The sequence below is a fragment of the Microbacterium oxydans genome, from assembly GCF_000956405.1.
Classification (GTDB): Bacteria; Actinomycetota; Actinomycetes; order Actinomycetales; family Microbacteriaceae; genus Microbacterium; species Microbacterium oxydans_C.
This window is the reverse complement of the sequence record NZ_JYIV01000027.1, coordinates 1-226,461: the sequence shown is the minus strand read 5'-3', so window position 1 is coordinate 226,461 and position 226,461 is coordinate 1. Positions and strand designations below refer to the sequence as shown.

The window sequence follows — 226,461 nt, the reverse complement described above, 5'->3', positions numbered from 1 at the left end:
CGTCGGGGAAACGCGCCACGAGCGTCTCCGTCACACGCATCCGCGCGCGGCCGTCGTCATCGAGTCCGACCTCGTATGCGGCGTCCCAGGAGCTGTAGGAGAAGTCATCGACATCGGTCGTGGTGGCACGGACAGGACCGGCCGCGACGTCAGCGGCCGGCTCGGCTGGCGTCGCGAACGCCGCGGCCGGGGTGAGGGTGCCCACCAGGGCGAGGGAGAGTGCAGCGAACGCGCGGAGGATCCGTGTGTGGGCCATTCTCCGAGGCTACCCAGCGTGCGCCCGATGGCGGCACGTCGCCTCGGTAAACTGGGAGGGACTTCCAAGGAGCCCCCCACATGACTGACGCGTCTCCCGCGCCCGAATCAGCATCGACCGACCCCTCTGCCGAGGAGGACGTCCACGAGCAGAAGGCCGTGCGTCTCGCCAAGCGCGAGCGTCTGATCGAGAAGCGGTCGAATGCCGGGGGAGGAGCGTTCCCCGTCGGTGTGCCCGTCACGCACACGATCCCTGCACTGCGTGCGGAGTACGGCGAGCTCGAGGCGGGCGCCGAGACCGGTGTCGTCGTCGGCGTCGCCGGTCGTGTGGTGTTCAGCCGCAACACCGGCAAGCTCTGCTTCGCCACTCTGCAGGCCGGTGACGGGTCGCGCATCCAGGCCATGATCTCCCTTGCGAACGTCGGCGAGGAGTCCCTCGCGGACTGGAAGGAGTACGTCGACCTGGGCGACCACGTCTTCGTGCACGGTGAAGTCATCTCGAGCCGCCGCGGCGAGCTGTCGATCATGGCCGACGACTGGACGATCGCTGCGAAGGCGATCCTCCCGCTGCCCAACGCGTACTCCGAGCTCAGCGAGGAGGGCCGCGTCCGCAGCCGCTACCTCGACCTGATCGTGCGCGAACAGGCCCGCAACACCGTGCGCGCTCGGGCCGCGGTCAATGCGAGCCTGCGTTCGACCTTCACGAGCCACGACTACCTCGAGGTGGAGACGCCCATGCTGCAGGTGCAGCACGGAGGCGCTTCTGCACGCCCGTTCATCACGCACTCGAACGCGTTCGACACCGAGCTGTATCTGCGCATCGCGCCGGAGCTGTACCTCAAGCGAGCGGTCGTCGGCGGCATCGAGCGCGTCTATGAGATCAACCGCAACTTCCGCAACGAAGGCGCCGACTCCACGCACAGCCCCGAGTTCGCGATGCTCGAGGCCTACCAGGCGTACGGCGACTACAACCAGATGGCCGCCCTCACACAGGAGCTCGTGCAGAACGCTGCGGTCGCGGTCGCCGGCTCCACCACGGTGACCTGGGCCGACGGCACGGAGTACGAGCTCGGCGGTGAGTGGGACCGCATCTCGATGTACGAGTCGCTGTCGGCCGCGTCGGGTCGCACGATCACTCCGCAGGATTCGGTCGAGGACCTCATCGCCTTCGCGGAGGCCAACGATGTCGACCTGCCGCCGCAGGCCACCCACGGCAAGCTCGTCGAGGAGCTGTGGGAGCACTTCGTGAAGGGCGACCTGGTCCGCCCCACGTTCGTGATGGACTTCCCTGTCGACACGTCGCCCCTCGTGCGTGAGCACCGCTCGATCGCGGGTGTCGTGGAGAAGTGGGACCTGTACATCCGCGGCTTCGAGCTGGCGACGGGATACTCCGAGCTCGTCGATCCCGTGATCCAGCGGGAGCGCTTCGTCGAGCAGGCCAAGCTCGCAGCACGCGGCGACGTCGAGGCCATGCCCGTCGACGAGGAGTTCCTTCGGGCTCTCGAACACGGCATGCCGCCGTCCGGCGGAATGGGCATGGGGATCGACCGACTGCTGATGGCCATCACGGGCCTGGGCATCCGGGAGACCATCCTCTTCCCGCTGGTGAAGTAGTCCACTCGGCGTTCATTCCATCGGGCCGCGTCGGAAGGCCCATTCAGGCAGCATCGCTGCGCCGATCATGGTCTCCATCAGTGCGGCGAGCGAGTAACGAGGGTCGATCTCGCGCACCATCTCGAGGTAGCGGCCCGCGTGACTGGCGCGACCCAGAGCCCAGGAGAGCCACGCCGCCACGGTGAGAGGCGCCGGTCGCGCGAGTCGAGGTGCACGGGCCGCCGCTTCGCGTGCCACCGTGAGCGCGCGCCGGAGGCGTTCGATGTCGGGGGTCGGCCCGCGCCCGAGGAACACCTCGCCGACGTCATCGGGAACCATGACTCCGGACTCGGCGAATGCGGTCTGGGCTTCGAGCGTGCGGATGCCTCTCGGGAGATCGGTCGCCCATTGCGCGATCGCGACATCGCGCAGCAGCGGCTTCTCCAGGCACCACAGCAGCGCGGCGGTCGCGAAGGGCGGAAGCTGTTCGGGTTCGGTCAGGACTGACTCGAGGAACGCCGGCACGTCGTCGAGCAAGAGGAGCGCGGCGATGGTCTGCGGACTCTCCTGCCCGTCCAACGGAGCCCGCCCACGTCGATCGAGGAGGGCGGCCAGGTCGCTGGATGCTCTCCCGACCCGCTCCTTCTCCGCCAGGTCGACGCGCGGAAGCTCCGTCCCGTCCTTCTGGTCTCCTGCCATCGGCGGCAGGTCGGACGGGAGGCGGATCTGCGCGAGCGGCCCGAGCTCAGGTTCTTCCTCGATGTAGCTGGACCAGCCAGAGGGCGTCACACACAGCGCGTCGACGACCCGCAGACCTGCATCCTCGGCGCAGCCCAGCACTTCGTCGATCACCACTGCGTGCGGGAGCACCAGGCCGTCACGCGTCGGGTGCGCTTGCTCATCGGTGTAGACGACGACGGCGACGGCGTCCGTTCCGGAGACCCGTGCCACGAGCCCGACCGCGGCATCGGCGTAGAGCTCGAGATCGGTTCTCTCGTCGGGCAGGTCCAGACGCATGGCGCCGTCGGTGCGTGAGCCGTGGAACGGCAGGAGCACCATGCTCCGACGGGGCGTGAAGCCTGCGAGGGAGGGGACGATGCCGAGGAAAGCAGCGGAATCGGTGGCACGGAGAACTGTGGTCATCCCGAGAGTGTGCGTGACAGCGCGGCCCCTCGGGGACGAAAAGCGGGCCTGTGGATGCAGACCCTGTGAGAGCCGAAGTGTGCACGAACAGTGGCTCGCGTACCATGGAGGGATGGACAACTTCTGGCTCGCTGCGGCATGGTCGCTTCTGCCGACCGTCGGCGTGAGCGTCGTGTTCTTCCTCGTGGTCCGGGGCATCCTGCGGTTCGACCGCACCGAGCGCAAGGTGCACGCACAGATCGAAGCCGAGGAACGCGCGGCACGGGGTCTCCCGCCGCGCGGCTGAGTCCCACCCATCGGCTACTGTGAAGCCAGCGCATCTGCTCAGATGCGCATGAGCTGTGACGGTCACTGCGGTGGCGAGGGGGCACGATGACTCCGGACACCTGGGGGTGGTGGATCGCCACCTTCCTTCTGGTGCTCGACATCACCATCCGTGTCACGGCGATCATCGTCATCCCCCGCAACCGTCGCCCCACCGCCGCGATGGCGTGGCTGCTGGCCGTCTTCTTCATCCCGTTCGTCGGCGTCTTCCTCTTCCTCATGATCGGCAACCCGCGCCTTCCGCGGGCGCGTCGACGCAAGCAGGATCAGATCAACGAGTACATCGCGGAGACCAGCGAGCACCTGCATTTCGGGACCCTGCGTCCTCACGCGCCCGCGTGGTTCGGCCCGATCGTGCAGATGAACCAGAAGCTCGGTGCCCTTCCGCTCTCCGGTGACAACGGCGCCCACCTCATCTCCGACTATCAGGAGTCGCTCGATGAGATGGCCGAGGCCATCCGCACGGCGCAGGAGTACGTGCACGTCGAGTTCTACATCCTGCAGTCGGACGATTCGACCGACAACTTCTTCCGTGCGCTCGAAGAGGTCTGCGCGCGAGGCGTCGAGGTCCGGGTGCTGCTCGATCACTGGGCGAACCGCGGAAAGCCCCGCTACAAGCAGACCATCGCACGGCTCAACGCGATGGGAGCGAACTGGCACCTGATGCTGCCGGTGCAACCACTCAAGGGCAAGATGCAGCGCCCCGATCTGCGCAACCACCGGAAGCTCCTCGTCGTCGACGGCAATGTCGCGTTCCTCGGTTCGCAGAACATCACCGACTCGACCTACAACCTGAAGAAGAACATCAAGCGAGGTCTGCACTGGGTCGACCTGATGGTCCGTCTCGACGGCCCAGTGGTGTTGAGCGTGAACGCGATCTTCGTCGCGGACTGGTACAGCGAGACCGATACGGTGCTCGAGGGCATCGACATCGCCCACGCGAACATCGGCTCCGGTGACCTCGACTGCCAGGTCGTGCCGTCCGGGCCCGGATTCGAAGTCGAGAACAACCTCCGTCTCTTCCTCGCTCTGCTCTACGCGGCGAAGAAGAAGATCATGATCGTCAGCCCCTACTTCGTGCCAGACGAGGCCCTGCTGCTCGCGGTCACGGCCGCCGTCGACCGCGGTGTGCACGTCGAGCTGTTCGTGTCGGAAGAGGGCGACCAGGCGATGGTCTACCACGCCCAGCGCAGCTACTACGAGGTCCTGCTCAAGGCGGGGGTCCGCATCTGGATGTACCGCAAGCCCTACATCCTGCACACCAAGACGCTGACGATCGACGACGAGGTCGCGGTGGTCGGATCGAGCAACATGGACATGCGTTCCTTCGGTCTGAACCTCGAGGTCTCGATGCTGGTGCGCGGCGAGGAATTCGTCGCCGAGATGCGAGAGGTCGAGGACAAGTACCGCTCCCTCAGCCGCGAGCTGACGCTGGAGGAATGGATGCAGCAGCCGCTGCGCTCGACGGTGCTCGACAACCTCGCCCGCCTCACCTCCGCGCTGCAGTAGCCGTCACGCGCTATCCGCCGGAAGTTCGCGAGGGCTACCCTGTGAGCATGACCTCCGTGCTTCGCCCCCTCGCCTCCGTCGTCGGTCTCGTCGCCGCGGCCCTCCTCGTCGCCGGCTGCACCACGGGCCCCGGTGCGGAGACGCCGACGAGCTCCCCTGCACCGAGCGCGGGTGGCGTCGACGACCGGAACGACATCGAGGCTGCGCTGCTCGACGACGGGCGCATGTTCGCCGTCGTCACGGTGGGCTCCTCGACGTGCGTGCCCCAGGTCGACGAGGTCAGCGCCGAGGGACAGACCGTCACGGTGACCCTCGTCGATCCGGAGGGGGAGTCGCCGAGGCCGTGCACGAAAGACCTCGCTCCGCGCGCCAGCATCGGCGCGCTCCCCGAGGGCATCGACCCCACCGCCGACATCACCCTCGAGGTCACCTACGGCGACGTCACCGACGAGGTCGACATCGACGGCGACCCTGCCGCGTCGGGGACACCAGGCACGCCGACCGAGTACCTGCCGTCGGCCGGGTGGTTCGGCGACGGTGGTCTGGTGCTGCTCACCTGGGGGTCGTCGTCCTGCCCGCCGGTGATCGAATCCCTCGAGGGCTCGGGGAACAGCGGCACGGCGACCTTCGAGACGGATGAGACCAAGGCCTGCACGATGGACATGGCTCCGCGGGCCACGCTGCTCTCCTTCGGGGACGACGCGGTCGACGACGACGCGCCGTTCACGTTGACCCTGGTCGGGGGAGGCCTCGAAGGCACGGTCGAGGTTCGCTGACCATAGGGGCCCGCGGGACCTCAGAGGATGTGCACGGGGTGGCCTGTCGGCAACGCCAGGAGAAGTGCCCCCGGGTCCGCCCAGCAGGTGATGCGCACGGCTTCGCCGAACTCGTCGCCGTCGAGCTCGATCGGGATCGGGTCGGGCGCGGCAGCCTCGGCCGCGGCACCGTGGAAGTAGTGGACGGAGGCGTTCTTCCCGCGCCGCTCCAGGACTCGGCGTCCCGCGCGGAAGCGTCGCAGCACCGAGTTGTCCCACCAGATCTTCCGCCAGACGGCGAACCAGCCGAGCATGCCGGTCGGCTGGATGACGGCCACGTCGAGGGCGGCATCGGTGATCGATGCGTCCGGGATCAGAGAGATCCCGGCGGGGAGCGTGCCGCAGTTCGCGAACAGCAGGCTGTAGGCGCGGTGGGTGTGCAGGCGTCCATCGTCGATCTGGTAGACCGCGCGGAACGGCTTCGCGCGGGGCAGCGAGCGGGCAGCGCCGTCGACGTACGCGATCCACCCCACGGATCTCTTCAGATCCGAGCGGGTGTTCGCGATCATGTCGGCGTCGAGCCCCATGCCGGCGAGCACGACGAAAGCGTGCTGCGCCTCCTCGCCGTCCTGCCGCGTCAGCCGCGCCCAGCCGACGTCGATCGGGTGCCGGAAGTCGCCGAGCGCCGCCTGGATCATCTCGGTCGGATCGCCCAGTGGGAGCCCGAGGTTGCGCGCGAGCAGATTGCCGGTGCCGCTGGGCAGGATCGCCAACGGCACCCCGCTGTTCGCGATCGCCTCCGACACGGCCCGCACCGTGCCGTCGCCTCCCGCCACCAGCACCACGTCCACCCCACGCTCCAGAGCCTGCGCCGTGGCGTGCTGGCCGGCGTCCTCGACTGTCGTCGGGTAGAAGGCGGGATGCTCCCACCCGGCCTCCCGAGAGAGATCGCGCACCAGGGCGCGGAGGTGCTTGCCATCGACCTTGATCGGGTTGTAGACGAGCGCCGCCTGTCGCCGGACGGGTGCGCTCGTGGTCATGGCGCTACTCTAAACCGCGATCCACTCGTGACGTCCCTCCGGCGCCTCCCGGGTGCGAGTGTGACATCCGGCGCGCCCGGGCGTTCACCGTAGACTTGGTGGATGATCGACCTCGCACTCCTCCGCGACAATCCGGAGATCGTCCGCCGCTCGCAGACCGCTCGTGGAAACGACCAGAGCACCGTCGACATCGCACTCGAGGCCGATCGATCGCGCAGGGCGGCGCTCTCCGCGTTCGAGGAGCTGCGGGCTGAGCAGAACGCCTTCGGGAAACTGGTCGCGAAGGCTCCGAAGGAGGAGAAGGCCGCGCTGGTCGCTCAGGCGAAGGACCTGGCCGAGCGCGTCAAGCAGGCCCAGCACGCCGCGAACGAAGCGGCTGAGGCAGCGGCCGCCGCGCTCGCGCGGATCGAGAACGTCGTCATCGACGGCGTGCCCGCGGGCGGTGAAGCCGACTTCGTCGAGCTGCGCCGTGTCGGCGAGGTGCCCGCCTTCGACTTCGAGCCGAAGGACCACCTCGAGCTCGGCGAGCTCCTCGGTGCGATCGACATGGAACGCGGTGCCAAGGTCTCCGGTGCCCGCTTCTACTTCCTGCGCGGGATCGGTGCGCGTCTCGAGATCGCGCTCATGAACCTCGCCCTCGACAAGGCGTTGCAGAACGGCTTCGTGCCGTTGATCACCCCGACGCTCGTGCGCCCCGAGATCATGCAGGGAACCGGATTCCTCGGCGAGCACGCCGACGAGGTCTACCACCTCGACAAGGACGACGACCTGTATCTCGTCGGCACCAGCGAGGTCGCGCTCGCCGGGTACCACAAGGACGAGATCGTCGACCTGGCCGACGGCGCCCTCCGGTACGCCGGGTGGTCGACCTGCTACCGCCGTGAAGCGGGCTCGCACGGCAAGGACACTCGCGGCATCATCCGCGTGCACCAGTTCAACAAGCTCGAGATGTTCGTCTACACGACGGCAGAGGACGCGGAGGCCGAGCACCTGCGCCTCGTCGCGCTGCAGGAGGAGATGCTGACGTCGCTGGGCCTCGCCTACCGCGTGATCGACGTGGCGGCGGGAGATCTCGGTTCGAGCGCCGCACGCAAGTACGACATCGAGGCCTGGGTGCCCACGCAGGACGCCTTCCGCGAGCTCACTTCCACCTCGAACTGCACGACGTTCCAGGCGCGTCGCCTCGATGTGCGGTACCGACCGGCGGTGGATGCGGCGGATGGTGCGGCACAGGGCACGGCGAAGACGCAGCACGTCGCCACGTTGAACGGCACGCTGGCCACGACGCGCTGGATCGTGGCGCTGCTCGAGACGCACCAGCAGGCAGACGGCTCCGTGCGCGTGCCCGAGGTGCTGCGCCCCTACCTCGGTGGCCTCGAAGTGATCGAGCCGCTCGGCGACGGGCGGGCTGCCCGATGACCGAGGCCTGGCTGGTCGGCCTCGACGTCGACGGGACCATCCTGCTGCAGGACGAGACGATGAGCCCCGGCGTCCCCGAAGCCATCGCCCGGGTGCGCGACGGTGGGCATATCGTCACGATCGCGACCGGACGCAGCTGGATGGCGACGCGGCCTTACGTCGAGGAACTCGGGCTGACCGCGGACTACGTGGTGTGCTCCAACGGGGCGGTGACGATGCGGCGCTCCGGTGACGACTGGGAGCGCTGGAACGTCGAGACGTTCGACCCCACGCCGGTTCTCGACCTGCTGCGTGAGCGACTGCCCGACGCCAGGTACATGGTGGAACTCGCTTCCGGGCAGCGGCTGTTCACGGAGCAGCTCGACGATTGGACGCTGGACGGCGGCCGACAGGTCGACTTCGATGAACTCGGCGCTCTGCCCGTCTCGCGCATCGTCGTCGTCTCTCCCGGTCACGACGAAGAGGACTTCCACCGTCTGGTGGCGGACGCCGGTCTGAACGAGGTGTCGTATGCCATCGGCTGGACGGCATGGCTGGACATCGCGCCGCAGGGCGTGGACAAGGGCACAGCGCTGGAGCAGGTGCGCACCGAGCTCGGGCTCGGCGAGGACCGCATCCTCGTCGCCGGAGACGGGCGCAACGACATCGGCATGTTCGGCTGGGCTCGTGCGCTCGGCGGTCGTGCCGTCGCGATGGGCCAGGCTCCCGACGTGGTCAAGGATGCGGCCGGCGAGGTCACCGCAGACGTCGCCGAAGGCGGGCTGGCGCGGGCGCTCGACACACTTCCAGCCCTCGCCCAGGTCAGCGCAGGAGAATAGTTCTCGGCTAGACTCACGCCTGGTCGGCAGAAGTGCCTGCCGGGAGGGTTGTCCGAGCGGCCGATGGAGCTGGTCTTGAAAACCAGTGGGCAGAGATGTCTCGTGGGTTCGAATCCCACACCCTCCGCATTGTGAGCACGGTGCCCCCGCACCGACGCTGAATCCGAAAGGTCCCGAGTGAGCCAGAACCCCCGACGCCGGCACACGATCGCGCGCCATGGTCAGCTGGGCACCCCCGGTACCGTCGGCCAGCTCCTGAAGTTCATCGCCATCGGCCTCGCCGTGGTGCTGGTGAGCGGCCTCGGTGTCGGCGCCTACGTCTTCTACGACCTCACGAGCACGGTCTCGGCGAACGCCGTCGAGATCGAGGGTCAGGATCCCATCCCGCCGGACATCGGCGAGTACAAGGGCGGCTTCAACATGGTGCTCACCGGGGTGGACACCTGCGAGGAGAAGTACAAGGACCTGTTCGGGGCGCGGTGCTCGGGGGCGGATGCCGAGGGCACCCTCAACGATGTGAACCTCCTGGTCCATGTCTCGCAGGAGCCGCGACGTATCACGGTCGTCAGCTTCCCCCGTGACCTGATGGTGCCGATCCCGTCCTGCACGGACAAGAACGGCAACGCGACGTCGGCCATGAGCAAGCAGCCGTTGAACACCGCGTACACGGACGGCGGGCTGAACTGCGTCGTGAAGACCATCTCCGAGCTCACCGATCAGGAGATCCAGTTCGCGGCCGGAGTCACGTTCGGCGGCGTGATCGAGATCACGAACGCCATCGGTGGTGTCGACGTCTGCCTCGCCAACCCGATCAAGGACCGCTACACCGGACTCGACATGGCCGCGGGCACGCACACGGTGGAGGGTCTGCAGGCGCTCCAGTTCCTGCGCACCCGCCACGGAGTCGGCGACGGCAGCGACCTCGGCCGTATCGGCAACCAGCAGCAGTACATGTCGAGCCTGGCGCGCAAGATGATCAGCGGCGAGGTGCTCGGCAACGTGCCGGTCATGCTCAAGCTCGCGAACACGGCCATCCAGAACCTCGAGCCGAGCGAGTCGCTCACGAATCCGATGACGCTCGTGCAGATCGCGCTCGCGGTCAAGTCGGTGCCGTTCGAGGACATCGTCTTCGTGCAGTACCCGAACGGCACCGATTCGGCGAACCCCAACAAGGTCGTCCCCAACTACACCGCAGCCGCTGCGCTCTGGGACGCGCTTGCCGAGAACGCGCAACTGCAGATCACACATGAGAACAACAAGAACGACGGCGTGATCGTGCAGGAGCCGACCGCACCCGTCGAGCAGCCGGCGACGGATCCCGCCGCCACGCCGGACCCCGCGGCGACCCCGGACAACGTCGTGGCGCTCCCCGACTCGATCAAGGGCAACTCCGCCGCTCAGCAGACCTGCTCCAACGGCAACGTCCGCTGAGCCCTCGCGAGAACGCAAACTGTTTGCGCGTTCTTGCAAGTACTTGCGTACACTGATCGCATGTCGAAGCGACTCGCCGAGGTAGCCCGCAAGGTCGGAGTGAGCGAGGCGACGGTCAGTCGCGTACTCAACGAGAAGCCGGGGGTCTCCGACGCCACACGGCAGGCGGTCCTCACCGCACTCGACGTGCTCGGTTACGAGCGGCCGACGAAGCTGCGGGGAGAACGCGCCCGCCTCGTGGGGCTCGTGCTGCCCGAGCTGCAGAATCCGATCTTCCCCGCGTTCGCCGAGATCGTCGGGGGAGCGCTCACTCAGAACGGCTACACGCCACTGCTCTGCACGCAGAACGCAGGAGGTGTCACGGAGTCCGACTACGTCGACCTGCTCCTCGCACAGCAGGTGTCCGGCGTCATCTTCCTCGGAGGGAACTACACGCAGGCGGATGCCGCGCATCAGCACTACGAGCGGTTGCGTCAGGTCAACCTCCCGACCGTGCTCGTCAACGCCCGCGTGCCGGAGCTGCCGTTCGCCACGGTGTCGACCGATGACGCCGCAGCCGCCGAGCAGGCGGTGCTGCACGTGCACCAGCTCGGGCACCGCAAGATCGGACTGCTCCTGGGGCCGGAAGACCACATACCCTCCCGTCGCAAGCTCGAGTCCGCGCGTCGACTGCTCGATTCGCTCGGTGCGCCGCTCTCGGACGAGCTCGTGGTGCGTGGCATGTACTCGCTCGAGTCGGGGCAGGCGGGGGCCGCGCGGCTGTTCGCCGCCGGCGCGACCGCCATCGTGTGCGCGAGTGACCCGATGGCTCTCGGGGCCGTGCGCGCGGCTCGGCGCGCCGGTCTGTCGGTGCCGGGAGACGTGAGCATCGTCGGGTTCGACGACTCCGCGCTGATGAGCTGCACCGAGCCGCCGTTGACGACGGTTCGGCAGCCGATCGAGTCGATGGGACGAGCCGTGATCGCTCTCCTGCTCGCTCAGATCGCCGGCACGGCCCAGCCCGGTGACGAGCTCCTGTTCGAGCCCGAGCTGGTCCTGCGCGCGTCGACGGGACCTCTGACTCTCTGAGCGAGCCGCCTGCGGTTCGTTCTTTCGGCGCGCTCGCAAGCCATCGCAAATTTGCGACATCTCGTTTACTTCTTGCGTTAAGCGGTTGAAAAAGCTACATTCGACTCATCGCCACCGACGACGAGGAGTTCCGTGGACACTGACGTTCTGCGCACAGCGGCCCCCGCCCGCGCCCTGGCCATGCCCGTCGACGCCGGCTGGTGGCGAACGGCCGTGATCTACCAGGTGTACGTACGCAGCTTCGCGGACGGCAATGGCGACGGCATCGGTGATCTCGCCGGCGTCCGCTCGAGGCTGCCGTACCTGAAGAGCCTCGGAGTGGACGCGCTCTGGTTCACCCCCTGGTACCAGAGCCCCCTCGCCGACGGCGGATACGACGTGCAGGACTACCGCCGCATCGATCCCCGTTTCGGTTCCCTCGAGGAAGCGGAGCAGCTGATCGCGGAAGCGCTCGCGCTGGGCATCCGCACGATCGTCGACATCGTCCCCAACCACATCTCGGATCAGCACGAGTGGTTCCAGCAGGCTCTGGCAGCGGGCCCCGGCAGCCCGGAGCGGGAACGGTTCTGGTTCCATCCGGGTCGCGGCGAACACGGCGACACCATTCCGACGAACTGGGTGTCGAGCTTTCAGGGGGAGACGTGGTCGCGCACGCAGAACCCCGACGGCACCGACGGCGAGTGGTACCTGCACCTCTTCACGCCTGAGCAGCCTGATCTGAACTGGAACCACCCAGATGTGCGTCGTGAACACGAAGCCGTGCTGCGGTTCTGGTTCGACCGTGGGGTCGCGGGTGTCCGGATCGACTCGGCTGCCCTTCCGGTCAAAGACCCCGCCCTCCCGGATCTCCCCGCAGGTTCGGCGCCCACCCTGGACCACCCGCACATCGACCGCGACGAGTTGCACGAGATCTATCGGGAGTGGCGCGCGGTGGCCGATGAGTACGACGGGGAACGGGTGCTCGTCGGCGAAGTGTGGCTCGACGACGCGGAGCGGTTCGCGCGCTATCTGCGGCCCGGGGAGATGCACACCGCCTTCAACTTCGGCTTCATGACACAGCCGTGGAACGCCCGTGCCATGCGCGACTCCATCACCCGCACGCTTGCGGAGCACGCGCCTGTGGGAGCCCCGGCGACGTGGGTCCTCTCGAACCACGACGTCACTCGTCCCGCCACGAGATACGGACAGGCGGATTCCTCGTTCGCGTTCGAGCGCAAGCGCTTCGGCACGGCGACCGACACGGCTCGCGGCGTTCGCCGAGCTCGTGCTGCCGCGCTGCTCGTCGCCGCGTTGCCTGGCAGCCTCTACATCTACCAGGGCGACGAACTCGGCCTGCCTGAGGTGGAGCTGCCGCTCGCGGCCATCGAGGACCCGATGCACTTCCGGTCCGGCGGGATCGACCCGGGGCGGGACGGCTGCCGTGTGCCGCTGCCCTGGACGGGCGCGACGAGCCCGTACGGCTTCGGCGGCACCCCTTGGCTCCCGCAGCCGGACGACTGGGCCGCGCTCACGGTCGACGCGCAGGAGGCGGACCCGGCTTCGACGCTGAACCTCTACCGTCAGGCCATCGCTCTGCGTCGCAGGATCGACGACTTCGCCGGCGATGACCTGGAGTGGCTCGAACTGGGTGCCGACGTCCTGGCATTCCGCCGCGGCGACGGCACACTCAGCGTCACCAACCTCGGCGCTGTGCCCGTGCCGCTGCCCGCGCATCACGAGGTCCTCCTCGCCAGCTCGCGCCTCGATGGCGTGCTGCCTCCCGACTCCACCGCCTGGCTCGCCCTGCGCGCCACCCCCGCGCGCTCGCAGTGAGCGCCGAGACGACCCTGCACCACCCGCTCAGCACCACATGGAAGGACAGACAATGAAGTCACCAACGAAGGCCATGGCCGCCGGCCTCGCCGTGCTCGCGACGGTCGGCGCCCTTGCCGGATGCACGTCCGCCGGCGACGGGGACAGCGCCGACGGACGACTCGAGCTGCGCGTCGCGACGTTCCCGCCCGGAGCGGACGCCGCCGCGTACGACGCGTTCGCCGCCCAGGAGAAGCAGTTCGAGAAAGAGCACCCGAACATCGACATCATCGGTGTCGAGTACGAGTGGGAGGGGCCGACCTTCGCCGTGCAGCTCGCCGGGGGCAGCCTGCCCGACGTCTTCACCGTGCCGTTCACCGACTCCAAGACGCTGCTCGAGAACGGTCAGCTCATGGACGTGACCGACGCGATCGAGAAGCTCGGGTACACGGACAAGTTCAACCCCATCATCCTCGACGGGGTCACCGGCGCCGACGGCAAGCTCTACGGCTTCCCGCGGCAGGCCTATGCGGCAGCACTGCACTACAACCGCGACCTGTTCGAGCAGGCGGGGCTCGACCCCGACAGCCCGCCGGAGACGTGGGATGAGATCCGCGCTGCCGCCAAGAAGATCACCGATGCCACCGGCAAGGCCGGCTACGCGCAGATGGCGATCAACAACACCGGAGGATGGCAGCTGACGTCGCAGACCGTGGCTCGTGGTGGTCGCACACAGACCGACAACGGCGACGGCACGGCCGAGTCGACCATCGACAACGATGCGACCAAGGCCTCCCTCCAGTTCCTGCACGACGTGAAGTGGGAGGACAACGCCTTCGGCTCGAAGGTCGACCTCGACTGGGGGACCATCAACCAGGAGTTCGCCGCGGGCAACATCGGCATGTACACCTCCGGCTCGGACATCTACACGGCCCTCGTCCGTGACTTCGGCATGGACTCGGACATCTACGGCATGACCGTCGTGCCGATGGAGGGCGACGACCCCGGCACGCTCGGCGGTGGTGACATCGCGGTGATCAGCCCCACGGTCGACGATGCGACCAAGGAAGCCGCAGTGACCTGGATCGACTGGTACTACATGCAGAAGCTCATGGACAAGGATGCCGCGGTGCTCGATGCGAAGACCCTGAACGAGTCGGGTCAGGCCGTCGGCACTCCGCTGCTGCCGGTGCTCAGCCGCGAGCTGTACGACGAGTCGCAGGAGTGGATCGCCGACTACATCAACGTGCCTGTCGAGCAGATGGCGCCCTTCAGCGACCGCATCTGGGATCAGACCCCCGTGGGGGAGCCGAAGGTCAAGACTCAGGAGGTCTACGCGCTTCTCGACACGGTCGTGCAGACCGTGCTGACCGACCGGAACGCCGACATCGACGCTCTCCTGGCTCAGGCGCAGAGCGATGCGCAGGCGAAGCTCGACGAGTAACGCTCCATGACGATGACGCTCCCCGAGCAGCGGGCGGCGGTGGAGGATTCTCCGCCGCCCGCTGTGCGCCGCTCCCGCCGCCGCTCACCCCTCACCTGGTTCCGCGGCGGCGGGCTCGCGAACCTCCTGTTCGTGCTCCCGATGCTGTTCGTGTTCGTGTTCTTCTCGTGGTCGCCCATCGTGCAGTCCGTGGCGATGAGTCTGCAGAAGACCAACCTGATCGTCTCCGAGTGGGTCGGCTTCGACAACTACCTCGCGGTGATCGGCGACCCGGAGCTCGGTCGCGCTGTGATCAACACGCTGTGGTTCGCCGTGCTCGCCCTGCTCTTCGGGTTCCCGCTGCCGCTGCTGATGGCGGTGCTGATGAGCGAGGTGCGCCGCGGCAAGGGCATCTACTCCGCGCTCGCCTACCTCCCGGTCGTCATCCCGCCGGTGGTGGCCGTGCTGCTGTGGAAGTTCTTCTACAGCGCCGACCCGTCGGGTGTGTTCAACACCGTGCTCGGGTTCGTCGGCATCCCTCCGCAGCCGTGGATCCAGGACGCCGTGCAGGCGATGCCCTCGCTCGTGCTCGAGGCCACCTGGGCAGGGGCCGGGGGATCGATCATCATCTACCTCGCCGCGCTGCTCGGCGTGCCCCCCGAGCTGTATGACGCTGCCGAGGTCGACGGTGCCGGCATCTGGAAGAAGGTCTGGCACGTCACGCTGCCGCAGCTGCGGGGCATCCTCTTCATCATGCTGATCCTGCAGGTGATCGCGACCGCGCAGGTCTTCCTCGAGCCGTTCCTGTTCACCGGCGGCGGGCCCGCGGGGGCGACCAAGACCGTGCTGCTGTACATCTACGACAAGGCCTTCCGGAACAGTCTGGGTGGCGACTATGGCGAGGCGACGGCCGTCTCGGTGCTGCTCGCAGTCGTCCTCGCTCTCCTCTCCTGGCTGTACTTCAAGCTGACCGACCGTTGGAGCACGACGTGAGCCTCACCACCCGCCTGTCGACGCGCGCTGCAGAGAAGGCCGCGGAGAAGGCCGCCGACAGTGCGGGTGATCGCACGGTCATCTCCGACTCCGAACGTCGGCGGCCCGGTATCCGCATCGGGATGTCGCTCACGCACGTGTTCCTCGCCGTCGGTCTGGTCGTCGCCGGACTCGGGCCCATCCTGTGGCTCGCGAAGTCCGCGATCACGCCGACGCAGGACACACTGCAGCAGCCGTTCGCACTGTGGCCGAACGGCATGGACTGGGAGAACCTCTCGACCGCGTGGAACGACATCCACATCGATCAGTACTTCTTCAACACGGTGATCATCGCGCTCGGCGCCTGGTTCGTGCAGCTGTTCATCGCGACGACAGCGGGCTACGCGCTCTCGGTGCTGCGTCCGGCCTACGCGCCGATCCTGAACGCACTGGTGCTGGCGACGCTGTTCATCCCCGGCATCGTGCTGCTGGTGCCGCTGTACCTGACGATCGTCCGTCCGCCGCTGCTCGGCGATGTGAGCCTGCTCAACAACTACCTCGCGGTGTGGCTGCCGATGGGCGCGAACGCGTTCAACATCCTGTTGGTGAAGCGGTTCTTCGACTCGCTGCCGCGTGAGGTGTTCGAGGCCGCGCGCACCGATGGCGCCGGACCTTTCCGGCTGTTCTGGTCGATCGTGCTCCCGATGTCCAAGCCGATCCTCGGCGTGGTCTCGGTCTTCGCGATCATCGCCGCGTGGAAGGACTACCTCTGGCCCATGCTGGTGCTGCCCGACCCCGCGGTGCAGCCGCTGTCGGTACGGCTTCCCGCCGTGCAGTCGCAGACCGAACTGGATGTGTTCCTGGCGGCGCTGGCGATCGCGACCCTCATCCCGATCGCGATGTTCCTGATCTTCCAGTCGGTGTTCCTGCGCTCGGCCGGTCTCGGCGGTGCCGTGAAGGGGTGAGACGCGTCGAGACCCACGTTCCCCGCCGAGACCCATCGCAGGTGACGCTTCCCGCGATGGGTCTCGGCGATGGCGGTGGGTCTCGACGGCTCAGGCGGGCGGCGTCGGGGTCGGGGGAAGCAGCGCGTCGATGAGGGCGCCCATGATGCCGGGCATGTCGACGGTCGGGTCGATCATCCACTGCAGCTGAAGGCCGTCGGAAGCCGCCTGGATCACGCGCGCGAGGGCCTCGGGATCCAGGGGGGATCGGCGGCCTTCGGCTTCGAAGCCCTCGGCGATCGACTCCCGCAGCCGCTCGCTCCGGTCCAGGAAGTACCGGTGGGCCGGATGCTCCGGATCGGCCGCATCCACCGAGAGGCGCGAGAACAGCGCGACGACGCCGGGGATCTCGGTGTTGTGGCGGATCACGTCGAGGAAGGCGGTGCGGGCGTCGTCGGCATCGAGCCCTGCCGGGTCGAGGCCGTCCTGCGCATCGCGGGTGCGGAGGATCTCGGTGAAGAGCTCCTCTTTGGAGCCGAAGTAGTGCAGGAGTGCGGCGGGCGTGACGCCCACAGCCTCGGCGATCTCCTTGAGCGAGGCGTTCTGATAGCCCTTGCGCCCGATCACATCGAGGGCGCTCTCGAGGATCTCGGCGCGTCGAGCGACGCCCTTTGCATACGAACCTCGCTGTGCCATGACTCGAGCCTAATCCTGAATGACGTTTGAAATCTAAAACTGAAAGGCATAAGGTTTTCGCAAGGACATCGGCGTCGCCCGCGAAAGGAACACAATGACCGAGAACTCGGCTTCCGACCTGACCCTCGAGGAGAAGGCTTCGCTCACCAGTGGTGCGGACTTCTGGACGACGAAGGCGATCGACCGCGTGGGCATCCCCTCGGTGATGATGACCGACGGGCCGCATGGACTGCGCAAGCAGTCGGGCAGCACCGATCACCTCGGGCTCGCGGCCAGCGTCCCCGCCACGTGCTTCCCGCCCGCCGTCGGCATCGGCTCATCGTGGGATCCGGACCTCATCGAGCGCGTGGGCGCCGCCATCGGCGTGGAAGCCGCGATCGAGGACGTCGCGGTCGTGCTCGGGCCCGGCATCAACATCAAGCGCTCACCCCTGTGCGGCCGCAACTTCGAGTACTTCTCGGAAGATCCGATCGTCTCGGGCGTGCTCGGAGCCGCCTCCGTCCGGGGCATCCAGTCGAAGGGCGTCGGCACTTCGCTCAAGCATTTCGCCGCGAACAATCAGGAGTTCGACCGTATGCGCGCGAGCTCGGACGTGGACCCGCGTCCGCTGCGGGAGATCTACCTGCGCGGATTCGAGCGCGTCGTGAAGGACGCCTCCCCCTGGACCGTCATGTGCTCCTACAACAAGCTCAACGGCGTCTGGACCTCCGAGGACCCCTGGCTGCTCACCAGCGTCCTCCGCGATGACTGGGGCTTCGACGGTCTCGTCGTCTCGGACTGGGGGGCCGTGAACGATCGTGTCACCGGCGTCGCCGCAGGACTCGACCTGGAGATGCCCTCCTCCGGTGGGAGGACGGATGCGCAGCTCGTCGCAGCCGTGCGGGCAGGTGAGCTCGCCGAGAGCGTGCTCGACACCGCAGCCGGTCGTGCGATCGACCTCGTGCGCAAGGCCGGTGAGCGTCCTGCCGTGTCCGGCCCGCTCGACGTCGACGCGCACCACGCGCTGGCCAGGGAGGCCGCCGGTCGGTCCATCGTGCTCCTGAAGAACGACGGTGCGCTGCTGCCGCTCGCCGACGATCAGAAGGTCGCCGTGATCGGTGCGTTCGCCACCGAGCCGCGCTTCCAGGGGGCGGGGTCTTCACTGATCAACCCCACGCGCGTCGACAAGGCCCTCGACGCACTGCGCGCCATCGGCGGCGAGCACATCACCCACGCTGCGGGCTTCGCGGTCGAAGGCGGCGCCGTCGCTGCGTCCGGACGCTCGGCGGAAGACCTCCGGGCAGAAGCCGTCGACATCGCGACGGCGGCCGACGTGGCCGTGCTCTTCCTCGGGCTCCCGGCTGCAGAGGAGTCGGAGGGCTTCGACCGCGACCACATCGATCTGCCCGCCGAGCAGCTCGCGGTGCTCGATGCCGTGCTCGAGGTGAACCCTCGTGTCGTGGTGGTGCTGTCGAACGGCGGCGTGGTCGCGCTGCCCTTCGCTGACCGTGTGCCCGTGATCGTCGAGAGCTGGCTGCTCGGCCAGGCGGGCGGCAGCGCTGTGGCTGACGTGCTCTACGGAGCGGTGAACCCGTCGGGCAAGCTCACCGAGACCGTGCCGGTGCGGCTCGAGGACAACCCCTCGTTCGGCAATTTCCCCGGCGAGTTCGGACATGTCCGCTACGGGGAGGGCCTGTTGGTGGGCTACCGCTGGTACGACGCGAAGGGTCTCGACGTGACCTTCCCCTTCGGCCACGGTCTCTCGTACACGACGTTCGACTACGCACCCGCGACGGCCGAGGTCGGGGAGGGCGGCGATGTCATGGTGCGCGTCGACGTGACGAACTCCGGCGACCGTGACGGCCGCGAAGTCGTGCAGGTGTACGTCGCACCGGTGACATCGATCGTGCAGCGCGCACCCCGTGAGCTCAAGGCCTTCTCCTCCGTCGCGCTCGCCGCAGGGGAGACCCGCACGGTCGAGCTGGTCGTGCGGCGCGAGGACCTCGCCTACTGGGATGTCCGCGTCGACCGCTGGGTGGTGGAGGGCGGCGAGTACACCGTCGACGTGGCCGCCTCCAGCCGTGACATCCGCTCCACCGCGGCCGTCGACATCGCCGGAGACGTGGTGCACCAGGAGCTGACCATGAACTCCTCCATCGGAGACCTGATGTCGCACCCGGTCGCCGGTCCGATCGTGCAGCAGGCTCTCGGTGGTCTTCTCGGCGGAGCCGGCGGCGATGCGGCAGGGGCGTCGATGATGCCGAACGACGAGGCGATGCAGAAGATGATGGCGTCGTTCCCGATCGGTCGCCTGGCCGGTTTCCCGGGCCTTCCCGTCGACTTCGAGCAGATCGAGCAGCTCATCGCCGCAGCGAACGCGGGGGGCTCACCCGCGCGCTGACCCCCCACCGCGTCACAGAACTTCGCTCCCGTCGCAGTTTCTGTCGCTCCCGCGGAGGGAGAACGACAGAAACTGCGACGGGAGCGGCGTCCGGTCAGGCGGTCACGGATGCAAGCGCACTGTTCGCGTGTGGCGTCCGTGGCCGAGGTCTTCGGCGGGCGCTCCTGGCAGATCGAGCTCCGCGGTCGCACCGACGGGAACCACGACGTCGACGTGCAGTCGGTCCTCGTCGATGCGCCAGGAGATCGAAGCCTCGCCGTAGGGGGTGTGCTGCGTCGCGGCGGCGTGCGCCAGTCCACCGCCAGGGCGCGGCGCGAAGCGGATGCGTCGGTAGCCCGGCTCCGCGGGGGCGATCCCCGCGACGCTCCGGTGCAGCCAGTCCGCGACAGCGCCCAGTGCGTAGTGGTTGAACGACGTCATGGTGCCGGGGTTCACCGTGCCGTCGGGGAGCATCGCATCCCAGCGCTCCCAGACCGTGGTCGCTCCCTGCACGACCTGATACAGCCACGACGGGCAGCCCTGCTCGAGCAGCAGGTCGTATGCGGTGTCCGCATGGCCGGTAATGGTCAGCGCGTCGCAGACCAGTGGGGTGCCCACGAATCCGGTCGCGATGCGGTTGCCCGCCTCTCGCACCAGCTCGGCGAGACGCGCCCCTGCCGCTGCGCGCTGCATGTCGTCGTCGAGCAACCCGAACACGATGGCGAGGGCGTAGGCGGTCTGAGCGTCCGAGGTCATCGTTCCGTCGGCTCGCACGTACGCCGTGCGGAAGGCGGCGGCGACCTCGGCGGCGAGAGTCGCATAGCGCGCAGCCTCTGCGGGGAGCCCGAGCACCCCGGCCATGTCCGCGACCGCCCTGGCCGATCGGGCGAAGTAGGCCGTGGCCACGAGGTACCGATCCGTGCGTCCAGCTCCGGGATCCTGCGGCGGGGCGGCGGGGTCGAGCCAGTCGCCGAGCTGGAACCCCTCATCCCACAGTCGGTCGGGTCCGGCCAGCGAGTCGATCTTGTCGACCCATCGTCGTGCGCTCTCGAACTGCGTCGCCAGCACGCCGGTGTCGCCGAAGCGCTCGTACAGGGTCCAGGGCAGCAGTGTGGCGACGTCGCCCCAGGCGGCACCTGCCCTGGCCGGGGACCAGACCTTGTGCGACGGGATCACCGGCACGAACCAGGGCACCGTGCCGTCGGGCAGCTGATCGGCCTCGACGTCGCGGAGCCATCCCGACAGCATCCCCGAGACGTCGAACAGCGTCGACGCGGTCGGACCGAACACCTGCACGTCGCCCGTCCAGCCCACGCGCTCGTCGCGCTGCGGGCAGTCCGTGGGGATGTCGACGAAGTTCCCCCGCATGCCCCACACCACGTTGCGGTGCAGCTGCTCGACCAGCGGATCGGAGCACGTGAACCACCCGGTGCGTTCAAGGTCGGTGTGCAGCACGCGGGCGATGAGTGCACCGAACGCCGCGTCCGCGTCGAGGTCGCCCGGCCAGCCGGAGACCTCGACGTAGCGGAAGCCGTGGAACGTGAAGCGAGGCTCCCATTCCTCACCGCCCTGGAGCCCGGCCAGCGTGTAGGCGTCGCTCGAACGGGCGCTGCGCAGCGGGCGGGTGTAGATCTCGCCCTCCTGCAGGACCTCTGCGGTGCGCAGCGTCACCGTGGTGCCGCGGGGACCCGCGACCCGGATGCGCACCCTGCCGACGAGGTTCTGCCCGAAGTCGAGGATGCGCGCGCCGCTGGGTGAGGTGAGCACGGCGATCGGGGCGACCTCCTCCGTCACCCGCACGGGCGGGCCGGTCGGGGCGACCAGGGTTCGCGGGTCGCGTTCGCGCACGGCGACAGGGAACCAGCCGGTGTCGTCGAACGGCGCGGTCGTCCACCCCATGTGCTCGTGCCGAGCGTCGTAGTCCTCGCCGTCGTAGATGCCGGAACGGATGATGGGGGAGAGCGCGGCCCTCCACGAGCCGTCGGTCGCGATCGTCTCCCGCCGTCCGTCGACATAGGTGAGCTCCAACTGGCCGAGGAACGACAGGTCGCTCCCGAACACGTTGCGGTAGCCCCCGCGCCAGCCCAGGCGACCGCGGTACCAGCCGTCGCCGAGCCAGGCGCCGAGCGCGTTCTCGCCCTCGACGAGCAGGGCGGTCACGTCGTAGGTGTAGTAGCGCAGGCGTTCGCGATAGACGGTCCAGCCGGGCGAGAGAGTGTCGGTGCCCACGCGGACGCCGTTGAGCTCGGCTTCGTACAGGCCGTGCGCGGTGGCGTAGAGCCGTGCGCTGGCGATCTCGCCCTCCACGCGGAAGCTCCGTCGCACCAGGGTGGCGCGGCGGGCATCGCTCTCCGGATCCTCATCGAGGTCGACTCCCACCGGCCGCGCCGACCAGTCGTCGGCCCGCAGGAGTCCCGCCTCGAGCCAGGTCTCCTGACTGTCGGCCGACCAGCTGCCGTCGACACCCCGCACCGCCACGCGCACGCCGACACGCTCACGCGACTCGAGGGCGTCGAAGGGCCAGGGCACCAGAACCTGTTCGTCGGACGTCACCTCGATCCGCTCCTCGACCCGGTCCTCGCTGCTGCCGCGCACCACCGTGACTGCATAGGACCGCTGTCGCCAGTCGTCGGGGGCGTCAGCGATGGTCCAGCTCAGGCGCGGGCTGCTCTCGCCGATGCCGAGCGGCTCCCTGTGGTGCTCGATGCGTGGCGCGGAGACCGTGGTCATATGCTTCTTCCTGCTCCTGCAGTTCGTCGGATGTCGATGCTCTGTCGAGGTTCACTCGGACGCCGCCGGGGTGCGCGTGGCGCTGGCGCCCCGCATGATCCGGGCGACGGCCGTGATGAGGAACAGCTGTCCTGTGATGCCCTCGGCGATCGCGACCGCCTGCCCACCGGTTCCGACCGGGACGATGTTGCCGTAGCCCGTCGTCGTGAGGGCCGTGAAGGAGAAGAACAGCTGGTTTCCCAGCGACTCCGCGGTCTTGTCGCCGAACAGCGGGGTCGGGGACAGCTGCGACATCAGGTTGTACACGAACGCGAAGAACATCCCGACGAGGATGTACGCGGTGACCGCGGCCAGGAGCGCTTCGAAGTCGAGCCCGCGACGGGTGACCTGGTGCGCGATGATGACCCACGGCGCCACGAGAAGGGCGAGCATCGAGGCGGCGGAGAGCGGGATGGCCAAGAGCGGGCCGTCGAGACCGAGTGCGCCGGCGATGACCGCGGCGAGACCGGCAGCGGAGAGCACCACCCACGAGACGCGCTGCGCCAGACGCGTCGCTCCGGTGACGTAGAAGACCACGGCGACGGTCGCCAGCATCGGCAGGAAGGCCCACGGGCTCGGGTCGGTGCTCGGTTGGGTCGCGCACAGCCCGTAGGAGACGACCAGGAGCACGAGCACCACTCCGTACCCGGCTGCGCGTCGGCTCCACAGGCCGCTGGACGGTGAGGAGTCGGTCCCGTGCTCGGTCAGCTTCTCGGTCATGGCGTCCCTCCGGATCAGCGGCTGGCGACGTCCGCGATCTGCGGTCAGTATCCCAGGCGGACGAAGACGAGGAGGGACGACCGGCCGGGCGCGGTTCGTGTCCGCTCCCCGGACCCGTTATGATGGCTAGGTGCATCCGCGCTTTCGGGTCGGATGCCTGGAGACGTCGCATAGTCCGGCCGAGTGCACCACCCTGCTAAGGTGGAGTCCCCTCACGGGGACCAGGGGTTCAAATCCCCTCGTCTCCGCAGAAGAACCCCCGCTCCGGCGGGGGTTTCTCGTTCCCGGCCCCTGCGTCCCCTTGTCGGGGCAGACTCGAATCATGCTTCGCGACATCACCACCATCGTCTTCGACGTGCTGGGTACCCTGGTCGACGAGCCCGGAGGGCTTCGGGCCGCCATCGAGGAGGCGGGCGGCTCTCCGCGAGATTCCGATGAACTCCTCGCCGTCTGGGAACGTCATGTCGACGGGGAGCAGCGCCGGATCGCACGGGGTGAGCGCGACTACGTCGACTCCGGGATCCTGGATCGCGAGGCGGCGACACGGGTGGCGCAAACCACGGGGATCACGGATCCCGCGGCCATCGATCGCCTCGCCACCGTGACGCAGCGTCTTCCCGCCTGGCCGGATTCGCGCGAGGGCGTCGAGCGTCTCGCCGCCCGCTTCCGTGTGCTCGGGCTGTCGAACGCGAACCCGGAGTCGCTGCACGCGCTCGAGAAGCACACCGGACTGCCGTGGCACGGAGCCCTCTCCGCGGACGCCGTCGAGGCCTACAAGCCCTCCCCACGGGTCTACCGGCTCGCGGTGGAGGAGGCGGGCGGCGACCCGACGCGCGTGCTCATGGTCGCCGCTCACGCCTGGGACCTCCGAGGCGCCGGAGCCGTGGGGATGAGGACCGCCTACGTGCCGCGTCCGGCGGGTGATCCGCCCGCGGACACCGACTCCTTCGACGGGCACTTCTCCAGCCTGGCCGAGCTGGCGGAGGAGTTGGGCTGAAGCGGCGGGATCGTCTCGTGTCTGTGTCCGACCCGACATTCGGCTCAGCCCTCGGGTAGCCTCGTGCGCATGTCTTCCGCCACGACGCAGACCCACAAACGCGAAGCCTTCGGTTCGCGCAACGTGTTCATCCTCTCGGCGATCGGCTCCGCGGTCGGTCTCGGGAACATCTGGCGGTTCCCCTACGTCGCCTACGAGGGCGGCGGCGGGGCGTTCCTCATCCCGTACCTGTGCGCGCTGCTGACCGCCGGCATCCCGCTGCTGTTCTTCGACTACGCGATCGGTCATCGCTACCGCGGATCAGCTCCTCTCGCCTTCCGTCGCCTGCACCGTGCGGCCGAGCCCCTCGGATGGTGGCAGGTACTCATCTGCGTCGTGATCGCCGTCTACTACGCCGTGATCATCGCGTGGGCGGCCATGTACACCTGGTTCTCGGCCCAGCTCACCTGGGGCGCGGGGAATGAGAACGACTTCTTCTTCGTCGACTTCCTGCGCTCGGCTGACGTGGCCGAGGTCGGCGTCTCGACCGACTTCGTCCCCCAGGTCGGCATCCCCCTCGTGGTCGTGTGGCTCATCGTCATCGTGATCATGGCGCTCGGCGTGAAGCGCGGCATCGGCAGGGCGAACATGATCCTGATGCCGTTGCTCACGGTCATGTTCGCGATCCTCGTGGTGCAGTCGCTGTTCCTCCCCGGTGCGATGGACGGCCTCAACGCGTTCTTCACCCCGAACTGGGAGGCGCTCGCCGACCCGGGGGTCTGGGCCTCCGCCTACGGGCACATCTTCTTCTCGCTGTCGGTCGCGTTCGGCATCATGGTGACCTATTCCTCGTATCTCAAGCGCAAGACCGACCTGACCGGTTCCGGTCTCGTCGTGGCCTTCGCGAACTCGGGCTTCGAGATCCTCGCCGGCATCGGTGTGTTCGCAGCCCTCGGCTTCATGGCGCAGGCACAGGGGACAGACGTGTCAGGGGTCGCCTCTTCCGGCATCGGGTTGGCGTTCATCGCGTTCCCGACGATCGTGTCGCAGGCGACGGGCGGATCGATCATCGGCGTCCTGTTCTTCGGGGCCCTGGTGTTCGCCGGCGTCACCTCGCTCATCTCGATCCTCGAGGTGATCGTCGCCGCGCTGCAGGACAAGCTGGGCTGGGCGCGTGTGCGCACGACCCTGACCGTGGCGATCCCGCTCGCGATCGTCTCGATGGCACTGTTCTCGACGACGACAGCACTATCGGTGCTCGATACCGTCGATGCCTTCGTCAACTCCTTCGGCATCATGGCTGTCGCCCTGGTGGCCGTGATCATCGTGGCCTGGTTGCTGCACAAGCTGCCGGTCCTGGTCGAGCACCTCAATCGGCGATCGAGCTTCCGGGTGGGTACCGTCTGGAAGCTGCTCGTCGGCGTGCTGGCACCCGTCGTGCTCGGGTACCTCTTCATCAGCGAGCTCATCGCGAAGACGTCCGAGCCGTACAGCGGCTACCCCGCCTGGTTCCTCGCCGTCTTCGGATGGGGCATGGTCATCGCCCTCGTGGTGCTGGCCCTGATCCTGTCGGCGCTGCCATGGAGCGGCCGTTCTCACGCGAAGGACGATCCTGAGTACGACGAGTTCCTCGTCGAAGAGGAGTACGAGCCGGATGCGGAGACGTCCGCGATCCCGGCGGTCGGCACCACGACGAAGGGAGCGAGCGCATGACTCCGGTCGCGATCGTCATGATGATCATCGCCATGGTCACGGTCTGGGGCGGTCTGGTCGCCGGCATCGTGAACCTCGCGCGGCATCCGGAGGAAGCGGAGACGGAGCCGGCGCCTCCCGTCGAGCTCTGATCGGGCGTCGGCGGAGAGCCGACCCGATCCGACCGGAGAAGTCGGGTCGGCGTATGCGGTGCGCGGCGACGATGGTGGGGAATGGAGGACCTCATGATCGGCACGCTGAACGCCCTGGTCGACCTCGTCGACACCCACGGTGTCGTGGGGGAGATCGACGTCGACACGTTCGCCCGTGAGCACGGCACGACGGAGTACCACCTGCGTCGGATGTTCTCGGCGCTGGCGGGGATGCCGCTCTCGGAGTACGTGCGTCGTCGCCGGATGACGCACGCGGGAGCGGCACTCGCGGCGGGCGCTCCGAGCCTGCTCGACGTGGCCGTGCGCCACGGGTACGGCTCGGTCGAGGCGTTCGCTCGCGCCTTCCGTGCGGTGCACGGCATCGGCCCGGCCGATGCGCGCCGTGACGGGGGTCCTCTTCGAACACAACCCACGCTCCGGTTCCGCCTGAGCGTCGAAGGGAGCATCCCCATGCACGTCACCATCAGCCACCGCCCCGCACTCGTGCTCGTCGGTCACGCCGTCGAGGTTCCGCTGATCCACGAAGGCGTCAATCCGCACATCCAGGCGCACATCGCGGCGATCCCACCCGAAGAGCATGCGCGTCTCAAGGGTCTCGGCGATGCAGAGCCGTCCGGGATCCTGGCCGTCACGGCAGATGTCGAACCCGATGCTCCGGAAGGCTCGCTGCTGACGTATCTGCACGGAGTCGCGGTGCAGAACAATGCATCGGCTCCGGACGACCTCGACGTGCTCCCGGTCGAAGAGGGCTCATGGGCGGTCTTCGCCGCCAGCGGCCCCTTCCCCGAGACGTTGCAGACGCTGTGGGCTGCCACGGCGACCGAGTGGTTCCCCTCGAACCCGTGGCGGCTGCGTCCCGGTCCGTCGATCGTGCGCTACCTCGAGTTCAGCGGCGACTCCGCGTCGTGCGAGCTCTGGCTTCCGGTCGAGCCGGCCTGAGGCCGAAGGGGTGGGTGCGCGTGCGTGCCCACCCCGTGTCCGTGGCCCGTGCGACACTGGGCGCACGATCCAGGGAGGCACGTGATGGCGGCGATCGATCTCAAGAAGACGCTCGACGCGTATCGGGCGAAGCGGGGCGAGTTCCGCGTGGTCGAGGTGCCGCCCCTGCAGTACCTCATGATCGACGGGGCAGGAGACCCGAACACCGCGCCGGCCTACCGGGATGCTGTGTCGGCGCTGTTCCCCCTGGCATACGCGCTGAAGTTCGCGAGCCGGAACGACCTCGGCATCGACGCCGTGGTCATGCCCCTCGAAGGGTTGTGGCATGCACCCGACATGGAGTCGTTCACCTCGCGCCGCGACAAGTCGGCCTGGTTGTGGACGATGATGATCATGGTCGGCGATCACGTCAACCCGGAGATGTTCGCGGCAGCCGTCGACTCCGTGTCGCAGAAGGCCGCGAAGAAGAAGGAGCCGCTCCCGGCGCTCGACTCCGTGCGGCTGCAGACCCTCGAGGAGGGCACCTGCGTGCAGACACTCCATATCGGACCGTTCGACGACGAAGGACGGGTGCTCGAAGAGCTGCATCACCACTTCATCCCCGACAACGGGCTGCAGATGCGGGGGCTCCATCACGAGATCTACCTGAGCGATCTGCGCCGCGCCGACCCGGCGAAGCTGCGCACGATCCTCCGGCAGCCGGTGGCACGCGCCTGAGTGATGGGCGGCGCGAAATCAAGCCCCTCGGTGGGAATCCGCACGACGGATACGCTGCAACGATGAGCACGGTCAAGCACGCGGCACGCGTGGCCAAGAGGTCGTCGACGTTCCGACGGATCGCCCGTGTCGGCTTCGTCGTGCTCGGCCTCATCCACGTCATCATCGGCTCGGTGGCGATCTCCATCGCGGCGGGTGCCTCCGGTGACGCCGACCAGGACGGAGCGATGGAGCAGATCCGTCAGAGCCCGATCGGTGGGCTGCTGCTCGTGCTCGTGGCCGCCGGGCTGATCGCGCTGGCCGTGTGGCAGATCGCGAGTGCCTTCCTCGCCGCCGACCCGGCCGAGACCAAGAAGTGGGGCCAGCGCGTCAAGCTCTTCGGCATCGCAGCCGCCTACCTCGTGGTCGGCGGCATGGCTCTGATCTACGCCGTGGGCGGCAAAGCCGATTCGGAGACGGCATCGAAGACACTCAGCGCTGTCCTGCTCTCGGCTCCGGGTGGCGTGGCCCTGCTGGTCGTCGTGGGGCTCTCGGTCGTCGGGGTGGGCGTCGGGTTCGTCGTCGGCGGCTTCACCCGCGGTTTCGAGAAGCTGCTCGACCTGCCGTCCGGAGTCGCCCGCGGGGGCATCGTGACGCTGGGAGTGATCGGCTACCTCGGCAAGGGCATCGCCGTGGCCGTGACCGGAGTGCTCTTTGTCGTCGCCGCCGTCACGCAGGACCCGGAGAAGGGGGCAGGGCTCGATGCCGCCCTGCACAGTCTGCTCGATCTGCCCCTGGGCGGGCTCGTCCTGGGAGCGGTCGGCGCGGGGTTCGCCGTCTACGGCGTCTTCTGCATCGCCAGGGCCCGCTTCGCCCGGATGTGATCCTGCGCGTTCAGGCGGTGGCCGGCTTCTCACTCCACACCAGCAGGAACGCGCCGAGAGCGATCATCAACCCGCCACCGGTCGCCCCCATCGCCTCGATGCGTCGGGGCGAGCGGCCGAACCAGTCGCGGGCGGCGCTCGCCAGGAGCACCCATACGGCGTCGCAGGTCACACCGATCACGACGACGATCACCCCGAGCAGGACCAGCTGTGCCGGCACCGATCCAGCCTGCAGATCGACGAATTGGGGGAGGATCGCGAGGAAGAACGCGATCGACTTCGGGTTCGTGACGCCGACGACGAAACCCTCCGTGAACAGTCGCCAGCCGGAGCGTCTGGCCTGCGTCGTGGCCATGGCCCTGGCCGCCTCTCTCCGGTGGCGGATGGCCTGGATGCCGAGGAAGATCAGATACCCGGCGCCCAGCACCTTGACGATCGTGAACAGCACGACCGACTGCGCGATCACGGTGCCGACGCCGAGAGCCACCGCGACGACGAGCACGATCGATCCGGCCGCCGTGCCGAGGACGCTGAGGAATCCCCCCATCCGGCCGAGCGCCATGGCTCGGCCGATCGTGAAGAGCACGGTCGGCCCGGGGATGACGACCATGATGAACGCCGCGACGATGAAGGCGAGCAGCGTGTCCTGGGCGATCATGGGATGAGCTTAGGGGTGCGGACACCGGGCGGTCGAGGTCCGTGACCGCCCGGCATCGCGCGAATCAGGGGACGGATCAGGCCGTGCCCCAGAAGCGATCCTCCGCATCCTGGTCCTCGCTCATCAGCCAGACCTCGACGATGCGGTCATCGGCGACGCGGAACACGTCGACACCGTGCTGATCGAGAACGTGCTGATCGAGAACGTGCTGATCGCCGTCGTCCCGCGCCTGGCGCTGTGCACGGAATCGCACGGTGGCGGATACCAGGGCGCCGCTCTCGGTCGCCAAGTCCGTCTCGAGGACGAATGTGCCTCCGCTCAGCTGCATGAATCGACCCAGGTGCGCGATGATCGCGTCGGGGCCGACGTGATCCCCTGACAGCTGGTTCGCTCCGGGCTGGTGCCAGACGGCGTCCGGATGGAAGGTCGCCGACAGCGCCTCCATGTCTCCGGCGGCCATGGCCGCACCGTACTGTCCTACGACGTCGATCGCCGACATGATGCTCCTTCTCGATGGGTCGGTACTGTGGAGCATCCAGCGTCTCGGCAGGGGCGCGGTTACTTCAACGTCACCGGGAGGGGCAGCGGATGTCGAACACGTGGACGGTGTTCTCGGCCAGTTGCCCGTCGCGCGCGTCACTCGCGCGCATCGCGAACAAATGGACCGCGATGATCGTCGTCCTCCTGTACGAACAGCCGCTGCGCTTCGGCGAGCTGCACACACGCATGGACGGCATCACGAAGAAGGTCCTCATCGACACACTCCGTGCGCTCGAGCGCGACGGGATGCTGGAGCGCGGCGTCGGAGACGACGGGCACTCCCGCTATCTGCTCACTTCGCTCGGGCGCACGCTGTATGCGCCGCTCCAGGCGCTGCAGGTCTGGGCGGAGTCCCATGTCGAGGACGTGCGCGAGGCGCAGGACCGCTACGACGCGGCCGCCGACGCGAAGACTCTCGATGGTCCCTGACCCTTCGCGCCCACCCCTGGTCCGCAGGTGGGAAAATGGAGGGATGAGCGCTTCTCCCGGTGTCGACGTGATCGCCCCCTTGAACGATGCCGAGGTGCGGCGCATCCGCGGGGACTTCCCGATCCTGGGGGCGCAGGTGCACGGGCGTCCGCTGGTGTACCTGGACTCCGGGGCGACGTCGCAGCGACCACTGGCTGTGCTCGACGCCGAGCGCGACTTCGCCACATCGATGAACTCGGCTGTGCATCGTGGTGCGCATACGCTCGCCGCCGAGGCGACCGAGTTGTTCGAGGACGCCCGTGCGGCCGTCGCGCGATTCGTGGGTGCCGACGATGACGAGATCGTCTGGACCTCCAACGCGACCGAGGCGATCAACCTCGTCGCCTACTCCCTCTCGAACGCGTCGCTCGGGCGCGGCGGTGCGGCGGCGGAGCGCCTGCGGCTGCGAGAGGGTGACGAGATCGTGACCACGGAGATGGAGCACCACGCGAACCTCATCCCCTGGCAGGAGCTCGCGGCGCGCACCGGCGCCACCCTGAAGGTGATCCCCCTCGACGACGACGGTGCCCTGCGGCTCGACATCGCCGCCGAGCTGATCACGGCACGAACCAAGCTCGTCGCCTTCACACACGTCTCGAACGTGCTGGGAGTCATCAACCCCGTGGAGCAGCTGGTCGCACTCGCCCGTGAGGTCGGCGCGCTGACGCTGCTCGACGCCTGCCAGTCGGCACCGCATCTGCCCCTCGACGTGCGCGCGCTCGATGTGGACTTCGCCGTGCTCTCCGGCCACAAGATGCTCGGACCGACGGGGATCGGCGCCCTCTACGGTCGCCGCGAGGTGCTGGCCGCGATGCCACCGTTCCTGACGGGCGGGTCGATGATCACGACGGTCACCACGACCGAAGCCGAGTACCTCGCGCCGCCGCAGCGCTTCGAGGCAGGCACTCAGCGGGTGTCGCAGGCGATCGCGCTCGCCGCGGCGGTCGGCTACCTGACCGAGGTCGGGATGCCGCGCATCGCCGCACACGAGGCGGCTTTCGGTCGGCGACTCGTCGACGGTCTGAGTGCGATCGACGGCGTGCGCGTGCTCGGCGCCGACATCGACCTGCCCCGGGTCGGACTGGCGAGCTTCGAAGTCGAGGGCATCCACTCCCACGACTTGGGGCAGTTCCTCGACGATCTCGGCATCGCGGTGCGTGTCGGGCACCACTGCGCACAGCCGCTGCACCGCCGGCTCGGTGTGACATCCTCCACCAGGGCGAGCACCTATCTGTACACGACCGACGCCGAGGTGGAGGCCGTGATCGAAGGCGTCGCCGGAGCCATCGACTTCTTCCGGAGGGGCGCATGAGCGACCTGCAGAACCTGTACCAGGAGCTGATCCTCGACCACTCGCGCACCCCGCACGGGTACGGGCTGCGGGAGGAGATCCCGGCGCAGTCGCACCAGCTGAACCCGACCTGCGGCGATGAGATCACCCTCCAGGTGCACCGCGGAGCCGACGGCAGCGTCGAGGCGATCGCCTGGGAGGGCCACGGGTGCGCGATCTCGCAGGCATCCGCCTCGCTGCTGGCAGAGCTCGCCGAGGGGCTCAGCGTCGAAGATCTCGAGGTGCGCATCGCCGCATTCCGTGAGGCGATGCGCTCCCGCGGCAAGATCGAACCCGACGAGGAGCTGCTCGGGGACGCCGCAGCGCTCGGTGGGGTGTCGAAGTACGTCGCACGCGTCAAATGCGCCATGCTCGCCTGGGTCGCAGCAGAGGACGCGCTCACCCGCAGCTGAATCGTCACCGGAAGACGCGACGGGAATAGCCCCGCGCTCCCGGCGTTGGTGCCGACATGACAACTCTCGGAATCATCGGTGCAGGACACATCGGCAGCCAGGTCGCACGCGTGGCGATCGCGAACGGGTACGACGTGGTGATCGCGAACTCACGAGGACCGGAGACGCTCGCCGACCTGGTCGCCGAGCTCGGCCCGAACGCTCGTGCCGCCACTGCGGAGGATGCCGCCGCTGCTGCGGATGTCGCGGTCGTCACGGTGCCGCTCCGCGCGATCGACGACCTGCCGGCCGAGCAGCTCGCCGGCAAGATCGTGCTCGACACGAACAACTACTACTTCGAGCGCGACGGGCACATCGAGGCACTCGACAAGGGGGAGACCACGACGTCTGAGCTGGTGCAGCGCGCACTCCCGAACTCCAAGATCGCGAAGGCCTTCAACCACATCTACGCCGCGGAGATCACCTCGGACGGCACTCCTGCCGGCACGCCGAACCGCCGGGCGCTGGCCACCGCCGGTGATGACGCCGAGGCTGTCGCATTCGTGACGCGTTTCTACGACGAAGCGGGCTTCGACACCGTCAACGTCGGTCCGCTCAGCGAGTCGTGGCGCGTCGAGCGCGACCGTCCGGCGTACGTCGTCCGGCAGAACGCGGAGGAGCTGACGGCGAACCTCGCACGCGCGAACCGTCTGCCCTGATCGGCGATGCGGGCGAGGGAAAGCGTCCTCTCGCCCGCGTGCCGGGAGCACACCGGTCGGAGCCTTGGGATACCAAAAGTTGAGGAACACCGCCGGGAATGCGAGAATGCCCAGATGGCGGGGGCTATAGCAGCAGGCGGAGAACTCGAGTCGGTGCGGGTCACACGCATCCTGCGCGATGACATCATCCTCGGCCGACGCAAGCCCGGTGCGCGACTCGTCGAGCGGGACATCGCGGCGGAGCTGAACGTGTCGCGCCTTCCGGTGCGCGAAGCCATCCGCACGCTCGTCGCGGAGGGGATCGTCGTCGCCCGTCCTCGCACCTGGGCGGTCGTGCGGGAGTTCACGCACCGTGACATCCAGGATTTCGCCGAGGTGCGCGAGGCCATCGAGACGCTGATCTTCGTGTTCGCCGCGGAGCGGCACGACGAGGCCGGGATCGCCCGCATCAGGGCCGCCTACGAGCGCGAGCTCGCCGCAGCCCGCGCGGAGGATTCCGAGGCTGCGCGGATCGCCGCAGCGGAGTTCCACGAGGTGGCCGTCGAACTCGCCGCGAACGAGATGCTCGGCGAGCTGATCGCCGTCTTCCTCACTCGTCTGCGATGGCTGTTCGGTCAGCACGACGACCTGCTCGCGATGGCGGACGAGCATCGCATCATCCTGGAGGCGATGACGGCTCGTGACACGGAAGCACTGCGTCGCATCGTGCCGGCGCACCTCGCCAGCGGCCAGTCCGCAGCGGAGCGACGTCTTGCGGAGAGCAGCGATCTGACGGTCTGAGCCTGACGATCCCGCCCTCTCACGTTCGGGGGCCTGCGGAGGGCCCTCCGGTTGTATATTGGGGCGATCGGAGTGGGTCCGGAACTGGTGCGCTGTCCTGGGGGCGAGATGCGGAGTCTGGCTGTCGCGATCGGATGCCTCTTGCTCGTCGGTGGGGTCACGCTCGTGGCTATCGCCGATCAGGAGCGTCTGGCGTCGATCGCCGCGGTCAAGGCGGAGGTCGTGCGGATCGAACGCGCGCTGGAATCGACGCGGGGCGAGAATCTCGACCTCGCCGAGCAGCTGACCGCGTTGCGCTCGCAGCTTGCGGAGCAGGACGCTCAGATCGCGGACACGACAGGTTTCCTGCCGTGATGCGACGCACCCTGGCCGTCACGCTCGCTGCCTCTGTCCTGCTCGTCGCGGGGATGATCGGCAGGTCAGAAGGCCTCGAGCAGGACAGGACGGCCGCGGTGACGCAGCTGGCCGCACTCACCGAGCAGTACCACGACGCCGGACAGCGCACCGACTACCTCGACGGCGCGGTCGGTCGTGCGGAGCAGGACACCGCCGAGCGCGCGGCCGTCCTTGCCCAGCGCCCCGCCTTCCTCGCGGAGGTGCAGGCGCTCGCCGTCGCCCTTCAGGGGGCCGAGGGGCGGGTCGACACCGCCGCGCACCGTGCTGCCGCACTCTCGGCACAGCAGACGGTCGCCGCCGAGAAGGAGAACCCCGACACGGTCGCTGCGGCCACGGCGACCGTGCACGCGCTCACCGAGAAGGTCGGCGCGGAGGTCGCCTCGTGGCAGGCGGCTCAGAGCTCGGGCCCGGGCGGACCCGCATGGTCGTCGAGCGGCCCTGACGGCTACGCCAGGGTGCGCGCGGCGCTCGACCTCGTCGGCGGCGGGGGTGTCGGACTCTACGAGTCGTCATCGTGTGCAGGTGGGAACGCCCCCGCCTGCGCGAACAGCAACGGGTACATCAAGTACCGCGCCGACATCGCGAACTGGGGTGCCGGCCGGCTGAACTGGGCGATGGCGCACGAGCTGGCGCACATCTATCAGTTCCGCGTGTGGGGCTCGCTCACGTCGTCCGGGGCCTACGGGTCGCTGTTCGGGAGCGACCCGGAGTTCCTCGCCAACTGCATGGCCGTTGTGCGGGGGTATCCCGGATCGGTCGGCTGCAACGGCGATCAGCAGGCCTGGGCATCGGGTATCTGGGTGGGCGTCGTCCGTTGAGGCCAGTGTGCTCTCTCCGGGGCGGGCCATCCGCCTCAGGAGATCGGCGTGGTGGTGTCGATCGCTTCGCGCAGCGGCCGACGCATCACGCGCCAGTACGACGAGGGCGCGACACGGGTGAGCACATCGATCAGGCGCGCCTCGCGCCCGACCATCGTGCGTGCTGCCCGCCGTTCGGTCGCGCGGATGATCCGTGCCGCCGCGTCCGCCGGCTCGGTGTGGTACATCGCCGCCTGGGCGGCAGCGGCGCGGGCGGCGACCTTCGGGTCGATCGCCGCGGCATAGCGGCCGTGCAGGATGATCCCGGTGCGTACCCCGGCCGGGTAGACGGCGCCGACGCTCACGGAGGTGCCGTCCAGCTCGTGCCGCAGCGCTTCCGAGAAGGCGCGTACGGCGAACTTGCTCACCGCGTAGGGGATCCGTCCGGCGGGGGCGGCGAGGGCGTAGACGCTCGCCAGGTGGGTGATGTGGGCGGCAGGGGCGGCGCGGAGCGCGGGGAGGAGCGCTTTGGTGACGGAGACGGTGCCCCAGAGGTTCACGTCGGTGAGCCAGCGCATCTCCTCCATCGTCAGCTGGTCGATGTCGCCGAGCATGGAGGAGCCGGCGCACGTGATCAGCGCGTTGATCCGCTGGTGCGTCTCGGTGATGTCCGAGACGGCCGCGAAGACGGCGTCGTCGTCGCGGAGGTCGACGACGTGCGTCGACACACGGGCGCCCCGAAGCTCTTCGGTGATCCTGTCGAGAGCCGCGGTGTCGTGATCGATGAGCGCGAGGGCCGTTCCACGGGCGGCGAGCTGGCGTGCGATCTCGGCGCCCATGCCGTTGGCGCCTCCGGTGATCACGGTGGTGCCCCGGGTGAGATCGAGGTGCTTCATGCGTCTCCTGCAGGACGTGATCGGGGTGCGGACCCGCGGATGTCGGACGTGTGCGGCATGCTGATTCCGACCATTCTGGCCGACACCGGGCTGCATCGATACCGGTACGCTCAAGGAGAGGAGGTACCGGTGGGACGGACAGCGGATGCCATCGCCGAAGGCGTCGCGATCGCGACTGCTGCTGCGCGCCTTGCCGTCAAGAACCACATCCTCATCGGCACCATCGCCGAAGACGGCGTCTTCGACATGGACAAGTACATCGACGATGCGCGTGAGGCACTCCGTGCCATGGCCGAGGAGTCGGAACAGGCCGCAGCCACTGTCACCGCCCTGCGCAAGCGGGCGAGGGGCCGGCACTCCGACCCGGTGGGAACGCACGACTACCGCGACCGCGATGTGCGCAACCTCCGCCGTCGGGCCAAGCAGTCCACCGGCGTCGCCGTGCGTCTGCGCGAGATCATGCAGGACAGGGAGCAGCTCGCCGCGATCGTGGAGGAGGCGAGGAGCGCGGCCTGGGCCGACGTGCGCCACAACCTCGACCGTCGACTGCGTGTCGAGGGCATGCGCCCCGACCAGGATCCCGACTACAACCGCATGCGCGAAGCCCGGATGCAGGCCCTTCGGCTCGTCGATCTGCAGGCGCTCTCGTCGGAGCAGAGAGCCAAGGCCAAGAGGCGGAAGAAGCAGCAGAAGGCCGCATCGGCCGACAGCTGAGGCCTCGTTTCGCTTTCGCGTCGCGACTGTTGTAGGCTGTTCTACGGCCCGCTGAGCGGGTCGGGCGCCCGTAGCTCAATGGATAGAGCATCTGACTACGGATCAGAAGGTTAGGGGTTCGAGTCCCTTCGGGCGCACACTGTGTTGAGACAGTGAGAAACGGCTTCCACTTCGGTGGAGGCCGTTTCTGCGTTTCCGGGAGCGAGCCGGCTCATCCCTACGGACGAGCCCCCGGGCCGTCAGGTGAGCAGGCTCGTGATCGCCGGGTCGCGGTCGGCCACCTCGGCGGCGGTCGCGACGATCACGTCGCGGATCGCGGCGACGGCGACGGCGGGCGTCACGTCCGCACGGTGGGCGAGGCTCACCGTGCGGGTCATCATGGGGTGCGTCAACCGGACGGACCGCAACGCGGGCCGATCGAGCAGCACCATCGCCGGAACGACGGCGACGCCGACACCGCGCTCGACGAAACGCAGCACCGCGTCCATCTCGGCGCCTTCGAGCACATGGGTGGGCCTGAGGCCCTCGGCGCGGAAGGCCGCATCGGTCGTGGCTCGAAGCTCGTAGGTTTCGTCGAGCGCGATCAGCGGGAGGGTCGCGAGGTGGAGAAGCGTCATCGATGCCGAGCTCGATACCGGCGGCTCGGTCGCGGCCGAGACGACGACGAGTTCCTCGGTGAGCAGCGGCATCCGCGTGAGGCTGAATCCGGAGGGTGGAGGGCCGTCGGATTCCGTGATGAGTGCGATGTCGACCGCGCCGACGGCGAGTTCCTCGACGAGGCGGCGGGAGCCGCTCTCCGTGAGATGCAGGTCGACGTCGGGGTGCGCGGTGTGGAAGGACCGGATCGCTTCTGCGACGAGGCTGATGCAGAGCGTGGGAGGGGCGCCGAGGCGCACACGTCCCCGTCGGAGTCCCGCCAGCTCGCCCATCTCGTCGCGGATGGCATCGGCCTCCGACAGCATGCGCTGTGCGCGGGGGAGCAGTGTCTCGCCGGCTGCCGTGAGCGCGATGTGGCCACGGGCGCGGTGGAACAGTTCGGCGCCGAGCTCGCGCTCGAGCGTCGAGATCTGCCGGCTCAATGACGGCTGTGCCAGGTGCAGGTGCTCGGAGGCGCGGGTGAAGTGTCCGAGACGCGCGACCTCGACGAACCCGCGGAGCTGCTCGAGGTTCATGTCCATAGCCTACCCGCATCGTTTCAAGTCGAACTATGCATTGGAGTTATTAGGATCGCCTAACTACCGTGGACCGCATGGCTACGCGCGAACGTCAGATATCCACCACCGTCCTCGTCATCGGCACCGGAGGGTCCGGCCTGCGGGCAGCGATCGAGATCGCCGAACACGGCGTCGACGTGCTCGCGGTGGGCAAACGACCGCGGCAGGATGCGCACACCTCACTCGCCGCCGGTGGCATCAACGCAGCTCTCGGCACCATGGACGCAGAGGACAGCTGGCAGCAGCACGCGGCAGACACCATCAAGGAGAGCTACCTCCTCGCGAATCCCCACACGGTCGAGATCGTCACCCAGGGCGCCGAGCGGGGCATCCGCGATCTCGAGCGCTGGGGCATGGACTTCGCCCGTGAAGACGACGGCCGCATCTCGCAGCGGTTCTTCGGTGCGCACACCTTCCGCCGCACGGCGTTCGCCGGCGACTACACGGGACTCGAGATCCAGCGCACCCTCGTGCGGAAGGCCGAGCAGCTCGACGTGCCGATCCTCGACCACGTCTACATCACCCGCCTCCTGGTGCGCGACAACGTGGTGTTCGGGGCCTACGGCTTCGACCAGGCCGACGGCACTCGCTACCTCATCCACGCGGATGCCGTGATCCTCGCCGCGGGCGGACACAACCGCATCTGGCGCCGCACCTCCTCCCGCCGAGACGAGAACACGGGCGACTCCTTCCGGCTGGCGGTGGACGCGGGAGCCCGTCTGCGCGACCCCGAGCTCGTGCAGTTCCACCCGTCCGGCATCATCGAGCCGGAGAGCGCTGCGGGCACCCTGATCTCCGAGGCGGCTCGCGGCGAGGGCGGCATCCTGCGCAACGCGCTCGGCGAGCGGTTCATGGCGAAGTACGACCCCGAGCGGATGGAGCTGTCGACGCGGGACCGCGTCGCGCTCGCGGCCTACACCGAGATCCAGGAAGGTCGCGGCACCGACAACGGCGGCGTCTGGCTCGACGTGTCGCACCTGCCGCGCGAGACCATCATGACCCGCCTGCCGCGCGTCTATCAGACGATGATGGAGCTGCAGATGCTCGACATCACCACCGACCCGATCGAGATCGCGCCTACCGCACACTATTCGATGGGCGGTGTGTGGGTGCGGCCGGAAGACCACCAGACCGACGTCGACGGCCTGTACGCGATCGGCGAGGCCTCGAGCGGACTGCACGGTGCCAACCGGCTCGGGGGCAACTCGCTCATCGAGCTGCTCGTCTACGGGCGCATCGTGGGGCAGGCCGCCATGGAGCATGCGGCCGGGCTGGATGCGCAGCGTCGGTCGGCGACGGCCGTCGCCGAGGCGCGTGCGGAGATCGACGACCTGCTCGCCGCGGAGGGACGTGAGAACGTCCGTGCCCTGCAGCGGGCGATCCGCAACCTGATGACCGAGTACGCGGGAGTCGTGCGCTCGGAGGAGGGGCTGCGCGCGGGGCTCGCCGACCTCGACATGATCGAGGGGCGCATGGAGGACATCGGGATCCACCCCGACATCGCGGGCTTCCAGGATCTCGCGCATGCCTTCGATCTCAAGGCGTCGGCGCTCGCCGCGCGCGCCACCCTCGAGGCGGCGCTGGAACGTCGGGAGACCCGCGGATGCCACAACCGCAGCGACTTCCCTGACACCGACCCGACGCTGCAGGTGAACCTGGTGTGGTCGCCGAAGGACGGTGTGACGCGCGAGGCGATCCCTGAGATCTCGCCCGAGATCGCTGAGCTCATGCGGGAGGTCGACACCGAGGGCAAGCTCGTCGAGTAGCCCCCCCGGCCTGAGTGCTCCCGTCGCACTTTCTGTCGCTCGATCGACGATTTAGCGACAGAAAGTGCGACGGGAGCGGCTCTACGCGGGTCGGGTGGAGGCGGGAGGTCAGTCGGACGGGGGCTCTTCCGTGTCGATCACGCCGATGCCGACCGCTTCGTGGTCGGGCTCGGGCTCCTCGCGCTTCGGAGCCTTGGGCTCTTCACCCGGGGCCTTCTCGGTGCTGGGCTCTTCGAGCTCCTCGGTGCTCGGCACCTCGCTCGGGTCCGCGTCCTCGGGCGATTCCGCCTCGGCGGGTGTCGTGACCTCGCCCTCGCTCGTGTCCGACGACGGCGTGGGCGTGGGGGTCTGCGATTCGGGGGAGGACTCGTCCGTGGTCTCCGGATCGGGAGTGGTGTCGGTCATGATGACCCCTTTCGACGATGTGGTCCGAACAGGATGGCTCCGCACGTGCAGAACGGGAAGGGGCTTGACGCGCTGATGAGTTAACCACGGTGAACCGAAGTGGCGAATCCGGCGTAGCCTGGAGGGGTGACAGCGTACGTCTCGGCCTTCGACCTCTTCTCCATCGGAGTGGGGCCATCGAGCTCCCATACGGTCGGACCGATGCGAGCGGCCCTGGACTTCGCTCGGCGACTCACGGCGACGGGCATTCTTCCGCAGGTCGCCAGGATCGGCAGCACCCTCTACGGATCGCTCGGGGCGACGGGCATCGGCCACGGCACTCCGGATGCGGTCGTCGCCGGCCTGCGCGGTCTCACGCCGGAGACCTGCGATCCGGCCGACGTGCGGTCCGCCTGGACCGATCTGCCCGCGCACGCCGTGATCCGTGTCGACGGCACCCACGACGTCCCGTTCGTGAAGGACGACATCGTGTTCGCGCCGCGCACCCGGCTCCCCGGACACCCGAATGCCATGACGATCACCGCCTGGGACGACTCAGGCGCGGTGGTCGCCGAGGAGACCTACTACTCGGTCGGAGGCGGCTTCATCCGACGCGACGGCGAGGAGGCGAAGCTCACGACCGCGGGATTCCCGTACTCCTACGCGGATGCCGCGTCGCTGCTGGCCCTCTGCGACGAGAACGGGCTGTCGATCGCCGAGGTCGCGCGCCTGAACGAGACGTCCTTGCGCTCGGAGGAAGAGGTCGCCGCCGGACTCGATGCGATCTGGGACGCGATGTCGGGCTGCGTCGATGCGGGCCTCCACGCCGACGGCACACTCCCCGGGATCCTGAAGGTCAAGCGGCGTGCCGGTGTGATCCGCGGTCAACTCGAAGAGGTGGAGGCCGACGGGCATCGCGAGCTCCCTGGCGAATGGCTCGGGGCCTTCGCACTCGCCGTGAACGAGGAGAACGCGGCGGGTGGTCGCGTGGTCACGGCTCCGACGAACGGGGCCGCAGGAATCCTTCCCGCCGTGGCGATGTACTGGTGGCGGTTCCTCGCCGATTCGGGACTCGGGGCGGGCAACGCGGTCACCCCCTACGGCGAACTGGTCGGCAGTGCCCTGCTCGGCTTCGAGTCGGACGTGCACGCCGTGAGCGACGGGAACGACCTCGACGACGAGCAGACCGCTGAGGCGAACCGTCGCCGCGGCATCCGGCGCTTCCTCCTGACGGCGACGGCACTCGGGTCGCTGTTCAAGGCCAACGCGTCGATCTCCGGAGCGGAGGGCGGATGCCAGGCCGAGGTCGGCAGCGCCTGCGCCATGGCCGCCGGTGGACTCACCGCAGTGATGGGCGGAACGAACCGGCAGATCGAGAACGCCGCCGAGATCGCGATGGAGCACCACCTCGGTCTCACGTGCGACCCGATCGGCGGGCTCGTGCAGATCCCGTGCATCGAGCGCAACGCGATCGCCGCCTCGACCGCCGTGACCGCTGCCCGACTCGCCCTTCGTGGCGACGGCAGCCACTACGTCTCGCTCGATGCGGTCGTCGAGACGATGCGCCAGACGGGGGCCGACATGTCCACCAAGTACAAGGAGACCAGCGAGGGCGGTCTCGCGGTCAACGTCATCGAGTGCTGAGGTTCCTGCTCGTCTCGCTGTCGGGGGATGCGGGTAGCCTCTCCGTGACGTCATGCGGGGAGGGATCACGATGGATGCGTTCTGGGAGCCGACCTCGCGACGACGACGGCAGCAGCCCGTCGTCGCCGTCCGTCCGAACGACGACGCGCCGACGCCGGGGGCAGCATGGCCGACGACCATCCCCGCCGTCGCCCAGGTGCTGCGTGAGGGGATCGACCTCGACCCCGGGGTGACCTTCCTCGTCGGGGAGAACGGCAGCGGCAAGTCCACCCTGGTCGAGGGCATCGGGATCGCGTACGGACTCTCGCCGGAGGGCGGCTCCCGGCAAGCTCGACACACGACCCGGGCGACCGAGTCACCGTTGTCGGAGTGGTTGCGGCTGCAGCGGGGAGTGGGCTCGAGTCGATGGGGCTTCTTCCTCCGTGCGGAGACGATGCACTCGTTCTACACGTACCTCGAGGAGAACCCGTCGACCAGCGCGCCCGATGTGCCGTTCCACGAGATGAGCCATGGCGAGTCCTTCCTCGCGCTGCTGGAGAGCCGCTTCGACGAGCCCGGCTTCTACTGCCTCGACGAGCCGGAAGCCGCGCTGTCCTTCAACTCCACCCTGGCCCTGATCGCCGTGCTCCGCCGCATCGCCGACGAGGGAGGGCAGGTGCTGTGTGCGACCCACTCTCCGGTGCTGGCCGCCCTGCCTGGCGCGAAGATCCTCGAGGTCGGAGAGTGGGGTGTGCGCCCGGCCGAGTGGGAAGACCTCGAGATCGTGAACCACTGGCGATCGTTCCTCGAACAGCCGACGCGCTACCTCCGCCATCTTCTCGACTGACCTGCACGCCGTGCTGTCGCTCCACGTCATAGGCTGACGGGCATGACCGAGCAGAAGCCCGTGCGGCGGCGAGGCCGCCCCCGCGGTGTCTCGGACTCGCGGGCGCGCATCATCGCCTCCGCCGTGGACGACTTCGGAGAGAAGGGCTACGACGGAGCGACGGTCCGCTCCATCGCCGCGAGAGCCGGGGTGGACTCCGCTCTCGTGCACCACTACTTCGGCACCAAGGCCGATCTGTTCGCCGAAGCCGTCGGCATCCCGCTGCGACCGGACATCGATGTGCCTGCGATCCTCACAGGGCCGCGTGACGAGGTCGGTGAACGCCTGATCCGGTACGTCCTGGAGGCGTTCGAACAGCCCGAGGTGCGCCGGCGCGGTGTCATGCTCCTGCGCACGGCGATCGGGAGTCGACTCACGACGCCACTGCTGGCCGGATTCCTCTCGCGCGAGCTGCTGTCCCGCATCTCGCGAAGCCTCGGCGTGGACGACGCCGACCTGCGGGCCTCGCTCGTCGCCTCGCAGATCGCCGGCATGCTGATCGCCCGCTACGTGTTGAAGCTCCCGGCCCTCGTCGCGGCTCCTGTGGATGATCTCGTCGCGCGGATCGGCCCTACGGTGCAGCGCTACCTCTTCGACTGAACTCCACTCGCTTCCTGCGCTCTGCAGAAGCCGTTGACGCCGTCGATCGGGAGGCGCATAATTCATCGCATGATGAATAAGGCGGCGGTCGAGATCACGCAGCTGCGCGTGCGACGCGGGGCCGTGCACGTGTTCGACGGCATCGATCTCGCCGTTCCGCGCGGCCAGATCACGGGCCTGCTGGGCCCCTCCGGGTGCGGCAAGACCACGCTCATGCGGTCGATCGTCGGTGTGCAGCGGATCACCTCCGGCGACGTCATCGTTCTGGGGAGCCGGGTGGTTCCCGCCAGCTGCGGCACCGTGTCGCGTACGGCACACAGGGCGCCTCGGTCTACGGCGATCTCAGCGTGCGGCAGAATCTCTCCTACTTCGCCTCGCTTCTGAAGGCGCCGAAGGGCGACGTCGACCGGGTCCTCCAGGAGGTGGGCCTCGGCGCGCAGGCGGCGCAGCTCGTCGATTCGCTGAGCGGCGGCCAGGCGACGCGGGTGTCGCTCGCGGTGGCGTTGATCGGCTCGCCGGAGCTCATCGTGCTGGACGAGCCGACCGTCGGGCTCGACCCCGTGCTGCGCGCGGAGCTCTGGACCCTTTTCCGCCGACTGGCCGACCGGGGCGTCACGCTCATCGTATCGAGCCATGTGATGGACGAGGCCGTGCGATGCGACCGACTGCTGCTGATGCGGGAGGGGCGCATCATCGCGGATACCACGCCGTCCGCACTGCTCGCCGACACCGACACGACCGACGCCGAAGCCGCGTTCCTGGCTCTGATCGAACGTGACAGGGCGGCTGGTGCCGGGAGCACCAGGCGCGCACGCCGAGAAGCGCAGGAACGACACGAGGAGGCAGAGGGATGAACGGCCGCAGACTGTTCGCGACCGCCGGCCGTGTGCTCGCGCAACTGCGACACGACCCGCGGTCCATCGCCCTGATGCTCATCGCCCCGAGCCTGCTCGTCGGTCTCTTCGCCTGGCTGTTCAGCGAGCAGGACGGTGTGTTCGACCAGTTCGGAGGTGCCATCCTGGCGCTGTTCCCGTTCATCGTGATGTTCCTCATCACGTCGATCACCACCCTGCGGGAGCGTCGTTCCGGCACGCTCGAACGGCTGATGACCACGCCGCTCGAGAAGGCCGACTTCATCCTCGGGTATGCGCTCGCGTTCGGGCTGATGGCGGTGCTGCAGGCGGTGATCACGGTCTCGTTCGCGGTCGGGGTGTGCGGGCTCGACGTCGACGGGCCGCTGTGGCAGCTGGGTCTCGTCGCGGTCGTCGATGCCCTGCTCGGCACGGCGCTGGGGCTGCTGGCGAGCGCGTTCGCCCAGACCGAGTTCCAGGCGGTGCAGTTCATGCCGTTGCTCGTGTTCCCGCAGATCATCCTCGGCGGTCTGTTCATGCCGCGCGATCAGATGCCCGATGTGCTGCATGCCATCTCCGACTGGCTGCCGCTCAGCTACGCGATCGACACCATCAACGCCGTTGCCGCGGGGGACGAGGGCGGGGACGTGTTCGGTCCGCTGCTCATCGTGGTGGCCTTCGCGGTCGGAGCACTGGCGCTCGCCGCCCTCACCTTGCGGCGGCGCACGCGCTGAGTGGCGATCCGGGAGCGTGCGTCAGCGAGCGGCGCGGTTCTTGGTGTGCTTGGTCGGCGCTGCGGCCCAGGGATCTTCCGGCCAGGGGTGCCGGGGATAGCGGCCGCGCATCTCGGCGCGCACCTGGGCGTAGGGACCCGACCAGAACGAGGCGAGGTCGTCTGTGACAGCGAGCGGCCGCCCCGCCGGAGACAGCAGGTGGAAGAGCACGGGGACGCGGCCGTCCACCAGGCAAGGAGTCTCCGCCCAGCCGAAGCACTCCTGCAGCTTGACCGCGACGACCGGGCGTGCGGTCGGATCCCCGTCGGGTTCCGGATACGCGATGCGCACGCGAGAGCCGCTGGGCACCTCGAGCCGTTCCGGGGCGAGCGTCTCCAGGTGCACGGCTTCGGGCCACGGCAGCAGACGGCGAAGGGCGGACGTGAGATCCAGCCGGCTGGCGGGGGTGCCGGACGCGAGGGCATCGAGCTCCGTCGCCAGCCACGTGTCGAGTGATTCGAGCAGGCCCGCGTCCGACACATCGGGCCAGGGGGCGCCGAGTTCCCTTCGCAGTAGCGCGAGCCGGCGGCGCAGGGCGTCCGCACCCTCGGACCAGGTGAACATGCCGAGTCCGTCGCGCCGGAGCGCCCGCTCCACGGCATCCCGGCCTTCCGACGCGGCCACGCGCACCGGCACCGAGGAGCGGACGATCGCCCCGATCCGGCGCTCACGGCGAGCCTGCACGCGACCTCCGACGAACTCGGCTTCGACGCGGTCGGTCATCAGATGGCCGGCCGCACGCTCCATCTGCCCTTCTGTCAGCACCGCCGCTGAGCGGATGACTGCGCCGGAACCTGCGGCTGCCCGCGACGAGGCCCGGGTGACGTCGGCCACGGCGAGCCACTCCGCGGCGGCGAGCGGACCGGTGACTCCGGCACGGGTGCCCGAGGCCAGCAGGAACGTCGCGCCCGTCCCCGTGCGCTCGACACGGTGGGCGACACGTTCGGGGAAGCCCAGCGCGATCACGAGACCCACACCGTCGAGACCCGAACGCGTGTCGGGCGCCGGGGTGACCATGCGCTCCAGTCGACGCGCGTCCTCGCGCCAGCGGTGGGCCTCCGGGGTACGGCCTCCGCGTAGTGCGACGAGTGCGTGGGCGACGTCGGCGTCCGGGAGGCGCTGGTCTCCGCTCAGAAGCGCGACCACCTCGGCGGCGAGTCGGCTGCCGACCACCGGGCTGCCGTCCCGCAGCGCCCTGGCCAGCCGTGGGTCGGTCGGAATGCGTGCCAGTGCCCGACCTTCTGCCGTGGCGCGACCGTCGTCGTCGATCGCTCCGAGACCGCGGAGCACGGCGACGGCATCGGCGAGGCTGTCGGCTCGCAGCGGTTCGATCATGCGCAGGCCGGCGCCGCCCGGGGTACCCCAGCACGCGAGCAGCAGGGTGGCGTCGGCGAGGTCGGCCGTGGCGATCTCCGGCGACGGACGAGCGGGAGCCGCGGCGTAGGTGCGCTCGTCGACGCAGCGGATCACAGTGCCGGGGCCCTGCCGGGTGGCACGTCCCGCGCGCTGCACGCAGGACGATCGGGAGGCAGCGGTGGTGACCAGACCCGTCATGCCACGAGCCGCGTCGCGCTGCGGCTGCCGCGACAGGCAGCTGTCCACGACCAGCCGAACGCCCGGCACCGTGAGAGAAGACTCGGCGAGGGAGGTGGTGACGATGATGCGGGGTCGTTCGTGGGGCGCACGACCGCGGATCACGTCGTCCTGCTCTGCCGGGGGGATCCGACCGTGCAACTCGCGCACGTCGAAGGCGTCGTTCAGGGAGCGGATGCGTCGAGCGATCTCCGACACCTCGCGGGCACCGGGGGCGAAGACCAGCACATCGGCGTCCGGGTCTTCGCGGATCAGCTCGGCGGCTGCGGATGCGGTGACGCTCGAGACGTGGTCGAGGAAGCCCCGGGTGACTCCCCGTTCGTCGAGGCGGGGCACGGGACTCGGCGCCCACCGCTCGGTGAGGGGGAAGGCCGCGACGTCATGGTCGACGATCGGGGCGGGGGAGTCCTCGGTGCCGATGACCGTGGCGATCCGGGCGGCGTCGAGGGTGGCCGACATCGCGACGACTGCCAGGTCATCCCGCAGTTCGCGCACCTCGGAGAGAAGACCGATGAGGAGGTCGGTCTCGATCGCGCGCTCGTGCACCTCGTCGATGATGACCGCGCCGACGCCGTCGAGTGCCGGGTCGTCGAGCATCCGTCGCAGCAGGACTCCGGCCGTGACGAACTCGACCCTCGTGTCGGGCCCGACGGTGCGCTCGCCGCGGACCGTGAATCCCACTCGCCCGCCGAGAGGCGAGCCGTCGAGCTGCGCGAGTCGGCGGGCGGCTGCGCGTGCGGCGACCCGGCGCGGTTGGGTGACGATCACGCGACCGGGGGTTCGAGCGGCGAGGAGCGGCGGCACGAGGGTGGTCTTGCCCGTGCCGGGCGGCGCGGTCACGACCACGGATCCGCTCGTGTCGAGGGCTGCGGAGAGTTCCTCGACGGCGGCGGCGAACGACAGGCCGGCGCCGATCCTGGCGATGTCGAAGGCGGCGCGCGTCATCCGTCCAGTCTGCCCGGTCGGACAAACAACGGATGCCGCGACCGAGATCGATCGCGGCATCCGCTGTCGTGTGCCGGCTAGTCCGCGGCGGGAGCGGGCGGGGCGGGCGGCGGCGGCGTGGTCGGCGTCGAGACGCGCGCAGCGGGTGCGGGTGCCGAGGCCTCTGCGACTCCTGCGCCGAAGCCGCGGCCCACGGCCTGACCCTGGATGATGCCGGCCAGGTCGAGTCCCGTGGCGGAGTGGACGCTGTCGAACACCGAGGCAAGTGCCTTGGCGTTGTCGGCGCCCACGACGTTGGAGGCGCCGTCCTCGCCGGAGCTGCCGATGATCGACACGTTGCCGATCGCCGCGTAGCCCTTCGAGAACTCGGCCATGATCGACGGCAGCACCTCGAGGACGCGCTGCGAGAGGAACGCGTCCTGGTTCGACGCGATGGCCTTGGCTTCCGCTTCCAGGGCGGCCGCACGGGCGTCACCCTCGGCACGGATCGCGTCGGCCTCGGCGCTGGCACGCAGACGACGAGCTTCTGCTTCGGCCTCAGCCTGGGCTCGGAGGGCATTCGCCTCACCGCTGGCCTTGGCGATCGCCGCCGCTGCTTCACCCTCGGCGCGGGCCTTGTCCGCTTGCGCCTGCTGTTCGGCGATGCGCGTGCGAGCCTCGGCCTGCTTGACCTGCTCGATCGCGGCGGCCTCAGCCGAGCGCTCACGTGTGTAGAGCTCGGCCTGGGCGCGGGTCTCCGCCTCGTATCGCTGGGCGTCGGCGACGCGCTTCACGTCGGCGTCGAGCTGCGCCTGCTTGTTCTCGGCCTGCTGCTGCAGCACCGCCTGCTCGGCCTGCGCGCGGGCGAGTGCCTCGGCCTGCTCGGCTTCGGCGCGTGCACGACCGATGCCGGAGTCGGCGTTGGCCGTGTTGGTGTCGAGCGCGGTCTGCTCGATCAGGTTGGCTTCCTGGTTGGCGATGTTCTTCTGATTGATCGCACGGTCGGCGTTGGTCTGCGAGATCTCTGCGGACTGACGCTTCGCCTGGATCTCAGGAGCACCGAGGGACTGGATGTAGCCGACCTTGTCGGTGATGCCCTTGATCTGGAACGAGTCGAGGATCAGACCCTGTTCGGCGAGCTCCTGTGAGACGTCGGCGGCGATCTGGTCGGAGAACTTCTTGCGCTCCCGCATCAGCTCGACGACTGACAGAGTGGCGACGATACCGCGGAGCGCGCCTTCGAGCTGCTCGGTGGTGAACTGCTCGATGGCCTTGTCCTGCGAGGCAAATCGCTCGGCGGCGCGACGCACCAGGATCGGGTCGGATCCGATCTTCACGATCGCGACACCGTCGACGTTCAGGGTCACGCTGTCGAGCGACTGCGCTTCGGCGTTCAGGGAGACCTGCCGTGAACGCAGTGAGATGATCTCGTGCCGCTGCGTGATCGGGTTCACGAGCGACTTGCCGTTCACGATCACGGTGACCGGCGACTCCGACATCTCGGATCTGCTCGAGCCGTCGGCCGAGAGCACGGCTGTCTGCACCTTCTGTTTGCGTCCCGAGATGACGAGCGCCTCATCGGCGCGTGCGACCTTGATCCAGCTGCGTGCGAACAGCAGCAGGACGAGCAGTAGGACGACGGCGACGACGACGGCGATGCCGACGATGACGAGGATGCCGACGATTCCGGCGATCTCCATGGATGACCTCCCTGGTTCCCCCCGAGGGGGCGGTCTCGGACGCGCCGTGATGCGCGCCTTCGCCCCCACCCTGCCAGAAAAGCGGACGGGCTCGCCTCGCCGGGCGTCATCTTCCGGCTCTCGGTGAGTACTCCTCGTCCAGCCGTGCTGTGGAGGAGAGTCGGACGTCAGCCCTTGCGGAGCTTCTCCGCGAGGTCCCGCAGGGCGCGGAGCTCGTCGTCGTCGAGGCGGGACATGCGCTCGGCGATCGAGCGTCCGTGCACCGTGGCGAGCGAGCGGAAGGCCCGCGCCCCCTCGTCCGTCGCGCGGATCAGTGCGCCGCGACCGTCGTCGGGGTCGGGGCACTTCGCCACGAGACCGCGCGCGACCATCCGGTCAACCAGTCGCGAGACGCTGGGCTGGCTGATGAGCATGTTCGCGGTGATGTCCCGCAGCCGCGCGGTCAGGTCGGGTGAGCGGGTGACGGTGAGCAGCACGTCGTACTCGGCCTGCGCGATATCGCTGTGCTCGAAGTCGCCCATCATCTCGGTGAACAGCTCGTGCTGCGCGCGGAACAGGCTCTCCCAGGCCTCCAGGGCGAGCTTGCGATCGGTCATCCTCACAGAATAGTGCGAACAGTAAAGGGCCGGTCGGAGAGGCTCCCGACCGGCCCTTGTCCCTTGCACCAAGAGTGTCCTGCAATCACATGCGGTGGATGCCACAGCAAACATTCACCGTGCGATCACTGTATAACGGCGAGGTAACGAATGCAACGTTTTGATCACGGAAACTCGCTCGCGATCTCTTCCACTGTCCGATCTCACGAAAAGTGTCGGAGTCTCACGAAGGCTGTCGGAGAGTCTCACGAAAGTGTCGGAGTCTCACTAGACGTGTCGGAAGAGCGGCGTGTCGACCAGCCTCGTTGGGTGCCGGACATAGTCTGCCCGTGAGCAGATCCCCAGTCGGGGCATCTTTGTCAGGGCTCAGGACATAGGCCAGTACCGCTCCCCAGGAGAGAGGCTGACTGCCGAATAGGAAGTATCCGTCGATGTCGATTGGATCCCTATGGACCTGACTCAGCAGTGGCCTGTTCCTCCCACCACTAAAGCCAACCGGACGCGAGCTCGCGTTGAGTACCGTCTCGATGGCGTGCAACTAGAGCTCGACGCCGTCGACTGCGACAGCGTGCCCTTCGAACGAGGCGATCCCGTTCGGAACTTTCCCAGTTGGCGGCTCAAGCGTCATTACGACGGCTACCACTGGATGGGTGCGCTTGGCGCGTCTGTCGGATTCGAGTCGCTGACGGAGCGGGGCTGCCTCATCGAATTGGACCGCACCCCGGGCGTGGTTGCGATCGCCAGCCAGCCCATGTGGATCCGATGGACCACACCCGACGGCCCGCGCGAGCACTGCCCGGACTACTTCGTGCGTCTGGACGACGGGCACGCCGTGCTGATGGACGTCAAGCCGGCGACTCAGATCAAGGACGACGTCAGAAGACAGTTCGACATGACAGCGGTGTTCGCCGCTGAGCGCGGCTGGCGGTATGTCGTCTATGACGCGGAATCGGTAGTCCGCGAGGCCAACCTCCGATTCCTGGGCCCGTTTCGAGACTGGGCGAGCAGCGAAGAACTGCCAATGCTCCCAGAAGATGGGCTGCCCCTGGCTGAGGTAGCTGCGCTGCTCGGCGTCGGATCCGAGGGCTTCGCACACTGCTACGCGCACCTCTGGTCAGGGGCGCTCGAGGCAGATCTCGATCAAGCCCTCAACATCAGAACGATCGTGTGGCAAAGGAGCGTGTAATGCGGGTTGTAGTTGGCGGGTCGCTCACGTGGCGTCAACGCAAGTTCTCGGTCTTGTTCATCGAGAAGGATTCGGCGATGCTCCGAGATGAGGACGGAAGTGAGGTCGAAGTCGCTCTCGACGAGCTTCGACATGATGCAACACCGGTGCCTAGCGACACTTCAGGTCTGCTGAACCTTCCTCTGCAGGTGCAGGACATCACGCCGGACATGGATGCGTGGCTGCAATCCTGCATACGTATCGAGGCGACCCGAGAAGAGATCGGGGTCGGGAAGGCTGTTGAAGCAGAGCGCGGGTGGCTGGAGGTGCGCCTAAGTAGAACTGTCTCCACGCGCGCCGTGGAGCGTCGGCTTAAAGCGTTCCGAGAGCAGGGGACGACCACTGCAGGCAAAGGCTCCCCACGCAAGAGCACATGGGATCCACGCCTCGTCGAGGCCATCAACCACGTACTCGGAGGAAAGAGCCGCGCCTCGACTGTGAGTCGAACTACAGCGATCGAACAAATCATGAGGCGCGTCGAACGTCTCCACGGCGATGCGGTGAAGCTGCCGAGCCGAGCGACGTTCTTCCGACTTCTCGAAGCAGACGAGCACGGGCAATTCACCTTCGGTTCGGCCAAGACTCGCGAGTCGCTTGCGCTTCAACCCGACGGCACATTCGGCACTCGCACCGCACTGCGTCCCGGCGAACTGGTCGAGATGGACTCCACGCGGATTGATGTCATGTTGCGGATCGATGACGAAACCGTCGGCCGGCCCGAACTGACGATTCTCCTTGACGTCGCAACGCGCTCGATTCTTGCCGCGATGCTCCGCCCCGAAGGGACGAAGAGCGTCGACCTGGTGGCTGTCCTTGCACGGGCCCTGGTGCCCTATGGCCGGCGTATGGAAGGGGTTCGCGAGACCCGACAGCTGATTTCGACGGCATGGGCTGACGATCAACTGATCGATCAGGAGCGATTTGAGCGATTGCGTATCGCGCAGCCGTATGTGTTTCCGGACACGATCACCACCGACCGCGGACGAAACTATTTGTCGCGGCATTTCCGCGCTGCGTGTGAAACCTTGAATATCTCGCTGATCACCTCGGCGCCGCACACACCAACGGACAAACCGCACGTAGAGCGAGCGCTCGGGGCAATCAACTCAATGCTGCTGCAGCATGTGAAGGGATATGTCGGCCGCAGCGTCGAACATCGCGGGCGCGACACAGACACGGAATCCGACGAACTACTGACGATCGCACAGGCCCAGGAGCTCCTAGAGGACTGGATCGCGGTCGAGTGGCAGAATCGTCCGCATGACGGACTGCGGGACCCGTTGCATCCGCGCATCAAGTTGTCGCCGAACGAGATGTGTCGCGCGTTCCGCGCTTACGTGCCCGAACTCCACGTACCGCTGACGCGAGACGACTACATCGCGCTGCTACCTGTGGACTACCGAGTTCTGAACCGCTACGGCGTGCGCATCGATAACCGCGTCTACAACTCCGAGCGGCTCAAAGGCCTGTGGAGGCGCAAGTCTCCTGACAAAGCGCGGAACGGCCGATGGCCGATCCGCGTAGACCCCTACAATCTGCACGTCGTCTGGCTCGAGCGGGACGGCGAGTTCATCCCTCTGAGATGGTCCAATCAGGTCCATGAACTCCCGATGCTGGGTGATGTCTGGCGGTACGCTCGCACGTCGCGCTCCGGTGGTGTCGCGGATCTCGATGCTGAACGTCGCGAGCTTGCGATGGCGATCAAGGCGTTCGCCGGTCAAGGGAATCCGGCCCCTCGAAGCAACGGTCAGAAGCGAAGCGGGCGAGAGCGCGCTCGATTGGCAGCGATCGCTGAAGATCCGATGAACTTCACCAGTGTGAAGGGCATCGAGGACGAGAAACGACCTGCTGACGATGACAATTCGTCCATCGAGACCACCTCTACTGAGGAATGGCCTAACACCGGTGGCTTCCCTCTCATCGGAGACAGGCTCGACGAGGTGCGGCGGAGGATCGACGAATGATCGAGATCGCGACCAAGGAAGGCTGGCGCGAGCACGTCGACACCGCGTATGAGCGCCCGGCGCCGGTCACATCCGAGGAGCTTCGGGCCATGAGCTTCGGGGACCGCGCGTTATACAACCAGGGACGAGCTCAATACTCGCAGGCAGGCGCCTTCGTGCGGACACCGCAGTTCGAAGCCTTCCAGCGAGCCGTGCGGGATCGCGTCATGCTCAACGCCTACCGACGAGTCGGGAAGCTAGGCCTGATCCTCTCGGGGGAGCCAGGCCAGGGCAAGACTACTTCGCTAGTCGAGATCGGTAGAGCACACGAACGCAGGCGGCGAGACACCGGCCACCCGGCTGCGGGGCCGGGCATGCTCCCAGTCGTGTATGTCGCGGTACCCGCCCAGTGCTCAGCCAAAGCTCTGATGCATGAGTTCGCCCGATTCCTTGGTCTCCCGGTTCTCAGCAGGATGACCTACGGGGACCTGCTGGAAGCGGTCTCGAACGCCCTGCGCAGATGCTCCACCGAACTTGTCTTGGTCGATGACGTGCATCACCTCGATCTGAAGTACCGGCAGAACGTCGAGGCATCAGACATGCTCAAGCAGCTTTCCGAGCGATGTGGAGGCACGTTCGTCTACGCCGGAATCGCAGTTGAGGGGACCGGACTTCTCGACGGCTCACGTGGTGGGCAGATCGGGAAGCGATTCGAAGTGCACGTGGCCTTACCATTTCCTTTGATCTCGACCGCGGAGAAGGCTCGCTGGGGTGATCTGCTTCTCGCCATGGAGAGCTCACTGTGTCTAGCAGAGCAACGGCCAGGATCGATTCTGTCCGCGGCGCCGACACTGCACGCGCTGACGGGCGGGGAGATCGGACTGCTCAAGGACCTCTTGCAGTTCGCTGCCCTGAGCGCGATGGACGACGGAACCGAGAAGCTCGATTCGGCCGCATTTGAACGCGATCTTGCCCGCCGTCAGACGGCCGCAACGCTCCACACAAGCAAGCCGCGACGATCGCGAACGCCTGTGAGTGCGGCATGACCTCGCGTCCCGGGCTTCCGACTTCCGTTCGCCTGTATCCGGGAGAAACGGCGGCGAGCTACTGGGCGCGGCTTTGCGCCGCAAATGCAATCGGCGAAAAGGACCTCTGGTTGGCGTTGCGACGCGAGGATCGAACCCTCCCAATTCGGGTGACACCGAGAAGCGCCCTCCGGAAGATCGAGGCGTTGGGTGGGCTTCCGGATGGTGCATTGCTCCGCGAAGCCGGCGGTCGCGCCTGTGGACATGGTGGCGCCACGCGTCAAGTCGAATGCCCGAGTTGTCGCATGATTCCGGCAGCTGTGGCTCTCTGCAGACGGTGCGCCCGAGGCGATCAGGTCACAGTCGCGCGTATGCACGGTCCGGTCTGCGTGCGACACCGGAGGTGGCACGGAAGCGGCCGAGATATTCCCCTGCCGGGGAGGCACAAGCACCTGCTCGCGCAACGCCTGCTGAATGGAACTCTCACTCTTCGAGGTGTGCCGTATCGGTCACCCGAAGTTGATGCGGCCGCGGAGTTGCTGCGACTGCGAAATCTCGAAGGTGGGTGCGCAGCTGAACTTCTGGATGACGAGATTCTTCAATTTCCGCGGCGAATCGCGCTCACTGCGCGGCTCACTGACGCTCGTCTCGCGAACGTTCTGATGTCGCAGGGTCTCGGTGGGTACGCACTGGCAATGCTGTTCGATCGCGTAGTCGCCGCGCACTCTCTAGGGCATCGCGCCGTGGACGGCATCTTCGACAGCCTGAGAATTCAGGGACGGGAACTCTGGATCGGCAGGTCCGCGGTCGCGACGCAAGGCGGCTGCGTGCTTACGCCCGCTGCCAGGCGCATGCTTCCGAGGGTCAAGGCGATCAGGGCGCATGTGCTGAACCATCGTGTGGAACTGAGGTCGAGGTAGGCATGCGAACTCTTCCCTGTCGTGTGATTCCGCTGCCCGGGGAGACGCCTGCCGGTTTCCTGGCTAGGTTGGCCGTCGCCAACTCGCTCGATCTCAGCGCGCTCACCCACTATTTGGAGCGGACGGTTGGTGCCAACAGGTCGAGCTCGACCAACGCTCGATTCACATCTGCGACTGAGGCAATCGGTGCGCTGCCTCCCGGGTACTTCGCCAAGGAGCGCGCACGCTTCCGTCTGTATCGGCGCTGCCACCACGTTCGGTGGATGCTTCGACGCTGCGCCACGTGCGAAGTTGTTGATCGCGCTCGCTCCGCGTGCTTGGTATGCAGCGACGGAAACCCGACTGAGGTGTTCAGTAGGGGAGGTGGGTTTTGCATTCGCCACCGTCGATGGCACTTCCTCGGTGAAGATGAACTCCTGTCCACCCCGTCGGCGTGCCATCGCGCCGAACAGTCGATTTCAGGAGTCCTTTGGAGACGTGGAGTGACGATGCACACGGGCGAATACGACCTTGCCCTGCGCTTGATCATCGACAGCTGGCAAGAGCGACCTGACGCGCGCTGGCTCCGAGCCTCGTGCTCGTATGCGCCGGCAGTTGACCTGCTCGTGACGCTAACGCACCCTGACGTCACGCTCAGCTTGTTTGCACTCGCCGAGAGCGACTCCCAGCAGGTCGAAGGGCTTATCGGGCTCGTCGTAGGCATTGGAGGTGGAAGCCGGACGGCGGAACTGGAATCGACCGCAGCCACGGTCGTAGCGGTTCACCGCGCCGCGATGTACACCGCGATCCGAATGCCGAAGTCGAGCGGGGCGACGGTATCGAAAACGCCATTTGAGAAGGGGGTCGCGGAAGCGTCCTACCGTGAGAAAGCGGTTCTCCTGCGCCACATCACGCGCTCCGGCAGAAGAGCGGACATCCTGGAGCGTTCTGTGCGTGCGGCACCTGCATCTCGGGTCGTATCCCGGCGCATCGTTCCCGGCTGGGCCGACGATGCACCGTGGGTCACGCAGGGGCCTGAACAGCGCTCAGCGACTTCGAAGATCGGGAGCGTTCCCCGGGACCAGATCGGTCAAGGTGATGCCGAGCACCTGGGTGAGAGCCAGGAGAGTTCGCAACGTCGGGTTAGCCGGGTGGCCGGGGCGTGATTCGCCCTTCTCGTACTTCTGATACGTGTACCGGGTCAGCCCGGCGCGGTAGGCCACGTCTTCCTGGCTCAGATTGGCTTTGTGGCGAGCAGTGCGAAGGGAAGTGGCGAAGCGCTGCGCGAACGCATCCCAATCTGCTTCCAAGTCGTCGTTCCGCTGGCGCACCTTCCAAGCGTCTAGATCCGGGCTCTCATGCTTGGCCTAATCGGTATGGCATAATTTGGGAGGCCATACGAAACAATCATCATCTTCGTCGGATTGCTCCGCTACTCCCTGCACGTGTGCTGCCCATCCCGGTGACTGGCGGTCGCGCCGCGGGATCGGCCCGTGCATGCGACCGCGAAATGTGATGGTGTGCGTCATGTGTGAGGCGTTCCCGATCTGGTGGCAGGACATCACGAGTCCGCCGCCTACAGAATGGGTGTACATGTTCGAAGAGTTCACCGGCGATGACACCGCGGAGGAATGGGCGCTGGCTGCCGCCATCTTCATCGCGCAGACTCGACGCCGCACGGGCCTCGGTCCGACGTTCGCCGAACTCTTCACCCACCTGCTGCCCGACACCGGTGGATTGCCGGGTCCTTTCCCAGAACTCGAGTTCATGGAGCGCCGACGGGCGGTCACGGGATTTCGAGGTCACGCCGCTATCGAGTGGCGTCGTCGAGGAATGATTAGCTTCGACAGGGCCGTGATGCGCAGTCTGCGCGTAGGGCGCGCGTTCCGTGAGCATTCTCGACGGCGGCAACAGTCCCGAGCGTCCCTAGTTGCCCGTAACGGTTCGAAGCATTCCACACTGGTCCTGCTTGCGGAACCGCTGGAGGTGGCTGACGAAACGAACGAAGGTACGTAGGCTCCCATCGAGCCGATGTACCCGTGAGCCACCACTAGCCCGTTCGAGTCGTCTAGAGCGGAGAACGTCGATCAGGAGGGGACGATATGACTGAGAACGCTCCGCCGGGGCTTCGGCGGATCATTGCTCGCATCGAACCTGGCTGGCCTGAGCTCATCGATGTGAGCTCCGGCTGGTACCCGCTTCTCGACCGGCTTGACAGAAAGCTCGCGGCGATCGCTCCGGGCTACGTCGTTCAGCAGATCAAATCAAAGTTTGGCTCTCTCAGCTTTTACGCTCGTGCATCCGACGACGTCTACGACTACAACGAAGTGTTCAGCGACGCCATCCTTGCTGCTGAGTGGGAGAGCACGAGGACCTGCGAAGAATGCGGGGCACCGGCGAGGACCTACACGATCCGAATGTGGGTGTGGGCACTCTGCGCGTCTCACGCTCGTGCCAAGGCCGGGGAAGCATCCGAATGAGGGCCGCCCTGCCTGGCGGACGTTCAGACTACGAGCTGCTCGTCTAGGAACTGATCAATTTGCCCAACATCGGCAAGGGTGAGGCCCACGAACTTGTCGGGGCGGACGACCAGCGATGGGACCTCCGTCATCGCGGTTAGCCGTTGCTCAGCGTCCTCGGGAGCTCGATCGTCTGCCCACACGACCGCATCTGGGCCCGTCTGCCGGATGTGCGAGATGAGGCTCATCGTCCGCCATCCACTCTTTGGCCAGTTTTGCCAGGGCACGTAAGGGCCATTGAGCTTGCCGCGTAACGGCTCGCGGATCAACCAGCCGACCTGATCGCGCGGCCAAGTCGTCAACCACGCGAACTGCACGTCGGCTCGCAGTGCGAGATCGTCAAGCGCGTCCACGAGGTCATCGTCGACCGTCATCCAGGAGCGCCAGCCTTGTGCGTTCTGGTGCAGCGTGCGCTCTTCCTCGCGGTGGATCCTGGAGATCGTGCCATCGACGTCGAGCACAAGCAGTGCGGAGCGCTGATGCGAGCGTCTATCCATGATCAGGCATCTCCCCGTAAGTGCTCGGGGGTTTGGACGTGCAGCCGCCTTGACGTGTCCGACGAAGGCTCCGAGATCGTCATAGCGCGAGCTTACGACCCCCTTGAGTTTGAGGTGGAAGTGGCTAAGCGTGAGTGGTCAGCGACGCCGGGTGCCGAGTGATGCGCCGGAGTGTCTCCTTCGGGTGGGAGAAGCCGCGTGCGTTGAGAGCCTCGTGCGCTTGGTCGGTGGGGTACATGCCGGATGTAGGGGTGGCTCGTCAATTTATGAAGTGCTCGAGCGTAGCTCGGCTGCCGAGGTACGTGCTGAAGATTGGACGGAACTCGGCTAGTTCGTGACGTACTGCAACCACGCGCGGTACTTTGAGCGTACAGCGATCCATCCCAGCGCTCTGGCACGAGCCACAGGTTGGACACGACGACGAGGCTTGCAAGGGGGCGGCGATGAGAACAGTCGATGATCAGATCCGTAGCGCCGATCGTGCCATCTGTGACAGCATCGCTGCGCTGAAAGGCGATCGTGCACTTATGTCGCTCGTGGTTTTGTCACACCTTCGAAATCTCGTAGAGGGAGCAGCGGTTCGCCTTCACACGGGCCGTGCTGATGCTGACTACGACTACGACGCGATTCAGGCGGCGCTGGTCGCCATCGGGTCAGCGCCGAAGCGCGTTCAGTTCCTGCACCGTTTCCACAAATTGCTACAGGAGAGCGTGTCGCACTACACGATGGATGGTGACACCTCCGAGCGGCTGATGCTCAAGTACTACGAGTACCTCATCAGGCTACGCCTGCTGCTGCGGGCAGCTTGCAAGATTGAGACGCTCAATAATCTGGAGGATTTTCCGGTCAACCTCGATCCTTCACTTCGCGAGTACCACCGCAAGATCGCCGCCCGGATCGATGCCGTCCGCGCCAATCCGACACCAGGAGGTGTTCGGAACCGGTACTACGTCCATCGAATCCGGCCGATCTTCACGAAGGGGCGGATTCTCTACGAGGTAGTCTTCCGCGCGACGACTGATCACTTGCAGAAGGTCGACCGAATCATTGCCTTCACGGACATCGAGATGACGGACAAGTACGCGGCGAACCTTACCGTGGTTTCCGAAGCCATCGACGTGCTCGGCCAGACGATGCCGATCACCATCATCACGGACTGGGAGGTCTCGATTCGTCCGTGCGAGTTCGACAACTTCGCTCGGTTGTTCGGAGTGGCGTCGAAGGTATCGTCAGGGTCCAGTGAGTACCGCGTGCTTATGAAGTATTTGACTCGAACGGAGACTGGACTCCTCGATGTCGTCGCGCTTCCTGACACTAGGTTTGCGGGGCTACGAGAGGATGCCACGCGGCGCGTCCAGAAGGCGGCGATCTTTCCCGTGCTTGAGAGGGCCCGCGATCTGATTTCCCGCCATCGCCCCGGGCACAACATGATCCGCTACCTCATGCTCAGGATGAATAACCTGATCCTCAAGCAGCAGTACAGCTCTCAAACCTCTAGCCTGCTTTCGAATCTCAACCTGGATCGCGGATGCAAGCCATTCGATTCAATGCCCTTCTGCACCTCGCCGAAAAAGCACAACGTCACGTTCTCCGACCTGGTCGAAAGTCTGGACACTCGTGACCGCGTCCACGAGCTGCTTGCTCGTCGTGTAAAGAACAACGTCGAGCAGCACGGCATGCTCTACACACCCGATGAGGAGCTTGAGCGCTTCGGCGACATTGACGCTTTGATCGCGACCTTCAACAGCAAGCTCTGGCACGGGCACCGCCCGGCGCGGGACCTCGTCCACGACAAGAAGCACGTCTTCGTCCAGGAGTACGAAGACGACTCGGTCGAGATCATCGAAGAACTTCAGGCCCACGCCAAATCTGGGATCGGCGGATATACCGAGGCGGTCGAGCGATGGCTTGAGGAGACGCCGACGGTGAACGTGGATGATCCGGTGAAAGAGGCAGCGCTCAAAGCACTGTTCGCGAGTTCCCAGGTCGCCTTGATCTACGGTGCAGCCGGCACGGGAAAGTCGACGATGATCGACCACATCGCTCACTTTTTCAACGACAAGAGGAAGTTGTTCCTGGCGCACACCAATCCGGCGAAGAACAACCTTGAGCGGCGCGTCAGTGCCCAGAACTCCACGTTTCGAACGATCGCGAGCCACCTCTGGAACGACACCGGCACCGAATTTGACGTGCTGTTCATTGACGAGTGCAGCATCGTCAGCAACGACGATCTCCTCCAGGTGCTACGGCGGACGTCGTTCGAACTACTTGTTCTTGTCGGGGACAGTTACCAGATCGAATCAATAAAATTCGGCAACTGGTTCACGTTGGCTCCGGCGTTCCTGCCGGACTCCTCGGTGTTCGAGCTCACCAGCCCCTACCGCACGAAGAGCGCCCAGCTACTGAAGTTCTGGGATGCCGTGCGCGGCATCGAGCCGAACATCGAAGAGTTGCTGGCTCACTACGGCTACTCAGCCGTGCTCGACGAGACCCTCTTCGCACCGCGCAATGACCAAGAGATCATCCTGTGCCTCAACTACGACGGCCTATACGGCATCAACAACATCAACCGGTTCCTCCAGAGCGGCAATCCTGGCGAAGCGACCGTTTGGGGCGTCTCAACGTACAAGATCGGCGACCCCGTCTTATTCGGGGACACCTCGCGATTCAGAGGAGTCATCTACAACAACCTCAAAGGAACGATTGTTGGAATCGAAACCTTCCCCGGTCAGATCCAGTTTGACATCGAGTTAGATCGGATACTCACGGCATTTGATGTCGCGCGAGTCTCCGGATTGCAGTGGCTCGGCGGCTCGACGGTCCGTTTCTCCGTTTCGGAGCAGGGGAGTACCGACGAGGAGGACGAGTCCAATAGCAAGACGGTTCCGTTCCAAGTCGCCTACGCGGTTTCCATCCACAAGGCGCAAGGTCTCGAGTACGATTCCGTGAAGGTTGTGATCACCGACGCCAACGAGGACCGCTTCTCACACAGCATCTTCTACACGGCGGTTACCCGAGCTCGAGAGCGCCTCACGATCTTTTGGACGCCAGAGACCCAACACGCTGTGTTGAGCCGGCTCGAACGACCGCACCAAGGACGGGACCTCGGTCTACTCCGTGGACGCCGCGGGCTCAAGTCGATTGGGTCGAAGAAGCGTCCCTAGTCTCCGGTCGGTGTCGCCACCGGCTGCTGAGCGGGGTCTGGTCAGGCCCAGCGGCAAGATCGGCACCACGACCCGCGTCGCCGAAGTGGGGAACAGTCCGAAATGGCCGACTTCATCTCCACTCGTCTCCGTGCATGTGTGCGGCGCGCGCGGCGGTTGGGGTTCGCGTGCAGTTTCGTGACGGTCAGTCGAGTTGGTCGGAGACGGGGCGGCGGCCGGCGCCGCGTTCGTAGATGACAGACACCCCGTGCGGGACGCGCCAGCTCTCGAGGGGGAGAGAGGCGATGAGGACTTCGAGGAGTGCGGCGGTGTGTGGGTCGTCGATCAGTTGCGCGGTCGAATTGTCGGTGACGGTGTCGTTGTGCACGAGGGTCACGCCGACCTCGCCGCTGCCGAACGGTGGTGCGTGGTAGAAGTTCAAAGCATCGAGGAGGGGTCTGAGGGCCACGACCGCGTCGCCGGGTTCTGGCAGCGACGAGATGTGGTCTTCGAGGACGGTGCCGAGGCAGTCGAAGGTCTCGGAGGTTCTCGACAAGATCGGTTCTGTGGCGTCCCGGAGCGCTGCCTGACTGATCCCTGCGTCGAGCTTGGTCATCGCGAGGAGGAACCGGGCGGTGTGACTTGCTCGTGGAGTCCCGGATAGGGCCTGGATGAGTGTGTTGCGAATGAGGCTTCGTGTGGTGGAATCGGCGCTGGCTGCTGCGGTGAGGCCGTCCGCGAACGCCTGCATGTTGCGTGGTGCCGGGCCGGTCAATGCTCGGAGGGCGACTTGGACGAGTCGGCGCAGCCATTTAGGTGTCTGGGTGGCGAGGCCATCGTCGAGGAGGGCAGCGGCGAGTTCGGGGCCGATCGGGCTCAACCAGCCGGGCCACGTCTCGCCGATGTCGACGTTCTCCACGATGTGGACGATCATTTCTCGTTGTTCGTCGGTGCCGTTGGAGAATACGTATCCGGCCATGAACACCCAGGTTGCGCGCCAGTGCGGGCTGGGGGCGAGGGCGATGAGCCGCGTGCGAAGGTTGGCGTCGTTGGTTTTCACGAGTGACCGAGCAGCCATGAGTTCTTGAAGGCTGCGGACTTCGAAGGCGAACCCGTCGTCTTCGGCGGGCACGAGGAGGACGAGCCGTTCGGTTGCGGCTTGCATGATCCGGTCCCCGATCTGGGTTCGGAGGCGGTCTGTGTCGTGTTCGAGTTCGGTGAGTCGGGCGTCGAGAAGCTCGCGCATCTGCCCGCGGGGCATCACCGATTTTTCGCCTCCGGAAGTTTCCGCCTTGATGTGGAGGACCCGGCCGACCGTTTCGTGCAGATAGATGATGGCGTGATTCTGTGACGCGAGGAGGGGTGCCAGGGTGGTGGGTTTTCCTGCTTCGCGCGTGTACATCGTGTCGAAGTACTGGGAGTAGAGCTGGTAGCGGTCCGAGGGCAGTGTTCCGACTCGCTCCAGGATGATCGTCATGATCAGTACCTGGAGCGGAGTCTTCATGAGGCGTTGCATCGTGCTCAGTGAGAACTGACGTTCCAGGGACGCGAGGAGTGGGTCTCGGCGGTCCGGATCGTCGGCGAGGCGCCGTTGAGTGACCATGCGCCCGTAGCGTTCTGCTGTTTCCCGATCGAGGGAGGTGAGGTTAAGTTGACGGAATCGTTCGGGCATGAATCGTTCCGCGTCGCTGGAGGGGCGGGTGGTGACGATGCAGAGGAGGTCGGCGTTGCTGTTCTCGAGGTCTTCCACAAAGTAGGTGATCGCGTCGAGCACTCGTGGGCGGACCTCGAGCGCGGTCACTTCATCGAGCCCGTCGAGGATGATGATCGACGGCCAGGAGGTGAGCCACCGTTTGAGGACGTTCGGTTTGATGTCGATGTCGGCCCGGCGCGAGATCGTGTCGGCGAGGAATCGGAGCAGCATGAGGTCGCCGCTCGGCCCGATGGCCGCAGCGAAATCCGTGAGCCTGATGAGCACGGGCCATCGCCGCCCGGTAGGACCATCCGTCCCGAGGCCGCGGAATGCTGCCTCGGTTGCTTCGCGGACGTGCCGAGCGGTGGGTGGCAGAGACTCTTCTGCCGCAAATTGTGAGCGAAATGCCTGCGTGACGAATTTCGTGATGGTGCTCTTGCCGCTTCCTGCTCGTCCGGTTATGACGACGTGGGGGCGCTCCACCCGATCGGCCATCATGGGTTTCAGCACAGCGCTTGACCGGGTGAAGATCTCGGAGAGGACCGTAGACTCCGTTGCGTCTTCGTCGGTAGTTTTCAGGTCGATGACGATCTGCTCGACGGACTCGCGGTCGCTGCCGCCAACTTCTTGAAAATGGACCCAGCGTTCGGCGGACAGCGCCGCTCCCGCGTGGGTGTGTAAGAAGGGATGCAGCTCGTCGGGCCTCAAGGTGTCGGAAATCTGAGTGAGGCGTTCGAGCAGGTCACCCACGGTGAGGAGAGCCCTGAACCCGTTGCGCACGGATCCGTGCGCGGTGAGAAGAGAGTTGACTTTGTCTCGGTGCCACACCCGGATCTGTCGAAGGCCGCGCTTTCGCAGGGTGACTCTCGGGTCGCCGGACGCGGGGTTGTCCAACCATTTGGCAAGGTGCGCGGTGAGGCGGTCGATGCCGGCGCCCGGCGCACTCGAGATGCGGGCGTTCGTGACGAAAAGGAGGTGGTCCGGGACTGAAGCCCGGGTGCTGGACATGTCCAGCCATTTCTCGAGTTCCGCGTCGATCTGCTTGAGAAGCCAAGAGAGGTTGTTAGCGGGATCGACGGAGTGATGCTCGCGCTGTTTCGCTTGGATCACCGTGTACCCATCCCACACGTTCGGATCGTCAGGCTCGGTGCCCCACCGAATGAGCCCACGGAAGGTGGCCTCGCGCCCCCCGTCCGGCCCCGCCCCGAAGGCTTCAAGCCCTGGACCGAACACCTCCTCACACACGGCGATCGTCATTTGTTCGAAAGCGCGCGGACTGAGTTCCTCGAGCGGGTAGTCCTGGGCCATGGGGGCTCCATTCGTGGTCTTTCGAGGCGAGACGATTCAATACGTGACAGATCCAGTCGGTCGCATCAATGTACCGAACAGGGCCACTGTTTCACGGCAGGGTGCTCGCCGAGGCTGCTCGAGCAGGAGCGTTGAAGATTGTGCGAAGCGCCCTCCCTTACGAGTGACCCGTGCCGGACATGTCCGGAGAAGCGCAGAGCGTCGGCCTCGGTAAGATCACGTGACCGCCAGGAGGCCACGTGATCTGTCTAGCCGCCCTCGCCTGCGTCGCGCCGGCCCCTAATCCTCTTGCCGACCTGGTGCAGGTGGGGATCCTGGTCGTCGCGGCTGTGGCACTCTTCTGGGCTGTCCGGGAGTGGGTATGGGGCGGCAGCATCCTGAAGGTGCAGCTCGAGCTCGGCCGAACCGATGGCCTCCGGATGGTGCGTGCCTCTCCGGCAGATATGGAGAACCCCGATGCCATCGACTGGCGGATGCCATACAGACTGGACGGTCCCGCACTCGATGTCGCTGTCATCACAGTGATCAACAAGGGCCGAACCCCGGTGACGGTACTCAGCCCGGCGCTGCTCTTCAGCTCGAAGGGTGCGGAGGACTTGCGAGTGTCGGGTCAGCTGGTAGGCGGCAGCTGGGGAGAGGACGAAAGCCGGATCCGGCTCGAGGTCCATGACTCCTGCGTCTTTACCCTGATGCTGCAGCCGATGGCCGTCATCGCGCGCAGCGACATGACCTTCCAGAAGCCTCAAGGAGCGGGGGGAAATATCTGGGCTCGCGCAGCCGTGACGTCGGGGAAAGGTGGCGTCAAACTATCGCCGAGCTCCGTCCGGTCGAGAGCGAAGTGGTACTCGCTGAACCGCCTGGATGCTCGATGGAAGGTGAGCACTCCGTTGCGCGGGAAACCCCTCACTCCCACCGAAGAGCTGATGGCGCAGTTCCTAGCCCCCGGCGGAGATGTCTACGATCAATCGGTGCTGCTCGGCAGCGTGCTCGGTGCCGCGGAAGCAGGAGAATCCGTGAACGAGCTCGCCGCGCGGGTCGAAGACCGATACGGGATCATGAATGCCGGCAAGATCGCGATGCGCGCGATGGTCCTCGCTGGGAAGCTCTAGGGGCTTCGCGGCCTTCGAGAGTGCAGGCTGACCGCTACGCCAATGGCTGCGCACGGGCACCTCGCCCCGGGCGCTTCTGATTGGGGAGGGTAGTGCGGGGTGCAGCTGTGTACGTGAGCGTGAGGATCTCGCCAGCTGCAGGGGTCTTCACGGCGAGTGGTCGATAGGTGCGTTCCCACTCGGCGGGCACCGCGAACTCCGCAGGCGGCTCCAGGTGAGACAGGCGCGTTTCGCGTCGATCGCCATCTGCAGCCCGCCACTATGGCGTAGTTGGTGAAGCCCGCGTGCAGGAAAGTTCTGGTGAGGATCGCGCCTGCCTTGCTGGCCGAGACGGAACTGATGGGCTGCCGGTGCTCTGTCCGTGCTCGGCGCGTCGACTGCGTTGTGCCGAACTCGTCGGTGCTACGGGAACGACTTTTCATCGATTCCGGTGAGATCCCACGGCGACGCGAGCACTGGCTCGGTTTCAGAGCGGACTAACCGTGTGGGGGCCCACGCTACAAGGTGCTCGCCTTGCGGCGGACTCATGATGTAGTCGCGCGGGTGCCCGGGGCTGTCGGTCGCCGTGGTGGGATGCACCTCGAGCTGCTGATGCCAGAGGTGCGTCGCGGGCGTTGGGATCTGTTGCCCGGCGAACGCGATCGATCCCTCCTTGATGGCGATGACCTGCGGTGGATTTCCCGATGGTGAGGTGACGGTCGCGCTCTTTAGGCGGGCATGGACGACTTTGCCTTCCCAGATCAGACGTGTCTGCCGCAGTCTGACGCGTTCCAGGTTAGTGAAGCGTCCGTTGCAGACTCCGATCTCATTTCCCGTGATCCTCTCGATCTCGATCACATCACTGAGCGCCTCCTCGATAACGCGCATCTGGAGTTCCTCTTCGGCGCTGAGGTCCTCCATCGAGATGGTGATGTTTCCGCCGGGGACGTCGAACACCGCGCGATCTGCTGAGTGCAGGCGCCGTGCGAGCTGTGTGGAGCGAAGCTTTTGCGCGTTTGTGAGTTCGAGGTACTTTTCCTCAGCGAGGGTGCATGCGACTGCCCGATCGTTCTCGAATGTGAACGCGAAGGTGAGGATGAGGCACCCATCGACGAAAATGTCCCATTCGACGCCGCCTTCTTCAGGGCGACGGTGCATGACTGCGGCTTCGAGGTTCGTATGCTCGTCGCCAGTCTGAAGGGTGAGGGACACCTGATTGGCGGGGTCCTGCAGGAACAGGTCAGAGACGGTGAAGCGCGACCATTCGGTCGGCAGGTCGCTGGCTTCCGCTAGATCAGGGACCGCGGTGCCGGTGTCGGCGTAAAACACGCGCACATCGATCGGTGACTCCGACTCGTGAACGCTTACCGCGGACGTCCATGCATCATCAGGCAACATGATCAGCGATCGTTCTTGCAGGTCGCGAACAAGGTCCAATGTGTCGAGTGTGAGCATTGCGATGCGCGAGAACACGCGAACCGCCGCGGTGTAGCGCTCCTTGAGATCATGCTCGAGCGCCGCCACCTTCGCTCCGCGGGGGTCCGCGTGGACGAGATCTGCGTAGAGCCAGCCTGCCGCAAGTTGCGTATCCGAGACGATGCTGGTCGGTGCATGATCGGGTCCGACCGCCTGAACGGTGTATCCCTGGACTTGTGTTCCCTGGATTTCCGTAGACCCCCAGGCTGCTCGTAGGGCCGTGATTCGCTGCCTATCGGAAGCTGATGCCGCCCCGGCAGTCAATGCGGTGATCGCGTCGAGGACCCGGTTGTAAAAGATCGGCTCCGACTCGACCGTGAGCGGGCGCAGGCGAGCGACGAGAGACTCGAAGGTCTCCTCATCGGGCAGGTCCTCTACGACGGTAAAGCGGCCCGCGAGATCGATGTTGCCGCGGATCATGGTGTTGGCGAACGCCTGGAGGCGGTCCCTCGACTGCGAGAGTGAGTGCGCGGCAACCCGTCGCGCACGCAGAACAAAGCGTTCCACGATCTTTGCGGGCTCGATCGTCGGTGCCACCTACTTCTGGCCGCGACGATCGTTCTGAGCCGCCATCAGTCCACACGCCTTGTGAATCCCGTGATCGGGTCGAACGGCCAATCGACGGCGAAGACGCGATTGAAGCTGATCACCATTGCCGATTCCGTTAGTTCATCCGAGGCTGCCATCAAGATGATCTCGCCAGGGCTCGGTTCGTGTGCGGAACGCGCGACCTTGATGGACCTCGCTACGTCGCCGAGCTCAGCCTTCTGGTCACGGGGCACGTCTCGGGCAACGAGGAGCTCAGCTCTCAACGCATCAGCGCGGGGCGTCCGCGGGATCGCGTGCAGCGCAACGCATCCGGCCAAATATGCAGTCTTGACCGCTGCGATGTGCGAACGGGTTGCGTCGACAATCTCGTAGCTCATCTCGAACTCCTGTTCTCCCAAGATCTGAGAGACCGCCGGGTCGTGTTTGCCGTGTTGGAAGAGAACAAACCCGCCGGATGCGTTCTCGCGTAGTAGGTACTCGCCAACGCTGCGGCGGCCGGGAACGGTCTTGCCCGAGAGTCGTACCTTCCCGATCGCGTTCTCATACCAATTGCGCAGGTGCGGCTCGTACTTGCTGCCGAACTCGTTGTTGCAATTTTCACAGGTCATCGTGATCACGCTCCCGCCAACTGAGTGGGGCGGCACATGCTCTCGGCTTCGCGGCTCCGGCGCGAAGCAGATCGGGCAAACACCAAAGTCGACAAAATCGAACGCGACAGGGAGCGCCTGAAAATTCCGCTCTGTTCCCAATGGCCGCGGCATACGCACCTCGAGCGTCGACCCATCCTCCAGACGAAGAACGGCCTGGCTGAGTTCAGGGATGCCGCGACCATTCGCACGCCCATTGACGCTTTCAATCACACCGCGTACACGAGGCTGGCCAGACGAATCGCTCACGGGTCAGACTGTACTCGTCGTCCTCGACGTTGCGGGAATGTCCGCTAGCTCTCTAAATCGAGGAAGTAGCGCGACTGCGTCGCCTCTATCGGTGAATTCGCTCAGGCTTCATGACGGATCGCGCTTGTGAGCCGGATGTAAATTCCGGGGCATGCAGAGTCGTTTCTCTCTGGGGTGAACGGAAAGAGTCGTAGCCTGCGCGGGACTTCGTCCCCAACGTTCCGGCCGAGCTACGCCCATTGGTTCGCCTTCGAAACGGGCCGTGTCGGTGTCCGCCGCTAGCATGCACTTGCGGCGGACTGTCGCCGTGGGCTGGGGGAAAGATGCATCGACGAGAGACAGAACCGTCAGAGGCGGGTCGTGACTTGCTTCTCAACCAGGTGAGAGAGCTATATGGGCGCATCGCGTACACGCAGAAGACCCATGAGAAGCAAGCTGACATCTGCGCGATGTCCTCGCGGAGGCAAAGAGTCTGGAAGTTCGTTCTCACGGCGGTCGGATCGGGGACGTTCCTAGCGTCACTCTTCGGGCTGCTGCTGGACCCGCAGTGGGCATCGCTAGCTACCTCCTTCATCGCCGTGCTAGTCACGGCGGCAAGCCTGGGTGACCGGACATTCCGATACGGCGAAGAGATGCAGCAGCACCGCGACACCGCGGCTTTGCTATGGAACTTGCGGGAGTCGTATCTGTCGCTGATTGTGGACCTGAAGTCCGAGTCTCTGCCGCTCGACCAGGCGCGGCAGAAACGAGACGAGCTGCAGAAGGCGGCTCAGGCCGTGCTGAAGGACGCCCCCCGAACGACACCGCAGGCGTATGCCATGGCTCAATCCGGCCTGAAGGACAAGGAAGATCTCACTCTCAGCACGCAGGAGATCGATTTGATGCTGCCGGAGGCGCTTCGAGAGGATTGGGAGCACTGATGTCGCAAACCGGTGACATCTTCGATGGTCTCCTCACCAATCTCAGGGTCAACACTGCTGAGAGCATCGCCGACCGGCGGGACGAAGTAACGAAAGCTCTGAACAGCGAGTTCCGCAGCTTGACCGGCTCCACGGCGAACAAGCTGATGGTCGGTTCCTACGGTCGTTGGACAGCGATCAAAGGTATATCGGACCTTGACCTCCTGTACATATTGCCGTCCAGTCTGCGCGCCTCATACGAGGAGGAAGGCGGGCCGCTCAAAGCGCTGCGGCGCGCCCGCGCTGCGATCCAGAAGCGGTATCCGACGACGACTGTCGGGGTCGACAGGTTGGTCGTCGTAGTGGAGTTCTCGAACTTCACTTTCGAGGTGCAGCCCGTGTTCGAAAACGAGGACGGGTCCTTCGACTACCCGGACACTTACAGCGACTCGTGGAAGATGACGAAGCCTCGCGATGAGATCTCCGCAATCAGCGAGGAAGACTCAGCTACTAGTGGCAATCTGCGACGCTTGTGCAAGCTCGCTCGAGCATGGCGCAACAAGCAAGGAGTCGTGATGGGCGGGCTGCTCGTAGACACCCTTGCGTACAATTTCCTAACGTCTACGACGGAACATCGCTCTGGCACGTCCGAATCCTACGGCGAGATGATGCGCGACTTCCTTCTGTACCTCGCGGACCAGGTGGACCACGATTTCTATCTGGCGCTTGGAAGCCGTCAGCGCGTTCGAGTCAAGAAGCGCTTCCAGAAGAAGGCTGCGTCCGGCGCTGAGCTTTGCACCGAGGCGGTCGACGCTGCTGGTCAGAAGAACGAGTACAAGAAGTGGAGAGCAGTATTCGGAAAGTCCGTCCCAGCAGTAGTGGCTGGAGGGGAGAATGCGCTTGCAGCCAGATCGTTCAACGACACGGAGGAGTTCATCGAGGACACCCATCCCGTGGACATCCGTTTTTCGGTCGAGATCAGCTGTACCGTGACCCAGGACGGATTCCGTCCTACCTCGCTGAACTCATTTCTCAACCTGTTCTCGCTACTGCCCGCAAAGAAACAACTTACGTTCGCGATCGACAACATCGACGTGCCGGGATCATATGAGGTGCGTTGGAAGGTACTGAACCGAGGAGCCGAAGCTGAGCGGCGGGATCACGTACGCGGTGAGATCATCCGTCCGACCCACGGCACCGAGCGCCGCGAAGTGACCTCCTTCCGAGGGAATCATTACGTGGAGTGCTACGTCATCCAGCGCAACGTCGTCGTGGCTCGCGGGCATATCGACATCCCGATCGCAGCAGAGTCTTCCTAGACCGCGCCCCTGGTGCAGTGGGTGCCCATGCCCGCGGCCCTGCGGCGATCCACCCTGCCACAGGTGACTGGCTCCAACGCCTCTCGAGCAAGTCAGCTTGGTCGATCATTGTCGTCGTCGGAATTTTGATAAGCGTCATGAGGCAAGTCGCTCCATGTGCCGGCTACAGCTGTCCCGGAAACTCGCGGGATCGCGATCCGATCTCACGACAACTCTCGTGAGATCGGACAAGTTGGCTGTCGTTTCTCACGAAACCTGTCACATTCTCACGAAAGTTGTCGCTGTTCTCATGAAAGGTGGCGGATTCTCACGAAACCTGTCGCGCAGGGATCGACGGCGAAGCCACCGTCCGCACCGAAATCGATCGTCTGCGGCCAGTGACTTGTGCACCCGTTGAACAAGGTCCAGAAACGTGCGCCGAAAGAGGGTTTCGGCGTATGAGGTGGACAAGCGTCGGGCTCTGGGCTTCGTTCCAGTCAGCTCAACGGTTGAGAAGCGTGGTCTGGATCTTTTCGGATACGGCCTGGCGCAGAGGGCGCACAGCTTCGGCGTCCCAGGACTCCGGGTTTGGGAACGACCACTCCAGCACTTCGCCGCGGGGGGTGGAAGGCAGGGTGAGCCCGGGTTTCATCAGCACCACGATGTCGGCAGTATCCAGGTCGTCGATGGTGACGGCGCGAGGTGCCCGGGCGGTGATGTCCATTCCGAGTTCTGCGACTGTGGTGGCCACGGCGGGGTTCACTTGGTCGGCAGGGGCGAGGCCTGCGGAGGTGGCGCGGAATCGGTCGCCGGCCAGGTGCTCTACGAGAGCTGCGCCGAGCTGTGAGCGGCCGGCGTTGTGCTGGCAGATGAATAGGACGGTGGGGGTGGTGTCGGTCACGGGTTTTCTTCCGGGTTGGGTTTCAGCTGGCGGCGAGACGCGGCGCGAGTTCCGCGATGCGGCGCTCCAGCTCGTCGTAAGTGGTGTCGAAGGCGTCATCGGTGCCGATCCGCACGGGGTCGGGGATCGACCAGTGCAGGTGCCCCGTGACGCCGATTTCTTCGTGAGCGTTATCGCACACCGTCACCACGAAATCCGAATCGGTCAGGACCGAAGTCAGGGCGCGCGGTGATTCCGTAGGCAGCGCGAGGGCGTGGCGCTCGGCTGTGGCAACCGCGCCCGGATCTATCCGCTCGGCCGGGTGCGTTCCTCCCGATGACGCCGGGATGCTGCTGCGGGTAGACCACAATGCCGCAGCGAGCTGCGACCGGGCGGAGTTCGCCGTACAGACGAACACGACGCGATCCGCGCGCTCCACTCGGCCGGGAGTGAGCCCGCGAAGCGCGGTTTCGGTCAGGTGAACATAGCTGCGCCGTTTGTCGGCCTCTGAGCGTGAACGTGAGACCATCCCCACGGACTCCAGCACATTCAGATGGTGTGTGACGAGGTTGGAGGGAAGACCCAACGCCACCCCGATTTCGGTGGGGGAGAGGTCGCCCAGCGTGAGACGGTCGACGATCCGCAGGCGAGATGGGTCACCCAGCGCGGCGTGCTTCGCCGCGCGCGCCTCCACCTGATCAGTTCGTTCAGTGTTCATTGTTTCAATCTTGACTGAACTACACCTCTCGGGTCAAGATAAGCCGACATGAACATTGCTACCCGCTCCCAGTCCGAGCCCGCGCGACCTCACCTGCTGCGCCGAGCTGCTGCCGAGTTCCTTGGAACTGGCCTGCTCGTCACGATCGTTGTGGGTTCCGGCATCGCGGCGCAGCGACTCTCGCCGGATGACGTCGGCCTCCAACTGTTGGAGAACAGCCTGACCACCGCGCTCGGTCTGACGGTCCTGATCCTCATGCTGGGCCCCGTGTCTGGCGCGCACTTCAACCCCGTGGTGTCGATCGCGGATTGGCTGCTCGGACGCCGCGCCCGGACGGGACTCCCGCTGCGCGACCTCGCCCCGTACGTGCTCGCACAAGTTCTCGGCGGTATCACCGGAACGTTCTTGGCGGGAGTGATGTTCGACGCCGCCCCCGCGCTCTCATCGAATGATCGCGCGACCGGTGGACACCTGGTCGGGGAAGTGGTCGCCACGGCGGGCCTAGTGCTGTTGATCTTCGCGCTCGCGCGCACGGGCAAGGGATCGACCACGGCGGCCGCGGTCGGCGCGTACATCGGCGCCGCGTACTGGTTCACAAGCTCTACGTCGTTCGCGAATCCCGCGGTGACGATCGCCCGCATGTTCACCGACACCTTTGCCGGCATTGCGCCCGCCTCTGTCGCGCCGTTCATCGCTGCACAGCTCGTCGGGGCTGCGATCGGCCTCGCTGTGCTGCTCGCCCTCTACCCGACCGCCTCCCGCACGGCCGGCGACGTCGTGGTCCCTCAGCAACTCGAAAACCAGCCCTGAAAGGCACCCTCATGCATCTTGTAGCGATCGGCGGAAGCGACGCTGGAATCTCCACCGCCCTCCGGGCCCGCGAACTCGACCCGTCCGTCGACGTCACCGTCGTGGTAGCCGATGCGTATCCGAACTTCTCGATCTGCGGCATCCCGTACTACTTCTCCCGCGAGGTGCAGCCCTGGCAGTCGCTCGCCCACCGCACCCACGCGGATCTCGAAGCCACCGGCATGAACCTCCGCCTGGACACCCTCGCCACGGGTATCGACGTCGACAGCCGACGACTCACGGTCCGCGACGCGCACGGCAGCGAATCGACCATCGCGTACGACGAACTCATGGTCGGCACCGGAGCATCCCCGTCAATCGCCGGCATCGCAGGCCTCGACCAGCTCGGCCCCGACGACGGCGTGCACCTGCTGCACTCGATGGGCGACACCTTCGCGCTCGAGAAGTACCTCGACGAACATCAGCCCGAGACGGCAATCATCGTCGGAGCTGGCTACGTCGGCCTCGAAATGGCCGAAGCGCTCACCGTGCGGGGCCTCCAGGTCACCCAGCTGCAGCGCGGCCCCGAAGTCCTCTCCACCCTCGATCCCGAACTCGGCTCCCTCGTCCACGACGAACTCACCCGACACGGCGTCGACGTCCTCACCGGCACGCGCGTCGAAGCCGTCGCCCGTGAAGCCGGACGGATCGCCGTCACCGGCACCCGTGACGGCGAAGCATTCTCCCGCAACGCTGACGTGGTCCTCGTCGTCGTCGGCGTGCGACCCAACACCAGCCTCCTCACCGCAGCCGGCGCAACCACGGGAGCGGGCGGCGCTGTCGTCGTCGACGAACAGATGCGCACCGGCCTGCCGAACGTGTGGGCGGCCGGCGACGGGGTGGTCACCCATCACCGCCTGCTCGGCGTCACATACCTTCCTCTCGGCACCACGGCGCATAAGCAAGGGCGCGTCGCAGGGGAGAACGCGATCGGCGGCGACACCCGATTTGCAGGGAGCCTCGGCACGCAGGTCGTGAAGGTCTTCGACGTCGTGGCCGCACGCACGGGGCTCCGCGACCACGAAGCCACAGCCGCCAGCTTCGCCCCGCACAGTCACACCGCGATCGCGGACGACCACAAACGGTACTACCCGGGCGCCACGCCCATCAGCATCCGCATCACCGGAGACACCAACGACGGCCGTCTGCTCGGCGCGCAGCTCGTCGGCACCCGCGGTGCCGAAATCTCCAAGCGCGTCGACACCTACGCCACGGCTCTGCACCACGGCATGACTGTCGCGGCGATGAGTGACCTCGACCTGTCGTACACGCCCCCGCTCGGCTCACCGTGGGACGCCGTGCAGGTCGCAACCCAGGCGTGGGAGCGGGAAACGCGCCGGTCGGCATCTGCGCTGCGACAGCCTGCTGCTTAGGATCGCTCTGACGTGGGGATACTCCGGGCCCACCAACGACGCTGGAAGCCTTACTCGAGTCCTCTTTCGACGATCGCGATTGGTCACCGATGGCTGTATAGTTCAGTACGTGCTGACTATTGCTTCCCGTATCGATGTAATGAACCGGCTTGGCCGGGCGATGGCCGATCCGACGCGCTCCCGGATCCTGATGACCCTGCTCCAGGGGCCCAGCTATCCGGCCGTCCTCTCGCGCGATCTGGTACTCACTCGTTCGAACGTGTCGAACCACCTGACGTGCCTGCGCGATTGCGGAATCGTCGTCGCGGAACCAGAAGGCCGCCAGACTCGCTATGAGATCGCCGATCCGCACCTCGCTGCTGCCCTCATTGCGCTGGTGGATGTGACGCTGGCTGTGGATGAGCACGCGCCGTGCGTGGACTCAGCGTGTACGGTGGCCGGTTGCTGTGCGACGGGGGTGGACGCGTGAGCGCGGCGTGTGGCTGCGAGCACGAGCCTGCCAGCGCGGTGGACGAGGAAATCGAAGAGGCCGAGCGCCCCTGGTGGAAAGACCGCGGAGTTCTGGTGCCGGTTTTCTCCGGGGTCGCGTTCCTGGCCGGCCTGATCTTGGAGTGGTCTGGCCAGGAGATCCCCGCGCTGGTGCTGTTCTGGGTCGGTCTGCTGCTGGGTGCCTCGACGTTTACGCCGGGAGCGGTTCGAAAGCTGTTCAAGGGCAAGCTGGGCATCGGTCTGCTGATGACGATCAGCGCCATCGGTGCAGTCATCCTCGGCTACGTGGAGGAGGCCGCAGCTCTCGCGTTCCTGTACTCGATCGCTGAGGCGCTCGAGGACAAGGCGATGGACCGTGCCCGCGGCGGCCTGCGCGCACTGCTCAAGCTCGTACCGGAAACAGCCACGATCCTGCAGGGCGACACTACTGTGCAGGTGCAGGCGAGAGAGCTGACGGTCGGCCAGGTCATGGTGGTCCGGCCGGGCGAGCGGATCGCGACCGATGGGGTCGTGCGTTCTGGTCGCTCGAGCCTGGATACCTCGGCGATCACCGGCGAATCGATCCCGGTAGAGGTGGAGCCCGGCGATGCGGTGTCGGCGGGTGCGATCAACAGTGCCGGTGCGCTGGAGGTCGAGACGACGGCTGCTGGCACCGACAACTCGCTCACTACGATCGTGGAGCTGGTAGAGAAAGCGCAGACAGAGAAGGGCGAGCGTGCTCGTCTCGCGGACAGGATCGCCCGCCCGCTGGTGCCCGGTGTTCTGATCCTCGCGGCGCTCGTCGCGATCATCGGGTCGCTGCTGGGCGATCCAGAGGTGTGGATCACCCGCGCGCTTGTCGTGCTGGTCGCGGCTTCTCCGTGTGCACTCGCAATCTCGGTGCCACTCACGGTCGTCGCCGCGATCGGCGCCGCAAGCAAGTTCGGCGTGATCATCAAGTCCGGTGCCGTCTTCGAGCGCTTCGGCACCGTCCGGCACGTTGCCCTCGACAAGACCGGCACCCTCACCCGCAACGAGCCCATCGTTACCGCTGTCCTCACCGCAGATGGCGTGTCGGAGGCTCAGGCGCTGGCGTGGGCGGCAGCGCTGGAGCAGCACAGCACGCATCCTCTCGCTGCCGCGATCACGGCGGCCGCTCCGGGTGTCACAGCCGCTGCGGACGTGACCGAGCGGGCTGGTCACGGCATTGACGGCACGGTCGACGACTCGAGAATCACTGTGGGAAGCCCCCGCTGGCTGGACGCCGGCGCGCTCGGGGATCGGGTCGCGGAGCTCGAAGAGCAGGGCATGACCGTCGTGATCGTGCATCGTGACGGGACGCCGGTCGCCGCGATCGGCGTCCGTGACGAGCTGCGCCCAGAAGTCCCCGAGGTGGTCCGAACGCTCACCGGCCAGGGCGTCGGCGTGACGATGCTCACCGGCGACAACGCCCGGACTGCCCGTGCGCTTGGTGCGCAGGCCGGGATCAGTGACGTGCGAGCCGAGTTGCGTCCGGAGGACAAGGCGACCGCGATCGCGGAGTTGTCGAAGGTAGGGCCGGTCGCGATGATCGGTGACGGAATCAATGATGCCCCGGCTCTCGCCGGCGCAGACATCGGCATCGCGATGGGCGCGACCGGCTCCGACGCAGCGATCGAATCCGCCGACGTCGCGTTCACCGGTCACGATCCGCGTCTGATCCCGCGCGCGTTTGACCACGCCCGACGGGGACGACGGATCATCAACCAGAACATCATCCTGTCGCTGCTGATCATCACCGCACTGCTCCCGCTCGCGCTCTTCGGTGTCCTCGGGCTCGCGGCGGTCGTCCTGGTCCACGAGGTCGCCGAGGTCATCGTTATTCTCAACGGCCTGCGCGCCGCCCGCACTCCGCGAGTGAAGAGCTGATGCTCGCGACCATCGGATCAGCGATCGGCCTGTTCGCTGCGACCAACATCGATGACATTGTCGTGCTCACCGTGCTGTTCCTCGCTTCCAGCCGAGGAAAGCCGCGACCGTGGCAGATCGTCGCAGGCCAGTACTTCGGGTTCATCACCCTCGTCGTGATCAGCGTGATCGCCGCGCTCGGCCTCACGATCGTCCCGGACGAGTGGGTGGGCTTCCTCGGGCTGATCCCGCTCGGCATCGGCATCTGGACGCTCGTACGTGGCTTGCGTCGAAACGGTGATGACGATGATGATGACGCCAAGATCACCGCGGTCGGGTTGTGGGGCGTCGCCGGGATCACGATCGCCAACGGGGCCGACAACATCTCCCTTTACACGCCGATCTTCCGCACCAGCGCGCCCGGCGACGTCGTCGTCATGATCGTCGTGTTCCTCATCCTCGTCGCCGTCTGGTGCGCTGCCGGACGGCTGATCGGCACCAACAAGGCCGTCACCGAGGGGCTGGAACGAGTCGAGCACTGGCTCGTACCGGCCGTATTCATCGGTCTCGGGCTGTTCATACTGATCGAATCCGGCGTCATCGTTCGCCTGATTGAGGTCCTCGGATGATGTCGTCCGAGGCCGAAGCTCGCCCGTCTATTGCGCGAAAAGTGCCGTCGGCGCCGCGCTGGCAACTCACGGTTGGAGCGCTCCTGATCGCCGTGTTCGTCGTCCTGATCGATCAGGGAACGAAAGTGTGGGCGGTAGCGACTCTCACGGAGCGCGAGCGCATCCCGCTGGCGGGCGACCTGCTGGGCCTGCAGCTTGCGTACAACCCTGGTGCCGCCTTCTCCTTCGGCGAAGACTTCACCTGGGTGTTCGCGCTGCTCGCTGTCGCCGCCACCGTTACAGCGATCGTGTTCGCGTTTCGAGTTCAACGCCTGGGATGGGCGATCATCATCGGCGCGCTCGGAGGAGCCGCAGCATCACACGCAGGCGACCGTCTCTTCCGAGATCCCGGGTTCGCCCGCGGACACGTCGTGGACTTCCTCGCCTACGGGAACTGGTTCATCGGAAATGTCGCGGACATTGTGATCTTCGCTGCTGCGATCGCCGGAGCGTTCCTTATGATCCGCGGCGGCGATGAGACCCAAGAATGAGACGTCTAGGGCAGCCGCTAATGCGCGGATGCGGTAGGAGGGCTGATTGCGGCGGCAGGACGCGAGAGGGTTCGAACACTCGAGGTCAACGGTTGGTCGCCTCGTCGAGTGCGTTAGTCAGGTCGCTGAGCTGAGTGAGTTCAAGCTTCTCGCCATCCAGGAAAAATGATGGCGTGCCGCTGACCCCAAGATACTGTCCATCGTTGAAGTCAGCTTCGACTCTCTCCCTAGTCGCCGGGGCGGCTACAGCCGCGTCATAGGCACCCAAATCCAACCCGAGGTCCTCCGCGAAGGTACGGAACAGGTCCGCTCGCGAGGTCTGCTGTTCGCCCCACTGAGTCTGCGTTTCGAACAGGCGCTGATACATCTCCTCGAACTTCCCCTGCTCGGACGCGGCTTCCGCAGCCAGGGCGGCGTTCATCGAATTGAAGTGTCCGGGGAGGGGGTAGTAGCGAACGACGTAGTTGATTCCACCCTCGTACTGTTCGCGGATCTGCTCGACGACCGGATAGAACGCACCGCACGCTTCGCACTCGAAGTCGAGGAACTCAACCAGCGTCGGAGCGTCTGGCCCGGCCGCGTCGAGCACATGCGAATCCGCACGGGTACCAGGCAGTGCACCTTCTGTGCGGGATTCCGGAGCTGCGGGGCGGGTCATCAGGACGACCACGAGCGCCATAATGGCGAGCACGGTGAGGGTGGAGCCGGTGACGAGGGCGACCTTGACGGGGGGTTTCAAGACGGATGCTCCAGATCGGTGGCGGGCGTCGCCAAGGTAGGGAGGTTTAGAAGAGGGCGAGTAGGGGCGTCTCGTTCATTGCATCGAGACGAAAGCAAAAGTCAGCACACGCTGACTGTACAGGGACTGCTGACTAACTCTCCTGGTGATCCGGTGGATGGTCGCGTCGCAGACGAAGCGCAACCCACCAGCCGCACCGGCGACAGATGAACACCCCGCGCTTCCCAAGGGCATGCAATTTCCTTCGGGGCAACGATCGCCCGCAACACGTACATGTCTCGTCTGACTCAGCGGCCACGAGTGATGATCGCCTCCCGGATCTGATCAACCGTCGGCGTACCTGCCACGCCCGCGGGTGTCGCGTAGACGCGACACGCTAAGGCGACGCTGTGATCCGCGCCGGGGAACAGATCCTTCCCGTTCAGTGTGATCGTGGGAGACCCGGCAAAGGGAACCGCAGCGGCATCCTCCTCCGTGCGGATGAGTCGATAGCGCAACGGCGTGGCCCCATGGCCTGTCTCCCGAAGCGCCTCGGCAACATTGTGGCCCGCGGCGATCCAGCTGGGACAGCCCGCGATATGCAATAACTCAATCTCCATGATCACAAGGATCCTCCCATCTGCTGCTGACCGCGCAGCATCGCCGGGGGCCTACGCTTCAATCTTTTGTAACGATCGGCTATGGCAAGGCAGCGGTCGTCGTCAACCAGGTGCGCGACCAGCCGAAAACGATCGTTTCCGGCGCGGGCATGACCGGAGGGCGCGGGTCCTGCCGTAAGCAGCAGCCGAAACTGGGTCTTCGGGTGGGTCCGGTCACTAGGGTGGTTCTCATGGCCAGTCTTGTGTACGGGGATGGCGTGGATCCGATTCATATTGAGGATCGAGCGCTCGCGCATCTGAAGATCGTTATTGCGACGAAGTTGCGTCGTAATGAGAGCTTCACGTTGTCGTGGAAGCATCCCGAGGGTGATCCGGGTGGGCGTTCGACGATCTGGATTCATCCGTCGATTCCGCTGCGGTTCACTTTCGATGAAGTTGAGCCGCCGCCGATCAGTCTCAGGTGGGTCGAGCAGCTCATGCACACCGCGAATTCGTCGGGCGGGATCACGCTCGTTGATGAAGTGTTGGATGCCCCTGAGATCGAAGCTGCTGCAGACTAGAGCAGATCCCAGCTTCCGGATAGGCCGAGTGTCAACACGGCTTGGTCGGAGTCCAGTGTCACGTGTTCTTCGGTAATGATCACATGACTGTGGGGCGTGACCAGGGAGCGGACGAGTCGATCTCCTGCGGCTTCGAAGCGCACCACTCTTCCCGTGCTAGCGGCCGCCGCTTCGAGATCGTCGCAGAGCTGTTCCGCGTCCTGCGTCGGGGAGAGGATGAAACTTGCCCCGTCGATGGTGACAAGCGTCTGAAGTGTGGTGCGCTCGCTCATCCGTTCAGGGTACGAGCCGTGCGTTTGGGGATCGAAGGGGCTTGCGCGCTGGGGTCAGGCTGGTGCACTATCCAGATCGCGTTCGAGGCGAGTGCCCTCGGCGGGTTCGGGGGTGAGGTAGAGCCCGGTGGGAGAGTTGGCGGCGAAGGCGAGGGCATCGACCCATGCCCGGTTGATTGCCGGTTGCCGGCCCCCGAAGTACTTGAATACCAGCGCACTTCCGGAGTGCACCCACACCGTTGTGCGGCCACCGCCCGTACCGGCATCGTCTTTCCATGTGAAGGCGAAGGGCTCACCACGGCGGAGCTTCGCCGAGATGACGAGCTGGAGGTGATTGAGTGCCCGATCTTCGATGTCGACCTTCAGCCCGCCTTCGTAGATGAACTTTCCCATGACGTGCACTCCTCGGCCGTATCGCCACGGACACCCATGCAAGCAGGCGAGACGAAGGGAATCGTCGTGTCGTGAATCTTCATTCTCTCACCGATCCTTGACGGCTAGTGTTCGCGTCCGACCAAGACGCTCACCGGCCGCGTTGGCGTGATTTGACTCTCCGGCGCCCTGGCCCCCGTTGTCTCCGCGGTGCGGGAGACCCGCACGCGAAATACTGAGACGCAAGCACCGAGTGCCGAGCACAGAAGTATCCGGTGCCCGCGGGAGCGTGGGCACCGGATACGAGGGAGCGAGATTTGTTAGTTGTCGGACAGTGCGTCCTTGACGTTCTCGCCAGCCTTCTTCGCGCTGGCCTTGGCCTGGTCGGCGTGGCCGTCTGCTGTGGTCGACTTGTCGTTGGTTGCTTTGCCGACAGATTCCTTGGCTTTGCCTTTCAGATCTTCGGCAGTGTTCTTGATGTCATCTCCGATACCCATCGGATTCTCCTTTCAGTGGGGCTGACGACGGGGAGTTGTCAGCGGTCGGTGTGGGTGTCGCCCTCGAGCTCGATCTCTTCCTTGCGGACCTCTGCGCTGACCTGCTCAGTGTCGGTCTTGGTTTCTGTGCCGATGCGGACACGCTCGACCGGCACCGTCTCCTTCTCGACCACGGGGCGCTCCTCCGTGAGGACGACCTCGTGCTCTTCCTCGCTGATGTCCGGACCATCCAGGGCGTCTTCGACGTTCGCCTCCGTGATGGGTTCACGCTCGAGACGAACCTCTTCGTGGCTGACGGGGACCGTGACGGTCTCCTGCTCGGTGACGACGTACTTGCGGAGGCGGGCTCGGCCGGTCTCGACGCGCTCCGTGCCGACGTGCAGCTGCTCCTCGGACCGAGTCATCGCGTCGTCGGTCGTCGGTCCGGAGGTGTCGTAGCCGTCGGTCGATGCCACATCCCGGTCCGCGGGTGCGTTGGCGACGGGAGCGGCGCCGGTTCCGTAGTAGGTGTACAGCTCGTCCTGTTCGTTGTCGGTGAGGTCGGTGCCAGCATCGATGCGAGGTGCGTCCTTGACGAAGTCTTTCGCGTACGGGACTCGGAGATCTCCGTCGACGGCGTCGGCCTGGTCGAGCGGGACGAACGATTCCGAGGTTCCGAACAAGCCCGTCGCTACGGTTGCCCAGTTCGGCCGACCGCTGGTGGGGTCGACATAGATCTGGCCGACCTTTCCGATCTTGTTGCCGTCAGTGTCCGTGACGGTGGCCCCGATGAGGCTGGCGATGTTCTGTTCGCTGATCATTGGTGTTGCCTTTCGTTCGGTCGTGCGGGTGGTGGGTGGTTGAGGAAGTCGGTGTGTCAGGGGCGACGACGGCAGGGGTTACCGGCCAAGTCCCACGCGGTCGACCCTGCGGTGGTACCGCATCCCCGCAAGGCCGCCGAGGACCGCGCCGATGAGGGCGACCACAGCGGCACCGAGGGCGGTGAGGATGCCGGTGAGAGTGGCTGTCTCGGGGGTGACGGGGATGCGCGGGAAGCTCTGCAGGTTGGCGAGGATGTCCCACTGGGAACCGGCTATCGCGGTGACGATGGCGAGGATGATCGCGATCACGATCGCCCACAGCCACACCGCGACACCCTGCTTGACTCCACTGAAGCGGGCCATCCGTCCGGCGACGTAGCCCCGGCGTAGTAGGCGATGAGCAGGACGAGTCCGATCGCGATGGCGCTAATGATGCCGGTCGCGCCGACGTTCTCTGTCGCGGCGTCGGCGGCCTCCTCTGGGGTGGTGCCGTTGCCGAGCCCGACAGCGGCCCCGATCGCGGCGACCAGGGCGGTCAGGAGCACGGTGGTGCCCATGGCGGTCAGCCATCCGAAGAACGCGGATCCGAATTTGAACCCGCCGAATTCTGCTTTCTCACGCTCGTGGACATCGGTGCGGAGAGTGTGATTCGCATCGACGGGGACGGCTGCGTGAGAGGAGTCCTTGTCGTAGACGGGTGCGCCGGGTTCCCGGGGCTCGTGGGAATCGTTGCTGTTCATACGGCGAAAGTAGGCGCTTTCGGAACGAGCGCAGGAGGTGGTTGCCTCCGGGGATCGAGGCGCGTACTGTATGCAGGCTTACTAAGTAAGCCTCTGTGTGCTCGGCCTGAATACACTGTAAGTCTGTTCGGAGCAAGGGTCCTGACCGAGGCGGGGGAGACGGTGTAGAACGGGTTCCACCGACTGTTCGGTCGGTCCGCGAGAGGAGCACTAATGTCGGACAACTATGAGACGGCCAGCCCGAGCGGCTCGGGCGTGAACGCCCCCGGTTCTTCGGGCAAGGTGGATGCTGTCAAGCAGGAAGCCACCGACCTGAAGGACACGGCGGCAACTCAGGCGAAGGACGTTCTTGGCACCGCCAAGGATGAGGCTGCGACCGTCGTGGGGGAGGCGAAGACGCAGGCGAAGGAGCTGTATGCGCAGACGCAGCGGGAGCTGTCGGAGCAGGCGAACACCCAGCAACAGCGTCTTGCCGGTGGTCTTCGCTCTGTCAGCGACGAGCTCGGCTCCATGGCCACTAACTCGGAAGGCAGTGGCGTCGCCAGCGATCTGGTCCAGCAGGTGTCGGGGCGTTTGTCTGCTGCCGCAACCTGGCTCGGCGACCGGGACCCTGGTTCTGTGCTCACGGAGGTCAAGCGCTACGCACGTCGCAAGCCCGGCACGTTCATCCTCGCCGCCGCGATCGGCGGCATCGTTGTGGGGCGCCTCACCCGCGCCCTCGCCGCGAATGCTTCCGACGATAAAGACGCCGCTCCCGTGCCGGCACCTCCGCAGGTGCACCCTGACCCGTCCGTGCCCGTCCCCGTGGTGAACGACACGGGCGCTGGCACGCCCGTGTACTCGCAGGCGGCCGCCAGCCGTCCGGACATTCTGGGGGAGGACGGCTATGACCGACCCGACACCGTCTGAAGTGAAAGCCGCATCGACCTCGATCGGAGACCTGCTCGGAGAAGTGTCCCGTGACATTTCGACGCTGATGCGCCAGGAGGTCGCCCTCGCCAAAGCAGAGTTGAAGGACTCGGCCACGAAGTCCGCGAAGGGTGCGGGCCTGATGGGTGCCGCCGGCTACGGCGCACTGATGGCGGTGTTCTTCCTGTCCGTCGCGCTGTGGTGGGCTCTGGGAACGCTGATGGGTGGCGGCTGGTCCGGCGTTGTCGTCGCGGTCCTGTGGGCAGTCATTGCCCTGATCCTGTTCCTGGTCGGGCGCAGCCAGATCAAGCAAGTGAAGGGCGTCCCGCAGACGGTGGACACCCTGAAAGAGATCCCCGAAACGCTGAAGAGAAATGAGGAGAACCGATGAGCGATTCACCCGACGAGATCCGCGCCGACATTGAGCGGACCCGCCAAGACCTCGGCATGGACGTGGACGCCCTGGCCGATAAGGTCTCCCCGTCGAAGATCGTGGACCGACAGGTCGACAAGGTTCGCGGTGCGTTCACGTCCGTCCGTGAGCGTGTGATGGGTGCAGCGGATGACGCCGGCTCGTCGCTGTCGGATGCGGGCTCTCACGCCGGAGATCTGAAAGACCGCGCGGTCGCCAAAGCAGAAGGGAACCCGCTGGCGGTCGGACTGATCGCGTTCGGTGCCGGCCTGCTCGCGGCGTCTCTGATCCCCGCGTCATCGAAGGAGAAAGACCTCGCTGCAACCGTCAAGGAGCAGGCGCAGCCGCTGGTTGACGAGGTCACCGATGCTGCGAAAGAAGTCGGCGATCATCTGAAGGAGCCTCTGCAGGCGTCGGTCGAATCCGTGAAGTCGTCGGCGCAGGACTCCGTCGCCACCGTTAAGGACGAAGTCCAGGGCGCGGCCAGCGACGTGAAAGACCAGGCTCAGCACGCTCGCGAGAACATCTCCGACAGCTGAACCCGCACGAATCGGGCGGGCCCGTCACACGACGGGCCCGCCCCGTCACGAAGGAACCTGCGATGACCAGCACAGCCCCCGCCACCCCGCGCAACGCCCCAGACCCCGAAGCATCAGGCAAGCCCGATTCCCCAGACGATCTGCACAAGAGGTCCTGGAAATACGTACTGCGGAAGACGATTCGCGAGTTTTCTTCGGACCAGTGCACCGACATCGCCGCCTCCCTGACGTATTACGCGGTGCTGTCGCTGTTCCCCGGCCTGATTGCAATCTTCTCGCTACTGGGTGTCGTCGGGCAGGGGAAAGCCGCCAGCGACGCGGTGCTGGGAATCATCGAGCAGGTCGCTCCCGGCGACACGGTCGACACGATCCGCGGACCGATCGAGCAGATCGCCGAGTCCCCGGGTGCCGGTTTCGCTCTCATCACCGGCATCCTGCTGGCGATCTGGTCTGCATCCGGGTACGTGGGAGCGTTCAGCCGTGCGATGAACCGGATCTACGAGATCGAGGAGGGGCGGCCGTTCTGGAAGCTGAAGCCCGTCCAGCTGCTGGTCACCGTCATCACGATCGTGCTGCTCGTCATCGCCGCGATCATTCTTGTCGTCTCCGGCTCGGTCACCAAGGCGATCGGCGACGCACTCGGCATCGGCGACGTGCCCCAGACGGTCTGGTCCATCGCCAAGTGGCCGTTGCTCATATTCATCGTGGTGTTGGTCGTCGCGATCCTCTACTACGCCACCCCGAACGCGAAGCAGCCGAAATTCCGGTGGATCAGCATGGGCGCCCTGCTAGCGATCATCGTGCTCGCACTCGCTACCGCAGCCTTCGGGTTCTACGTCGGAAACTTCTCGAACTACGACCGCACCTATGGATCCCTTGCGGGGATCATCATCTTCTTGCTCTGGCTGTGGATCGCGAACCTCGCGCTGCTGTTCGGCGCGGAGTTCGATGCTGAGCTCGAGCGAGGTCGCCAGCTGCAGGCGGGCATCGCCGCCGAGGAGGACATCCAGCTACCTCCGCGCGACACCCGCAAGAGCGACAAGGCCGCCGAGAAGGAGCGGCAGGACATCGAGAAGGGCCGAGAGATCCGACAGAATGCCGACCCCGACGACACAGCCAAGGACGCGACCACCCCCGGTCCTGCCAGAGAACACTGACGGACGGCCTCGCTCGGGGCGCTCACGCCGCAGCTACTGGGACAGCTCCCCGGCGAAACGGTCGAGGAGTACTTCCAGCGATACTTCGAATTCTTCGTCAGAATGGTCCTCGCTCAGAAGAGCCCGTAGCCGACGGACCTCCGGAGCGTCATCCAAGCCGATGCTCCCGTCACGCTCGGGTATATCCGCGTTTCCTTCGTCGAGCGGTTCTTCCACCGGGCCGGTCTCAGCTCCCCGAACCGCGGATTCCAGCAAGAGTTGACCGAGCAGGAAGCTGCTGAAGGACCGATACGCATCGACCGCTTGCGCGTCCGTAAACCCGTGCCCCAGCAGGGTGCTGAGGAACGTGTTCACGACCTCGACGCTGCGTAGCGGGGGTCGTAGCCAGGGCGCCGCGGGATGCCGGGTCGCCACTAACGGAAATGCCTGAGGATGATCGATCGCGATCTGACGTACCTTATGGGCGACATCCTGCAGGAAGCCCTGCCAGTGCTCCGCCAACTCGTCGTCCAGGTTCGATGTCAATTGTCCGAGGAGCAGAGCGATCACACCCTCGAGCAGATCCTCACGCCCGTGCACGTAGCGGTAAAGAGACATCGCTTCCACACCCAGTTCCTGAGCAAGGGAGCGCATAGAGAGGCCCTGTGCCCCGGCGCGATCGATCTGGCCTAGGGCGGTCTCGATGATGAGTTCGCGACTTAGGCGCCCGGCCGCTGACCCTCGGGGCTCCCGGCTAGATCCTCTCGACATGACGCGTCATCCCTCCCAACGGTCAGGAACGCACCGTCCCTGCGGGTGCAGATCGGACCGACCGATATATGCCACGGTAACCCTTGCTTCGCGGATCGAAGAGTGTTTGGCCGGACGCGAGAGCCTGCAGGTCAGTTTTCTCCGTTGGCGGCTTCGTCTTCTTCTGGGTTGAAGTGCGAAGGCGAGTCGGACAGGCCTGCGGCTACCCCGTCGGGGTTCGCGGGGATGGTGTTGTCCTCGCCCAGACCCCCGGGCTTGACCGTTCCCTCGGAATCGTTGGTCGGAACATCGGTATCGGAGTATTCACGGCTCGATGCATTGCTATCGTTCGTCATCGGCTTCTGCTTTCACTATGTTCTGTACTGCAAGAGAAGGCAAGAGTACCTCCTGTGACACGCTAGTTAGCACCCCACTGCCTATGGGACCCAGGTAACGGACAGGCGATGTTAGGAACTTCGCCACGCCTCAGCGTCAAGACGGTCTCACGACGCCGCGACTCAAGTCGGACACTAGCGGTCGACTGCTGCGCATGATCAGGTACCGGGACTAGGCCCGCGATGCTCCGGCCCGTCGGGATCATCGCCCGCCGAAAACGACCGTTCTCGGTGGGGATCGCAGATCCAATTCTCCAAGGGGGCCTGTGAAGCGATACCTAGTCGCGTAGGTCTGTGAGACGCTGGTTCTATCTTCATCGGTTACTGATCACCGCCTCGGTTTCGGGCGGGTCGATGGAGGGATGACTTGAGGAGCGTCCGGCATGGGCAAGTTCGTGTACGAGGGTTCGCAGAAGGTCGAGATCGAGGACCGGGCTCTGCTGCACTTGCAGCTCGTCATGACCGCGAAGCTGCGCCGAGGCGAGCCGTTCGTCTTTTCATGGAAGGACGACGCGAGCACCGGGGGCGGCCGAACCACAGTGTGGATCCATGGCGCGGCGTCGATGGTGTTCAAGTTCTATGGCGGCCGGACCCCGAACATCAACCGGTCCTGGGTCGACGCGCTGGCTTTCACCGCGAATTCCCCGTCGGGGTTGTACCTCACGCCGGAACCCGCCGAGAGATCGACGCTCGAGCGCGACCTCGCTAGCGCTGGCTGATTCAAAGCGCAATCCCCCCGCGCACGGCCCGAGCTGGTGCTTACCCTCAGAAGCATGAGGGAACGCGCGGAGGTTCAGACGGAGATCGTCATCGATGGCACGAGCCTGGTGCTCTCGCCCGCGCAGGACGTCGCCGCCCTTCGTGAGAGCATTCAGCGCGCAGTGGCCACGGCCGGAACGTTCGTTGACTTCACGACGGCCAGAGGCGGCTTAATACCGGACGCCCCGCGCCGGATCAACCCCTCTTCCGAAGACCCTGGAACCCGCTATTTTCGGCGTACCGGGGGTGACCCCAGCATCCTCGGGAACTACCGGTGGCCTTGCACGCACCCCAGCCCTCGCGGAGGTCGCCGGCCCCTTCTAAAGGGTTTGCGGATGAGGTCGGATCCCGCTCATGCGCCGGGCGTATGAGGGGGATCCGACATCTCGCTCCGCGGAAGCGGAGGGCACGCGCTGTCTGCTCCCGATATCCCCAGATCCCGGTTCACCGACTCCCCAGAAGGTAGTGCGAGAAAGCGCAACCCACCGTCGGGAGACGTCATTATCCTGTCAGATCCGTGCCGCCGGGGCACGCCCTTGGGGTGCAATTTACAACGATGGGCCCAACAAGCCGATGTGGACTTGTAGCTACCCCACTATAGACAAACGTCTAGGTGCGGGCGCGCTGCCGTTGGGATGCCGATGCGCAGCGAAGGCCGCCTGGGGGTGTTGCTCGCGAATCAGCAGTGGGACGCTAAGTGTCTCCACACCGCCACCAATCCGGTTGCGATCATGGGCACTGTCGCCCGGGGAGACAGAGCAAAGGCGCACTATGGGCACGTTCATCTGCGAGGGACACCAGAAAGCGGAGATTGAGGACCGCGCCCTCATCCACCTTCAGCTCGTCATCACCGCGAAACTCCGTCGAGGCGAACCCTTCCCCTTCACCTGGAAAGAGGACATGAGTATCGGTGGCGGCCGCACCACGGTGTGGCTACACGAGCACAGCTCGATCACGTTCAAGTACCACGGCAGCCGGCAGCCTCCTATCAACCGGACCTGGACCGACGCGCTCGCTTTCACCGCGAACGCACCCTCCGGTCTGTACCTGACACCCGAACCCCGCGAGGGGACCCACCTCGACCCCGGGACGAGCGCTCCCGCACTCGCCTGAGCCGGCGGGCAGGCTCGCGTTCGCGAACGGTAGACATCGCATGCACGATGCTCCACGAGAGTATGCCCCGTGAGGAGGTGAGGCGAAGGATCGTCAGGCCACGGGCTCCAGCAGAGAGGGGTCGGTCGAGTCGACTGTGCGGGAGTTGCTGACCTTCCGGTCGACGACGTGCTCACGAATGGTCGAGGCGACGTCTCCGGATGTGTGCTCGAGCATCGCCAACGTCTCAGCCTTGCGATCGCCGGTGAGCTTCTCCGGAGCGAGCCACGTATCCCACGTATCGGGCATAAGGAACGCGGGCATCCGGTCGTGCACCTCCCCGCTGGCATCCCGCGCCTCGCGGGTGATAACGACGAAGCACCGTGACTTCTCCCCGTTCGGCAGCCCCATCGACCAGGTGAGGCCTGCGGCCGAGAGAGGACCGTCGCCGTGGAGGAAGTGTGGGGTCTTCGGCGTCTTGTCGCCGGTCCACTCGAAATAGCCGCGCATCGGCACGATGCACCTAGCGGCAGAGAAGGCGGGCGCCCAGAATCCCTGCGCGAGCTTCACCGAACTAAGAGGACGCCTGCCGAAAACGATCGTTTCCGGCAGGGCCGGCCTCTTAGCGCTTAGTCGTGTGGAGTTGGGCGCTTTATGGCGTCGCTCTGTGATCTCTCGGTGGCGCACTCCCGGACCTACCGTCGCCTTGCATCCCATGCGTTTCGAGGCGCAGAGGTATCGAGACACCGAGTCGGACTAGGATGAGTCGGCCGCCTGCAGGCGGATCCCTCAGTGCTAAGACGCGGCGAGTAGCGCCGATATCCGGTAGGGAATGACCTCGCGCAGGAACAGACTCGTTGACGTGCGCACGATGCCGGGGCACAGACGAATCTCTTCACTCACCCGGTAGAGGTCGTCGGGGGTGCGGGCGACGACGCGCAACAGGAGGTCGTCGTCGCCGGCGGGCGCGAAGCACTCGAGCACCTCGGGGATGCGCTCGAGCGCTTCGATCGCGTCGTGGATGAGGTGCTGGTCGAGCTCGGCTCGCACCGACGCCGCGATGCCGCGGCCGAGAGCCTCGGGTCGAACACGGCTGCTGTTCGCCCGCATCAGGCCCGAGACCACGAGCTTGTCGAGGCGACTCTGCACGGTGGCCCGAGCGAGCCCGAGCCGTTGCGCGATGACCACGGTAGGTAGCCGAGGGTCGTCGTCCAGCTCGACGAGAATGCGCCGGTCGGTGGCATCCAGCTTGCTCAAATTGAACCCCCGGTCGCTCGAGTCTGATGACAGAATCATACAATTTGTTTAGTCTTGACACTGCACGTTGCCCCGATTGCGGAACATTGTTACCAATAGTTGTACACGAGGTGCGGCGGTCACGAGCCGCAGCACCTGAGGCGGATTCGGCGGCGCACCCTGTCGGCGGGTCTGAACGTCGCCGAACGGCGATCCTCGAACGTGGGTGAATCGAAGACGTGAGCGGATGCCCCGGCCGTGGGCAGGGGCATTCCCTCGTCATCGCCGCGTTGCTGTCCCGACGACCTCAATGCTTGCTACGGCCTGCCGCGCAGGCGGAACACGTCGAAGAGAACCTTGAGTGTGAGGAGTCCGGAGGCGACGACAAGCAGGTAGCCGAAGATCTGGTAAAGGGTGAGGCTCGGGGATACTTCGGGGCCGCCGTTGCTGATTAGCAGCATGGCGGCCATCACACCGAAGACGCCGGCGAGGAAGGTGACGGCGAGCAGGTTGACGAGGTCGCGAATGAGAGACCGGTCGCGATGGTCCGCGAGTAGTCGGACGTTCATGCTGAGGCGGCCCGAGGCGAGGGCACCGGAAATCCGGTCTGCACGCTCGGGAAGCCGTCTCAGGAGCGGCAGGATGCTGGCGAGCTCGTCCGTCGCCGTGGCGTAAAGCGCGGCTGGGCGAGTTGCTTCTGCGACGCGTCTCTCTGCGAAGTCGGCGGCTTCGGTGAGCATTTGAAAGCTCGGGCTGAGGTAGCGGAGGGTGCCCTCGAGAGTGGCGATCGCCCGAAACGCGGATGCGAGTCCTCCCGGTACGGCGATGCGATTGCTGGAGAGCAGTCGCACCATTTCAGTGAACACCGTCACGTCAATTGCGGAGCCCGGGCCCAGCTTGTTCGACATGAACGCACCGATCTCGCGGCGTAGTTGGAACTCGTCGATGTCGTCAGGAAGCTCGACGAATGCGAGCAGGGCGTCGGCGAAGTTGCGGGAGTCGCCGCGGTAGAACGCGAGCAACACGTTCCCGATCTGCTTCCGAAGTTCGGAGTCGAGCCTGCCGATGGACCCGAAGTCGAGGAGCACGAGCTCGCCGCCCGCTGCGAGCATGATGTTGCCGGGATGCAGGTCCGCGTGGAAGACACCGTCGTCGATGATCTGGATCAGTGTGGACCGGAAGAGCCGGCTGGCCTGGTCAGCGCGCTCCGCCTCCGGGCGGTTGGTCAGGGCGCTCGGGTCGCTGAGCGTGTGCCCTTCGACGAGAAACGGATCGGACGCACCCTCGATCCGGAGGACTTCACGGACGCTCAAGCCATCGCCGCCATCGAACGAATCACGCGTGGGAACTTCCGACTTCTTGAGCGGCTCTTCCCGCAGATCGCCCGGGTACTCAAGATCAACCAACTCGAAGCCATCACCGACGACGTCGTCGAAGCTGCCGCAAGCATCCTCGTCATCGGCGACTAACGCCACCAAGCGATCAAATTGCGCCGCCACCGAGCCCCAAACTTTACACTTAGTCGACTGCCGTAAACGTGCGCCGTAAAGGGGTTTCGGCGGTCGTTTTCGGCGCGTCAGAGCTGCTTCGATCATCCCTGTTGAGTGGCTGCTCGCTCTTGGCCTGAACCTGTGGCGTGCCGAAGCTGGACCGCGCCGACCAGCCCGAGCACGAGGAAAATGGCGGCGACGAGCATCGACCAGCGGGTGCCGTCGGCGAACCCGCTGGCAAGCGCGTCGACCGCGGCTGCGGTCTGGTCTCCGAGCGGCCCGGATGACCCGTCGGCACGCAATTGGGCGATGTTCGTGCCCGCAGATTGCCGGGTGGCGGCCGCGATAGTGTCGGCAGCTTCACCACTGATCCCGGCCCTTCTCAGAGCTTCGGGGAGTGTGAATGCGAGCGAGATGGACAGGGCCGCCCCGGCGAATGCAGTCCCCAGTGCGGATCCGATCTGCCGAACCGTGCTCTGCGTCGCCGATGCCTGTCCGGACACGCCGACCGGGACATCGCGGAGCACTGTGCCGGTGAGCTGTGCAGATGCAAGGCCTAGTCCTAGGCCGTAGACGACGAGAGGTATGGCGATGAGCCAGCCCGGCGTGGTGCCGGAGACAATGAGCACGAGCACAAGCACACCGACGACCTCGAGAACGAGCCCTATCAGCACGGTCCCGGGGGATCCGAAGCGAGCGGCGAGGTGGCGGGCTGAGGCTCCGGAGAGGAACGCGCCGACCGCCATCGCGGCGAGCACGAGACCGGCACCCATGACATCGAGTCCGAGCGCGTTGATCAGGTACAGGGGAAGGACGAAGATGATCGCGAACTCCCCGACCGCAACCATCGCGGCGGTCAGGTTGCCCCACGAAAAGGTGGGAAGCATGAACAGGTTCAGGTCGAGCAGTGCAGAGCGCTTCACCTTTTCGCGGTGCCGCTCCCAGATAACGAAGAGTGTGAGCGTGACGATGGCGATGGCGAAAGCAACTGGCACGGCGGATATCGCGGCATCTGCCGGCCATGTCCAGCCGAAGAGTTGCAGGGGCGCTGTCGGCGCCCACCAGCCGAGGTCTGGCCCCTCGATGACGGCGAACACGAGGGCGCCGAAGCCGATACCGGAGAGCACGGCGCCGTCGACGTCCGCGCCGGGACGGCCCGCCTCACCGCGTGTGTTCGGGATGGTGAGCACCCCTGCGATGAACACGAGCACGCCGATGGGGATGTTGACGAGGAAGATCCAATGCCAGGACGCCCATTGTGTGAGGGCGCCACCGGCGAGTGGGCCGACTGCTGCCGCTCCCGAGATCACTGCTCCCCATACGCCGAACGCGGCGGCGCGATACTTCCCGCGGAAGACAGCATTCACGGTGGACAGCGTCGACGGCATGATGAGTGCCGCCCCGATCGCCTGCACTGCGCGTGCACCGATGAGCACGCCGGCGGCATCCGACATCGCCGCAAGGATGCTGCCCGCGATGAACACGACTAGGCCGATGAGGAAAAGGAGCTTGCGCCCCCATCGATCGGCGAGCTTGCCCGTGGAGAGGAGGAGGGCCGCAAGCAGCACGGCGTACAGGCTGTTGACCCATTGGGCGTCGGTGAGATCGAGACCCAGATCACCGATGATCTCCGGTAGCGCTACGCCGACGATCGTGCCGTCGAGCACGATCAACCCGAGACCCACGGAGAGGACAGCCAGCGCGAGCCAGTCACGGCGGGTCGGTGCTGCTGTTGAGATGTCTGCAGACATTGTGCGTCCTTTCAACGTGATCGTGCGGGCCGGCGCCGCAGCACGTCGAAGAGTGCGCGGAGCGTGAGAACGCCGGCGACGACGAGGAAGAGGTATCCGAAGATTTGGAAGAGAGTAAGGGTTTCGGTCAGTTGGGGGCCGGTGTCGCTGGTGAGGAGCATCGCAGCCATGATTCCGAAGATGCCGGCGAGGAAGGTGACCACGGCAAGGCTGATGATCTCGCGCACAAATGACCTGTCCCGGGGGTCTGCGAACAGGCGCACGTTCATTCCGAACCGGCCATCCGCCAGATTGCCGGTGACACGATCGATCCGCTGAGGGAGACGTTTCACGATCGGCATTGCGGACAGCAGCTCGTCCGAGATGGTCTTCGTGAAAGAGGAGGGGCGGGTCGCCTCGGTCAGACGCTGGTGAGCATATTTGCTGGCTTCTGCAACGAAATCAAAGGTGGGCTCGAGGACCTGGAGGGATCCCTCCACGGTCGCGATCGTGCGAAACGGGACGGTCAACTCGGCGGGTACGGTGAGGCCGTAGTCCGCCAGGATGGACACGACCTGGGTGAACATGCTCGCGTCGAGTCTGGCGCCGGGGCCGAGACGTCGGGACATGAAGGCGGCGACTGCGCGGCGAAGCCCCGACTCATCTTGCACGTCGCTGAGGTCGACGAACATGAAGAGCGCCTCGGTGAAAGCGCTGGCATCCCGACGGGAGAATGCGAACAACAATTCTCCGAGGCGAGTTCGCGTTTCGGAGTCGATGCGGCCGATCGAGCCGAAGTCGAGCAGCACCAGCGTTCCGTCTGCGATGACGATATTGCCGGGATGCAGGTCCGAGTGGAAGACACCGGCCTCCATGATTTGCGCGAGCGTCGCTGCGAGCAGCCGTTGTGCGAGCAGATGACGTGTCGCATCGTCGACAGAGCTCAACGCCGTGGTGCTGCTGAGCGTCTGCCCGGTGATGTATTCCATGACGAGCACCTGGTCGCTGCTGAACTCGGCGATGAAGCGCGGGATTCGGACCCGTGCGTCTGCCGGTACCTGGCCCTGTGCTTCGGTCAGAGTGAGGATGTTGGTGGCTTCCTGCGTGTAGTCGAGTTCGTCTCGGAGGCTGGCGGTGAGGCTGTGTACGAGTTGTTCGACGCCCAACCTTGCCGCCCAGTCGGTGGAGCGGGCGAGTCTGCGGGCGAGACGTGCGGCGATATCCATGTCGCGCTCGATCAGCGGCACGATGCCCGGCCGGCGTACCTTCACGGCGACACGTTCGCCGGATTGCAGGACCGCGGCGTGCACCTGCCCGATCGACGCCGCGGCGAAGGGTTCGGTGTCGAACGCACTGAAGATCTCGCCTGGTGGCCGGCCGAGGGATCGCTCGAGCTCAGGACGGATCTCGTCCCAGGTTGCGGGCGGAACGTGTTGCTGGAGCGTGGTGAGGGCTTCGAGGAACTCTGCCGGGAGGACGTCGGGTCGGGTGGAGAGCAGTTGTCCGAGCTTCACGAACGCCCCGCCGGCTTCCTCGAGTGCTTGCTTCAGCGCATGGGCCTGCGCGTTTCGACGAGGGGCCTGCGCCGCGTTGCTGCCGGGGCCCAGCTTGATCGTGAACAGTCTGTGTCTTGCGGCGATGCGGAGCAGCTCGAGGTATCGGTTATTGCGGTCGAACGTCGCTCGGGTGAGACGCGCCCATTGGTCTGGTCTCGGCAGCGTTCCCTGTGGAATGAGGAGTTCCGAGACAACGAGCACGGTGACGGCGACCAGGATGATAATTCCGAAGAGGACCGGGATCATCGCTGGCGTGTAGTCGGCGGCACGCCAGATGAACTGTGATTCGAATCCGACGCCCGCGGCGAGCCCGAGAACGCCGGCGAGGATGATCCTGCCGGCGCTCATTCGCACTCCGAGCAGCCGTCGCGACAAGGCACCGAGTAGGAGCATCAGCACCACTGTGGCGGTGAGCATCAGCAGCACGTCGAAGACGATTACGGCGAGATTCACAACGACCTCCCAGGGTTATTGAAAGCTTTACACTTCCACGGTCTCCGTTGTTGCGGTGCGGTCCACGACGGCGCGGCGCAGAGCGATGAAGAATACGATCATCCCCGCGGTGAGGAGCATGTGACCGAGACCCGCGATACCGGCGATCATCTTGCTGGATTCTTGGCCAAGAACGGTGAGGCTACCGTGCCAGATGAGCATGCCGGAAGTGACGATCACTCCAGCGTTGTAGAGCCAGAAGAACCAGGCGAACAGCTTGGGGCTTCGAGAGATGGTGAAGACCTTTTCGATGACGAGAGCGATCAGCAGGACGATGAATCCCAAGGTAAGCAGATGGGTGTGGACGAGGCCGAGCTGGGTGAACTTCCCTTCGGGGAAGCCGTTGAGCTTGGTGAACTCCCGGTAGAACAGTCCGGATGCGACACCGACGATCATGTAGATGAACGCGGCGTTGAAGATCTTCTTCAAGGGTGTTTCCTTTCGAGGGTGAGGTTAGATGAGTCCGGTTTCCTGGGCGATGTGGATCGCGCGGGAGCGGCTATCGACGTTGAGTTTTGTGAAGATGTGCGCGATGTGGCTTTTCACGGTGGCTTCGGTGACGAAGAGGGCGCGGGCGATCTCTTTGTTCGCGGCACCTGTCGCGAGGAGGCGGAGGACTTCGATTTCCCGCTCGGTGAGCTTCGGGAGCGGGTTGCGCATCCCTTTGAGTACTCTGTTTGCGAGATCTGGCGCGAGGAACATGTCACCGCCCGCTGCCCGCAAGATGCCCTCGATGATCACGTCCGGTGCGACATCTTTGAGGAGGTATCCGGCGGCACCGGCTTCGATAGCGCCGAGGATCTCCGCATCCCGGTCGAAGGTGGTGAGGATCAGCACTGCGGGCGCGGGCTCGAGTGATCGAAGCGCCGCGGTCGTCTGGACGCCGTCGATCCCGGCCCCGAGACGGAGGTCGCAGAGAACCACATCGGGGTGCAGATGGGCGGCGAGAGCGAGGGCTTCTTCGCCCGTGGCTGCCTCGCCCACAACGTGCACGGAATCTGATTCCAGGACGGCACGCAATCCGCTGCGGACGACAGGATGGTCATCGACGAGCAAGACGGTGGTGGTCATGACTTCTCCTCTTCGCGCAGTTGAACGCGATCACGATGGACCGGGAGGCGGACCGAGATCGCGGTGCCTTCACCTGGTGTGCTCTCGATATCGAGGCCGCCGCCGAGCTCACGCAAGCGCGCTTGCATGAAGCGGAGGCCGTAGCTGGAAGAACCGCTCTCCGCGCTCTGCTCCCAGGAAGGAACATCGAATCCCTGGCCGTCGTCCCTGATGTCGAGTCGGACGCTACGGTCGGCGTCGATGAGACTCATCACGATGCGGGTGGCGTTCGCGTGAAGACGGACGTTCGCGAGCGCGGACTGGGCGCTGCGCAACAGCGCGACCTCGACCTCTGTGGGCAGCATGGGAACGGAGTCGTCCACATGCAGTTCAACCTGCAGCCCTGCCTCCTCGTGCGCGCGGTCGAGCATTCGTCGTAAAGCCGCCGCAAGCGCGTTTTCGTCCAACTCCGCGGGGGTGAGTGCGGCCACGATCCTGCGGACATCAGCGAGGCTGTCCCCTGCCAGTGTCTCCACCTGGGAGAGAACCCGCGCGGCGGCAGGGTCCTGACTGCGCCCGGCGCCGGCGTGGGCGAGAAGTCGGATCGAGGATAGCGCTTGTGCGATGGTGTCGTGGATATCACGGGAGATGCGGGTGCGCTCGGCGACCGCGCCGGATTGACGCTGGGCAAGGGCGAGCTCATCTTGAAGTTCCGCCATCTCCTCCTGCGCAAGCATCAGCGATGAAACCAGCCGTTCTCGTTCAGCCCCGTCTCGCAGAAGTTGAAGGTAGCCGCGGGAGATCCCGAACGCGAACACCCCTCCAATGAGCGGTCCGAACACGTTCGCGTAGCTGGTGGTGCCGTGATGCAGAATCGGCGCGACGACCACCACTGCGAGGACTAGCCCGGAGTATGCCAGGCCCCACGGCACGGGGAGCAGGTGTCCGGCGAGCAGCCAGAGCAGGAACGCGACCCAGACGAACTCCGGGGATACCGCGACAGCGGCGATCCAGATCACACCGAACCCGATCAGCCACCACACGACCACGCGACGGGACCGGGTGCGGGATGGGAGGATCGTGCCGGCGGTGTGCCAGGCGAGGATGGCGAGCCCGGAGATCACGGCTGCAGCGATGGGGGTACCGTCGCCGATCGCCCGAATTGCTCCTACGCTGGTCAAACCAGCGGCGATGACGTGCTGCCCGATCTCCATCGCCCGCATGGTGGGGCCGGCCGAAGCCGACCCCACAGGGTCAATGCGGGTCAACGGTGCGCTCACGAGACTCATGCGCCCATTCTCCTTGCCGCGCCTTGACTGTGCTGGGCCACCAGATGCGGTCGCCGACCAGTGCGAAGATTGCGGGAACGATCACGGTGCGTACGACCAGAGTGTCTACGATCACGCCCACGCCCACGATCAGCCCCAGCTGCCCCAGCGTGACCAGGGGGAGCACGCCGAGCGCGGCGAACACGGCAGCCAGCACGATGCCGGCGCTGGTGATCACGGCACCGGTGTGGGCAACGGCCTCGACCATCCCCGCGCGGGTTCCCCGGATTGCGGCCTCACTGCGGGCCCGGTGCACGAGAAAGATCGTGTAGTCGATGCCCAGCGCCACCAGGAAAAGGAACGCGAGCAGCGGAACCTGCAGGTCAAGGGCATGTTGATCAAAAAGCACTCGGCTCAGCCATGCACCGGCGCCGATCGCGGCGACCGCGCTGGCGAGGTTGACCAAAAGCAGCAGCACTGGCGCGATGATTGAGCGCAGCAGAACGAGCAGCACGACGAAGCTGACGGCGAGCACCAACGGCGCTATCAGCATCAGGTCTCTCTCGTTCCCGGCGCGTGCGTCCAGATCTGTTGCGACCGCTCCACCGACGAGGGCATCCGCGTTCGGCACCGCGTGCACGGCCTCGCGCAGCTCGGTGATCTGGTTCAGGCTCTGCTCGCTGCTTGGCGCATACTCGCTGGTCACCATGATCTTCGTCAGGGACTCGTCCTCGGTAGTTCCAACCGCGTGTACGCGCACGACGCCCTCGACATCGTCGACCGCGGCGACCACGGCATCCGATTCCGCGGTGTCGGCGACGATGAAGATCGGCTGCGCCTCCCCAGGCGGGAAGTGGTCTGAGAGGACCTCGAGACCGGCGGCAGATTCGGACTGCACCCGGAACTTCTCGATCTGATCGAGCCCGATCGACGTACCGAACAGGCCCGTAGCCATGATCGCCAGCAGCGCTACTCCACCGACAACACTCACGACCGGGCGGCGCACGACCCCGGAGGCCAGCCGCCGCCAAGTGCGTCCCTGCCGCGGCGCCTCGCCGGGGCGGGGGACGAACGGCCAGAACACCTTGCGCCCACACACCGCCAGCACCGGCGGCAGCAGGAACAGTACAGCGCCCAGAGCGATGAGAAGCCCTATGGCAGAAGAGATACCTAGTCCATTCGTGCCCGGGATCACAGCGAGCACCAGGGTCAGCAGAGCAAGCACCACGGTCACGTTCGAAGCGATGATCGCCGGCGCAGTCTTGCGCCACGCGGTGCTCAACGCCTGCCGGTGGTCCTCGGTAGCTTGCAGCTCCTCCCGGTAACGGGAGATCAGCAGCAACGCATAGTTGGTGCCCGCGCCGAACACCAACACGCTGATGATTCCCGCGTCAAACTGCAGATCCCATGCGGCGCCGGCCGCGGCAGTCATCCGCCCGGCAAGCCCGTCGGCCAGGGCGACCACGACCAGCGGAAGCAGCCACAGTACCGGAGACCGGTACGTGATGATCAGGAGGATCGCAACGATAAGGATCGTCACCAGCAGCAGCGTAAAGTCGGCGCCCTCGAACGACGACGCCACGTCCGCACCAAAAGCGGGGCCACCGGTCAGCTGCAAGGTGATGCCCTCGGGAGCCCCGTCGGCCAGCGCCGCGCGGATCTCCTTGATCACCTCCGCCGTGTCTGCGTTGGTGTCACCCACCTTGATCGGGGTGACGAGGACGGCCGCCTTCTTGTCCTCACTGAGCAGCGGACCGGTCGAGTCGGCGTCCGCATACTCGTCGAGAACCGGAAGCAGCCCCTCGAGATTCGTCACATCGGAGTCAGACAGCGTCGAGCCATCCTTCTGAGACGCCACAACGAGCACTGACTGACGGTCCGCGTTGGGGAACTTCGCCATCAGCTCGCTCGTCCGTGCGGACTCAGAATCCACGGGCGCCAGCGCGTTGCCGCCAGGGGCCTTCGCCGACCCGAAGGCGCCGAACAAGAGCACCATGAGAACAAGAACAAGCCCGAGAGAAAGCCATGCGCCGCGGCGCGAGGTCAACCTGTCGGAGAAGCGCGAACGCTGAACGGAATCTGCCATGACATCTACTCCACCAGCGCCCAAGATTCTGGTCATCGTGGAGAAGAGGGAAGAAAAAGTCACCCAAAAGGATGATGCGGGCGAGAGATACCGGTTCAGCCGCCAGCCCACCGAAAACGATCGATTTCGGTGGCCCGGTGGAAGTTGCCTGCCGCAAGTGTGTGAATCGCGGATTTAGGTGGCACGCCTTTTACGGTGATAGCTGTCGCGGGCGCTGTGCCGACCCGCGGCTCCCAAACGATCATTTTCGGCAGGGGGACAGGGTATGTCCTCGTTCGTTCCTAGCGTCGTCGTCGTGGCGTGGTCCATCTGAGCCAGCACGCGATGGAAGGAACTTTTTATGAGTGCAGAAGTACAGCCGTTTCGAATTGACATCCCCGAGAGCTCTGTCGAGGAGCTAAAACGCCGGTTGAGCGAGACCCGGTTTCCGCCGCCGCTGCCTGGTGATGACTGGTCGACAGGAGTGCCGGTCAGCTATCTGCGACGGTTGGTCGCGTACTGGGTTGACGAGTTCGATTGGGCGGAGCAGCAAGCGTCGCTGAACATGCTTCCGCAGTTCACGACTGTGATCGAGGGGCAGACGATCCACTTTGTCCACGTCCGATCGAAGGTTTCGGGCGCGCTGCCGCTGGTGCTCACTCACGGGTGGCCGGGGTCGTTCGTTGAGTTCGTGGACCTCATCGGCCCCCTCACTGATCCGGAAGCGCACGGAAGGGCGGCGGCGGATGCGTTCGATGTGGTCATTCCGTCGCTGCCGGGATTCGGATTTTCGAGCCCGGTGGTTGAGGGCGGTTGGGACGCGGCTCGAATCGGGCGGACGTGGGCAACACTGATGGAACGTCTCGGCTACGACCGATACGGGGTACAGGGTGGTGACATCGGTGCTGCCGTCTCTCCCGAGGTCGCGCGAGTGGCACCGTCTCATGTGGTCGGCGTCCACGTTAATGGTTCGATGGGAATGCCGTTGCAGGCTCCCAGCGAAGCAGATCTTGCGTCGTTCACTCCGTTGGAGCTTGACCGTCTGGGGCGGGTTCAGGCGTTCATGCAGGAGGAGTATGGCTACATCGCGATCCAGTCCACTCGACCTCAGACTCTCGCCGCGGGGCTCGTGGATTCTCCCGCTGGCCAGCTTGCGTGGATCATCGATAAGTTCCAGAAGTGGACCGTTCCGCACGAGGAGCTTCCCGAAACGATCATCTCCCTCGATCGAATCCTGACCGACGTGTCCCTGTACTGGTTTACCGAGACCGCGGGCACAGCTGCCTACATCGGTTACGCGCAGCACTCAGCGTGGGGAGCAGTCAAGGAGCCCTCCGGTGTTCCCACCGGGGTCATCATGTTCGCTCACGACGTCGGCATTCGCCGCTACGCCGAACGAGAGAACACCATCACTCGGTGGACTGATGTGACCGACCGTGGCGGGCACTTCGCCGCCCTCGAAGAACCGCAGCTCCTTATCGCAGACCTCACGGAGTTCTTCCGGCCTCTCCGCTGACCAAGGTGGGCCGGTCGTGCGATGGCCGGCCCACCCTGTTTAAGCTCGCTGGGCTGCGCGAGCAGCCTGCTGTGCTACGGCGCCGAACGCCGTCCGTAGCTCGTTGGGTTCCAGCACCTCGATGTCGGCTTGTAGGAGCAGGAGCCATCTGGCGATGGACTCGTAGCTCTCGGCTCCCGCGTGCACGATCGTGGTCCGAGTTGTCTCCTGTTCGATAGCTCCCCATGCCGGCGCAACCCAGCGCTGCACCGTATCCACTGTTGCGTGCACGCGGACGGTGGCGGTCACCTGCTGCCACCCCGCGCTGAGCTGCCGAGTCACCCATTCATCGACGCTCGGGCCGGGAAACGTATGCGATCGGATCGGCATCTGGCTGACGGCGACGTCGGAGATGCGATCGACACGGTACGTCCGCCAATCGTCGGTGTCGACGTCGAAGGCGACGAGGTACCACCGCCGCACTGTGTTGACCATCGCAAGGGGATCAACCCGTCGGTCCTTCGTCGCTCCGTTTCGCTGCGAGTGCTTGAACTCCACTCGACGGCCGAGCAGACATGCTCTTGCCAGCTCACCGAGAACCCCGATGTTGACGACCGGGGAGTCTATTGGTTCGAGACCGTCCACTGGCGCATCGATCGTGACTTTCGCTACCGCATCGATGACCCACCGCACTTGAGTGGGCAGTGATGCGAGGAGCTTGCCGAGAGAACTGGCGGTCAGGGTTGGATCAGAGCTTTCCTTCCACCTTCGAAGCGCGAGAGCACATGCCAGCGCCTCATCTGTGGAAAGAAAGATCGGCGGCAGGACCGCCCCAGGTTCGAGAGAGTATCCGCCGTCGACACCGAGACGTGTGTCAACGGGGTACCCCAGATCCCGGAGTCTTGCCACGTCGCGCCGGACGGTTCTGGTCGTCACGCCCAGGTCGGACGCTAGCTGGATGCTGCTTACGAACCCGTTCCTTTGAAGCATCCCTAGTAGCTCGAACGTCCTCGATGTCGTATCCCACATGAACCGATCATCCCCGGAATGAGGACACCAGCGGTCCGCCGCGAGCGATCCCCCCTTCGCAACGGAAGGAGGACAGACACTGTCCGGCTCAGTGCTTACCCTCAGATCTCACCCACACCACGTGACAAATGCAGGGAGCAAGCCCCGTGACTGAGCGAACGCTACGAGACAATGCCATCGCGAGATCCGAGCGATGAAAGGAAACCGAACCACTCTCCTGTTGTGCTGCCTGGCACAACTGATGGTCACGCTCGATAGCTCAATTCTCGCTGTGGCGCTTCCCGAACTGAAAACCGGGCTCGGGTTCTCTGCTGAGACGTTGCCTTGGGTCGTGAACGCCTTCGCCATTCCGATCGCAGGCCTTCTGCTGTTCTCAGGACGGCTATCCGATCGGTTCGGGTCGCGCAGAATCCTGGCCGTCGGAGTGGGGGTCTTCACTTTGACCAGCCTGGGAGCAGGGCTCGCTCCCACAGCCGACGCACTTATCGCCGGTCGGGTCGGGCAGGGGGTCGGTGCGGCGTTGATGACGACGGCATGCCTCGCACTCCTTTCGCAGACCTTTCCTCAGGGCCCAGCTCGCGCGCAAGCGTTCGGCTTATGGGGCGCGGCATCCGGCAGCGGTGGCGCTCTCGGAGTACTTGGCGGTGGAGTCATCGTCGAAACCCTAGGGTGGCGGTGGACTCTGCTGGTGAACGTCCCGATCGGGCTCGCACTTCTGGCGTTGCTCATCTTCGGTAACCGGACGCCGCACCCCACCGCACGGCCCCATCTCGACCTGGCCGGCAGCACCGCGTTCCTAGTAGCTACGGCATCACTTGTACTGGCAGTCATGTCGGTTTCGAACTCTTTCACCGCTGCCGGGTGGGCCTTCCTTGGACTGGTCAGTGTCGTCACATTCGTGCTCATCGAGAAGCGCGCGGCATCACCTCTGATCCCTTTTGTAGCGCTCGGTCGAACCGGCGCCTGGCGGCCCGCTACCGCGATGATGTTCATCGGCGGAGCCATGACAGCCACTTTTTACTTCATGACCCTCAACCTGCAGTTGTTCCACCTGCTCAGCCCCCTCGCCACCGGTCTCTCATTCCTTCCCCTATCACTCGGGGCTTTCCTCGCCGCAGCCACCAGTCACCGGCTCCAGCGGCGGCTCGGGACAGACAGAACGACCGCGCTCGGCGCGCTCATCATGACAACCGGTCTGGCCGCGATCTGGGCCTTCTCTGCTGCCCCCTTCCCCGCGGCCCTGATTGCGGCGAGCGGGATCTTCGGCATCGGCATGGGTATCGCACTGGCGTCAATCGCTGACGGCACGACTCACCTGCTCCCCGCAGCACTAGCCGGAGCTGCTTCCGGAGTGCTCACAACCGCGCAGCAGTTTGGAAACAGCTTCGGCCTCGCCATCGTCGCTGCCGCCGACGGGCAGATACCGACCAACCACTACGCCGGAGGGTTCGTATCCACGCTAATCCTCAGCGCTATCGCGCTCGCCCTCCTCGCAACGCACGCCTGGTCGACGCAGAAACTCAGACGTGAATCAGCGTGACGCCAGATCCCGTAAACGACCGTTCATGAGTCAGCCGACGCTCTACTGGCTCAGTTCGGCGAGTCGTGTCTCATGACTCGTGTCGACGATCTATGTAAAGCAGGCGGCGTTCGCGATACGCTGAGGCATGGCCACGATCGGTTACGCCCGTGTCTCGACCCGAGACCAGAATCCGGACGGCCAGACCGATGCGCTCGAAGCTGCGGGGTGCGACAAGATCTTCGTCGAACACGCATCTGGCACCCTGGCGAAGAGGCCGGCGCTGACGGATGCCCTCGGGTATCTGCGAGAGGGTGACTCGCTCGTGGTGACGAAGCTTGACCGGCTCGGCCGATCTGTGCGAAACCTCAAGCAAGTCGCGGATGAGCTGCAGCAGCGTGGGGTTGGGTTGAAAGCCCTGTCGCAGGGCATCGACACCACCACGCCTGGTGGCCGGTTGTTCTTCCATATGCTCGCTGCGATCGCGGAGTTCGAGCACGACCTCATCGTGGAGCGCACCCACGACGGCCTCGCGGCCGCCCGCGCTCGAGGACGGAAGGGTGGCCCGAAGTTCAAGATGACGCCGACGAAGATCCGGCAAGCCCGGGCGATGTATGACGAGGGCGGCCACACCGTGCAGGAGATCGCAGACACGTTCGGGGTGTCCCGGCCCACGATCTATCGGCACTTGGCCGAGCACGTCGAGCGGGCCTGACGAGGGATCATGGCGCACCTCAGCGACCGGCAAAAGGCCGAGCTTGTGCGCCAACACCAGGACGGTGTGCCGTGGACGCGTCTTGCGGAGCAATCCGGCGTTGCGGTGCGGACCTTGCAACGGTGGGCAGCTCGGATGGAGACGGGACGGCTCGCGAGAGCAACTCGCAGCGATAAGGGATCGACTCGCACTGCCGCCGAACTTGTCACCGCAATCGAGGCACTTGCTGTGCGCCGGCCCGCGCCTACGATCGCGTATATCCACCGTCGCATCGGTGACATCGCCCGGGACCGCGGATTGCCGACCCCGGGATACACCACGGTCCGCGAGATCGTGCACGCGCTCGACCCGGGCCTGACGGCCCTCGCGGACGGCGGGGACGCGGCGTACCGCGACAAGTTCGAGCTGGTCTACCGCCGCTCGACTTCCGCGCCGAATGAGCAGTGGCAGATGGACCACACACTGCTCGATGTGATGATCCTCAACGACCGGCAGCAACCCGTCCGACCCTGGCTCACGATCGTGCTCGACGACTACTCGCGAGCGATCGCCGGCTACGCGCTCGGCGTCTCAGCACCCACGGCCGAGCATTCCGCATTGGCGATCCATCAAGCGGTCGCTCGGAAACGAAACCCGAAGTGGGTGGTATCCGGGCTCCCGGACGTCCTCTACAGCGATCACGGGTCCGATTTCACCTCGACCAGGATCGAACACGTCTGCCTCGACCTACACGTGCGCCTGATTCACTCCCGGGTCGGCGTTCCGCAGGGGCGCGGCAAGATCGAACGGTTCTACCGCACCATCACGACCGAGCTGCTGCCGCACCTGCCCGGGTTCATCCCGCACGGCACCGGCGGGTCACCCGTCAGCGAACCCACGCTGACCTTGCATCAACTCGATGACGTGCTCGAGCGATTCATCGTCAACGAGTACAACGAACGACCACATTCAGCGACCGGCGCAGCCCCGCATAATCGCTGGGGCAGCGACAGCTTCATCCCTCGAATGCCCGCCCACCCGGAAGACATCGATTCGCTCCTGCTGACTGCCGCGGCAACGCGACGTGTGCAACGCGACGGCATCCGCTTCGCATCGACCCGATACATCTCACCTGTCCTCGCCGCATACGTCGGCGAAGACGTCACGGTGCGGTACGACCCCCGCGACCTGGGCGAAGTGCGAGTGTTCCACGACAACACGTTCTTGTGTCGCGCGATCGCGCCCGAACGCTCCTCCGAGACCGTGTCCTTCACCGACCTGCAGGCGGCGCGCAACACGCAACGCCGCGCCCTGAAACAGCAGCTCCGCGAGCTCACCACTCACGCTGGCTCACTACCTGAAGACACCCGCCACCGCCCCGAGATACCGCCGGTACCGGAGAGCGCACCCGATCGCGCAACGCCGCCCCCGGCCCGACACGGATTGAGGACCTATGCCAATGGCTGAGCCAGACGACGGCAAACCTCGCTCCGTGCTCTTCGAACCAGGCGACGACGGGCGCCGGTTCCTCAGCGGGTACTTCGACGAATTCAAGGAGGCAGCGCCACCGCACGCAGACACGCGGGCGGCGTTCGTGACCACGCGGGAGCATCGCCGGTTCCAGGAGTTCGCACACACCGTCCGCTCCCACCGTTACATCGGGCTTTGCTACGGGCCACCCGGGATCGGCAAGACGCTCTCTGCTCGCCACTACGCTGGCACCGACGAGTGGGAGCAGTGGCACCCGCTCTCGCGCAGCACCGGTGCCCTGCCGCCCGTGCCCGAAGCGGTTCAACGAAGCAGAACCGCGTTTTTCACCCCTACCGTCGCCGCGACCATCAAGCAGATCGATCAAGGCCTGCCCCGGGCCTGCCAGCACATCTCCTGGGCCATCGACTACGCTCAGCACGGCCACGTCGACCCCTACGTTCACGCCGAATCCCAGCACAGCGGGAACACCGAGCTGCTCATCATCGACGAAGCCGACCGGCTCAAGACTGCCGGCCTCGAACAAGTCCGCGACTTCTATGACCGCCACCGAATGGGCGTCATCCTCATCGGCATGCCCGGCATCGAGAAACGCCTCGCCCGCTACCCCCAGCTCTACAGCCGCATCGGCTTCGCCCACGAATACCGGCCCCTCCGCAGCGACGAACTCACGGCCGTCGTCGCGCAGCGCCTCCCGGACCCCGACCCTGACGACGCGGGGCTCGCGCACACGGCAGCTCTAGCCGCGATCGTCCGCGCGACCAACGGGAACTTTCGCCTCGCCGACCGGCTCGTCACCCAGGTGAATCGCATCCTTGACATCAACAAGCGCACCCACCTCACCCCGGAGGCCGTTGACGCCGCCCAGGGGGCTCTCCTCATCGGGCGCTAAGCGCAGCTGAGACCATGACGTCCGGGCCCTTACATAGACAGAGGCCACCCCGTCCGATTCGATTGGCTGAGTTCACGGAGTGGAAGACTGAGTGCAGCTCGGCATCGAGGGGAAGCCTCCTCGCAACCCACCACAAGAAAGAAGCGTGCATGATCTCGTTGTCCGCCGCCGTCGGCATCGCTCTCATCGAGCTCGGCCTCGCTCTCACCCCCGGGCCGAACATGATGTACCTGGTCTCTCGCAGCATCAGCCAGGGATGGCGTGCCGGAATGATGTCGCTGTCCGGCACGGCCGTTGGCTTCGTGGTGTACATGGTGATGGCCAACCTGGGATTGGCGGCAGTGTTCCTCGTCGTGCCGTGGCTGTTCATCGCACTGAAGGTCGCGGGGGCCGTCTACCTTCTCTGGCTCGCCTACAAGACACTTCGCCCGGGCGGGAAGTCGCTGTTCGAGACCAACGATCTTCCGCGTGACTCGTTCGGCAAGCTCTTCCGCATGGGCCTCCTGACGAACCTCCTCAATCCGAAGGTCGCGATCCTCTACCTGGCGCTCATCCCGCAGTTCATCGACCCCACCGCAGGCAGCATCGTGGCCCAAGGATTCCAGCTCGGCGCGATCCAGATCCTCGTCGGCGTTGCCGTGAACGGCGCGATCATCATCGCCGCCGGATCAGTCGCCACGTTTCTACAACGCAAGCCGGCCTGGATGCGGTGGCAGAAGTGGGTCACGGGCACACTCCTGGGCGCAATCGGCGTGAAGCTTGCGATTGATGCCCCGGCGCCCGCTGTGGCCCCATAGCGGCCGCCACTTCGCCTGTCGGATGGCGTCTAAGAGCGTCCAGTTCCTGCCGGAACATCCACGTTCGCGCTCTCATCCCGGGACATTTAGCACCGCGAAAAGAACGTCACCTACAACTGCTATCTACACCGATCGCACGACACGCCGATCGCGCACCCGCCGAAACCCCCTGCCGAAACCAGATGCGCCGAAACTGGCCGTTCGACGTTTTAGGCAGCGTGAGAGTGGAAGGTGATTTACGACATCTTTCGTGAGACAGCCGGCAGCCTCGACCGTGCATCACTCACCCGTCTTCCCGGGAATGTTCTGTCTCACCGACCGACAGCTTTCGTGAGATCGGACATCCACCCACGCGAAGTCAGCGCCGAGGGCCAATTCATCGCTCGTGCCGACAACGTCGAACGACCTCTTGCAGTATTGCTGTGAACCGGATCGACCGAATCGAGCAATACGGATGTGAGCCCCGACAACGAGGTGATTGAACGCTCGATCCTCGAGCCTGCTGTCTTCGAGACGCTGTACGCACGTGATGCGACCTCGGTGTACCGCTATGCAGCTCAGCGCTTGGGTGATCATGCGGCGGACGACGTGATGTCCGAGACGTTCCTCGTGGCGTTCGACCGACGCGCGGCGTATGACGTCACGGTGCAGAGTGCGCGACCATGGCTTCTCGGCATCGCGACCCGGCTCATTCGCAGACATGCCCGGGTCGAGGCCATCGCATGGAAGGGGATGTCCGCTGACCTCGCCGCTCAGGTCGCCCCCGATTTCATCGAGCAAGCAGGCGCCCGCATCGATGCGGAGCGACTCACTCGGCGGTTGAAGAAGGCTCTTCGACGTCTGCCTGTCGCAGACCGGGACACTCTGCTGCTTTACGCCTGGGGCGATCTCGACTATGCGTCGATCGCTCAGGCGATGCAGGTACCTGTCGGCACCGTGCGGTCACGACTCAACCGCGCGCGGCGGAAGCTTCGTCGCGCGGCTGCACGCACCTCGATCGAACAGGAGACGGATCATGGACGAGCTGACGCTTCTCCGCAGCACGCGTGACGATTCCCGTGTGCCGAGCCCCGAGGCGCTGACGAGAGGACGCGCCGCTCTCGCCGCACGTGTCGACGGGGAGGTGCCCGTAGCGCTCTTCGCGCAGCTGGGTGAGGACACGAGGTTCCGTCCCACGCCGGCGCGTCATCGACGCGCAGTCGTGTGGGCGGGGTTCTCCGCTCTCGGCGCAGCCAGCCTCGCTGTCGCGCTGGTGGCCACAAACGTCCTAGGCGTTGCCGATTGGAATGGCGGAGCCGATCCCGCTGCGGCGAGCGCGCTCCACACTGCAGCGCTCGCGACCATGGAGGTCAGCGACCCGGTCGTCGGGCCAGGGCAGTATCTGTTCGTTCGTACGGATGGCGCTTTCGCTGCCGTCGGAACTCTCGAAAAGGATGCTGCGAAGATCGAAGCCAACGACGGGAACATCCTGCCGGAAGACGCTGTCTCCACGATCGACGGCTATCACGACGAGCTTTACGTACCCGCTGATCGCGACGGCGACTGGGTATGGATCCAATGCGGACGATGGCCGTCGCAGACGTTCGGTCCCAGGTCGGAGGCTTTCGCCGGGGAACAGTCAGCGAACTTCTACGCGTACGACTCGAGCGTCATCCGACGATTCCCTGGCGGGATAGGTCCGAACGGGCGCAGCGTCGTCGGGTACAGCACGATGACGGGCATGAGCGCCGACTACGGCGCACTTCCTCGTGACCCGGCGCAGCTCCTGAGCAAGATCTACGAGTGGAACGGTCACTCCGGGCAGTCCCGCGACGGACAGGCACTGGAGTGGATCACATCCGCTCTCGAGCGGGGGACCGCGCCCGCCGAGTTCCGGTCGGCGCTGTACAAAGCGGCCGCGTTGATCCCCGGAGTGACGATCACGGACCAGCAAGCGACCTTGAACGGCACCACCGGTGTCGCGATCGGCCGGCTCGAACCGGCGAACAACGTCCAGTACGACATCATCATCGACCCGAAGACCGGGCAATACATCGGCGAACGCGAGGTCACACTCATCGCGTACGCCAGTTTCCCCGCGGGGACGACGACGAGCTGGACCGCCGTGACGACGTCGGTCGTCGACGCTGCGCCGACCGACGTCGCGACCTGCCGCGGATAGAGGCGCAACCGGAACGCCACCCCTAGGAGCGCGGGAGGGAGGCTTTCGGCGTCGTCGTCCAGGCGGATACCGAGCGCCGGCGAGTGAGGAATCGGAAGCTGACGTCCCAGATGTACTCGAGGGGTCCCTTACGGAACCGGCGGGACCAGAGGTTCGCGAAGAGGACGACGGCGCCGGCGATGCCGACGAACATCACGAGCGTGCCCACGAGCGGGTCGAGCGCCGACGACAGGGGCGAGTGACCGATCACCTGCTGTGCGACTCTGCCGAGGATGTTCTGCAGCACGTAGCAGCTCAACGCCATCCGTCCGACGAGGGAGAGCTGCCCACCGACGAAGCCGATGGGGCGTCGCTGATAGAAGTCCGCCATGAGGGCGAGGATGCCGAAGGCGACGAAGGGAGCGGAGAGGAACCTATCAAGGCCGATCTGATCCTGCGCGAGGAAGAAGGTGAGCTCCAACGGAAGGCCGATGCCGAGTCCGATGATCATGACCCACTTCCTCAGGCGCGCGCCTCGGGTCTCGAACAGCCCGTGGCGGTACAGCATCGCGCCCAGCGTGAAGAGGACGAGTCCGAGAGTCATGATCGATCCGGTGTCGGTGCCGATGGTGAGGTCGGAGAACACGGTGAGGGTGTTCGCCTGCACCGTTGCCCAGTAACCCGACTGCCCGCTCGAATCGCCTGCGTCGCCGGGGAACACGATCCCCGGGAGCATGAAGGTGCCATCGGCGGTGAACAGCGGCATGAGCATGAGGGTCACGTGCGCGGTCAGTGCGACACCGATGAAGATCCACTGGCGCTTCTCGGGCAGCAGCAGCACGAAGGCGACCACGAAGCCGAGGATCGCGTAGGCGCGGAGCACGTCGAACTGCACCACGAAGATGTAGTTCAGCATCCCGTCGAGGAACAGCAGCCCGGTGCGGATCAGATAGGTGCCGGGCCATCGGCTTCCCCGACGCAGGGCCGCCTGGCGTTGGATCTCGAGTCCGATCCCGAACATGATCGTCAGCAGGCCGAGGAATTTCCCGTTCGAGGCGGCCGACAGCAGGTCGTCCCACCAGATGTCGATGACCCGTTCGCCGAAGAACGCACGGAAGAGCCAGATGTTGCTCGCGAGAGTGCCGAGGATGGCCACTCCTCGGATGACGTCGAGCGAGGCGATGCGACGGGGGGAGGATGCGGTGTCGGGTGCCGCAGAGGGTGGAGCGAGATCGTTCATGTCTCCAGCCCACGGCAGAGGCGGTTGCGGGAGCGTATGCCGTTTCCGATACGGTCGCGATATCGCCCGAGAGCAGCGCGCGGTCAGCGGTTCCGGACCAGGCGCGGGATCACGGCGACCAGCGCGACCATGAGGATCAGCTCCACCATCGTCTGCGTCACGACGACGAGCGGGGTGATCGCGAAGGTGCTCGGCAGCGCCAGGGCGAGCGGCAGCACCACGAGCGAGTTGCGTGTGACGGCGCTGAACACCGCGGCACGCCGGCCCGCAACGTCGAGTCGTGCGACGCGCGCCGCCAAGGCTGCCAGCGGGCCGACGATCGCGGCGAACCCCAGGAAGAGGGGAACCGTCATGAGCACGCCTGCCCATGCGTCGCCGAGGTTCGCCACCTGCGAGGCGACGACGGTGAACAGGGTGAGCATCATGAGCGGCACCATTCCCCCTGCCGATCCCGCCTCGACGGCACGGGCGAATGCGTGTCTCCTCGCCGTCAGCTGCGTCAGCGCGGCCAGCCCGAGAGGCAGCACGATCAGGAGGAGGAACGCGTCGACGAAAGGGCGGGCATCGAACGAACGCAGAACGCCCGGCCCCATGATGAGGGAGACGTAGACGGGGAGCAGGGGGGTCTGCACCAGCATGAGCAGGGGAGTCGCCGCCAGCAGCCGGGCGCGGTCGCCACCGGCGAGGCCGGTGAACACGATCACGTAGTCCACGCAGGGAGTGAGCAGCACGAGCAGTACACCGAGGAGCACGGCTTCGTCGGCGGCGACGAACCTGCTCATGCCGAACACCACGAGCGGCACGACGGCGAAGTTCACGATCAGCAGCGTCACGAGGAAGCGCCAGTCGGTGAAGGCCCGCCCGACGCGTGAGAACGGCACGCTCAGGAACGTGGCGTAGAGCAGCAGCCCCAGGGCAGGGGTCATCGCAGACTCCCACCACGGAGCGCTCGCAGGTGCCCACAGGCCGATCGCGGCGCCGACGACGATGGACGTCAGGTACAACATCACCTGGTGTCGCTCGCCCCATGCTGTCAGCTCGCGCATCACCACCTCCAAGACCCTGTTTTCTCACGGCGATTACGCGGGATGCGATACATTGCAGTGTAGGTAGAACTTCAGGCTCTACTACATTTGCGTGCTCGAGTGGAGGACAAGGCAGTGGCACTCTCAGGCGGACCCCTTGAGCGCAGATCGATGAGCGACGAGGCCTACAACAGGCTGCAGGACGCGATCATCAGCGGCGAGCTTCGCCCGGGCGAGCGCCTGCGCGACTACGAGCTCGCCGAACGCCTCGGAACCTCGAAGACGCCGATCCGCCACGCGCTCGATCGACTGGCCGACCACGGCCTCGTGGAGATGCAGCGCAACCGTTACACCCGGGTCGCGCCGATCGATCTCGACCAGGTCCGCAACGCGGTGGACCTCTTCGGAGACATCTGGATCGGATCGGTGCGCCACGTGATGCCGCTCATCCAGGATGACGATCTCGCGTACCTCGCCGAACTCGCGGATGAGATGACCGCCGCGATCAAGGCGCGAGACGTCGCCGGCTTCGGCATCGCGCTGCGTGGCACGGCGACGGGCTTCGCGCGTATCGAGGGCAACGCGTCGCGGGCGGTCATCATCGAACGGCTCGGGCCGCAGATCCGCCGGTTCAGTCAGCACGCGAGAGACGCCTTCGACTGGGAGGTCGTCGGCGGATTCGTCGCGTCCTTGCGCAACGCCATCCTCGAGCGCGATGCCGTGGAGACCCGCGCCGTGCTCGTGACCTTCTTCGACGAGGTGCTCCCCGCGATCATCGATCGTGCGGAGAAGCAGGAGCTCACCCGCTCCGACATCCGGGACTAGCAGCTCCCGCGTCGCTCGCCGACGTTCCGTCCTCGCCCGTGGTTGGCCGTTCCCGGCAGATCCACAGGAAGCGCAAAGGGTGTTCTCCTACTCTGGAGGCACCCAAGGGGAGTACTCCGACACGGTGGGGTCGTCATTACGGATGCATGTCGCATCCCGGGCCACCGGTTCCATGTTCGATGGAATGGAGAAGACTTTGGCGGTACTGTCGTACCCCGAGTCTGGAGCCCGAATTTGGACGTCACCCCCCTGATCTGGATCATCACGATCGCCGTCACGATCGCGTTCTTCGTGTACGAGTTCTTCGCGCACGTGCGCACGCCGCACGAGCCGACCATCGGTGAATCCGCCCGCTGGTCGATCTTCTACATCAGCCTCGCGCTGCTGTTCGGCGTCGGCATCGGCGTCGTCTCCGGCTGGACATACGGCGGCGAGTACTTCGCCGGCTACCTCACGGAGAAGGCGCTGTCGATCGACAACCTCTTCGTCTTCCTCATCGTGATGACCGGCTTCGCCGTGCCGAAGAAGTATCAGCAGAAGGTGCTGATGATCGGCATCGTGATCGCGCTGATCCTTCGCGGCATCTTCATCGCGGTCGGCGCGACGCTCATCGAGAACTTCTCGTGGATCTTCTACCTGTTCGGTGCTCTGCTGCTCGTGCTGGCCTACCGTCAGGCCTTCAGCAACCATGAGAGCAACCCCGCCAACGGGCGGTTCATGACCTTCGTGCGCCGCCACCTGCCGGTCAGCGACGAGTACAACGGGGACAAGCTCACCGTCGTGAAGAACGGCAAGCGCTTCGTGACCCCGATGCTCCTCACGATCATCGCGATCGGGTTCATCGACCTGGTGTTCGCTGTCGACTCGATCCCCGCGATCTACGGCCTCACCGACCAGGCCTACATCGTCTTCACGGCGAACGCCTTCGCGCTCATGGGTCTGCGTCAGCTGTACTTCCTCATCGGCGGACTCCTCGAGCGGCTCGTCTACCTGGCTCAGGGCCTCGCCGTCATCCTCGCGTTCATCGGCGTCAAGCTGGTCCTGCACGCGCTGCACGTCAACGAGCTGCCGTTCGTCAACGGCGGTCAGGGCGTCGAATGGGCCCCCGAGATCCCGATCTGGTTCTCGCTGCTCTTCATCGGCGCGACGATCGCCGTGGCCACCGTGGCGAGTCTGATCAAGACCCGCCGCGCCCCGGCTTCCTCGGCCCACGCAGTCTCATCCACCGAATCCACCACCCCCAACAACACCACCGACAACAAGGAGCACTCTTGAGCGCGCAGCGCTGTTCTGACTCTTCGGACTCTGACAGTACGAGCGCCCGGTTCGTCCCGGGCGCTCACCCCACCACAGACGAGGCGGCCCGCTGATGGGCGACCTGCTCTGGAACATCGCCCTCGTCCTCGCGTTCGTGCTGATCGGCGGTGTCTTCGCTGCGACGGAGATGGCGCTGGTCACGCTGCGTGAGAGTCAGATCAACGCGATCGGCCAACGTGGTCGCCGCGGAGCGAAGGTCGCCGCCCTCGCTCGCAATCCCAACACCTTCCTGTCAGCCGTGCAGATCGGGGTGACCGTCGCGGGCTTCGCGTCGGCGGCATACGGTGCGACGTCGATCGCGCCATCCCTGGCGCCGGTCCTCGAGTCGTGGGGGCTGACGCCTGCCCTCTCGCTGACCATCGCGACACTCGTGCTCACCCTCGTGATCGCGTACCTGTCGCTCGTGCTCGGCGAGCTCGTGCCCAAGCGTCTCGCGATCCAGCGCAATTCGCAGTTCGCCTACGCGGTCGCCCCCGCCCTCAACGGGTTCGCGACGATCATGCGTCCGGTGATCTGGCTGCTCTCGGTCTCGACCAACGCCCTCGTCCGGTTGCTCGGCGGGGATCCGCACAAGACCAGCGACGAGATGACCGACGAGGAGGTGCGCGACATCGTGGCCAGTCACCAGGGGCTCCCGGATGACGAACGGCGCATCCTCGATGACGTGCTCTCGCTACGTGGCCGACAGGTCAGCGAGGTCATGCGTCCGCGGCCGGAGGTCGTCGCGCTCGACGAGGCTGCGAGCGTCGGAGAGGTGATCGCGCAGGTGCGCGAGCTGCCGTTCTCTCGCTACCCCGTGTCCGACACCTCGATCGACGACATCACCGGATTCGTGCACGTGCGCGACCTGTTCGACGCGGCAGCCGACGATTCGACCCGCCCGCTGAGCGCGCTCATGCGCGACATCCCGTACATCCCGTCGACCGCGGGCGTGCTGCCGACCTTGACCCGGATGCGGGCCGACGGGCATCACATCGCGGTGGTCGTCGACGAGTACGGCGGGACGGACGGTCTCGTCACGCTCGAAGACCTCGTGGAGGAGGTGGTCGGCGAGATCTTCGACGAGTACGACGCAGAGGTGTTCATCTCGGCGGACGACGGCATCGATGGACGACTCAACCTGCAGGACTTCGAAGAGGCGACGGGGTTGGCGATGCCGCGCGGATCGTCCGACACCATCGCCGGATTCGTGACCGAGCAGCTGGGACGCCTCGCCGTGGTCGGAGACACCGTGGAGGTGCCCGGTGCGACGATCCAGGTCGCCGAGCTGGACCGCCGCCGCATCGCGCGTGTGCGGGTCATGACAGACCCCGTCGCCGAGCCGGAGGTTTGATCCCGCGCTTGCGCCCTCAGGTGCGCGGCACCCCGGTGCCCAGGTCGCCGAGCCCTTCGGAGAGGACGTCGACCAGCAGGCGGGCGTAGCGCCCGTCGGGGTCGAGGTCGGGATCGAACACCGTGACGGAGGCCCCGACGGCGCGCGGCGCGAGCTCCCGCAGCAGGGCGATGAGCTCCGCCGCGCCGATCCCTCCCGGGTCGGGGCTGTCGACGGCGGGCATGACGGAGGGGTCGAGCACATCCACGTCGAGCTGCAGCCAGTAGGCGGGCCCTGCCACGGTGGCACACTCCGCGCCGACCCGCTGCGCTCCGAGGGCCAGGACCTCGGCGGCGGGTGCCACCCGCCCCAGGACGGCTCGCGCCTCCTCCTGCTGCTCGTCGTCGTCGCGGTGGCCGATGTGCGCCGTGCGGGCCGGACGGAAGTAGGGTCCATATCCGTCGATGTCGGCGATGGCCGGCCAGTGCAGTCCTACGGCCGCCGCGAGATCTTCACCGGCCACGCTCGCGCACTCGGGGTCGTTGCCGGGGTGTCGGAAGTCGGTATGGCCGTCGATGTGCACGAGTCCGATGCCGCCGCGATGAGCGGAGGCGATGCCTGCGCCCAGGAGGATCGAGCAGTCACCGCCCAGCACGAGCGGCGCCTCACCCCGGCCGAACGCCTCGCCGATACGGGCGGCGAGGCCTCGCGCATGCTCGATCATGGCGACCTCGTTCCGCACGTGCCCGGGGAGCCTTGTCGCGGCGTCGTCGACATACCTCCCGGGGAGGACGACACCGGAGTCCGTGGCGCCGAGCGTGGCGAATCGGCGGAACAGCCCGGCCTCGCGCAGTGCTTCCGGCGCCTTCGCCGCACCGGGGACCGCGCCGGGCTGCGGTGGACGGAGACCGAGGTTCGACGGTGCGGAGAGCAGCGTGATCATGGTTTCATCCTGTCTCGGGGTGCTGACACTCCGATGCCGTCACGTCGGGAAAGGCACCCCGGTGAGGCGCTCCGCCGCCGCCCACAGCGCTGCGCCCACGTCAGATGAGCGCACCTCGTCCGAAGCCGACACCCGCGCGGGGGCTCCGCGGAACTCGAGCAGACCGCCCGGCCCCCAGTAATCGCCGCTGACGACCTCGGTCGAGGTGGCCGCATGGACGATCGGCAGCGCCCCGCCGTCCTTGCCCTGCACCAGAAGCCTGGTCGGTGCTGCCAGGGCGCGGGCGATGCCGGACACCGACGCCAAGCCGGGGCGCGGAAGGGTGAGCGGGTCGACCGCATAGCCCGGGTGCGCGCAGACCGCCGAGCGGGATGAGTCGGCCCAGCGTCGCGCCAGCTCGAACGCAAAGGCCATCAGAGACGCCTTCGACCGCCCGTACTGCTGCAGTGAGGAACCGGTCCACGGGTCGTCGAGCGTCGCCGGGTCGAGGCGTGCGAAACGGTGGGCGATCGAGCCGACGGCGACCACGCGGGCTGCGGGGGCGAGCACTGACTCGAGTTGTGCGACCAGGGCGAAATGCCCGAGGAAGTTCGTGCCCACCATGAGGTCGTGGCCGTCGCTGGTGCGCGCTGCGCGATCTGCCGCCTTCACCCCGGCGTTGCAGATGATCGCATCGAGGCGTTCGTCGACTCGGGCGGCTGCCTCGGACACGCTGTCGAGCGATCCGAGGTCGAGCTCCAGCACACCCAGGTCGGCCTCCGGCACCCGGCCGCGGATCGCCGAGACCGCCGTGCTCGCGCGCTCGGGGGAGCGGCATCCGAGGACGACGCGTGCTCCCCGGGCGGCGAGCTGCTCCGCGCACCAGTAGCCGATACCCGCGTTCGCGCCCGTGACGAGAACGGTTCGACCGAGAAGATCTCGAGTCGGCGTCGGGGGAGCGGCATCCATCCCCTCAGCCTAGGTCTCGACCGGGTGGAAGGGGTCAGTCCGCCTCGTGGTGGTCATGCTCGTCGGCGTCGTCCTCGAGGAGCATCCCGACCGAGGTGGCGCAGGCATCGCCCTTCCACGCCTCGATGCCCTCGCGCACCGCGAAGGCGGCGATCACGAGGCCGGCCACCGCATCCGCCCACCACCAGCCGAGCAGCGAGTTTGCGACCAGCCCGACCAGCACCGCGGCGGAGAGGTACGTGCAGATGAGGGTCTGCTTCGAGTCGGCGACCGCCGTGGCCGAACCCAGCTCTCGTCCCGCCCGGCGTTCGGCGAAGGAGAGGAAGGGCATGACGGCGACGCTGATCGCGGTCAGGATGATGCCGATCGTGCTGTGCTCGGGCCGCTCGGCCGTGACCAGCGCGGTCACGGACGTCGCCGTCACATAGATCGCGAGGGCGAAGAAGGCGACCGCGATCACGCGCAGGGTCGGCTTCTCCCAGCGTTCCGGATCACGGCGGGTGAACTGCCAGGCGACCGCGGCGGCGGAGAGCACCTCGATCGTGGAATCCAGCCCGAAACCGATCAGAGCCGCGGAGGACGCGACCGACCCTGCGGCGATCGCGACGACGGCCTCGATCAGGTTGTAGCCGATCGTGATGCCGACGAGCAGGCGGATGCGGCGGTGCAGTGTCTCCCGACGTGAACCGGTCGCCGTGGTGCTCATCAGCAGGTGCAGCCTTCGCCGGAGCAGCAGTCGGGCTCGACGATGAGGGTGACCCGCATGAGCATGTCGAGTGCCGGTGCGAGGTGCCTGTCGGCAAGCCGGTAGCTGCTGCGGCGCCCGTCCTGCACGCTCTCGACCAGGCCGCAACCGCGGAGGCACGCGAGATGGTTCGACATCGTCTGGCGCGAGACCCCGAGTGCGTCGGCGAGATCGGCGGGGTAGTGCGGTGCCTCCCGCAGCGCGAGCAGCACCCCGGCCCGCGTGGGGTCGGAGAGGGCGTGCCCGAGGCGGGCGACGGCGGCCGTGTGCGTGAGCGAGGCCGTGTGGGTCGGGGCGGTGGTCACGACACCACGATACAGAAACAGCTGAATTCAAGAAAGTCTGAATTCAGCTGTTTCCGGAGGAGCGTGCGCTCATCGGATCGCGTACACCGCGCTCCCGACGATGACGGCGATGATCGTGGTCCATCCGATGATGGCGAGAGCCTGCCAGAACAGGATGCGTGCTCGACCGATCCCGGACGCCGCGAGCATCGTCGCGGTGAACTGCGTCGGCAGCAGGAGCGGCCCCAGCAGGCTGACCCCCGGCACGCCGTAGCGCTCGAACGCCCGCTGGAACTTCTCGCGACGAGCGGTGCCGCGACCGGCGCCCCCGGCGTCCGCAGCCTCGATCTCGGTCGTGCCCCCTCCGGCGAGTGCCGCGGTCTTGGCGCGAGAGCGGTTCACGACGGCCTGCCGGGCGCTCGAGCTCACCAGCACGACGACGAGCACGCAGAGGAAGTTCCCGACGATCGCGGCGATGGCGGCGATCACCGGGGAGATGCCGCCGATGATGCCGATGCTCACCGCCCCTTCGCCCTCGACGAAGGGGACCGCGCCGGCGAGCGCGACGATGAGGGGCTGCACGAGTTCGGGGACCTGCGCGACCAGGTTCTGGAAGGTCTCGATGAGGTTCATGGATGCTCCCGGTTGTCGGTGTGGACGGAGTCTCCGCCGCGATGACCCCAGTCCAGCCGAGAGCGTTCCGAACCGGCAGTGTCAGCCCGTCACCGACTGCCGGGTGGATCGCACGCGGCTGCCGTGACAACTGTCACGGCCCTATCGTGGGAGCGTGACCCGCGTACCCCCCGACACCGCCGCTGAGCCGACACCCGGATCGCGTCAGCTGGCGCGCGGCATCACGGCGACCTGGTGGTACACGGTGGCGGGCGTGCTGTTCATCGAGCTGATGCTCGTCGGGGCATGGACCGGCATCGCGGCGGCGGACGATCTGCGCGGCGAGGTCCTCCTCGTCGTCGGCCTCGGCGGACTGGGGTGGTGTGCCTCGACGCTGCTGCTGCTCGACGACTACCGTCGCCACGTCGACGTCGCACCGAGGGTGGCATGGGGTCGTCTGACCGTCCCCTTCCTCGTCGCGGTCGGCTACGGACTCACAGCAGGTCTGCTGGTGGGCAGCTGGCAGCTCGGCGCCATGCCGGTGATGCAGTTCTTCGTGCTGCTGAGCTGGCCGCGGGGCGTGCGCGTGCGCGTCGTCGGTGCGGCCACCCTCGTGCTGATCGCGCTGGGGCTGATCGACTCGACGACGACCAGTTTCGGGGTCGATCTGCCCTGGTGGCTGCCGGCCATCTACGGGGTGCTGCTCCCCGGGACGACCGTGAGCTCGCTGTGGTGGTGGGATGTGCTGGTCACCCTGGACCGCGCCCGCACCTCGGAGGCCAAGCTCGCGGCAACCCAGGAGCGCCTGCGCGTCGCCACGGACGTGCACGACCTGCAAGGTCACCACCTCCAGGTCATCGCACTCCAGCTGGAACTGGCCGAACGCCTGCTGCCGAGCGATCCCGAGGCGGGGATGGAGCAGCTCCGCGCCGCCCGCATCAGTGTGGACGAGGCGCGTCAGGGCACCAGGGACCTGGCGACGCGCTTCCGCTCGGTGCCGCTGGGCGACGAACTGGCCAATGCCAGAGATCTGCTCGCCGCGGCGGGCCTGGACGTGGATGCCGTCATCGATGCGGATGCCGATTCGGCGCCGGCGTCGGCTCTGGGCCCTGTGATCCGGGAGACGACGACGAACGTCCTGCGTCATGGTGGTGGAGGGCGTGTACGTCTCCTGCTGGTTCGCGCCGGCCACGTCTGGCGCTATGAGATCGCGAACGACCTGGTGCTGCACACCGGCTCCGAGCCTGAAGCGGTCGACCTCGACGGGTCGGGTCTCGAGGGTGTGCGGCGGCGGATCGAAGAGGCACAGGGGACGCTCGATGTGCGGCGAGGTCCTGACGAGTTCCTCGTGGTCGTGACGGTGCCGTCGGCGCCGGAGGAGGTCCGATGATCCGGGTGCTGCTGGCCGATGACGAGGGGATGATCCGTTCCGCGCTCGCCGCGCTGCTGCGGCTCGAACCCGACATCGAGGTCGTCGCCGAGTGCGCCGACGGGGAGCAGGCCGTGGCCGAGGCTATGCGGCTGCAGCCGGACGTCTGCCTGCTCGATCTGGAGATGCCTGCCCTCGACGGCGTGCAGGTGGCCGAGAAGCTGAACAGGGCGATCGCGACGCGCTGCGTGGTGGTGACCCGCCACGCACGCCCTGGAGTGCTGCGACGTGCCCTCGCCTCCGGCGTCTCCGGATTCCTCCCCAAATCGCGCGGCGCCGACGAGGTCGCCGCGGTGATCCGTCGCGTCGCCGCGGGTGCCCGCTACGTCGATCCGGAGATCGCGGCCGACGCCCTCAGCGACGAACGCTCACCGCTCACCGACCGCGAGCTCGATGTGCTGCGAGCGGGCCGGCGCGGGGAGACGACCGGGCAGATCGCGCGCGCTCTCTCCCTCGCGCCAGGCACCGTGCGCAACCACATCTCGGTGATCCTCGGGAAGCTCTCCGTCGGCACGCGGCAGCAGGCCGTGCTGATCGCCGAGGAGCGCGGCTGGATCTGAGGGCGGATATGCTGGCAGGCATGGGAACAATATGCGCAGCGCCCGTGATGGGGCGCACTCTCGTGTTCCGCGACCGCCGCGCCTGACGGCGCGCTCGCTCTCCGCACGCATCTGCGCGCCGTCCACCGAGATGTCATCGCACCTCGGGACGGGCAGTCCTCACTGACGCCTCTTCGCGTCGTCTCCCTCCTCCGAGGTGCTCCGATTCTTCCTCTGGAGCGCACTCATGCCTCGTTCAATCCATGGCGGCCGTCACGAACTCGGCCAGAACTTCCTCATCCACCGTCCGACCCTCACCCGCATCTCCGCCCTCGTCGGGCGCACCTCCGGCTCGATCCTCGAACTCGGCTGCGGCGACGGAGCACTGACCCGTGTGCTCGCGGATCTGGGCAGACCGCTCACCGCGATCGACGTCGACGAGCACCGCGTGCACCGACTGCGCACGGCGCTGCCCGGTGTGCGCGTCGAGATCGCCGACGCCACACGGCACCCGCTCGATGCGGACACCGTGGTCGGCAACATCCCCTTCCACGTGACGACGCCCATTCTGCGGCGACTGCTCGCGCGCGGCCGCTGGAGCGACGCGATGCTGCTCACGCAGTGGGAGGTGGCGCGCAAGCGAGCCGGCGTCGGGGGCGGCACCATGATGACGGCGCAGTCCGCGCCCTGGTTCGAGTTCTCCCTGGAAGGGCGGGTCCCTGCCAGAGGCTTCTCGCCGCAGCCGAGCGTCGACGGCGGCCTGCTCGCCATCACCCGTCGGGGGTCGCCCCTCGTCCCGGTATCGGATCGGCAGCGATACGAGACCTTCGTCCGCGCGATGTTCACGGGGCGCGGCGGGAGTCTCGCCGCGGTCGTGGCCGTCGCCGCACGCATCCCGATGGCCAGGGCACGACGCGTGGTGGCAGTGGCCGGCGCGGGGGACCGTCGCCTTCCCCGTGATCTGCGCCCGGAGCACTGGGCCGCGCTCTGGCGAGAGGTCTCGCGCGCGTGAGGTGCTCCTCAGCGGGCGAGCACCTCACGAAGACGTGCGGCGAACTCCGCCGGATGATCGACGAACCCGGTGTGGGCGCCGGGGAACCGGGTCGGTTCGATGCCGAGCCGTTCCCCCAGCGCGGTCGTCGTGCGATCGCACAACTGGCCGACCGACTGCTCGCCGATTCCGAGCACGAGGTCGCCCGCGCGTGCGCGCAGCGTCTCCAGGTCGGGCTCCCAGCGCACGGTCGCCGGCAGTTCGTGACGGAACCAGAACTGCTCGTCGTCGTGATGCTGCGGATCCACCTCACCGCCGAACCACTGGACGAGTGCCTCCTCCGGCATCGCGATGTTCGCCTGGGCGAAGAAGATTCTCCAGGCGCCAACGCGGTCGCCGGAGAGGGCCGCCGACCGGAGCTCGTCGGTGAGGCGGCGCTGGTCGACGCGGTCGGGAAGCAGCTCGAGGAGCGGGGGCTCGTGGGCGATGACGACGGATGCGAGCTCGCCGTGCGACTGGAGGAGCGCCAGGGCGGTCACGGCGCCGCCACTGGAGCCGAACACGGTCGCCGGTCCCTGATCGACCTGCTCGATGAGCGCCGCGAGATCGTCGGCTCGCTGCTCGGGGCTCGATCCCTGCGAGCGGTCGTGCAGAATGCTCCGCTTCGCGCCGCGCGGGTCGGTGGTGAGGACGGTGCGATCCGTGGCGAGCTCATCGGCGAAGGGGGCGAACGCGTCGGCATCCATGGGGGCGCCGATCAGGACGAGCAGCGGCCCCTGGCCGCGGAGTTCGTAGTGCAGGCGGACGTCGGCGAGATCCAGGACTGCCGTGCGGGTGCTCATGGGGTGCTCCTTGTCATCGCGATGGTCGTCGCGTGGGACGCGGCGATGGTCGCCATCCAGAGTCCCGCCCGAGAGAGCGCGACGCCATACCCCCTGCGGTGTTCCCGAGGATACGCGGGGTCGCGACCGGGGTACTCTCGACGCATGTCGGCCTTCGGAACGCTCGCGACTCCGGTCGGCGTCGTCGGAGTCGTCAGCGACGGAGCGGCGATCACCCGCGTGACATGGCGTTCGACCCCGCCCGAAGGAAGTACTCTCGTGCCGGATATCGGCGTCGATCCGCTGCTCGCCGAAGCCCTCTCGCAACTGCGCGCCTACTTCGACGGCACGCTGCAGCACTTCGACGTGCCGGTCGATCTCGGCGTGCAGACCGCGGCGACCAAGGCGGTGCTCGTCGCCCTGCACGAGACCGTCGCGCATGGAGAGACGATCACGTACGGGGGCTTGGCCTCGCGAAGCGGCACCGCGGTCCCCGCCAGGGGCATCGGATCGATCATGGGGGCCAACCCGGTGCCGTTGATCGTCCCGTGTCATCGAGTCGTCGCCGGCGATGGTATCGGTGGCTATTCGGGCGGCGACGTCGGACGCGGACTCGAGACTAAGCGCTGGCTGCTGGAGCACGAGGGGGCATTGCCCACCTCCCTGTTCTGAGCAGAGCCGTCGCCCTCGTCATGGCGTCCGCTCGACCGAGAACACCCTGCGAGAATGGAACCGCCGAGTCCCGAGCCGAGGAGCCAACGTGCAGTTCATCTCCACCCGCGGCGGCATGCAGCCGCAGCCGTTCAGCGAGACTCTTCTGGAGGGCCTCGCGCCCGACGGGGGACTCGCCGTTCCAGAGGCAATGCCGACGGTCGACGGCGAGACGCTCGAGCGCTGGCGCGCGCTGACCTATCCGCAGCTCGCCACAGAGGTGCTCGGCCTGTTCGCCACCGACATCCCCCGTGCGGATCTGGCGAAGATGACGGACGCGGCCTACGCCGACTTCCCCGACGATGTGGTGCCGCTGCGGGCGATCGGCGGCGATCTGACGCTGGTCGGTCTCTCCGAGGGCCCGACGCTCGCGTTCAAGGACATGGCCATGCAGTTCCTCGGCCAGGTGCTCGAATACACGCTGGAGCGCAAGGACGCCGTGCTCAACATCCTCGGCGCCACGTCGGGTGACACCGGATCGGCGGCCGAGCACGCCCTTCGCGGCAAGGAGCGCGTGGCCGTGTTCATGCTCTCGCCGCAGGGTCGGATGAGCGCATTCCAACGCGCACAGATGTTCTCGCTCGACGACGCGAACGTGCACAACATCGCGGTCGACGGTGTCTTCGACGACTGCCAGAACCTCGTGAAGAAGCTGGCCGGCGACCTCGAGTTCAAGCGTGCCCAGCACCTCGGCGCGGTGAACTCCATCAACCTGGCACGCATCACGGCGCAGACCGTCTACTACTTCTGGGCGTGGCTCCGCGCGACCGACGCGGGAGGATGGACCGAAGTGTCCTTCACCGTGCCCTCCGGAAACTTCGGCAACATCCTGTCGGGGTTCTTCGCGAAGCAGATGGGACTCCCCATCCGTCGTCTCGTGCTCGCCGCGAACGAGAACAACGTGCTCGATGAGTTCTTCCGCACCGGTGTGTATCGCCCCCGCAGTGCCGCTCAGACGCTCGCGACCTCCAGCCCCTCGATGGACATCTCGAAGGCCTCGAACCTGGAGCGCTTCATCTTCGAGCTCGTCGGACGCGACCCCGGCAGGGTCGTCGGAGCGTGGGACGACCTCGAGGCACAGGGGTATTTCGACTTCTCCGCCGACACCGAGCGCTTCGTCGAGGAGTTCGGGATCGTCAGCGGCACCTCGACCCACGCCGACCGCCTCGCCACGATCCGTTCGGTGTACGAGGAGACCGGTGAGGTCATCGATCCGCACACGGCCGACGGTGTCAAGGTCGCGCGGGAGCACGTCGAGTCCGGTGTGCCGATGCTCGTGCTGGAGACCGCCAAGCCCGAGAAGTTCGCGGAGACCATCCACGAGGCCATCGGCGTCGAGCTCGGCTACGCCCCCGAGCTGCAGGAGATGCTCGATGCGCCCCAGCATGTGACCGAGATGGCCGACGACGACCAGGCCCTCCGCGCCTTCATCGAGACCAACGCTCTGCACTGACCCCGCGACCTCGCGCTCCGAGGGCGTCGAGACCCACGCTTCGAACCGAGACCCACTCCTGCCGACGTCGGCGCGAGTGGGTCTCGTCGTGGAGGGTGGGTCTCGTCATCAGTGGGACCGGGGAGGGAGCGAGCACTCGCGGGTGTGCGACTTGCACATCCACGGGCGATTCTCGTGCAATATGCACATGTCGGGGGTGTGGGAAGCGTCGCTACTGTGGCGCACAACCCGTCCTCCTCCTCCCGAAGGAACCCTCATGGCACGCACGGCGCACGCAGACGACTTCGCGCTCTCCCGAGTGACTCCCGAGGCCCGCAGACCCTGGTTCGGAATCGCGGTGCAGCGATTCGGACAGGTCTCGGCTCTCTCGCAGTTCCTCCTCGGCGCGACCCTCGGTTACAGCATGACCTTCGGCGAGGCCGTCCTCGCCTTCCTCTTCGGCTCGCTCATCCTCGAGGTGATCATGTGCGTGGTCGGCTTCATCGGCCAGCGCGAAGGCCTGAACACCGCCCTCCTGGCACGCTGGACGGGCTTCGGCGAGATCGGCGCCTCGCTGGTCGGCCTCGCGATCGGCATCAGCCTGATCGGCTGGTTCGGCATCCAGTCCGCGATCTCGGCCCAGTCGCTCGACGCGCTCATGCCCGGTGCTCTGCCGGTCTGGGCATGGAGCCTCATCTTCGGCCTCGCCGTCACCGCGATCGTCGCCTTCGGGTTCGTCGGCATGCAGTGGCTCGCGAACATCACCGTGCCCCTGTTCCTGATCCTGGTCGGCTGGTCCGTCATCTCCGAGCTCACCCGCCACGACATCGGCGAGCTGCTCACCGGCCCCGCGCCCGGACCGACCATGAGCGTCTGGGCCGGCACCGGCATCGTGGCCGGCGGTCTCATCGTCGGCGCCATCATCACGGGCGACATGACCCGCTTCAACCGCTCCCGTGCCGACGTGATCAAGCAGACCGTGGTCGGCGTCTCCCTCGGCGAGTTCGTGATCGGCCTGGCCGGCGTGCTGCTGGCCCACGCGGCTGCGACCGGCGACATCGTCGCGATCGTCACCTCGTCCGTCGGGTTCGTCGGACTGTTCATCGTGCTCACCGGCACGCTGAAGATCAACGACTGGAACCTGTACTCCTCCACACTCGGCCTGGTGAACTTCATCTCCACCGCGTTCGGCAAGAACCTGCACCGCGTCACCACGACGATCGTGCTCGGCGTCGTGGGCTCGATCCTCGCCGCCGTCGGCATTCTCGGCCAGTTCACCGAGTTCCTGATCGTGCTGAGCGTCGCGTTCCCGCCGATCGCGGGCATCATGGTCGCCGAGTACTACGTGGTGCGCCGCTGGAGGCCCGACCTCGACGCCACCCGGGAGGCGGGCACCCTCCCTGCGACCGCTCCGCGCATCGTTCCCGCGACGATCATCGTGTGGCTGGTCTCCGCGCTCGTCGGCTACTTCGTCACGTGGGGCATCCCGTCGCTGCTCAGCCTCTTCCTCTCGATGGCGCTGTACATCGTGGCAGGCAAGCTGGGCTGGGTACGCGGGGTCGGAGTCGCGACCACGCGGCAGGCGGCTCCGATCGAAGAAGCAGCAGCGGCCTGAGCGGCCCCGGACAGACAACCCTCACCGAAAGCGAGAATCATGCACATCGGCATCGACGTCGGCGGCACCAACACCGATGCGGTCCTCATGGACGGCACCCGCACCCTGGCGGGGGTGAAGCACTCGACCACGCCCGATGTGACGAGCGGCATCATCCAGGCGATCGAGGACCTGCGGGCCGGACACGCCTTCGCGGGCGCGGACATCGACGCCGTGATGATCGGTACGACGCACTTCATCAACGCCCTGGTGCAGGCCAGCCGCCTCGCGCCTGTCGCCGCCCTGCGCCTCGGACTGCCCGCCACGCGGGCACTGCCACCACTGGTGGACTGGCCTGAGGTGCTGGTCGAGGCGACGCAGGCCCGCAGCTACCTCGCCCACGGTGGCTACGAGTTCGACGGCAGGCCGATCTCGCCGCTCGACCCCGAGGAGATCCGCGCCCACGCCGAAGACATGAAGGCGCACGGGATCCGGTCCGTCGCCATCTCCTCGGTGTTCAGCCCGGTCAACCACGATCTCGAAGTGCAGGCCGCGGAGATCGTCGCGTCGGTGCTGGGGGATGATGCAGCCATCTCGCTGTCGCACGAGATCGGACGCATCGGGCTGCTGGAGCGCGAGAACGCGACGATCATCAACGCCGCGCTGCGCGAGCTCGCCTCCGAGATCGTCGACGGGCTCACCTCCGCCGTGCGCGCCCAGGGCATCGAGGCGCCGATCTTCCTCAGCCAGAACGACGGTACGCTCATGGACGAGGAGTACGTGCGCCGCTACCCGGTCGCCACCTTCGCCTCCGGACCGACGAACTCGATGCGTGGAGCAGCAGCCACCAGCGGCCTCGACGACTGTGCCGTGATCGATGTCGGTGGCACGACCGCCGACATCGGGCTGCTGATCAACGGCTTCCCACGGGAGACGGCGAACGAGGTGAAGGTCGCGGGCATCCGCACCAACTTCCGGATGCCCGACGTGCTCTCTCTCGGCATCGGCGGTGGCAGCATCGTGGATGAGGAGACCGCGGAGGTCGGACCCGCATCGGTGGGGTACAAGCTGACCACCGAGGCGCTGGTCTTCGGCGGTTCCACACTCACCGCCACGGACATCGCGGTGGCGGCGGGTCGCGCCCAGGTGGGCGATGCGAGCAAGGTCGCCCACCTCGACCCGGCGTTCGTGCAGCGGGTGCTCGCCCGCATCGCCGAGCGCGTGTCGGAGGCGGTGGATCGCATGCGCACCTCGCCGGAGCCCATCGCTGTGGTGGCCGTCGGCGGCGGATCCATCCTGCTGCCCGACGAGCTTCCCCTGTTCGGCACCGTGCACCGCCCCGAGAACTATGCGGTCGCGAACGCCATCGGCGCCTCGATCGCGCAGGTCGGCGGCGAGATCGACAAGGTCTATGCGATCGAGCCCGGTCGTCGCGATGAGACGATCGCCGAGGTCCGCGCCGAAGCCGTCGACAAGGCCATCGCGGCGGGCGCGAGGCCCTCGACCGTGTCGGTCATCGACTTCGACGAGGTGCCGATCCCATACCTTCCCGGCAACGCGACGCGCATCCGCGTGAAGGCCGTCGGCGACCTCGACATGGGAGCGTGACATGAGCTGGACCATCACGTCCGCGCACATCGACGGACTCGCCCGCGGTGCTGCCGTCCTCGGCACGGGTGGGGGAGGAGACCCCTACATCGGAGCACTCCTCGCCCGCCAGGCCCTCGCTTCCGGCGATGTCACAGTCGTAGCGCTCGACGAGGTGCCGGACGACGCTCTCGTGCTCTTCGTCGCGATGATGGGCGCACCGACCGTCATGGTCGAGAAGCTGCCGAGCCTCGCCGAGGTCATCGAGCCGGTCAAGGCGCTCAGCATCCATCTCGGCCGTCCGATCACCCACATCGCGTGCGCCGAGGTCGGCGGGGTCAACTCGACCATCCCCATCGCGGCCGCCGCAGCGCTCGGTCTCCCGCTGGTGGACGCCGACGGCATGGGACGCGCTTTCCCTGAACTGCAGATGGTGCTCCCGACCCTCTACGGAGTGACCGCCTCCCCTCTCGCGTTCAGCGACGAGAAGGGCAACACCGGCGTGCTGCAGACGGTCGACAACTCCTGGACCGAGCGCATCGCCCGCGTGGCCTGCGTGGAGATGGGCTGCTCGGTCATGATCTCCGGGTTCTCGATGTCGGGCTCGGCCGCTCGCGAGTCGCTGGTGGCGGGCTCGCTCTCCCGCTGCATCGAGATCGGCGAGCGCATCACCGCGGCGCGCGACGAGAAGACCGACCCGGTCGAGGGGGTCGTCGATCTGCTCGGCGGGCGGGAGCTGTTCGACGGCAAGGTCGTCGACGTGCACCGGGCCACCACGACCGGCTTCGCCCGGGGGCGCGCGCGCATCGACGGGGACGGCGGGGCGACGCTGACCCTGCAGTTCCAGAACGAGCACCTGGTGGCCGAGGCCGACGGCGTCGTCCTCGCGACCACGCCCGACCTGATCATGGTGCTCGACGGCGAGTCCGGTGAGCCGATCACGACCGAGGCACTGCGCTACGGACAGCGGGTGCGAGTCATCGCCGCTCCCGCCGACGAGCGCTGGCACTCGGAAGCGGCGCTCGCGATGGTCGGTCCCGGGTACTTCGGGTACGACATGGCCGCGCACCGCTTCGATGGCAGCGTCTCCGTGGGAACCGTTGCGGCGGGAGCCACGGCATGAGCTGGCAGCTCACGGCGGCTGACCTGCCCGATCTCGCCCGGGGTGCGACGCTGCTCGGCACCGGCGGGGGAGGCGACCCCTACATCGGCAAGATGCTCGTCGAACGCGTTCTCGGCGAGGGAAGCATCACGATCCTCGACCCGGACGAGCTCCCCGACGACCTGTTCGTGATCCCGACCGCCCAGATGGGGGCGCCGACCGTGATGATCGAGAAGATCCCCGCGGGCACGGAGCCCACACTCGCCCTGCGCACGCTCGAAGAGCACCTGGGGCGGAAGGCCGATGCGACGATGCCGATCGAATGCGGAGGCATCAACTCCATGATCCCGCTCATCGTCGCCGCGGAGACCGGGCTGCCCGTGGTCGACGCCGACGGAATGGGGAGGGCCTTCCCCGAGCTGTCGATGGAGACCTTCGCCGTGTACGGCGTGCACGGATCGCCTCTCGCCCTCGCCGGCGAACGGGGCGAGAAGGTCGTGATCGACACGGGCGACGACGACCGGCAGATGGAGTGGCTCGCCCGCGGGATCACCATCCGTCTCGGCGGCGTCGGGCATATCGCCGAGTACGCGATGACCGGAGCCGACGTGCGGAGGACCGCCGTGCCGCGGACGATCTCGATGGCGCTCGCGCTCGGTCGCGCGATCCGCCTCGCCCGCGAGGAGCATCGCTCACCGTTCGAGGCGATCGCCGAGACGCTGTCGACCACCCTGTACCCGCACCTGCGTGAACTCTGCGTCGGCAAGGTCATCGACGTCGAACGCCGCACGACCGAGGGCTTCGCGAAGGGACGGGCCGTCATCGCACCGCTGGGCGCCGACGAGGGCGACACGTTCGAGATCTCCTTCCAGAACGAGAACCTCACCGCGCACCGCGGGGAGGTTCTCGTCGCGATCGTCCCCGACCTGATCTGCGTTGTCGATCACGAGACGGCGGAGCCGATCACGACGGAAGGGCTCCGCTACGGTCAGCGCGTCCGGGTGCTGGGCATCTCCACGCCGGAGATGATGCGCACGCCCGATGCGCTCGCCGCCTTCGGACCTTCGGCGTTCGGCCTCGCAGCGGAGTTCGTCCCGATTGAGGAGCTCGCCGCGGGTGAGGGCGTTTCTCCCTAGGCTGGAGCGCATGATGCTGCAGCGCGACGACGTCACCGCGCTCGCCCGCGGTTACGCGCTCCTCGGGGCCGGCGGCGGCGGCTCCACGACCATGCTCGAGCTGATGCTCGCCGGAGCCGAAGGCTGGCCGATCGAGGTCTCAGCCATCGGGGAGCTGGACCCTTCCACGCCGTGCCTGGGCGTCGCATTCGTCGGCTCCACGATGCTGCTCGGGGAGCGGCTCCCGGGGGCGAATCCGTTCGCCCGGCTGCTGGCTGCGGTCGAGCGCTGGATCGGGCATCCGGTACCCGCCGTCTGCTCCCTCGAGGGCGGTGGCATGAACGGTCTCGCTCCGCTGACGCTCGCGGGCTCACACGTGATCGTCGACGCGGATTGCACAGGTCGCGCGGTGCCAGGGCTCGACCAGATGTCGCTGTTCGTGGACCAGGTCCCCGGTCTCGTGTTCGCATGCGACACGGGAGCCGACGGCGTCGCACTCGTCGAGGCGCACCGCGCGATCGACGCCGAGCGGGTGGTGCGATCGGCGATCGTCCAGGCGGGCGGGGTCGGGTGTGCCGTGCTCGGCGGGTTCACGGTCGGCGATCTCACCGAGCACGCGATCGGTGGACATCTCGCCTACGCGCTCGACCTGGGGAGGGCCTACCTCGCAGCCTCGGCGGCACCCCTCCCTCTTCTCGCGGACGTCCTCGGGGCGGAACTGCTCGCGGAGGGCCGCATCATCTCGGTGTCGTCCTGGGCGCACGATCCGCACGTGAACGCGGTCGAGATCAGCGGTCTCACCGGCGCCGTCCATCGGGTGGTCAGCCGCTCGGAGACGCTCGCGGTGCTCACAGACGGGCGTCTCGTGGCGTCGGCGCCCGAGATCATCGTCGTCGTCGACGCGATATCACGCGAGATCCTCGAGGTGACCGAGCTCCGGCTCGCGCGCACGGTGGCGGTGCTCGCGATCCCGGCGCCTCCCTGGTGGAACGCCAAAGCGGACCGGCGCGCGAAGGTGCTGCCCTCGGCGTACGGCCTCGAGGGTCTGGACGCCGCGTGAACGAGAGACTGCAGCTGAGCGCGCTGCTCGCCCACTCCGAGAACGGCGCCCTCAGACGTGTCGCAGGACCCGAAGATGCACTGTGGGATGCCGTGGCGGTGGGGGCGAGTGAGGCGGAGCTGGTCGACGCCGGCACGGGCCGACTCGCGATCATCACGGCGGCAGCGCCGACATCGACCTGGCAGCAGGATGCACTGCTGCGCCGCCTGCGCGATCGCGGATACACGGGGCTCGCCCTCCCCGGAGCCGCCTCGTTCGATGCGGGCGCGTTCCGTCTCGCAGACCGCATCGGCCTGTGCCTGCTCGACGTCGAGCGACCGATCCAGCTCGCGAGGGCCTGCTGGATGCTGATCGAGGCGCGGGACGCGTTGACGCTCAGTCAGGTGCGCAAGGTCGCCCAGTCCTTCGAGTACGCGGCCGACGACCTTGCCGACCTGCTCGGCCACATCGCCGCGAACCTCGGCGTCGGAGCGGCACTGATCGACTCGTCCGGCGTGCTCCAGGAAGCGGGTGCTCATCTGGATGAGCGGCTTCATGCGGCGATCGGCTTCGACTCGTGGTTGGATCGCGCGACCGTAGGCGACAGCGCGGCCGCATCGGTGCGAGTGGACAGCCCCGGTCGCAGCGGTCTGCGGCTCGTGCTGTTCGGCCGGGGGCTCGGCGAGGCGCAGGTGCAGTCGCTGTCTGTCGCGGCCGAGGTCGCGATGCCCGCCGTCGCCGCACGCATCCTGATCGACGAAGTCGCGGCGGTGAACGACGTGGCGGTGTCGTCCGGACTGCTCCGGGACTTCGTCGACCTGCACGGTGCGGCGGACGCCGACGTCGAACGGCGGATGCTCGAGCGAGGATGGCGCACCAGCGGACACCACCTCGGCTTCCGGATGGTGGCACGGGGCCGGCTCGACTCCTTCTCGCTGCTGCGCACGGTCAGCGCCGGGCTCAGCGCCATCGACGGCGAGGCGCACGCGACGACGGCCGGTCGTGGTCTGAGCGGATGGCTGACCTTCGCCGAGTCGCCGGATCCGGACCAGGTGGAGCGGGCCGTCGCCGCTCTGCGGGAACTGCATCTCGGGGTGCTGCGCGATTTCGCCGTCGCCACCGGGGTCGGCTCGCTCCAGGGCGGTTCGGAAGGCCTCGCCACGACGCTCGACGAGGCGGGCGACGCGGCGCGCATCGCGGCATCGCGGTCAGCGACGGGATGGTTCGTAAGGGTGGACAGTCTCGGACTGGAGCAGCTGCTTCTCGCGTGGACCGGCAATGACACGTTCGTTCCCGCGGCGGAATCGCTGTTGGCCCCGCTGCGGGAGGGAGGAGGTGAGCTGCTCGTCACCCTCGCGGCCTACCTCGACCACGAATCGGGCATCGCCGCGACCGCGACTGCGCTGGGCCTGCACCGCAACACCGTGACGATGCGGATCAGACGCGTGCAGGAGCTTCTCGGGATCGATCTGACCGACCCGGAGGCGCGCCTCGCCCTGCACCTCGCATGTCGCGCGGTGCAGCCGCGTTGAACCGCGCAGTGTTCACTCCTCCGGGTCGCCGTGCAGCATCCACGGGATGCCGAACCGGTCCACGAGCATCCCGAACAGGCCACCCCACGGAGGCACGTCGAGCGGCATGGTGATCGTCGCCCCGTCCGAGAGCCTGTCCCACACGGCGCGGGTGGTCTCCTGCGAGTTGCCGCTCAGCGAGACCGAGAATCCCTGCGGCTTCTCGTAGGGCATGCCATCGGGGGTATCCGAGGCCATCAGCACCAGGCCGTCCGGGGTGTCCAGCTGCGCATGCATGATGAGGTCCCTCTGGCTCGGATCCTGCACCATGTCGGGGAACTCCCCGAACGTGTTCACCACGAGGTCGCCCCCGAGGACGCTCTGATAGAACTCCATCGCCGCGCGGGCTTCGGTGCGGAAGGACAGGTACGGGTTGAGAGCAGGCATGAGAACTCCAGAGAAGTGACACGGACGTCACGGCCGGCGCCGCTGAGGCTCAGTCTGCGCCGCGGTGGTCGCACCCGCAAGAGGTTCAGTCCGGGAGCGCTCTGACCGCGGCGGTGAGTACCTGCGGCACGGTCGGCACGCCGGTGGCGCGGAAGACCTCGACGCCCTGGGCGTCACGGATGATCACCGTCGGAGTGGCCTCGATGTCGAGATCCTCGGCGGTATCCGGGGCGAGTGCGACGTCGATCTCCGTGACGGTCGTGTCGGGAAGGAAGCGCGCCGCCTCGGCCAGCACGGTCCTGGTCCGTGCGCACGCGCCGCAGAACGACGACGACACCAGGGTCAGTTCCATCCGCACCTCCTCGGACGCGCTCGCGTCATCACCATGGATGCAACCTCCGCCCGGTTCGTCGTGTTCCCCGGCAGGTTCGCGGAACGCTACTGCGCGGCGAGCCACTCGGTGAAGCTCTGGTGCCCGAGCTCGGCGTCAGGGCCGGGGAGGGCATGGCCCGCCCTCATTCCCGCCATCTGCGGTCCCGGCACGTTCACGGCGGGCACCCATCCTCGATATCCGCGGCGTCGAGCGAACGCGCGGATCATGTCCGCCAACTGCTCTTCGCGAGGGCCGGCGAGGTCGCGCACCCGGCCCTGCGGTTCCGCCGCCGCGAGGGCTGCGAGGCGCGCAGCCACCTCGCGAGCCGCCACGGGCTGGGTGCGGGCGTTCGGGGCGAGGTGCAGCGGCCCGACCTTGGCCCGCTCGAAGATCTGCCCGGCGAACTCGTGGAACTGCGTCGCTCGCAGGATCGTCGACGGCACGCGGGAGGCCTCGACGATCTTCTCCTGGGCGACCTTGCCCGCGTAGTAGTCGTAGGGGATGCGGTCGATCCCGACGATCGACAGCAGCACGAGATGACCGACCCCCGCGTCGGCGGCCGCCGCGGACAGGTTTCCGGTCGCCGCAGTGAAGAACTCGATCGCCGTGCTCGCCTTGAGGGTCTCGACGCTCATGACATCGATCACCGCATCCGCACCGGCGAGCGCCTCGTCCACGCCCTGTCCTGTCACGAGGTCCACTCCTCGGGATCGGCTGAGGACGACGGCGTCGTGGCCGGCCGACTGCAGAGCCTCGACCGTGTGTCGACCGACGGTCCCGGTTCCTCCTGCGACGGCGATCCTCATGTGCGCTCTCCTTCGTCCGGGTCCATCCTCGTCCTTTTCGCCCCGGTGGACGGATCCGCCGCTCGGTACGATGACGACTGTGACCACATCGACCGTGCGCCCCGGCATCGCCGAGAGGCTTTCGCAGATGATCCGTATCCCGACGGTCTCGGCTGAACTCGATGAACGCGGCTCTGCCCCGTTCGAGGAGTTCGTCGCACTGATCGCCGAGCTCTACCCGCTGACGCACGAGACACTGAGTCTCGAACGGCACACCGAGTTCGGACTGCTGTTCCACTGGAAGGGGCGCAAGGACGGGAGCGCTGCGGTCGTCGAGGAACCCGTCGTACTGATGGCGCACTACGACGTCGTCCCCGTCGACGAGAGCGACGCCTGGACGCACCCGCCCTTCGCGGGTGTGATCGCCGACGGCTCCGTCTACGGTCGCGGTGCGCTCGACGACAAGGGTCCGCTGATCGTGATCCTCGAAGCGGTCGAGAATCTGCTCGCCGAGGGGTTCGTCCCCCCTCGCGACGTGTACCTCTCCTTCGGCGGCAACGAGGAGACCTATGGACGCGCCGCCGAGGAGATCGCGCGGGTCCTACGCGACCGCGGTGTCGTCCCCTGGCTCGTGGTCGACGAGGGCGGAGCAGTGGTCGATGCGCCCCTGCCCTTCGTGCCCGGGCGGGCGGGGATGATCGGTGTCGGAGAGAAGGGCGTGATGACGCTGCGACTCTCCGCAAGGGGCGATGGCGGCCATGCCTCAGCCCCGCCGACCATCACCGCGGTCAGGCGCATCGCCAGGGCCGTCGACCGACTCGGGCCGACGACCTTCCCCCCCCACGCCTCGAAGGCGATCCTCCGGATGCTGTCGCAGCTGGCCGCGCAGACGCCGGGCCCGGCTCGCCACCTGCTGCGGTTCCTCGGCTCCGCACCGCTGCTGACCGCGCAGGTCTTCGCCGCGCTGGGCGGTGAACCGGCAGCTCTCGTGCGCACGACCGTCGCGCCGACCATGCAGTCCGGCGGAACCGCGGCGAACGTGCTGCCGTCGCAGGCGTCGGCGACCGTCAACCTGCGCATCGCACTCGGGGAGACGACGCAGCAGACGGTGTTCCGGGTGCGTCGGCGCATCCGCGATCCGCTCGTCTCGGTCGAGGTCGTCGAGGCGAGCGAGCCGTCGCCGGAATCGCCGACCGAGAACGCTCAGTTCGCGCTGCTGGCCGACGCGCTCGAGGTCGCGTTCCCCGGCGTGCCCGCTGTGCCGTACGTGATGATGGCGGCCACCGACTCGCGACACTTCCATCGCTTCTCACCCGCCGTCTATCGCTTCGCGCCGCTGGACATGTCGAATGCGCAGCGCGCGTCGATCCATGGCGTCGACGAGAGCGTGGAGATCGCCGCGCTGGAACGGGGAGAGCGGTTCCACAGGGCGCTGCTCGAACGGCTAGGGTGATCTCACCCTCCCCTCGGAGCCTGCCGGGGGACCCGAAGCAGAAGCAGGAGACGCGATGACGCGCACCCGCACCCTGGGCACCCTCGCCGTCGTGGTCGGCTTCCTCGCCTTCGTGGAGTTCACGAGTGGCGTGCTGCGGGGGTACTACACCCCGATGCTCACGGACATCGCCCGCCATCTGGGCATCCATGACGCCGATGTGAACTGGCTCGAGGGCACGCAGCTGATGCTGTCGGCACTCGTGGTGCCGGCCTTCGCGAAGCTGGGCGACATAGTCGGGCACAAGCGCATGCTGCTGATCTCCACTGCGGTCACGGCGGCCGCGGCGCTGGTGCTGCCGTTCACGGATTCGTTCCCGGTGTTCCTCGCCGCGTGGGCGCTGATGGGCTTCTATGTCGTCTGGCTTCCGCTCGAGATCGCCCTGATCTGGTCGCGTTCGCGTCGCATGGAGGGGCGTTCCTCGATCACCGCGAAGGCTGCGGGGCTGCTCGTCGCCGCTCTCGAGGGCGGCGCGATCATCGGCGCCCTGGTCGGTGGTGCGCTCATCGACGTGCTGCCCCTCACCGTGGTGCTGCTGGTCCCGGCCGTGCTCATCGTGGTGTGCTTCTTCGTGATCCTCTTCGGCGTCAAGGAATCGCCCGAGCCCACGGGCGGTGTCTTCGACACGGTCGGCCTCGTGCTCATCTCCCTCGCCCTCGTCTGCTTCACCGGTGGTCTCAGCCTGCTCCGTCTGGAGGGCGGCCTGATCAACCCGTGGTCCTGGGCGGTGGTGATCCTCGGAGTGCTGCTCGTGGTGCCGTTCGTGCTCTGGGAGCTGCGCTGCGCAGACCCGCTGATCGATGTGCGCATGTTCCGCTCGCCGGCGCTCGGCCCGGTGTTCCTCACGGCCGGGCTCTTCGGCGTCAGCGTGCTCGGCGCACAGGCCCCGCTGTCGACGTTCGCGCGCACCGACCCGTCGGTGTACGGCTACGGTCTGGGCACGACCGGCTTCGCCACGTCGTTGATCATCGGCGTCTACCTCATCGCGATGATCACGGGAGCGCTCCTGTTCCCGACGGTCGCCCGTCACGCCACACCGCGGGTGACGCTCATGGGGGCGTCGATGCTGGTCGGCATCGGCTTCCTCCTCTTCCTGCCGTTCCACGACTCCTATGCGCAGGTCATCACGAACATGGTGGTCGTGGGGCTCGGGTCCGGGGCACTGGTCGCTGCGCTCCCTGCGGCGGCGGCCTCCGCGGCTCCGGCCACGCAGACCGGCGTCGCGACCGGCCTGACGAACTCGGTGAAGACCGTGGGCGGGGCGATCGCGTCGTGCGTCTTCGGCATCGCGCTCCTGCACGGCGTCGCGAGCACCGCCGGCGCCACGGACGCCACCGCCGGTTCGCTCGCCGGATACTTCACGGTGTGGATCGTCTGCGGTGTGACGGCGCTCGTCGCGGCCGTGATCCTCGTGTTCGTCCCGAAGACCGCATTCACCGATCGTGCGCCGGAAGTCGAGGTCGCGCCGGCGCTCTGAGCATCACGCCCGCAGCTGGAGCGCCTTCGCGATCTTCGGCCACGCGAGTGCGCCGAGCTTCGCGTCCGCGGAGGGGGAGCCTCCCCGTGCCATCGTCACTCCTGCGGTCACGACCGATTCGCCGGGAAGCAGCAGCCGGTGCCCCGCGCCCGGGTGAGTGATCGTCGTCGTCTCCAAGCCCTTCGCCGTGCGGCGCTCGGCGAGCTCGCGGGCGAATCGGGTGCTGGGCCAGACCCGGTCGTCGCCGCCGGCGATGAGCATGACGACGCCGTCGATGTCCTCCGACCGGATCGCGGCGGCTGCGGCGGCTGAAGCGTCGCGATCGACGCTCGACTCGTACAGGGCGCGATACTCGGGCGGGTCGGTCGACGACACCCACGACGGGGCGAACGGGACGAACGGCAGCGGAGCGCCCCGATGGGTCCAGTGCGACGACCAGGTCCCCTCGGAGTTGCCAGCCCAGACGACAGAGGACGGGGCGACGGCGACCGTCACATCGATCGGGTGCAGGGACGCGGTCACCAGCGCCGCCTCCGCTCCGAACGATGTCCCGACGATCGCCACGCGATCGGCGTCACGACGCAGCAGCTCCACCTCTTCGGCGAAGGTCTCGATCGGCACCTCGTGCGGGGCAGGGCGCTGGCCGACGCCGCCGAACCAGCGGATGGCCCTCACACGGGCGCCGTGCCGTGCCAGCATCTCCGCCCGCTCGGCCTCCATGCGCCCGCTGGATCCGGCGAGCAGTAGGACGGCCGTGCCGCACGGGTGTTCCGGGAAGGCATCGTGGTGGTCGGCCGGGTGCACCCCGATGCTGTGTCGAGGCGTCGTCGTCACTCGCGGTCGAGGCCGAACGTGCGTTTGACGAGCGCCTGCACGTCGCGGTCGAGACCGTCGATGCGGGTGTTCACGGAATCGAAGCGGGTGTTCACGGAATCGAAGCGGGTGTTCACGGAATCGAAGCGGGCATTCATCTCGGTGCGCAGCCCATCGATCTGGCCGTTCATCTCCGTACGCAGTCCACCGATCTCGCTGCGCAGGATCCGGACGAACAGCGTCGAGACAACCGTGAGCGTGCTGAACATCAGCACGGTGAACGACGCGATCATCGTCCAGATCTGCGCGTCGTTCATGACTCCCACTCCCTCATCGTCGCATCGATCCGGCAAGCCTGCCAGAGCACAGGAGTCGAAGATATCGGTTGCGCACGATCCGTGGATGACACGCTCTCCGACGCGTCGGTGCAGGAAGGACTGGGCGGGGGAACACCCCGCCCAGTCCTGGTCAATCGCCCTTCACGTTGACGATCTGCCGCAGCGTGTGCCGGATCGACACGAGGCTCGCGGCATCCGCCAACACCCGGTCGATCGGCTTATACGCCTGGGGGATCTCGTCGATGAACGCGTCGGTGTCACGGAACTCGATGCCGGCCATCGCCGCGCGCAGCTGCTCGTGGGTGAACGTCCGTCGCGCCGCAGACCGTGAGTACTCCCGGCCGGCACCGTGCGGCGAGGAGTTCAGCGACTGCGGGTCACCGAGCCCTTCCACCACGTACGAGGCGGTTCCCATCGATCCCGGGATCAGCCCTGGACGACCGGCGTCCGCCTGGATGGCGCCCTTCCGGGACACCCACACCTGCGTGCCGTAGTGCTTCTCCGACTCGGTGAAGTTGTGGTGGCAGTTGATGCGCTCCTGTTCCTCGACCGGAGTGCCGAGGAACTCCGACACCTGGCGGATGACCCGATCCATCATCTCCTCCCGGTTCAGCAGAGCGAAGTGCTGTGCCCACCGCAGTTCCCGGATGTATCGCGTGAACTCCGGTGTGCCTTCGACGAGATACGCCAGGTCGGGGTCGGGGAGCTCGATCCACCACTGCTTCGCCAGCCGCTGCGCGACACCGATGTGGTGGGTGGCGATCTTGTTGCCGACCCCTCGCGACCCGGAGTGCAGGAAGAGCCACACCCGGTCGAGCTCGTCCACCGACACCTCGATGAAGTGGTTCCCTGATCCCAACGTGCCCAGCTGCAGGCGCCAGTTCCCGGCGTACTGCGCGGGGTCGAATCCGTTCTTCTCTGCCAGCTGCTCGAGCTCGGTGATGCGCGGCTCAGCGGTCGCCACGACCTTGCGGTTGTACCGACCGGCCGACAGCGGGATGGCGCGTTCGATCTGCTCCCGGAGTGCGGCGAGTTCGCGACCGTCGAGGTCGGTCCTCGTGAACTGCGTGCGGACGGCGATCATGCCGCAGCCGATGTCGACGCCGACGGCCGCGGGGATGATCGCGCCGAGCGTCGGGATGACCGAGCCGACTGTCGCCCCCTTGCCGAGGTGCGCATCCGGCATCAGCGCCAGGTGCGGGTGGATGAACGGCATGCGGGCCGTGGTGTGCGCCTGAGCGAGTGTCTTCTCGTCGATTAGTGACGCCCACGACAGCAGCCGTGCGGAGAGCCTCTCCATGATTCCTTTCCTTGTGGTGGTGTTCAGCCACAGGTCAGGGGTGTCTCCTACGGAAAACGCCCCGGACCTGACGGTACGGGGCGTTGCGAGAGCGGATGCTGTCACACGGCGCGTGCCGGAGGGTACGACTCGAAGCGGTCATTGCGCTTGTGCTGAAGCTGCAAGACCGCTGCGATGGGGAGATTCCGCTGCGCGGTCATCCGTCGACTCCTCGGCTGGTGTGCTGCGCCGATCGGCACAGCTTTGCCACCCTAGGGCGCGACACGCCCGGGGGTCAAGCCGCCTCGCGAGGAGGGTTGTACATGAACTCGATCCGGATGCCGTCGGCGTCTTCGACGAAGGAGGCGAAGTAGCGCTCCGAATAGCGCGGATACTCCTTGGGGGCGCGCACGGCCGTCCAGCCGGCGTCCTCCGCGATCGCGTGCAGGCGTTCGACGTCTTCACGCGAGGGCACCGCGAACGCGATGTGCTGCCAGCCGACGCGGCCGTGGCGGTGCGGAGTGGCGTCGTCATCCCAGGTGTAGAGGATGATCTCGGTCTCGTCGCCGTTGTTCCACGAGATCGAGTGGTCGTTCGCCCCGCCGGTGACATATCCGAGGGCGGAGAGCACGGGATGGAACTGTGCCCTGCCGCGTTCGAGGTCGGTCACGGTGATGCCGAGGTGATCCAGAAGTGCCATGTGCCGAGTCTTCCAGCAACGGCCGACGTCGCACTAGTGCGGCGCGTGGTACTCCGCCTCGCCGCGCTTCCAGTACCCCTTCACGACGGCTTTCGCACTGTCGACGCCCCAGCGTTCGAGCAGTGCCCTGCCCGGCTTGACGATCGACTGCTCGGCGGCGATGAAGACGAACGGGTCGGAGCCGACCGCGTCGTCGGCCGTCAGCCCCTCGAGGAAGGCGATGAGGGCGGAGCCGGAGGGCTTCCCTTCCCGGTGCAGCCACTCGACCTCGACCGGGGCCTCGAGCTCGACCTCCCGGCCGGAGTCGACGGTCTCGATCACGATGCGTGCCGGGGTGTCCGCGGGGATCAGCGCGGCGAAACGACGGATGGCGGGGATGGCGGTCTCGTCGCCGACCAGCAGCCATGATCCGGGCTCGCCGACCAACACGGCCGACCCGCGGGGACCGCCGACGCCGATCGTGGAACCGAGCGGCGCAGTCGCCGCCCAAGGCGCTGCGACACCCTGATCGCCGTGCACGGCGAACTCGACGTCGAGCCAGTCATCGCCCCAGGCGAGCGGGGTGTACTCGCGGCTCGGCGAGGCGCGCAGCTCCTCGACGGAATTCGTCGGGCCGGCGGGGAAGAACAGGCGCATGTGGTCGTCGGAGCCGGGCGAGTCGAAGCCGACGAGATCCGAGCCGGTCAGTCGCACCCGCACGAAGTCCGGAGCCAGCCATTCGCGTGCGCTCATCGTGACATTCCGGAACCGCAGCTCGAGGCCGCGACGCTCGATGGAGAAGCCGGATTTCGTATCGCTCATAAAGTAAGGCTAACCTAAACGGGGCGGAGCGGGTGATCCCCGCCCGTCGCCCCGGCGCCCGTCGTGTGCGCACCGATCTCGCAGAACAGGAGTCTCTCCATGTCCGTGCCCAGAACCCTCACCGCCACGAGCGCCGCTCTCGTCGGCCTCCTCGCCCTCGCCGGGTGCACCTCCGGCGGCTCGGCCGGAGCGGAGAAGACCGAACCCGCAGCGGCCACCGTCACCATCGAGGACAACACGGGCACGAAGAAGATCCCCACGCCGCCCGCATCGGTCGTCGCCCTCGACAACCGCACCTTCCAGACGCTCTCCGACTGGGGCGTCGAGCTCTCCGCCGGGGCCGTGGCACTCATGCCGGAGACCGTGTCGTACGTGAAGGACGACGGGATCGTCGACATCGGCCTGCACAGCGAGCCGAACCTCGAAGCCGTCGTCGCGGTCGAGCCCGACCTCATCATCAGCGGTCAGCGGTTCACGCAGCACAACGCGGCGATCGCGGATCTCGTCCCCGATGCCACGATCGTCGACCTCGATCCTCGCGAGGGCGAGCCCTTCGACGAGGAGCTCAAGCGCCAGGTCACCGTGCTCGGCGAGATCTTCGGCAAGCAGGACGACGCCAAGAAGCTCGTGGATGACTTCGATGCCGCCGTCGAGCGCGCGAAGGCCGCATATGATGACGCCGACACGGTCATGGCCGTCAACACGTCGGGAGGCCAGATCGGCTACCTCGCGCCGACCGTCGGCCGATCGCTGGGACCGATCTACGACATCCTCGGACTGACCCCCGCTCTCGAGGTGGACGATGCGAGTGATGACCACCAGGGCGACGAGATCTCCGTCGAAGCCATCGCCTCCTCGAACCCGGACTGGATCCTCGTGCTCGACCGCGACGCCGTGTTCGCCGCTGAGACGCCCGACTACGTGCAGGCGGCCGAGATCCTCGAGAGCTCTGAAGCCCTCGCCTCGGTCACCGCCGTGAAGGAGAAGCAGATCGTCTACATGCCCACCGACACCTACCTGAACGAGGGCATCCAGACGTACACCACGTTCTTGAACGACCTCGCCGACGCCCTCGAGAAGAGCGCGAAGAACTGAGCTGACGCGGCGGCATCCGGGTGATCCGGATGCCGCCGCCGCACCACCATGGTCTCCACAGACATCGCTTCGCCGCCTCGCAACGCCGGGCGGCTCTTCGACGTGAAACTGCTCATCGGCGTGCTCGTCGTCGCTGCGCTGCTCGTCATCTCGCTCTTCACGGGTGTGTACGACATCGGCGGAGCGGACGACGGCGCGCAGATGTTCCAGATCACACGCGTCCCTCGCACGATCGCCCTCGTCCTCGCCGGTGCCTCGATGGCCATGGCTGGTCTCGTGATGCAGCTGCTCACCCAGAACCGGTTCGTCGAGCCGACGACGACGGGAACCACGGAGTGGGCCGGGCTCGGCCTCCTCGCCGTCATGATCCTCGTGCCGCAGCCCTCCCTGTCGCTCCGGATGGCCGGTGCGGTGCTGGCAGCCTTCGTCGGCACGATGGTGTTCTTCGCCTTCCTGCGGCGGGTGGCGCTCAAGTCATCCCTGATCGTCCCGATCGTCGGCATCATGCTCGGTGCGGTGGTGGGCGCTCTGTCGACCTACCTCGCTCTGGCCACGAACTCGCTGCAGATCATCGGCGTGTGGTTCGCCGGCAGCTTCACCTCCGTGATGCGCGGCCAGTACGAGATGCTCTGGATCGTGGCCCTCATCGGTGTGGTCGTCTTCATCGTCGCCGATCGCCTCACGATCGCGGGCCTCGGTGAGGAGATCGCGACCAACGTCGGGGTGAACTACAACCGCATCATCCTGCTCGGTACGGTGCTGATCGCGGTCACCACCGGCGTGGTCACCGTCGTCGTGGGCAACCTTCCCTTCCTCGGGCTGATCGTGCCGAACATCGTCTCGATGGTGCGCGGCGACGATCTGCGCAGCAACCTGCCCTGGGTGTGTCTGCTGGGGATCGCGATCGTCACGGTCTGCGACATCATCGGACGCACGATCATCATGCCCTTCGAGGTCCCGGTCTCGCTGATCCTCGGCGTCGTGGGCGCCGTGGTCTTCGTCCTTCTCCTGCTCAGGCAGCGGCGACGTGGCTAGCGGGGCCATGAGCGACGCGATGAGCGACGCGGCGAACGTCGGGGGGCTCCGCTCGGCTGGCTCGTTCACGACCCCGCGGGCGCGCCGTCGGTACTTCCTCGTTCTCGGGGTCCTCGTCGTCCTTGCCCTCGGTTCCGGTTTCGGTCTGCTCGCGTGGGCGAATCCGATGCCCGTCGGTTCCGCTGGCTTCTGGCGCATCGCCCAGCATCGGGCTACTGACGTCACCGTGATGGCACTGGTCGCGGTCGCCCAGGCCGTCGCGACGGTGAGCTTCCAGACCGTCACCAACAACCGCATCATCACGCCGTCGATCATGGGCTTCGAGTCGCTGTACCGGGTGGTGCAGACCTCCACCGTGTACCTGTTCGGTGTGGCGGGCATCGTGGCCATCCAGGGCGTCGGACAGTTCGCGATCCAGGTCGCGATCATGGTCGCACTCGCCGTCGCGCTCTACGGCTGGCTGCTCTCGGGGCGCTACGGCAATCTGCAGATCATGCTGCTGGTCGGCATCGTGATCGGAGGCGGTCTCGGCGCGATCGCCACCTTCATGCAGCGCCTGCTCACTCCCAGCGAGTTCGACGTGCTCGCCGCCCGACTCTTCGGCAACGTGTCCAACGCCGACCCCTCGTACCTGCCTTTGGCGATCCCGCTGGTGGTCGCGGCCTCGGCGCTGCTGTGGATGCGCTCGCGCCGGCTCAACCTGATGGCGCTGGGCCCGGATGCCGCGCGCTCACTCGGCGTCGATCATCGGCGTGAGCTGTTCATCGTGCTGTTCCTGGTCGCTGTGCTCATGGCGACCTCGACCGCGATGGTCGGGCCGATGACGTTCCTGGGCTTCCTGGTTGCGACGCTCGCGTACCAGTTCGCCGATACCCACGATCACCGGCTGATCTTCCCGGTCGCGGTGCTCACGGCCTTCACGATCCTGGCCGGGGCGTACTTCGTGATGAAGAACGTCTTCTACGCGCAGGGCATGGTGTCGATCCTGATCGAGCTCGTCGGCGGCACCGTGTTCCTCATCGTCATCCTCAGAAAGGGCAGGCTGTGATCGCACTCGACGGCGTCCGCCGTGACTACAGCAGCGAGGTCGCGATCGGCCCCGTCGACCTCGAGATCCCCGCCGGCGGCATCACCGCCCTCATCGGGCCGAACGGTGCAGGCAAGTCGACCCTGCTCACGATGATCGGGCGTCTGAGCGGGATGGACGCCGGAGCGATCGAGATCGCCGGACTCGATGTGGCCTCCACCAAGTCGAAGGATCTGGCGAAGGTCGTGTCGATCCTGCGCCAGGAGAACCACTTCGTCACGCGCCTCACCGTGCGTCAGCTGGTCGGCTTCGGGCGCTTCCCGCATTCGAAGGGACGGCTGAACCGTGCAGACGAGGAGATCATCAGTCAGGCGATCGACTTCCTCGACCTCGGTGCCCTGGAAGGCAGGTATCTCGACGAGCTCTCCGGAGGGCAGCGCCAGCGAGCCTACGTGGCGATGGTCCTCGCGCAGGACACCGAGTTCGTGCTGCTGGACGAGCCGCTCAACAACCTCGACATGCGGCATGCGGTGCAGATGATGAAGCACCTGCGGCGTGCGTCGGAGGAGCTCGGACGCACGATCGTCATCGTGCTGCACGACATCAACTTCGCGAGCCACTATGCCGACCACATCTGCGCCATGAAGGACGGAGCGGTCGTGGAGTTCGGAACGCCGGCCGCGATCATGACGGATGACGTGCTCACGAGGGTGTTCGACACTCCCGTTCGGGTCGTCGACGGTCCGTCGGGACCGCTTGCGGTCTATTACTGACCCGTCGCCCCGAGGATCAGAGCTCGATGCCGTGGTCCTCGTCGTTGACGCCCGCATTGTTGCCTCGGCGCGACTCGTAGCCGAGGAACCAGCCGAGCCACAGGATCGCCGCCAGCAGCACGCCGAGCCACACGTTCTGGAAGATCAACCCGATCACGATGCCGGCGATCAGCAGGCCGACGGTGACGAGGATGCGCAGCAGGGAACGGGACATGGCACCAGCATAGGTGGCGGCGTCAGCGGCGGCGATGGTCTTCCGGGGCGAGACGAGGTCCCCGCCGTGGTTCCTGCACCCCGCTGGCATGGATGAGGCGCACGACGCGTTGCCGTTGTCCGGACCAGGGTGAGAGGAGCTCGATCATCCCGTCGTCATCGGTGCGCGCGCCCGTGAGTGCGTAGCCGACCTGGTGGGCGAGGTGGTAGTCGCCGACGCTCACCGCATCGGGATCGCCGAGCGAGCGGATGCGGGTCTCTGCCGATGTCCACACGCCCACACCGGGAAGGCTCGTGAGCACGCGGTCGCGATCAGCTCCGGTGGACGCCGCGCGCACGGCGCGGGCGATGCGGTCTCCGCGCTCCGCCGCACGCACGATGGTGCGGGACTGCGGCGGTTCGACTCCGGCTCGATGCCAGGCCCAGGAGGGGATGCGGTACCACTGCTCGGGCGCGGGCGCGGCGAACATCGGGCGCGGTGTCGGTCCCGGCGCGCGGGTGCCGAAACGGCTGACCAGCCAGCGCCAGGCGCCGAACGCCTGCATGCCGGTCACCTTCTGCTCGATGATGGCGCACGCGAGCGCGTCGAACACCTCGTCGGTGCGCGTCAGTCGCAGTCCCGGATGCCGTCGCGCGGAATCGGCGATGAGAGGGTGATGCGACGCGTCGAAGTCCCCGACGTCGTCGTGAGCGCCGCACAGCGTCGGGACGAGGTCGAGGGCCTGGCCCGCCCCGGGACCCCACGCCGTTGCGCGCACTTCGCCGCCGCTCATGCGCAGCGCCAGGGTGGCAGGTCCGAGCGGAGTGCGCATCGCACGCCAGATGACCGCGCCGTCGATGACCATCGTCGGGTCGTTGCCGCCGCGTCGCAGCATGCCCACGGTACTGCGCAGATCGAGCTCATGCGGCGGGCGGTAGACGGTCTCCCGTGCGGTCTCCGAGCGAGCGGCTTCTGCCGCGGCTGGTTCCGCCGTCAGGGTCATGCGCCCACCCTACGCTCCGGTTCTGACACCGGAGTCCCCGATGCTCAGAAGCGGTCGGGGGAGGGTGTGCCGTGACCGTAACGGATGACGACGTCGGCGTGACGATCGAAGCGGTATCCGATGCCGCGCACGGTGCGGACGATATCCTCGTAGCGGCCGAGCTTCGCCCGGAGACGACGCACATGCACGTCGATCGTGCGCTCGCCGGGGGTCTCGTCGTCCTGTGCCTGCCAGAGCGCGGAGACCAGCTCGCTGCGCTCGATGGTGCGTCCCTCGCGCAGCACGAGGTACTGCAGCAGCTCGAACTCCTTGTAGGTGAAAGCAGCGGATTCGCCGTCGATGAGCACACGCTTGCGGGAGATGTCGACCGTGACGCCGCTCTCTTCCTCGGCGGTCTCTTCCTCGGCTGCTGCCTTGGTGCGCGCGATGGCGCCGGGCTCCTGCAGCGCGAGGCGCACGACGTCGAGGTCTCGCCCGCCCGAGCCATGAGGCGCGAGGGCGACGGTGGCGTGCGTCTCGGCGCCCGGCGCGAGCTCGGCCAGCGTGCGGCGGAGCGCGTCCACGAGAAGGGGGAGGCTGACGCCGGCTTCGGCTGCCTTGATCTCGTCCAAGCCGACGTAGAGGGCGAAGCCACGGGGCGAGCGCACGGCGGGGAGGTCGGCTCCGGCGGGGGCGAGCGGGGCGGCGGTCTCGGGCTGCGAGCGGACTGCGGCGGCGGGAGCGGTGGTGGCGGCGGGACGCTCGAGAAGTGCGGTGTTCGACATGATGATGAAGTCCTCAGGACGTGAGCCCGGATCGAGAGGGGCTCTGATGCGTTGCATGAATGACCGGCGGAGCCGGGAATCGAGCAGAGGGTGGATGCTCGGTGACACTGACCTCGCAGATCGCGAGGGATTCAGGTCAGGCGGGGTGGCTGTTCGTTCAGCGACACATTCGGCAACACATGCCAACGCGACCGGGCATCATCATCCCGGCAGTCCTGTTCGCCTCCTGGGCGGACAAAGGGCTTGCGTTGGTAGTCATGGGGGGATTATGTCCGATCGTGACGCCTCATGTCAAAACGCCCGGGCATCCCGTGCGGGCGTAACGTGGTTCCAATGACGACCTCGCACACTGTCGGCGGCTTCATCCTGACCGACGAGAAGGACGCCTCGCGTTACACGCTCATGCGCGACGGCAAGCTCGTGAGCGTGCTCGACTACCGGGACGACGGTCATACGATCGCCCTCACTCGAGCCTTCACCATCCCGACTTTCCGCGGGAACGGCTACGCGGGGAAGGTCGTCGAAGGCGCGGTGGCCGACATCGAGGAACGCGGTGACCGCAAGGTCGATGCCGTGTGCTGGTACGTCTCCGAGTGGTTCGCCGCGCACCCCGAGCGTGCCGGGTTGCTCCGCTCCCGCTGACTCTCCGGTCGTGTGACGAACTGTTACGCGCGCCCTTTGCGAGGATGAACACATGAAGCTCGCCGAAGCCCTCACCGCACGTGCCGACCTGCAGCGCCGCATCGAGCAGTTGCGGGCACGCATCGTCGCGAACGCCCGGTACCAGGAGGGGGAGGAGCCTGCGGAGGATGCGGCCGGCCTGATCGTCGAGACTGACGCCGCGCTGACGCAGCTTCGCGACCTCATCCGTCGCATCAACGCCACCAATGCGCGTCTCGATCTGGGCGCGGACGGCACCATGACGGATGCCCTCGCTGCCCGCGACGTGCTGCGTCTGCGGCATTCGGTGCTGACGGATGCCGCCGCCGCCGCCTCGGGCGCCAACGACCAGTTCCTCCGACAGATGAGATCGGAGCTTCGTCAGGTCTCCGCGCTTCCCGTCGCGCAGCTGCGTTCGCGCGCAGACGCCGTCGCACAGGAACTCCGCGAGCTCGACAACCGGATCCAGCAGGCGAACTGGTCGAACGACCTCGAGGAGGAGAGCGGAAGTCGGTAGTCACGACGGAGCGGGCACAACCCTCAGCCGGCGGGGCAAGCCGGCACCTGTCGGGCGGAGGGCAGCCCCGATCTCGCATCGCGCAGCCCCGCACGCCGCACAGGTGAAGGTGCACGCAGCATCTCGCATCACCGCGTGCCGATCGTCGCGACGAGGGTGGGTCAGGGGACCTTCCGCTTCCTCCTGCGTGCCGGGTGCGCGCCGGGGACGGCACGCCTCGGACGGAATGTCGGAGGGGGTTCGTACGGTGTGAGTATGCGGATCCTGCACACCTCGGACTGGCACATCGGCCGGACGTTCCATGGCAACTCGACCATGGACGCGCTCGGCGAGGTGCTCGGGGCGCTCACCGCGCAGGTTCGCGACAACGGGGTCGACGTCGTCATCGTCGCGGGAGACGTGTTCGATTCCGCCACTCCATCCGGTGCGGCCTACACGCTGCTCGGCGATGCGCTGGTCGCTCTGCACGAGAGGGGCGCCCGCGTCATCGTCACGAGCGGCAACCACGACTCCGCCGCGCGATTGGGTTTTCAAGCGCGCCTGCTCCGCGACGGCATTCATGTGCTGACCGACCCCCTCGCCGTGGGCGTGCCGGTGACTCTCGCCGACGAGTACGGACCGGTGCACTTCTACGGCATCCCCTACCTCGAGCCCGCCATCGTGCGTCAGCACTGGCCAGAGGGCGATGCCTCCGGACGTCAGTTGCGTACGCAGGCGCAGACCATGGCCCATGCGATGGACCTGGTCCGCGCCGGCATGGACCAGCATGGGGGCCGAGCCGTCGCGATCGCTCACTGCTTCGCTGCGGGTGTCGATGCCACCGCCGGGCTCGAGCGCGAGGTGCGACAGGGCGGTCTCGACGTCGTCCCGCTGAGTGTCTTCGACGGACCCGACTACGTGGCGCTCGGACACATCCACGGACGCCAGCAGCTCAGCGACCGGGTGCGCTACGCGGGCGCACCTCTCCACTACAGCTTCGGAGAGCAGCACAAGCCCCGCGGCTCCTGGCTCATCGACCTCGACGCCGACGGGCTCGCCGAGGTGGAGTGGTTGGAGTTGCCGGTGCCACGGCGTCTCGTCACCCTCACCGGCCCGCTCGACGAGATCCTGTCCGCCGAGTCGGTCTCGGCACATGCGGGGGACTGGGTCTGCGCCGTCTACACCGATGCGGTGCCGCAGCGCGAGCCCATGCGGCGCCTTCGCGAGAGCTATCCGCACTGCGCCATGGTGCAGCATCAGCCGGAGGGGAAGGCAGAGGTCGACGATCGCTCGTACGTGCAGCGGCTTCGTACCGCGGTCACCGACGCTGACCGAATCGATGCCTTCCTCGAGCACGTGCGAGCGGGGCACGGGCCGACCGAGGCCGAGAGCGAGCTGATCCGCGCGGTGCTCGATGAGCGCGTGCGTGCCGAGGCACTCGTCTAGATGCGTCTTCATCGTCTGGAGATCGAGGGCTTCGGTCCGTTCCGGTCGCGACAGACCGTGGACTTCGACGCGTTCGCCGACGACGGCATCTTCCTGATCGCCGGACGGACCGGAGCGGGGAAGTCGAGCATCCTCGACGCGGTCTGCTTCGGGCTGTATGGGGGAGTGCCGCGGTACGACGGCGGGGAGAAGCGCCTCCGGAGCGATCATTGCGAGCCTGACGATCCTTCGGAGGTGGTCGTCGAGTTCAGCACGCCCGCCGGCCGATTCCGCGTCACTCGGTCACCCGAGTATCTCCGCCCGGCCAAGCGCGGCGGAGGCATGACCAAGCAGGCGGCCGGCGTCTCCCTCGACGAGTGGACGGATGCCGGGTGGACCGGACGAGCCGCGCGGGCGGTCGACGTGGGCAACGAACTCGATGAGATCCTGCAGCTCAGCCGAGAGCAGTTCCTGCAGGTGATCCTGCTCGCACAGAACCGGTTCTCCGAGTTCCTGCTCGCGGGAAGCCGGGAGCGCCAGGCGCTGCTGCGGCGGCTGTTCGGCACCCAGAGATTCGAAGACGTTCAGGCGCGGTTCGACGACCGTCGTCGTGCGGCCGAACAGGCCCTCGGCAGTCGTCTCGCGGCCGTCGAGGCGCGCATCGACGAGGCCGAGAACCTCGTGGTCGCAAGCGGGCTGTCGGGAGACGGCGACGAGACCGCGGTGGAGACGTCGCAGGCACCCGCATCGGTCGACGAGCGCCTGGAGGCTCTCCGGCGGGCGAAAGCTCGCGCCGACTATCGCGCGGACCGTCGGGCCTCCGAGCGCGCCGACGCCGAGCTGCGGTCGACCGCGGCCGACACCGAGCTCGCCACCGCTCGGGAGGAGCGACGAGCGCAGCAGGAGCGCGACCGAGCGAGATCTGCGCTCGAACGCCTCGATGCCGAGTCGCCCTCGATCGAGCAGGCTCGTGCAGAACTCGCGGCTGCGCGCGCAGCCGAGTCTCTCCGTACGACGATCGCCGCCGCGACGCGGGCAGCTGCAGCGCTCGGAGTCGCTGTTCAGGACGAGCAGAACGCCCGCACGGTCGGGGAGACGATGGAGCTCCCGGTCGACGACGACCTCGACGCCTGGTCAGCGGAGCGCACCAGGGAGAGCGGTGCCTGGCAGCGGGCTCGGGAACTCGAGGAGAACGCTCCGAGCCTCGACGCCGAGGTGCGTGCAGCCGAGGAGGAGGTCGCGGCAGCGACCTCTCGCATCGAAACAGCCGACGGAAAGCGCGCCGCCCTTCCCGATGAGATCGCCACACTGAACGCGTCGCGCGACATCGCGCGCAGTCTGGCCGACCGGATCGACGACAGACGGGCTGCGCAAGAGAGCGCAGAAGCACGTCGCGTGGCGGCGCTGGAGGCGGAGCGGCTAGAGGCAGTGGAGCGCGCACTCGACCTCGAGCTCACACAGGCGACGACCCTGCACGAGGCTGCCCAGTCGAACCTGGCGGAGCTGCGTCGACGTCGCACGGACGGCATGGCGGGCGAGCTGGCATCGACCCTCCGGCACGGACAGGCCTGTCCGGTCTGCGGCTCGCTCGAGCATCCGATGCCGGCCACGCACGCCGACCCCGTCTCCCCGGAGGACATCGCGCTCGCGGAAGATGCTCGCGACGTCGCCGCGCAGCGCGAACGCGAGCTGTCATCCCGGTCCGCGGCACTGCGCGCCGAACTCGCCGGTCTCACCGCGCGCGCCGACGGTCGCGACGTCTCCCGTGCCGAGGCCGAGCATGCGGAGGCCACTGCGGCGCTCGCGAGCAGTCTTGCGGCCGTCGAGACTCTGGCTGCGCTCGACCTGCAGCTCGCCGAGCTCCTGACCCGGCTCGAGCATCTCGACGCCGAACGGGAAGACGACGCGAAAGTTCTGGCGGATGCGCGCGAACAGCATGCGCTCCTGCGTCAACGTCGCGTCGAGGCGCAGAACCTGATCACAGAGGCGCGAGGCGCGTTCCCCACGGTCGCCGAGCGGCTGGCGGACAACGAGGCCAAAGTCGCCGCCGCGCGTGCACTGAGCCAGGCGATCTCCGAGCGCGTGCGCAGGGCCGAGGCTCTCGTCGAGGCAGAGGCGCAGCGCGATGTCGGCCTCACTGACTCCGTCTTCGCGGACGAGACGGCTGCCGAAATGGCGTTGCGCCCGCTCAAGGTCCAGGAAGCCCTGGATGCGAGGATCACACAGCACTCGGTGCAGCGGGAGAAGGAGCGTGCCGTGCTGTTCGACCTCGAACTGCGCACGCTGCCCGAAGAGCCCATCGACCTGGCACCGGTGGAACGAGCATCGGCGGAAGCTCGCGGCGCGTGGACCGCGGCAGTCGGCGAGGCAGCCAGAGCCACTGGTACCGCAGAACGGCTCGGAGGGCTGATCGATTCGGCCGCGACCGAGCAGGCTCGGAGTGCCGACGAAGCCGCGGAGTTCGAGGTGCTGCAGAACCTCGCGGACACGATCGCGGGCAGGGGGGTCAACACCCACAAGATGACGCTGGAGACGTTCGTGCTCGCGGCAGAGCTCGAGGAGATCGTCGGGGCGGCCAACCGTCGACTGCATGAGATGTCGACGGGGCGATATCAGCTGCAGCACTCAGACGCGCTCGCGGCCCGGGGTGCGGCTTCCGGACTCGGCATCGTGGTCTTCGACGCGTTCACGGGTCAGACCCGCCCACCACAATCGCTGTCAGGGGGCGAGACCTTCCTCACGTCGCTGGCGCTGGCGCTGGGATTGGCCGAGGTCGTGACGGCACGCGCGGGCGGCATCCGCTTGGACACGCTCTTCATCGACGAGGGATTCGGCTCCCTCGACGGGGACACGCTCGACGTGGCCATGCGCACACTCGACGAGTTGCGGCAGGGCGGGAGGACCGTCGGGGTGATCAGCCACGTCGAGGCCATGCAGGAGCAGATCCCCGCTCAGCTGACGGTGCGCGCGCTGCCGAACGGGCCCAGCGTCATCGAAGCGCGCTGACGCGAGCCGCGGATGACCGGGCGCGCCGGGCTCAGACGCCGTACTCGCGGCGGATGACGTCACGCAGCTGCACACTGCAGCGGGCGACGGCCTCGCGCCAATCGGTCAATGCGCCGTCCTCCGCCTGGTCGGACACCGCCCGCAACACGCGGATCGGGATGCCGAACTGCCCGGCGACCCAGATGAAGGCGTAGGTCTCCATGTCGACAAGCGCAGCACCGAAGGGGCGGATCACGGCCGTGACCTCGGCGTCCTCGACGAAGTGGTCACCAGTCGCGATCAACACGCCGTCGCGTCCGGTGGAGACGCGCGCCGGGAGCGAGACGTGCTGCCCGCGAACGCCCTCGAGATCGGTGACGTCATGCTGGAAAGCGCTGCCGACCTCGTGGACGGTCGCCTCGAGACCCGGCTCGATGGCTCCGGCCGTTCCGACGACCACGATCTCGTCATAGACCTTGGCATCGAGCGCTCGGGTCAGGCCGTACGTGGCCGGCAGCTTTCCGGGACCGGTCACGAGACGGTCGAAGCCGTCGAGCTCCTCCGGGAATGCGGACAGTTCGGAATCGAGGGCAGCGACGAGGAGCTTCACCGGTCCATTCTGTCAGGCTTTCGCCGGCAGGCGCATGCGAACGCCGCGGCGTCACCCGGACGTAACACGCAGGGGCGATACTGGTCGAGGACAAGACGGAGGATCACATGTCGTTGCAGAAGCAGATCTCTGAAGACCTCGGCGTCCGGCCCGAGATCGACCCCGAAGCCGAGACCGACCGTCGAGTCGGTTTCCTCGCCGACTACCTGCGTTCCACGGGAGCGAAGGGGTTCGTGCTCGGCATCTCGGGAGGGCAGGACTCCACGTTGGCCGGCCGTCTCGCACAGCTCGCGGTGGAGCGTGTGCGCGCCGAGGGGGGCGAGGCGAAGTTCCTCGCCGTGCGCCTGCCCTATCGGGTGCAGCACGATGCAGAAGACGCGGAAGCTGCACTGGCGTTCATCGCACCAGACTCCTCCGTCGAGGTCAACATCCAGAACGGTGTCGACGGAGTGGAGGAAGACATCGAGTTCGCGGTCACGAGTGACATCAGCGACTTCAACCGAGGCAACATCAAGGCGCGCGTCCGCATGGTCACGCAGTACGCGCTCGCCGGTCACGACGGACTGCTGGTGATCGGCACGGATCACGCGGCGGAAGCGGTGACCGGCTTCTATACGAAGTTCGGTGACGGTGCCGCCGACATCCTGCCGCTGTCCGGGCTCAGCAAGCGGCAGGGACGCTCGCTGCTGCAGTTCCTCGACGCTCCGGACCGACTCGCCTTCAAGGTGCCGACCGCCGATCTGCTGGACGGCCAGCCGGGACGCGCTGACGAGGACGAGCTCGGCCTCACGTACGAGCAGATCGACGACTTCCTGGAAGGACGCGAGGTCGATCCGGACGTCGCCGGCCGCATCGAGGCCAGGTATCTCGCGACGCAGCACAAGCGGCACCTCCCGGTGACGCCCGACGACACCTGGTGGCGCTGAACCGCGTCGAGGAGCCACCCGCTTTCGCTCGTGTCGGATGCCGCGGATAGTGTCGAAGCATCCGACAGAACGGGAGCATCGTGCGGATCGACACTCAGGCGCAGCGCGTCATCTGGAGCGCGAGCGACCTCAAGGCCGCTGCCGAGTGCGAGTTCGCGTGGGGCCGGGCGATCGACGCGAAGCTGGGGCGCGTCCCCGCGGTGGAAGAGCCGGAGGATGCGACCCTGAAGCGCGCAGCCGAGCTCGGTGACGTGCACGAGCAGAACGTGCTCGACCGATACATCCACGACCTCGGTGACGCAAGGGTGCACCGCGTCGAGAAGGTCTCCTCGGTCGACGCGGAAGCACTCGCCGCGGCAGTCGACGAGACGGTGGCTGCGCTGCGTTCGGATGCGCTCGTCGTGTTCCAGGCGGCTTTCGCGACAGAGGAGTTCGTCGGATTCGCCGACTTTCTACGCAAGGACGACGACGGCCGCTGGCGTGTGCAGGACTCGAAGCTCGCCCGCAAGGCTCGTGTGACAGCTCTCATGCAGCTCGCGGCATATGTCGACCAGCTCGACCGCCTGGGAATCCCCCGTTCCGACGAGGTCGACCTCATCCTCGGCGACGGCACGCTCAGCACACACGCCGTCGACGATCTGCTTCCGCTGTTCCAGGTGCGACGGGCCCGACTGCGCGCCCTCATCGCCGATCGACGCATCGCCGACGGTGCTGCGGGCGCCCCTCTGGGCTGGGGCGACGACCGCGGTGACTTGCAGGTGGTGGCCTGCGGGCGCTGTGCGACCTGCGAGGAGCAGGTGCTCGCGCACCGGGACCTGCTGATGGTGGCGCGGATGCGTCCGGTGCAGCGAGCTCGGCTCAGGGCTGCCGGCATCGAGACGATCGACGCCCTCGCCGAAGCGATCGAGGCTCCGACGGGGATGAACGCCGACACATTCGAGATGCTCCGCGCCCAGGCGCGTCTTCAGCTGAGGGCGGACGCCGAAGGAGTGCCGACCTTCGACGTGCACTACGCGCAGGCGATCCATACCCTCCCGCTCCCGAGTCACGGCGACATCTTCTTCGACTTCGAGGGCGACCCGCTGTACACGGAGCCCGTTCCCGACGGCGAGGCGCACTGGGGGATCGACTACCTCTTCGGCTGGGTCGACAACACAGATCAGTACTCGGCACTGTGGGCGCACACGTTCGCCGACGAGAGGCGTGCGCTCGAGACGTTCCTCGACTTCGTGAGTGCCCGCAGGGCTGCGCACCCGGGAATGCACATCTACCACTACGCGCCGTATGAGACCTCGCATCTGGTGGCCATGGCCGCGCGACACGGGGTGCGCGAGGGCGAAGTCGATCGGCTGCTCCGCGAGGGGGTGTTCGTCGACCTCTACCCGCTCGTCCTGCGGACGGTCAGGGTGGGCTCCCGGTCGTACTCGATCAAGAAGCTCGAGCCGCTCTACATGGGTGACGACGTCCGCACGAGCGACGTGCAGAAGGGCGATGACTCGATCGTGCAGTATGTCGCGGCGCGTGAGCTGGCCGCGGCCGGACACCGCTCCGAGGCGGACGCGGTCTTCGCCGACCTCGCCGACTACAACCGCTATGACTGCGTCTCGACGCGGCGGCTGCGCAACTGGCTGATCGACATCGCCAGGGAGAAGGGCGTCACGCCCGCACCGCCCGACGATGCGGACGAGGTCATCTACGAGCCGTCTCCCCGGTCGGTCGCGCTGCTCGCCGATGCGGAGCGAGCGGTCGAGACCGGCGGTGACGGGCAGGTCCACCGCATCGCCGCCGCAGCGATCGACTACTTCCCGCGGGAGGCGAAGAGCTTCTGGGTGTCGCACTTCCAGCGGCTGCGTGAACCGGTCACCATGTGGGACGGCACGCGCGACGTGGTGAAGGTCGACCGGCCATCGTCGTCGGTGCGCCGGGAGTGGAGCATCGGCGAGGGGCGACGGGTGATGTCCCGCGATATCGAGATCCGCGGCGAGGTGTCACCCGGCACCACGCTCGGTCCCGGTGCGCAGCCGTTCGCGCTCTATGAGGTGCCGGCGCCGTTCGACACCGAGGTTCCCTCGCGCGCCGTCCACGTGCCGCACACGGTCACGGTCGCGGAGGTGCTCGATGACGGCTACCTCGTCACCGAAGCGGCTGTGCAGGGACAGACCTGGGATGAGCTGCCGCTCGCGCTCACTCCGGCAGCTCCGCCTCGGGTGGTGTCGCTGCAGGGCGCGATCGACGAGTGGGCCGACGCGGTGCACCTGGCCGCGCCGGGCTTCCCTCAGGACGCGGCGACCGACATCCTGCGCCGGCTCCCCCCTCGGACCGTCTCGGGGGGAGTGCTCCCAGATGCGGGCGACGACACGATCGATGCCATCGTGCGCGGAGTGCTCGACCTCGATCGCAGCTACCTCGCCGTGCAGGGCCCTCCAGGGACGGGCAAGACGTATACGGGGTCACGCGTGATCGCGCGCCTGGTCAACGAGCACGGCTTCAAGGTCGGTGTCGTGGCGCAGTCGCACGCCATCATCGAAACGCTTCTCGAGCGGATCGTCGCCGACGGCGTCTCGCCCGCCCAGGTTGCGAAGGCGCCGAAGGACCCCGACGCGGAGCCGCCGTACACCGTGATCCCGAAGAACGGCATGGCGTCGTTCCTCGCCGAGCATTCCGCCGAGGGCGCGGTCGTGGGCGGGACGGCCTGGGACTTCAGCAACACGCAGCGCGTGGGACGCGCGGGTCTCGACCTCCTCGTGATCGACGAGGCGGGACAGTTCTCGCTCGCCTCGACGATCGCGGTGGCGGCCGGGGCGAAGCGGTTGCTGCTCCTCGGCGACCCGCAGCAGCTCCCGCAGGTGAGCCAGGGCGCCCACCCCGAACCGGTGGACACGTCCGCTCTCGGCTGGGTGATGGACGGCGACCCGGTCGTGCGGCCCGAGTACGGCTACTTCCTCGCCCGGTCGTGGCGGATGCATCCGTTCGTGGCCGCTCCGGTGTCGAAGCTCGCCTACGCGGGACAGCTCGCCTCGGCACCCGGAACCGAACTCCGGTCGCTCGAGGGTGTCGACGCGGGTCTCCACGTCGTCCCGCTGCGCCACCGCGGAAACGCGACCCAATCGCCCGAGGAAGCGGCAGAGGTCGTCCGACTGGTCGCCGATCTGGTCGGCCGGGTCTTCACCGACAACGACCCCGAGGCGTCGACGCGTCCGCTCGCGCAGTCCGACATCATCGTGGTCACGCCCTACAACGCGCAGCGTCAGCTGGTGCTCGACGCGCTCACCGACGCCGGCTTCCCTGACGTCCCTGTCGGCACGGTCGACAACTTCCAGGGCAAGGAGGCAGTGGTCTCCATCACCTCGCTCGCGGCGTCGAGCGGTCGGGATGCGCCGCGCGGTCCGGAGTTCCTGCTGCTCCAGAACCGCCTCAACGTCGCGATCTCCCGAGCACAGGTCGTCGCCTACCTGATCCACTCGCCCGCGCTGCTCGACGACCTGCCGTATACGCCTGAGGGCGTCGCCAGGCTCAGCGCGTTCGCCCGGCTCGTCGGAGCGGCAGAGTGAGCGCCCACACCCCCGACCAGATCCTGCGCGCCGCGGCAGCGTGGGTGTGGTTTCCCCGCGACAGCGAGCACGAGCGCGAGCAGCTGCTCCTCGTGCGGGATCCGGCACGGTTCGGCGGGGGAGTGCGAGGTTCGCAGGTCGACTCCGCGCTGTCGGCCGCCGATGTGGTGGATGGCGCACTGGCACGGACCAGAGCATGGGGTGCCTCGCAGGTCACGTTCTGGACGAATCCCTCCGACCGGCCCGACCTCGAGGACGAGCTTCGGCGACGCGGGGCAGAGCACATCGACACGGTGGCGGTGTTCGCACGACCCGTCGACGAAGTGGAGGTCGAGGTACCGTCCGACGTGTCGACGGAGATCGTTCGCACCCTCGATCAGGTACGAGACCTCGACGGCGTCAATGTGCCCGTGTGGCACCAGCAGCCCCTCGATGAGGAGGGTCTCCGGGCCGAACTCGACGAGGTGTCTGCGGCGCTCGAGGCGCAGACCGGCGTCCGTGTGCTCGCGCGCATCGACGGACGCGCCGTCAGCACCGGAGGATGCACGATCGAAGACGGGTTCGTGCGGCTCTGGGGCGCATCCACACTGGAAAACCACCGCGGTCGCGGCGCCTACCGCGCAGTGCTGGCCGAGAGACTGCGGCAGGGGGCGGCATGGGGAGCGAAGACGGCCCTGGTGAAGGGACGCGTCTCGACGTCAGCGCCCATCCTCGCCCGCGCGGGCTTCACTCACCACGGAGACGAGCGCGTCTACCGCCTCACGCTCTGAGGCGAAAGACGCTCCGAAGAGATCGAACGGTGCCGCGGATCAGACGGTGCCGTAGAGCCGGTCGCCCGCGTCGCCGAGGCCGGGCACGATGTAGCCCTTCTCGTCGAGACGCTCGTCGAGGGCTCCGAGCACGAGCGTCACGTCGCGGTCGCCCGCCATCGCCTCGATCGCAGCGACGCCCTCCGGCGTACCGAGCAGGCAGATGGCCGTGACATCCTTGGCTCCGCGGTCGAACAGGAACTGGATCGCCGCAGCGAGCGAGCCGCCGGTCGCGAGCATGGGGTCGATCGCGAAGCACTGGCGGTCGCTCAGGTCGTCGGGCAGTCGCTCGGCGTAGGTCGTCGGCTCGAACGTCGTCTCATCGCGCACCATGCCGAGGAAACCGACCTCAGCGGTCGGCAGCAGCTTCACGAGACCTTCGAGCATGCCGAGGCCGGCACGCAGGATCGGCACCACGATCGGACGGGGCTCCGAGATCTTCACACCTGTCGTGGTGGTCACCGGAGTCGTGATCTCGATCGGGCTGACCTTCACGTTGCGGGTCGCCTCGTACGCGAGCAGCGTCACGAGTTCCTCCGTGAGCTGCCGGAACACCGGTGACGGCGTGCGCGCGTCGCGCAGCACCGAGAGCTTGTGAGTGATGAGAGGGTGGTCGGCCACGTGAACACGCATGAATACAGGGTAATGCGCTGCGCGGTCAGGCACGACATCGGGCCCCGGCAACGGCCTCCACGGCTGTCGTAGGCTCGACGCATGACCGCAGCCGACCGACCCGCGATGGCGCGTGCCCTCGAGCTCGCCGCCGAAGCGGCCACGGCATCCGAGATCCCTGTCGGTGCCGTGGTCCTCGATCCCGAAGGCCGGATCATCGCTGAGGGACGCAACACCCGCGAGGAGACCCACGACCCGACGGGGCACGCCGAGGTCGAGGCGCTCCGGCGCGCGGCAGCAGCGGTCGGGTCCTGGAATCTCGAAGGTCACACTCTCGTGGTCACCCTCGAACCGTGCATCATGTGCGCCGGTGCCGTCCTGCAGGCGCGCATCGGTCGAGTGGTGTTCGGCGCCTGGGACGACAAGGCCGGTGCTGCCGGCTCCATGTACGACGTGCTGCGTGATCGGCGATTGCCTTACCGTGCCGAGGTCATCGGCGGCGTCGAGACAGAGGCGGCGACCGCGCTGCTGAGATCGTTCTTCGAGCAGCGGCGCTGAACGCCGACGACGTTCAATTCGAAGACGTTCAGTCCGACGACTTCAGCACGAAGACGTCCGTGGAGGGCTCAGGGTCGATCGCCGGGCGGTACACGTCGGGCTCGATGTAGACGACTCGCGCCACCGGAACGGCGTCCCTGATCCGCGCCTCGATCGCGTTGATGTCGTCTGCGGCTTCCCGCAGCGGCTTGTCGGCGTTCAGGGCGATCTTCGCCGCCACCATCAGCTCGTCCGGACCGAGGTAGAGCGTCTTCATGTGGATGATCTTCTCGATCTCATCACCCGCGTTGATCGCGTCGACGATGCGGTCGTAGTCGGCCTGAGTGGCACCCTCGCCGACCAGGAGGCTCTTCGTCTCGACGCCCAGCACGATCGCGATCAGCACCAGCAGCACACCGATCATCACCGTGCCGAGTGCGTCGAACATCGGGTTTCCCGTGATGAGGGTGAGACCGACACCGAGCAGAGCGAAGGTGAGACCGGTCAGGGCACCCACGTCTTCCAGCAGCACGACAGGGAGCTCGGGTGCTTTGGAGCGGCGCACGAACGACACCCACGACTGCCCCTTCTCGCGCACGAGGTTGCTCTCGCGCACGGCGGTGCGCAGCGAGAACGACTCGAGTCCGATCGCGATGACGAGCACCACGAGCGGGAGCCACCACCACGTCTTGTCGAGCTCGTGCGGATTGGTGAGCTTCTCGACGCCCTCGTAGATCGCGAAGAGGCCACCGACCGAGAAGAGGATGATCGACACGACGAACGCATAGACATAGCGCTCGCGGCCGTAGCCGAACGGGTGTGCGCGGTCGGCCTCGCGCCGAGCCTTGCGTCCGCCCAGCATCAGGAGCAGCTGGTTGCCGGAGTCCGCGACGGAGTGGATGGCCTCGGCGAGCATCGAGGCGGAGCCGGAGAGTGCCCAGGCGATGAACTTCGCGAGGGCGATGCCCATGTTCGCCAGGAACGCCGCGACGATGGCCTTGTTGCCTCCGGATGCACTCATGGGACGAGTCTAGAACCGCCCGCCCGAGGATGTCGGAGTGCCCGCCGTAGGATGACCACATGGCTGACTCGCTTCCTTCGCTCGCTTTCCTCGGTGCCGGCTCGATGGGTGGTGCGATCCTCCGTGGAGTGGTCGCCTCGGGTGTCCGCGTCGATGGCGGGATCACCGCGACGAACCGCACGGCGGAGAAGGCAGAGGCGTTCGCCGACATCGACGGGGTCACCAGCATCGCGCTCGCCGATCGGCCGGAGGGCAACGTCGAGGCGGCTGCCGGTGCGCGGATCGTGCTCGTCGGCGTGAAGCCGGCGATGGTGCCGGACCTGCTCCGCGAGATCGCCTCGCACCTCGCCGCTGATGCGATCGTGGTGAGTGTCGCCGCCGGGGTCACTCTGCAGACCTTCGCCGATGTGCTGGGTTCGGAGGCGAAGGTGATCCGCTCGATGCCGAACACGCCGTCGACGGTGCGCAAGGGAGTGACGGGGCTCGCCGCCGGTGCCGCGGTTCCCGCCGAAGACGTCGCCCTCGTCCGTCGTCTGTTCGAGACCGTCGGCGCCGTCGTCGAGGTTCCGGAGTCTCAGATCGACGCGCTGTCCACGATCTCGGGCTCGGGCCCGGCGTACGTGTACCTGCTGATCGAGGAGCTCACCAAGGCTGCGGTCGGTATGGGCTTCACCGACGCGGATGCGCGTCTCATGGTCGAGCAGACCTTCATCGGGGCGACGGCCCTGCTCGACGCCTCCGGTGAGGCTCCTGCAGAACTGCGCCGTCGGGTCACGAGTCCGAAGGGTACGACGGAGCGGGCGGTCGCCGTGCTCCAGGAAGCACACCTCGATCGCACCTTCGCGGACGCCGCGGACGCTGCGCTCGCGCGTGCCAAGGAGCTCGCCGCCGGAGCCTGAGCCATGCGGCTGCGGATCGAGGGACCCATCTGGTACTGGCGCGGGCCCGCGCCTTTCCACTTCGTCACCGTGCCGCCTGCCGAGAGCGAGATGATCCACGAGATCGCCTCTGTCGTGACCTATGGCTGGGGCATGATCCCGGCCACGGTTTCCGTAGGCGCCACCACCGTCACCACGGCGCTGTGGCCGAAGGACGGCGGCTACATCGTGCCGATCAAGAAGACGCTGCAGGACAGCGAGGGCCTCGGGGCGGACGACGTGATCGAGGTCGTCCTCGACATCGACGCCTGACCCGTCTGGGTTACACGAGGATGCGGGCTCACACGAGGATGCGGGCTCACCCGAGGATGCGGGCTCACCCGCGAACGGCGCACACGTGAACTCAGGCGCACACGCGGAATCAGGCCGATTCGAGCACGTTCGGCCTGATTCCGAGTGATCGCCTGATCTCGCGGGTGGCTGCTCTCGCGGGTGGCTGCTGTCGCGGGCGCCTGATCTCGCGGGGACCCTTGCGCCCGGGGCCTGGGCGTCGCGTGGTGACTGCCCGCGCTCAGCTCTCGCTGGACACGTCGGCGAGCACCTCGGGCCAGCGGCGATCCAGGATCTTCCCGCCCAGCACGGTTCCTCCCCAGAGGGCCAGACCGCCGAACGCGATTCCGCACACGAGGCTGATCCAGCCGAGCGTGGGATTCCAGATCGCCGCGATGGCGAACCCGAACGCGGGTGCTCCGAGGACGAGCGTGATGGGTCCGATGATGATCATCGCGAGCAGTGATTGCACCCCGCCGGAGGATCCACGTCCGAAGGGATTGGCTTCCGGGGCGGGTGCACGCCCGGGAAGGAAGCTCCCCACCCAGGCTCCGGCTCCGGCAGCGATCGCCGTGAGGCCGAGTGACGCTCCGATGCTGCCGGGGAGCAGGTCGGGCCTCCCCGCGAGGAGGCAGGTCGCCACGCACAGCGCGACCGTCACCGGCACCGCGATCAGCCCGAAGCCGAGGAGACGCCCCGCGCGGTCGGCCGCCCCGGTGACGCCGGTGAGGATGTGCGCCGCGACGGCGTCGTTGTCGTAGGCGATCGACATCTGCACGATCGTCCCGGCGAGGAGGGCGTTGATGGCCGGGATCAACGTGATCGCGGGGGCGAAGCCGATGGACTCCTCCTGCAGGCCGTTCATGAGCGCGATGCCGATGAAGATCGCCGGCAACAGCAGCAGCATCACGATGTTGACGAGCTGCCGTGGGTCGCGGCGGTAGTAGTGCAGGGATCGTGCGGCGATCGCGCCCATCGGGTTCGCCGGCAGCAGTCGATCGAGCAGACCGCCGGAGCGGACCCGTCCACCGCCGCTGCTCTGGATGGGGGAGACGAGCCGGGCGGCGAGCAGCCGCTGAGACGCCCACCACAGGACCACGACTGTCGCGAGGGCGATCAGCAGGCGCAGCGTTGCGGTGAGCACGTCGCCCTGCGCTGCCGATGCCGACACCCCGAACACTGCGCCGACCGGCGTCCACGCGACGATGTCGGCCGCCGCAGCGAACGCACCCCCGACGTCCGTCACAGTGGTGAGCGCACCGATCCCGAGGTTGAGGATGAGGCCGGACGAGGCGGCGAGCAGCACCCCGAGGGTCAGCACCAGGTCGCGGGTGCTGCGTCGGGCCAGCCATCCGGCGAGCAGTCCGCTCACCACACGGGCACCGAGCACGCAGGTCACGACCGCCACGGGGATCATGATCACCGCGGAGAGCAGCGCGGGCAGGCTCACCGACCACCCGAGGAGCATCAGCAGCAGGGCGAGCGTGGTGCCGATGCCGCCGATGGTCGTGGCTCCTGCGACGACGAAGCCGGGCAGCAGTGTCGGCGCGGTCACCGGTAGCAGGGCGAAACGCTCGGGGGCGAGGGAGTCGTCGGCACTGACCAGGATGGATCCGATCCACCATCCGAGCACCAGCACGGAGCCGGTGAGCACGATGGCAGTGACGGCCCCCTCGGGCGCGGCCAGGCGCAGAGCGATGAGACCCGCCGCCAGTCCGGCGAGGAGCCCGAGGGCGATCATGCCGGTGATGATCAGGGTGACGATCATCCAGGGGTTCCGCGACAGCTGATGGCGCAGCTGCCGCCAGCGCAGACCTACGAGGAGCGCAACCATGCGAGCGTCTCCGTCCCGAGGTCGTGCGCCCCCACGAGCGTGAGGAACCGCTGTTGGAGCGAGAGGCCGGCGCGCACCTCGTCGAGCGGACCGTGCGCGAGCAGGCGTCCCTCGGCGACGATGGCCACCCGGTCGCACATCGACTCGACCAGCTCCATCACGTGGCTCGACAGCACGACGGTGCCGCCTCCGTCGACGAACGAGCGCAGGATCTGGCGGATCGTCTCGCCCGACACCGGATCGACCGCCTCCAGCGGCTCGTCGAGGATGAGCAGTCGGGGCGCGTGGATCAGTGCGCAGGCCAGACCGATCTTCTTGCGCATGCCGGCGGAGTAGTCCACCACGAGGGTGTCTCGCGCATCGGCGAGCCCCAGTGCCTCGAGCAGGTCGCCGGTCCGCGAGACGACGTCGGCCTCGGGCATGCCGCGCAGCAGTCCCGTGTATCTCAGCAGTTCCGCTCCGCTGAGGCGATCGAGCATGCGGATGCCGTCGGGGAGCACGCCCATGCGGGCTTTCGCCTCGGCGGGGTTCTGCCAGACGTCGGCGCCGAGCACCCAGGCGGTTCCCGCATCCGGGCGGAGAAGGCCGGTCGCCATCGCGAGTGTCGTGGTCTTGCCTGCGCCGTTCGGCCCGAGCAGCCCCAGCATGGATCCGGGCGGCACGTCGAGAGAGAGGCTGTCGACCGCTACCTTCTGCCCGAACTGCTTGCGAAGCCCACGAAGGGCGAGGACGGGCGGGGCCGCTGTGGGGTCGGTCATGGCCCCATCCCACCACGGCCGCCGGGCGTCGCGCATCCGCCGCGAGGGGGAGTCGCCCGGAAGGCGGGAGGGAGGCGTCAGCGGTCGAGGCCGGCGAACCGCTCGATGTCGCTGTTGGTGCCGGACACGATGATGAGGTCGTGGTTGGTGACGATCGTGTTGGCCTCGGCGTAGCGGAACGGCTTGCCCGGGCTCTTCACACCCACGACGGTCACCTTGTACTTGGAGCGCACGCCGGACTCGTTCAGGCCGACGCCGCGGATGAACTTCGGCGGGTACATCTTCGCCAGGACGAAGTCGTCGTCGAAGCGGATGAAGTCGAGCATCCGCCCGCTCACGAGGTGCGCGACGCGCTCGCCGGCCTCGCGTTCGGGGTAGATGACGTGGTTGGCGCCGACGCGCGCCAGGATCTTGCCGTGCGACTGCGAGACCGCTTTGGCCCAGATCTGCGGAACCTTGAGGTCGACGAGGTTCGCCGTGATGAGCACCGAAGCCTCGATCGAGGATCCGACGGCGACGACCGCGACCTGGAAGTCCTGCGCACCGATCTGGCGCAGGGCGTCGATGTTCTTCGCGTCGGCCTGGACGGTGTGCGTGACGCGGTCGGACCACTTCTGCACGAGCTCGAGGTTGTCGTCGATCGCGAGCACCTCGCGGTCGAGGCGGTCGAGCTCACCGGCGCAGGCGGCACCGAACCGGCCGAGGCCGATGACGAGGACGGGAGCGTCGCCCCGGAGGACTTCAACCAACGATCGGCCTTTCCACGGGCAGTGAGTAGTACTGCGTTCGCGACGTCGCGGCGACCGCCGCGGCGAGAGTCACTGTACCAACGCGGCCCATGAAGATCGTCGCGGCCATGACGTAGGAGGCGGAATCCGGGAGCTCCCCGGTGAGGCCCGTTGAAAGGCCGACGGTGCCGAACGCGGAGATCACGTCGAAGAGCACATGACTGATGTCGGCCTTGGTGATCTGTGCGATCACGATGGTCGACAGCGCGACGATCGTGGCTCCCCACGCGACGACGCTGAGGGCGACGCGCTGCACGTCGCTGGGGATGCGGCGGCCGAAGGCCTCGACGGACTGGCGTCCCTTCGCCTCGGACCAGACGGCGATGGCGAGGACGGCGAGGGTGGTCACCTTGATCCCGCCCGCGGTCGAGGCCGAGCCGCCGCCGACGAACATGAGCATGCTCGCCGCGAGCAGGGACGAGCCGTTCAGGTCGTCCATCTCGATCACGTTGAAGCCGCCGGAGCGTGTCATCGCCGAGAGGAAGAAGGCTTGGAACGTGGTGTCGGTGGCATCCATCGAGCCGAAGGTCTTCGGGTTGTTGAACTCGAGGATCACGAAGACGGCCGCACCCAGGATGAAGAGCAGGACGGTGGTGACGATGGTGAGCTTGGAGTGCAGGGACCAGCGCTTCACATGCCAGACGTGCTTGGCGAGGGTGTAGATGACCGGGAAGCCGATGCTGCCGAGGAAGACGCCGACCATGAGGAGCGAGAGCACCAGGTAGTCGTCGGCGAAGACCGCGACGCCACCGTCGTTCGGGGCGAATCCCGTGTTCGTGAACGCCATCGCCGCGAAGTAGGGTGCCTCCCAGAGCGCCGCGATCGGGTCGACCTTGGCCATCACGAGGGCGGGGTAGAGGAGGATCGCGAGCGAGGCCTCGATGATCAGCGCCGAGACGGCGACCGTGGTGAGCAGCTGGCCGACCTCGCCGAGTCGCACGGTCTGGCTCTCGTTGACCACGCCGCCGTGCGCGCGCATCGGGTTCGTGTCGCCTGCCGCCATCAGCTTGGCCCGCAGGCCGAGGCGCTTCGAGATCAGCATTCCCATGAGCGATGCGAGGGTCAGCACGCCCAGCGCGCCGATGTTCACGCCGAGGAAGATCAGCACATGTCCGAACGGCGACCAGTAGTTGGCCATGTCGACGGTGGCGAGTCCCGTCACGCAGATGGTGGAGACAGCGGTGAACAGTGCGTCGCTGAGGGGGGTGACCGTGCCGGTCGCCGAGGCGATGGGCAGTGAGAGCAACACGGTGAAGACGAGGATCAACAGCGCGAAGATCACGATCGCGAACCGCGACGGCGAGGAGGTGACGAGGTGCTTGACCCAGCCGGCCGCGCTCTTCAGGCTCTCGCGCGGGGACGACGCCGAAACGATGCCCGACATCGCTGCCCCCTTGTGTTGTCGCTCGCCCTGCCTCGGGCCGCGGCACGGCGCCTGTCGCCGAGCCTTCGTCATGGTACTCCGTGGCGGGGACGACTACCCTGAACTCATGACGGACATCTTCGACGTGATCGCAGACGGTACGAGGCGAGACATCCTCCAGCTCCTGCTGCGGCGCACGACCGAAGGAGAGGCCGGCACCAGCGTCAGCCAGATCGTCGCCGATCTGGGTATCAGCCAGCCCACCGTGTCGAAGCATCTCAAGGTGCTGCGCGACGCCGAACTCGTCACCGTGCGTGAAGACGGGCAGCGTCGCTTCTACAGCCTCGCGGTCGAGCCGCTCGAGGTCGTGGACGACTGGCTGGTCCCGTTCCTGGTGGATGCCTTCGGTGACGCTGCGCCCGACATCGCATACCCGGGTGCCGCGCTGCCCGACAGTGCTGCGCATGCGGCCGAGGTCGTCGGACGTGCGGCGGCCTCCGCGAAGCACGTCGTCGCGACTGCTCTCAAGCGCCTCGGCGCCTGACGGGTTCGAGCACTCTCCCGCAACGACTCTCCCCTGACGACACGGGGGGCTTGCCGTCAGGGGAGAGGTGCGGGTCCCCACACCCGGGGGGCGGACTCGGCGGTGCCGCACGAGACCTGTCATGACTCTGGCACCCGCGATTGAGCGAACCCCGGAGAATGCCTATGCGCCTGCTGAACTAATGCCTATGCGCCTGCTGAACTGTCGTCGTGAGATCGCTACGCCTCACTGATCACACGGGTCACAGAGGTTTACACGTGTCCCAGCCACCACATAGAGTGTGCACATCGAGAAAGGGGTACGTGGGATGCCCGAGGTTCCTGACGTCCGATTCCTCACGGTTGCTGAGGTCGCCGAGCTGATGCGCGTGTCCAAGATGACCGTGTACCGGCTGGTTCATGCTGGGGAGCTGCCCGCCGTCCGGTTCGGTCGCAGCTATCGCGTGCCCGAGTCTGCGGTGGCCGATGCGCTTCAGCGCCCTATCGCCGACGTCGGCTGACGTCGGCGGCTGTCCCGCGATCGGCCGCCTTCGGGTGTGAGACGCGTGTGACAGTCGACGCCTTCGGGTTTGCTAGACTGACCCGAGGCATTTTCCGTGCCCGTACCCGGGTGTCCGATTTCGGCGACACCCAGCCACTGACTTAGTGAGGTTTCCGTGGGTTCTGTCATCAAGAAGCGCCGCAAGCGCATGGCGAAGAAGAAGCACCGCAAGCTGCTTCGCAAGACTCGCCACCAGCGTCGCAACAAGAAGTAAGCGACCAGACACGAGCGCCTGTCTTCGGACGGGCGCTTTGTGTCTCCGGCCCCATCTCCGTCCTGCCGAGAGGTTGTCATGAAGTCGATCACCGTCACCGAGCTCGCCGAGCGCACCGGCACCCCGCTCATCGATGTGCGGGAGGTGGACGAGTTCGCCGCGGGTCACGTGCCCGGTGCCGTCAACATCCCGATGTCCGAGATCGGCAACCGTCTCGAAGAGCTGCCTGGTGAGGCGTTCGACGTCATCTGCCAGGCGGGCGGACGCTCTGCGCGCGTGGTCGAGGCGCTCGAGTCGCGCGGCTACGACGCGACGAACGTCGAGGGCGGCACCGGCGAGTGGATCGCCCAGGGGCGCGCGGTCGAGGTGCCTTCGGCGTGACCACGCTCACCCTGATCGGCAAGCCCGACTGCCACCTGTGCGACGTCGCCTCCGACGTCATCGATGCCGTGGTCGCCGAACTGCCCGACGCCGCAGCCGAGCAGATCGAGATCGTCGAGGCGTCGATCCAGGATGACCCCGCGCTCTACGAGCTGTGGTGGGAGAAGATCCCCGTGGTCCTGATCGACGGCGAGCTGCACGCCCACTGGCGCGTGGCGCCCGATCGGCTGCGTGAGGCGCTCGAGGCCTCCGTCCGCGACACCGCCGCCACCCGCATGAAGGAGTCCCTGTGACGATCCGCCACGTCGTGACCTGGAAGCTCGCCGCCGAAGACAAGGCCGAGCGGGCTGCGCAGGCCGTCGAGGTCGCACGCCGCCTCAACGCCCTCGACGGTGTGGTGCCGCAGCTCCTCTCGATCTCGGCCGGCGCGAACGTCGCCTACCCCGATGTGAACTGGGACGTGACGCTGGTCGCCGACTTCGCATCCGTCGACGCGATCGACGAGTACCAGGTGCACCCCGCGCACGAGGAGGTCGCCGCGTACATCCGGTCGGTGGTCGCCTCCCGCGTCGCGGTCGACTTCGAGGTCTGAGACCGCGTCGCGCGAGTCCTGGAACTCGATTTCGCGCGTGATCGGGGCGTACTCGCAACACAAACGTAATGTGCGTGGGCGCCGATGTCATTGGTCACGCGACGAGCCGCATGTTTAGATGAACTCCTACCCGTCAGCGGGCCTCCGTGCCCTCGACTCACAGGAGCCGACATGCCTCGTCGCAACCTCATCGCCGGTCTCGCCCTCGTGGCGACGGCCACCCTCGCGCTCGCCGGCTGCGCCACCGGATCGTCCGACGCGGGCAGCAGCGACGCTCCCGCCGCCGACGACAAGTACGGCCTCGTCGAGCCCGGGACGCTCACCGTGTGCTCCGACGTCCCCTACCCGCCGTTCGAGGTCGAGGACTCGTCCAGCGAGACCGGCTACTCGGGCTTCGACATCGATCTGCTCAGCGCGATCGCCGAGAAGATCGACCTGAAGCTCTCCGTGCAGGACGTGGGCTTCGATGCGCTGCAGTCCGGCACGACCCTCGCCGCCGGAACGTGTGACATCGGTGCGTCGGCGATGACGATCACCGACGAGCGCAAGGCCAACATCGACTTCTCCGACCCCTACGTCGACTCGTTGCAGTCGCTCCTGGTCCGCGCCGACTCCGGCATCACCTCGATCGACGACCTCGACGGCAAGAACGTCGGCGTGCAGCAGGGCACCACCGGAGAGACCTACGCGGGCGAGAACGCACCGGGCGCGCAGCTCGTGCAGTACCCCTCGGACGGTGAGCTGTGGCCGGCCATGCAGGCGGGGCAGATCGACGCGATCCTGCAGGACCAGCCCGTCAACTACGTTCACGAGCAGGACGACCCCGACTACAAGATCGTCGAGACGTACCCGACCGACGAGTCCTACGGCTTCGCCTTCGCCAAGGGTGAGAAGGACGAGCTGCGCGATGCGGTCAACAAGGCGCTCAAGGAGCTCCAGGACGACGGCGGATACCAGAAGATCTACGACAAGTACCTCGCGGCCAAGTGACCGGCGGGATCGGTAGAGCGGGAGGACCTCGACGATGGCGTTGAGGCGGACCACCAAGAGCAAGCTGTATCGCTACACGGTCTACGTGGTGCTGATCGCGATCGCCGTCTGGGCGATCGTGAGCACCGACTGGGCGAAGATCGGACCGCTGTTCTTCAATCCTGAAGTCGCGGCGAAGATGTTCCCCGGGATCATCACGACTGCGCTGGTCAACACGCTGTGGTTCACGGCCGTCGCCTTCACCGGCGGCCTGATCCTGGGCGTGGTGCTGGCACTCATGAAGCTGTCGACCATCGCGCCGTTCCGCTGGATCGCGACGGTGTGGATCGAGTTGTTCCGCGGCCTGCCCGCGATCCTCACGATCTTCGGCATCGCCTTCATCCTGCCGATCGCCCTGGGCGTGCCGGGGACGAAGCTCGGCGGGCCGGTCGTGCTCGGACTCATCGGCCTCGTGCTGGTCGCCTCGGCGTACATGGCCGAGACGATCCGTGCGGGTATCCAGGCCGTCCCGAAGGGACAGACCGAGGCGGCACGCTCGCTCGGCATGTCGCCCATGAAGACGACGTTCTGGATCGTCGTGCCGCAGGGGTTCCGGATCATCATCCCGCCCCTGACCAACGAGTTCGTCCTGCTGCTCAAGGACACGTCGCTGCTGTTCGTCGCGGGATCCTTCATCTGGTCGAAGGAGCTCACGACCTTCGCCCGCGATGCGAGCACGCAGAACGCGAACGGAACGCCGCTGATCATGGCGGCGATCCTGTACCTGATCGTGACGATCCCGCTCACGCGTTTCAGCGCGTGGCTGGAGCGACGGATGTCGAGGCAGCGATGATCACCGACCTGATTGATGTCCACGCCCCCGCGATCGACGTGCAGGGGCTCGTGAAGTCGTTCGGCGACAACGAGGTGCTCAAGGGCATCGACCTCACCGTCACCAAGGGAGAGGTCGTGTGTGTGATCGGACCTTCGGGGTCGGGGAAGTCGACGCTGCTGCGCTCGGTGAACCTGCTCGAGGAGCCGACCGGCGGCAAGGTGCTGATCGAGGGGATCGACATCACTGACCCCGACGTCGACATCGACCGCGTGCGCACCCGCATCGGCATGGTCTTCCAGAGCTTCAACCTCTTCCCTCACCTCGACGTGCTCGGCAACCTCACGATCGCCCAGCAGCGCGTGAAGAAGCGGTCGAAGAAGGAAGCCGAGTTGATCGCCCACGCCATGCTCGCCAGGGTCGGTCTCGCGGAGAAGGCCGACGCCTACCCCGGGCACCTCTCGGGAGGGCAGCAGCAGCGCGTGGCGATCGCCAGAGCGCTGTGCATGAACCCTGACATGATGCTGTTCGACGAGCCCACCTCGGCGCTCGACCCCGAACTGGTCGGCGAGGTGCTGCAGGTCATGCGCTCGCTGGCCGACGAGGGGATGACGATGCTCGTCGTCACGCACGAGATGGGCTTCGCGCGCGAAGTCGGATCCCGTCTCATCTTCATGGATGGTGGCTACATCGTCGAAGAGGGCGATCCGCGTGAGGTGCTCGGCAACCCGCAGCATCAGCGCACGAAGGATTTCCTCTCCCGCGTGCTCTGACACCGGATCCGGTTCGCCGAGACCCATCGCAATCGCCGAGACCCCTGTTGCAGACGTCTGCAACAGGGGGTCTCGACGTGAAACGTGGGTATCGGTGGGGTCAGGCTTCGACGACCTCGGCGTCCGAGGCATTGCGGCGGACGGAGTCGATGCCGTTCAGAGCCGCGGACTTCGACGAGTAGCCCTCGCTGGTGGCGATGACCTCGCCGTTGCCGGCCTTCAGGCGGAACCGGTACTCGCCGGACTTGTCGGTGTACAGCTCGAACTTGCCTGCCATGAGGCGTCCTTTCTCTCTCGGATGGAGGGAACCCCGCCCCTCGGCCCTCACGCTAGCGCCCGGGGTAGGTCAAGGGAAGAGCGACGAGTCAGCCGCGCGGATGCACGGCCACGGGCTCCGGAGCGATCGCGATGTGCACCCGGTCGCCGAAGGCCGGGTGGGTCCCTGGCGCGTGCTGCACCCGGACGAGCTCGCCCGACTCGGTGCGCACGAGCGTTCGACGCATGCTCCCCAGGAAGGTGCTCTCCTCGACCAGCGCCTCGGCCGCGGCGTCGGTCTCGGAGGCGAAGTAGACGTTCTCCGGGCGCAGATACACATCCACCGGACCGTCGGCGGGAGACTGCAGCGGAAGCCGCTGTCCCCAGACCATCACGTGATCGCCCTCGGCGACGCCCGACACGACGCTCGACAGACCCACGAACGCGGCCACTCCGGCCGTCGATGGCTTCGTGTACAGCTGCTCAGGAGAGCCGATCTGCTCGATGCGACCGGCGTTCATCACCGCGATCCGGTCCGAGACGGCCAGAGCCTCTTCCTGATCGTGCGTGACGAACACGGTCGTGATGCCGAGCCGCAGCTGGATGCGGCGGATCTCATCGCGCAGCTGCACGCGCACCTTCGCATCGAGTGCCGAGAGCGGTTCGTCGAGCAGCAGCACCTTCGGCTCGGTCACCAGCGCCCGTGCCAGTGCCACGCGCTGCTGCTGTCCACCGGAGAGCTGGTGCGGGAACCGATCGGCGAAGTCGGCGAGTCCGACCAGGGCGAGGGCGTCGACCGCGCGCCGTGAGGCCTCCGCCTTGCCGACGCCGCGTCGCCGCAGGCCGAACGCGGTGTTCTCGGCGACCCGCAGGTGCGGGAAGAGCGAGTACGACTGGAAGACCATCCCGATGTCGCGCTTGTTGGTCGGCACCCGCGACACGTCGCCGCCACCGAGGAGCACCGCGCCTTCGTCCGCCCCTTCGAGGCCTGCGAGCACACGGAGCAGTGTGGTCTTGCCGCACCCGGAAGGGCCGAGCAGTGAGACGAACTCGCCGGGGGCGATGTCGAGGTCGACCCCGTGCAGCACCCGGTTGCCCGCGTAGCTCTTGACGATGCCCTGCAGCTCGACGCGGGTGCCTTCGCCCGCCTGGGCGAGCAGCAGGTTGTCCTTGGTGCGCGGCAGCGCGTGGTCGACGGTCATGAGCGGGCCTTTCCGGTGCCGCGGGCGACGCGGCCGATGACGAGGAGCAGGAGGAAGACGAACACCAGCGCGAGCAGGGTGAAGATGGCAGGCGCATACGGGTCCTGTTTGTTGACGACGACCATCGCGGTCTGGAACACCTGGCGATTCAGGAGCGAGGCGATCGTGAACTCTCCGAGGACGACGGCGATGGAGATCAGCGATGCGGCGAGCAGGCCCTGACGCAGGTTCGGTGCGAGAACCTTGAGCACGACCGTCGGCCAGCTCGCCCCGAGTGACCGAGCGGCTTCCGAGAGAGTCCGGAGATCGGCCGCATCGATCGACGCCTGGATGGACCGGAATGCGAATGGCAGCACCGTGATCCCGTAGGCGAAGGCGAGAGTCCAGGTGCCGGTCCCGAAAGCGCGCCCGATCTGCAGATAGATCGGTGCGAGGCCGACCACGAGCACGATCGCCGGGATCGAGATGGGCAGCAGCACCGCGAACTCGAAGGCGGGCTTGAGCGTCGGGAAGCGCAGGTTCACCAGGATCATGGTCGGGGCGAGCAGCAGCAGCACGATGGCGACGGTGACCACGGCCAGGATCAGCGAGTTGCCGAGGCCCGTCCAGATCGGCTTGAGGGTGGCTGCGGCCGCCGGGTCGAACAACGCGACCCAGCGGGCGAAGGAGAGTCCGCCGGCGGGGTCACGCAGCGTGAAGAGGAACGTCGACACCAGCGGCACCGCGAAGAATGCGCCCACGAGGATGCCGATCACCCATCGGGTCGTCCGGGAGGGCCCGAGCCGGTTCACGACTGCCACCTCGCTGCACGTCGCTGCACGAGGGAGTACAGGGCCATCACGACTCCGACGATCACGATCATGCCGAGCGCGAGGGCACCGGCGAGGTTCTCCCGACCGAGCACCGTCTCGCTCGTGAGCGCCGTGCGGATCTGCAGCGGCACGATCTGGGCGCCCTGGCTGGCGAGAGCGGCGGCGGTGGCATACGACGAGAACGCGTTCGCGAACAGCAGCAGCAGGCTGGCGAGGAAAGAGGGGGCGAGCACGGGGATGCCGATACGCAGCCAGAAGCTCGTTCGGGTGCCGCCGAGGGTGAGGTTGGCCTCGGCCCACTGCGGCTTGAGGGCGGCGAGGGCCGGCATGAAGGTGATGACCATGAGGGGGATCTGGAAGTAGAAGTAGGGGAGGATCAGCCCGGGCAGCTCGTACAGCCAGGTGCCGTTCTCGAAGATGTTCACGCCGAAGGTGTCCTTCAAGAACACCGTGACGACGCCCTGGATGCCGATGGTCGCGATGAAGGCGAAGGCGAGCATGACGCCGCCGAACTGCGCGAGCACACCGGCGGCGGCGTCGACGGCCGATCGGGTCCGGCCTTCGGGGTCCATGCCGAGCAGCGCGTAGCAGACCAGCGCACCGACGAGTGCGCCGACCACCGCGGTGAGCAGGGAGAGGCCGGCCGAGTTGGCGAACGTGTTGAGCACGACGGGGTCGGCGAGCGCCGACATGTTCGCCCAGGTGAACGAGCCGTCCTTGGTGAAGAAGCCGGAGCCGATCGCCAGGATCGTCGGCACTGCGAGGAACAGCACGACGTAGGCGGCGAAGGGGACGAGACCCAGCCATGCGAAGGACGGAGCGGACCGCCGGGCCCTCGCGCGTGGCGAGGACCCGGCGGGCGTGGTGGGGACGGACGCCTCGGCATCCGTCCCCGTTGCGGTGAGGGTGGTCACTGGACCGCCGCGGCCCACTTCTCGCCGAGCAGGGTTCCGGCGTTCGTCGACTGCTTCTCGGTGGGGACCACGGTCTCCTCCGGAGCCTCGGGGAGCGCGGCGGCCAGGTCGGCGTCGATCGTGCCGGCGTCCGTCATCGCCTCCATGCGCACCGGACGGGCGCCGCCCTTCAGCCACAGGTTCTGCACCTCGTCGCTGTAGAGGAACTCCTGCCACAGGCGGGCAGCAGCCGGGTGCGGGGCGTCGGCGTTGATGGCCTGGTTGTAGTACCCGGCGTAACCGGTGCCGTCGAACACGACGACCTTCCAGTCCTTGTTGTCCGCCGTGTGCGAGGCGTTCAGGTAGTCCCAGTCGAAGACGACCGGGGTCTCGCCGCTCGCGATGGTCGCGGTGGTGACGTCGACCTTGAGCAGGTTTCCGGCCTTCTGCAGCTCGGAGAAGAAGTCGATGCCCGGCTGGAAGTCGTCCAGCGTGCCGTCGGACTGCACGGTCGCGAGACCGACGGCGGCGAATGCGGCCCCCGCCTGGGTCGGGTCGCCGTTGATCGCGACGGCACCCTTGTAGTCGGCGGAGAGCAGGTCGGAGAGCTCGGCGGGAGCGTCGAACTTCGACGAGTCGTAGCCGATCGACATGTACCCGCCGTAGTCGCCCACGAAGAGGCCGGTCGGCTCCTTCAGCTCGTCGGGGATGTCGTCCCACGTCTGCACCTTGTACGGCGCGAAGACATCGGTGTTCTGCAGGGCGACCGTGAGGCCGATGTCGAAGACGTCGGGCGCGGTGTCGAGACCCTCGTTCGTCTTTGCAGCCTGGATCTCCTCGGCGCTCGAGACGTCGGGAGACGCCTCGTTGATGGTGATCTCCGGATACTTCTCGGCGAAGAGGTCGAGGATCTCGCCGTAGTTCGCCCAATCGCGGGGGAGCGCGATGACGTTGAGCGATCCCTCTGCCTTGGCCGCGGCCTCGAGGTCGGCGAACGTGCCGAAGTCGGCGACCGAGGTCGCTGCGGACGCGTCCACGTCGGAGCTGCCGCCGCCGGAGGCGTCTGCTGCTCCGGAGCAGGCGGTGAGCGCGAGTGCGGCCGTGGTGGCCAGGGCGATGCCGGCGCCGATGCGCGCGCGGCGGGTGAAGCGAGCCATGAGTGTCCTCTCGGGTGTCCGGCGCTGTGAGCCGGTGTCGGGTTGCGAGAGGACACTATGAGGCGGAGGTTGCCGTCCGTCGCGGGTCAGGTGAACGGATGGTGGCGAGGTGGTGGCCGAACTGCGCCGCGGCCGTCAGTTCGGGGTGACGCTGTACTTGAAGCCGCGGTGCGAGCCGACGTAGCCGAGACGCTCGTAGAAGCGGTGGGCATCGACGCGGGCGGCGTCGGAGGTGAGCTGAACCATGCTCGCACCTACGGCGGGGGCGGCGACGTCTCCGACCCAGCGCATCACGGCGGAGCCGATGCCCGACGAGCGCAGACTGCTCTGCACGCGCACCGCCTCGACCAGCAACCGCCGCGCGCCGCGACGCGCCATGCCAGGGATCGAGGTGAGCTGCAGTGTGCCGACCACTGCGTCGTCGAGCTCGACCACGAGCAGGTCGTTCGACGGCTCGGCGAGGATCTCGCGGAGGCCGCGCTCATAGGCCGGGCGGTCCTCGTCGGATGCCACATCGCCCCGGGCTGCGCTGATCGGGTCGTCGGCGAGCAGGGCGATCACGGCATCCGTGTCGTCGACGCTCGCGCGGCGCAGGAGCGCGGTGCCGATGCGCGATTCGAAGGTGTGGGGCAGCGGGAGGGCGTCGAGCATGCCTCCAGTCTGTCAGCGCATGCGTCGAACCCGAGCGCGGATGCGAGGGCGACGCCGACTCTCTGGAATCATTGCGAGGTGGATATCGGCACTGTGCTCGGACTGGAGCAGCTCACGTGGGGGATGCTGCTGCTCGTGGTCATCGCCGCGTTCTGTGCCGGCTGGATCGATGCGGTCGTGGGCGGGGGAGGGCTGCTGCAGCTGCCGGCGCTGCTGCTGATCCCCGGCATCTCACCGGTGCAGGCTCTCGCGACGAACAAGCTCGCCTCGGTGTTCGGCACGGCCACCAGCAGCGTCACCTACTACCGACGAGCTAAACCGGACCTGCGCACCGCCTTGCCGATGGCGATCATCGCGTTGATCGGCTCCTTCGGAGGGGCGGCTGTCGCCACCGTGCTGCCCCCTGCCGCGTTCAAACCCATCATCGTGATCGCGCTGCTCGCGGTGGCTCTGTTCACCGCGTTCCGGCCGCAGATGGGCGCGGCGACTCAGCTGCGGTTCCATGGGCACAAGCACCACATCATGGCGGGCGCAGCGGGACTCGGCATCGGCTTCTACGACGGGATGATCGGCCCTGGCACCGGTACCTTCCTCGTGATCACACTCGTCGCGCTGCTCGGCTACGACTTCCTGCAGGCCAGTGCGAAGGCCAAGATCGTCAACCTCGCGACGAACGCGGGAGCGCTGCTCCTGTTCATCCCGCACGGCGCCGTGCTGTGGCTGCTCGGGGGCATCCTCGCGGTCGCGAACGTCGCCGGAAGCTACCTCGGATCACGCATGGCGATCTCGCGAGGGACCACGTTCATCCGCGTCGTGTTCCTCGTGGTCGTGGTGGCTCTGATCGGCAAGCTCGGCGTCGATGTGTGGAACGAGAACATCGTCCCGGCACTGGCTGTTCTGGCCTCCTGACAACGCGCCGGTTCAGGCAGAAACGCCGGATCAGGCAGGTTCTGCGAAGAACCGCCTGATCCGGCGTGAGTGCCTGATCCCGCGCGAGGCGGCTGGCGTCAGTCCTCGTCGTCCTCGGGCTCGTAGTCGACGCCGGCCTCGGCGCGCTGCGCATCGGTGATCGGTGCCGGAGCGGAGGTCAGCGGGTCGAAGCCGTTGCCCGACTTCGGGAACGCGATGACCTCGCGGATCGACTCGGTCTTGGTGAGGTGCTGGAGCACGCGGTCCATGCCGAGCGCGATCCCCCCGTGGGGCGGTGCGCCGAACTTGAACGCGTCGAGCAGGAAGCCGAACTGCTCGTCGGCCTGCTCGTCGCTGATGCCCATGACCTCGAAGACCCGCTTCTGGATGTCTTCACGGTGGATGCGGATGGATCCGCCGCCGAGCTCCGAGCCGTTGCACACGATGTCGTACGCGTAGGCGAGGGCCGACCCGGGGTCGGTGTCGAACGTGTCCTCGAACTCGGGCTTGGGGCCCGTGAACGCGTGGTGCACGGCCGTCCAGGCCCCAGCGCCGACTGCCACGTCACCGGAGGCCACCGCGTCGGCGGCTGGCTCGAACATGGGAGCGTCGACGACCCATGTGAAGGCGAACTCGTCGGGGTTCAGATAGCCCAGGCGGCGACCGATCTCGACGCGCGCTGCACCGAGCAGTGCACGGCTCTGCTTGGTCTCACCGGCGGCGAAGAACACGCAGTCGCCCGGCTCGGCGCCGACGAGCTCGGCGAGCCCGGCCTGCTCGGACTCGGAGAGGTTCTTGGCGGCGGGGCCACCCAGCGTGCCGTCCTCGTTGAACAGGACGTATGCCAGCCCACGGGCACCGCGCTGCTTGGCCCAGTCCTGCCACGCGTCGAGCTGCTTGCGCGGCTGGCTCGCACCGCCGGGCATGCGCACCGCGCCGACGTACTCGGCCTGGAAGACACGGAACGGGGTGTCCTTGAAGTAGTCGGTCGCCTCGACGAGCTCGAGACCGAAGCGGAGGTCGGGCTTGTCGGAGCCGTACTTGGCCATCGCCTCGGCATAGGTCATGCGCGGCAGCGGGGTCTGCACCTCGACGCCGATGGTCGCCCACATCGCCACGATGAGCGACTCCATGAGGGCGATCACGTCCTCCTGGTCGACGAAGCTCATCTCGATGTCGAGCTGCGTGAACTCCGGCTGACGGTCGGCGCGGAAGTCCTCATCGCGGTAGCAGCGCGCGATCTGGAAGTACTTCTCGACGCCGCCCACCATGAGCAGCTGCTTGAACAGCTGCGGGGACTGGGGCAGTGCGTACCAGCTGCCGGGGCTCAGGCGCGCGGGGACCAGGAAGTCACGGGCGCCCTCCGGCGTGGAGCGGGTGAGGGTCGGCGTCTCGACCTCGGTGAAGTCGTCGGCGTGCAGCACGTCGCGGATCGCCTTGTAGACGTTCGAGCGCAGACGCAGGGCGGCGGCCGGGGCCGGGCGGCGCAGGTCGAGGTAGCGGTACTTGAGGCGCGCCTCTTCGCCCACGGTCTCGGTGTCGGCAAGAGCCGTGGAGACCTGGAAGGGGAGCGGAGCGGACTCGTTCAGCACCTCGACGTCGGTCGCGATGAGCTCGACCTCGCCGGTGGGAAGGTTGGGATTCGCGTTGCCCTCGGGGCGCCGCGAGACCTCGCCGGTCACCTTCAGGACGAACTCGTTGCGCAGCGGGTGCGCGATCTCCTCGTCGCGGATGACGACCTGGGCGATGCCGGAGGCGTCCCGCAGATCGATGAAAGCGACTCCTCCGTGGTCACGACGGCGATCGACCCAACCCGAGAGGGTGACGGTCTGACCGATGTGCTCGGCTCGCAGAGAGCCTGCCGAGTGGGTGCGAAGCACGGAGTATTCCTTCTGATCTGGGAAATGGGGAACCCGCCCATTCTACGGGGGCGCTCAGCCCGTCATCGGCCCCGTCAGCGACGGCCGCGCCGGCATATCAGTAGGATCGCCACGACACAGCTCATACACAGAAAGAGTGCACCGTGGACAACAACGGCATCTCCGATCTCTATGCGTCGATCTTCTCGGGTACCACCGGATTGATCGCACTCGTCTTCTACATCCTCGTCGCGGTCGGACTGTGGAAGGTCTTCACCAAGGCCGGATACCCCGGAATCCTCGCCATCATCCCGCTCGTGAACCTCGTCTTCCTGGTGAAGATCGCCGGCCTCTCCGGCTGGTTCGCGCTGCTGTACCTCGTCCCGGTCGCCAACGTGATCCTGGCGATCATCGTCGCGTTCAAGCTCGGCGCGCGCTTCGGCAAGGGCGGGGTGTTCTCGTTCTTCCTGCTGTTCCTCTTCCCGTACATCGGGTACCTGATCCTCGGCTTCGGGGACTCGCGCTACAGCAAGGCGTGACATGGCGGCGTCCCGGCTGCACCTCGTGCGACACGGTGAGGTGCACAATCCGGCCCGCGTGCTCTACGGTCGTCTTCCCGACTACCACCTGAGCGACGCGGGCCGGGGGATGGCCGCAGCGGCCGCCGATCATGTGGCTGCGCTCGACCGTCCCGTCTCCGCTCTGTACGCGTCGCCTCTCGAACGCGCCCAGGAGTCGGCCGAGCCGTTCGCCGAGACGTTCGACCTCGCGCCGGAGATCGACATCCGGCTGATCGAGCCCACGAACGTGTTCGAGGGGACGCAGATGCGCCGTTCCCTGATGAACCCCCTGAACTGGTGGCATCTGCGTCAGCCCTCGGTTCCCAGCTGGGGGGAGCCCTACTCCTCCATCGCCGAGCGGATGCTCGGTGTCATGGACGAGGCGTGGGACGCGGCAACCGACGGCGACGTCGTGATGGTGTCGCACCAGGCGCCGATCTGGATCACCCACCTCCGTGTCGCGGGGCTTCCACTGCGGCACGACCCGCGCACCCGACGCTGCGCCCTGTCGAGCGTCACCTCGTTCGAGCGCGTCGGCGACGTGTGGCGCGAGGTGGCGTATGCCGAGCCCGCAGCGACCGGCGGTGCCGTCGACGTCGGCGCGGTCTGACCCTTCGAATCGCGCAAATGGTCCCGTTCCGGTGACGGATGGAACCATTCGCGCGATTCGAAACGGGTCAGTTCTCGGCGGCCAGGAGTGACTGGATGATGCCGACCGCGGCCAGCTGACCCGCGGCGGCTGCGAGCAGGACGGACGCCATCGGGCCGGGGAGGGTCGCGCGGTGGGCGAGGTCGCCCGCGGCGAACACCCCAGGGCGCGAGGTGCGTCCGAACTCGTCGATCTCGATGCACCCGGACTCGAGCATGTCCAGGCCGAGCTGCGCGGCGAACGGAGACCGCTGACGCATCGCACCCGCGGCGACGAAGACCCCCGCGACCACGCGCTCGTCGTCCGTGAGGATGCGTACCCCGTCGTCGACTCGCTCGACGGAGGCGATGGGGGTGCGACTCACCTGCGCGCCCTTCGCCTCGAGCGCACGGAGGTCGTCGTCCGCGAACTTCTCCCCGATCGGCACGACCGTGATGCTCGCGACGATCCTCCCCAGCAACCCGATGAGGTGCTCGGCGCGAGGGGCGGCGCCGATGATGGCTATGTCCTTCCCGGCGTGCTCGTGCCCATCGCAGAACGGGCAGCTGAAGGCGAGCGTGCCCCACAGGTCCTGCAGCCCGGGTGCGGTCGGGAGTTCATCCGCGACCCCGGTGGCCAGGATGACCCGCCGCCCCTCCACCTCCGAGCCGTCGACGAGTCCCACCACGAACGCGTCCTCGACACCAGTGACGCTCGTCGCCGCGGTCTCGCGGATCTCCACGTCGTCGTAGGCGGCGAGCTCTGTGCGGGCCGTCGCTCGGAACTCGGCAGGGGGAGTGCCGTCCGCGCCGACCATGTTGTGCATGTGCAGGACGGTGCCGTTGCGGTACTCGCCCGAATCCAGCAGCAGCGTGGAGCGGTGCATCCGTCCGAGGGTCAGAGCGGCCTGCAGTCCTGCCGGTCCTGCGCCGATAACGATGGCGTCGTACATGGTGGTCCTTCCTCTGGATGTTGCGTTCCTGGTCAGTCTGTGACTTCATGTCAACATGAAGTCAAGCGATGGGCACCCCTGGTCCGTGGGCGAGGTCGCCGCCCGCTTCGAGTTGCCGACGAACGTGCTGCGGCACTGGGAATCGGTGGGTCTGCTGCGGCCGCCGCGAGACGCTGCGGGGCGACGGCGCTATGGCGAGGACGAGGTCGTGCGCATCGCCGTGATCCAGCGCAGCAAGGCAGCGGGCATGACACTCGACCAGATCGCCGTGCTGCTCGATGACGGGAGTTTCGGGCGGCATCAGGTGCTGCAGCAACACCTGGACGACCTCGACAAGCGCATGGAGGAGATGCGTCTGTCGCGCGCGATGACCGAGCACGCGATGGGCTGTCGTGCGCACGACATCGCCACGTGTCCGCGCTTCCGGGCGGGCGTGGACGACGTTCTCGCCCGCTTCTGAGGCGCGTCGCGAGGGCCGTCGCTTCCACCTCGTGCATAGGATCCTCTGCGTAAACTCGGAGTCGTGCCAAGCGATTCGACGGTCCGTCAGATCCGCAGCGGCCGCTCCTCCCGCAGCCGGCGTTCGCGCCGTGCGGTCGGTGCAGCGCTCGTTGCGGTGCTCGCCATCGGTCTGAGCGCGTGCGCTCCCGATCCGGTCAGTGAATCCTTCCTGAACGGTGAGAACACCGGCTATGTCGCGGCCGACGGCGCGATCGTCGAGGTCCCCGTCGCCGAGCGCGGTGAGCCCGTGGCGTTCAGCGGCGTCACGGAGAAGGGCGAGAAGTTCGACAGCGCCGACATCGCCGGCAAGGTCGCGGTCGTCAACTTCTGGTACGCGGGGTGCGCGCCGTGCCGTCTCGAAGCGGCCGACCTGGAAGGGGTCTGGCAGGACTTCCGCGATCAGGACGTCGCGTTCATCGGCATCAACACCCGTGATCAGGCCGATACCGCCGTGGCCTTCGCGAACGAGTATGGCGTCACGTACCCGAGCCTGATCGACGTCGACACGGCCCAGGCGAAGCTCGCCTTCGCGAAGGAGACGCCCATCGCCGCGACGCCGACGACTCTCGTGATCGACAAGCAGGGCAGGGTCGCCGCGCGCATCATCGGGCCCATCGACGGCAAGTCGATCCTCTCCACGCTCGTCAAGGACGCGCTCGCGGAGGACTCGTGAGCGGCCAGGACTGCTCATGAGTCCCGAAGCGATCATCGGCTCCGGGGCCCTCTGGATCGCGATTCCGGTCGCGATGCTCGCGGGACTCGTCTCGTTCCTCTCCCCGTGCGTGCTCCCCCTCGTTCCCGGCTATCTCGGCTTCCTCGGCGGCGCCGTCGCGCCGCGGACGACCACCGCTGCTGCCGGTGCAGCAGGCGGGACGACGACACAGACCACCGAGACCGCGACGCGCGGGCGGCTCGTCGGGGGCGTGCTGCTGTTCATCCTCGGATTCAGTCTGGTGTTCGTCTCCATCACTGCTTTGGGCGGGGTGGCCAGCGTCTTCCTCCTGCAGTGGGGTGAGCTCATCACCCGAATCCTGGGCGTCGTCATTATCGCGATGGGGCTGGTCTTCCTCGGCCTGTTCGGTTTCGCGCAACGTGAGCTCCGCTTCCATGTAGATGCGAAAGCCGGCATCATCGGCGCTCCGATGCTGGGCATCGCGCTCGGCATCGGCTGGGCGCCTTGCTTGGGGCCCACGCTCACAGCGATCTTCGCGTTGTCGTTCAACGCCGGTGATCCCGTACGGGCGGGTTCCCTCGGGCTCGCCTACTCGCTCGGCCTCGGTATCCCGTTTCTGCTCGTCGCTCTCGGCTTCGGATGGGCGACGAAAGCTATCGGATTCCTGCGCCGGCATGTCCGCATCGTCAACGTCATCGGTGGGATCCTGCTCATCGCGCTCGGCGTCCTGATGGTGACGGGGCTCTGGACCGACATCATGTCGCGCCTGACGGCGGTGATGGGCAGTGTCATCCTCCCGCTCTGACGATCTGGAGGCGGGCGCGCTGCCCGATCCCCGTCCCGACAAGCCCGTCCGTTCCGAGAAGACTCCCCGCACTGAGAAGGCCATGACCAAGAACAAGGGTGCCGCGAAGAGCGACTCCAGCGATCCGCTCCGTCCGTCGGACCACGTCGACGGCGACGACTCGATCATTCAGCCGCGACTCGGATTCGTCGGCTGGCTGCGTTGGGGCTGGCGCCAGCTGACCTCGATGCGCACGGCGCTGATCCTGCTGCTCGTCCTGGCGATCGCAGCCATCCCCGGCTCGATCTTCCCGCAGCGGATGGCCGACCCGAACGGTGTGACGCAGTGGGAGCGTGACAACCCCGATCTGTTCCCGATCCTCGACGGGCTCAAGCTCTTCGACGTCTACCTCTCGCCGTGGTTCTCCGCGATCTACCTGCTCCTGTTCGCGTCGCTCGTCGGCTGCGTGATCCCGCGTATCAAGCACCACGCCAAGGCGCTGCGTGCCCGCCCGCCGCGCACCCCCGCCCGCCTGCAGCGCCTCGAGGACTACCGTGCCGTCACGCGCGATCCCGCTGCGGACTCCGGAACCAAGACGGGTGATGCGGAGACGGAAGCGGCCGCGTCCATCGACGTCGCGACCAAGCAGCTGAAGGCCCTCGGATACCGGGTGGAGCGCTACGACCGCGGACGCACCTTCTCGGTCTCCGCGGAGCGCGGCTACTGGCGCGAGACGGGCAACCTGCTCTTCCACCTCGCGCTCGTCGGCGTGCTGGTCACGGTCGGGATCGGCGGAGGGTTCTCCTACACCGGACAGCGCGTGCTGGTCGAGGGCGAGACCTTCGCCAACACGCTCCTCGACTACGACTCGATGAACCGCGGACGATTCGTGGGCGACGACGCATTCTCTCCGTACTCGATGCGCCTCGACTCGTTCGACGTGACCTATCAGCCGTTCGGTGAGCCGGGGTCCGGCCAGGCCGGCGACTTCTCGGCCAACGTCACCGTGCAGGAGCACGGCGAGGAGCGCACGGGCGCCGTCAAGGTCAACGAACCGCTCGCGGTCGCCGACGACGACGTGTTCCTGCTCGGCAACGGCTACGCGCCGACGGTGACCGTGCGCGATCCCGAGGGCAACGTCGTGTTCACCAACAGCACGCCGTTCCTCCCGCAGGACAACAACATGACGTCGCTCGGTGTGCTCAAGGTGCCGGACGGTCTGGCCGAGCAGGTCGGCCTGGTCGGGTTCTTCTATCCCACGACGGGTGTGCTGGAGAGCGGCGCGTTCTTCTCCGCGTACGGCGACCTCACGAACCCGACGCTCACGCTCGACGTGTACACGGGTGACCTGGGCATCAACGAGGGCGTGCCGCGCTCCGTCTACGTGCTCGACACCACGGGGATGACGAAGCTCACGGGACGCACCACCGACGTGAAGTCGATCGAGCTCGCCCCCGGACAGACCGCGCAGCTGCCGAACGGCCTGGGATCGGTGACCTTCGAGGACGAGTCACCGGCCGGCGCGACGGACGCCTCCCACTCGGTGAAGCGCTTCGCCTCGCTGCAGATCCACCGCGACGAGTCGGGCGTCTGGGTGCTCGGCTTCGCGCTGCTGGCCCTCGGCGGACTGATGATCGCCCTGTTCGTGCCGCGTCGACGCGTCTGGGTCAAGGCCACGGCACACGACGACGCGGTCGCCCTCGAATACGCCGCGCTCGCCCGTGGGGAGGACCCGACGCTCGCCGCAGCCGTGGACGACCTCGTCGCCGGCCACGCCCGACTGCTCGATGCAGCAGGGGGCACCACGGCGCGCCCCACGCCCACTGACACCGCCGACGAATCCGTTGAGCCGGAGGCCCCGGCGACCGACACCCCGAAAGTAGACTGACACCATGCTCGAGCTCAACGTGATCTCGCCGGTCATGCTCTGGACGGCGATCGCGATCTACGCGGCGGCCTTCGTGGCCTACGCCTTCGATCTCGCGCGCCGCTCGCAGGCGACGGCCGACGCGCACACCGTCCGCGAGTCGGTGCTGGTCGGAGCCGGCGGGGCCAGCCTCCCCGCGTCGTCGGGTGCGGCTGATGACTCTCCCGCACCCCAGCGCTACGTCATGGCCCGGATCGGCACCTCGCTGACGGTGCTCGGATTCGTCTTCCAACTGGCGGCGACCATCACCCGCGGCATCGAGGCAGGGCGAGTGCCGTGGGCGAACCTGTACGAGTTCGCGATGATGGGCACTCTGCTCATCATCGCGGTGTACCTCGTGGTGCTCACCCGCATCGACCTGCGCTTCCTCGGCACGTTCATCACGGGCCTCGTCGTCGTGCTGCTCGGCCTCGGAGCGACCAACTTCTACGTCGACGTCTCGCCGCTGATGGACCCGCTGAAGAGCGTCTGGCTCGTCATCCACGTATTCGTGGCCTCGCTCGCCACGGCGTTCTTCGCGCTCGCGTTCGCCCTCTCGGTGATCCAGCTCATGCAGTCGCGCCGTGAGCGTCTGATGGGAGAGGGGGCAGCCAAGACCGGTCCCGGCTTCCTCCGCACCTTCCCCAACGCGGTACGCCTGGAGAGTCTTGCGTACATGTTCACGATCATCGGGTTCATCCTCTGGACCTTCACGCTGATCGCGGGCTCCATCTGGGCGTACTACGCCTGGAGCCGCTTCTGGGGCTTCGACGTGAAGGAGACCTGGACGTTCGTGATCTGGGTCCTGTACGCCGGATACATCCACGCCAGGGCGACGCGCGGCTGGCGGGGGAACCCCTCGGCGTGGCTCGCGATCGTCGGGTTCTCGGCCGTGATCTTCAACTTCACGATCGTGAACGTCTTCTTCAAGGGCCTGCACGCCTACTCCGGCCTGAGCTGAGCCTGCCTCCCGGCCGCCAAAGCCAGGCTGCGAAGACCCGGCTGCGAAAACCCGGCTGCGAAAACAGAGACCTCCCGCATCAGCTCCGGCGCGTCCACACAGGACACGCCGGACAGGGTGCGGGAGGTCTCTGTTTCGGCTGGAGACGGGCGGAGCAGGGGGTGGGTCAGCCGCCCAGCGGCAGGACCTCGGCATGCTCGATGCCGTCCTCGTACCAGACCAGCTCGGCTTCGGTGATGGCCTCGGTGGGCGCCGGCTCGAGAGCACGCGACTCGGCCTGCGCGAAGCGTGACCAGACCTCCGGGTCGAGAGTCTTGCCGTAGAGCACCGAGAGGTGGAAGGTCCAGTCCTCCAGGGGCAGCTCGCCCAGGCGGCGGAAGTCCGTGGCGTCCAGCGCAGTGGTCAGGTGTGAGTACGCGGAGACGAGTGACGCGGTGCGGGCGAGGCGCACGATCAGGATCTGCCACGGTGGGGGGAACTCATCCACGGCATCGGCACTGACCTCGATCGGGGGTTGCCGTGCCGCCCAGACGCGGATCAACGCGGTGAGCTCTTCGCGCCGCTCGGGCTCGTGGAACCCGCGGAGCGTGACGTGCCCGGTGTGCGGGTGCCGGATCGCTGCGCCGAGGCGTGCGAGTGCCGTGTCCTGGATGTCCCGATAGGTCTCGGCGACCGCCGCGGTGGGCCGGAGCACGAGGTACTGCTGCCCTTCCAAGCTCGCGAGTTGCTCGGGGGTATCCATGAACGGTCGACGCATGGCAGGAGCCTAGGTGCCGGGCATTGCAAGTCAAAACGGAGACCGTCACACGTGCGGCTCGGCGTGTCACACGTCGACACGCCGAGCCGCGAGCGGATGGTCTCCGTTTCGGCAGGAGCCAGGAGCCAGGAGCCAGGAGGCAGGAGCCAGGAGCCAGGAGGCAGGAGCCAGGAGGCAGGAGCCAGGAGCCAGGAGGCAGGAGGCAGGAGACAGGAGCCAGGAGCAGGGGGTCAGGGGGTGGCGAGGACCGCCCTGGCGGAAGTGGTGCGTCGCAGCGTCACGGCGAGCGTGGTGGCCACGAGGGACAGCACGCCCCAGACGACCAGAGCGGCGACGGCCGAACCACTGGCCGTGATCAGGCCCGCGAAGGCCGGGGCCGTCGGAAGCGCCGCACCGATGCCGGCGAGCCAGTCCGGCACGGTCGAGATCAGGCCCGTCGCGACGGCGAGCACCCCCACCAGGGCCGAGATCCAGCGACCGACGCCGCCGAACACCGCGACGAGAGCCTGGTTGACGGCGGCGAACACCACTCCGGCGAGGACCGCCGTGCCCGCGAAAGCCCACCAGGTGCCCGCGTCGTAGCTCGCCACGATCTGCACGATCAACGACACGAGCAGGCCCTGACCGGCACCGATCAACGCCGCCGGAGCGAACGCGCGCAGCGTCAGAGCCGCCGAAGACCGTCGAGAGGTGAGCGTGCGAGCAGTGTGGGCGCGCATCACGACGAACGTCGCGAGTCCACCGAACCAGAGCACGACCGCGGCGAGCAGCGGGATCGCGGTGGGGCCGAAGATCGTGTCCACCGACGAGTTCGACGACACCGGGTCGGCGATCACCGAGGCGAGCGACTTCGACTCGGTGTCGCTGAACGAGGGCAGCGAGTCGGATGCCGTGCGCAGCCCACCTGCGAGGTCGCCCGTGCCTGTCGCCAGCGTGTCGAGCCCGGTCGTGAGCTCGGTCGCGCCGTCGGCCAGGGCGGTCGCGCCGCCGGAGAGCTGGGTCGCACCGGAGGCGAGGCTGCGGGCGCCGGTCGCGGATGCCCCGATGCCCTGGTCGGCGAGCTGGGTGAGGCCGCCGGCGAGCTGGGTTGCGCCCGCGCCGCCCTGAGACAGGCCGGCGACGGCGCCGTCGAGAACTCCGGGGATCGCGGCCACGCCGGGGGCGGCGCCGTTGAGATAGCCGGATGCCGTGCCGGCCGAGGCAGCGAGTCCCTGCGACGCGGCGAAGGCGTCGGCGACGCTCTTGCAGAATGCCGGCCCCGATACGGCAGGATCACAGGTCGCATCCAGCGCACCAAGCGTTCCCGCGAGTGCCTTCGACTGGTCGGCTGCGGTCTGCGCCGAAGCCGTCCCGGTCTGCACTGCTGTCATCGCGTTCTTCAAGCCGTCGACGTTCGCACCGAGCTTGGCAGCCCCGGCGGTCAGCCCGGACCCGATCTGTCCTGCACCCGCCGCAGCTTCGCGGGTCTTGCCCGCGATCGTGTCGAGCCCCGAGGCGAGCGAGGAGGCACCCGTGCCGAGCTCACCCGCGCCGGAGGCGAGTTTCGTCGCGCCGTCCGGGATCGCTGCGGCTCCGTTGGCGGCATCGCGTGCTCCGTTGGCGAGCTTCACGGCACCGTCTGCCGCCTCGCCGATCTGGTCGCCGATCGTGGTGAAGCCGACGAGGATGTTCTCGGTCGTCGCCTCGGACAGCGTCGTGCCCATGGTGGAGGCGGCGACGTTCGCGATCTGGCCCGTGATGAGGTCGTCGGCGACGAGTCCGTCCTTCGGTGTCGTCACTTCGATGGTGGCCTTCTCCGCCTTCCCTCCGCCCTCGGAGATCGCGGTCCCGGCCGACGTGGCTGCGGACGAGAAGTCCTCGGGGATCGTGATGACGGCCTGGTAGGAGCCGTCGGCGAGCCCGTCAGCGGCGTCGTCCTTGTTCGAGATCACCCACGTGAGGTTCGAATCGAGATCGTCCGATCCCTCGACGAGGCCCGAGGCGAGCTGACGGCCGAGCGGGGTCATCTGTCCGTCGATGGTCACGGGCTCATCGAGGTTGACGATCGCCGCGGTCATCGAGTCCAGCCGCTCGGTCGGGTTCTGCAGCGCTGCAACGAGGATGCCGCCGACCGCCGCCGGCAGCAGCAGCACGCCGAGGATGGTCAGCCACGTGATGGGCTTGCGGGAGCGCGCGCGCTCGATGGGGAGAGTCATGCGGTCACCTCGGTGGATTCTGCGGCGCTCCGTCGAGGGGCGCGCGTGTCGAGAGTCTGGGGGTCGGGCCATCCGGCCTCGGCGAGGGTGGCCCGCGCCGAACGGGCATCCGATGCCGTGGCGAAGACTGCGAGCGTGCGGGAGGCGGCGGCATCGCGCAGCATGGCCGTCGCCTGATCGCGCTGGCTCCCGTTCAGGCGGTCGATACCGTCGATCACGACGATCGGCGACTTTCCGCGCAGGGCTTCCGCGAGATCGTCGAGCGCGGCATCAGCATCGTCGACCAGTACGCAGCCGACGTGCGCGCGCACCCAGGCGGCGCGGCCGGGGAGGAGGTGCCCCGCAACGCGGAGCCTTCCGTCCGTGGGCATCAGGCGTCCGGCCACCGTGAGCGCCAGAGCTCGCCCGGCGCGGAGGTCGCCTCCGGTCGCGATGACGGCCCCGCCCTCGGGGATCCGCACGGACAGCCCCTGGACGACGGGTGCATCGGCGCTGATCTCGAGGTCGTCGGCGGCCACGATCGATCCGTCGCCCGGCCATGCGGCCAGATGGCGTTCACGCTCGACGGCCTCGCCCTCGACGTCGATGCGGGGGAGGATCTTCTCCAGCCAGCGCGGGAGCTCCCACGCACGTTCGCCGAGGATGGCCATGAGAGCGGGGATCAGCGTCATCCGCACCAGGAAGGCGTCGAACGCGATGCCGGCGGCGAGTCCCAGTGCGATCGGCTTGAGCGACGAGTCGCCCTCGGGCACGAAGGCCACGAACACCGCGAACATGATGAGTCCGGCCGCGGTGACGACCTTCGCCGAGCCGGTGAATCCGCTGCGCACGGCGCGGAGGGCGGCGGCCCTGCGGGTCGCGCGGTTCGGGCTCGTCGCATCCTTGTCGTGCACGAAGTCCTCGCGCATGCGGGAGACGAGGAACACCTGATAGTCCATGGCGAGGCCGAACAGCACGCCCATCAGGATGATCGGCATGAAGCTGATGATCGGTCCCACCTTGGCGACATGCAGGAGATCGGCGAACCAGCCCCATTCGAACACGGCGCCGACCACACCGAAAGCGGCGACGATCGACAGCAGGTAACCCGCGGCGGCGGTGATCGGCACCCACAGGGAGCGGAACACGATGGTCAGCAGGATCAGCGAGAGGCCGATCACGAAGATGCCGAAGGGCAGCAGTGCGTTGCCCAGCTGGTCGGAGATGTCGATGCCGACGGCCGTGAAGCCGGTGACCTTGAGGTCGATGCCGAACTCGTCGAGCCATTCATCGTGATGGCTGCGCAGCTCGCGTACGAGGTCGGCGGTCGCGGGGTCGTCGGGGGCGGTCTCCGGCACGATCTGCACGATCCCGGTGTCGGCTGTCTCGTTCGGGGTCGCCAGCGCGACCTCCTTCACGCCGGGGACCTTCGCCACCGCGTCGCCCAGATCCTCCATCAGCGTCAGCGGATCGGTGGAGGTGACGATCGTGCCGGTGAGGATCATCGGACCGTTGAAGCCGGGACCGAACTCCTCGCCGACGAGGTCATAGGTCTGCCGCGCCTCGTTGTCCTTGGGGAGCACCCCCGCGTTGGGGAGTGCGAGGTCGAGGCTCAGCGCGGGGACGGCGACGATCCCGAGTCCGAGCACCACGGCGATCGACACCAGCACCGGGTGCTTCATGACGCCGCCGACCCACCGGGCGCTGCCTCTCACCGGGACGGCCTTCGGCGACGGCGCGGCGTCGTCGGCCGTACCTCCGGCGCTCTTCTTCGTCTTCGACGCCCTGACCTTCTTCGGGCGCCCGACGACCCTGCCCTTCATGAAGCCGAGCAGAGCGGGCGTGAGGGTGACGGCGATCGCGACGGCGACGGCCACAGCGGCGGAGGCGGCGATACCCATGGTCGTCAGGAACGGGATGCCGGCGAAGCCCAGGCCGATCAGGGCGATGAGCACAGTGACACCGGCGAACACGACGGCGGATCCGGCCGTGCCGACAGCGCGGGACGCGGACTCCTCGGGGTCGACGCCGTCGCGTACCTGGTCCTGATGTCGCGCCATGATGAACAGCGCGTAGTCGATGCCGACCGCGAGTCCGAGCATGAGTGCGAGCAGCGGGGTGGTGGAGGAGACCGTGGCGAATGCCGTGGCGGTGAAGATGCCGGCCATCGAGATGCCGACGCCGAGGACCGCTGTGAGCAGGGGGAGTCCGGCCACGACGAACGAGCGGAACGTGACGATGAGCACCAGCAGGGCGATGAGCAGTCCCACTGCTTCGGTGAGAGTGACGCCAGGGATGGAGATCGCGAACAGGTCTCCGCCGAGCGAGGTCTGCGACCCAGCCGGGAGTTCGGCTCCCAGGTCGGCGACGACGGTGCGCAGTGCATCCTTCGTCTCCTCGGAGACGTCGGTCGACTCGCCGTCGAACTGCACTCGCACGATGGCGGCGGTGTCGTCGTCGTTGATCATGCCCTTGACCATCTCGTCATACGGCGAGGTGGCTGCCAGGACGCCGTCGAGGTCACCCAGCTCGTCGACCGCGCCCTCGATGTCCTTCTGGTACTCGGCATCCGTGATCTTGTCGCCGTCGGCTGCGACCACGATGAACTGCGCGTTGGTGCCGCTCACCTGCGGGAACGACCGTGTGAGCTGCTCGAGGCCCGCCTGCGACTCGGTGCCGGGGATGGAGAACGTGTTGTCCGTTCCCGCGCCCAGGACGAGTGCGCCGGCACCCGCGATGCCGAGCGCGAGCAGCCAGGACACGAGGACCCGCCACGGGTGCCGGAATGACCAGCGTCCGAGCGAGGACAGGAGAGTGGACACGTGTTCCTCCGAAGGGTGCGGGCTGGATACACAGGTGTATCCAATACATAGATGTATCGTAAGGTGACCCGCCCGGCCAAGTCTGTGTGCGGGGTGTGAATCATGCGAGAGTGAAGGGTCAGGAGGTTTCGATGTCGACACCCGCAACCCGCAGCCGCGAGAACACGCGCGCCCGCCTGCTGGAAGCTGCGGCGCAGGTCTTCGCCGAGGTCGGGCTCGATGGAGCGTCGGTCGAGGCGGTGTGCGAGCGCGCCGGATTCACACGCGGCGCGTTCTACTCGAACTTCGAGTCCAAGGACGAGCTGTTCCTCATGCTCGCCGCCAGTGTCTCGGAGGTGCGCGTGAACGCCGTGCGCACCCGCGTGGAGGAGCTGACAGCCGCCGGTGCCCTGGTGGAGGGCTGCGATCCGATCGAACTCGTGCAGCAGATCATGGAGCTCGGCGGAGACGACAGGCTCGGCGTCATGCTGCTCAGTGAGATCCGCATCCGCGCGTTGCGCGATGCCGCGTTCGGTGAGGCGTACCTCGCGCAGGAACGTGAGATGGTCGCGAGCATCGCTCAGATCGTCGATGACATCGTCGCGGCCGGTCTGCTGCGTCTGCGCCTGCCCGCAGCGGTCGCCGCTCGCATGCTCATGATCATCTGGGAGGGCATGACCGTGCGCGGAGCGATGGCCGGCCAGGACGACGCGCAGTTGCGTCACTCCGGTGGCGAAGAGCTCGGCCGACTGGTGCAGCTGCTCATCGAGCCGTAGCCAGGCGCAGCGCGGTGCGAGGCGTCAGCTCCTCGTGGAGAGTTCGCCGTAGCAACGGGCGAGCCGTGCGAGCCACCATTCGCGACGCTCGTCCGAGGCCGCGAGTCGAGTGAGTGCTGCCCTGTCAGGAGTCACACGGCCGACGGGGATCGATCCATCGGCCGGTCGCAGGTCGGCAACGTCGTCCAGGAACAGGGACGCCGTGCCGAGGCCGCAGTCGTAGTCGAGCGTCGGGAGTGCGGCGGCGAGGGCGGCTCCCTGGGACAGGCCGATGGCTGTGTCGAGGGCGCTCGAGACCACGACAGGAAGGCCGGCGGCGGCGACGATCTGCAGGGCATGGGTGATCCCGCCGAGAGGCTGTGCCTTGATCACGAGCAGGTCTGCGGCTCCGGCCCTGGCGACCGCGAGGGGGTCGGACGCCTTGCGGACGCTCTCGTCGGCGGCGACGGGGACGCCCATGTGCTTCACGCGCCTTCGAAGTTCCGCCAGCTCGGGAACCGTCGCGCACGGCTGCTCGACGTACTCGAGGTCGCATTCGCCGAGGGCATGGATCGCATGCTCGGCCTCATCGACGTTCCAGGCGCCGTTCGCATCGATGCGGATGCGACCCTCCGGGCCCATCACCTCCCGCACGGCGTGCACGCGCGCGATGTCGTCGGCGAGCGTCTGACCCGGCTCGGCGACCTTGACCTTGGCGGTGCGGCATCCGGTGAAGCGTGCCAGCAGCTCGGGCACCCGCGACGCCTCGATGGCAGGGACAGTGGCGTTCACCCGGATGCGCTCTCGCACGGGGGCGGGCTGCTCGCGCCAGGCGAAGTCGATCGCGGCAGCCAGCCAGGTCGCCGCCTCCGCGTCGTCATACTCGACGAACGGGGAGAACTCCGCCCAGCCCTCTGGCCCCTCGAAGAGCAGCGCCTCCCTGGTGTCGACGCCGCGGAAGCGGCTGTGCATCGGAAGGGAGACGACCCTGGCCGAGTCGAGCAGGTCTGCGAGAGGCGGGATCATCTGCCCATTCTGCTCCGAGTCGCCATGCGGGCACAGCGCGAGAAGGGGTGAGTCTCGTTTCGGTGTGCGCTTGACGATAGTGTGTGACGCACAGTAACGTGTCTGACATGAACGAGACCCTCGACATCCACCTGCAGGAACTGCGGCGCGGCACCGTCGTGCTCGCCTGCCTGCAGCTGCTGCGCTCGCCGGGGTACGGCTATGCGCTGCTGGAGATGCTCGAGCAGCGCGGTTTCGCCACCGACGCGAACACCCTGTACCCGCTGCTGCGTCGCCTGGAGAAGCAGGAGTACCTCACGAGCGAGTGGAACACCGACGAGGCACGGCCCCGCAAGTTCTACCGCACCTCGGAAGCCGGCGTCCGCCTCGCCGACGCCCTCACCGACGAATGGCGATCGCTCACGGTGGCGATCGCATCCCTCACCTCAGAGGAGAAGTGACATGACCACCACCACTCTCACCGAGCGCTATGTCAGCGCCACGATCCGCAGTCTCCGGCCGGAGGTGCAGGCGGACGTCCGCGCCGAGCTCGAAGCCTCGATCACCGACGCGGTCGAGGCGCGGGTCGAGCAGGGCGAAGCGCCGGAGGACGCGGAACGCGCGGTGCTCACCGAGCTCGGCGATCCCGGTGCTCTCGCGGCAGGTTACGCAGACCGCCCGCTCTACCTGATCGGCCCCCGCTACTACCTCACGTGGTGGCGTCTGCTGATCCTGCTGCTCAAGTTCGTCCCCGCGATCGTGTTCGCCGCCGTCGCGCTGGGCCTGACGATCTCCGGAGCCCCGATCGGGGAGATCATGTCCACGTCGCTCCTCGCGACCGGCGGCACGATCCTCCACCTGTGCTTCTGGACCACCCTGGTCTTCGTGATCCTGGAGCGAGCCGGTACCGACACCGGGGTGAGATGGGACGTCGATCAGCTTCCCGAACCGACCGACGGCGGTGCGGGCCGCAACGACCTGATCGCCTCGCTGGTGTTCCTCGGCATCTGCGTGGGAGCACTGTTCTGGGACCGCTTCCGTGGGTTCGTCCAGGCAGAGCGCGACGCGCTGCCGATCCTCAACCCGCAGCTGTGGCCGTGGGGGATCGGCGTGCTGTTCGCGGTCATCGCGGCGGAGGTCGTGTTCGCGGTCGTGCTCTACCGTCGGGGCCGATGGAGTACCGGTCTCGCCGTGGTGAACACGGTGCTGGCTCTGGCCTTCCTCGCCTGGGTCGTGACTCTGCTGTCGACCGATCAGCTCGTGAACCCCGACTTCCTCGCTCAGATCGCCGCCGCCGGGGGCGAGGGTTTCGCCGCTGGCCAGGCGGAGTCGGCCGACGAGGGCGGCGTGTTCCGCATCCTCGCGGTGCTGCTCGGGTTCGGCGTCGCGATCGGCGCCGGATGGGACATCGTCGACGGCTGGTTGAAGACCGCTCGCGCGAACAGGTGATCCGTTCCCGTCGCACTTCCTGTCGGTATGGTGCGTTCGAACCGACGGAAAGTGCGACGGGAGCAACAGGAATAGGGTGGATGGCGTGACCGATGCCTTCGTCTCCGACCTGTTCGACCCGGCCGAATGGGTGCTCGCGCCCGGCGCCGAGGACTACACCGACATCACCGCGCACGTCTCGAGGGACGGCGGAGTCGCGCGCATCGCCTTCAACCGGCCGGAGGTTCGCAACGCCTTCCGTCCGCACACGGTGGACGAGCTCTACCGTGCCCTCGACATCGCCCGGCAGGACGCGCGCATCGGTGCGGTGCTGCTCACGGGAAACGGACCGAGCCCGAAGGACGGCGGCTGGGCGTTCTGCTCCGGCGGGGACCAGCGCATCCGCGGTCGCGACGGGTACAAGTACTCCGACACGGAGACGGCGATCGTCGACGGGGCGAGTCGCGCGGCGGTCGGTCGACTCCACATCCTCGAGGTACAGCGGCTCATCCGCTTCATGCCCAAGGTCGTCATCGCGGTCGTGCCAGGGTGGGCGGCCGGCGGCGGACACTCCCTTCATGTGGTGTGCGACCTCACGATCGCCTCCGCGGAAGAGGCGCGTTTCAAGCAGACCGATGCCGACGTCGGCAGCTTCGACGCCGGATACGGGTCCGCGTACATGGCACGCCAGACCGGACAGAAGTTCGCCAGAGAGGTGTTCTTCCTGGCCGAGGAGTACTCCGCACAGCGTGCGTACGAGGCCGGTGCCGTCAACCGTGTGGTGCCGCACGCCGAGCTCGAGCGGGAGGCGCTGAAGATGGCGCGCACCGTGCTGACCAAGTCGCCGACCGCCATCCGGATGCTGAAGTTCGCCTTCAACGCGGTCGATGACGGTCTGGTCGGCCAGCAGGTCTTCGCCGGTGAGGCCACGCGCCTGGCCTATGGCACCGACGAGGCCGTCGAGGGACGCGACTCCTTCCTCGAGAAGCGCGACCCCGACTGGTCCTCCTTCCCCTGGCACTACTGATTCCACCGGTCCCACACAGTCGGAGACGCGCATGACCGCCCTGATCCCCACGGATGCCGAAGACCCGGTTCTGCTGCGGGAGGCCCTGCAGCGCGCACTCGACGGCGGCCCGGCTCTGGGGCTGGGGATGGTGGCCGAAGCTCCAGAGAACGTGGCGGACGGGCTCGCGGCGGTGATCGCGACGTCCGGATCGAGCGGCATCCCGAAACGAGTCGCCCTGAGCGGGGAGGCGCTGAGGGCGAGCGCTGAGGCGACGGCGGCACGGATCGGCAGCGGCCGATGGCTGCTCGCCCTGCCCGCCGGCTACGTCGCAGGGCTCCAGGTGCTCGTGCGCTCGATCCTCGCTGGTACGCAGCCCACACGGATCGAGGGTCGATTCTCGCCGCAGGCCTTCGCCGAGGCGACGTACGAGATGATGCGGCCGTCGTCGCGCGCGGGTCTGCCCGATCTGTACACCTCGCTCGTGCCCGCCCAGGTCGCGACGCTGCTCGACGCTGCGGACGAGACGCCGGTCCGCGCGGCCTTGACGGCGTATCGGGCAATCCTGGTGGGCGGCCAGTCGCTTCCGGAGCCGCTGCGCGAACGAGCAGCCGACCTCGGCGTGCACCTGGTGCGCACCTACGGGGCGACCGAGACCAGTGGGGGATGCGTCTACGACGGTGTGCCGCTCGACACGGTCGGCGTGCGCACGGTCGACGGAGAGCTGCGCATCGCAGGGCCCATGCTCGCCGAAGGGTACCTGGGCGATGCGGTGTTGACCTCGCGCACGTTCGTGCGCGATGAGCACGGCATCCGCTGGTACCGCACCGGCGACCTCGGCCTCGTCGAGGACGGCATCGTCCGCGTGCACGGTCGAGCCGACAACGTGATCGTCTCCGGTGGCATCAACATCTCCCTCGATCGCGTGGAGCGGGTCGTCCGCCGCATCCCGGGTCTCCACGAGGCCGTGGTGGTCGGGGTGGAGGATGAGCGGTGGGGCGAGGCATCCGTGATCGTGGCGGCGCGCGGGGAGGTGCTCCGGCGCAGCGAGTCCGAGCAGCTCGCACACGCGCGCGACGCGGTCGAGGAGGAGCTCGGCAAGCATGCCAGGCCCGCACGGTTGATCGTGGTCGACGAGATCGATGTGCTGTCCTCGGGCAAGCCCGACCGCGAGTCCCTCCGACGGATGGTCGCCGAGCTGCATTGAGGCGCGCCGCGACCAACCCCAGGGGCTCTGCCAGACTGACCCCATGGCCTCGTACACGCACGGACACCACGAATCCGTCCTCCGCTCGCACAACGTCCGCGACATCGGGAACTCCGCCGAGTACCTCCGCCCGCACCTCGAGGCCACGACCCGACTCCTCGACGTTGGCGCCGGTCCTGGGAGCATCACGGTCGACTTCGCCGGGACCGTGGCGCATGTGACCGCCACCGAGATCGACGAGAACGCCCTGTCGCTCTCGGAGCGCCTCGCCGCCGACCGCGGCCTCACGAACCTGTCCTTCTCGGTCGAAGACGTGCACGCGCTGAGTTTTCCCGACGATTCCTTCGACGTGGTGCACGCGCACCAGGTGCTCCAGCACGTCGGCGACCCCGTGCAGGCTCTGCGGGAGATGCGCCGCGTCACTGTTCCGGGCGGCGTCGTCGCCGCACGGGATGCCGACTACGCGGGCTTCATCTGGTTCCCCGTGCTGCCGGAGCTCGACCGGTGGCTCGCGCTGTATCGCGCCGCGGCCAGGGCCAACGGCGGAGAGCCGGACGCAGGGCGACGGCTGCTGGCCTGGGCGCGCGCTGCGGGCTTCACCGACATCTCGGCGACCGCGTCGACCTGGTGCTACGCGTCTCCTGACGAGCGCGCCTGGTGGGGTGGCATGTGGGCGGACCGCATCCTCGAATCCGCGCTCGCCCGGCAGCTCGTCGACAGCGACATGGCGACGCCGGCGGAGCTGCAGGAGATCAGCGACGCGTGGAAGCGCTGGGCAGATGACGGCGACGGCTGGTACCTCGTGCCGCACGGCGAGATCATCGCCCGCGCCTGACCCCGCACGGATACATCCCTCGACGGATGCCCGTGCGCAGACCCTCGCGTAGCGTGGGGGAGTGATCCGCCCGCTTTCCCGCACCGCGCTGATCCTCGACATCGTCGGGGCGGCGCTGCTCTTCCTCGTGCTCGCGCCGATGTCGCTGGTCTTCTACGGGCCGGTCACGGACAATCCGGCACTCGGCGGCGCGGCGATCGTGGTCCTGGTCTTCGCGAGCGTGCTGATGTGCGGCGCCGTCGCCATCGGAAGACTCGCGCCTGGATGGGCGCTCGCCGCCGCCTGGGCGGGAGCCGTGCTGCAGATGATCGCCGGATTCGGCCCGCTGCCGATCGACGTCGCGATCCTGCTGGTGCTGTATGCGACCTCCGCCTGGGGAACTCGTCGCGTGCTGTGGTGGGGCTTCGGCTCGGCGCTCTTCGGCGGTCTCGTGGCGGCCGTGTTCATGGTGATTGTCAACGGTGTGGCGTTCGGAACCGGCGACGGGTGGCAGAAGATCACGACAGGCACGCTGCTCCTCGTGCTCTCGGTCATGGCACTCGGCTTCGCCTGGGTGTGCGGACTGCTGTGGCGTGTGGTGCTGCGCGCGCGTCGCACGAGGTCGGCCCAGCTGCAGGCCGAGTCCCTCGCCGCCGAGGAGCAGGAGCGGGTGCGCATCGCGCGCGACATGCACGACGTGGTCGCGCACTCGCTGGCAGTGGTGATCGCGCAGGCGGACGGTGCCCGGTACGCGGCGGCGGTGAACCCCGACGTGGCGACGGAAGCCCTCGGGACCATCGCCCAGACCGCACGCGGGGCACTGAGCGACGTGCGGATGCTGCTCACGCAGTTGCGGCATCGACAGGGTGACGGTCCGCAGCCGACCCTCGCCGACCTCGAGACGCTGTTCGCGCAGGTGCGCCAGGCCGGGATCGAGCCACGCGTCACCGTCGATCCGATGCCGCCAGGGGAGCCGCCTGCCGCGATCCAGCTCGCCGTGTACCGTATCCTCCAGGAAGCGCTCACGAACGCGATCCGCCATGGCGACGGCGCGGTCGACGTGCACCTCGCCTGGCTTCCCGAACGGGTCGATGTGGATGTGCGGAACACGGTCGCGAGCGAAGCTACCGCTGTCCCGGGCGGACACGGCCTCATCGGCATGCGCGAGCGGGCACAGCTCGTCGGCGGTAGTCTGCAAGCCGAGCGCCGAGGGGCACAGTTCGTCGTCCACGCCACGCTCCCGATCGGAGTCTCCGAATGATCAGAGTCGTGCTCGTCGACGACCAGGCGCTGTTCCGTGCGGGGATACGGATGCTCATCGCGTCGCAGCCCGACCTCGAGGTGGTCGGTGAGGCGGGCAACGGCCAGGAGGCGATCGACGTCGTCCGCACGACCCGCCCCGACGTGGTGATGATGGACATCCGCATGCCCGTGATGGACGGACTGACGGCGACCGCAGAGATCCTGGCCCGCCCTGACGCCCCTCGCGTCGTCATGCTCACGACGTTCGACCTGGACGAGGCGGCGGCGAGGGCGATCCGGCAGGGGGCGAGCGGCTTCCTCCTCAAGGACGCCGACCCGGAGTTCCTGCTCGCGGCGATCCGCACGGTGCACTCGGGCTCGAGCGTGATCGCGGCGTCGGCGACGCGCGATCTCTTCGAGCACTTCGCCGAAGCCCCCAAGCCCGTGCCACCGCAGTACACCGATCTGACTGACCGCGAGAGGGAGATCTTCGCGCTCGCCGCCCGAGGGCTGTCGAACGCCGAGATCGCGAGCCGGGAGTACCTGAGCGAGGCGACCGTGAAGACGCACATCAGCAGGATCCTCAGCAAGCTGGCGCTGCGCGACCGGGTGCAGCTCGTGGTGTTCGCCTTCGAGCACGGCCTCGCCTGACGCACGCCCGCATGGGCGCGGATCATCCTTGCGATGTATGCCGATGAGCCCCGCGGGCGATGACCCGCCACGGGCGGCGGAAATAACGTCGGGGACATGGAGATCACGACCACCGACCTGGGGCTCGCCGCCCGCGTCCAGCACCTGAAGAAGACCTACGGCTCCGGCGAGGGCACCGTCCACGCACTGGATGACGTCAGCGTGGGCATCCGCCGCGGGCAGTTCACCGCCATCATGGGGCCGTCGGGTTCCGGCAAGTCGACGCTCATGCACATCATGGCGGGCCTCGACAGTCCGACCGAGGGACGCGCGTGGATCGGCGACACCGAGATCACGGGCCTGGGCGACATCGACCTCACCATCCTGCGGCGTCGCCGGGTCGGCTTCATCTTCCAGGCCTTCAACCTCGTGCCCACGCTCGACACTCTCGGCAACATCATGCTCCCGTTCGAGCTCGATGGTCGTCGTCCGAGTGCGATCGAGCGGGCACGCATCGACGGGCTCATCGAGACGCTCGGTCTGGGCTCGCGGCTCTCCCACCGACCGCACCAGCTGTCCGGCGGCCAGCAGCAGCGTGTCGCCATCGCCCGGGCCCTCGCCACCGCGCCCGATCTCGTGTTCGCCGACGAGCCCACCGGCAACCTCGACTCGAAGACCGGCCGTGAGGTGCTGCGCCTGCTCGCCACCGCGAGCCGCGAGCACGGGCAGTCGATCGCGATGGTCACGCACGACGCGATCGCCGCCAGCCACGCCGACCGCGTGCTCTACCTCGGCGACGGACGCATCGTCGCCGACCACCCCCGTCAGACCGCTGAGGAGATCTCGGCCTACATGCTCGCCGCGGAGGTGGCCGCATGAGCGCCGTCGCCACGGTCGTCCCCGAGACACGGGCGACCGGACCCCGACTCGCGTGGTTGCGCGACCGCGGGATGGGCGCCAGCATCCTGGTCGCGGCACTCTCCGCGGCATTCGGCGTGCTCCTCGTGGAGACCACCGCCTACATCGGCGCCGTGCTGCAGAACGATCCCTTCATCGGCGACAGCGGGACTCTGGCGTTCGTCGTCGCGCTGCTGTCCGTCCTGCTGACCGTCGTCGCGATGTACGTCGCGGCCATCGTCACCGCGAACACCTTCTCGACGATCATCGCCGGCCGTACGCGGCAGATCGCGCTCATGCGCCTGATCGGTGCGACCGCGCGCTCCCAGCGGGCCGAAGTCGGCAGGCAGGGTCTCGTCGTCGGCCTCCTCGGAGCCGCGATCGGTCTGCTGGTCGGGATCGGGTTCGCGGCCGTCGGAGTGCAGATCGGCGCACAGCTGATCACCAATGCTCCGTCCGACTTCTCCCTCGCTCAGCCCTTCGTGGCGCTTCCGGCGATCGGTGTGGCCCTGACGACGTGGGCGGCGGCGTGGGCCGGTTCCCGACGCGTGCTCGCGGTGACACCCCTGCAGTCACTCGGTGGCTCGGTCGAGCGCACCCTCGACGAGGTGTCCGGCAAGCCAGGGCGGCACATCGGCGCATGGGTACTGCTCATCGCCGGCGCGCTGCTTCTGGTCGGCGGGGTTCTGGTGGGGCTCATGACGCCGCTCGGGGTCGTGGTGGCATTCGTCGGCGGTGTGCTCTCGTTCACCGGTCTCGCGCTCGGATCCGTGCTGTTCATGCCGCCGGTGCTGCGTCTGGTCGGCCGGATGTTCGGGTCGAGCGCCACCGCTCGACTCGCCGCCGAGAACGCGCTGCGCTACCCCGAGCGTTCGTCGCGGATGGCGATCGGCGTGGTGATGGGTGTGACCCTGGTGACGATGTTCGCCGTGGCCTTGGAGTCGGCGAAGGCGTTGATGATGAGCCAGACGACGGGAGAGGTCCCTCCCGAGTTCTTCGCCCCGATGGACGCTTTCGCGGGAGTGATGATGGTGCTGGTGGCCGTCTCCGCGGTGATCGCCGCGGTCGGCCTCGTGAACCTGCTCACGATCGGCGTGGTGCAGCGACGCAGGGAGCTCGGACTGCTGCGCTCGATCGGCCTGTCCAACCGTCAGGTGCGACGGATGGTGCTGCTCGAAGCCACGCACATCACGGTCGCCGCGACTCTGACCGGCCTCGTGCTCGGCGTCGTGTACGGCTGGATTGCCGCGCAGTCGCTGCTCGGCTCCGTGCCGACGCTGCCCGACTTCACGCCGGCGGGCCTCGTGGCGCCCCAGGTCCCGTGGGTCCCCGTGCTGATCATCATCGCCGCCACGGCCGTCCTCACCCTGGTGGCGGCCGCGACACCGACGCGGTTGGCGACCAGGGTGGCTCCGGTCGAAGCTCTCGCGGCCGACTGACGGCTCTAGGCTGGGCGGATGCCCTCGCCGTTCGATCAGTCCACGTACCAGGTCCGCCTCGACTGGGGGACAGCCGGCCTCGCCCGTCTCGCCGATGCAGACATCGTGGTGGTCGTCGACGTGCTGAGGTTCTCCTCCACGGTCGTCGATGCGATCGCCTCCGGCACCGAGGTGGGCCTGGCCGAGGCGGAGGAGTGGTCACGCAACGGCGCCGCTGTCGCTGCCGCGGCCTCCACCGGATCGACGGTGTTCGTGGGCGGCATCCGCAACGCCGGGGCCGTCGCTCGGGCGGTGCAGACCGTCCAGGAGCGTCGGCGGGCACGCACCTCGGTCGCCGTCATCGCGGCCGGCGAACTCGATGAGAAGGGTGTGCTCCGGTTCGCCGTCGAAGACCAGCTCGGAGCGGGAGCGATCATCGCCGCCCTCTCGGCCCGGGGTATCGATCACACGGCTCCGGATGCCGCGGTCGCCTCCGAGGGGTTCCATGCGCTTCGAGGTGCCGTGCGGCACATGGTCGGCGCGAGCGGTTCCGGGCGCGAGCTCGCGGGCGGCGTCTCCGCGACAGCCCGCATCGAGGCCGCAGGCCTGGACCCGACGTCGGTGGCGGATGCGGCGGTGCTCGATGCGGTCGAAGCCGTGCCGGTGCTGCGCGATGGAGTGTTCACCCGCTTCGAGTGATGTCGCGTCCGCTCGGGGGGCTTTCTCCGGGCGGCCGGATATCCGACAGACGCCGCGGGGCGATCATCGGTGCGGGTGGGGGCACGTAGGGTCGTGTCATGAGGTACCTTCCCGCTGTCGTCGTCGACGTCGTGCTCGTGCTGGTCTTCGCGGCGATCGGCCGCGCCTCCCATGACGAGAACCCCGCCGGGTTCCTCCTCACGGCGTGGCCGTTCGTGATCGCCGTGCTGGCGGGGCATGCGCTCGCTGCATTGCTCCCTGGCCGGCCCCGCCGCCCGTGGTCGTTGCTGTGGGGCGCGGTGGTCTGGATCGTGACGGTCGTGGGCGGGATGCTCATCCGCGTGCTGAGCGGCGACACGGCAGAGGTGCCGTTCATCATCGTGGCGACGCTCGTGCTCGGGGCGTTCCTGGTCGGCTGGCGCGCGATCGCGGCGCTGGTGCGGCGTCGGCGCGGTTCGTCGCAGGGCGTGGAGGACTCCGGAGCGACCGAGGAATTCGGAGCGACCGACCATTCCACGCCGAACGACGCGGAGAACCTCGACGAGCCCCGCGGCTGATCCCCGGTCAGCGCGGCATCTGCGCGGCGAGGCGCACGTCGGTCGTGATCTCGCGACGGGTCCAGGCGAACAGGTGCCGGGAGTCGAAGGTGCGCGAGCAGCGCGCGCACGACGTGGGTCTGGTGGGGCGGCGGTGCCGATAGGTGACGTGGCCTGCGGGGCAGCTGCCCACCCAGGGCGCGAGCTCGACCGCTGTCTCGCCACGGTGCGTGGTGCCGCCGACGTAGCCGAGGTCTCGGGCGACGCGTTTCCAGGCGGGGCCATGCGCTGCCGCGTGGCCGGCGAGAGCATGTGCGACCTCGTGCAGCAGCACCTGATGGATGTCATCGTCGTCGAAGCGCGCAGCGAGGTAGCGCGACACGGTGATCCGCTTCTTCGTGTAGTCGCACTGACCGGCCCGACGCTTGGCGTTGTCGAAGCCGAACGACCAACTGTCGTCGAGATGCAGCATGATCAGTGCCTCGCCCCAGACGCGCACACGGTCAAGTTCCGCCATGCGATCAGGCTAAGCCATGCCGGCGACATCGCACCCGAACGGCGGCTCAGCTCGGGATGAGCTGCGACGGGCGTCGACGTTCCACTGCCTCGATCGCCAGGAGCGCGGTCTCGAGCTCGCTGTCTTCGGCGCCCGATTCGCGGCGCAGGAACAGCGACTGCTTGAAGCTCTCCCTGGCCGTCTCGTAGTCGCCGGCGTCGTAGGCGTTCTTGCCGTGGTGCTGATACGCGAAGGCCGCGATCGACAGCCAACGCTGCCCTTCGGCCTCGGCAGCGCAGGTCGCGAGCTCCTGTTCCGCCGCAGCGTGCGCACCGCGGTACTGCAGGATCGTCGCGTGCAGCACGCGGGCGCGCAGCACGTCCTTGCGGGTGCCGGCCATGCGTGCCTGACGCACCGTCTCATCCGCCAGCGCGAGCGCCTCGTCGAGGCGGTCGAGCACCTTCAGCAGCCACACCCGCTCCAGCAGAGCGGGCAGGCTGCGCTGCGAATCGATCTCCGCGAGACGTGTCTCGCACTCATCGAGATCGACCTTTTCGCGGAGGGTCTCCTGGTCGTATCCCCGGATGAAACTCATTGCTCTCCTTCCGCACCGTGCTCAACCAGTCTGCCTTCCGTCCGCGGGGTCCACCCCGCGGCGCGCCCTGGTCGCCGCATCCTGTCTTCGACACGCCGCGCTCGCGCGGGGTGGGTTCGACGCCGAGGCGTCCGTGAGCGTCGGAGACCGCCTCGTGAGTCAGCGCAGGAACAGCGAGGCGTCCGGGCGCGGTGAGGCGACGGCGTCGGCATCCGTCACGATCCGGGCCCCCTGGATGAAGGCGTCGACCTCGGCTCCCTGCGCGATCTTCGCGGGGTGGGGGCCTGCGGCCAGGATGCGCGGCAGCCATTCCGTCGGCAGGGGAGCGGCGGACGCCGCGATGACGAGGTTCCCGAAGCGTCGGCCCTTGAGCACCTGGGTGTCGGCGAGGATGCCGATCTCGGGGAGCACGTCCGCGATCGTCGCGGCCTGTCGGCGGGCGAAAGCGAGACCAGGGCCGTCGGCGACGTTGACGAGGAGCACTCCGCCCGGGGCCAACAGCTCTGCGAGCTCCCGGTAGAACTCGACGCTGGTGAGATGCGCGGGTGTCTGCGCTCCCGAGTAGACGTCGGAGACGACGAGGTCGCAGCTCGCCCGTAGTGCACTCGGCAGCTTGGCGACGCCTTCGCGGGCATCGCCGATCCTGATCCGGATCGGCGCACCCTTCGGCAGGGGGAGGTGTTCGCGCACCAGCTGCGCGAGCGGAGCCTCGAGCTCGATCACCTGCTGACGTGAGCCAGGACGCGTCGCGTCGATGTAGCGCGGGACGGTGAGTGCGCCGGCGCCGAGGTGCACGGCGGTCAGCGGGCCGGGGGAGAGCTGATCGATGACCGCCCCCATGCGGACGACGTATTCGAAGTGCAGGTGCGTCGGGTCGTCGAGGTCCACATGGGACTGGGGTGTGCCGTCGACGATCAGCTCGAAGCCGCTCGTGAACTCCGAGGGCACGATGCCGGCGATGCCCCCGTGGTCAAGCCGGACCTGAGGATGCTCGGTGTCTCGCGATCTGGTCCGACCCATGGAGACGAGCCTACGCGCTGAGGTGTGCGGCTCAGCGCTGCTTGCCGTTCGCGCACGTCTCCTGATCGACCGTCTGTCCGGAGATCGCCGAGTCGAGCGTCGCACGGGGAGACGGGGCATCCGTGGCAGGAGCATCCGTCGCCGGCGGATCCGTCACCGGAGCCTCGCCTTCTGCGCCCGGGGCCGGCTCGACGAGCTCCACTCCGCCGTTGTTGCTGACGTCGCCGGTGAGCTGCACGGGCTGGCCCGCTTTCAGCGCATCCCAGATGGTCGCGGCGGCCTGCTCGTTCGGGACCACGCGGTCGGAGTCGTCGGGGTCTGCGAAGACCGGGTACTGGAGGAACACGAACTCGGAGAACGGCACGTCCTTGATCGACAGAGCCAGCTGCGCGAGCCGGATGGGATTGCCCAGCTCATCGCTCGGGTCGATGTTGTCCACGATCGTGTCGGCGAGCCCGAGCACCTTGCCGGGGTCGGAGAGCACCTCATCGCTCATGATCTTCTTCACGAGGCGCGACATGTACTGCTGCTGGTTCGACACGCGCGCCATGTCGCTCTCGTCGCCGACACCGTGCCGGGTGCGGATGAACTGCAGGGCCTCATAGCCCGACACCGTGCGCAGGCCGGGCTCCCAGTCGATCGCGGTGTGCTCGTCTCGGATGCCGTCGCCGCCGATGCACACCTCCACGCCGCCGATCGCATCGGTGACCTCCATCACGCCATCGAAGTCGATCTTCGCCGCGAAGGGGATCTCGATCCCGGTGAGCTCGGTGATCGTCTTCGCGACGCACGACATCCCGGCGTTCTGATAGATCGAGTTGATCTGCGTCTTGCGGGTCTCCGAGGCGATCGACCCGTCTTCCCTGGTGCACTCGGGCGTCGGGATCATGAGGTCGCGGGGAAGCGACACGACCGTGACGTTGCGCGGCTCGGCCGAGACATGGACCAGCAGGTTCACGTCGTTGAGGATCCCGCCGTCGGTCTTCGAGCAGCGCTCGCCCAGCAGCCCCGTGGACACGGCACCGCACTCGTCGGTGCCGATGAGGAGCATGCTGAACTCGCCGGGGTAGGCGCTGATGGAGGGCGGCTCGACTTCGGGAGCATCCTCCAACGTGACGGCGCCTTCGTTGAAGCGGTTGAAGTAGTCGGCGACGACGAACGCGGCGACCGCGATGGCGGCGACGAGGACGACACCGACCGAGATCCCGGCGATCTTCAAGAACCCTCGAGCGGGCTTCTGGGCGGGAAGTGTCGCGTGGCGAGCGACCGTCGAGCGGTCGTTGTCAGGGGTGCGGCGAGCCATCCGGGGAGCCTATCGGGGGAACCTGATGTTACGGCCACATGACGATTCTGAGAGGAACTTGCAGGTAATTAGTTAGTCGTGGATACTTTTTCCTAACCCCCGGTGAGTACCCGATGCTTGCCAGGACTTTCAAAGAGGAGATCCCCGCAATGCATAAGCGCATTCTCTCGGCTGTGGCGCTCGGCGCCGTGGCCACGCTCGCCCTCGCCGGCTGCGCCGGCGGCAGCGACACCGGGTCCACCGACGGCAAGGGCCAGGAGCTCACCGTCTGGATCATGAAGGGCACCAACCCCGACGCCTCCGCCTTCTACGACAAGGTGTCCGACGCCTTCGAGAAGGAGACCGGCGCGACGGTCAAGATCGAGGAGATCCAGTGGGCCGACGCCCACGACCGCTTCGTGACCTCCATCGCCGGTGGCACGACCCCCGACGTCGCCGAGACCGGCACCACCTGGACTGCGGAGTTCGCCGACGCCGGCGCGCTCGAGCCGCTCGATGAGTACGTCGACGCCGAGAAGGGCCTCCGCGACGACCTCGTCGAGGGCCTCGAGGTGGCCGGCACCTACGACGGCGAGCTGTACGGCATGCCGTGGTACGCGGGCGTGCGCTCGCTGGTCTACCGCGCCGACGTGTTCGAGGAGCTCGGTCTCGAGGCTCCGAAGACGTGGGACGACATCGTCGCCGCGGGCGACGCCATCAAGGCGGCCAAGCCCGACATGCTCCCGTTCCCCGTCCCCGGTGACGCCGAGTTCCAGGTCTACCCCTGGGTCTGGGGCGCCGGCGGCGAGATCGCCACGAAGGACGGCAAGACCTGGACCAGCGAGCTGGACAGCAAGGAGTCGCAGGCCGGTATCGAGTTCTACACGGGCCTGGCCACCGAGCACGGCTTCTCCTCCGCAGGTGCCACCACCTGGAAGGAGACCGACCTCCGTGACGCGTTCACGCAGGGCAACGTCGCCATGATGCTCTCGGGCTCCTGGACGCCGAAGTCGCTCATCGAGGCGAACCCCGACCTCGAGGGCAAGATCGGCGCAGCCGTCATCCCCGGTGAGGACGGCGGCATCGCTCCGTCCGTGCTCGGCGGTTCGCACCTCTCCGTGTTCAACACGACCAAGAACGCCGACCTCGCGTGGGAGTTCGTCAAGCTCATGACCACCGGTGAGTTCGCCGAGCAGTGGTCGAACGAGACCGGGTACTTCCCGGGCGTGCAGTCCGCGATGGAAGAGGCGCTGGCCTCGACCGACCCGCTGGTCGCACCGTTCGCCGAGCAGATGGTCGACGGCGGCGCATCCGTCCCGGTCACCCCGAACTTCGGCGCCGTGCAGGCGAAGAAGACGACCAACTCCATGATCCAGGCCATCCTCAGCGGGCAGAAGGACGTCGCGACCGCGACGAAGGACGCCGCCGCCGAGATGACCGAACTCCTCAACCAGAAGTAAGGAAGCATTCCTTCCATGTCGATGGTGCAAGCGCCACTGCCGGCCACGGAAGCGGAGTCCCCCTCCGCTCCCGTGGCCGGCGGCCGGAAGCGACGCGGTCTCTCGGTCGTCGCGGCCCGCCCCTGGCTCCTTCTCGCGCCCGGGCTGGCCATCCTCGCGGTGCTCATGCTCTGGCCGCTCGTCCAGGTGTTCATCTACTCGCTGCAGGACTACGGTCTGCGTGAGATCAACACCGGGGAGAACAACTGGATCGGTCTCGACAACTACGTCGAGGCGCTCACCAACCCGACTCTCTGGACGGTGGTGCTGCCCAACACCGTCGGGTTCGCCGCCGTGGCCGTGTTCGTCACGGTCGCCGTCGGTACCCTCGTGGCGCTGCTGCTGGCGCGGCTGGGCACCACCTGGCGTGTCATCGTCTCCAGCTGCATCATGGTCGCGTGGGCGATGCCCGCCGTGACCGGCACGTACGTGTGGACCTTCATCTTCGATGCCGACCGCGGCATCTTCAACACCGTCCTTCGCGACCTCGGCCTGATGGACGATCCCGTCAACTGGTTCACGAACCAGTGGTCGTTCTACGCCATCGTGCTCCTCAACGTCGTACACCACGGCTTCCCGTTCGTCGCCATCACGGTGCTCGCGGGCCTGCTGGGCGTCTCGAAGGAGATGCTCGAAGCCGCAGCGCTCGACGGCGCTGGCGCCTGGCGACGTTTCTGGAAGATCATCTTCCCCACGCTCAAGCCCGTGTTCTCGGTCGTGATCATCCTCTCGACCATCTGGGACTTCAAGGTCTTCGCGCAGGTGTACCTGATGCCCGGCGGTGGCGGCGGCAACCGTCAGGTGCTCAACCTCGGCGTCTGGTCCTATGTCGAGTCCTTCGGTCAGAACCGCTACGGCTTCGGTGCCGCGCTCGCCGTGCTGCTCACGCTGGTGCTGATCGGCATCACGATCGTCTACATCCGCTCCCTCATGAAGGAGGACGAGCTGTGAACCCGCGTCCGAGGCTCCGCTCCCGCATCGGAATCGGGATCGCGGTCGCCGCCGTCCTGATCTTCACCCTCTTCCCCGTCTACTGGATGGTCTCCAGCGCCTTCGACGGCAAGGCCTCCAGCGGCGGGCAGTCGCTCCTCCCGCAGGAGTTCACGTGGGACAACTTCGCCTTCGTGCTCACGGACGGTGGATTCGGCACCTACCTGCGCAACTCGGCGATCGTGGCGCTCGTCACGGTCCTCGTGAGCGCTCTGGTGTGCCTGCTCGCCGCGGTCGCGGTGGCGCGCTTCAAGTTCAAGTTCCGCACCACGATCCTGATGATGATCCTGATCGTGCAGATGGTGCCGCTCGAGGCGCTCGTCATCCCGCTGTTCCTGCAGGTGAAGAGTCTGGGACTGCTCAACAGCATCCTCGGCCTCATGGTCGTCTACGTGGCGCTCTCGCTCGCTTTCGGCATCTGGATGCTGCGCGGCTTCGTCGCCGCCGTTCCCGTCGAGCTCGAAGAGGCCGCCTACATCGACGGTGCGAGCTGGTGGCGGATGTTCCGTTCCGTGCTGCTGCCGCTGGTCATGCCCGGCCTGGTCGCCACGAGCATCTTCAGCTTCATCACCGCGTGGAACGAGTTCATCTTCGCGATGACGATCCTCGGCGCCCAGACCGACCAGTACACGGTCTCGATCGGTCTGAAGTCGTTCTTCGGTCTGCACTCCAACGACTGGGGCAGCATCATGGCCGCGTCGACCATCATCACCGTCCCGGTCATGATCTTCTTCGTCCTGGTGCAGCGCAAGCTCGCCTCGGGCATGGTGGCTGGAGCGGTGAAGGGATGACCGACGAGCTCGAACGCCTCGCGAACGGGGTGCTGTGGCCGGGCTTCTTCGGCACCGAAGCACCCGCGTGGCTGCGCGACGAACTGCGTGACGGACTGGCCGGAGTCGTGTACTTCGGCCAGAACGTCGGAGAGGGCCTGCCCGCGCTGAGCGCTCAGATCCTCGACGCGAACCCGAACGCCCTGATCGGCATCGACGAGGAGGGTGGCAGCGTCACCCGGCTCGAGTCCGCCACGGGGTCGACGGTGCCGGGAGCGGCTCAGCTCGGATTGCTCGACGACCTCGTCGCGTCGGAGGAGACCGGCGCGGAACTGGCACGCCGTGTGCGCGCGGTCGGCGCCAACGTGGTGCTCGGTCCGGTCGCCGACGTGAACACCGACCCGCGCAACCCGGTCATCGGCGTTCGTGCCTTCGGGGACGATGAGGCGCTCGTGTCCCGACACGTGGTCGCGACGATCGACGGCATCCAGGACGGCGCGGTCGCGGCCTGCGTGAAGCACTTCCCCGGTCACGGCGACACCCACATGGACTCGCACCACTCGCTCCCCGAGATCACGCTCGACCTCGAGGAGTTCGAACGCGTGCACCTGGAGCCGTTCCGTGCGGCGATCGATGCGGGCGTCGATGCCGTCATGACCGCGCACATCGTGGTCCCGGCATGGGGCGAGCAGCCTGCCACCCTCAATCCGCGCGTGCTCGGCATGCTGCGCGACTGGGGCTACGACGGCGTCATCATCACCGATGCGCTCGACATGGCGGCCATCCGCGAGACGGTCGGACTCGGCGGGGGAGCAGCCCAGGCCCTCGCCGCCGGTGCCGACCTCCTGTGCATCGGAAACCCGACCAACCCCGGCGATGCCGCTCTGCCCGACCAGGACGAGCAGGACTTCCGTGCGGCGAGAGACGGGATCGTCGCCGCTCTCCGTGACGGCTCGCTCCCGCGTGCTCGCGTCGAGGAGGCAGCGGCCAGGGTCGCCGCGCTCGCGACCAAGCTCCGCGCCGCTGCAGTTGCCGCAGAAGAGGCGCACGAGTCGGCAGACGACTTCGATGCAGCCGGGATCCTGCGCCGTATGGTGACGATCTCCGGAGCAGCCCCCGAGGTGTCGACCGAGCTTGCCGTCATCGATGCGCGTCGCCGATCGACGCTCGCCGTCGACAGCGCGGGTTCGTATGTCGCGAATGCGCTCGCGGACGACGGCCTGCGCGTGCGTCTCGACGTGGCATCCGCGCCGCTGTCCGAGCAGGACAGGGTGCTCGACGAGGTCGCGAAGGCGGCGGAAGCGGCCTCTGCCACGACCGTGCTCCTGATCGATCGACCGGACACCGACGCCGCGCAGCGGGCCCTCGTCGAACGTGCTGCTCTGCGCGATCCGCGCGCGGTGGTCGTGAACGTCGGCCTGCCCACGGTGCTGCCGCTGCCCTTGCCGACCGTGGAGGTCGCCGCAGCCAGTAGGCTCGGTGCGCAGACGGCCCGTGATGCACTCCTCGGACGCTTCACGGCGCAGCAGAGGATGACCAGCGCCGGCTGAGACAGGACCCCTCCATGGACGATGACGTTCTCGCTCTGGTGCGGCGCTCCCTTCCCAAGGTGAGCGCCGCCGAGGCGCGCGTCGCGGAGAAGATCCTGGGCGACCCGACACTCGTCGTCGATCTGGCGATCAACGATCTCGCCCAGCTCTGCCAGACCTCGCTCTCGACGGTCGCCCGCTACGCCCAGTCGCTCGGATACAGCGGTTATCGCGAGCTCAGGGTCGCGGTCGCACGCGCGATCACCCTGGAGCAGGCGCAGCAGGCGCGGTTCGGGCTGGACACCACGGCGATCGACCCCGACGACGGTCCGACCGCGATCGCGGCCAAGCTCGCCGCGCAGGAGATCGACGCGATCGAGAAGACCGCGCTCGCCCTCGACGCGGCTGCGCTGGACCGGGTCGCCCGTGCGGTCGTCGATGCGCGGCACATCGACCTCTTCGGGCAGGCGGCATCGTCACTGACCGCGCAGGATCTGCAACTGAAACTGTCGCGCATCGGCTGCTCCGTTTCGCACTCCGCCGATCCGCACCTCGCGGTCACGACGGCTTCGCTGCGCAGTGCTGCCGACGTGGCGATCGCGTTCTCCCACGGAGGCGAGACCGCCGAGACCCTGCGTGCCCTGGAGGTCGCGCGCGATGCCGGTGCACTCTCCGTGGCCGTCACCAGCGCTCCGGACTCGCCGCTGGCACTGGCTGCCGATGTCGTGCTGCTCACGCACGCGCATGAATCCCCGTTCCGCATGGCGGCGATGTCGAGCCGCATCGCTCAACTCGCCCTCGTCGACGTGCTCTTCGTGAGAGTCGTGCAGCACCGCGGCGAGCCGGTCGCCGTCTCCCTGCAGCGGACCCACGACGCGGTCCCGGCCCGCCATCGCTCCTGAGGACTGAGCCCCGAAGACTGCGGCCCGAGCTCCGCCCTGGGAGACGGCTCAGTCGACGTGGTCGCGGGTGCTGACCAGGGCGCGGGTGGCGATGCGGTGTCCGCGCGCGAGGCTCCCCGTCAGCGACAGACCGGTGAGGATTCCGGCGAGGAAACCGGCCGCGAAGGCGTCGCCCGCTCCGATGGTCTCCACGACGGGCGCTTCCAGCGCTTCGCTCTCGGCGACGTCGTTGCCATCGAAAGCCACCGCTCCGCGTGCGTCGGTGACGAGCAGGTGGCGCGGCCCGGGGATCAGCGCCCGGATCTGCTTCGGGTCGCTGGTCCCGAACGCGACCTCCGCGTCGGGGCGGGTGCAGAACACCACATCGGCGCGGGACGCGAAGTCCGAGACGATCCTGCGGCCCTCTGCCTCGCGTCCGCGCCACAGCGCAGGTCGCCAGTTCAGGTCGAAGCTCAGCAGACGATCGGGGCGGCGCTCTGCGAACAGCGCTTCCTGGGCGGCGAGAGCCGAGTCCGACAGCGCGGGCGTGATCCCCGAGGTGTGCACGAGCGTCGCCTCTGTGAGGAGCGCGGATGCCCCCGGCGTCGTGAGGGTCTGCGGCGAGACGGCCGCGGCCGCCGAGCCCGCACGGTAGTAGTGCATCGTGCCGTCGACGGCTCCGTCCTCCCGCGCCGAGAGCTCCTTCACGTACAGGCCGGTCGGTGCATCGCTGTCGACTTCGACCGCAGAATCGTCGACTCTGTGGGCGCGCAGTTCAGCGGTGAGGAAGCGCCCGAACCCGTCATCGCCCACGCGGGAGACGACGGCCGTGCGAATTCCGGCCGATGCCAGGGCGATCGCGGTGTTCCACTCGGCTCCGGCGAGGGAGCGGTGGAAGGTCCGGCATTCCTCGAGCGGACCCGCGGTGGCGGCGACGAGGGCGACCATGCCCTCACCGAAGCAGACGGCGAGCGGGGTGGTGTCTGGCACGATCTGGACACTACCGGATCGATGCCGGTCGCGCCGATATCGGATTGCAACCTGGATGCGTTTGGTATCTGAGGATCCGCTGGGTACCGTCGAGTCATCACCGTCACCGAGGCGAAGAAGCCTCGGGACGCGCAAAGAAGCGCCCGACAGGGAAGGTCACACAATGCACCAATCAGTCAAGCGTCGGCGAGGACTCATCGCCGTAACCGGAGCCACGATCGCAGCGCTCGCCCTGGCCGGCTGCGTCGCCAGCGAGCGCGGCGACGGCGGGTCGGAGGGGTCGGGTGACGTCGACGGCACGTTCGTGTTCGCCGCATCCTCGGACCCGGCGAGCCTCGACCCCGCCTTCGCTCAGGACGGCGAGAGCTTCCGCGTCTCGCGTCAGATCTTCGAGGGACTCGTCGGCACCGAGCCCGGTACCGCCGACCCGGCACCGCTCCTCGCCGAGTCGTGGGAGTCGTCCGAGGACGGCATGTCGCACACCTTCGAGCTGAAGAAGGATGTCACGTTCCAGGACGGCACGCCCTTCAACGCCGAGGCCGTGTGCGTGAACTTCGACCGCTGGTTCAACTGGACCGGCCTCGCCGCGTCCGAGGCGTTCGGCTACTACTACAACAAGCTCTTCAAGGGGTACGCCTCCAACGCGGCCGACGCCGTCTACAAGTCCTGCACCCCCGACGGCGAGAACTCGGTCACGATCGAACTGAACAAGCCGTTCGCGGGCTTCGTCGCCTCGCTCTCGCTCCCGGCCTTCGCCATGCAGAGCCCTTCGGCGATGCAGGAGTTCGGAGCGGATGAGGTCAGCGGTTCCGCCGAGGCCCCGCAGCTCTCCGAGTACGCGATGGGACACCCCGTCGGCACCGGCCCCTACGCCTTCGACGAGTGGGCGCCCGGCGAGCAGGTCACGCTCAAGTCCTACGACGGGTACTGGGGCGAGAAGGGGCAGATCGACGAGATCATCTTCCGCACGATCGACGACCCGACCGCACGCCGCCAGGCGCTCGAATCCGGATCGATCGACGGCTACGACCTGGTCGGCCCCGCCGACACCAAGGCCCTCGAGGACGACGGCTTCACGATGGTGTCGCGCCCGCCGTTCACCATCCTGTACCTCGCTTTCAACCAGGCGGTGCCCGAGCTCCAGGACCCCAAGGTCCGCGAGGCGCTCTCATACGCGGTCGACAAGGACGCCCTGATCAGTCAGGTGCTGCCCGAGGGCACGCAGAAGGCCATCGAGTTCGTGCCCGAGGTCGTCAACGGCTACAACCCTGATGTCACGACCTACGACTACGACCCCGAGAAGGCGAAGTCGCTGCTTGCGGAGGCGGGCTACACCGAGGCGAACCCGCTGAAGCTCACGTTCAACTACCCGGTCAACGTGTCGCGTCCCTACATGCCGGACCCCGAGCAGATCTTCACGGTGCTGTCGTCGCAGCTGTCCGAGGTCGGCGTCGAGACCACCCCGGTCTCGGAGGAGTGGGTCGAGTACCTCGACCGCACGACCGGCACCTCGGACCACGGCATCCACCTGCTCGGCTGGACCGGTGACTACAACGACACCGACAACTTCGTCGGCGTCTTCTTCGGCCAGCAGAGCTCCGAGTGGGGCTTCGACAACCCCGAGCTGTTCCAGAAGCTGAACGAGGCGCGCGGCGTCTCGAACCTCGAGGACCAGACGGCGCTGTACGAGGAGATCAACGAGATGGTCGCCCAGTTCATCCCCGGCGTCCCGCTCGCGCACCCGGCGCCGACTCTGGCGTTCGACCCGCGCGTGAAGAGCTACCCCGCCAGCCCGGTGAACGACGAGGTCTTCACGGACATCGTCCTCACCAAGTAGGCCTGACCACTGGATAGGCCGTTCCCCGGTTCCACCGCTTCGGCGGGACCGGGGAGCGGCGTACCTTCTGATCGACGGAGATCTTCGTGCTGCGCACCATCGGCAGGCGACTGCTGTTCCTCATCCCCACCCTGTTCGGGCTCAGCATCCTGCTGTTCGCCTGGGTCAGGGCCCTTCCCGGCGGCCCCGCGGTCGCCCTGCTCGGCGAGAAGGCCACCCCCGAGGCCGTTGCCAGGGTCAACGAGCTCTACGGCTTCAACAAGCCGCTCATCGAGCAGTACTTCATCTGGATCGGGCGACTCCTGCAGGGAGACTTCGGGACGTCCATCCAGACCAACCGTCCGGTGACCGAGGAGTTCATGCGCCGCTTCCCCGCGACGCTCGAGCTCAGCGTGATGGCGCTCATCTTCGCGGTCGGCATCGGCATCCCGCTCGGATACTGGGCCGCTCGCCGTCACGGCAAGTTCACCGACCACGCGTCCGTCGTGCTGAGCCTGATCGGCATCACCATCCCGGTGTTCTTCCTCGCGTTCATCCTGAAGTACGTCTTCGCGGTGCAGCTGGGCTGGCTGCCGTCGGACGGACGTCAGAATCCACGAATAGACGCGACACATCCCACCGGTTTCTACGTGTGGGATGGCATCATCACCGGAGAGTTCGATGCCGCGTGGGATGCGATCCTGCACCTGATCCTCCCGGCGCTCGCGCTGGGCACGATCCCGCTCGCGATCATCGTCCGCATCACCAGGGCCAGCGTTCTGGAGGTGCAGAACGCGGACTACGTGCGCACCGGCCGTGCGAAGGGCGTCGGTGCGCCGACACTGCGCAACCGTTTCATCCTGCGCAATGCGATGCTCCCGGTGATCACCACGATCGGCCTGCAGACCGGGCTGCTGATATCCGGGGCGGTGCTCACCGAGACGGTGTTCGCCTTCCCCGGCATCGGCTCGTTCCTGGCGAGGGCGATCTTCACCAGGGACTTCCCCGTCCTCCAGGGATTCATCATCTTCATCGCGATCGCGTACGCGCTGATCAACCTGGCGGTCGATGTCTCCTACAGCTTCATCGACCCGAGAGTGAGGGTGCAGTGATGTCCCTCTTCATCGTCCGAAAGGAGGCGGTCGCATGACCATCGCCCTCCCGCCCGCACAGGGACCGTCCGCGGAGAGCGGCGGCAGCATCGACACCGTCGCCATCGCCCAGGCGGACCTGAAGAACGGCTCCGGCGGCTTCTGGCGGGACGTGTTCCGCAGGCTCCGCCGCAACCCGACGGCATGGATCGGGGCGGCCATCGTGGTGGCGTTCCTGCTCATCGCCGCTCTCGCACCGCTGATCGCTCCCTACCCCGAGACGGCGCTGCCCGGCGCGAAGTACATCACGCCGACCTACATCCCCGGTCCGGGGGAGCTGCCGCAGTTCCCGCTGGGCCTCGACCGCTTCGGCGGTGACGTGTTGTCCAAGCTCATCTGGGGTGCGCAGGCATCGCTCATGATCGGTGTCATTTCGACGGCGATGGGTCTGGTCGGCGGCATGATCCTCGGGCTGCTCGCCGGCACGTTCGGAGGGTGGGTGGACACGCTCATCATGCGCATCGTCGACATCATCCTCTCGGTGCCGAACCTGCTGCTGGCGGTCTCGATCGCCGCGATCCTCGGGCAGACTCCCTTCGCGATCATGATCGCGATCGGAGCGTCTCAGGTGCCGATCTTCGCCCGCCTGCTGCGCGCATCCATGCTCCAGCAGCGCTCCAGCGATTATGTCCTCTCGGCGCAGACGCTCGGGCTCGGCCGCGGCAAGATCACCATGTCGCACGTGCTGCCCAACGCCATCGGCCCCGTGATCGTGCAGGGCACCCTGACGCTCGCCACCGCGGTGATCGACGCGGCTGCGCTCTCGTTCCTCGGCCTCGGCGGAGGACGCCCGGAGACGGCGGAGTGGGGCCGTATGCTCACCTACGCGCAGTCCGAGCTGGCGATCGCCCCCTGGCTCGCATTCCTCCCCGGCATCTGCATCGCGGTGACGGCGCTCGGTTTCACCCTGTTGGGCGAGGCGTTGCGCGAGGCGATGGACCCACGGACGAGGGCGCGATGAGCGCGCGAGAAGACGGCGCGATGCGCGCTGCGAAGGAGAACCCGATGTCGACCGAACCGCTGCTGTCGGTGCAGGACCTCGCCGTGGACTTCGCCACCATGGACGGCGTCGTGCACGCCGTCGAGGGCGTCGACCTCGAGATCCGTCCCGGCGAGACCGTCGCGATCGTGGGGGAGTCCGGATCGGGCAAGTCCACCACCGCGATGGCCATCATCGGTCTGCTCGCGGGGGGAGGCCGGATCGCCGCCGGGAGCATCCGCCTCGACGGGAAGGAGATCTCCCGCGCGCCGGAGCACGAGATGCGCACGATCCGCGGTCGTGACATCGGACTCGTCCCGCAGGATCCGATGTCGAACCTGAACCCGGTCGCGAAGATCGGCACGCAGGTGGCGGAGACGCTGCTCGCGCACGGGCTCGCCACGCGGCAGAACGTGCAGGAGAAGGTGGTCGAGGCGTTGAGCGCCGCCGGTCTCCCCGATCCGAAGCGGCGCGCCAAGCAGTACCCGCACGAGTTCTCCGGTGGCATGCGCCAGCGAGCCCTGATCGCGATCGGACTGGCCTGCAAGCCGCGCCTGCTGATCGCCGACGAGCCCACGAGCGCCCTCGACGTCACGGTGCAGCAGACCATCCTCGACCAGATCGGGCAGATGACGCGCGAGCTGGGAACGGCCGTGCTGCTCATCACGCACGATCTGGGGCTCGCCGCCGAACGCGCCGAGCGGGTGATCGTGATGCACCGAGGCAAGGTCGTGGAGCAGGGCGACGCGCGGCAGATCCTGGAGGATCCGCAGCATCCGTACACGCAGTCGCTCGTGAAGGCTGCGCCTTCCGTCGCTGCCGCCCGCCTGCAGCCGGAGGCGTTCCGGGTGCAGGAGGGGACGGCCGCCGACGGCGCGGCGGTCGCCGAGCCGGCGCCGTCCGACAACATCGTGGAGATCGAGAACCTCACCAAGGTGTACCCGGTGCGGGGCCGCGGCGAGGACTTCGTCGCCGTCGACGACGTGTCGCTGGTGATACCGCGCGGGGAGACGGTCGCGATCGTGGGGGAGTCCGGTTCGGGCAAGACCACGACCGCGCGCATGCTGCTCAAGGTGATCGAGCCCACCAGCGGGCTGATCCGCTACGAGGGCAAGGACATCGCGTCGCTGAGCAAGGCGGAGACGAAGGACTTCCGCCAGCGGGTGCAGCCCATCTTCCAGGACCCGTACTCGAGCCTGAACCCCATGTTCACGATCGAGCGACTGATCGCCGAGCCCCTGGAGTTCTACAAGCGGGGGAGCGCAGCGGATCGCCGCAAGCGCGTGCGACAGCTGCTCGACGACGTGGCGCTGCCGCAGTCGATGCTGCGCCGCTACCCGTCCGAGCTCTCGGGAGGACAGCGGCAGCGCGTCGCGATCGCCCGTGCGCTCGCACTCTCGCCCGATCTGATCGTGTGCGACGAACCCGTGTCGGCGCTCGACGTGCTCGTGCAGGACCAGATCCTGAAGCTGCTCGGCGACCTGCAGAGCGAGTACGGCCTGAGCTACCTGTTCATCTCGCACGACCTCGCGGTGGTGCGACTCATCAGCGACTACGTGTGCGTCATGAAGGACGGACGGCTGGTGGAGGCCGCCACATCGGAGGAGATCTTCACGAATCCGCGCGACCCCTACACGAGGCGTCTGCTGGCGTCGATCCCCGGCAATGAGTTGAACATCGCCTCCTGAGGCCCCGTTCGCCGACACCCATCCCGCCCGCCGAGACCCATCGCCGCAGCCGCCTGCGCCGATGGGTCTCGGCGCGGAGGATGGGTCTCACCGAGGCGTACGGGGTGCCAATACCGCAGGTTCGAAGATTGGTCAAGGATTGCGCTTGCCATGTCGCAGAATCGTGCGTATAGTTGGTAGTTGCGCTCGCTTCTCCCTGCCCTCATATGGTGGTCGGCATCTGTTGAGTTCCCGGGCGCACACTCCACCTGACGACAAAGGAATCGAGAAGCCCTGCGGGGCTCACGGAGGTTATTCCCTTGGCTGCTGCTCGCAACGCATCCACATCCACCACCACCAAGAACGGACGCGGAGCTTCCCGTCTTTCGTTCGCCAAGATCTCCGACACGCTGACGGTCCCCGACCTTCTCGCCCTGCAGACCGAGTCCTTCGGTTGGCTGGTCGGCAACGACGCCTGGAAGGCGCGCGTGGCCGAGGCCAAGGCCGCCGGTCGCACCGACGTGAACGAGAACAGCGGTCTCGGCGAGATCTTCGAGGAGATCTCTCCGATCGAGGACCTCGGCGAGACAATGCAGCTGTCGTTCACGAACCCCTACCTCGAGCCGGAGAAGTACTCGATCGAGGAGTGCAAGGAGCGTGGCAAGACCTACGCCGCTCCGCTGTACGTCGAGGCCGAGTTCATGAACCACCTCACGGGTGAGATCAAGACCCAGACGGTCTTCATGGGCGACTTCCCGCTGCAGACCGACAAGGGCACGTTCATCATCAACGGCTCCGAGCGCGTCGTCGTCTCGCAGCTCGTGCGCTCGCCGGGTGTCTACTTCGACAAGACCCCCGACAAGACGAGTGACAAGGACATCGTCTCTGCGCGCGTCATCCCGAGCCGTGGTGCATGGCTCGAGTTCGAGATCGACAAGCGCGACCAGGTCGGCGTGCGCGTCGACCGCAAGCGCAAGCAGTCGGTCACGGTCTTCCTCAAGGCGCTGGGCATGACCAGCGAGGAGATCCTCGCCGAGTTCGCCGGCTACACCTCGATCGAGGAGACGCTCGCGAAGGACACGATCGTCACCAAGGAAGACGCGCTGCGTGACATCTACCGCAAGCTGCGTCCGGGCGAGCAGGTGGCCGCCGAGGCCGCGCGTGCGCTGCTCGACAACTTCTACTTCAACCCGAAGCGCTACGACCTCGCCAAGGTCGGTCGTTACAAGATCAACCACAAGCTGGGTCTCGACCAGCCCCTGACCTCCTCGGTGCTCACCGTCGAGGACATCGTGGCCACGATCAAGTACCTCGTGCGTCTGCACGCCGGCACCGAGGAGACCTTCGAGGGCATCCGCGGCGGCAAGAAGGCCGAGATCCGTCTCGCGACCGACGACATCGACAACTTCGGCAACCGTCGCATCCGCGCGGTCGGCGAGCTCATCCAGAACCAGGTCCGCACGGGTCTGTCCCGCATGGAGCGCGTCGTCCGCGAGCGCATGACCACGCAGGACATCGAGGCCATCACGCCGCAGACCCTGATCAACGTGCGCCCCGTCGTCGCCGCGATCAAGGAGTTCTTCGGAACCTCGCAGCTGTCGCAGTTCATGGACCAGAACAACCCGCTCGCGGGTCTGACGAACAAGCGTCGTCTCTCCGCGCTCGGCCCCGGTGGTCTCTCGCGTGACCGCGCCGGTGTCGAGGTCCGTGACGTCCACCCGTCGCACTACGGCCGCATGTGCCCGATCGAGACCCCTGAAGGCCCGAACATCGGTCTGATCGGTGCGCTCGCGACCTTCGCGCGCATCAACTCGTTCGGCTTCATCGAGACCCCGTACCGCAAGGTCGTCGACGGTGTCGTCACCGAGCAGATCGACTACCTGACGGCTTCCGAAGAGGTCGACTTCAACATCGCGCAGGCCAACGCCCCGCTCGATGCCAAGGGTCGCTTCGTCGAGAGCCACGTCCTGGCCCGCCCGAAGGGCGGCAGCGGCGAGGTCGACATGTTCCTCCCCGAGGACATCGGCTACATCGACGTCTCGCCGCGCCAGATGGTGTCGGTCGCGACCTCGCTCGTCCCGTTCCTCGAGCACGACGATGCACAGCGCGCCCTCATGGGTGCCAACATGCAGCGTCAGGCCGTGCCGCTGCTGCGCAGCGACTCGCCGCTCGTCGGAACCGGTATGGAGGGCTACACGGCCATCGACGCCGGTGACGTGATCACCGCCGAGAAGGCCGGTGTCGTCTCCGAGGTCTCCGCGGACCGCGTCGTCGTCATGCTCGACGAGGGGGGAACGCAGGAATACCACCTGCGCAAGTTCGACCGCTCGAACCAGGGCACCTCGTACAACCAGAAGGTCGTCGTCAACGCCGGTGAGCGCGTCGAGGTCGGAGAGGTCATCGCCGATGGCCCCGCCACCGAGAACGGTGAACTGGCCCTCGGGAAGAACCTCCTCGTCGCGTTCATGACGTGGGAGGGCTACAACTTCGAGGACGCGATCATCCTGAGCCAGGACCTGGTGAAGGACGACACCCTCTCCTCGATCCACATCGAGGAGTACGAGGTCGACGCCCGCGACACCAAGCTCGGCAAGGAGGAGATCACCCGTGACCTCCCCAACGTCAGCCCGGAGCTGCTGAAGGACCTCGACGAGCGCGGCATCATCCGCATCGGTGCCGAGGTCCGCCCCGGCGACATCCTCGTCGGCAAGGTCACGCCGAAGGGTGAGACCGAGCTGTCGGCCGAGGAGCGTCTGCTCCGCGCGATCTTCAACGAGAAGAGCCGCGAGGTCCGCGACACGTCTCTGAAGGTGCCTCACGGCGAGCAGGGCACGATCATCGCGGTCAAGGAGTTCAACGCCGAGGACGGCGACGACGAGCTCGGCTCTGGCGTCAACCGCCGCGTCGTGGTCTACATCGCCCAGAAGCGCAAGATCACCGAGGGTGACAAGCTCGCCGGCCGTCACGGCAACAAGGGTGTCATCGCGAAGATCCTCCCGATCGAGGACATGCCGTTCATGGCGGACGGCACGCCGGTCGACATCGTCCTGAACCCGCTCGGCATCCCGGGTCGAATGAACTTCGGCCAGGTCCTCGAGACCCACCTCGGGTGGATCGCGAAGCAGGGCTGGAAGGTCGAGGGCACCCCGGAGTGGGCGACGCGTCTGCCGGAGCAGGCCTTCGAGGCCGCGCCCGGCACCAAGGTCGCGACCCCGGTGTTCGACGGTGCGAGCGAGGAGGAGATCGCCGGTCTCCTCGACGCGACCATTCCGACCCGCGACGGTGTCCGTCTGATCGACTCCACCGGAAAGGCCCAGATGTTCGACGGCCGCTCCGGCGAGCCGTTCCCGGCTCCGATCTCGGTCGGCTACATGTACATCCTGAAGCTGCACCACCTGGTCGACGACAAGATCCACGCACGTTCCACGGGTCCCTACTCGATGATCACCCAGCAGCCGCTCGGTGGTAAGGCGCAGTTCGGTGGACAGCGCTTCGGTGAGATGGAGGTGTGGGCCCTCGAGGCCTACGGCGCCGCGTACGCGCTCCAGGAGCTCCTCACGATCAAGTCCGACGACATCCTCGGCCGCGTCAAGGTGTACGAGGCGATCGTCAAGGGCGAGAACATCCAGGAGCCCGGCATCCCCGAGTCCTTCAAGGTGCTCATGAAGGAGATGCAGTCGCTCTGCCTGAACGTCGAGGTGCTCTCGGCCGACGGCACGCTGGTCAACCTCCGCGACACCGACGATGAGGCGTTCCGCGCCGCAGAGGAACTCGGTATCAACATCTCCAGCCGCTTCGAGGCCGCCTCGATCGACGAGATCTAATCCTTCGGAGGGCCCGGGACCCACGTCTCGGGCCCACCGAAGCAGACTTCTCAAAAAGAATTTCCGACACAGGAGAACTAGTGCTCGAGTCCACAACTTTCGATGAGCTTCGCATCGGCCTGGCGACCGCAGACCACATCCGCGCGTGGTCCTACGGCGAGGTCAAGAAGCCCGAAACCATCAACTACCGCACCCTCAAGCCGGAGAAGGACGGTCTCTTCGGAGAGCAGATCTTCGGCCCGTCCCGCGACTGGGAGTGCGCCTGCGGCAAGTACAAGCGCGTCCGCTTCAAGGGCATCGTCTGCGAGCGCTGCGGAGTGGAGGTCACCAAGAGCTCCGTCCGTCGTGAGCGCATGGGTCACATCGAGCTCGCCGCTCCCGTCACCCACATCTGGTACTTCAAGGGCGTGCCCTCGCGCCTCGGCTACCTGCTCGACATGGCACCGAAGGACCTCGAGAAGGTCATCTACTTCGCCGCCTACATGGTCATCTCGGTCGACGAGGAAGCTCGTCACCGCGACCTGGGCACGCAGGAGAACAACATCCGTCTCGAGCTGAAGACGCTCGGCGACCGCCGCGACGCCAAGATCGCGGAGCGCCTGGCCAAGCTGGAGGAGGAGCTCGCTGCTCTCGAGGCAGAGGGTGCCAAGGCCGACGCCAAGAAGAAGGTCAAGGACGCCGCCGAGAAGGAGATGTCGCTCATCCGCAAGGGTGCCGACGAGGCGATCCTGAAGCTGGAGCGCGTGTGGGAGGACTTCCGCACGCTCGAGGTCGGCGCACTCCGTCCCGAGGACGACGTCTTCCACGAGCTGCAGGACCGTTTCGGTCAGTACTTCGAGGCGTACATGGGCGCCGAGTCGATCCAGCGTCGCCTCGCGGCGTTCGACCTCGAGGCCGAGGCGGAGAACCTGCGTCTGCAGATCTCCGAGGGCAAGGGCCAGCGCAAGATCCGTGCGATCAAGCGCCTGAAGGTCGTCAGCTCGTTCCTCGAGACCGGCATGAGCCCGGCATCGATGGTCCTGGACGTCGTCCCGGTCATCCCGCCGGAGCTGCGCCCGATGGTCCAGCTCGACGGTGGCCGCTTCGCGACCTCCGACCTGAACGACCTGTACCGCCGCGTGATCAACCGCAACAACCGTCTTCGTCGTCTGATCGACCTCGGTGCCCCCGAGATCATCGTCAACAACGAGAAGCGCATGCTGCAGGAGGCCGTCGACGCGCTGTTCGACAACGGTCGCCGTGGTCGCCCCGTCACCGGTACCGGCAACCGCGCCCTGAAGTCGCTCAGCGACATGCTGAAGGGTAAGCAGGGTCGTTTCCGTCAGAACCTGCTCGGAAAGCGTGTCGACTACTCCGGCCGTTCGGTCATCATCGTCGGCCCGCAGCTCAAGCTGCACCAGTGCGGTCTGCCCAAGCAGATGGCCCTGGAGCTCTTCAAGCCGTTCGTCATCAAGCGTCTGATCGACCTCGGTCACTCGCAGAACATCAAGGCCGCCAAGCGCGCCGTCGAGCGCACCCGTCCCGAGGTCTGGGACGTGCTCGAGGAGATCATCCGCGAGCGTCCCGTGCTGCTCAACCGTGCACCCACCCTGCACCGTCTGGGCATCCAGGCGTTCGAGCCCCAGCTCGTCGAGGGCAAGGCCATCCAGCTGCACCCGCTCGTCTGCGCGGCGTTCAACGCCGACTTCGACGGTGACCAGATGGCTGTCCACCTGCCCCTGTCGGTCGAGGCTCAGGCCGAGGCCCGCGTGCTGATGCTCGCGTCGAACAACATCCTGAAGCCGTCGGACGGTCGTCCGGTCACCCTGCCTTCGCAGGACATGATCATCGGTCTGCACCACCTGACCACGGTCAAGGAAGGTGCGACCGGCGAGGGCCGTGCATTCGGTTCGGTGGGCGAGGCGATCCTGGCCAAGGACGAGGGCTCCCTCGACCTGCAGGCGAAGATCCGCATCCGCATCCCGGGTCTGACGTTCCTCGAGGGCGAAGCTCCCGAGGGCTACGAGCGTCACGGTCTCGTCGACGCCTCGCTGGGTCAGGCGATCTTCAACGACACGCTGCCCAAGGGCTACCCGTTCGTCCGCGAGCAGGCTGACAAGAACAAGCTGTCGCAGATCGTCAACAAGCTGGCCGAGGAGTACCCCAAGGTCGAGACGGCTGCGTCGCTGGACCGCATCAAGGACGCCGGCTTCTACTGGGCGACGCGCTCCGGTGTGACCGTCGCCCTGAGCGACATCCTCACCCCGCCGAACAAGGCCGAGATCGTCGCCGGCTACGAGAAGCAGGCCGCGAAGGTCCAGTCGCAGTACGAGAAGGGTCTGACGACCGACTCCGAGCGTCGCCAGGAGCTCATCAAGATCTGGACCGAGGCAACCGACGAGGTCCAGGCCGCGATGAAGGCGAACTTCCCGGAGAACAACACCATCAACCGCATGGTGTCGTCGGGTGCTCGTGGTAACTGGCTGCAGATCCGGAACATCGCCGGTATGCGAGGCCTGGTGAACAACCCCAAGGGTGAGATCATCCCGCGTCCGATCATCTCCTCGTACCGCGAGGGTCTGTCGGTTGCGGAGTACTTCATCGCGACGCACGGTACCCGTAAGGGTCTCGCCGACACCGCTCTGCGTACCGCCGACTCGGGTTACCTGACCCGTCGTCTGGTGGACGTCTCGCAGGACGTCATCATCCGCGAAGAGGACTGCGGCACGTCGAAGGGCCTCGAGCTCCCGATCGCCGCTCCGAACTCGCAGGGTGAGCTCGTGCGCGACGCGAACGTCGAGAACTCGGTGTTCGCCCGCACGCTGGCCTCCGACGTCGTGAGCGAGTCGGGCGAGGTCCTCGCCTCCGCCGGTGACGACGTGGGTGACGTCCTGATCGACAAGCTGGTCGGACTCGGTGTCGAGAGCATCAAGGTGCGCTCGGTGCTGACCTGCGACTCCGCTGTCGGTGTCTGCGCGCAGTGCTACGGCCGTTCGCTCGCGACCGGCAAGACCGTCGACATCGGTGAGGCCGTCGGCATCATCGCAGCCCAGTCGATCGGTGAGCCCGGTACCCAGCTGACGATGCGTACCTTCCACACGGGTGGTTCGGCATCGGCGGACGACATCACGCAGGGTCTGCCGCGTGTGCAGGAGCTCTTCGAGGCGCGTACCCCCAAGGGCGCGTCGCCGATCGCCGAGGCCGATGGCCGCATCACGATCGACGAGACCGACAAGGGCAAGAAGGTCATCCTCACGCCCGACAGCGGTGACGAGCCCGTCATCTACCCGGTGCTGAAGCGTGCGACGCTTCTCGTCGAGGACGGCCAGCATGTCACGGTCGGTCAGCCGATCCTGGTGGGAACGCTCGACCCCAAGGAGATCATGCGCGTCATGGGCGCCCGCGAGGTGCAGAAGTACCTCGTCGGCGGTGTCCAGGGCGTGTACCGCTCGCAGGGTGTGCCGATCCACGACAAGCACATCGAGGTCATCGTCCGTCAGATGCTCCGCAAGGTCACCGTCGTCGATCACGCCGACACGACTCTGCTCCCGGGTGAGATGGTCGACCTCAAGCGCTACCAGTCGATCAACCGCGAGGCTGTGGCAGAGGGCAAGCGCCCCGCGTCGGGCCGTCCGGAGCTGATGGGTATCACGAAGGCGTCGCTCGCGACCGAGTCGTGGCTGTCGGCCGCCTCCTTCCAGGAGACGACCCGCGTGCTCACCGAGGCTGCGATGCAGGGCAAGCGCGACCCGCTGGTCGGTCTCAAGGAGAACGTCATCATCGGTAAGCTCATCCCCGCCGGAACCGGTCTCTCGAAGTACCGCGACGTCACGGTCGAGGCCACTGAGGAAGCCAAGAGCGAGCGCTACCCGAACCGGATCTTCGCATCCGACGGAGCGTACGCGGACGGCGACTTCGGCTACGTCGACTTCGACGCGTTCTCGACGGACGACATCACCCCCGGCACCTACAACTGATCGAGGCGAGAGCCGGCGAGCTTGCTCGTCCGGCCGAGCCGATTGAGGTTGTCGAGCGATGAAATCGCGACACAACTGATCGAGGCGAGAGCCGCAGCATCAGTGCTGAGTGACTGAGAAGGCCCCAGGGTTCGCCCTGGGGCCTTCTTCGTGCCCGGGCATCGGCGCCGTCCGTCGAGCGCACGCGAAGTCGCGCAGCACACGGAGACGAGCGTCGCCACCCATGCGCTCGTCGAGAGGTCGTGCAGTCGACGCAGGATCCGGTGCAGAGGGCGGCCGGGTCAGTGGAAGAGGTGCTCGACGATACTCGACGTGTAGCCGGCCGGAGCGAGGTTCGAGTACCGGGTGTCGATCAGCACGTCGTCGCGCCAGAACAGGGTGCGGCCGTCCGTCACCGGATACTGCTCGTTGGGCCAGGTCTTCTCGCAGCGAGTGCCGCCATCGGGCGTGAAGCAGGAGAACCCCTCATTGTTCGCGAGGGCATTGAGCATGTCGAGCGCCGGGCCGCGGTTCATCCGCGAGATCGTGGTCGTGAGCCTCGTGGTGTCTGCGCGCGGGTCGGCCCAGTTGCAGGTGAGCGTGCCATCCGCTCCCACACCAGAGGGTCCGAAGGCCGGGTCGTTGAGCGGAGTGTCTCCGAGCTCAGCGAGCACGGCCTCAGACAGGATCGCGCGGCAGTCGGTCGGCAGCGTGACGGGCGTGGCGG

At 67.1% G+C, this 226,461-nt stretch carries 220 protein-coding genes, 3 tRNA genes and 1 pseudogene (1 of these 224 only partly in view); 139 read left to right on the top strand and 85 right to left on the bottom strand.

The window, feature by feature from the left end:
* On the bottom strand, positions 1-256 hold the beginning of the coding sequence (locus RN51_RS11835) for a DUF2207 domain-containing protein (RefSeq protein ID WP_045264242.1). 1,622 nt of this gene lie to the left of the window's left edge; the window shows 256 of its 1,878 coding nt (coding positions 1-256); the start codon lies at positions 254-256; the stop codon falls past the left edge of the window.
* Positions 257-336: 80 nt separating this feature from the next.
* Here RN51_RS11835 and lysS point away from each other — a divergent pair, with 80 nt between their 5' ends.
* Complete coding sequence (lysS, locus tag RN51_RS11830; RefSeq protein WP_045264241.1) at positions 337-1,869, top strand: lysine--tRNA ligase; 1,533 nt, start codon at positions 337-339, stop codon at positions 1,867-1,869.
* A 12-nt stretch (positions 1,870-1,881) separates the two neighbouring features.
* Here lysS and RN51_RS11825 read toward each other — a convergent pair whose 3' ends face one another.
* A complete protein-coding gene (locus RN51_RS11825; RefSeq protein ID WP_045264240.1) occupies positions 1,882-2,991 on the bottom strand; it encodes a DUF4192 family protein in 1,110 nt (369 codons plus the stop codon).
* A gap of 112 nt (positions 2,992-3,103) precedes the next feature.
* On the opposite strand from RN51_RS11825, the gene RN51_RS18575 reads away from it, so the two are divergent.
* The 3 genes from RN51_RS18575 to RN51_RS11815 all read left to right on the top strand — a co-directional run bounded on the left by RN51_RS18575 (position 3,104) and on the right by RN51_RS11815 (position 5,600).
* Complete coding sequence (locus tag RN51_RS18575; protein ID WP_164734077.1) at positions 3,104-3,277, top strand: hypothetical protein; 174 nt, start codon at positions 3,104-3,106, stop codon at positions 3,275-3,277.
* Between the two features lie 86 nt (positions 3,278-3,363).
* The gene (gene cls / locus RN51_RS11820) at positions 3,364-4,824 is read left to right on the top strand and encodes a cardiolipin synthase (RefSeq protein WP_045264239.1); all 1,461 of its coding nucleotides are present in this window, start codon (positions 3,364-3,366) and stop codon (positions 4,822-4,824) included.
* Positions 4,825-4,871: 47 nt separating this feature from the next.
* Positions 4,872-5,600, top strand: coding sequence for a hypothetical protein (locus tag RN51_RS11815; protein WP_045264238.1), 729 nt, complete (start codon positions 4,872-4,874; stop codon positions 5,598-5,600).
* Positions 5,601-5,620: 20 nt separating this feature from the next.
* On the opposite strand, the gene RN51_RS11810 is transcribed toward RN51_RS11815, so the two are convergent.
* Positions 5,621-6,619 (bottom strand): diacylglycerol/lipid kinase family protein, encoded by a 999-nt coding sequence (locus RN51_RS11810; RefSeq protein ID WP_045264237.1) that lies wholly within the window; start codon positions 6,617-6,619, stop codon positions 5,621-5,623.
* A gap of 102 nt (positions 6,620-6,721) precedes the next feature.
* Here RN51_RS11810 and serS point away from each other — a divergent pair, with 102 nt between their 5' ends.
* From serS to RN51_RS11765, 9 genes are all read left to right on the top strand, one after another.
* Positions 6,722-8,038, top strand: a complete 1,317-nt coding sequence (gene serS / locus RN51_RS11805) for a serine--tRNA ligase (protein ID WP_045264236.1) — start codon at positions 6,722-6,724, stop codon at positions 8,036-8,038.
* Positions 8,035-8,856: an HAD family hydrolase gene (locus RN51_RS11800; protein WP_045264235.1), complete on the top strand. Its 822-nt coding sequence runs from the start codon at positions 8,035-8,037 to the stop codon at positions 8,854-8,856. Before serS ends, RN51_RS11800 begins: the two co-directional genes overlap by 4 nt.
* Positions 8,857-8,898: 42 nt before the next feature.
* Positions 8,899-8,983, top strand: a tRNA-Ser gene (locus RN51_RS11795).
* Positions 8,984-9,033: 50 nt separating this feature from the next.
* Positions 9,034-10,287, top strand: coding sequence for an LCP family protein (locus RN51_RS11790; protein WP_045264234.1), 1,254 nt, complete (start codon positions 9,034-9,036; stop codon positions 10,285-10,287).
* Positions 10,288-10,347: 60 nt separating this feature from the next.
* Positions 10,348-11,355 carry a LacI family DNA-binding transcriptional regulator gene (locus RN51_RS11785; protein ID WP_045264233.1) on the top strand — a complete coding sequence of 336 codons (1,008 nt, stop codon included), beginning with the start codon at positions 10,348-10,350 and terminating at the stop codon, positions 11,353-11,355.
* 180 nt (positions 11,356-11,535) lie between these two features.
* Positions 11,536-13,167 carry a glycoside hydrolase family 13 protein gene (locus tag RN51_RS11780; RefSeq protein WP_052674711.1) on the top strand — a complete coding sequence of 544 codons (1,632 nt, stop codon included), beginning with the start codon at positions 11,536-11,538 and terminating at the stop codon, positions 13,165-13,167.
* A gap of 52 nt (positions 13,168-13,219) precedes the next feature.
* The gene (locus tag RN51_RS11775; RefSeq protein ID WP_045264231.1) at positions 13,220-14,590 is read left to right on the top strand and encodes an ABC transporter substrate-binding protein; all 1,371 of its coding nucleotides are present in this window, start codon (positions 13,220-13,222) and stop codon (positions 14,588-14,590) included.
* Positions 14,591-14,596: 6 nt separating this feature from the next.
* On the top strand, positions 14,597-15,562 hold the full coding sequence (locus RN51_RS11770) for a carbohydrate ABC transporter permease (RefSeq protein WP_197073246.1): 966 nt from the start codon (positions 14,597-14,599) through the stop codon (positions 15,560-15,562).
* The gene (locus RN51_RS11765; protein WP_045264230.1) at positions 15,559-16,506 is read left to right on the top strand and encodes a carbohydrate ABC transporter permease; all 948 of its coding nucleotides are present in this window, start codon (positions 15,559-15,561) and stop codon (positions 16,504-16,506) included. The genes RN51_RS11770 and RN51_RS11765 overlap by 4 nt, the downstream gene beginning before the upstream one ends.
* Before the next feature lie 90 nt (positions 16,507-16,596).
* Here RN51_RS11765 and RN51_RS11760 read toward each other — a convergent pair whose 3' ends face one another.
* On the bottom strand, positions 16,597-17,181 hold the full coding sequence (locus RN51_RS11760) for a TetR/AcrR family transcriptional regulator (protein WP_045264229.1): 585 nt from the start codon (positions 17,179-17,181) through the stop codon (positions 16,597-16,599).
* Positions 17,182-17,275: 94 nt separating this feature from the next.
* Here RN51_RS11760 and RN51_RS11755 point away from each other — a divergent pair, with 94 nt between their 5' ends.
* A complete protein-coding gene (locus RN51_RS11755; protein WP_045264228.1) occupies positions 17,276-19,561 on the top strand; it encodes a glycoside hydrolase family 3 C-terminal domain-containing protein in 2,286 nt (761 codons plus the stop codon).
* Positions 19,562-19,663: 102 nt separating this feature from the next.
* Here RN51_RS11755 and RN51_RS11750 read toward each other — a convergent pair whose 3' ends face one another.
* Positions 19,664-22,270 carry a glycoside hydrolase family 78 protein gene (locus RN51_RS11750; protein WP_045264227.1) on the bottom strand — a complete coding sequence of 869 codons (2,607 nt, stop codon included), beginning with the start codon at positions 22,268-22,270 and terminating at the stop codon, positions 19,664-19,666.
* A gap of 51 nt (positions 22,271-22,321) precedes the next feature.
* Positions 22,322-23,029, bottom strand: a complete 708-nt coding sequence (locus RN51_RS11745) for a potassium channel family protein (RefSeq protein WP_045264226.1) — start codon at positions 23,027-23,029, stop codon at positions 22,322-22,324.
* Between the two features lie 159 nt (positions 23,030-23,188).
* On the opposite strand from RN51_RS11745, the gene RN51_RS11740 reads away from it, so the two are divergent.
* The 7 genes from RN51_RS11740 to RN51_RS11715 all read left to right on the top strand — a co-directional run bounded on the left by RN51_RS11740 (position 23,189) and on the right by RN51_RS11715 (position 28,389).
* Positions 23,189-23,277, top strand: a tRNA-Ser gene (locus tag RN51_RS11740).
* A 74-nt stretch (positions 23,278-23,351) separates the two neighbouring features.
* A complete protein-coding gene (locus RN51_RS11735; RefSeq protein ID WP_045264225.1) occupies positions 23,352-24,026 on the top strand; it encodes a haloacid dehalogenase type II in 675 nt (224 codons plus the stop codon).
* Between the two features lie 69 nt (positions 24,027-24,095).
* Positions 24,096-25,718 (top strand): sodium-dependent transporter, encoded by a 1,623-nt coding sequence (locus RN51_RS11730; protein ID WP_045264224.1) that lies wholly within the window; start codon positions 24,096-24,098, stop codon positions 25,716-25,718.
* Complete coding sequence (locus RN51_RS18260; RefSeq protein WP_082066570.1) at positions 25,715-25,849, top strand: methionine/alanine import family NSS transporter small subunit; 135 nt, start codon at positions 25,715-25,717, stop codon at positions 25,847-25,849. Before RN51_RS11730 ends, RN51_RS18260 begins: the two co-directional genes overlap by 4 nt.
* Positions 25,850-25,942: 93 nt before the next feature.
* Positions 25,943-26,809, top strand: coding sequence for an AraC family transcriptional regulator (locus tag RN51_RS11725; protein ID WP_045264364.1), 867 nt, complete (start codon positions 25,943-25,945; stop codon positions 26,807-26,809).
* Between the two features lie 84 nt (positions 26,810-26,893).
* A complete protein-coding gene (locus RN51_RS11720) occupies positions 26,894-27,526 on the top strand; it encodes a GyrI-like domain-containing protein (RefSeq protein ID WP_045264223.1) in 633 nt (210 codons plus the stop codon).
* A gap of 62 nt (positions 27,527-27,588) precedes the next feature.
* A complete protein-coding gene (locus RN51_RS11715) occupies positions 27,589-28,389 on the top strand; it encodes a DUF1206 domain-containing protein (RefSeq protein WP_045264222.1) in 801 nt (266 codons plus the stop codon).
* Between the two features lie 10 nt (positions 28,390-28,399).
* Here RN51_RS11715 and RN51_RS11710 read toward each other — a convergent pair whose 3' ends face one another.
* A complete protein-coding gene (locus RN51_RS11710; protein WP_045264221.1) occupies positions 28,400-29,047 on the bottom strand; it encodes a LysE family translocator in 648 nt (215 codons plus the stop codon).
* A gap of 76 nt (positions 29,048-29,123) precedes the next feature.
* A complete protein-coding gene (locus tag RN51_RS11705; RefSeq protein ID WP_045264220.1) occupies positions 29,124-29,546 on the bottom strand; it encodes a nuclear transport factor 2 family protein in 423 nt (140 codons plus the stop codon).
* An 89-nt stretch (positions 29,547-29,635) separates the two neighbouring features.
* On the opposite strand from RN51_RS11705, the gene RN51_RS11700 reads away from it, so the two are divergent.
* The 7 genes from RN51_RS11700 (at position 29,636) to RN51_RS11670 (ending at position 34,490) form a co-directional block, all read left to right on the top strand.
* The gene (locus RN51_RS11700; RefSeq protein WP_045264219.1) at positions 29,636-30,016 is read left to right on the top strand and encodes a winged helix-turn-helix transcriptional regulator; all 381 of its coding nucleotides are present in this window, start codon (positions 29,636-29,638) and stop codon (positions 30,014-30,016) included.
* Between the two features lie 43 nt (positions 30,017-30,059).
* On the top strand, positions 30,060-31,367 hold the full coding sequence (locus tag RN51_RS11695; RefSeq protein WP_045264218.1) for an aminotransferase class V-fold PLP-dependent enzyme: 1,308 nt from the start codon (positions 30,060-30,062) through the stop codon (positions 31,365-31,367).
* Positions 31,364-31,798 (top strand): Fe-S cluster assembly sulfur transfer protein SufU, encoded by a 435-nt coding sequence (gene sufU, locus RN51_RS11690; protein WP_045264217.1) that lies wholly within the window; start codon positions 31,364-31,366, stop codon positions 31,796-31,798. Before RN51_RS11695 ends, sufU begins: the two co-directional genes overlap by 4 nt.
* A 56-nt stretch (positions 31,799-31,854) precedes the next feature.
* The gene (locus tag RN51_RS11685; RefSeq protein ID WP_045264216.1) at positions 31,855-32,496 is read left to right on the top strand and encodes an NADPH-dependent F420 reductase; all 642 of its coding nucleotides are present in this window, start codon (positions 31,855-31,857) and stop codon (positions 32,494-32,496) included.
* Between the two features lie 114 nt (positions 32,497-32,610).
* Entirely contained in the window at positions 32,611-33,276 is a 666-nt protein-coding gene (locus RN51_RS11680; RefSeq protein ID WP_045264215.1) for a GntR family transcriptional regulator, read from the top strand.
* A gap of 108 nt (positions 33,277-33,384) precedes the next feature.
* Positions 33,385-33,630, top strand: a complete 246-nt coding sequence (locus RN51_RS11675; protein ID WP_045264214.1) for a hypothetical protein — start codon at positions 33,385-33,387, stop codon at positions 33,628-33,630.
* Entirely contained in the window at positions 33,630-34,490 is an 861-nt protein-coding gene (locus RN51_RS11670) for a hypothetical protein (RefSeq protein ID WP_045264213.1), read from the top strand. Before RN51_RS11675 ends, RN51_RS11670 begins: the two co-directional genes overlap by 1 nt.
* Before the next feature lie 35 nt (positions 34,491-34,525).
* Here RN51_RS11670 and RN51_RS11665 read toward each other — a convergent pair whose 3' ends face one another.
* Positions 34,526-35,365, bottom strand: a complete 840-nt coding sequence (locus RN51_RS11665; RefSeq protein ID WP_045264212.1) for an SDR family NAD(P)-dependent oxidoreductase — start codon at positions 35,363-35,365, stop codon at positions 34,526-34,528.
* A 129-nt stretch (positions 35,366-35,494) separates the two neighbouring features.
* On the opposite strand from RN51_RS11665, the gene RN51_RS11660 reads away from it, so the two are divergent.
* Both RN51_RS11660 and RN51_RS11655 read left to right on the top strand, forming a co-directional pair.
* Positions 35,495-36,079, top strand: a complete 585-nt coding sequence (locus RN51_RS11660) for a hypothetical protein (RefSeq protein ID WP_045264363.1) — start codon at positions 35,495-35,497, stop codon at positions 36,077-36,079.
* A gap of 64 nt (positions 36,080-36,143) precedes the next feature.
* A tRNA-Arg gene (locus tag RN51_RS11655) sits at positions 36,144-36,216 on the top strand.
* A 102-nt stretch (positions 36,217-36,318) separates the two neighbouring features.
* Here RN51_RS11655 and RN51_RS11650 read toward each other — a convergent pair.
* Positions 36,319-37,257 carry a LysR family transcriptional regulator gene (locus tag RN51_RS11650; protein WP_082066569.1) on the bottom strand — a complete coding sequence of 313 codons (939 nt, stop codon included), beginning with the start codon at positions 37,255-37,257 and terminating at the stop codon, positions 36,319-36,321.
* Positions 37,258-37,328: 71 nt separating this feature from the next.
* Here RN51_RS11650 and RN51_RS11645 point away from each other — a divergent pair, with 71 nt between their 5' ends.
* Positions 37,329-39,059, top strand: coding sequence for an L-aspartate oxidase (locus RN51_RS11645; RefSeq protein WP_045264211.1), 1,731 nt, complete (start codon positions 37,329-37,331; stop codon positions 39,057-39,059).
* A 108-nt stretch (positions 39,060-39,167) separates the two neighbouring features.
* On the opposite strand, the gene RN51_RS11640 is transcribed toward RN51_RS11645, so the two are convergent.
* Positions 39,168-39,464 (bottom strand): hypothetical protein, encoded by a 297-nt coding sequence (locus RN51_RS11640; RefSeq protein WP_045264210.1) that lies wholly within the window; start codon positions 39,462-39,464, stop codon positions 39,168-39,170.
* Positions 39,465-39,590: 126 nt separating this feature from the next.
* On the opposite strand from RN51_RS11640, the gene RN51_RS11635 reads away from it, so the two are divergent.
* From RN51_RS11635 to RN51_RS11615, 5 genes are all read left to right on the top strand, one after another.
* Positions 39,591-41,087 (top strand): L-serine ammonia-lyase, iron-sulfur-dependent, subunit alpha, encoded by a 1,497-nt coding sequence (locus RN51_RS11635; RefSeq protein WP_045264209.1) that lies wholly within the window; start codon positions 39,591-39,593, stop codon positions 41,085-41,087.
* Between the two features lie 70 nt (positions 41,088-41,157).
* A complete protein-coding gene (locus RN51_RS11630) occupies positions 41,158-41,913 on the top strand; it encodes an AAA family ATPase (RefSeq protein WP_045264208.1) in 756 nt (251 codons plus the stop codon).
* 42 nt (positions 41,914-41,955) lie between these two features.
* Positions 41,956-42,552 (top strand): TetR family transcriptional regulator, encoded by a 597-nt coding sequence (locus RN51_RS11625; protein WP_052674696.1) that lies wholly within the window; start codon positions 41,956-41,958, stop codon positions 42,550-42,552.
* A 194-nt stretch (positions 42,553-42,746) separates the two neighbouring features.
* Positions 42,747-43,406, top strand: coding sequence for an ABC transporter ATP-binding protein (locus tag RN51_RS11620; RefSeq protein ID WP_331454242.1), 660 nt, complete (start codon positions 42,747-42,749; stop codon positions 43,404-43,406).
* A complete protein-coding gene (locus RN51_RS11615) occupies positions 43,403-44,137 on the top strand; it encodes an ABC transporter permease (protein ID WP_045264207.1) in 735 nt (244 codons plus the stop codon). Before RN51_RS11620 ends, RN51_RS11615 begins: the two co-directional genes overlap by 4 nt.
* A 21-nt stretch (positions 44,138-44,158) precedes the next feature.
* Here the strand turns inward: RN51_RS11615 and hrpB are convergent, their stop codons facing one another.
* From hrpB to RN51_RS11600, 3 genes are all read right to left on the bottom strand, one after another.
* Entirely contained in the window at positions 44,159-46,714 is a 2,556-nt protein-coding gene (hrpB, locus tag RN51_RS11610; protein WP_045264206.1) for an ATP-dependent helicase HrpB, read from the bottom strand.
* Between the two features lie 77 nt (positions 46,715-46,791).
* A complete protein-coding gene (locus RN51_RS11605; RefSeq protein ID WP_045264205.1) occupies positions 46,792-48,393 on the bottom strand; it encodes an SPFH domain-containing protein in 1,602 nt (533 codons plus the stop codon).
* A 167-nt stretch (positions 48,394-48,560) separates the two neighbouring features.
* Positions 48,561-48,989, bottom strand: a complete 429-nt coding sequence (locus RN51_RS11600; protein ID WP_045264204.1) for a MarR family winged helix-turn-helix transcriptional regulator — start codon at positions 48,987-48,989, stop codon at positions 48,561-48,563.
* A 448-nt stretch (positions 48,990-49,437) separates the two neighbouring features.
* Between RN51_RS11600 and RN51_RS18030 the strand changes: the two genes are divergently transcribed.
* From RN51_RS18030 to RN51_RS18835, 5 genes are all read left to right on the top strand, one after another.
* Positions 49,438-50,175: a TnsA-like heteromeric transposase endonuclease subunit gene (locus RN51_RS18030; RefSeq protein WP_082066568.1), complete on the top strand. Its 738-nt coding sequence runs from the start codon at positions 49,438-49,440 to the stop codon at positions 50,173-50,175.
* Complete coding sequence (locus RN51_RS11590; RefSeq protein ID WP_082066567.1) at positions 50,175-52,178, top strand: Mu transposase C-terminal domain-containing protein; 2,004 nt, start codon at positions 50,175-50,177, stop codon at positions 52,176-52,178. Before RN51_RS18030 ends, RN51_RS11590 begins: the two co-directional genes overlap by 1 nt.
* Positions 52,175-53,203, top strand: a complete 1,029-nt coding sequence (locus RN51_RS11585; protein WP_045264203.1) for an ATP-binding protein — start codon at positions 52,175-52,177, stop codon at positions 53,201-53,203. The genes RN51_RS11590 and RN51_RS11585 overlap by 4 nt, the downstream gene beginning before the upstream one ends.
* A complete protein-coding gene (locus RN51_RS18875; RefSeq protein ID WP_153243565.1) occupies positions 53,200-54,102 on the top strand; it encodes a TniQ family protein in 903 nt (300 codons plus the stop codon). The genes RN51_RS11585 and RN51_RS18875 overlap by 4 nt, the downstream gene beginning before the upstream one ends.
* 482 nt (positions 54,103-54,584) lie before the next feature.
* The gene (locus tag RN51_RS18835; RefSeq protein ID WP_045264201.1) at positions 54,585-55,247 is read left to right on the top strand and encodes a hypothetical protein; all 663 of its coding nucleotides are present in this window, start codon (positions 54,585-54,587) and stop codon (positions 55,245-55,247) included.
* On the opposite strand, the gene RN51_RS18830 is transcribed toward RN51_RS18835, so the two are convergent.
* Positions 55,128-55,412 carry a helix-turn-helix domain-containing protein gene (locus RN51_RS18830; RefSeq protein WP_197073245.1) on the bottom strand — a complete coding sequence of 95 codons (285 nt, stop codon included), beginning with the start codon at positions 55,410-55,412 and terminating at the stop codon, positions 55,128-55,130. The genes RN51_RS18835 and RN51_RS18830 overlap by 120 nt on opposite strands.
* 262 nt (positions 55,413-55,674) lie before the next feature.
* Between RN51_RS18830 and RN51_RS11570 the strand changes: the two genes are divergently transcribed.
* Positions 55,675-56,097 carry a hypothetical protein gene (locus RN51_RS11570; RefSeq protein WP_156149170.1) on the top strand — a complete coding sequence of 141 codons (423 nt, stop codon included), beginning with the start codon at positions 55,675-55,677 and terminating at the stop codon, positions 56,095-56,097.
* An 86-nt stretch (positions 56,098-56,183) separates the two neighbouring features.
* Positions 56,184-56,561, top strand: coding sequence for a hypothetical protein (locus tag RN51_RS11565; RefSeq protein ID WP_045264199.1), 378 nt, complete (start codon positions 56,184-56,186; stop codon positions 56,559-56,561).
* Between the two features lie 23 nt (positions 56,562-56,584).
* Here the strand turns inward: RN51_RS11565 and RN51_RS11560 are convergent, their stop codons facing one another.
* The gene (locus tag RN51_RS11560) at positions 56,585-57,097 is read right to left on the bottom strand and encodes an HAD domain-containing protein (RefSeq protein ID WP_156149169.1); all 513 of its coding nucleotides are present in this window, start codon (positions 57,095-57,097) and stop codon (positions 56,585-56,587) included.
* 443 nt (positions 57,098-57,540) lie between these two features.
* On the opposite strand from RN51_RS11560, the gene RN51_RS11555 reads away from it, so the two are divergent.
* Positions 57,541-60,261 (top strand): ATP-dependent DNA helicase, encoded by a 2,721-nt coding sequence (locus RN51_RS11555; protein ID WP_045264197.1) that lies wholly within the window; start codon positions 57,541-57,543, stop codon positions 60,259-60,261.
* A 184-nt stretch (positions 60,262-60,445) separates the two neighbouring features.
* Here RN51_RS11555 and RN51_RS11550 read toward each other — a convergent pair whose 3' ends face one another.
* Complete coding sequence (locus RN51_RS11550) at positions 60,446-63,241, bottom strand: NACHT domain-containing protein (protein WP_045264196.1); 2,796 nt, start codon at positions 63,239-63,241, stop codon at positions 60,446-60,448.
* A gap of 239 nt (positions 63,242-63,480) precedes the next feature.
* On the opposite strand from RN51_RS11550, the gene RN51_RS11545 reads away from it, so the two are divergent.
* Entirely contained in the window at positions 63,481-64,350 is an 870-nt protein-coding gene (locus tag RN51_RS11545) for a hypothetical protein (RefSeq protein ID WP_153243567.1), read from the top strand.
* A gap of 402 nt (positions 64,351-64,752) precedes the next feature.
* On the opposite strand, the gene RN51_RS11540 is transcribed toward RN51_RS11545, so the two are convergent.
* Positions 64,753-66,342 (bottom strand): hypothetical protein, encoded by a 1,590-nt coding sequence (locus tag RN51_RS11540; RefSeq protein WP_045264194.1) that lies wholly within the window; start codon positions 66,340-66,342, stop codon positions 64,753-64,755.
* 35 nt (positions 66,343-66,377) lie between these two features.
* A complete protein-coding gene (locus RN51_RS11535; protein ID WP_156149168.1) occupies positions 66,378-67,250 on the bottom strand; it encodes an HNH endonuclease in 873 nt (290 codons plus the stop codon).
* A gap of 365 nt (positions 67,251-67,615) precedes the next feature.
* On the opposite strand from RN51_RS11535, the gene RN51_RS11530 reads away from it, so the two are divergent.
* Positions 67,616-68,170: an SLATT domain-containing protein gene (locus RN51_RS11530; RefSeq protein WP_197073244.1), complete on the top strand. Its 555-nt coding sequence runs from the start codon at positions 67,616-67,618 to the stop codon at positions 68,168-68,170.
* Positions 68,170-69,468, top strand: coding sequence for a nucleotide-binding domain-containing protein (locus RN51_RS11525; protein ID WP_045264191.1), 1,299 nt, complete (start codon positions 68,170-68,172; stop codon positions 69,466-69,468). The genes RN51_RS11530 and RN51_RS11525 overlap by 1 nt, the downstream gene beginning before the upstream one ends.
* Before the next feature lie 481 nt (positions 69,469-69,949).
* On the opposite strand, the gene RN51_RS11520 is transcribed toward RN51_RS11525, so the two are convergent.
* Complete coding sequence (locus RN51_RS11520) at positions 69,950-70,348, bottom strand: low molecular weight phosphatase family protein (RefSeq protein WP_045264190.1); 399 nt, start codon at positions 70,346-70,348, stop codon at positions 69,950-69,952.
* A gap of 22 nt (positions 70,349-70,370) precedes the next feature.
* Positions 70,371-71,045: a helix-turn-helix domain-containing protein gene (locus tag RN51_RS11515; protein WP_045264189.1), complete on the bottom strand. Its 675-nt coding sequence runs from the start codon at positions 71,043-71,045 to the stop codon at positions 70,371-70,373.
* Between the two features lie 48 nt (positions 71,046-71,093).
* Here RN51_RS11515 and RN51_RS11510 point away from each other — a divergent pair, with 48 nt between their 5' ends.
* From RN51_RS11510 to RN51_RS11485, 6 genes are all read left to right on the top strand, one after another.
* Complete coding sequence (locus tag RN51_RS11510) at positions 71,094-71,855, top strand: MIP/aquaporin family protein (protein ID WP_045264188.1); 762 nt, start codon at positions 71,094-71,096, stop codon at positions 71,853-71,855.
* Between the two features lie 11 nt (positions 71,856-71,866).
* The gene (locus tag RN51_RS11505) at positions 71,867-73,267 is read left to right on the top strand and encodes an FAD-dependent oxidoreductase (protein ID WP_045264187.1); all 1,401 of its coding nucleotides are present in this window, start codon (positions 71,867-71,869) and stop codon (positions 73,265-73,267) included.
* A 109-nt stretch (positions 73,268-73,376) separates the two neighbouring features.
* Complete coding sequence (gene cmtR / locus RN51_RS11500; RefSeq protein ID WP_045264358.1) at positions 73,377-73,736, top strand: Cd(II)/Pb(II)-sensing metalloregulatory transcriptional regulator CmtR; 360 nt, start codon at positions 73,377-73,379, stop codon at positions 73,734-73,736.
* Positions 73,733-75,643 (top strand): heavy metal translocating P-type ATPase, encoded by a 1,911-nt coding sequence (locus tag RN51_RS11495; protein ID WP_197073243.1) that lies wholly within the window; start codon positions 73,733-73,735, stop codon positions 75,641-75,643. Before cmtR ends, RN51_RS11495 begins: the two co-directional genes overlap by 4 nt.
* On the top strand, positions 75,643-76,251 hold the full coding sequence (locus RN51_RS11490) for a cadmium resistance transporter (RefSeq protein ID WP_045264185.1): 609 nt from the start codon (positions 75,643-75,645) through the stop codon (positions 76,249-76,251). Before RN51_RS11495 ends, RN51_RS11490 begins: the two co-directional genes overlap by 1 nt.
* Positions 76,248-76,781: a signal peptidase II gene (locus tag RN51_RS11485; protein ID WP_227991975.1), complete on the top strand. Its 534-nt coding sequence runs from the start codon at positions 76,248-76,250 to the stop codon at positions 76,779-76,781. Before RN51_RS11490 ends, RN51_RS11485 begins: the two co-directional genes overlap by 4 nt.
* An 85-nt stretch (positions 76,782-76,866) precedes the next feature.
* Here the strand turns inward: RN51_RS11485 and RN51_RS11480 are convergent, their stop codons facing one another.
* A complete protein-coding gene (locus RN51_RS11480; RefSeq protein WP_045264183.1) occupies positions 76,867-77,520 on the bottom strand; it encodes a DsbA family protein in 654 nt (217 codons plus the stop codon).
* A gap of 287 nt (positions 77,521-77,807) precedes the next feature.
* Positions 77,808-78,119: a hypothetical protein gene (locus RN51_RS11475; RefSeq protein WP_045264357.1), complete on the bottom strand. Its 312-nt coding sequence runs from the start codon at positions 78,117-78,119 to the stop codon at positions 77,808-77,810.
* Positions 78,120-78,349: 230 nt separating this feature from the next.
* Here RN51_RS11475 and RN51_RS11470 point away from each other — a divergent pair, with 230 nt between their 5' ends.
* Complete coding sequence (locus tag RN51_RS11470) at positions 78,350-78,679, top strand: hypothetical protein (RefSeq protein WP_045264356.1); 330 nt, start codon at positions 78,350-78,352, stop codon at positions 78,677-78,679.
* On the opposite strand, the gene RN51_RS11465 is transcribed toward RN51_RS11470, so the two are convergent.
* The 6 genes from RN51_RS11465 to RN51_RS11450 all read right to left on the bottom strand — a co-directional run bounded on the left by RN51_RS11465 (position 78,676) and on the right by RN51_RS11450 (position 81,360).
* Positions 78,676-78,951 carry a hypothetical protein gene (locus tag RN51_RS11465; RefSeq protein ID WP_045264182.1) on the bottom strand — a complete coding sequence of 92 codons (276 nt, stop codon included), beginning with the start codon at positions 78,949-78,951 and terminating at the stop codon, positions 78,676-78,678. The genes RN51_RS11470 and RN51_RS11465 overlap by 4 nt on opposite strands.
* Before the next feature lie 54 nt (positions 78,952-79,005).
* On the bottom strand, positions 79,006-79,344 hold the full coding sequence (locus tag RN51_RS11460; RefSeq protein ID WP_045264181.1) for a hypothetical protein: 339 nt from the start codon (positions 79,342-79,344) through the stop codon (positions 79,006-79,008).
* A gap of 299 nt (positions 79,345-79,643) precedes the next feature.
* Entirely contained in the window at positions 79,644-79,820 is a 177-nt protein-coding gene (locus RN51_RS18250; RefSeq protein WP_082066565.1) for a CsbD family protein, read from the bottom strand.
* A 38-nt stretch (positions 79,821-79,858) separates the two neighbouring features.
* The gene (locus tag RN51_RS11455; protein WP_045264180.1) at positions 79,859-80,620 is read right to left on the bottom strand and encodes a DUF2382 domain-containing protein; all 762 of its coding nucleotides are present in this window, start codon (positions 80,618-80,620) and stop codon (positions 79,859-79,861) included.
* A gap of 78 nt (positions 80,621-80,698) precedes the next feature.
* On the bottom strand, positions 80,699-80,947 hold the full coding sequence (locus RN51_RS18565; protein WP_197073242.1) for a hypothetical protein: 249 nt from the start codon (positions 80,945-80,947) through the stop codon (positions 80,699-80,701).
* Complete coding sequence (locus RN51_RS11450) at positions 80,926-81,360, bottom strand: hypothetical protein (RefSeq protein ID WP_197073241.1); 435 nt, start codon at positions 81,358-81,360, stop codon at positions 80,926-80,928. The genes RN51_RS18565 and RN51_RS11450 overlap by 22 nt, the downstream gene beginning before the upstream one ends.
* 213 nt (positions 81,361-81,573) lie before the next feature.
* On the opposite strand from RN51_RS11450, the gene RN51_RS11445 reads away from it, so the two are divergent.
* The 4 genes from RN51_RS11445 (at position 81,574) to RN51_RS11430 (ending at position 84,377) form a co-directional block, all read left to right on the top strand.
* Entirely contained in the window at positions 81,574-82,269 is a 696-nt protein-coding gene (locus RN51_RS11445) for a hypothetical protein (RefSeq protein ID WP_052674693.1), read from the top strand.
* Entirely contained in the window at positions 82,247-82,660 is a 414-nt protein-coding gene (locus RN51_RS11440; RefSeq protein WP_045264179.1) for a phage holin family protein, read from the top strand. Before RN51_RS11445 ends, RN51_RS11440 begins: the two co-directional genes overlap by 23 nt.
* On the top strand, positions 82,657-83,220 hold the full coding sequence (locus tag RN51_RS11435; RefSeq protein ID WP_045264178.1) for a DUF3618 domain-containing protein: 564 nt from the start codon (positions 82,657-82,659) through the stop codon (positions 83,218-83,220). The genes RN51_RS11440 and RN51_RS11435 overlap by 4 nt, the downstream gene beginning before the upstream one ends.
* Before the next feature lie 62 nt (positions 83,221-83,282).
* Positions 83,283-84,377, top strand: a complete 1,095-nt coding sequence (locus RN51_RS11430; RefSeq protein ID WP_045264177.1) for a YihY/virulence factor BrkB family protein — start codon at positions 83,283-83,285, stop codon at positions 84,375-84,377.
* Positions 84,378-84,410: 33 nt separating this feature from the next.
* On the opposite strand, the gene RN51_RS11425 is transcribed toward RN51_RS11430, so the two are convergent.
* Together RN51_RS11425 and RN51_RS11420 are read right to left on the bottom strand one after the other, a co-directional pair.
* On the bottom strand, positions 84,411-85,127 hold the full coding sequence (locus tag RN51_RS11425; protein WP_045264176.1) for a TetR/AcrR family transcriptional regulator C-terminal domain-containing protein: 717 nt from the start codon (positions 85,125-85,127) through the stop codon (positions 84,411-84,413).
* 131 nt (positions 85,128-85,258) lie between these two features.
* Positions 85,259-85,462 (bottom strand): hypothetical protein, encoded by a 204-nt coding sequence (locus RN51_RS11420; RefSeq protein ID WP_045264175.1) that lies wholly within the window; start codon positions 85,460-85,462, stop codon positions 85,259-85,261.
* A gap of 422 nt (positions 85,463-85,884) precedes the next feature.
* Here RN51_RS11420 and RN51_RS11415 point away from each other — a divergent pair, with 422 nt between their 5' ends.
* Together RN51_RS11415 and RN51_RS11410 are read left to right on the top strand one after the other, a co-directional pair.
* Positions 85,885-86,220 (top strand): hypothetical protein, encoded by a 336-nt coding sequence (locus RN51_RS11415; protein WP_045264174.1) that lies wholly within the window; start codon positions 85,885-85,887, stop codon positions 86,218-86,220.
* Positions 86,221-87,031: 811 nt separating this feature from the next.
* The gene (locus tag RN51_RS11410) at positions 87,032-87,373 is read left to right on the top strand and encodes a hypothetical protein (RefSeq protein WP_045264173.1); all 342 of its coding nucleotides are present in this window, start codon (positions 87,032-87,034) and stop codon (positions 87,371-87,373) included.
* A gap of 93 nt (positions 87,374-87,466) precedes the next feature.
* Here the strand turns inward: RN51_RS11410 and RN51_RS11405 are convergent, their stop codons facing one another.
* The 3 genes from RN51_RS11405 to RN51_RS18560 form a co-directional block, all read right to left on the bottom strand.
* Positions 87,467-88,069: an SOS response-associated peptidase gene (locus RN51_RS11405; protein WP_082066564.1), complete on the bottom strand. Its 603-nt coding sequence runs from the start codon at positions 88,067-88,069 to the stop codon at positions 87,467-87,469.
* 78 nt (positions 88,070-88,147) lie between these two features.
* Positions 88,148-88,609, bottom strand: a complete 462-nt coding sequence (locus tag RN51_RS11400) for an Lrp/AsnC family transcriptional regulator (protein ID WP_231579280.1) — start codon at positions 88,607-88,609, stop codon at positions 88,148-88,150.
* 296 nt (positions 88,610-88,905) lie between these two features.
* Positions 88,906-89,901: an AarF/UbiB family protein gene (locus RN51_RS18560; RefSeq protein ID WP_052674691.1), complete on the bottom strand. Its 996-nt coding sequence runs from the start codon at positions 89,899-89,901 to the stop codon at positions 88,906-88,908.
* Between RN51_RS18560 and RN51_RS18715 the strand changes: the two are divergent.
* A pseudogene (locus RN51_RS18715) lies at positions 89,854-90,057 on the top strand (ATP-binding protein); the annotation flags it as partial. The gene RN51_RS18560 and the pseudogene RN51_RS18715 overlap by 48 nt on opposite strands.
* Positions 90,058-90,179: 122 nt before the next feature.
* Here the strand turns inward: RN51_RS18715 and RN51_RS11385 are convergent.
* From RN51_RS11385 to RN51_RS11360, 6 genes are all read right to left on the bottom strand, one after another.
* Positions 90,180-91,829 (bottom strand): MFS transporter, encoded by a 1,650-nt coding sequence (locus RN51_RS11385; RefSeq protein ID WP_045264170.1) that lies wholly within the window; start codon positions 91,827-91,829, stop codon positions 90,180-90,182.
* Positions 91,830-91,840: 11 nt separating this feature from the next.
* On the bottom strand, positions 91,841-93,610 hold the full coding sequence (locus RN51_RS11380) for an ABC1 kinase family protein (protein ID WP_197073239.1): 1,770 nt from the start codon (positions 93,608-93,610) through the stop codon (positions 91,841-91,843).
* 234 nt (positions 93,611-93,844) lie between these two features.
* Positions 93,845-94,285, bottom strand: a complete 441-nt coding sequence (locus tag RN51_RS11375; protein ID WP_045264169.1) for a DUF2871 domain-containing protein — start codon at positions 94,283-94,285, stop codon at positions 93,845-93,847.
* A gap of 24 nt (positions 94,286-94,309) precedes the next feature.
* On the bottom strand, positions 94,310-94,927 hold the full coding sequence (locus tag RN51_RS11370) for a response regulator (protein WP_045264168.1): 618 nt from the start codon (positions 94,925-94,927) through the stop codon (positions 94,310-94,312).
* On the bottom strand, positions 94,924-96,195 hold the full coding sequence (locus tag RN51_RS11365) for a sensor histidine kinase (RefSeq protein ID WP_045264167.1): 1,272 nt from the start codon (positions 96,193-96,195) through the stop codon (positions 94,924-94,926). Before RN51_RS11365 ends, RN51_RS11370 begins: the two co-directional genes overlap by 4 nt.
* Positions 96,161-98,260, bottom strand: coding sequence for an MMPL family transporter (locus RN51_RS11360; protein ID WP_045264166.1), 2,100 nt, complete (start codon positions 98,258-98,260; stop codon positions 96,161-96,163). The genes RN51_RS11365 and RN51_RS11360 overlap by 35 nt, the downstream gene beginning before the upstream one ends.
* A gap of 340 nt (positions 98,261-98,600) precedes the next feature.
* On the opposite strand from RN51_RS11360, the gene RN51_RS11355 reads away from it, so the two are divergent.
* The gene (locus RN51_RS11355; RefSeq protein WP_045264165.1) at positions 98,601-99,755 is read left to right on the top strand and encodes an epoxide hydrolase family protein; all 1,155 of its coding nucleotides are present in this window, start codon (positions 98,601-98,603) and stop codon (positions 99,753-99,755) included.
* Between the two features lie 39 nt (positions 99,756-99,794).
* Here the strand turns inward: RN51_RS11355 and RN51_RS18245 are convergent, their stop codons facing one another.
* The gene (locus RN51_RS18245; RefSeq protein ID WP_045264164.1) at positions 99,795-100,763 is read right to left on the bottom strand and encodes a helix-turn-helix transcriptional regulator; all 969 of its coding nucleotides are present in this window, start codon (positions 100,761-100,763) and stop codon (positions 99,795-99,797) included.
* Positions 100,764-100,956: 193 nt separating this feature from the next.
* On the opposite strand from RN51_RS18245, the gene RN51_RS11345 reads away from it, so the two are divergent.
* From RN51_RS11345 to RN51_RS11315, 7 genes are all read left to right on the top strand, one after another.
* Entirely contained in the window at positions 100,957-102,303 is a 1,347-nt protein-coding gene (locus RN51_RS11345) for an MFS transporter (protein ID WP_082066561.1), read from the top strand.
* A gap of 127 nt (positions 102,304-102,430) precedes the next feature.
* On the top strand, positions 102,431-102,997 hold the full coding sequence (locus tag RN51_RS11340; RefSeq protein WP_045264163.1) for a recombinase family protein: 567 nt from the start codon (positions 102,431-102,433) through the stop codon (positions 102,995-102,997).
* A 9-nt stretch (positions 102,998-103,006) separates the two neighbouring features.
* A complete protein-coding gene (locus tag RN51_RS11335; protein WP_052674687.1) occupies positions 103,007-104,443 on the top strand; it encodes a Mu transposase C-terminal domain-containing protein in 1,437 nt (478 codons plus the stop codon).
* A 127-nt stretch (positions 104,444-104,570) separates the two neighbouring features.
* A complete protein-coding gene (locus RN51_RS11330; protein WP_045264349.1) occupies positions 104,571-105,356 on the top strand; it encodes an AAA family ATPase in 786 nt (261 codons plus the stop codon).
* Positions 105,357-105,505: 149 nt separating this feature from the next.
* Positions 105,506-106,153: a LysE family translocator gene (locus RN51_RS11325; protein WP_030537386.1), complete on the top strand. Its 648-nt coding sequence runs from the start codon at positions 105,506-105,508 to the stop codon at positions 106,151-106,153.
* A 456-nt stretch (positions 106,154-106,609) separates the two neighbouring features.
* The gene (locus RN51_RS11320) at positions 106,610-107,203 is read left to right on the top strand and encodes an RNA polymerase sigma factor (protein ID WP_045264162.1); all 594 of its coding nucleotides are present in this window, start codon (positions 106,610-106,612) and stop codon (positions 107,201-107,203) included.
* Positions 107,169-108,314 (top strand): CU044_5270 family protein, encoded by a 1,146-nt coding sequence (locus RN51_RS11315; RefSeq protein WP_045264161.1) that lies wholly within the window; start codon positions 107,169-107,171, stop codon positions 108,312-108,314. The genes RN51_RS11320 and RN51_RS11315 overlap by 35 nt, the downstream gene beginning before the upstream one ends.
* Before the next feature lie 22 nt (positions 108,315-108,336).
* Here the strand turns inward: RN51_RS11315 and RN51_RS11310 are convergent, their stop codons facing one another.
* Both RN51_RS11310 and RN51_RS11305 read right to left on the bottom strand, forming a co-directional pair.
* Positions 108,337-109,533: a DUF418 domain-containing protein gene (locus tag RN51_RS11310; protein ID WP_045264160.1), complete on the bottom strand. Its 1,197-nt coding sequence runs from the start codon at positions 109,531-109,533 to the stop codon at positions 108,337-108,339.
* A gap of 83 nt (positions 109,534-109,616) precedes the next feature.
* Positions 109,617-110,579 carry an arsenic resistance protein gene (locus RN51_RS11305; RefSeq protein ID WP_045264159.1) on the bottom strand — a complete coding sequence of 321 codons (963 nt, stop codon included), beginning with the start codon at positions 110,577-110,579 and terminating at the stop codon, positions 109,617-109,619.
* A 150-nt stretch (positions 110,580-110,729) separates the two neighbouring features.
* Here RN51_RS11305 and RN51_RS11300 point away from each other — a divergent pair, with 150 nt between their 5' ends.
* The 3 genes from RN51_RS11300 to RN51_RS11290 all read left to right on the top strand — a co-directional run bounded on the left by RN51_RS11300 (position 110,730) and on the right by RN51_RS11290 (position 114,033).
* Positions 110,730-111,383 carry a GntR family transcriptional regulator gene (locus tag RN51_RS11300; protein WP_045264158.1) on the top strand — a complete coding sequence of 218 codons (654 nt, stop codon included), beginning with the start codon at positions 110,730-110,732 and terminating at the stop codon, positions 111,381-111,383.
* A gap of 234 nt (positions 111,384-111,617) precedes the next feature.
* Entirely contained in the window at positions 111,618-112,658 is a 1,041-nt protein-coding gene (locus RN51_RS11295; protein ID WP_045264157.1) for a TerC family protein, read from the top strand.
* Positions 112,659-112,752: 94 nt separating this feature from the next.
* A complete protein-coding gene (locus RN51_RS11290) occupies positions 112,753-114,033 on the top strand; it encodes a hemolysin family protein (protein WP_045264156.1) in 1,281 nt (426 codons plus the stop codon).
* Positions 114,034-114,049: 16 nt separating this feature from the next.
* Here RN51_RS11290 and RN51_RS11285 read toward each other — a convergent pair whose 3' ends face one another.
* The 5 genes from RN51_RS11285 to RN51_RS11265 form a co-directional block, all read right to left on the bottom strand.
* Positions 114,050-114,955 (bottom strand): arginase family protein, encoded by a 906-nt coding sequence (locus RN51_RS11285; RefSeq protein ID WP_082066560.1) that lies wholly within the window; start codon positions 114,953-114,955, stop codon positions 114,050-114,052.
* Positions 114,956-114,994: 39 nt separating this feature from the next.
* Positions 114,995-115,903, bottom strand: coding sequence for an SDR family NAD(P)-dependent oxidoreductase (locus RN51_RS11280; protein WP_045264155.1), 909 nt, complete (start codon positions 115,901-115,903; stop codon positions 114,995-114,997).
* A 34-nt stretch (positions 115,904-115,937) separates the two neighbouring features.
* The gene (locus RN51_RS11275) at positions 115,938-116,609 is read right to left on the bottom strand and encodes a cation diffusion facilitator family transporter (protein ID WP_045264154.1); all 672 of its coding nucleotides are present in this window, start codon (positions 116,607-116,609) and stop codon (positions 115,938-115,940) included.
* Complete coding sequence (locus RN51_RS11270; RefSeq protein WP_045264153.1) at positions 116,609-116,953, bottom strand: ArsR/SmtB family transcription factor; 345 nt, start codon at positions 116,951-116,953, stop codon at positions 116,609-116,611. Before RN51_RS11270 ends, RN51_RS11275 begins: the two co-directional genes overlap by 1 nt.
* A gap of 69 nt (positions 116,954-117,022) precedes the next feature.
* On the bottom strand, positions 117,023-117,565 hold the full coding sequence (locus RN51_RS11265) for a hypothetical protein (protein WP_045264152.1): 543 nt from the start codon (positions 117,563-117,565) through the stop codon (positions 117,023-117,025).
* Between the two features lie 154 nt (positions 117,566-117,719).
* Here RN51_RS11265 and RN51_RS11260 point away from each other — a divergent pair, with 154 nt between their 5' ends.
* The 3 genes from RN51_RS11260 to RN51_RS11250 all read left to right on the top strand — a co-directional run bounded on the left by RN51_RS11260 (position 117,720) and on the right by RN51_RS11250 (position 120,524).
* Complete coding sequence (locus RN51_RS11260) at positions 117,720-118,934, top strand: sensor histidine kinase (protein WP_045264151.1); 1,215 nt, start codon at positions 117,720-117,722, stop codon at positions 118,932-118,934.
* Positions 118,931-119,533, top strand: a complete 603-nt coding sequence (locus RN51_RS11255; RefSeq protein WP_045264150.1) for a response regulator transcription factor — start codon at positions 118,931-118,933, stop codon at positions 119,531-119,533. Before RN51_RS11260 ends, RN51_RS11255 begins: the two co-directional genes overlap by 4 nt.
* Positions 119,534-119,759: 226 nt before the next feature.
* The gene (locus RN51_RS11250; protein ID WP_045264149.1) at positions 119,760-120,524 is read left to right on the top strand and encodes a ribosomal RNA small subunit methyltransferase A; all 765 of its coding nucleotides are present in this window, start codon (positions 119,760-119,762) and stop codon (positions 120,522-120,524) included.
* Between the two features lie 8 nt (positions 120,525-120,532).
* Here RN51_RS11250 and RN51_RS11245 read toward each other — a convergent pair whose 3' ends face one another.
* Positions 120,533-121,345, bottom strand: coding sequence for an alpha/beta fold hydrolase (locus RN51_RS11245; protein ID WP_045264148.1), 813 nt, complete (start codon positions 121,343-121,345; stop codon positions 120,533-120,535).
* Between the two features lie 144 nt (positions 121,346-121,489).
* Here RN51_RS11245 and RN51_RS11240 point away from each other — a divergent pair, with 144 nt between their 5' ends.
* The 8 genes from RN51_RS11240 to RN51_RS11205 all read left to right on the top strand — a co-directional run bounded on the left by RN51_RS11240 (position 121,490) and on the right by RN51_RS11205 (position 131,436).
* Positions 121,490-121,996, top strand: a complete 507-nt coding sequence (locus tag RN51_RS11240) for a methylated-DNA--[protein]-cysteine S-methyltransferase (RefSeq protein WP_045264147.1) — start codon at positions 121,490-121,492, stop codon at positions 121,994-121,996.
* Between the two features lie 88 nt (positions 121,997-122,084).
* Positions 122,085-123,488 carry a threonine synthase gene (gene thrC, locus RN51_RS11235; protein ID WP_045264146.1) on the top strand — a complete coding sequence of 468 codons (1,404 nt, stop codon included), beginning with the start codon at positions 122,085-122,087 and terminating at the stop codon, positions 123,486-123,488.
* A gap of 256 nt (positions 123,489-123,744) precedes the next feature.
* Positions 123,745-125,082 carry a purine-cytosine permease family protein gene (locus tag RN51_RS11230; protein WP_045264145.1) on the top strand — a complete coding sequence of 446 codons (1,338 nt, stop codon included), beginning with the start codon at positions 123,745-123,747 and terminating at the stop codon, positions 125,080-125,082.
* 39 nt (positions 125,083-125,121) lie between these two features.
* A complete protein-coding gene (locus RN51_RS11225; protein ID WP_045264144.1) occupies positions 125,122-126,669 on the top strand; it encodes a hydantoinase/oxoprolinase N-terminal domain-containing protein in 1,548 nt (515 codons plus the stop codon).
* Between the two features lies 1 nt (position 126,670).
* Positions 126,671-127,771, top strand: a complete 1,101-nt coding sequence (locus RN51_RS11220) for a DUF917 domain-containing protein (RefSeq protein WP_045264143.1) — start codon at positions 126,671-126,673, stop codon at positions 127,769-127,771.
* On the top strand, positions 127,768-128,886 hold the full coding sequence (locus tag RN51_RS11215) for a DUF917 domain-containing protein (RefSeq protein ID WP_045264142.1): 1,119 nt from the start codon (positions 127,768-127,770) through the stop codon (positions 128,884-128,886). Before RN51_RS11220 ends, RN51_RS11215 begins: the two co-directional genes overlap by 4 nt.
* Before the next feature lie 10 nt (positions 128,887-128,896).
* The gene (locus RN51_RS11210) at positions 128,897-129,925 is read left to right on the top strand and encodes a DUF917 family protein (protein ID WP_045264141.1); all 1,029 of its coding nucleotides are present in this window, start codon (positions 128,897-128,899) and stop codon (positions 129,923-129,925) included.
* Entirely contained in the window at positions 129,922-131,436 is a 1,515-nt protein-coding gene (locus tag RN51_RS11205) for a PucR family transcriptional regulator (RefSeq protein WP_045264140.1), read from the top strand. Before RN51_RS11210 ends, RN51_RS11205 begins: the two co-directional genes overlap by 4 nt.
* 12 nt (positions 131,437-131,448) lie before the next feature.
* Here the strand turns inward: RN51_RS11205 and RN51_RS11200 are convergent, their stop codons facing one another.
* From RN51_RS11200 to RN51_RS11190, 3 genes are all read right to left on the bottom strand, one after another.
* On the bottom strand, positions 131,449-131,862 hold the full coding sequence (locus RN51_RS11200; protein ID WP_045264139.1) for a VOC family protein: 414 nt from the start codon (positions 131,860-131,862) through the stop codon (positions 131,449-131,451).
* An 85-nt stretch (positions 131,863-131,947) separates the two neighbouring features.
* A complete protein-coding gene (locus RN51_RS11195) occupies positions 131,948-132,214 on the bottom strand; it encodes a thioredoxin family protein (protein WP_045264138.1) in 267 nt (88 codons plus the stop codon).
* Positions 132,215-132,300: 86 nt separating this feature from the next.
* Positions 132,301-133,041 carry an SDR family oxidoreductase gene (locus tag RN51_RS11190; RefSeq protein WP_045264137.1) on the bottom strand — a complete coding sequence of 247 codons (741 nt, stop codon included), beginning with the start codon at positions 133,039-133,041 and terminating at the stop codon, positions 132,301-132,303.
* Positions 133,042-133,111: 70 nt separating this feature from the next.
* Here RN51_RS11190 and RN51_RS11185 point away from each other — a divergent pair, with 70 nt between their 5' ends.
* Both RN51_RS11185 and RN51_RS11180 read left to right on the top strand, forming a co-directional pair.
* Positions 133,112-134,473: a M20/M25/M40 family metallo-hydrolase gene (locus RN51_RS11185; protein WP_045264136.1), complete on the top strand. Its 1,362-nt coding sequence runs from the start codon at positions 133,112-133,114 to the stop codon at positions 134,471-134,473.
* Between the two features lie 55 nt (positions 134,474-134,528).
* Positions 134,529-135,989, top strand: coding sequence for an MFS transporter (locus RN51_RS11180; protein WP_045264135.1), 1,461 nt, complete (start codon positions 134,529-134,531; stop codon positions 135,987-135,989).
* Between the two features lie 3 nt (positions 135,990-135,992).
* Here RN51_RS11180 and RN51_RS11175 read toward each other — a convergent pair whose 3' ends face one another.
* The 5 genes from RN51_RS11175 to RN51_RS11155 all read right to left on the bottom strand — a co-directional run bounded on the left by RN51_RS11175 (position 135,993) and on the right by RN51_RS11155 (position 139,920).
* Positions 135,993-136,823, bottom strand: coding sequence for an alpha/beta fold hydrolase (locus RN51_RS11175; protein WP_052674685.1), 831 nt, complete (start codon positions 136,821-136,823; stop codon positions 135,993-135,995).
* The gene (locus RN51_RS11170) at positions 136,820-137,119 is read right to left on the bottom strand and encodes a hypothetical protein (RefSeq protein ID WP_231579278.1); all 300 of its coding nucleotides are present in this window, start codon (positions 137,117-137,119) and stop codon (positions 136,820-136,822) included. The genes RN51_RS11175 and RN51_RS11170 overlap by 4 nt, the downstream gene beginning before the upstream one ends.
* Positions 137,120-137,270: 151 nt before the next feature.
* Entirely contained in the window at positions 137,271-138,440 is a 1,170-nt protein-coding gene (locus RN51_RS11165; protein WP_045264133.1) for an RtcB family protein, read from the bottom strand.
* 274 nt (positions 138,441-138,714) lie between these two features.
* A complete protein-coding gene (locus RN51_RS11160) occupies positions 138,715-139,119 on the bottom strand; it encodes a VOC family protein (protein WP_045264132.1) in 405 nt (134 codons plus the stop codon).
* Positions 139,120-139,152: 33 nt separating this feature from the next.
* Complete coding sequence (locus RN51_RS11155; RefSeq protein ID WP_045264131.1) at positions 139,153-139,920, bottom strand: siderophore-interacting protein; 768 nt, start codon at positions 139,918-139,920, stop codon at positions 139,153-139,155.
* Between the two features lie 99 nt (positions 139,921-140,019).
* On the opposite strand from RN51_RS11155, the gene RN51_RS11150 reads away from it, so the two are divergent.
* Genes RN51_RS11150 through RN51_RS11135 form a run of 4 tightly spaced genes read left to right on the top strand, consistent with a single transcriptional unit; the run spans position 140,020 to position 143,850 of the window.
* Positions 140,020-141,015: a siderophore ABC transporter substrate-binding protein gene (locus RN51_RS11150; protein WP_045264130.1), complete on the top strand. Its 996-nt coding sequence runs from the start codon at positions 140,020-140,022 to the stop codon at positions 141,013-141,015.
* A 48-nt stretch (positions 141,016-141,063) separates the two neighbouring features.
* Positions 141,064-142,050 carry an ABC transporter permease gene (locus RN51_RS11145; RefSeq protein ID WP_045264129.1) on the top strand — a complete coding sequence of 329 codons (987 nt, stop codon included), beginning with the start codon at positions 141,064-141,066 and terminating at the stop codon, positions 142,048-142,050.
* A 7-nt stretch (positions 142,051-142,057) separates the two neighbouring features.
* Positions 142,058-143,098: an iron chelate uptake ABC transporter family permease subunit gene (locus RN51_RS11140; protein WP_231579277.1), complete on the top strand. Its 1,041-nt coding sequence runs from the start codon at positions 142,058-142,060 to the stop codon at positions 143,096-143,098.
* Positions 143,095-143,850 (top strand): ABC transporter ATP-binding protein, encoded by a 756-nt coding sequence (locus tag RN51_RS11135; protein ID WP_045264127.1) that lies wholly within the window; start codon positions 143,095-143,097, stop codon positions 143,848-143,850. Before RN51_RS11140 ends, RN51_RS11135 begins: the two co-directional genes overlap by 4 nt.
* Before the next feature lie 16 nt (positions 143,851-143,866).
* Here the strand turns inward: RN51_RS11135 and RN51_RS11130 are convergent, their stop codons facing one another.
* Genes RN51_RS11130 through RN51_RS11120 form a run of 3 tightly spaced genes read right to left on the bottom strand, consistent with a single transcriptional unit; the run spans position 143,867 to position 145,810 of the window.
* Positions 143,867-144,064 (bottom strand): hypothetical protein, encoded by a 198-nt coding sequence (locus RN51_RS11130; RefSeq protein WP_045264126.1) that lies wholly within the window; start codon positions 144,062-144,064, stop codon positions 143,867-143,869.
* Between the two features lie 22 nt (positions 144,065-144,086).
* Complete coding sequence (locus RN51_RS11125; RefSeq protein WP_045264125.1) at positions 144,087-145,046, bottom strand: DNA-3-methyladenine glycosylase family protein; 960 nt, start codon at positions 145,044-145,046, stop codon at positions 144,087-144,089.
* Positions 145,047-145,090: 44 nt separating this feature from the next.
* Positions 145,091-145,810: a winged helix-turn-helix domain-containing protein gene (locus RN51_RS11120; protein WP_045264346.1), complete on the bottom strand. Its 720-nt coding sequence runs from the start codon at positions 145,808-145,810 to the stop codon at positions 145,091-145,093.
* A gap of 333 nt (positions 145,811-146,143) precedes the next feature.
* Between RN51_RS11120 and RN51_RS11115 the strand changes: the two genes are divergently transcribed.
* The 4 genes from RN51_RS11115 (at position 146,144) to RN51_RS11100 (ending at position 151,397) form a co-directional block, all read left to right on the top strand.
* A complete protein-coding gene (locus RN51_RS11115) occupies positions 146,144-146,452 on the top strand; it encodes a GNAT family N-acetyltransferase (RefSeq protein ID WP_045264124.1) in 309 nt (102 codons plus the stop codon).
* A 52-nt stretch (positions 146,453-146,504) separates the two neighbouring features.
* On the top strand, positions 146,505-146,987 hold the full coding sequence (locus tag RN51_RS11110; RefSeq protein ID WP_045264123.1) for a DIP1984 family protein: 483 nt from the start codon (positions 146,505-146,507) through the stop codon (positions 146,985-146,987).
* Positions 146,988-147,242: 255 nt separating this feature from the next.
* Positions 147,243-148,412, top strand: coding sequence for an exonuclease SbcCD subunit D (locus RN51_RS11105; RefSeq protein WP_045264122.1), 1,170 nt, complete (start codon positions 147,243-147,245; stop codon positions 148,410-148,412).
* Positions 148,413-151,397 carry an AAA family ATPase gene (locus tag RN51_RS11100; RefSeq protein ID WP_045264121.1) on the top strand — a complete coding sequence of 995 codons (2,985 nt, stop codon included), beginning with the start codon at positions 148,413-148,415 and terminating at the stop codon, positions 151,395-151,397.
* 31 nt (positions 151,398-151,428) lie between these two features.
* Here RN51_RS11100 and RN51_RS11095 read toward each other — a convergent pair whose 3' ends face one another.
* Complete coding sequence (locus RN51_RS11095; protein WP_045264120.1) at positions 151,429-151,986, bottom strand: nucleoside phosphorylase; 558 nt, start codon at positions 151,984-151,986, stop codon at positions 151,429-151,431.
* Positions 151,987-152,093: 107 nt separating this feature from the next.
* On the opposite strand from RN51_RS11095, the gene nadE reads away from it, so the two are divergent.
* The 3 genes from nadE (at position 152,094) to RN51_RS11080 (ending at position 157,233) form a co-directional block, all read left to right on the top strand.
* Complete coding sequence (gene nadE, locus RN51_RS11090; protein WP_045264119.1) at positions 152,094-152,912, top strand: ammonia-dependent NAD(+) synthetase; 819 nt, start codon at positions 152,094-152,096, stop codon at positions 152,910-152,912.
* 80 nt (positions 152,913-152,992) lie between these two features.
* The gene (locus RN51_RS11085) at positions 152,993-156,463 is read left to right on the top strand and encodes a TM0106 family RecB-like putative nuclease (RefSeq protein ID WP_045264118.1); all 3,471 of its coding nucleotides are present in this window, start codon (positions 152,993-152,995) and stop codon (positions 156,461-156,463) included.
* Positions 156,460-157,233, top strand: a complete 774-nt coding sequence (locus RN51_RS11080) for a hypothetical protein (RefSeq protein ID WP_045264117.1) — start codon at positions 156,460-156,462, stop codon at positions 157,231-157,233. Before RN51_RS11085 ends, RN51_RS11080 begins: the two co-directional genes overlap by 4 nt.
* A 39-nt stretch (positions 157,234-157,272) precedes the next feature.
* Here RN51_RS11080 and upp read toward each other — a convergent pair whose 3' ends face one another.
* The gene (gene upp, locus RN51_RS11075) at positions 157,273-157,905 is read right to left on the bottom strand and encodes a uracil phosphoribosyltransferase (protein ID WP_021198071.1); all 633 of its coding nucleotides are present in this window, start codon (positions 157,903-157,905) and stop codon (positions 157,273-157,275) included.
* 81 nt (positions 157,906-157,986) lie between these two features.
* Between upp and tadA the strand changes: the two genes are divergently transcribed.
* On the top strand, positions 157,987-158,442 hold the full coding sequence (tadA, locus tag RN51_RS11070) for a tRNA adenosine(34) deaminase TadA (protein ID WP_045264116.1): 456 nt from the start codon (positions 157,987-157,989) through the stop codon (positions 158,440-158,442).
* 28 nt (positions 158,443-158,470) lie between these two features.
* Here the strand turns inward: tadA and RN51_RS11065 are convergent, their stop codons facing one another.
* A complete protein-coding gene (locus RN51_RS11065) occupies positions 158,471-159,442 on the bottom strand; it encodes a cation diffusion facilitator family transporter (RefSeq protein WP_045264115.1) in 972 nt (323 codons plus the stop codon).
* A gap of 59 nt (positions 159,443-159,501) precedes the next feature.
* On the opposite strand from RN51_RS11065, the gene proC reads away from it, so the two are divergent.
* Both proC and RN51_RS11055 read left to right on the top strand, forming a co-directional pair.
* Entirely contained in the window at positions 159,502-160,341 is an 840-nt protein-coding gene (gene proC / locus RN51_RS11060) for a pyrroline-5-carboxylate reductase (protein WP_045264114.1), read from the top strand.
* Between the two features lie 3 nt (positions 160,342-160,344).
* A complete protein-coding gene (locus RN51_RS11055) occupies positions 160,345-160,632 on the top strand; it encodes a DUF1905 domain-containing protein (RefSeq protein WP_045264113.1) in 288 nt (95 codons plus the stop codon).
* Between the two features lie 259 nt (positions 160,633-160,891).
* Here the strand turns inward: RN51_RS11055 and RN51_RS11050 are convergent, their stop codons facing one another.
* The 4 genes from RN51_RS11050 to RN51_RS11035 form a co-directional block, all read right to left on the bottom strand.
* On the bottom strand, positions 160,892-162,484 hold the full coding sequence (locus RN51_RS11050; RefSeq protein ID WP_045264112.1) for a hypothetical protein: 1,593 nt from the start codon (positions 162,482-162,484) through the stop codon (positions 160,892-160,894).
* Positions 162,466-163,242: an ABC transporter ATP-binding protein gene (locus RN51_RS11045; RefSeq protein WP_045264111.1), complete on the bottom strand. Its 777-nt coding sequence runs from the start codon at positions 163,240-163,242 to the stop codon at positions 162,466-162,468. The genes RN51_RS11050 and RN51_RS11045 overlap by 19 nt, the downstream gene beginning before the upstream one ends.
* 77 nt (positions 163,243-163,319) lie before the next feature.
* Positions 163,320-163,991, bottom strand: a complete 672-nt coding sequence (locus RN51_RS11040; RefSeq protein WP_021198064.1) for a potassium channel family protein — start codon at positions 163,989-163,991, stop codon at positions 163,320-163,322.
* Entirely contained in the window at positions 163,984-165,414 is a 1,431-nt protein-coding gene (locus RN51_RS11035) for a TrkH family potassium uptake protein (RefSeq protein ID WP_045264110.1), read from the bottom strand. Before RN51_RS11035 ends, RN51_RS11040 begins: the two co-directional genes overlap by 8 nt.
* A 106-nt stretch (positions 165,415-165,520) precedes the next feature.
* Here RN51_RS11035 and RN51_RS11030 point away from each other — a divergent pair, with 106 nt between their 5' ends.
* The 9 genes from RN51_RS11030 (at position 165,521) to RN51_RS10995 (ending at position 170,238) form a co-directional block, all read left to right on the top strand.
* Positions 165,521-165,937, top strand: coding sequence for an ArsR/SmtB family transcription factor (locus tag RN51_RS11030; protein ID WP_045264345.1), 417 nt, complete (start codon positions 165,521-165,523; stop codon positions 165,935-165,937).
* Between the two features lie 307 nt (positions 165,938-166,244).
* Positions 166,245-166,436, top strand: a complete 192-nt coding sequence (locus RN51_RS11025; protein ID WP_017204627.1) for a helix-turn-helix domain-containing protein — start codon at positions 166,245-166,247, stop codon at positions 166,434-166,436.
* Between the two features lie 156 nt (positions 166,437-166,592).
* A complete protein-coding gene (locus tag RN51_RS18240) occupies positions 166,593-166,691 on the top strand; it encodes a 30S ribosomal protein bS22 (protein ID WP_003792170.1) in 99 nt (32 codons plus the stop codon).
* Positions 166,692-166,769: 78 nt separating this feature from the next.
* The gene (locus RN51_RS11020) at positions 166,770-167,072 is read left to right on the top strand and encodes a rhodanese-like domain-containing protein (RefSeq protein WP_045264109.1); all 303 of its coding nucleotides are present in this window, start codon (positions 166,770-166,772) and stop codon (positions 167,070-167,072) included.
* The gene (locus RN51_RS11015) at positions 167,069-167,365 is read left to right on the top strand and encodes a glutaredoxin family protein (RefSeq protein WP_045264108.1); all 297 of its coding nucleotides are present in this window, start codon (positions 167,069-167,071) and stop codon (positions 167,363-167,365) included. The genes RN51_RS11020 and RN51_RS11015 overlap by 4 nt, the downstream gene beginning before the upstream one ends.
* Positions 167,362-167,664, top strand: coding sequence for a Dabb family protein (locus RN51_RS11010; RefSeq protein WP_045264107.1), 303 nt, complete (start codon positions 167,362-167,364; stop codon positions 167,662-167,664). The genes RN51_RS11015 and RN51_RS11010 overlap by 4 nt, the downstream gene beginning before the upstream one ends.
* Before the next feature lie 171 nt (positions 167,665-167,835).
* A complete protein-coding gene (locus tag RN51_RS11005) occupies positions 167,836-168,654 on the top strand; it encodes a basic amino acid ABC transporter substrate-binding protein (RefSeq protein ID WP_045264106.1) in 819 nt (272 codons plus the stop codon).
* A gap of 34 nt (positions 168,655-168,688) precedes the next feature.
* Complete coding sequence (locus RN51_RS11000) at positions 168,689-169,486, top strand: amino acid ABC transporter permease (RefSeq protein ID WP_045264105.1); 798 nt, start codon at positions 168,689-168,691, stop codon at positions 169,484-169,486.
* Positions 169,483-170,238: an amino acid ABC transporter ATP-binding protein gene (locus RN51_RS10995; protein WP_045264104.1), complete on the top strand. Its 756-nt coding sequence runs from the start codon at positions 169,483-169,485 to the stop codon at positions 170,236-170,238. The genes RN51_RS11000 and RN51_RS10995 overlap by 4 nt, the downstream gene beginning before the upstream one ends.
* Before the next feature lie 100 nt (positions 170,239-170,338).
* On the opposite strand, the gene RN51_RS18235 is transcribed toward RN51_RS10995, so the two are convergent.
* The 6 genes from RN51_RS18235 to RN51_RS10970 form a co-directional block, all read right to left on the bottom strand.
* Entirely contained in the window at positions 170,339-170,515 is a 177-nt protein-coding gene (locus RN51_RS18235) for a YegP family protein (RefSeq protein WP_082066559.1), read from the bottom strand.
* An 88-nt stretch (positions 170,516-170,603) separates the two neighbouring features.
* The gene (locus RN51_RS10990; protein ID WP_045264103.1) at positions 170,604-171,695 is read right to left on the bottom strand and encodes an ABC transporter ATP-binding protein; all 1,092 of its coding nucleotides are present in this window, start codon (positions 171,693-171,695) and stop codon (positions 170,604-170,606) included.
* Entirely contained in the window at positions 171,692-172,486 is a 795-nt protein-coding gene (locus RN51_RS10985; protein WP_045264102.1) for an ABC transporter permease, read from the bottom strand. The genes RN51_RS10990 and RN51_RS10985 overlap by 4 nt, the downstream gene beginning before the upstream one ends.
* Complete coding sequence (locus RN51_RS10980) at positions 172,483-173,421, bottom strand: ABC transporter permease (protein ID WP_045264344.1); 939 nt, start codon at positions 173,419-173,421, stop codon at positions 172,483-172,485. Before RN51_RS10980 ends, RN51_RS10985 begins: the two co-directional genes overlap by 4 nt.
* On the bottom strand, positions 173,418-174,557 hold the full coding sequence (locus RN51_RS10975) for an ABC transporter substrate-binding protein (RefSeq protein ID WP_045264101.1): 1,140 nt from the start codon (positions 174,555-174,557) through the stop codon (positions 173,418-173,420). Before RN51_RS10975 ends, RN51_RS10980 begins: the two co-directional genes overlap by 4 nt.
* A gap of 135 nt (positions 174,558-174,692) precedes the next feature.
* Entirely contained in the window at positions 174,693-175,208 is a 516-nt protein-coding gene (locus tag RN51_RS10970) for a GNAT family N-acetyltransferase (RefSeq protein ID WP_045264100.1), read from the bottom strand.
* 123 nt (positions 175,209-175,331) lie between these two features.
* Here RN51_RS10970 and RN51_RS10965 point away from each other — a divergent pair, with 123 nt between their 5' ends.
* The gene (locus tag RN51_RS10965) at positions 175,332-176,117 is read left to right on the top strand and encodes a sulfite exporter TauE/SafE family protein (protein ID WP_045264343.1); all 786 of its coding nucleotides are present in this window, start codon (positions 175,332-175,334) and stop codon (positions 176,115-176,117) included.
* A 98-nt stretch (positions 176,118-176,215) separates the two neighbouring features.
* Here RN51_RS10965 and aspS read toward each other — a convergent pair whose 3' ends face one another.
* A complete protein-coding gene (gene aspS, locus RN51_RS10960) occupies positions 176,216-177,997 on the bottom strand; it encodes an aspartate--tRNA ligase (protein ID WP_045264099.1) in 1,782 nt (593 codons plus the stop codon).
* Between the two features lie 143 nt (positions 177,998-178,140).
* On the opposite strand from aspS, the gene RN51_RS10955 reads away from it, so the two are divergent.
* Positions 178,141-178,515, top strand: a complete 375-nt coding sequence (locus tag RN51_RS10955; RefSeq protein ID WP_045264098.1) for a DUF5684 domain-containing protein — start codon at positions 178,141-178,143, stop codon at positions 178,513-178,515.
* 1 nt (position 178,516) lies between these two features.
* A complete protein-coding gene (locus RN51_RS10950) occupies positions 178,517-179,146 on the top strand; it encodes a histidine phosphatase family protein (protein WP_045264097.1) in 630 nt (209 codons plus the stop codon).
* Between the two features lie 67 nt (positions 179,147-179,213).
* Here the strand turns inward: RN51_RS10950 and RN51_RS10945 are convergent, their stop codons facing one another.
* Complete coding sequence (locus RN51_RS10945; RefSeq protein WP_045264096.1) at positions 179,214-180,116, bottom strand: NAD(P)/FAD-dependent oxidoreductase; 903 nt, start codon at positions 180,114-180,116, stop codon at positions 179,214-179,216.
* A gap of 55 nt (positions 180,117-180,171) precedes the next feature.
* On the opposite strand from RN51_RS10945, the gene RN51_RS10940 reads away from it, so the two are divergent.
* The 5 genes from RN51_RS10940 (at position 180,172) to ccsB (ending at position 184,941) form a co-directional block, all read left to right on the top strand.
* A complete protein-coding gene (locus RN51_RS10940) occupies positions 180,172-180,576 on the top strand; it encodes a MerR family transcriptional regulator (RefSeq protein ID WP_045264095.1) in 405 nt (134 codons plus the stop codon).
* A 63-nt stretch (positions 180,577-180,639) separates the two neighbouring features.
* Complete coding sequence (locus RN51_RS10935) at positions 180,640-181,290, top strand: TlpA family protein disulfide reductase (RefSeq protein WP_082066557.1); 651 nt, start codon at positions 180,640-180,642, stop codon at positions 181,288-181,290.
* Positions 181,291-181,306: 16 nt separating this feature from the next.
* Positions 181,307-182,095 (top strand): cytochrome c biogenesis CcdA family protein, encoded by a 789-nt coding sequence (locus RN51_RS10930; protein WP_045264094.1) that lies wholly within the window; start codon positions 181,307-181,309, stop codon positions 182,093-182,095.
* Between the two features lie 82 nt (positions 182,096-182,177).
* Complete coding sequence (gene resB / locus RN51_RS10925; RefSeq protein ID WP_045264341.1) at positions 182,178-183,962, top strand: cytochrome c biogenesis protein ResB; 1,785 nt, start codon at positions 182,178-182,180, stop codon at positions 183,960-183,962.
* Between the two features lie 4 nt (positions 183,963-183,966).
* On the top strand, positions 183,967-184,941 hold the full coding sequence (gene ccsB, locus RN51_RS10920; RefSeq protein WP_045264093.1) for a c-type cytochrome biogenesis protein CcsB: 975 nt from the start codon (positions 183,967-183,969) through the stop codon (positions 184,939-184,941).
* A 166-nt stretch (positions 184,942-185,107) separates the two neighbouring features.
* Here ccsB and RN51_RS10915 read toward each other — a convergent pair whose 3' ends face one another.
* From RN51_RS10915 to RN51_RS10905, 3 genes are all read right to left on the bottom strand, one after another.
* Entirely contained in the window at positions 185,108-185,698 is a 591-nt protein-coding gene (locus RN51_RS10915) for a 2'-5' RNA ligase family protein (protein ID WP_231579276.1), read from the bottom strand.
* Between the two features lie 230 nt (positions 185,699-185,928).
* Positions 185,929-187,893: a YhgE/Pip family protein gene (locus tag RN51_RS10910; protein WP_045264091.1), complete on the bottom strand. Its 1,965-nt coding sequence runs from the start codon at positions 187,891-187,893 to the stop codon at positions 185,929-185,931.
* On the bottom strand, positions 187,890-190,694 hold the full coding sequence (locus RN51_RS10905) for an MMPL family transporter (RefSeq protein WP_045264090.1): 2,805 nt from the start codon (positions 190,692-190,694) through the stop codon (positions 187,890-187,892). Before RN51_RS10905 ends, RN51_RS10910 begins: the two co-directional genes overlap by 4 nt.
* Before the next feature lie 131 nt (positions 190,695-190,825).
* Here RN51_RS10905 and RN51_RS10900 point away from each other — a divergent pair, with 131 nt between their 5' ends.
* A complete protein-coding gene (locus RN51_RS10900; protein WP_045264089.1) occupies positions 190,826-191,449 on the top strand; it encodes a TetR/AcrR family transcriptional regulator in 624 nt (207 codons plus the stop codon).
* 24 nt (positions 191,450-191,473) lie between these two features.
* Here RN51_RS10900 and RN51_RS10895 read toward each other — a convergent pair whose 3' ends face one another.
* Positions 191,474-192,454 (bottom strand): o-succinylbenzoate synthase, encoded by a 981-nt coding sequence (locus RN51_RS10895; protein ID WP_045264088.1) that lies wholly within the window; start codon positions 192,452-192,454, stop codon positions 191,474-191,476.
* 107 nt (positions 192,455-192,561) lie between these two features.
* Here RN51_RS10895 and RN51_RS10890 point away from each other — a divergent pair, with 107 nt between their 5' ends.
* From RN51_RS10890 to RN51_RS10840, 11 genes are all read left to right on the top strand, one after another.
* On the top strand, positions 192,562-192,894 hold the full coding sequence (locus RN51_RS10890) for a PadR family transcriptional regulator (RefSeq protein ID WP_045264087.1): 333 nt from the start codon (positions 192,562-192,564) through the stop codon (positions 192,892-192,894).
* Position 192,895: 1 nt separating this feature from the next.
* The gene (locus RN51_RS10885) at positions 192,896-193,882 is read left to right on the top strand and encodes a permease prefix domain 1-containing protein (RefSeq protein ID WP_045264086.1); all 987 of its coding nucleotides are present in this window, start codon (positions 192,896-192,898) and stop codon (positions 193,880-193,882) included.
* 85 nt (positions 193,883-193,967) lie between these two features.
* The gene (locus RN51_RS10880) at positions 193,968-194,888 is read left to right on the top strand and encodes a 1,4-dihydroxy-2-naphthoyl-CoA synthase (RefSeq protein ID WP_045264340.1); all 921 of its coding nucleotides are present in this window, start codon (positions 193,968-193,970) and stop codon (positions 194,886-194,888) included.
* A 31-nt stretch (positions 194,889-194,919) separates the two neighbouring features.
* Complete coding sequence (locus RN51_RS10875) at positions 194,920-196,074, top strand: AMP-binding protein (RefSeq protein WP_082066556.1); 1,155 nt, start codon at positions 194,920-194,922, stop codon at positions 196,072-196,074.
* A 43-nt stretch (positions 196,075-196,117) separates the two neighbouring features.
* Positions 196,118-196,909, top strand: a complete 792-nt coding sequence (locus RN51_RS10870; protein WP_045264085.1) for a class I SAM-dependent methyltransferase — start codon at positions 196,118-196,120, stop codon at positions 196,907-196,909.
* Between the two features lie 61 nt (positions 196,910-196,970).
* Complete coding sequence (locus tag RN51_RS10865) at positions 196,971-198,149, top strand: sensor histidine kinase (RefSeq protein WP_045264084.1); 1,179 nt, start codon at positions 196,971-196,973, stop codon at positions 198,147-198,149.
* Entirely contained in the window at positions 198,146-198,781 is a 636-nt protein-coding gene (locus RN51_RS10860) for a response regulator (protein WP_045264083.1), read from the top strand. The genes RN51_RS10865 and RN51_RS10860 overlap by 4 nt, the downstream gene beginning before the upstream one ends.
* A 96-nt stretch (positions 198,782-198,877) precedes the next feature.
* Complete coding sequence (locus tag RN51_RS10855; RefSeq protein WP_045264082.1) at positions 198,878-199,639, top strand: ABC transporter ATP-binding protein; 762 nt, start codon at positions 198,878-198,880, stop codon at positions 199,637-199,639.
* Positions 199,636-201,096 carry an ABC transporter permease gene (locus tag RN51_RS10850; protein WP_045264081.1) on the top strand — a complete coding sequence of 487 codons (1,461 nt, stop codon included), beginning with the start codon at positions 199,636-199,638 and terminating at the stop codon, positions 201,094-201,096. Before RN51_RS10855 ends, RN51_RS10850 begins: the two co-directional genes overlap by 4 nt.
* Before the next feature lie 18 nt (positions 201,097-201,114).
* A complete protein-coding gene (locus tag RN51_RS10845; protein ID WP_045264080.1) occupies positions 201,115-201,774 on the top strand; it encodes a 2-phosphosulfolactate phosphatase in 660 nt (219 codons plus the stop codon).
* 98 nt (positions 201,775-201,872) lie between these two features.
* Complete coding sequence (locus tag RN51_RS10840) at positions 201,873-202,331, top strand: DUF3054 domain-containing protein (protein WP_045264079.1); 459 nt, start codon at positions 201,873-201,875, stop codon at positions 202,329-202,331.
* 7 nt (positions 202,332-202,338) lie between these two features.
* On the opposite strand, the gene RN51_RS10835 is transcribed toward RN51_RS10840, so the two are convergent.
* The 4 genes from RN51_RS10835 to RN51_RS10820 all read right to left on the bottom strand — a co-directional run bounded on the left by RN51_RS10835 (position 202,339) and on the right by RN51_RS10820 (position 205,724).
* A complete protein-coding gene (locus tag RN51_RS10835) occupies positions 202,339-202,827 on the bottom strand; it encodes a SprT-like domain-containing protein (protein ID WP_045264078.1) in 489 nt (162 codons plus the stop codon).
* 46 nt (positions 202,828-202,873) lie between these two features.
* On the bottom strand, positions 202,874-203,401 hold the full coding sequence (locus tag RN51_RS10830; RefSeq protein WP_045264077.1) for a hypothetical protein: 528 nt from the start codon (positions 203,399-203,401) through the stop codon (positions 202,874-202,876).
* 159 nt (positions 203,402-203,560) lie between these two features.
* Positions 203,561-204,421 carry a spermidine synthase gene (locus tag RN51_RS10825; RefSeq protein ID WP_045264076.1) on the bottom strand — a complete coding sequence of 287 codons (861 nt, stop codon included), beginning with the start codon at positions 204,419-204,421 and terminating at the stop codon, positions 203,561-203,563.
* Positions 204,422-204,452: 31 nt separating this feature from the next.
* A complete protein-coding gene (locus RN51_RS10820; RefSeq protein ID WP_045264075.1) occupies positions 204,453-205,724 on the bottom strand; it encodes an LCP family protein in 1,272 nt (423 codons plus the stop codon).
* A gap of 149 nt (positions 205,725-205,873) precedes the next feature.
* Between RN51_RS10820 and RN51_RS10815 the strand changes: the two genes are divergently transcribed.
* The 5 genes from RN51_RS10815 to RN51_RS10795 are packed head-to-tail and all read left to right on the top strand — an operon-like array spanning position 205,874 to position 211,393.
* The gene (locus tag RN51_RS10815; RefSeq protein ID WP_045264074.1) at positions 205,874-207,163 is read left to right on the top strand and encodes a sugar ABC transporter substrate-binding protein; all 1,290 of its coding nucleotides are present in this window, start codon (positions 205,874-205,876) and stop codon (positions 207,161-207,163) included.
* A gap of 15 nt (positions 207,164-207,178) precedes the next feature.
* Positions 207,179-208,153 carry a carbohydrate ABC transporter permease gene (locus RN51_RS10810; protein ID WP_045264073.1) on the top strand — a complete coding sequence of 325 codons (975 nt, stop codon included), beginning with the start codon at positions 207,179-207,181 and terminating at the stop codon, positions 208,151-208,153.
* Positions 208,150-208,983, top strand: coding sequence for a carbohydrate ABC transporter permease (locus RN51_RS10805; protein ID WP_017828171.1), 834 nt, complete (start codon positions 208,150-208,152; stop codon positions 208,981-208,983). Before RN51_RS10810 ends, RN51_RS10805 begins: the two co-directional genes overlap by 4 nt.
* Positions 208,980-210,512, top strand: coding sequence for a glycoside hydrolase family 3 N-terminal domain-containing protein (locus RN51_RS10800; protein WP_045264072.1), 1,533 nt, complete (start codon positions 208,980-208,982; stop codon positions 210,510-210,512). The genes RN51_RS10805 and RN51_RS10800 overlap by 4 nt, the downstream gene beginning before the upstream one ends.
* 14 nt (positions 210,513-210,526) lie before the next feature.
* Positions 210,527-211,393 carry a MurR/RpiR family transcriptional regulator gene (locus RN51_RS10795; protein WP_045264071.1) on the top strand — a complete coding sequence of 289 codons (867 nt, stop codon included), beginning with the start codon at positions 210,527-210,529 and terminating at the stop codon, positions 211,391-211,393.
* A gap of 48 nt (positions 211,394-211,441) precedes the next feature.
* Here the strand turns inward: RN51_RS10795 and RN51_RS10790 are convergent, their stop codons facing one another.
* Positions 211,442-212,362, bottom strand: coding sequence for a sugar kinase (locus RN51_RS10790; protein WP_045264070.1), 921 nt, complete (start codon positions 212,360-212,362; stop codon positions 211,442-211,444).
* Between the two features lie 163 nt (positions 212,363-212,525).
* Between RN51_RS10790 and RN51_RS10785 the strand changes: the two genes are divergently transcribed.
* The 6 genes from RN51_RS10785 to rpoC all read left to right on the top strand — a co-directional run bounded on the left by RN51_RS10785 (position 212,526) and on the right by rpoC (position 225,755).
* Positions 212,526-214,199, top strand: coding sequence for an ABC transporter substrate-binding protein (locus RN51_RS10785; RefSeq protein WP_045264069.1), 1,674 nt, complete (start codon positions 212,526-212,528; stop codon positions 214,197-214,199).
* Positions 214,200-214,285: 86 nt separating this feature from the next.
* Positions 214,286-215,290: an ABC transporter permease gene (locus RN51_RS10780; protein WP_045264068.1), complete on the top strand. Its 1,005-nt coding sequence runs from the start codon at positions 214,286-214,288 to the stop codon at positions 215,288-215,290.
* Positions 215,291-215,324: 34 nt separating this feature from the next.
* Entirely contained in the window at positions 215,325-216,290 is a 966-nt protein-coding gene (locus RN51_RS10775) for an ABC transporter permease (protein WP_045264067.1), read from the top strand.
* Complete coding sequence (locus RN51_RS10770; RefSeq protein ID WP_045264066.1) at positions 216,287-217,996, top strand: ABC transporter ATP-binding protein; 1,710 nt, start codon at positions 216,287-216,289, stop codon at positions 217,994-217,996. The genes RN51_RS10775 and RN51_RS10770 overlap by 4 nt, the downstream gene beginning before the upstream one ends.
* A 299-nt stretch (positions 217,997-218,295) precedes the next feature.
* On the top strand, positions 218,296-221,799 hold the full coding sequence (locus tag RN51_RS10765; RefSeq protein WP_045264065.1) for a DNA-directed RNA polymerase subunit beta: 3,504 nt from the start codon (positions 218,296-218,298) through the stop codon (positions 221,797-221,799).
* 80 nt (positions 221,800-221,879) lie between these two features.
* Entirely contained in the window at positions 221,880-225,755 is a 3,876-nt protein-coding gene (gene rpoC, locus RN51_RS10760) for a DNA-directed RNA polymerase subunit beta' (RefSeq protein ID WP_045264064.1), read from the top strand.
* 281 nt (positions 225,756-226,036) lie between these two features.
* Here the strand turns inward: rpoC and RN51_RS18555 are convergent.
* Positions 226,037-226,461, bottom strand: a 425-nt coding sequence (locus RN51_RS18555; RefSeq protein WP_045264063.1) for a hypothetical protein, incomplete at its 5' end; no start/stop codon positions are given.

What these genes read in the sequence shown, in the direction of transcription:
- lysS (WP_045264241.1), top strand. Translation starts at nt 337, where the DNA reads ATGACTGACGCGTCTCCCGCGCCCGAATCAGCATCGACCGACCCCTCT.
- RN51_RS11825 (WP_045264240.1), bottom strand. Translation starts at nt 2,991, where the DNA reads ATGACCACAGTTCTCCGTGCCACCGATTCCGCTGCTTTCCTCGGCATC.
- RN51_RS18575 (WP_164734077.1), top strand. Translation starts at nt 3,104, where the DNA reads ATGGACAACTTCTGGCTCGCTGCGGCATGGTCGCTTCTGCCGACCGTC.
- cls (WP_045264239.1), top strand. Translation starts at nt 3,364, where the DNA reads ATGACTCCGGACACCTGGGGGTGGTGGATCGCCACCTTCCTTCTGGTG.
- RN51_RS11815 (WP_045264238.1), top strand. Translation starts at nt 4,872, where the DNA reads ATGACCTCCGTGCTTCGCCCCCTCGCCTCCGTCGTCGGTCTCGTCGCC.
- RN51_RS11810 (WP_045264237.1), bottom strand. Translation starts at nt 6,619, where the DNA reads ATGACCACGAGCGCACCCGTCCGGCGACAGGCGGCGCTCGTCTACAAC.
- serS (WP_045264236.1), top strand. Translation starts at nt 6,722, where the DNA reads ATGATCGACCTCGCACTCCTCCGCGACAATCCGGAGATCGTCCGCCGC.
- RN51_RS11800 (WP_045264235.1), top strand. Translation starts at nt 8,035, where the DNA reads ATGACCGAGGCCTGGCTGGTCGGCCTCGACGTCGACGGGACCATCCTG.
- RN51_RS11785 (WP_045264233.1), top strand. Translation starts at nt 10,348, where the DNA reads ATGTCGAAGCGACTCGCCGAGGTAGCCCGCAAGGTCGGAGTGAGCGAG.
- RN51_RS11780 (WP_052674711.1), top strand. Translation starts at nt 11,536, where the DNA reads ATGCCCGTCGACGCCGGCTGGTGGCGAACGGCCGTGATCTACCAGGTG.
- RN51_RS11775 (WP_045264231.1), top strand. Translation starts at nt 13,220, where the DNA reads ATGAAGTCACCAACGAAGGCCATGGCCGCCGGCCTCGCCGTGCTCGCG.
- RN51_RS11770 (WP_197073246.1), top strand. Translation starts at nt 14,597, where the DNA reads ATGACGATGACGCTCCCCGAGCAGCGGGCGGCGGTGGAGGATTCTCCG.
- RN51_RS11760 (WP_045264229.1), bottom strand. Translation starts at nt 17,181, where the DNA reads ATGGCACAGCGAGGTTCGTATGCAAAGGGCGTCGCTCGACGCGCCGAG.
- RN51_RS11755 (WP_045264228.1), top strand. Translation starts at nt 17,276, where the DNA reads ATGACCGAGAACTCGGCTTCCGACCTGACCCTCGAGGAGAAGGCTTCG.
- RN51_RS11750 (WP_045264227.1), bottom strand. Translation starts at nt 22,270, where the DNA reads ATGACCACGGTCTCCGCGCCACGCATCGAGCACCACAGGGAGCCGCTC.
- RN51_RS11745 (WP_045264226.1), bottom strand. Translation starts at nt 23,029, where the DNA reads ATGACCGAGAAGCTGACCGAGCACGGGACCGACTCCTCACCGTCCAGC.
- RN51_RS11735 (WP_045264225.1), top strand. Translation starts at nt 23,352, where the DNA reads ATGCTTCGCGACATCACCACCATCGTCTTCGACGTGCTGGGTACCCTG.
- RN51_RS11730 (WP_045264224.1), top strand. Translation starts at nt 24,096, where the DNA reads ATGTCTTCCGCCACGACGCAGACCCACAAACGCGAAGCCTTCGGTTCG.
- RN51_RS18260 (WP_082066570.1), top strand. Translation starts at nt 25,715, where the DNA reads ATGACTCCGGTCGCGATCGTCATGATGATCATCGCCATGGTCACGGTC.
- RN51_RS11725 (WP_045264364.1), top strand. Translation starts at nt 25,943, where the DNA reads ATGATCGGCACGCTGAACGCCCTGGTCGACCTCGTCGACACCCACGGT.
- RN51_RS11720 (WP_045264223.1), top strand. Translation starts at nt 26,894, where the DNA reads ATGGCGGCGATCGATCTCAAGAAGACGCTCGACGCGTATCGGGCGAAG.
- RN51_RS11715 (WP_045264222.1), top strand. Translation starts at nt 27,589, where the DNA reads ATGAGCACGGTCAAGCACGCGGCACGCGTGGCCAAGAGGTCGTCGACG.
- RN51_RS11710 (WP_045264221.1), bottom strand. Translation starts at nt 29,047, where the DNA reads ATGATCGCCCAGGACACGCTGCTCGCCTTCATCGTCGCGGCGTTCATC.
- RN51_RS11705 (WP_045264220.1), bottom strand. Translation starts at nt 29,546, where the DNA reads ATGTCGGCGATCGACGTCGTAGGACAGTACGGTGCGGCCATGGCCGCC.
- RN51_RS11700 (WP_045264219.1), top strand. Translation starts at nt 29,636, where the DNA reads ATGTCGAACACGTGGACGGTGTTCTCGGCCAGTTGCCCGTCGCGCGCG.
- RN51_RS11695 (WP_045264218.1), top strand. Translation starts at nt 30,060, where the DNA reads ATGAGCGCTTCTCCCGGTGTCGACGTGATCGCCCCCTTGAACGATGCC.
- sufU (WP_045264217.1), top strand. Translation starts at nt 31,364, where the DNA reads ATGAGCGACCTGCAGAACCTGTACCAGGAGCTGATCCTCGACCACTCG.
- RN51_RS11685 (WP_045264216.1), top strand. Translation starts at nt 31,855, where the DNA reads ATGACAACTCTCGGAATCATCGGTGCAGGACACATCGGCAGCCAGGTC.
- RN51_RS11680 (WP_045264215.1), top strand. Translation starts at nt 32,611, where the DNA reads ATGGCGGGGGCTATAGCAGCAGGCGGAGAACTCGAGTCGGTGCGGGTC.
- RN51_RS11675 (WP_045264214.1), top strand. Translation starts at nt 33,385, where the DNA reads ATGCGGAGTCTGGCTGTCGCGATCGGATGCCTCTTGCTCGTCGGTGGG.
- RN51_RS11670 (WP_045264213.1), top strand. Translation starts at nt 33,630, where the DNA reads ATGCGACGCACCCTGGCCGTCACGCTCGCTGCCTCTGTCCTGCTCGTC.
- RN51_RS11665 (WP_045264212.1), bottom strand. Translation starts at nt 35,365, where the DNA reads ATGAAGCACCTCGATCTCACCCGGGGCACCACCGTGATCACCGGAGGC.
- RN51_RS11650 (WP_082066569.1), bottom strand. Translation starts at nt 37,257, where the DNA reads ATGGACATGAACCTCGAGCAGCTCCGCGGGTTCGTCGAGGTCGCGCGT.
- RN51_RS11645 (WP_045264211.1), top strand. Translation starts at nt 37,329, where the DNA reads ATGGCTACGCGCGAACGTCAGATATCCACCACCGTCCTCGTCATCGGC.
- RN51_RS11640 (WP_045264210.1), bottom strand. Translation starts at nt 39,464, where the DNA reads ATGACCGACACCACTCCCGATCCGGAGACCACGGACGAGTCCTCCCCC.
- RN51_RS11630 (WP_045264208.1), top strand. Translation starts at nt 41,158, where the DNA reads ATGGATGCGTTCTGGGAGCCGACCTCGCGACGACGACGGCAGCAGCCC.
- RN51_RS11625 (WP_052674696.1), top strand. Translation starts at nt 41,956, where the DNA reads ATGACCGAGCAGAAGCCCGTGCGGCGGCGAGGCCGCCCCCGCGGTGTC.
- RN51_RS11615 (WP_045264207.1), top strand. Translation starts at nt 43,403, where the DNA reads ATGAACGGCCGCAGACTGTTCGCGACCGCCGGCCGTGTGCTCGCGCAA.
- hrpB (WP_045264206.1), bottom strand. Translation starts at nt 46,714, where the DNA reads ATGACGCGCGCCGCCTTCGACATCGCCAGGATCGGCGCCGGCCTGTCG.
- RN51_RS11605 (WP_045264205.1), bottom strand. Translation starts at nt 48,393, where the DNA reads ATGGAGATCGCCGGAATCGTCGGCATCCTCGTCATCGTCGGCATCGCC.
- RN51_RS11600 (WP_045264204.1), bottom strand. Translation starts at nt 48,989, where the DNA reads ATGACCGATCGCAAGCTCGCCCTGGAGGCCTGGGAGAGCCTGTTCCGC.
- RN51_RS18030 (WP_082066568.1), top strand. Translation starts at nt 49,438, where the DNA reads ATGGACCTGACTCAGCAGTGGCCTGTTCCTCCCACCACTAAAGCCAAC.
- RN51_RS11590 (WP_082066567.1), top strand. Translation starts at nt 50,175, where the DNA reads ATGCGGGTTGTAGTTGGCGGGTCGCTCACGTGGCGTCAACGCAAGTTC.
- RN51_RS11585 (WP_045264203.1), top strand. Translation starts at nt 52,175, where the DNA reads ATGATCGAGATCGCGACCAAGGAAGGCTGGCGCGAGCACGTCGACACC.
- RN51_RS18875 (WP_153243565.1), top strand. Translation starts at nt 53,200, where the DNA reads ATGACCTCGCGTCCCGGGCTTCCGACTTCCGTTCGCCTGTATCCGGGA.
- RN51_RS11570 (WP_156149170.1), top strand. Translation starts at nt 55,675, where the DNA reads ATGTTCGAAGAGTTCACCGGCGATGACACCGCGGAGGAATGGGCGCTG.
- RN51_RS11565 (WP_045264199.1), top strand. Translation starts at nt 56,184, where the DNA reads ATGACTGAGAACGCTCCGCCGGGGCTTCGGCGGATCATTGCTCGCATC.
- RN51_RS11560 (WP_156149169.1), bottom strand. Translation starts at nt 57,097, where the DNA reads ATGGATAGACGCTCGCATCAGCGCTCCGCACTGCTTGTGCTCGACGTC.
- RN51_RS11555 (WP_045264197.1), top strand. Translation starts at nt 57,541, where the DNA reads ATGAGAACAGTCGATGATCAGATCCGTAGCGCCGATCGTGCCATCTGT.
- RN51_RS11550 (WP_045264196.1), bottom strand. Translation starts at nt 63,241, where the DNA reads ATGGCCCAGGACTACCCGCTCGAGGAACTCAGTCCGCGCGCTTTCGAA.
- RN51_RS11525 (WP_045264191.1), top strand. Translation starts at nt 68,170, where the DNA reads ATGTCGCAAACCGGTGACATCTTCGATGGTCTCCTCACCAATCTCAGG.
- RN51_RS11515 (WP_045264189.1), bottom strand. Translation starts at nt 71,045, where the DNA reads ATGAACACTGAACGAACTGATCAGGTGGAGGCGCGCGCGGCGAAGCAC.
- RN51_RS11510 (WP_045264188.1), top strand. Translation starts at nt 71,094, where the DNA reads ATGAACATTGCTACCCGCTCCCAGTCCGAGCCCGCGCGACCTCACCTG.
- RN51_RS11505 (WP_045264187.1), top strand. Translation starts at nt 71,867, where the DNA reads ATGCATCTTGTAGCGATCGGCGGAAGCGACGCTGGAATCTCCACCGCC.
- RN51_RS11490 (WP_045264185.1), top strand. Translation starts at nt 75,643, where the DNA reads ATGCTCGCGACCATCGGATCAGCGATCGGCCTGTTCGCTGCGACCAAC.
- RN51_RS11485 (WP_227991975.1), top strand. Translation starts at nt 76,248, where the DNA reads ATGATGTCGTCCGAGGCCGAAGCTCGCCCGTCTATTGCGCGAAAAGTG.
- RN51_RS11475 (WP_045264357.1), bottom strand. Translation starts at nt 78,119, where the DNA reads ATGGAGATTGAGTTATTGCATATCGCGGGCTGTCCCAGCTGGATCGCC.
- RN51_RS11470 (WP_045264356.1), top strand. Translation starts at nt 78,350, where the DNA reads ATGGCCAGTCTTGTGTACGGGGATGGCGTGGATCCGATTCATATTGAG.
- RN51_RS11465 (WP_045264182.1), bottom strand. Translation starts at nt 78,951, where the DNA reads ATGAGCGAGCGCACCACACTTCAGACGCTTGTCACCATCGACGGGGCA.
- RN51_RS11460 (WP_045264181.1), bottom strand. Translation starts at nt 79,344, where the DNA reads ATGGGAAAGTTCATCTACGAAGGCGGGCTGAAGGTCGACATCGAAGAT.
- RN51_RS18250 (WP_082066565.1), bottom strand. Translation starts at nt 79,820, where the DNA reads ATGGGTATCGGAGATGACATCAAGAACACTGCCGAAGATCTGAAAGGC.
- RN51_RS11455 (WP_045264180.1), bottom strand. Translation starts at nt 80,620, where the DNA reads ATGATCAGCGAACAGAACATCGCCAGCCTCATCGGGGCCACCGTCACG.
- RN51_RS11450 (WP_197073241.1), bottom strand. Translation starts at nt 81,360, where the DNA reads ATGAACAGCAACGATTCCCACGAGCCCCGGGAACCCGGCGCACCCGTC.
- RN51_RS11445 (WP_052674693.1), top strand. Translation starts at nt 81,574, where the DNA reads ATGTCGGACAACTATGAGACGGCCAGCCCGAGCGGCTCGGGCGTGAAC.
- RN51_RS11440 (WP_045264179.1), top strand. Translation starts at nt 82,247, where the DNA reads ATGACCGACCCGACACCGTCTGAAGTGAAAGCCGCATCGACCTCGATC.
- RN51_RS11435 (WP_045264178.1), top strand. Translation starts at nt 82,657, where the DNA reads ATGAGCGATTCACCCGACGAGATCCGCGCCGACATTGAGCGGACCCGC.
- RN51_RS11430 (WP_045264177.1), top strand. Translation starts at nt 83,283, where the DNA reads ATGACCAGCACAGCCCCCGCCACCCCGCGCAACGCCCCAGACCCCGAA.
- RN51_RS11425 (WP_045264176.1), bottom strand. Translation starts at nt 85,127, where the DNA reads ATGTCGAGAGGATCTAGCCGGGAGCCCCGAGGGTCAGCGGCCGGGCGC.
- RN51_RS11420 (WP_045264175.1), bottom strand. Translation starts at nt 85,462, where the DNA reads ATGACGAACGATAGCAATGCATCGAGCCGTGAATACTCCGATACCGAT.
- RN51_RS11415 (WP_045264174.1), top strand. Translation starts at nt 85,885, where the DNA reads ATGGGCAAGTTCGTGTACGAGGGTTCGCAGAAGGTCGAGATCGAGGAC.
- RN51_RS11410 (WP_045264173.1), top strand. Translation starts at nt 87,032, where the DNA reads ATGGGCACGTTCATCTGCGAGGGACACCAGAAAGCGGAGATTGAGGAC.
- RN51_RS11405 (WP_082066564.1), bottom strand. Translation starts at nt 88,069, where the DNA reads ATGGGATGCAAGGCGACGGTAGGTCCGGGAGTGCGCCACCGAGAGATC.
- RN51_RS11385 (WP_045264170.1), bottom strand. Translation starts at nt 91,829, where the DNA reads ATGTCTGCAGACATCTCAACAGCAGCACCGACCCGCCGTGACTGGCTC.
- RN51_RS11380 (WP_197073239.1), bottom strand. Translation starts at nt 93,610, where the DNA reads ATGATCCCGGTCCTCTTCGGAATTATCATCCTGGTCGCCGTCACCGTG.
- RN51_RS11370 (WP_045264168.1), bottom strand. Translation starts at nt 94,927, where the DNA reads ATGACCACCACCGTCTTGCTCGTCGATGACCATCCTGTCGTCCGCAGC.
- RN51_RS11365 (WP_045264167.1), bottom strand. Translation starts at nt 96,195, where the DNA reads ATGAGTCTCGTGAGCGCACCGTTGACCCGCATTGACCCTGTGGGGTCG.
- RN51_RS11360 (WP_045264166.1), bottom strand. Translation starts at nt 98,260, where the DNA reads ATGGCAGATTCCGTTCAGCGTTCGCGCTTCTCCGACAGGTTGACCTCG.
- RN51_RS11355 (WP_045264165.1), top strand. Translation starts at nt 98,601, where the DNA reads ATGAGTGCAGAAGTACAGCCGTTTCGAATTGACATCCCCGAGAGCTCT.
- RN51_RS18245 (WP_045264164.1), bottom strand. Translation starts at nt 100,763, where the DNA reads ATGTGGGATACGACATCGAGGACGTTCGAGCTACTAGGGATGCTTCAA.
- RN51_RS11345 (WP_082066561.1), top strand. Translation starts at nt 100,957, where the DNA reads ATGAAAGGAAACCGAACCACTCTCCTGTTGTGCTGCCTGGCACAACTG.
- RN51_RS11340 (WP_045264163.1), top strand. Translation starts at nt 102,431, where the DNA reads ATGGCCACGATCGGTTACGCCCGTGTCTCGACCCGAGACCAGAATCCG.
- RN51_RS11335 (WP_052674687.1), top strand. Translation starts at nt 103,007, where the DNA reads ATGGCGCACCTCAGCGACCGGCAAAAGGCCGAGCTTGTGCGCCAACAC.
- RN51_RS11325 (WP_030537386.1), top strand. Translation starts at nt 105,506, where the DNA reads ATGATCTCGTTGTCCGCCGCCGTCGGCATCGCTCTCATCGAGCTCGGC.
- RN51_RS11315 (WP_045264161.1), top strand. Translation starts at nt 107,169, where the DNA reads ATGGACGAGCTGACGCTTCTCCGCAGCACGCGTGACGATTCCCGTGTG.
- RN51_RS11310 (WP_045264160.1), bottom strand. Translation starts at nt 109,533, where the DNA reads ATGAACGATCTCGCTCCACCCTCTGCGGCACCCGACACCGCATCCTCC.
- RN51_RS11305 (WP_045264159.1), bottom strand. Translation starts at nt 110,579, where the DNA reads ATGCGCGAGCTGACAGCATGGGGCGAGCGACACCAGGTGATGTTGTAC.
- RN51_RS11300 (WP_045264158.1), top strand. Translation starts at nt 110,730, where the DNA reads ATGAGCGACGAGGCCTACAACAGGCTGCAGGACGCGATCATCAGCGGC.
- RN51_RS11290 (WP_045264156.1), top strand. Translation starts at nt 112,753, where the DNA reads ATGGGCGACCTGCTCTGGAACATCGCCCTCGTCCTCGCGTTCGTGCTG.
- RN51_RS11285 (WP_082066560.1), bottom strand. Translation starts at nt 114,955, where the DNA reads ATGATCACGCTGCTCTCCGCACCGTCGAACCTCGGTCTCCGTCCACCG.
- RN51_RS11280 (WP_045264155.1), bottom strand. Translation starts at nt 115,903, where the DNA reads ATGGATGCCGCTCCCCCGACGCCGACTCGAGATCTTCTCGGTCGAACC.
- RN51_RS11275 (WP_045264154.1), bottom strand. Translation starts at nt 116,609, where the DNA reads ATGAGCACCACGGCGACCGGTTCACGTCGGGAGACACTGCACCGCCGC.
- RN51_RS11265 (WP_045264152.1), bottom strand. Translation starts at nt 117,565, where the DNA reads ATGAACCTCATCGAGACCTTCCAGAACCTGGTCGCGCAGGTCCCCGAA.
- RN51_RS11255 (WP_045264150.1), top strand. Translation starts at nt 118,931, where the DNA reads ATGATCCGGGTGCTGCTGGCCGATGACGAGGGGATGATCCGTTCCGCG.
- RN51_RS11250 (WP_045264149.1), top strand. Translation starts at nt 119,760, where the DNA reads ATGCCTCGTTCAATCCATGGCGGCCGTCACGAACTCGGCCAGAACTTC.
- RN51_RS11245 (WP_045264148.1), bottom strand. Translation starts at nt 121,345, where the DNA reads ATGAGCACCCGCACGGCAGTCCTGGATCTCGCCGACGTCCGCCTGCAC.
- RN51_RS11240 (WP_045264147.1), top strand. Translation starts at nt 121,490, where the DNA reads ATGTCGGCCTTCGGAACGCTCGCGACTCCGGTCGGCGTCGTCGGAGTC.
- RN51_RS11230 (WP_045264145.1), top strand. Translation starts at nt 123,745, where the DNA reads ATGGCACGCACGGCGCACGCAGACGACTTCGCGCTCTCCCGAGTGACT.
- RN51_RS11225 (WP_045264144.1), top strand. Translation starts at nt 125,122, where the DNA reads ATGCACATCGGCATCGACGTCGGCGGCACCAACACCGATGCGGTCCTC.
- RN51_RS11220 (WP_045264143.1), top strand. Translation starts at nt 126,671, where the DNA reads ATGAGCTGGACCATCACGTCCGCGCACATCGACGGACTCGCCCGCGGT.
- RN51_RS11215 (WP_045264142.1), top strand. Translation starts at nt 127,768, where the DNA reads ATGAGCTGGCAGCTCACGGCGGCTGACCTGCCCGATCTCGCCCGGGGT.
- RN51_RS11210 (WP_045264141.1), top strand. Translation starts at nt 128,897, where the DNA reads ATGATGCTGCAGCGCGACGACGTCACCGCGCTCGCCCGCGGTTACGCG.
- RN51_RS11200 (WP_045264139.1), bottom strand. Translation starts at nt 131,862, where the DNA reads ATGCCTGCTCTCAACCCGTACCTGTCCTTCCGCACCGAAGCCCGCGCG.
- RN51_RS11195 (WP_045264138.1), bottom strand. Translation starts at nt 132,214, where the DNA reads ATGGAACTGACCCTGGTGTCGTCGTCGTTCTGCGGCGCGTGCGCACGG.
- RN51_RS11190 (WP_045264137.1), bottom strand. Translation starts at nt 133,041, where the DNA reads ATGAGGATCGCCGTCGCAGGAGGAACCGGGACCGTCGGTCGACACACG.
- RN51_RS11185 (WP_045264136.1), top strand. Translation starts at nt 133,112, where the DNA reads ATGACGACTGTGACCACATCGACCGTGCGCCCCGGCATCGCCGAGAGG.
- RN51_RS11180 (WP_045264135.1), top strand. Translation starts at nt 134,529, where the DNA reads ATGACGCGCACCCGCACCCTGGGCACCCTCGCCGTCGTGGTCGGCTTC.
- RN51_RS11170 (WP_231579278.1), bottom strand. Translation starts at nt 137,119, where the DNA reads ATGAACGACGCGCAGATCTGGACGATGATCGCGTCGTTCACCGTGCTG.
- RN51_RS11165 (WP_045264133.1), bottom strand. Translation starts at nt 138,440, where the DNA reads ATGGAGAGGCTCTCCGCACGGCTGCTGTCGTGGGCGTCACTAATCGAC.
- RN51_RS11160 (WP_045264132.1), bottom strand. Translation starts at nt 139,119, where the DNA reads ATGGCACTTCTGGATCACCTCGGCATCACCGTGACCGACCTCGAACGC.
- RN51_RS11155 (WP_045264131.1), bottom strand. Translation starts at nt 139,920, where the DNA reads ATGAGCGATACGAAATCCGGCTTCTCCATCGAGCGTCGCGGCCTCGAG.
- RN51_RS11150 (WP_045264130.1), top strand. Translation starts at nt 140,020, where the DNA reads ATGTCCGTGCCCAGAACCCTCACCGCCACGAGCGCCGCTCTCGTCGGC.
- RN51_RS11145 (WP_045264129.1), top strand. Translation starts at nt 141,064, where the DNA reads ATGGTCTCCACAGACATCGCTTCGCCGCCTCGCAACGCCGGGCGGCTC.
- RN51_RS11140 (WP_231579277.1), top strand. Translation starts at nt 142,058, where the DNA reads ATGAGCGACGCGATGAGCGACGCGGCGAACGTCGGGGGGCTCCGCTCG.
- RN51_RS11130 (WP_045264126.1), bottom strand. Translation starts at nt 144,064, where the DNA reads ATGTCCCGTTCCCTGCTGCGCATCCTCGTCACCGTCGGCCTGCTGATC.
- RN51_RS11125 (WP_045264125.1), bottom strand. Translation starts at nt 145,046, where the DNA reads ATGACCCTGACGGCGGAACCAGCCGCGGCAGAAGCCGCTCGCTCGGAG.
- RN51_RS11120 (WP_045264346.1), bottom strand. Translation starts at nt 145,810, where the DNA reads ATGTCGAACACCGCACTTCTCGAGCGTCCCGCCGCCACCACCGCTCCC.
- RN51_RS11115 (WP_045264124.1), top strand. Translation starts at nt 146,144, where the DNA reads ATGACGACCTCGCACACTGTCGGCGGCTTCATCCTGACCGACGAGAAG.
- RN51_RS11110 (WP_045264123.1), top strand. Translation starts at nt 146,505, where the DNA reads ATGAAGCTCGCCGAAGCCCTCACCGCACGTGCCGACCTGCAGCGCCGC.
- RN51_RS11105 (WP_045264122.1), top strand. Translation starts at nt 147,243, where the DNA reads ATGCGGATCCTGCACACCTCGGACTGGCACATCGGCCGGACGTTCCAT.
- RN51_RS11100 (WP_045264121.1), top strand. Translation starts at nt 148,413, where the DNA reads ATGCGTCTTCATCGTCTGGAGATCGAGGGCTTCGGTCCGTTCCGGTCG.
- nadE (WP_045264119.1), top strand. Translation starts at nt 152,094, where the DNA reads ATGTCGTTGCAGAAGCAGATCTCTGAAGACCTCGGCGTCCGGCCCGAG.
- upp (WP_021198071.1), bottom strand. Translation starts at nt 157,905, where the DNA reads ATGCGTGTTCACGTGGCCGACCACCCTCTCATCACTCACAAGCTCTCG.
- tadA (WP_045264116.1), top strand. Translation starts at nt 157,987, where the DNA reads ATGACCGCAGCCGACCGACCCGCGATGGCGCGTGCCCTCGAGCTCGCC.
- RN51_RS11065 (WP_045264115.1), bottom strand. Translation starts at nt 159,442, where the DNA reads ATGAGTGCATCCGGAGGCAACAAGGCCATCGTCGCGGCGTTCCTGGCG.
- proC (WP_045264114.1), top strand. Translation starts at nt 159,502, where the DNA reads ATGGCTGACTCGCTTCCTTCGCTCGCTTTCCTCGGTGCCGGCTCGATG.
- RN51_RS11055 (WP_045264113.1), top strand. Translation starts at nt 160,345, where the DNA reads ATGCGGCTGCGGATCGAGGGACCCATCTGGTACTGGCGCGGGCCCGCG.
- RN51_RS11050 (WP_045264112.1), bottom strand. Translation starts at nt 162,484, where the DNA reads ATGGTTGCGCTCCTCGTAGGTCTGCGCTGGCGGCAGCTGCGCCATCAG.
- RN51_RS11045 (WP_045264111.1), bottom strand. Translation starts at nt 163,242, where the DNA reads ATGACCGACCCCACAGCGGCCCCGCCCGTCCTCGCCCTTCGTGGGCTT.
- RN51_RS11035 (WP_045264110.1), bottom strand. Translation starts at nt 165,414, where the DNA reads ATGTCGGGCATCGTTTCGGCGTCGTCCCCGCGCGAGAGCCTGAAGAGC.
- RN51_RS11030 (WP_045264345.1), top strand. Translation starts at nt 165,521, where the DNA reads ATGACGGACATCTTCGACGTGATCGCAGACGGTACGAGGCGAGACATC.
- RN51_RS11025 (WP_017204627.1), top strand. Translation starts at nt 166,245, where the DNA reads ATGCCCGAGGTTCCTGACGTCCGATTCCTCACGGTTGCTGAGGTCGCC.
- RN51_RS11020 (WP_045264109.1), top strand. Translation starts at nt 166,770, where the DNA reads ATGAAGTCGATCACCGTCACCGAGCTCGCCGAGCGCACCGGCACCCCG.
- RN51_RS11005 (WP_045264106.1), top strand. Translation starts at nt 167,836, where the DNA reads ATGCCTCGTCGCAACCTCATCGCCGGTCTCGCCCTCGTGGCGACGGCC.
- RN51_RS11000 (WP_045264105.1), top strand. Translation starts at nt 168,689, where the DNA reads ATGGCGTTGAGGCGGACCACCAAGAGCAAGCTGTATCGCTACACGGTC.
- RN51_RS10995 (WP_045264104.1), top strand. Translation starts at nt 169,483, where the DNA reads ATGATCACCGACCTGATTGATGTCCACGCCCCCGCGATCGACGTGCAG.
- RN51_RS18235 (WP_082066559.1), bottom strand. Translation starts at nt 170,515, where the DNA reads ATGGCAGGCAAGTTCGAGCTGTACACCGACAAGTCCGGCGAGTACCGG.
- RN51_RS10990 (WP_045264103.1), bottom strand. Translation starts at nt 171,695, where the DNA reads ATGACCGTCGACCACGCGCTGCCGCGCACCAAGGACAACCTGCTGCTC.
- RN51_RS10975 (WP_045264101.1), bottom strand. Translation starts at nt 174,557, where the DNA reads ATGGCTCGCTTCACCCGCCGCGCGCGCATCGGCGCCGGCATCGCCCTG.
- RN51_RS10970 (WP_045264100.1), bottom strand. Translation starts at nt 175,208, where the DNA reads ATGCTCGACGCCCTCCCGCTGCCCCACACCTTCGAATCGCGCATCGGC.
- RN51_RS10965 (WP_045264343.1), top strand. Translation starts at nt 175,332, where the DNA reads ATGCTGCTGCTCGTGGTCATCGCCGCGTTCTGTGCCGGCTGGATCGAT.
- RN51_RS10950 (WP_045264097.1), top strand. Translation starts at nt 178,517, where the DNA reads ATGGCGGCGTCCCGGCTGCACCTCGTGCGACACGGTGAGGTGCACAAT.
- RN51_RS10945 (WP_045264096.1), bottom strand. Translation starts at nt 180,116, where the DNA reads ATGTACGACGCCATCGTTATCGGCGCAGGACCGGCAGGACTGCAGGCC.
- RN51_RS10940 (WP_045264095.1), top strand. Translation starts at nt 180,172, where the DNA reads ATGAAGTCAAGCGATGGGCACCCCTGGTCCGTGGGCGAGGTCGCCGCC.
- RN51_RS10930 (WP_045264094.1), top strand. Translation starts at nt 181,307, where the DNA reads ATGAGTCCCGAAGCGATCATCGGCTCCGGGGCCCTCTGGATCGCGATT.
- resB (WP_045264341.1), top strand. Translation starts at nt 182,178, where the DNA reads ATGACCAAGAACAAGGGTGCCGCGAAGAGCGACTCCAGCGATCCGCTC.
- ccsB (WP_045264093.1), top strand. Translation starts at nt 183,967, where the DNA reads ATGCTCGAGCTCAACGTGATCTCGCCGGTCATGCTCTGGACGGCGATC.
- RN51_RS10915 (WP_231579276.1), bottom strand. Translation starts at nt 185,698, where the DNA reads ATGCGTCGACCGTTCATGGATACCCCCGAGCAACTCGCGAGCTTGGAA.
- RN51_RS10910 (WP_045264091.1), bottom strand. Translation starts at nt 187,893, where the DNA reads ATGACTCTCCCCATCGAGCGCGCGCGCTCCCGCAAGCCCATCACGTGG.
- RN51_RS10900 (WP_045264089.1), top strand. Translation starts at nt 190,826, where the DNA reads ATGTCGACACCCGCAACCCGCAGCCGCGAGAACACGCGCGCCCGCCTG.
- RN51_RS10895 (WP_045264088.1), bottom strand. Translation starts at nt 192,454, where the DNA reads ATGATCCCGCCTCTCGCAGACCTGCTCGACTCGGCCAGGGTCGTCTCC.
- RN51_RS10890 (WP_045264087.1), top strand. Translation starts at nt 192,562, where the DNA reads ATGAACGAGACCCTCGACATCCACCTGCAGGAACTGCGGCGCGGCACC.
- RN51_RS10885 (WP_045264086.1), top strand. Translation starts at nt 192,896, where the DNA reads ATGACCACCACCACTCTCACCGAGCGCTATGTCAGCGCCACGATCCGC.
- RN51_RS10875 (WP_082066556.1), top strand. Translation starts at nt 194,920, where the DNA reads ATGACCGCCCTGATCCCCACGGATGCCGAAGACCCGGTTCTGCTGCGG.
- RN51_RS10870 (WP_045264085.1), top strand. Translation starts at nt 196,118, where the DNA reads ATGGCCTCGTACACGCACGGACACCACGAATCCGTCCTCCGCTCGCAC.
- RN51_RS10860 (WP_045264083.1), top strand. Translation starts at nt 198,146, where the DNA reads ATGATCAGAGTCGTGCTCGTCGACGACCAGGCGCTGTTCCGTGCGGGG.
- RN51_RS10855 (WP_045264082.1), top strand. Translation starts at nt 198,878, where the DNA reads ATGGAGATCACGACCACCGACCTGGGGCTCGCCGCCCGCGTCCAGCAC.
- RN51_RS10850 (WP_045264081.1), top strand. Translation starts at nt 199,636, where the DNA reads ATGAGCGCCGTCGCCACGGTCGTCCCCGAGACACGGGCGACCGGACCC.
- RN51_RS10845 (WP_045264080.1), top strand. Translation starts at nt 201,115, where the DNA reads ATGCCCTCGCCGTTCGATCAGTCCACGTACCAGGTCCGCCTCGACTGG.
- RN51_RS10840 (WP_045264079.1), top strand. Translation starts at nt 201,873, where the DNA reads ATGAGGTACCTTCCCGCTGTCGTCGTCGACGTCGTGCTCGTGCTGGTC.
- RN51_RS10835 (WP_045264078.1), bottom strand. Translation starts at nt 202,827, where the DNA reads ATGGCGGAACTTGACCGTGTGCGCGTCTGGGGCGAGGCACTGATCATG.
- RN51_RS10830 (WP_045264077.1), bottom strand. Translation starts at nt 203,401, where the DNA reads ATGAGTTTCATCCGGGGATACGACCAGGAGACCCTCCGCGAAAAGGTC.
- RN51_RS10825 (WP_045264076.1), bottom strand. Translation starts at nt 204,421, where the DNA reads ATGGGTCGGACCAGATCGCGAGACACCGAGCATCCTCAGGTCCGGCTT.
- RN51_RS10820 (WP_045264075.1), bottom strand. Translation starts at nt 205,724, where the DNA reads ATGGCTCGCCGCACCCCTGACAACGACCGCTCGACGGTCGCTCGCCAC.
- RN51_RS10815 (WP_045264074.1), top strand. Translation starts at nt 205,874, where the DNA reads ATGCATAAGCGCATTCTCTCGGCTGTGGCGCTCGGCGCCGTGGCCACG.
- RN51_RS10810 (WP_045264073.1), top strand. Translation starts at nt 207,179, where the DNA reads ATGTCGATGGTGCAAGCGCCACTGCCGGCCACGGAAGCGGAGTCCCCC.
- RN51_RS10800 (WP_045264072.1), top strand. Translation starts at nt 208,980, where the DNA reads ATGACCGACGAGCTCGAACGCCTCGCGAACGGGGTGCTGTGGCCGGGC.
- RN51_RS10795 (WP_045264071.1), top strand. Translation starts at nt 210,527, where the DNA reads ATGGACGATGACGTTCTCGCTCTGGTGCGGCGCTCCCTTCCCAAGGTG.
- RN51_RS10785 (WP_045264069.1), top strand. Translation starts at nt 212,526, where the DNA reads ATGCACCAATCAGTCAAGCGTCGGCGAGGACTCATCGCCGTAACCGGA.
- RN51_RS10775 (WP_045264067.1), top strand. Translation starts at nt 215,325, where the DNA reads ATGACCATCGCCCTCCCGCCCGCACAGGGACCGTCCGCGGAGAGCGGC.
- RN51_RS10770 (WP_045264066.1), top strand. Translation starts at nt 216,287, where the DNA reads ATGAGCGCGCGAGAAGACGGCGCGATGCGCGCTGCGAAGGAGAACCCG.